At 41.9% G+C, this 230,686-nt stretch carries 229 protein-coding genes, 1 pseudogene and 2 other annotated features (2 of these 232 only partly in view); of the genes and pseudogenes, 19 read left to right on the forward strand and 211 right to left on the reverse strand.

Annotation, left to right across the window (positions count from 1 at the left end):
• From yfmH to J7I90_RS03800, 7 genes are all read right to left on the reverse strand, one after another.
• On the reverse strand, positions 1-151 hold the start of the coding sequence (yfmH, locus tag J7I90_RS03770; RefSeq protein WP_214768484.1) for an EF-P 5-aminopentanol modification-associated protein YfmH. 1,136 nt of this gene lie to the left of the window's left edge; 151 of the gene's 1,287 nt are visible here — the first part of the coding sequence; the start codon lies at positions 149-151; its stop codon lies beyond the left edge, outside the window.
• A complete protein-coding gene (gene yfmF, locus J7I90_RS03775) occupies positions 151-1,431 on the reverse strand; it encodes an EF-P 5-aminopentanol modification-associated protein YfmF (protein ID WP_214768485.1) in 1,281 nt (426 codons plus the stop codon). Before yfmF ends, yfmH begins: the two co-directional genes overlap by 1 nt.
• A 211-nt stretch (positions 1,432-1,642) precedes the next feature.
• Entirely contained in the window at positions 1,643-2,602 is a 960-nt protein-coding gene (locus tag J7I90_RS03780; RefSeq protein ID WP_094246576.1) for an ABC transporter permease, read from the reverse strand.
• Positions 2,603-3,646: an ABC transporter permease gene (locus J7I90_RS03785; RefSeq protein ID WP_214768486.1), complete on the reverse strand. Its 1,044-nt coding sequence runs from the start codon at positions 3,644-3,646 to the stop codon at positions 2,603-2,605. It abuts the gene before it with no gap.
• Positions 3,639-5,174, reverse strand: a complete 1,536-nt coding sequence (locus J7I90_RS03790) for an ABC transporter ATP-binding protein (protein ID WP_214768487.1) — start codon at positions 5,172-5,174, stop codon at positions 3,639-3,641. The genes J7I90_RS03785 and J7I90_RS03790 overlap by 8 nt, the downstream gene beginning before the upstream one ends.
• Positions 5,175-5,374: 200 nt before the next feature.
• A complete protein-coding gene (locus tag J7I90_RS03795; protein WP_214768488.1) occupies positions 5,375-6,463 on the reverse strand; it encodes a BMP family lipoprotein in 1,089 nt (362 codons plus the stop codon).
• A 160-nt stretch (positions 6,464-6,623) separates the two neighbouring features.
• A complete protein-coding gene (locus J7I90_RS03800) occupies positions 6,624-7,349 on the reverse strand; it encodes a GntR family transcriptional regulator (RefSeq protein WP_034313556.1) in 726 nt (241 codons plus the stop codon).
• 304 nt (positions 7,350-7,653) lie between these two features.
• On the opposite strand from J7I90_RS03800, the gene J7I90_RS03805 reads away from it, so the two are divergent.
• Complete coding sequence (locus J7I90_RS03805) at positions 7,654-7,953, forward strand: DUF6509 family protein (RefSeq protein WP_214768489.1); 300 nt, start codon at positions 7,654-7,656, stop codon at positions 7,951-7,953.
• Between the two features lie 32 nt (positions 7,954-7,985).
• Here the strand turns inward: J7I90_RS03805 and J7I90_RS03810 are convergent, their stop codons facing one another.
• The 102 genes from J7I90_RS03810 to J7I90_RS04310 form a co-directional block, all read right to left on the reverse strand.
• The gene (locus J7I90_RS03810; RefSeq protein WP_214768490.1) at positions 7,986-10,313 is read right to left on the reverse strand and encodes a DNA translocase FtsK; all 2,328 of its coding nucleotides are present in this window, start codon (positions 10,311-10,313) and stop codon (positions 7,986-7,988) included.
• Positions 10,314-10,551: 238 nt separating this feature from the next.
• Entirely contained in the window at positions 10,552-10,779 is a 228-nt protein-coding gene (locus J7I90_RS03815) for a YlzJ-like family protein (RefSeq protein ID WP_214768491.1), read from the reverse strand.
• Positions 10,776-11,459: a ClpP family protease gene (locus J7I90_RS03820; RefSeq protein ID WP_396020081.1), complete on the reverse strand. Its 684-nt coding sequence runs from the start codon at positions 11,457-11,459 to the stop codon at positions 10,776-10,778. Before J7I90_RS03820 ends, J7I90_RS03815 begins: the two co-directional genes overlap by 4 nt.
• 184 nt (positions 11,460-11,643) lie before the next feature.
• Positions 11,644-13,314, reverse strand: a complete 1,671-nt coding sequence (locus tag J7I90_RS03825) for a ribonuclease J (protein WP_095391610.1) — start codon at positions 13,312-13,314, stop codon at positions 11,644-11,646.
• 283 nt (positions 13,315-13,597) lie between these two features.
• Complete coding sequence (gene dapA, locus J7I90_RS03830; RefSeq protein ID WP_214768492.1) at positions 13,598-14,467, reverse strand: 4-hydroxy-tetrahydrodipicolinate synthase; 870 nt, start codon at positions 14,465-14,467, stop codon at positions 13,598-13,600.
• Between the two features lie 46 nt (positions 14,468-14,513).
• On the reverse strand, positions 14,514-15,740 hold the full coding sequence (gene dapG / locus J7I90_RS03835) for an aspartate kinase (protein WP_214768493.1): 1,227 nt from the start codon (positions 15,738-15,740) through the stop codon (positions 14,514-14,516).
• Positions 15,741-15,845: 105 nt separating this feature from the next.
• Positions 15,846-16,901, reverse strand: a complete 1,056-nt coding sequence (asd, locus tag J7I90_RS03840) for an aspartate-semialdehyde dehydrogenase (RefSeq protein ID WP_053534389.1) — start codon at positions 16,899-16,901, stop codon at positions 15,846-15,848.
• 211 nt (positions 16,902-17,112) lie between these two features.
• On the reverse strand, positions 17,113-17,715 hold the full coding sequence (locus J7I90_RS03845) for a dipicolinate synthase subunit B (RefSeq protein ID WP_034313581.1): 603 nt from the start codon (positions 17,713-17,715) through the stop codon (positions 17,113-17,115).
• On the reverse strand, positions 17,712-18,614 hold the full coding sequence (gene dpaA / locus J7I90_RS03850; protein WP_214768494.1) for a dipicolinic acid synthetase subunit A: 903 nt from the start codon (positions 18,612-18,614) through the stop codon (positions 17,712-17,714). Before dpaA ends, J7I90_RS03845 begins: the two co-directional genes overlap by 4 nt.
• 228 nt (positions 18,615-18,842) lie before the next feature.
• Positions 18,843-19,112, reverse strand: a complete 270-nt coding sequence (locus J7I90_RS03855; RefSeq protein ID WP_214768495.1) for a YlmC/YmxH family sporulation protein — start codon at positions 19,110-19,112, stop codon at positions 18,843-18,845.
• Positions 19,113-19,269: 157 nt separating this feature from the next.
• Positions 19,270-20,496 (reverse strand): M16 family metallopeptidase, encoded by a 1,227-nt coding sequence (locus tag J7I90_RS03860; RefSeq protein ID WP_214768496.1) that lies wholly within the window; start codon positions 20,494-20,496, stop codon positions 19,270-19,272.
• Positions 20,497-20,542: 46 nt separating this feature from the next.
• Complete coding sequence (locus J7I90_RS03865; protein WP_214768497.1) at positions 20,543-21,502, reverse strand: polysaccharide deacetylase family protein; 960 nt, start codon at positions 21,500-21,502, stop codon at positions 20,543-20,545.
• 157 nt (positions 21,503-21,659) lie between these two features.
• Positions 21,660-23,777, reverse strand: coding sequence for a polyribonucleotide nucleotidyltransferase (gene pnp, locus J7I90_RS03870; RefSeq protein WP_034313594.1), 2,118 nt, complete (start codon positions 23,775-23,777; stop codon positions 21,660-21,662).
• A 319-nt stretch (positions 23,778-24,096) separates the two neighbouring features.
• A complete protein-coding gene (rpsO, locus tag J7I90_RS03875; protein ID WP_034313598.1) occupies positions 24,097-24,366 on the reverse strand; it encodes a 30S ribosomal protein S15 in 270 nt (89 codons plus the stop codon).
• 135 nt (positions 24,367-24,501) lie between these two features.
• Positions 24,502-25,452, reverse strand: a complete 951-nt coding sequence (gene ribF / locus J7I90_RS03880; protein ID WP_214768498.1) for a bifunctional riboflavin kinase/FAD synthetase — start codon at positions 25,450-25,452, stop codon at positions 24,502-24,504.
• Between the two features lie 33 nt (positions 25,453-25,485).
• Complete coding sequence (gene truB / locus J7I90_RS03885) at positions 25,486-26,406, reverse strand: tRNA pseudouridine(55) synthase TruB (protein ID WP_214768499.1); 921 nt, start codon at positions 26,404-26,406, stop codon at positions 25,486-25,488.
• Between the two features lie 152 nt (positions 26,407-26,558).
• Positions 26,559-26,927 (reverse strand): 30S ribosome-binding factor RbfA, encoded by a 369-nt coding sequence (gene rbfA / locus J7I90_RS03890; RefSeq protein WP_034313607.1) that lies wholly within the window; start codon positions 26,925-26,927, stop codon positions 26,559-26,561.
• Positions 26,928-26,944: 17 nt separating this feature from the next.
• The gene (locus J7I90_RS03895) at positions 26,945-27,226 is read right to left on the reverse strand and encodes a DUF503 domain-containing protein (RefSeq protein ID WP_034313609.1); all 282 of its coding nucleotides are present in this window, start codon (positions 27,224-27,226) and stop codon (positions 26,945-26,947) included.
• Entirely contained in the window at positions 27,223-29,376 is a 2,154-nt protein-coding gene (gene infB / locus J7I90_RS03900) for a translation initiation factor IF-2 (RefSeq protein WP_053534384.1), read from the reverse strand. Before infB ends, J7I90_RS03895 begins: the two co-directional genes overlap by 4 nt.
• Before the next feature lie 19 nt (positions 29,377-29,395).
• Complete coding sequence (locus J7I90_RS03905) at positions 29,396-29,701, reverse strand: YlxQ family RNA-binding protein (protein WP_034313614.1); 306 nt, start codon at positions 29,699-29,701, stop codon at positions 29,396-29,398.
• Between the two features lie 4 nt (positions 29,702-29,705).
• Complete coding sequence (gene rnpM / locus J7I90_RS03910) at positions 29,706-29,981, reverse strand: RNase P modulator RnpM (protein ID WP_034313617.1); 276 nt, start codon at positions 29,979-29,981, stop codon at positions 29,706-29,708.
• Positions 29,982-29,997: 16 nt separating this feature from the next.
• Entirely contained in the window at positions 29,998-31,128 is a 1,131-nt protein-coding gene (nusA, locus tag J7I90_RS03915) for a transcription termination factor NusA (protein ID WP_095389885.1), read from the reverse strand.
• A 43-nt stretch (positions 31,129-31,171) separates the two neighbouring features.
• Positions 31,172-31,645: a ribosome maturation factor RimP gene (gene rimP / locus J7I90_RS03920; RefSeq protein WP_048684765.1), complete on the reverse strand. Its 474-nt coding sequence runs from the start codon at positions 31,643-31,645 to the stop codon at positions 31,172-31,174.
• 193 nt (positions 31,646-31,838) lie between these two features.
• The gene (locus tag J7I90_RS03925; RefSeq protein WP_214768500.1) at positions 31,839-36,161 is read right to left on the reverse strand and encodes a PolC-type DNA polymerase III; all 4,323 of its coding nucleotides are present in this window, start codon (positions 36,159-36,161) and stop codon (positions 31,839-31,841) included.
• 165 nt (positions 36,162-36,326) lie between these two features.
• Entirely contained in the window at positions 36,327-38,027 is a 1,701-nt protein-coding gene (locus J7I90_RS03930) for a proline--tRNA ligase (protein WP_214768501.1), read from the reverse strand.
• A gap of 268 nt (positions 38,028-38,295) precedes the next feature.
• Positions 38,296-39,564 carry an RIP metalloprotease RseP gene (gene rseP / locus J7I90_RS03935; protein WP_214768502.1) on the reverse strand — a complete coding sequence of 423 codons (1,269 nt, stop codon included), beginning with the start codon at positions 39,562-39,564 and terminating at the stop codon, positions 38,296-38,298.
• A gap of 7 nt (positions 39,565-39,571) precedes the next feature.
• Positions 39,572-40,732: a 1-deoxy-D-xylulose-5-phosphate reductoisomerase gene (gene dxr, locus J7I90_RS03940; protein ID WP_214768503.1), complete on the reverse strand. Its 1,161-nt coding sequence runs from the start codon at positions 40,730-40,732 to the stop codon at positions 39,572-39,574.
• A gap of 43 nt (positions 40,733-40,775) precedes the next feature.
• Positions 40,776-41,573: a phosphatidate cytidylyltransferase gene (locus tag J7I90_RS03945; protein ID WP_063596537.1), complete on the reverse strand. Its 798-nt coding sequence runs from the start codon at positions 41,571-41,573 to the stop codon at positions 40,776-40,778.
• A gap of 25 nt (positions 41,574-41,598) precedes the next feature.
• The gene (locus J7I90_RS03950) at positions 41,599-42,372 is read right to left on the reverse strand and encodes an undecaprenyl pyrophosphate synthase (protein ID WP_034313634.1); all 774 of its coding nucleotides are present in this window, start codon (positions 42,370-42,372) and stop codon (positions 41,599-41,601) included.
• A gap of 400 nt (positions 42,373-42,772) precedes the next feature.
• Complete coding sequence (gene frr, locus J7I90_RS03955) at positions 42,773-43,330, reverse strand: ribosome recycling factor (protein ID WP_214768504.1); 558 nt, start codon at positions 43,328-43,330, stop codon at positions 42,773-42,775.
• 3 nt (positions 43,331-43,333) lie between these two features.
• A complete protein-coding gene (pyrH, locus tag J7I90_RS03960) occupies positions 43,334-44,056 on the reverse strand; it encodes a UMP kinase (RefSeq protein ID WP_034313639.1) in 723 nt (240 codons plus the stop codon).
• A gap of 125 nt (positions 44,057-44,181) precedes the next feature.
• Positions 44,182-45,066 (reverse strand): translation elongation factor Ts, encoded by an 885-nt coding sequence (gene tsf / locus J7I90_RS03965; RefSeq protein ID WP_034313641.1) that lies wholly within the window; start codon positions 45,064-45,066, stop codon positions 44,182-44,184.
• Positions 45,067-45,373: 307 nt separating this feature from the next.
• Positions 45,374-46,087 (reverse strand): 30S ribosomal protein S2, encoded by a 714-nt coding sequence (gene rpsB, locus J7I90_RS03970; protein WP_034313644.1) that lies wholly within the window; start codon positions 46,085-46,087, stop codon positions 45,374-45,376.
• 154 nt (positions 46,088-46,241) lie between these two features.
• The gene (locus J7I90_RS03975; RefSeq protein WP_214768505.1) at positions 46,242-46,898 is read right to left on the reverse strand and encodes a DUF6115 domain-containing protein; all 657 of its coding nucleotides are present in this window, start codon (positions 46,896-46,898) and stop codon (positions 46,242-46,244) included.
• Positions 46,899-47,158: 260 nt separating this feature from the next.
• Positions 47,159-47,923, reverse strand: a complete 765-nt coding sequence (locus tag J7I90_RS03980) for a FliA/WhiG family RNA polymerase sigma factor (protein WP_134783235.1) — start codon at positions 47,921-47,923, stop codon at positions 47,159-47,161.
• A 124-nt stretch (positions 47,924-48,047) separates the two neighbouring features.
• Positions 48,048-48,551 carry a chemotaxis protein CheD gene (locus tag J7I90_RS03985; RefSeq protein WP_214768506.1) on the reverse strand — a complete coding sequence of 168 codons (504 nt, stop codon included), beginning with the start codon at positions 48,549-48,551 and terminating at the stop codon, positions 48,048-48,050.
• Entirely contained in the window at positions 48,544-49,182 is a 639-nt protein-coding gene (locus tag J7I90_RS03990; protein WP_214768507.1) for a chemotaxis protein CheC, read from the reverse strand. The genes J7I90_RS03985 and J7I90_RS03990 overlap by 8 nt, the downstream gene beginning before the upstream one ends.
• A 4-nt stretch (positions 49,183-49,186) precedes the next feature.
• On the reverse strand, positions 49,187-49,642 hold the full coding sequence (locus tag J7I90_RS03995; protein WP_214768508.1) for a chemotaxis protein CheW: 456 nt from the start codon (positions 49,640-49,642) through the stop codon (positions 49,187-49,189).
• A 101-nt stretch (positions 49,643-49,743) separates the two neighbouring features.
• Entirely contained in the window at positions 49,744-51,786 is a 2,043-nt protein-coding gene (locus tag J7I90_RS04000) for a chemotaxis protein CheA (RefSeq protein ID WP_214768509.1), read from the reverse strand.
• Between the two features lie 21 nt (positions 51,787-51,807).
• Positions 51,808-52,905, reverse strand: coding sequence for a protein-glutamate methylesterase/protein-glutamine glutaminase (locus J7I90_RS04005; protein ID WP_214768510.1), 1,098 nt, complete (start codon positions 52,903-52,905; stop codon positions 51,808-51,810).
• 10 nt (positions 52,906-52,915) lie between these two features.
• A complete protein-coding gene (locus tag J7I90_RS04010; RefSeq protein WP_214768511.1) occupies positions 52,916-53,782 on the reverse strand; it encodes a MinD/ParA family protein in 867 nt (288 codons plus the stop codon).
• A complete protein-coding gene (flhF, locus tag J7I90_RS04015; protein ID WP_214768512.1) occupies positions 53,766-54,923 on the reverse strand; it encodes a flagellar biosynthesis GTPase FlhF in 1,158 nt (385 codons plus the stop codon). The genes J7I90_RS04010 and flhF overlap by 17 nt, the downstream gene beginning before the upstream one ends.
• Positions 54,920-56,956 carry a flagellar biosynthesis protein FlhA gene (flhA, locus tag J7I90_RS04020; RefSeq protein ID WP_214768513.1) on the reverse strand — a complete coding sequence of 679 codons (2,037 nt, stop codon included), beginning with the start codon at positions 56,954-56,956 and terminating at the stop codon, positions 54,920-54,922. The genes flhF and flhA overlap by 4 nt, the downstream gene beginning before the upstream one ends.
• A 41-nt stretch (positions 56,957-56,997) precedes the next feature.
• Positions 56,998-58,080 (reverse strand): flagellar biosynthesis protein FlhB, encoded by a 1,083-nt coding sequence (gene flhB, locus J7I90_RS04025; RefSeq protein ID WP_214768514.1) that lies wholly within the window; start codon positions 58,078-58,080, stop codon positions 56,998-57,000.
• Position 58,081: 1 nt separating this feature from the next.
• On the reverse strand, positions 58,082-58,858 hold the full coding sequence (gene fliR, locus J7I90_RS04030; RefSeq protein WP_214768515.1) for a flagellar biosynthetic protein FliR: 777 nt from the start codon (positions 58,856-58,858) through the stop codon (positions 58,082-58,084).
• A 3-nt stretch (positions 58,859-58,861) separates the two neighbouring features.
• Entirely contained in the window at positions 58,862-59,131 is a 270-nt protein-coding gene (gene fliQ, locus J7I90_RS04035; RefSeq protein WP_101224658.1) for a flagellar biosynthesis protein FliQ, read from the reverse strand.
• A gap of 14 nt (positions 59,132-59,145) precedes the next feature.
• Positions 59,146-59,811 carry a flagellar type III secretion system pore protein FliP gene (gene fliP / locus J7I90_RS04040; protein WP_063596265.1) on the reverse strand — a complete coding sequence of 222 codons (666 nt, stop codon included), beginning with the start codon at positions 59,809-59,811 and terminating at the stop codon, positions 59,146-59,148.
• Positions 59,808-60,431, reverse strand: a complete 624-nt coding sequence (locus J7I90_RS04045; RefSeq protein WP_214768516.1) for a flagellar biosynthetic protein FliO — start codon at positions 60,429-60,431, stop codon at positions 59,808-59,810. The genes fliP and J7I90_RS04045 overlap by 4 nt, the downstream gene beginning before the upstream one ends.
• A 51-nt stretch (positions 60,432-60,482) precedes the next feature.
• Complete coding sequence (gene cheY / locus J7I90_RS04050; protein WP_048684828.1) at positions 60,483-60,845, reverse strand: chemotaxis protein CheY; 363 nt, start codon at positions 60,843-60,845, stop codon at positions 60,483-60,485.
• Between the two features lie 22 nt (positions 60,846-60,867).
• A complete protein-coding gene (gene fliY / locus J7I90_RS04055) occupies positions 60,868-62,085 on the reverse strand; it encodes a flagellar motor switch phosphatase FliY (RefSeq protein WP_214768517.1) in 1,218 nt (405 codons plus the stop codon).
• Positions 62,075-63,073, reverse strand: a complete 999-nt coding sequence (fliM, locus tag J7I90_RS04060) for a flagellar motor switch protein FliM (protein ID WP_214768518.1) — start codon at positions 63,071-63,073, stop codon at positions 62,075-62,077. Before fliM ends, fliY begins: the two co-directional genes overlap by 11 nt.
• A 52-nt stretch (positions 63,074-63,125) precedes the next feature.
• Positions 63,126-63,554, reverse strand: a complete 429-nt coding sequence (gene fliL, locus J7I90_RS04065) for a flagellar basal body-associated protein FliL (RefSeq protein ID WP_214768519.1) — start codon at positions 63,552-63,554, stop codon at positions 63,126-63,128.
• The gene (locus J7I90_RS04070) at positions 63,551-63,787 is read right to left on the reverse strand and encodes a flagellar FlbD family protein (protein WP_207200431.1); all 237 of its coding nucleotides are present in this window, start codon (positions 63,785-63,787) and stop codon (positions 63,551-63,553) included. Before J7I90_RS04070 ends, fliL begins: the two co-directional genes overlap by 4 nt.
• 26 nt (positions 63,788-63,813) lie before the next feature.
• The gene (locus J7I90_RS04075; RefSeq protein WP_214768520.1) at positions 63,814-65,079 is read right to left on the reverse strand and encodes a flagellar hook protein FlgE; all 1,266 of its coding nucleotides are present in this window, start codon (positions 65,077-65,079) and stop codon (positions 63,814-63,816) included.
• Positions 65,080-65,163: 84 nt separating this feature from the next.
• Positions 65,164-65,301: a hypothetical protein gene (locus tag J7I90_RS04080; protein WP_214768521.1), complete on the reverse strand. Its 138-nt coding sequence runs from the start codon at positions 65,299-65,301 to the stop codon at positions 65,164-65,166.
• Positions 65,302-65,526: 225 nt separating this feature from the next.
• Positions 65,527-66,162, reverse strand: coding sequence for a flagellar hook assembly protein FlgD (flgD, locus tag J7I90_RS04085; RefSeq protein WP_214768522.1), 636 nt, complete (start codon positions 66,160-66,162; stop codon positions 65,527-65,529).
• 8 nt (positions 66,163-66,170) lie between these two features.
• Positions 66,171-67,475, reverse strand: coding sequence for a flagellar hook-length control protein FliK (locus tag J7I90_RS04090; protein WP_214768523.1), 1,305 nt, complete (start codon positions 67,473-67,475; stop codon positions 66,171-66,173).
• A 25-nt stretch (positions 67,476-67,500) separates the two neighbouring features.
• Positions 67,501-68,109, reverse strand: a complete 609-nt coding sequence (locus J7I90_RS04095; RefSeq protein WP_214768524.1) for a MotE family protein — start codon at positions 68,107-68,109, stop codon at positions 67,501-67,503.
• Positions 68,110-68,113: 4 nt separating this feature from the next.
• Positions 68,114-68,560, reverse strand: a complete 447-nt coding sequence (fliJ, locus tag J7I90_RS04100) for a flagellar export protein FliJ (RefSeq protein ID WP_214768525.1) — start codon at positions 68,558-68,560, stop codon at positions 68,114-68,116.
• Between the two features lie 2 nt (positions 68,561-68,562).
• Positions 68,563-69,882 carry a flagellar protein export ATPase FliI gene (gene fliI, locus J7I90_RS04105; protein WP_214768526.1) on the reverse strand — a complete coding sequence of 440 codons (1,320 nt, stop codon included), beginning with the start codon at positions 69,880-69,882 and terminating at the stop codon, positions 68,563-68,565.
• Positions 69,883-69,884: 2 nt separating this feature from the next.
• Positions 69,885-70,649 carry a flagellar assembly protein FliH gene (gene fliH, locus J7I90_RS04110; RefSeq protein ID WP_214768527.1) on the reverse strand — a complete coding sequence of 255 codons (765 nt, stop codon included), beginning with the start codon at positions 70,647-70,649 and terminating at the stop codon, positions 69,885-69,887.
• On the reverse strand, positions 70,642-71,661 hold the full coding sequence (gene fliG, locus J7I90_RS04115; protein ID WP_214768528.1) for a flagellar motor switch protein FliG: 1,020 nt from the start codon (positions 71,659-71,661) through the stop codon (positions 70,642-70,644). Before fliG ends, fliH begins: the two co-directional genes overlap by 8 nt.
• A 12-nt stretch (positions 71,662-71,673) precedes the next feature.
• Entirely contained in the window at positions 71,674-73,278 is a 1,605-nt protein-coding gene (gene fliF, locus J7I90_RS04120; RefSeq protein ID WP_214768529.1) for a flagellar basal-body MS-ring/collar protein FliF, read from the reverse strand.
• 93 nt (positions 73,279-73,371) lie between these two features.
• The gene (gene fliE / locus J7I90_RS04125; protein ID WP_214768530.1) at positions 73,372-73,680 is read right to left on the reverse strand and encodes a flagellar hook-basal body complex protein FliE; all 309 of its coding nucleotides are present in this window, start codon (positions 73,678-73,680) and stop codon (positions 73,372-73,374) included.
• Positions 73,681-73,702: 22 nt separating this feature from the next.
• Positions 73,703-74,161, reverse strand: a complete 459-nt coding sequence (flgC, locus tag J7I90_RS04130) for a flagellar basal body rod protein FlgC (RefSeq protein ID WP_214768531.1) — start codon at positions 74,159-74,161, stop codon at positions 73,703-73,705.
• On the reverse strand, positions 74,161-74,556 hold the full coding sequence (flgB, locus tag J7I90_RS04135) for a flagellar basal body rod protein FlgB (RefSeq protein ID WP_214768532.1): 396 nt from the start codon (positions 74,554-74,556) through the stop codon (positions 74,161-74,163). Before flgB ends, flgC begins: the two co-directional genes overlap by 1 nt.
• A 714-nt stretch (positions 74,557-75,270) precedes the next feature.
• Positions 75,271-76,050: a GTP-sensing pleiotropic transcriptional regulator CodY gene (gene codY, locus J7I90_RS04140; RefSeq protein ID WP_034313657.1), complete on the reverse strand. Its 780-nt coding sequence runs from the start codon at positions 76,048-76,050 to the stop codon at positions 75,271-75,273.
• A 106-nt stretch (positions 76,051-76,156) separates the two neighbouring features.
• Positions 76,157-77,566, reverse strand: a complete 1,410-nt coding sequence (gene hslU / locus J7I90_RS04145) for an ATP-dependent protease ATPase subunit HslU (protein ID WP_214768533.1) — start codon at positions 77,564-77,566, stop codon at positions 76,157-76,159.
• 12 nt (positions 77,567-77,578) lie between these two features.
• The gene (gene hslV / locus J7I90_RS04150) at positions 77,579-78,106 is read right to left on the reverse strand and encodes an HslVU peptidase proteolytic subunit (RefSeq protein WP_214768534.1); all 528 of its coding nucleotides are present in this window, start codon (positions 78,104-78,106) and stop codon (positions 77,579-77,581) included.
• Positions 78,107-78,126: 20 nt separating this feature from the next.
• Positions 78,127-79,029, reverse strand: a complete 903-nt coding sequence (gene xerC, locus J7I90_RS04155; protein WP_214768535.1) for a tyrosine recombinase XerC — start codon at positions 79,027-79,029, stop codon at positions 78,127-78,129.
• Positions 79,030-79,088: 59 nt separating this feature from the next.
• Positions 79,089-80,396: an FADH(2)-oxidizing methylenetetrahydrofolate--tRNA-(uracil(54)-C(5))-methyltransferase TrmFO gene (gene trmFO, locus J7I90_RS04160; RefSeq protein ID WP_048684880.1), complete on the reverse strand. Its 1,308-nt coding sequence runs from the start codon at positions 80,394-80,396 to the stop codon at positions 79,089-79,091.
• A 401-nt stretch (positions 80,397-80,797) separates the two neighbouring features.
• Positions 80,798-82,873, reverse strand: coding sequence for a type I DNA topoisomerase (gene topA / locus J7I90_RS04165; protein WP_214768536.1), 2,076 nt, complete (start codon positions 82,871-82,873; stop codon positions 80,798-80,800).
• A 266-nt stretch (positions 82,874-83,139) separates the two neighbouring features.
• Positions 83,140-84,006 (reverse strand): DNA-processing protein DprA, encoded by an 867-nt coding sequence (gene dprA, locus J7I90_RS04170; protein WP_251025094.1) that lies wholly within the window; start codon positions 84,004-84,006, stop codon positions 83,140-83,142.
• A gap of 118 nt (positions 84,007-84,124) precedes the next feature.
• Positions 84,125-85,027 carry a succinate--CoA ligase subunit alpha gene (sucD, locus tag J7I90_RS04175; RefSeq protein WP_214768537.1) on the reverse strand — a complete coding sequence of 301 codons (903 nt, stop codon included), beginning with the start codon at positions 85,025-85,027 and terminating at the stop codon, positions 84,125-84,127.
• A gap of 18 nt (positions 85,028-85,045) precedes the next feature.
• Positions 85,046-86,206, reverse strand: coding sequence for an ADP-forming succinate--CoA ligase subunit beta (sucC, locus tag J7I90_RS04180; protein WP_214768538.1), 1,161 nt, complete (start codon positions 86,204-86,206; stop codon positions 85,046-85,048).
• Positions 86,207-86,682: 476 nt separating this feature from the next.
• A complete protein-coding gene (locus J7I90_RS04185) occupies positions 86,683-86,955 on the reverse strand; it encodes an EscU/YscU/HrcU family type III secretion system export apparatus switch protein (protein ID WP_214768539.1) in 273 nt (90 codons plus the stop codon).
• Positions 86,952-88,871 (reverse strand): hypothetical protein, encoded by a 1,920-nt coding sequence (locus J7I90_RS04190; RefSeq protein ID WP_214768540.1) that lies wholly within the window; start codon positions 88,869-88,871, stop codon positions 86,952-86,954. The genes J7I90_RS04185 and J7I90_RS04190 overlap by 4 nt, the downstream gene beginning before the upstream one ends.
• 14 nt (positions 88,872-88,885) lie before the next feature.
• Positions 88,886-89,668, reverse strand: coding sequence for a ribonuclease HII (locus J7I90_RS04195; RefSeq protein WP_396020080.1), 783 nt, complete (start codon positions 89,666-89,668; stop codon positions 88,886-88,888).
• Between the two features lie 149 nt (positions 89,669-89,817).
• The gene (ylqF, locus tag J7I90_RS04200) at positions 89,818-90,696 is read right to left on the reverse strand and encodes a ribosome biogenesis GTPase YlqF (RefSeq protein ID WP_214768541.1); all 879 of its coding nucleotides are present in this window, start codon (positions 90,694-90,696) and stop codon (positions 89,818-89,820) included.
• 17 nt (positions 90,697-90,713) lie between these two features.
• On the reverse strand, positions 90,714-91,274 hold the full coding sequence (gene lepB, locus J7I90_RS04205; RefSeq protein ID WP_214768542.1) for a signal peptidase I: 561 nt from the start codon (positions 91,272-91,274) through the stop codon (positions 90,714-90,716).
• Positions 91,275-91,492: 218 nt separating this feature from the next.
• Positions 91,493-91,840: a 50S ribosomal protein L19 gene (gene rplS, locus J7I90_RS04210; protein ID WP_034313702.1), complete on the reverse strand. Its 348-nt coding sequence runs from the start codon at positions 91,838-91,840 to the stop codon at positions 91,493-91,495.
• 130 nt (positions 91,841-91,970) lie between these two features.
• The gene (gene trmD / locus J7I90_RS04215; RefSeq protein ID WP_048684912.1) at positions 91,971-92,705 is read right to left on the reverse strand and encodes a tRNA (guanosine(37)-N1)-methyltransferase TrmD; all 735 of its coding nucleotides are present in this window, start codon (positions 92,703-92,705) and stop codon (positions 91,971-91,973) included.
• Entirely contained in the window at positions 92,705-93,223 is a 519-nt protein-coding gene (rimM, locus tag J7I90_RS04220) for a ribosome maturation factor RimM (protein WP_034313708.1), read from the reverse strand. Before rimM ends, trmD begins: the two co-directional genes overlap by 1 nt.
• A 10-nt stretch (positions 93,224-93,233) precedes the next feature.
• A complete protein-coding gene (locus J7I90_RS04225; protein WP_034313711.1) occupies positions 93,234-93,620 on the reverse strand; it encodes a YlqD family protein in 387 nt (128 codons plus the stop codon).
• Positions 93,621-93,841: 221 nt separating this feature from the next.
• Positions 93,842-94,072, reverse strand: a complete 231-nt coding sequence (locus J7I90_RS04230; RefSeq protein WP_214770057.1) for a KH domain-containing protein — start codon at positions 94,070-94,072, stop codon at positions 93,842-93,844.
• Positions 94,073-94,085: 13 nt separating this feature from the next.
• Positions 94,086-94,358: a 30S ribosomal protein S16 gene (gene rpsP, locus J7I90_RS04235; RefSeq protein WP_048684918.1), complete on the reverse strand. Its 273-nt coding sequence runs from the start codon at positions 94,356-94,358 to the stop codon at positions 94,086-94,088.
• Between the two features lie 152 nt (positions 94,359-94,510).
• Positions 94,511-95,851, reverse strand: a complete 1,341-nt coding sequence (gene ffh / locus J7I90_RS04240) for a signal recognition particle protein (protein WP_214768543.1) — start codon at positions 95,849-95,851, stop codon at positions 94,511-94,513.
• Between the two features lie 11 nt (positions 95,852-95,862).
• Positions 95,863-96,195, reverse strand: a complete 333-nt coding sequence (locus J7I90_RS04245; RefSeq protein ID WP_034313718.1) for a putative DNA-binding protein — start codon at positions 96,193-96,195, stop codon at positions 95,863-95,865.
• Between the two features lie 43 nt (positions 96,196-96,238).
• Positions 96,239-96,364, reverse strand: a complete 126-nt coding sequence (locus J7I90_RS27680; protein ID WP_285289406.1) for a hypothetical protein — start codon at positions 96,362-96,364, stop codon at positions 96,239-96,241.
• A gap of 47 nt (positions 96,365-96,411) precedes the next feature.
• The gene (gene ftsY / locus J7I90_RS04250) at positions 96,412-97,428 is read right to left on the reverse strand and encodes a signal recognition particle-docking protein FtsY (RefSeq protein WP_214768550.1); all 1,017 of its coding nucleotides are present in this window, start codon (positions 97,426-97,428) and stop codon (positions 96,412-96,414) included.
• A 26-nt stretch (positions 97,429-97,454) separates the two neighbouring features.
• Positions 97,455-101,018, reverse strand: a complete 3,564-nt coding sequence (gene smc / locus J7I90_RS04255) for a chromosome segregation protein SMC (RefSeq protein WP_214768556.1) — start codon at positions 101,016-101,018, stop codon at positions 97,455-97,457.
• A gap of 20 nt (positions 101,019-101,038) precedes the next feature.
• Positions 101,039-101,782: a ribonuclease III gene (gene rnc, locus J7I90_RS04260; protein ID WP_034313726.1), complete on the reverse strand. Its 744-nt coding sequence runs from the start codon at positions 101,780-101,782 to the stop codon at positions 101,039-101,041.
• A 260-nt stretch (positions 101,783-102,042) separates the two neighbouring features.
• The gene (locus J7I90_RS04265) at positions 102,043-102,276 is read right to left on the reverse strand and encodes an acyl carrier protein (RefSeq protein ID WP_034313729.1); all 234 of its coding nucleotides are present in this window, start codon (positions 102,274-102,276) and stop codon (positions 102,043-102,045) included.
• Between the two features lie 56 nt (positions 102,277-102,332).
• Positions 102,333-103,073, reverse strand: coding sequence for a 3-oxoacyl-[acyl-carrier-protein] reductase (gene fabG / locus J7I90_RS04270; protein WP_214770060.1), 741 nt, complete (start codon positions 103,071-103,073; stop codon positions 102,333-102,335).
• Positions 103,073-104,020 (reverse strand): ACP S-malonyltransferase, encoded by a 948-nt coding sequence (fabD, locus tag J7I90_RS04275; protein WP_098184655.1) that lies wholly within the window; start codon positions 104,018-104,020, stop codon positions 103,073-103,075. The genes fabG and fabD overlap by 1 nt, the downstream gene beginning before the upstream one ends.
• 27 nt (positions 104,021-104,047) lie before the next feature.
• Positions 104,048-105,034, reverse strand: a complete 987-nt coding sequence (gene plsX, locus J7I90_RS04280) for a phosphate acyltransferase PlsX (RefSeq protein ID WP_214768563.1) — start codon at positions 105,032-105,034, stop codon at positions 104,048-104,050.
• Between the two features lie 23 nt (positions 105,035-105,057).
• Positions 105,058-105,615: a transcription factor FapR gene (gene fapR, locus J7I90_RS04285; RefSeq protein WP_034313744.1), complete on the reverse strand. Its 558-nt coding sequence runs from the start codon at positions 105,613-105,615 to the stop codon at positions 105,058-105,060.
• A gap of 118 nt (positions 105,616-105,733) precedes the next feature.
• Positions 105,734-107,785, reverse strand: coding sequence for an ATP-dependent DNA helicase RecG (gene recG / locus J7I90_RS04290; protein ID WP_214768565.1), 2,052 nt, complete (start codon positions 107,783-107,785; stop codon positions 105,734-105,736).
• Complete coding sequence (gene sdaAA / locus J7I90_RS04295) at positions 107,782-108,666, reverse strand: L-serine ammonia-lyase, iron-sulfur-dependent, subunit alpha (protein ID WP_048684931.1); 885 nt, start codon at positions 108,664-108,666, stop codon at positions 107,782-107,784. The genes recG and sdaAA overlap by 4 nt, the downstream gene beginning before the upstream one ends.
• 37 nt (positions 108,667-108,703) lie before the next feature.
• Complete coding sequence (gene sdaAB / locus J7I90_RS04300; protein WP_034313754.1) at positions 108,704-109,366, reverse strand: L-serine ammonia-lyase, iron-sulfur-dependent subunit beta; 663 nt, start codon at positions 109,364-109,366, stop codon at positions 108,704-108,706.
• A gap of 207 nt (positions 109,367-109,573) precedes the next feature.
• Positions 109,574-111,244, reverse strand: coding sequence for a DAK2 domain-containing protein (locus tag J7I90_RS04305; RefSeq protein WP_034313758.1), 1,671 nt, complete (start codon positions 111,242-111,244; stop codon positions 109,574-109,576).
• 18 nt (positions 111,245-111,262) lie between these two features.
• A complete protein-coding gene (locus J7I90_RS04310; RefSeq protein ID WP_214768567.1) occupies positions 111,263-111,625 on the reverse strand; it encodes an Asp23/Gls24 family envelope stress response protein in 363 nt (120 codons plus the stop codon).
• A 252-nt stretch (positions 111,626-111,877) separates the two neighbouring features.
• Here J7I90_RS04310 and rpmB point away from each other — a divergent pair, with 252 nt between their 5' ends.
• On the forward strand, positions 111,878-112,066 hold the full coding sequence (gene rpmB / locus J7I90_RS04315) for a 50S ribosomal protein L28 (protein WP_034313767.1): 189 nt from the start codon (positions 111,878-111,880) through the stop codon (positions 112,064-112,066).
• Positions 112,067-112,252: 186 nt separating this feature from the next.
• Here rpmB and spoVM read toward each other — a convergent pair whose 3' ends face one another.
• The 17 genes from spoVM to J7I90_RS04400 form a co-directional block, all read right to left on the reverse strand.
• On the reverse strand, positions 112,253-112,333 hold the full coding sequence (gene spoVM / locus J7I90_RS04320; protein ID WP_034313769.1) for a stage V sporulation protein SpoVM: 81 nt from the start codon (positions 112,331-112,333) through the stop codon (positions 112,253-112,255).
• A 122-nt stretch (positions 112,334-112,455) separates the two neighbouring features.
• Complete coding sequence (locus J7I90_RS04325) at positions 112,456-113,109, reverse strand: thiamine diphosphokinase (protein ID WP_214768569.1); 654 nt, start codon at positions 113,107-113,109, stop codon at positions 112,456-112,458.
• 101 nt (positions 113,110-113,210) lie between these two features.
• Positions 113,211-113,858: a ribulose-phosphate 3-epimerase gene (gene rpe, locus J7I90_RS04330; protein WP_214768571.1), complete on the reverse strand. Its 648-nt coding sequence runs from the start codon at positions 113,856-113,858 to the stop codon at positions 113,211-113,213.
• Position 113,859: 1 nt separating this feature from the next.
• Positions 113,860-114,741 carry a ribosome small subunit-dependent GTPase A gene (gene rsgA / locus J7I90_RS04335; protein WP_053534359.1) on the reverse strand — a complete coding sequence of 294 codons (882 nt, stop codon included), beginning with the start codon at positions 114,739-114,741 and terminating at the stop codon, positions 113,860-113,862.
• 23 nt (positions 114,742-114,764) lie between these two features.
• A complete protein-coding gene (pknB, locus tag J7I90_RS04340) occupies positions 114,765-116,798 on the reverse strand; it encodes a Stk1 family PASTA domain-containing Ser/Thr kinase (RefSeq protein WP_214768573.1) in 2,034 nt (677 codons plus the stop codon).
• 5 nt (positions 116,799-116,803) lie between these two features.
• Positions 116,804-117,553: a Stp1/IreP family PP2C-type Ser/Thr phosphatase gene (locus J7I90_RS04345; RefSeq protein ID WP_214768574.1), complete on the reverse strand. Its 750-nt coding sequence runs from the start codon at positions 117,551-117,553 to the stop codon at positions 116,804-116,806.
• Positions 117,554-117,557: 4 nt separating this feature from the next.
• Entirely contained in the window at positions 117,558-118,652 is a 1,095-nt protein-coding gene (rlmN, locus tag J7I90_RS04350) for a dual-specificity RNA methyltransferase RlmN (protein ID WP_034313788.1), read from the reverse strand.
• Positions 118,652-120,004 (reverse strand): 16S rRNA (cytosine(967)-C(5))-methyltransferase RsmB, encoded by a 1,353-nt coding sequence (gene rsmB / locus J7I90_RS04355; protein WP_214768576.1) that lies wholly within the window; start codon positions 120,002-120,004, stop codon positions 118,652-118,654. The genes rlmN and rsmB overlap by 1 nt, the downstream gene beginning before the upstream one ends.
• Positions 119,991-120,950: a methionyl-tRNA formyltransferase gene (gene fmt / locus J7I90_RS04360; RefSeq protein ID WP_214768578.1), complete on the reverse strand. Its 960-nt coding sequence runs from the start codon at positions 120,948-120,950 to the stop codon at positions 119,991-119,993. The genes rsmB and fmt overlap by 14 nt, the downstream gene beginning before the upstream one ends.
• A complete protein-coding gene (def, locus tag J7I90_RS04365; protein ID WP_214768580.1) occupies positions 120,947-121,432 on the reverse strand; it encodes a peptide deformylase in 486 nt (161 codons plus the stop codon). The genes fmt and def overlap by 4 nt, the downstream gene beginning before the upstream one ends.
• 95 nt (positions 121,433-121,527) lie before the next feature.
• Entirely contained in the window at positions 121,528-123,939 is a 2,412-nt protein-coding gene (gene priA, locus J7I90_RS04370) for a primosomal protein N' (protein WP_214768582.1), read from the reverse strand.
• 6 nt (positions 123,940-123,945) lie between these two features.
• The gene (gene coaBC, locus J7I90_RS04375; RefSeq protein WP_214768584.1) at positions 123,946-125,154 is read right to left on the reverse strand and encodes a bifunctional phosphopantothenoylcysteine decarboxylase/phosphopantothenate--cysteine ligase CoaBC; all 1,209 of its coding nucleotides are present in this window, start codon (positions 125,152-125,154) and stop codon (positions 123,946-123,948) included.
• Between the two features lie 227 nt (positions 125,155-125,381).
• Complete coding sequence (gene rpoZ / locus J7I90_RS04380) at positions 125,382-125,585, reverse strand: DNA-directed RNA polymerase subunit omega (protein WP_034313807.1); 204 nt, start codon at positions 125,583-125,585, stop codon at positions 125,382-125,384.
• 3 nt (positions 125,586-125,588) lie between these two features.
• Entirely contained in the window at positions 125,589-126,203 is a 615-nt protein-coding gene (gene gmk, locus J7I90_RS04385; protein WP_034313809.1) for a guanylate kinase, read from the reverse strand.
• A 10-nt stretch (positions 126,204-126,213) separates the two neighbouring features.
• Entirely contained in the window at positions 126,214-126,477 is a 264-nt protein-coding gene (gene remA, locus J7I90_RS04390) for an extracellular matrix/biofilm regulator RemA (RefSeq protein WP_034313813.1), read from the reverse strand.
• Between the two features lie 53 nt (positions 126,478-126,530).
• Positions 126,531-127,406, reverse strand: a complete 876-nt coding sequence (locus J7I90_RS04395) for a YicC/YloC family endoribonuclease (protein WP_214768586.1) — start codon at positions 127,404-127,406, stop codon at positions 126,531-126,533.
• 157 nt (positions 127,407-127,563) lie between these two features.
• Positions 127,564-130,242: a calcium-translocating P-type ATPase, SERCA-type gene (locus J7I90_RS04400; protein WP_214770062.1), complete on the reverse strand. Its 2,679-nt coding sequence runs from the start codon at positions 130,240-130,242 to the stop codon at positions 127,564-127,566.
• 414 nt (positions 130,243-130,656) lie between these two features.
• Here J7I90_RS04400 and J7I90_RS04405 point away from each other — a divergent pair, with 414 nt between their 5' ends.
• On the forward strand, positions 130,657-132,378 hold the full coding sequence (locus J7I90_RS04405) for an Rqc2 family fibronectin-binding protein (RefSeq protein ID WP_214768587.1): 1,722 nt from the start codon (positions 130,657-130,659) through the stop codon (positions 132,376-132,378).
• A gap of 46 nt (positions 132,379-132,424) precedes the next feature.
• Here J7I90_RS04405 and pyrE read toward each other — a convergent pair whose 3' ends face one another.
• The 42 genes from pyrE to J7I90_RS04615 form a co-directional block, all read right to left on the reverse strand.
• A complete protein-coding gene (pyrE, locus tag J7I90_RS04410; RefSeq protein ID WP_054396935.1) occupies positions 132,425-133,060 on the reverse strand; it encodes an orotate phosphoribosyltransferase in 636 nt (211 codons plus the stop codon).
• Positions 133,054-133,770, reverse strand: a complete 717-nt coding sequence (gene pyrF, locus J7I90_RS04415; protein WP_214768589.1) for an orotidine-5'-phosphate decarboxylase — start codon at positions 133,768-133,770, stop codon at positions 133,054-133,056. The genes pyrE and pyrF overlap by 7 nt, the downstream gene beginning before the upstream one ends.
• Positions 133,742-134,683 (reverse strand): dihydroorotate dehydrogenase, encoded by a 942-nt coding sequence (locus J7I90_RS04420; protein ID WP_214768596.1) that lies wholly within the window; start codon positions 134,681-134,683, stop codon positions 133,742-133,744. The genes pyrF and J7I90_RS04420 overlap by 29 nt, the downstream gene beginning before the upstream one ends.
• The gene (locus J7I90_RS04425; RefSeq protein ID WP_054396938.1) at positions 134,680-135,459 is read right to left on the reverse strand and encodes a dihydroorotate dehydrogenase electron transfer subunit; all 780 of its coding nucleotides are present in this window, start codon (positions 135,457-135,459) and stop codon (positions 134,680-134,682) included. The genes J7I90_RS04420 and J7I90_RS04425 overlap by 4 nt, the downstream gene beginning before the upstream one ends.
• Positions 135,456-138,662, reverse strand: coding sequence for a carbamoyl-phosphate synthase large subunit (gene carB, locus J7I90_RS04430; RefSeq protein WP_214768602.1), 3,207 nt, complete (start codon positions 138,660-138,662; stop codon positions 135,456-135,458). Before carB ends, J7I90_RS04425 begins: the two co-directional genes overlap by 4 nt.
• Positions 138,641-139,747: a carbamoyl phosphate synthase small subunit gene (locus J7I90_RS04435; RefSeq protein WP_214768605.1), complete on the reverse strand. Its 1,107-nt coding sequence runs from the start codon at positions 139,745-139,747 to the stop codon at positions 138,641-138,643. The genes carB and J7I90_RS04435 overlap by 22 nt, the downstream gene beginning before the upstream one ends.
• Positions 139,744-141,030, reverse strand: coding sequence for a dihydroorotase (locus J7I90_RS04440; protein WP_214768606.1), 1,287 nt, complete (start codon positions 141,028-141,030; stop codon positions 139,744-139,746). Before J7I90_RS04440 ends, J7I90_RS04435 begins: the two co-directional genes overlap by 4 nt.
• Positions 140,993-141,928: an aspartate carbamoyltransferase catalytic subunit gene (locus tag J7I90_RS04445; protein WP_214768608.1), complete on the reverse strand. Its 936-nt coding sequence runs from the start codon at positions 141,926-141,928 to the stop codon at positions 140,993-140,995. The genes J7I90_RS04440 and J7I90_RS04445 overlap by 38 nt, the downstream gene beginning before the upstream one ends.
• Before the next feature lie 197 nt (positions 141,929-142,125).
• Positions 142,126-143,415, reverse strand: coding sequence for a solute carrier family 23 protein (locus J7I90_RS04450; protein WP_214768610.1), 1,290 nt, complete (start codon positions 143,413-143,415; stop codon positions 142,126-142,128).
• A gap of 176 nt (positions 143,416-143,591) precedes the next feature.
• Positions 143,592-144,173, reverse strand: coding sequence for a bifunctional pyr operon transcriptional regulator/uracil phosphoribosyltransferase PyrR (gene pyrR / locus J7I90_RS04455; RefSeq protein WP_214768612.1), 582 nt, complete (start codon positions 144,171-144,173; stop codon positions 143,592-143,594).
• A gap of 157 nt (positions 144,174-144,330) precedes the next feature.
• Positions 144,331-145,248 (reverse strand): RluA family pseudouridine synthase, encoded by a 918-nt coding sequence (locus J7I90_RS04460; RefSeq protein WP_034313849.1) that lies wholly within the window; start codon positions 145,246-145,248, stop codon positions 144,331-144,333.
• Positions 145,241-145,711, reverse strand: coding sequence for a signal peptidase II (lspA, locus tag J7I90_RS04465; RefSeq protein WP_034313851.1), 471 nt, complete (start codon positions 145,709-145,711; stop codon positions 145,241-145,243). The genes J7I90_RS04460 and lspA overlap by 8 nt, the downstream gene beginning before the upstream one ends.
• Before the next feature lie 204 nt (positions 145,712-145,915).
• Positions 145,916-148,684 (reverse strand): isoleucine--tRNA ligase, encoded by a 2,769-nt coding sequence (gene ileS / locus J7I90_RS04470; RefSeq protein ID WP_034313854.1) that lies wholly within the window; start codon positions 148,682-148,684, stop codon positions 145,916-145,918.
• Positions 148,685-149,078: 394 nt separating this feature from the next.
• Positions 149,079-149,594 (reverse strand): DivIVA domain-containing protein, encoded by a 516-nt coding sequence (locus J7I90_RS04475; RefSeq protein ID WP_034313857.1) that lies wholly within the window; start codon positions 149,592-149,594, stop codon positions 149,079-149,081.
• A gap of 85 nt (positions 149,595-149,679) precedes the next feature.
• On the reverse strand, positions 149,680-150,453 hold the full coding sequence (locus J7I90_RS04480; protein ID WP_214768614.1) for a YlmH family RNA-binding protein: 774 nt from the start codon (positions 150,451-150,453) through the stop codon (positions 149,680-149,682).
• 134 nt (positions 150,454-150,587) lie between these two features.
• Positions 150,588-150,854: a YggT family protein gene (locus J7I90_RS04485; RefSeq protein WP_034313862.1), complete on the reverse strand. Its 267-nt coding sequence runs from the start codon at positions 150,852-150,854 to the stop codon at positions 150,588-150,590.
• 6 nt (positions 150,855-150,860) lie between these two features.
• Positions 150,861-151,325, reverse strand: coding sequence for a cell division protein SepF (locus tag J7I90_RS04490; protein WP_034313864.1), 465 nt, complete (start codon positions 151,323-151,325; stop codon positions 150,861-150,863).
• A gap of 21 nt (positions 151,326-151,346) precedes the next feature.
• Positions 151,347-152,018, reverse strand: coding sequence for a YggS family pyridoxal phosphate-dependent enzyme (locus J7I90_RS04495; RefSeq protein ID WP_214768616.1), 672 nt, complete (start codon positions 152,016-152,018; stop codon positions 151,347-151,349).
• Positions 152,019-152,020: 2 nt separating this feature from the next.
• The gene (gene pgeF, locus J7I90_RS04500; protein WP_214768618.1) at positions 152,021-152,848 is read right to left on the reverse strand and encodes a peptidoglycan editing factor PgeF; all 828 of its coding nucleotides are present in this window, start codon (positions 152,846-152,848) and stop codon (positions 152,021-152,023) included.
• Positions 152,849-152,903: 55 nt separating this feature from the next.
• On the reverse strand, positions 152,904-153,173 hold the full coding sequence (locus tag J7I90_RS04505) for a YlmC/YmxH family sporulation protein (RefSeq protein WP_034313870.1): 270 nt from the start codon (positions 153,171-153,173) through the stop codon (positions 152,904-152,906).
• 228 nt (positions 153,174-153,401) lie between these two features.
• A complete protein-coding gene (gene sigG, locus J7I90_RS04510) occupies positions 153,402-154,181 on the reverse strand; it encodes an RNA polymerase sporulation sigma factor SigG (RefSeq protein WP_034313871.1) in 780 nt (259 codons plus the stop codon).
• A gap of 150 nt (positions 154,182-154,331) precedes the next feature.
• A complete protein-coding gene (sigE, locus tag J7I90_RS04515; RefSeq protein ID WP_034313874.1) occupies positions 154,332-155,051 on the reverse strand; it encodes an RNA polymerase sporulation sigma factor SigE in 720 nt (239 codons plus the stop codon).
• A gap of 58 nt (positions 155,052-155,109) precedes the next feature.
• Positions 155,110-156,036, reverse strand: coding sequence for a sigma-E processing peptidase SpoIIGA (gene spoIIGA, locus J7I90_RS04520; RefSeq protein WP_214768620.1), 927 nt, complete (start codon positions 156,034-156,036; stop codon positions 155,110-155,112).
• Between the two features lie 370 nt (positions 156,037-156,406).
• Complete coding sequence (gene ftsZ, locus J7I90_RS04525; protein ID WP_214768622.1) at positions 156,407-157,564, reverse strand: cell division protein FtsZ; 1,158 nt, start codon at positions 157,562-157,564, stop codon at positions 156,407-156,409.
• A 44-nt stretch (positions 157,565-157,608) separates the two neighbouring features.
• A complete protein-coding gene (gene ftsA, locus J7I90_RS04530) occupies positions 157,609-158,907 on the reverse strand; it encodes a cell division protein FtsA (RefSeq protein ID WP_034313882.1) in 1,299 nt (432 codons plus the stop codon).
• A gap of 263 nt (positions 158,908-159,170) precedes the next feature.
• Positions 159,171-159,536, reverse strand: coding sequence for a small basic family protein (locus J7I90_RS04535; protein ID WP_063596311.1), 366 nt, complete (start codon positions 159,534-159,536; stop codon positions 159,171-159,173).
• Positions 159,536-160,246, reverse strand: a complete 711-nt coding sequence (locus tag J7I90_RS04540) for a DUF881 domain-containing protein (protein ID WP_214768624.1) — start codon at positions 160,244-160,246, stop codon at positions 159,536-159,538. Before J7I90_RS04540 ends, J7I90_RS04535 begins: the two co-directional genes overlap by 1 nt.
• 43 nt (positions 160,247-160,289) lie before the next feature.
• The gene (locus J7I90_RS04545) at positions 160,290-160,982 is read right to left on the reverse strand and encodes a DUF881 domain-containing protein (protein WP_214768626.1); all 693 of its coding nucleotides are present in this window, start codon (positions 160,980-160,982) and stop codon (positions 160,290-160,292) included.
• Positions 160,969-161,751, reverse strand: coding sequence for a cell division protein FtsQ/DivIB (locus J7I90_RS04550; protein ID WP_214768628.1), 783 nt, complete (start codon positions 161,749-161,751; stop codon positions 160,969-160,971). Before J7I90_RS04550 ends, J7I90_RS04545 begins: the two co-directional genes overlap by 14 nt.
• A gap of 131 nt (positions 161,752-161,882) precedes the next feature.
• Positions 161,883-162,791, reverse strand: a complete 909-nt coding sequence (gene murB / locus J7I90_RS04555; RefSeq protein ID WP_063576912.1) for a UDP-N-acetylmuramate dehydrogenase — start codon at positions 162,789-162,791, stop codon at positions 161,883-161,885.
• Between the two features lie 356 nt (positions 162,792-163,147).
• Complete coding sequence (spoVE, locus tag J7I90_RS04560; RefSeq protein WP_095389937.1) at positions 163,148-164,248, reverse strand: stage V sporulation protein E; 1,101 nt, start codon at positions 164,246-164,248, stop codon at positions 163,148-163,150.
• A gap of 157 nt (positions 164,249-164,405) precedes the next feature.
• A complete protein-coding gene (murD, locus tag J7I90_RS04565; protein ID WP_214768630.1) occupies positions 164,406-165,758 on the reverse strand; it encodes a UDP-N-acetylmuramoyl-L-alanine--D-glutamate ligase in 1,353 nt (450 codons plus the stop codon).
• Positions 165,759-166,736, reverse strand: coding sequence for a phospho-N-acetylmuramoyl-pentapeptide-transferase (gene mraY / locus J7I90_RS04570; protein ID WP_034313901.1), 978 nt, complete (start codon positions 166,734-166,736; stop codon positions 165,759-165,761).
• An 88-nt stretch (positions 166,737-166,824) separates the two neighbouring features.
• Positions 166,825-168,297, reverse strand: a complete 1,473-nt coding sequence (locus J7I90_RS04575) for a UDP-N-acetylmuramoyl-L-alanyl-D-glutamate--2,6-diaminopimelate ligase (RefSeq protein WP_214768632.1) — start codon at positions 168,295-168,297, stop codon at positions 166,825-166,827.
• A 158-nt stretch (positions 168,298-168,455) separates the two neighbouring features.
• On the reverse strand, positions 168,456-170,378 hold the full coding sequence (locus J7I90_RS04580; protein ID WP_054396953.1) for a stage V sporulation protein D: 1,923 nt from the start codon (positions 170,376-170,378) through the stop codon (positions 168,456-168,458).
• A 112-nt stretch (positions 170,379-170,490) separates the two neighbouring features.
• Positions 170,491-172,647, reverse strand: coding sequence for a penicillin-binding protein (locus J7I90_RS04585; protein ID WP_251025098.1), 2,157 nt, complete (start codon positions 172,645-172,647; stop codon positions 170,491-170,493).
• A 2-nt stretch (positions 172,648-172,649) separates the two neighbouring features.
• The gene (ftsL, locus tag J7I90_RS04590) at positions 172,650-173,006 is read right to left on the reverse strand and encodes a cell division protein FtsL (protein WP_214768638.1); all 357 of its coding nucleotides are present in this window, start codon (positions 173,004-173,006) and stop codon (positions 172,650-172,652) included.
• A 31-nt stretch (positions 173,007-173,037) separates the two neighbouring features.
• Positions 173,038-173,970 carry a 16S rRNA (cytosine(1402)-N(4))-methyltransferase RsmH gene (rsmH, locus tag J7I90_RS04595; RefSeq protein WP_034313911.1) on the reverse strand — a complete coding sequence of 311 codons (933 nt, stop codon included), beginning with the start codon at positions 173,968-173,970 and terminating at the stop codon, positions 173,038-173,040.
• 52 nt (positions 173,971-174,022) lie between these two features.
• Positions 174,023-174,454, reverse strand: coding sequence for a division/cell wall cluster transcriptional repressor MraZ (gene mraZ / locus J7I90_RS04600; protein WP_034313914.1), 432 nt, complete (start codon positions 174,452-174,454; stop codon positions 174,023-174,025).
• Positions 174,455-174,802: 348 nt separating this feature from the next.
• Complete coding sequence (bshC, locus tag J7I90_RS04605; RefSeq protein WP_214768646.1) at positions 174,803-176,431, reverse strand: bacillithiol biosynthesis cysteine-adding enzyme BshC; 1,629 nt, start codon at positions 176,429-176,431, stop codon at positions 174,803-174,805.
• Between the two features lie 109 nt (positions 176,432-176,540).
• On the reverse strand, positions 176,541-176,933 hold the full coding sequence (locus J7I90_RS04610) for a DUF3397 domain-containing protein (RefSeq protein WP_048684577.1): 393 nt from the start codon (positions 176,931-176,933) through the stop codon (positions 176,541-176,543).
• A gap of 4 nt (positions 176,934-176,937) precedes the next feature.
• Positions 176,938-177,822 carry a 2-dehydropantoate 2-reductase gene (locus J7I90_RS04615; RefSeq protein ID WP_214768647.1) on the reverse strand — a complete coding sequence of 295 codons (885 nt, stop codon included), beginning with the start codon at positions 177,820-177,822 and terminating at the stop codon, positions 176,938-176,940.
• Between the two features lie 470 nt (positions 177,823-178,292).
• On the opposite strand from J7I90_RS04615, the gene J7I90_RS04620 reads away from it, so the two are divergent.
• On the forward strand, positions 178,293-178,781 hold the full coding sequence (locus J7I90_RS04620; RefSeq protein ID WP_048684574.1) for an N-acetyltransferase: 489 nt from the start codon (positions 178,293-178,295) through the stop codon (positions 178,779-178,781).
• A 44-nt stretch (positions 178,782-178,825) separates the two neighbouring features.
• On the opposite strand, the gene J7I90_RS04625 is transcribed toward J7I90_RS04620, so the two are convergent.
• The 4 genes from J7I90_RS04625 to J7I90_RS04640 all read right to left on the reverse strand — a co-directional run bounded on the left by J7I90_RS04625 (position 178,826) and on the right by J7I90_RS04640 (position 181,199).
• Positions 178,826-179,446 carry an RsfA family transcriptional regulator gene (locus J7I90_RS04625; RefSeq protein ID WP_134783302.1) on the reverse strand — a complete coding sequence of 207 codons (621 nt, stop codon included), beginning with the start codon at positions 179,444-179,446 and terminating at the stop codon, positions 178,826-178,828.
• Between the two features lie 79 nt (positions 179,447-179,525).
• Positions 179,526-180,353, reverse strand: a complete 828-nt coding sequence (locus J7I90_RS04630) for an enoyl-CoA hydratase/isomerase family protein (protein ID WP_311380985.1) — start codon at positions 180,351-180,353, stop codon at positions 179,526-179,528.
• Positions 180,354-180,438: 85 nt separating this feature from the next.
• Positions 180,439-180,612 (reverse strand): 50S ribosomal protein L32, encoded by a 174-nt coding sequence (gene rpmF, locus J7I90_RS04635; protein WP_034313929.1) that lies wholly within the window; start codon positions 180,610-180,612, stop codon positions 180,439-180,441.
• Between the two features lie 65 nt (positions 180,613-180,677).
• Entirely contained in the window at positions 180,678-181,199 is a 522-nt protein-coding gene (locus tag J7I90_RS04640; protein ID WP_096338276.1) for a YceD family protein, read from the reverse strand.
• 219 nt (positions 181,200-181,418) lie between these two features.
• Between J7I90_RS04640 and J7I90_RS04645 the strand changes: the two genes are divergently transcribed.
• Positions 181,419-182,624, forward strand: a complete 1,206-nt coding sequence (locus J7I90_RS04645) for a nucleotidyltransferase (RefSeq protein WP_214768650.1) — start codon at positions 181,419-181,421, stop codon at positions 182,622-182,624.
• A gap of 88 nt (positions 182,625-182,712) precedes the next feature.
• Here the strand turns inward: J7I90_RS04645 and J7I90_RS04650 are convergent, their stop codons facing one another.
• Positions 182,713-183,738 (reverse strand): SepM family pheromone-processing serine protease, encoded by a 1,026-nt coding sequence (locus J7I90_RS04650; RefSeq protein WP_214768652.1) that lies wholly within the window; start codon positions 183,736-183,738, stop codon positions 182,713-182,715.
• The gene (locus J7I90_RS04655; RefSeq protein WP_034313939.1) at positions 183,728-184,525 is read right to left on the reverse strand and encodes a patatin-like phospholipase family protein; all 798 of its coding nucleotides are present in this window, start codon (positions 184,523-184,525) and stop codon (positions 183,728-183,730) included. Before J7I90_RS04655 ends, J7I90_RS04650 begins: the two co-directional genes overlap by 11 nt.
• Positions 184,526-184,791: 266 nt before the next feature.
• Between J7I90_RS04655 and ylbJ the strand changes: the two genes are divergently transcribed.
• Positions 184,792-186,009, forward strand: coding sequence for a sporulation integral membrane protein YlbJ (ylbJ, locus tag J7I90_RS04660; protein WP_095389948.1), 1,218 nt, complete (start codon positions 184,792-184,794; stop codon positions 186,007-186,009).
• A gap of 39 nt (positions 186,010-186,048) precedes the next feature.
• Here the strand turns inward: ylbJ and coaD are convergent, their stop codons facing one another.
• Positions 186,049-186,540 carry a pantetheine-phosphate adenylyltransferase gene (gene coaD, locus J7I90_RS04665; RefSeq protein ID WP_034313942.1) on the reverse strand — a complete coding sequence of 164 codons (492 nt, stop codon included), beginning with the start codon at positions 186,538-186,540 and terminating at the stop codon, positions 186,049-186,051.
• Entirely contained in the window at positions 186,541-187,116 is a 576-nt protein-coding gene (gene rsmD / locus J7I90_RS04670) for a 16S rRNA (guanine(966)-N(2))-methyltransferase RsmD (protein WP_034313946.1), read from the reverse strand.
• Positions 187,117-187,586: 470 nt separating this feature from the next.
• Here rsmD and J7I90_RS04675 point away from each other — a divergent pair, with 470 nt between their 5' ends.
• Positions 187,587-187,976: a DUF7147 family protein gene (locus J7I90_RS04675; RefSeq protein WP_214768654.1), complete on the forward strand. Its 390-nt coding sequence runs from the start codon at positions 187,587-187,589 to the stop codon at positions 187,974-187,976.
• Positions 187,977-188,030: 54 nt separating this feature from the next.
• On the opposite strand, the gene J7I90_RS04680 is transcribed toward J7I90_RS04675, so the two are convergent.
• A complete protein-coding gene (locus J7I90_RS04680) occupies positions 188,031-188,306 on the reverse strand; it encodes a YlbG family protein (RefSeq protein WP_048684554.1) in 276 nt (91 codons plus the stop codon).
• 137 nt (positions 188,307-188,443) lie between these two features.
• Here J7I90_RS04680 and J7I90_RS04685 point away from each other — a divergent pair, with 137 nt between their 5' ends.
• Entirely contained in the window at positions 188,444-188,767 is a 324-nt protein-coding gene (locus tag J7I90_RS04685; protein WP_214768656.1) for a hypothetical protein, read from the forward strand.
• A gap of 173 nt (positions 188,768-188,940) precedes the next feature.
• Here J7I90_RS04685 and J7I90_RS04690 read toward each other — a convergent pair whose 3' ends face one another.
• The 5 genes from J7I90_RS04690 to J7I90_RS04710 all read right to left on the reverse strand — a co-directional run bounded on the left by J7I90_RS04690 (position 188,941) and on the right by J7I90_RS04710 (position 191,890).
• Positions 188,941-189,390: a YlbF/YmcA family competence regulator gene (locus tag J7I90_RS04690; RefSeq protein WP_214768662.1), complete on the reverse strand. Its 450-nt coding sequence runs from the start codon at positions 189,388-189,390 to the stop codon at positions 188,941-188,943.
• A 60-nt stretch (positions 189,391-189,450) separates the two neighbouring features.
• Positions 189,451-189,876 carry a hypothetical protein gene (locus J7I90_RS04695; protein WP_214768664.1) on the reverse strand — a complete coding sequence of 142 codons (426 nt, stop codon included), beginning with the start codon at positions 189,874-189,876 and terminating at the stop codon, positions 189,451-189,453.
• Between the two features lie 60 nt (positions 189,877-189,936).
• Positions 189,937-190,179, reverse strand: a complete 243-nt coding sequence (locus J7I90_RS04700) for a YlbE-like family protein (RefSeq protein ID WP_034313959.1) — start codon at positions 190,177-190,179, stop codon at positions 189,937-189,939.
• 12 nt (positions 190,180-190,191) lie between these two features.
• Positions 190,192-190,623, reverse strand: a complete 432-nt coding sequence (locus tag J7I90_RS04705; protein ID WP_214768666.1) for a YlbD family protein — start codon at positions 190,621-190,623, stop codon at positions 190,192-190,194.
• 232 nt (positions 190,624-190,855) lie between these two features.
• Complete coding sequence (locus J7I90_RS04710) at positions 190,856-191,890, reverse strand: CAP domain-containing protein (RefSeq protein ID WP_311315181.1); 1,035 nt, start codon at positions 191,888-191,890, stop codon at positions 190,856-190,858.
• Between the two features lie 346 nt (positions 191,891-192,236).
• Between J7I90_RS04710 and J7I90_RS04715 the strand changes: the two genes are divergently transcribed.
• Complete coding sequence (locus J7I90_RS04715) at positions 192,237-192,599, forward strand: YugN family protein (protein ID WP_214768669.1); 363 nt, start codon at positions 192,237-192,239, stop codon at positions 192,597-192,599.
• Positions 192,600-192,711: 112 nt separating this feature from the next.
• Here J7I90_RS04715 and J7I90_RS04720 read toward each other — a convergent pair whose 3' ends face one another.
• The 7 genes from J7I90_RS04720 to cyoE form a co-directional block, all read right to left on the reverse strand.
• Complete coding sequence (locus J7I90_RS04720) at positions 192,712-193,173, reverse strand: DUF420 domain-containing protein (protein ID WP_034313975.1); 462 nt, start codon at positions 193,171-193,173, stop codon at positions 192,712-192,714.
• A 207-nt stretch (positions 193,174-193,380) separates the two neighbouring features.
• Positions 193,381-194,283, reverse strand: coding sequence for a cytochrome c oxidase assembly factor CtaG (ctaG, locus tag J7I90_RS04725; RefSeq protein ID WP_214768671.1), 903 nt, complete (start codon positions 194,281-194,283; stop codon positions 193,381-193,383).
• Positions 194,284-194,422: 139 nt separating this feature from the next.
• Positions 194,423-194,758 (reverse strand): cytochrome c oxidase subunit IVB, encoded by a 336-nt coding sequence (ctaF, locus tag J7I90_RS04730; RefSeq protein WP_034313978.1) that lies wholly within the window; start codon positions 194,756-194,758, stop codon positions 194,423-194,425.
• A 3-nt stretch (positions 194,759-194,761) separates the two neighbouring features.
• Entirely contained in the window at positions 194,762-195,391 is a 630-nt protein-coding gene (locus J7I90_RS04735; RefSeq protein WP_034313980.1) for a cytochrome (ubi)quinol oxidase subunit III, read from the reverse strand.
• Entirely contained in the window at positions 195,391-197,262 is a 1,872-nt protein-coding gene (gene ctaD, locus J7I90_RS04740) for a cytochrome c oxidase subunit I (protein WP_106027286.1), read from the reverse strand. Before ctaD ends, J7I90_RS04735 begins: the two co-directional genes overlap by 1 nt.
• Positions 197,263-197,286: 24 nt before the next feature.
• Entirely contained in the window at positions 197,287-198,369 is a 1,083-nt protein-coding gene (gene coxB, locus J7I90_RS04745) for a cytochrome c oxidase subunit II (protein WP_214768672.1), read from the reverse strand.
• 253 nt (positions 198,370-198,622) lie between these two features.
• Complete coding sequence (cyoE, locus tag J7I90_RS04750; RefSeq protein WP_214768674.1) at positions 198,623-199,561, reverse strand: heme o synthase; 939 nt, start codon at positions 199,559-199,561, stop codon at positions 198,623-198,625.
• 604 nt (positions 199,562-200,165) lie between these two features.
• On the opposite strand from cyoE, the gene J7I90_RS04755 reads away from it, so the two are divergent.
• Positions 200,166-201,152: a COX15/CtaA family protein gene (locus J7I90_RS04755; protein ID WP_214768676.1), complete on the forward strand. Its 987-nt coding sequence runs from the start codon at positions 200,166-200,168 to the stop codon at positions 201,150-201,152.
• A gap of 183 nt (positions 201,153-201,335) precedes the next feature.
• Here J7I90_RS04755 and pyc read toward each other — a convergent pair whose 3' ends face one another.
• Both pyc and J7I90_RS04765 read right to left on the reverse strand, forming a co-directional pair.
• Positions 201,336-204,773 (reverse strand): pyruvate carboxylase, encoded by a 3,438-nt coding sequence (gene pyc, locus J7I90_RS04760; RefSeq protein WP_214768678.1) that lies wholly within the window; start codon positions 204,771-204,773, stop codon positions 201,336-201,338.
• A 622-nt stretch (positions 204,774-205,395) separates the two neighbouring features.
• On the reverse strand, positions 205,396-205,677 hold the full coding sequence (locus tag J7I90_RS04765) for an Fpa/YlaN family protein (RefSeq protein WP_214768681.1): 282 nt from the start codon (positions 205,675-205,677) through the stop codon (positions 205,396-205,398).
• Positions 205,678-205,898: 221 nt separating this feature from the next.
• Between J7I90_RS04765 and J7I90_RS04770 the strand changes: the two genes are divergently transcribed.
• Complete coding sequence (locus J7I90_RS04770; protein WP_214768682.1) at positions 205,899-206,402, forward strand: peptidyl-prolyl cis-trans isomerase; 504 nt, start codon at positions 205,899-205,901, stop codon at positions 206,400-206,402.
• Positions 206,403-206,458: 56 nt separating this feature from the next.
• On the opposite strand, the gene J7I90_RS04775 is transcribed toward J7I90_RS04770, so the two are convergent.
• Positions 206,459-207,790: a PhoH family protein gene (locus J7I90_RS04775; protein ID WP_214768684.1), complete on the reverse strand. Its 1,332-nt coding sequence runs from the start codon at positions 207,788-207,790 to the stop codon at positions 206,459-206,461.
• 264 nt (positions 207,791-208,054) lie between these two features.
• On the opposite strand from J7I90_RS04775, the gene J7I90_RS04780 reads away from it, so the two are divergent.
• The 3 genes from J7I90_RS04780 to J7I90_RS04790 all read left to right on the forward strand — a co-directional run bounded on the left by J7I90_RS04780 (position 208,055) and on the right by J7I90_RS04790 (position 209,354).
• Entirely contained in the window at positions 208,055-208,654 is a 600-nt protein-coding gene (locus J7I90_RS04780) for a YhcN/YlaJ family sporulation lipoprotein (RefSeq protein ID WP_214768691.1), read from the forward strand.
• 145 nt (positions 208,655-208,799) lie between these two features.
• Complete coding sequence (locus tag J7I90_RS04785) at positions 208,800-209,000, forward strand: YlaI family protein (RefSeq protein WP_072272690.1); 201 nt, start codon at positions 208,800-208,802, stop codon at positions 208,998-209,000.
• A gap of 57 nt (positions 209,001-209,057) precedes the next feature.
• On the forward strand, positions 209,058-209,354 hold the full coding sequence (locus tag J7I90_RS04790; RefSeq protein ID WP_214768693.1) for a hypothetical protein: 297 nt from the start codon (positions 209,058-209,060) through the stop codon (positions 209,352-209,354).
• A 104-nt stretch (positions 209,355-209,458) separates the two neighbouring features.
• Here J7I90_RS04790 and J7I90_RS04795 read toward each other — a convergent pair whose 3' ends face one another.
• From J7I90_RS04795 to typA, 3 genes are read right to left on the reverse strand one after another with little or no spacing between them, the layout of a single operon-like run.
• Entirely contained in the window at positions 209,459-209,743 is a 285-nt protein-coding gene (locus J7I90_RS04795; RefSeq protein ID WP_214768695.1) for a hypothetical protein, read from the reverse strand.
• 4 nt (positions 209,744-209,747) lie between these two features.
• Positions 209,748-210,056, reverse strand: coding sequence for a YlaH-like family protein (locus J7I90_RS04800; RefSeq protein ID WP_214768697.1), 309 nt, complete (start codon positions 210,054-210,056; stop codon positions 209,748-209,750).
• Positions 210,057-210,078: 22 nt separating this feature from the next.
• On the reverse strand, positions 210,079-211,926 hold the full coding sequence (gene typA, locus J7I90_RS04805; protein ID WP_214768703.1) for a translational GTPase TypA: 1,848 nt from the start codon (positions 211,924-211,926) through the stop codon (positions 210,079-210,081).
• 124 nt (positions 211,927-212,050) lie between these two features.
• Here typA and J7I90_RS04810 point away from each other — a divergent pair, with 124 nt between their 5' ends.
• A complete protein-coding gene (locus J7I90_RS04810) occupies positions 212,051-212,233 on the forward strand; it encodes a YlaF family protein (RefSeq protein WP_034314013.1) in 183 nt (60 codons plus the stop codon).
• Between the two features lie 88 nt (positions 212,234-212,321).
• Here the strand turns inward: J7I90_RS04810 and J7I90_RS04815 are convergent, their stop codons facing one another.
• Positions 212,322-213,125 carry an inositol monophosphatase family protein gene (locus J7I90_RS04815; RefSeq protein WP_214768705.1) on the reverse strand — a complete coding sequence of 268 codons (804 nt, stop codon included), beginning with the start codon at positions 213,123-213,125 and terminating at the stop codon, positions 212,322-212,324.
• Between the two features lie 396 nt (positions 213,126-213,521).
• Positions 213,522-213,719 (reverse strand): hypothetical protein, encoded by a 198-nt coding sequence (locus J7I90_RS04820; RefSeq protein WP_034314018.1) that lies wholly within the window; start codon positions 213,717-213,719, stop codon positions 213,522-213,524.
• A 194-nt stretch (positions 213,720-213,913) separates the two neighbouring features.
• Here J7I90_RS04820 and J7I90_RS04825 point away from each other — a divergent pair, with 194 nt between their 5' ends.
• A complete protein-coding gene (locus tag J7I90_RS04825; protein WP_214768707.1) occupies positions 213,914-214,534 on the forward strand; it encodes a YktB family protein in 621 nt (206 codons plus the stop codon).
• Positions 214,535-214,788: 254 nt separating this feature from the next.
• Here the strand turns inward: J7I90_RS04825 and trpA are convergent, their stop codons facing one another.
• The 9 genes from trpA to J7I90_RS04870 form a co-directional block, all read right to left on the reverse strand.
• Positions 214,789-215,568: a tryptophan synthase subunit alpha gene (gene trpA / locus J7I90_RS04830; RefSeq protein WP_214768709.1), complete on the reverse strand. Its 780-nt coding sequence runs from the start codon at positions 215,566-215,568 to the stop codon at positions 214,789-214,791.
• Positions 215,561-216,766, reverse strand: a complete 1,206-nt coding sequence (gene trpB / locus J7I90_RS04835) for a tryptophan synthase subunit beta (RefSeq protein WP_048687064.1) — start codon at positions 216,764-216,766, stop codon at positions 215,561-215,563. The genes trpA and trpB overlap by 8 nt, the downstream gene beginning before the upstream one ends.
• Before the next feature lie 4 nt (positions 216,767-216,770).
• Positions 216,771-217,385, reverse strand: a complete 615-nt coding sequence (locus J7I90_RS04840) for a phosphoribosylanthranilate isomerase (protein ID WP_214768711.1) — start codon at positions 217,383-217,385, stop codon at positions 216,771-216,773.
• A 10-nt stretch (positions 217,386-217,395) separates the two neighbouring features.
• Positions 217,396-218,172, reverse strand: coding sequence for an indole-3-glycerol phosphate synthase TrpC (trpC, locus tag J7I90_RS04845; protein ID WP_214768713.1), 777 nt, complete (start codon positions 218,170-218,172; stop codon positions 217,396-217,398).
• Positions 218,172-219,194: an anthranilate phosphoribosyltransferase gene (gene trpD, locus J7I90_RS04850; RefSeq protein WP_214768715.1), complete on the reverse strand. Its 1,023-nt coding sequence runs from the start codon at positions 219,192-219,194 to the stop codon at positions 218,172-218,174. The genes trpC and trpD overlap by 1 nt, the downstream gene beginning before the upstream one ends.
• 27 nt (positions 219,195-219,221) lie before the next feature.
• Positions 219,222-219,827, reverse strand: a complete 606-nt coding sequence (locus tag J7I90_RS04855; RefSeq protein WP_063576936.1) for an anthranilate synthase component II — start codon at positions 219,825-219,827, stop codon at positions 219,222-219,224.
• On the reverse strand, positions 219,824-221,218 hold the full coding sequence (trpE, locus tag J7I90_RS04860) for an anthranilate synthase component I (RefSeq protein WP_214768717.1): 1,395 nt from the start codon (positions 221,216-221,218) through the stop codon (positions 219,824-219,826). Before trpE ends, J7I90_RS04855 begins: the two co-directional genes overlap by 4 nt.
• A gap of 162 nt (positions 221,219-221,380) precedes the next feature.
• Positions 221,381-221,616, reverse strand: a binding site (T-box leader).
• A gap of 35 nt (positions 221,617-221,651) precedes the next feature.
• Positions 221,652-221,882: a binding site (T-box leader), on the reverse strand.
• A 69-nt stretch (positions 221,883-221,951) separates the two neighbouring features.
• Positions 221,952-222,227 (reverse strand): UPF0223 family protein, encoded by a 276-nt coding sequence (locus J7I90_RS04865; protein ID WP_048687073.1) that lies wholly within the window; start codon positions 222,225-222,227, stop codon positions 221,952-221,954.
• A gap of 57 nt (positions 222,228-222,284) precedes the next feature.
• Positions 222,285-223,244: an NAD(P)H-dependent flavin oxidoreductase gene (locus tag J7I90_RS04870; protein ID WP_214768718.1), complete on the reverse strand. Its 960-nt coding sequence runs from the start codon at positions 223,242-223,244 to the stop codon at positions 222,285-222,287.
• 413 nt (positions 223,245-223,657) lie between these two features.
• Between J7I90_RS04870 and J7I90_RS04875 the strand changes: the two genes are divergently transcribed.
• Entirely contained in the window at positions 223,658-225,115 is a 1,458-nt protein-coding gene (locus J7I90_RS04875) for an aminotransferase class I/II-fold pyridoxal phosphate-dependent enzyme (protein ID WP_214768720.1), read from the forward strand.
• A 144-nt stretch (positions 225,116-225,259) separates the two neighbouring features.
• Here J7I90_RS04875 and J7I90_RS04880 read toward each other — a convergent pair whose 3' ends face one another.
• The gene (locus J7I90_RS04880; RefSeq protein WP_072272684.1) at positions 225,260-225,385 is read right to left on the reverse strand and encodes a GapA-binding peptide SR1P; all 126 of its coding nucleotides are present in this window, start codon (positions 225,383-225,385) and stop codon (positions 225,260-225,262) included.
• Positions 225,386-225,974: 589 nt separating this feature from the next.
• On the opposite strand from J7I90_RS04880, the gene J7I90_RS04885 reads away from it, so the two are divergent.
• Positions 225,975-226,409, forward strand: coding sequence for a DUF1885 family protein (locus J7I90_RS04885; RefSeq protein WP_214768722.1), 435 nt, complete (start codon positions 225,975-225,977; stop codon positions 226,407-226,409).
• A gap of 25 nt (positions 226,410-226,434) precedes the next feature.
• On the opposite strand, the gene J7I90_RS04890 is transcribed toward J7I90_RS04885, so the two are convergent.
• Together J7I90_RS04890 and J7I90_RS04895 are read right to left on the reverse strand one after the other, a co-directional pair.
• Positions 226,435-227,262, reverse strand: a complete 828-nt coding sequence (locus J7I90_RS04890) for a polysaccharide deacetylase family protein (protein WP_214768724.1) — start codon at positions 227,260-227,262, stop codon at positions 226,435-226,437.
• 43 nt (positions 227,263-227,305) lie between these two features.
• On the reverse strand, positions 227,306-227,563 hold the full coding sequence (locus J7I90_RS04895) for a hypothetical protein (protein WP_306804763.1): 258 nt from the start codon (positions 227,561-227,563) through the stop codon (positions 227,306-227,308).
• Between the two features lie 463 nt (positions 227,564-228,026).
• On the opposite strand from J7I90_RS04895, the pseudogene J7I90_RS04900 reads away from it, so the two are divergent.
• A pseudogene (locus J7I90_RS04900) lies at positions 228,027-228,308 on the forward strand (IS5/IS1182 family transposase); the annotation flags it as partial.
• A gap of 135 nt (positions 228,309-228,443) precedes the next feature.
• Here the strand turns inward: J7I90_RS04900 and lpdA are convergent.
• On the reverse strand, positions 228,444-229,856 hold the full coding sequence (gene lpdA, locus J7I90_RS04905) for a dihydrolipoyl dehydrogenase (RefSeq protein ID WP_134783324.1): 1,413 nt from the start codon (positions 229,854-229,856) through the stop codon (positions 228,444-228,446).
• Positions 229,857-229,859: 3 nt separating this feature from the next.
• Positions 229,860-230,686 carry the 3' portion of a dihydrolipoamide acetyltransferase family protein gene (locus J7I90_RS04910; RefSeq protein ID WP_214768728.1) on the reverse strand. 532 nt of this gene lie beyond the right edge of the window, so only the last 827 of its 1,359 coding nucleotides appear in the window; its start codon lies beyond the right edge, outside the window; the stop codon is at positions 229,860-229,862.

Genomic DNA, 230,686 nt, shown 5'->3' on the forward strand with positions numbered 1-230,686 from the left:
TGAAATGGTTGTCGATTGAACCATAATTCGTCGTGAAAGTCGCAAATGATTTATTGAACCCGCTTTTCGGAAGAATATATACTTCGAGACCATTATCCATTTTTTCATGGAAAAGCTCTTCTTTCAATTGAGTGAATGCTATTTTTTCCATTACCCTTGCACCTCCGCTTCCGTTAGGAAATAAATCGTATCAAGCTGGATCTTTTGACCGACTGCAATGATTTCTTCCTTTGTCGTCCGCTCTGTTTTTGCAAACCACTCGTCGAGTGATATATCCTGCCCGGAAATCACATTATGATATAAAATTTCCACAAGCCCTCTCGAAACGTCAATGGTTTCAAGGAGCTGGTTCTTAACGACCGCCTTTGTCTGTGCCAGTTCTTCATCGGAAAAGTTCCCTTGCTTCATTTCCTTCATTTGTGCATGAATGATATCCAATGCCTGCTTGTAGTTGGCATTTTCAATGCCGGCCATGACCATCAATAGACCTTTATGACTTTCAAGCCTTGAAGCTGCATAATAAGCAAGGCTGGCTTTCTCCCTGACATTAATGAAAAGTTTTGAATGTGAAAAGCCACCAAAAATCCCATTGAATAGCTGAAGAGCATAATAATCCGGATCACCGTATGCAACTTGGGTTCGATAACCGATATTCAATTTCCCTTGTTTCACATCCGAATTCTCGATGATTTCTTTTTCCTTCTCCACTGACTTGCCCGTCTCCCTTGGCAGTCTAACAGGCTTACGTTCTTGCAACGACACATACTTGTCAGCCAGCGCCTCCACTTCCGATCCATCGATGTCGCCGATTACATATAAATCGATTTCATCTTCCGACAGCATTTTTTTATAGTAGGCGAATAGGGACTCTGGAGTTATCGTTTCCAAGTCTTGAAGATTACCGCTCGCTTCTAAAGCATATGGTTCGTTTTTGCACATTTCCTCTACTAGACGTGTAGCTGAATATCGCATTTTGTCATCGGAAATGGATTGAATCCGCTGTTTTAAGGAACGGATTTCATTGGAAACCGTTTTAGAGTCAAAGGCTTCGCCGTTTTTCTTCGGATTGAAGATCACCTCTGATAATAGCCCAAAAGCCTTTTCAAGAAGCGGGGTTGAATCACTAAGGAATTTTTCATTTACGATATCAATCGTAAAACTTATGATTTGATATTCTCCTTTTTTAGCTACATCGACATAAAACCCTGCTCCATATAAATCATCAAGATAAGATCGAAGCTCGGGTGTTGTAGGATATTTACTTGTATTGCTTTGTAACACATATGGCAGCAATGCACGATATGTAACGTCCTCTTTCGTCAAAGGGGCTTTCATCTTCAGCACGAGAGTATTCGTTTTATATTTATCCGTCCGGACCACATGAAGCTTGTAGCCGCTTTTTTCCGTAATTGTATCGGAAGCAATAGACATGAATAATCCTCCTCATTATATAAATCACCTTTATTAGCTTATTGTTTGTAGATTGGAACCCTTTTAAACATCTACTTAAAATATACATGTGAAAGGAAAAATCATGCAAGTTACAGCTACTTTTTTTCGTTTTTCACCAGCTCACCATCACTTATGGCTCAACCTCAAAAGAAAAAAACCGGACAGCACAGTTTGCTGACCGGTTAGACACTTATCTTTTTCCTTTGATGTATGGCTGTCCGGATGCTTTAGGAGCATCTGCACGTCCAATGAAACCAGTTAGCGCAATGATCGTCAGAACATATGGAGCGATCAAGAGGTAAACTGATGGAATATCCTTGAAGAAGGGAAGGCTCGAGCCAACGATACTCAAACTTTGAGCCAAACCAAAGAATAAAGCTGCTCCCATTGCCCCGATTGGGTGCCACTTACCAAAAATCATGGCGGCAATGGCCATGAAACCTTGACCATTAATTGTCGCATGATTGAATTCATTTGAAAAGATGGTAGCATAAATCGCTCCGCCGATACCCCCAAAAGCACCTGATAATAAAACGGCGGCATATCGGATTTTCGTAACATTGACACCCATCGTATCAGCAGCCATTGGATGCTCACCCACGGCACGGATCCTTAACCCGAATGGTGTTTTATAAAGTACATACCAAACGACAAAAGATATGAGAATCGCTATATATACGATGTAATAACCATTTGCGAAAAAGATGGGTCCAATAAATGGAATATCACTTAGTAACGGAACATCAATCCTTGGGAATGTTTCTGTGATTCTATCAGTTTGACCTTTGTCAAAAATCAGCTTCACCAAGAACATGGTCAGACCAACTGCCAACAAGTTGATGGCTACCCCACTAACCGTTTGGTCCGCCCTGAACGTAATGCATGCCACAGCGTGCAGAATGGAAAACAGCAAGCCGGCAATCATAGCCGCTAAGACGGCAAGCCAAGGAGTCCATTCACCAAATACATCAGCAAACATTAAGTTAAAAACAATCCCTGTAAAGGCACCAATGACCATCAAACCTTCTAAACCGATGTTTATGACACCAGCCCGTTCAGAAAACACTCCTCCGAGTGAAGTAAAAATAAGTGGAGCAGCTAGAGCTATCATAGATGGAATAATAATTTGTAATACTTGGTAAAAATCCACTTATTTCACCCCTTTCTTAAATCGAGCGGCAATCCAACGAATAAAATAACTGGAAGCGACGAAGAAAATGATCAATGCTATGACAATATCCACAATTTCACTAGGTATTCCGGTTTCTAGCGGCATATTTAAGGCCCCGGCTTTCAGTCCCCCAAATAATAAGGCTGCAAGCACAACACCAATAGCTGTATTCGCCCCTAATAAGGCTACTGCAATCCCATCAAAGCCCATACCTGTGAACCCGCCTTTGACTGCGGCATAACCGAAAGTTCCAAGACCTTCCATCGCACCCGCAAGTCCTGCAAAAGCACCTGAAATAACCATGGAAAGTATGATGTTCTTATTGACACTCATCCCTGCATACTCGGACGCGTGCTGATTGAAACCTACCGCTTTCAGTTCAAAGCCGGTTTTGGTCCTTTCAAGCAGGAACCACATGATGATTACGCAAATAATCGCTACCACTATTCCCCAATGCATCCGGGAAAAATCCGTAATGCTTTCAAAAAAAGGAGACCGCAGAGATGCTGTATCAGCAATTCTTTCTGTTTTATCCAGCTTGTCAGTCATTACATTCCTAATTAAATAATTCGTCACATATAAAGCTGTATAATTCAACATGATAGAAACGATTACTTCATGTACACGGAACTTAGCTTTTAAATAACCAGGGATAAATGCCCACAATGCCCCGGCAGCTGCACCAACTAAGATGGCCAATGGCAAATGGATGATCCTTGGAAGATCAAAAGCGATTCCGACCCAAACTGCCGCCAGCCAGCCTACAATCAATTGCCCTTCCACACCGATATTGAAAAGGCCCGTGCGAAAAGCAAAAGCCACTGCCAAACCGGCAAGGATATAAGGGATGATTGTCCTGACGGATTCCCCTACATAATAAGAATCCCCAAAAATCCCATTTACCATGGAGCCATAGCCGGCAACTGGGTCATAGCCGCTTACTAACATGATTATGGCCCCAACGACTAAGCCGAGGATAACTGCTATTAACGGACTCGTTAATTTAGATAAATACTTAGACATTTTGTTTTCCACCTGCTTCCGTCCGTTTACTGCCGGCCATTAGAAGGCCTAGCTCCTGTTCAGTCGTTTCTTTCGGATTGACAATTGCGACGATTTCCCCTTCGTATATAACGGCAATCCTATCGCTCACATTCATGATTTCTTCCAATTCAAATGAAATGAGAAGTACCGCTTTTCCTGCATCACGCTGTTCAATGAGCCGTTTATGGATAAACTCGATCGCTCCTACATCAAGCCCGCGTGTTGGCTGTGCGGCAATCAATAAATCCGGGTTCCTATCAACTTCCCGGCCGATGATCGCTTTTTGCTGATTCCCGCCAGAAAGAGCCCTTGCCGGGGTATATTCACTCGGAGTCCGAACATCATAGCTTTTGATCAATGAACGGGCTTTTTCAAATATTTTCTTTGAGTTCAAAATACCGGCTTTTGAGAAAGGCCTTTGATAGTAGGTTTGCAAGACAATATTTTCCCCAATGCTGTAATCGAGAACCAAGCCATGCTTATGCCTGTCTTCTGGAATATGGCCGACACCTGCTTCAGTGATTTTACGCGGCTTCAGATTCCTGATTTCTTTTCCATTTAGCATTATCGAACCAGCTGTTGTCTTCCTTAGGCCAGCCAATGCCTCAATCAGTTCTGATTGACCGTTTCCATCTACACCGGCAATACCGACAATTTCTCCTGCACGGACTGTTAAATCCAAGTTCCGAACAGCTGAAACGCCCCGGGAATCCTTGACTTCCAGTTCCTGAACCTCGAGAACTACATCCGAAGGAGTAGCGGCCGTTTTTTCCGTCTTGAATAGAACTTCCCTACCGACCATCAAACTCGCCAATTCGTTAGGGTTCGTTTCGTTGACGTTCACTGTACCAATTCCTTGCCCTTTGCGGATAACCGTTACCCGGTCACAAACCTCCATGATTTCCTTAAGTTTGTGTGTGATTAAAATGATAGATTTACCCTCTTTGATAAGGGCTTTCATAATATAAATCAATTCCTTGATTTCTTGAGGAGTCAATACAGCGGTCGGTTCATCAAAAATCAATATTTCCGCACCACGGTAAAGCGTCTTAAGAATCTCGACACGCTGCTGCATCCCTATTGAAATACCGGCAATTTTCGCATAGGGGTCAACACGAAGCTGATATTGTTCTGATAGTTTCCTAACTTCCTCGCTCGCTTCTTTTAAATCGATCTTACCCGCTTTGGATGGTTCTTTTCCTAAAATGATATTTTCCGTTACTGTAAAAGGGTCAACGAGCATAAAATGCTGATGGACCATCCCAATCCCTAAATCATTGGCAATGTTGGGACTGGTAATCTTGACTGGCTTCCCATTGACACGGATTTCTCCCTGCTCAGGCTGGTATAAACCGAATAAAACATTCATCAAAGTGGATTTACCCGCGCCATTTTCACCTAATAATGCGTGAATCTCCCCTTTTTTAACCTGAAGTGTAACGTTATCATTTGCGACGATGCCGGGGAATTCCTTACGGATATTAAGCATCTCAATTACATATTCCACGTATTATCAACTCCTAAAATGAGTGTAAATATTCTTTAATCATTCATTGCTTTACTAGCTTATTGATTTTTTTTAAAAAACCAAATGAAAAACTACGATTCTTTCATAGTTTTTCATTCGATATTTTTAAGGCAAAGCGTGATTGGGAAAAGAAAGAATAGAGGGCATTTCTGCCTCCCTATTCTTTCTGGCATTACAGCTTATAAATCAAGTTTTTCGAATTCTTCATCCGTACCCGGAACGACGAATTCACCTGATTTAATTTTTTCTGTCCATTCTTCGACCGCTTTTAAAGATTCTTCTGTTACGTTATCTTTTGTTTCGGAAATGCCTACACCATTTTCTTCGATACCGTACTCAATTACTTTTCCGCCTGGGAAGTTTCCTTCTTTCGCTTTCTCGGAAAGGTCTTTAACTGCCACGTCAACACGTTTTAACATGGAAGTCAGAGTGATGTTGTCGTCAGTTCCAGGAACTGCCCCCAATTTAGCTTGGTCGCTATCTACACCGATAACATAGATTTCTCTCTTAGGATCTTTTTGCTTTTGCTCTACTGCTTCAGTGAATACACCTTTACCAGTTCCGCCAGCAGCATGATAAATGATATCGACACCTGAAGAATACATGGAGCCTGCAGTTGATTTACCGATATCAGCTTTATTGAAATCTCCGGCATATTTAACTTCAACTTTTGCATCCGGATTTACAGATAAAACCCCAGCCTTAAACCCAACTTCGAATTTCTTGATTAACTCAGATTCAACTCCGCCGATAAAACCGACTTTGTTTGTTTTCGTTTGCATTCCGGCAATTACACCTACCAGGAAAGAACCTTGCTGCTCTTTAAAATTAATGCTGGCTACATTCTTTTTGTCAACAACTGTATCCACGATGGCAAAGTGTGAATCCGGACGTTGGTCAGCCACTTCACCAACAGCTTCCGCTAAAAGAAAACCGATACCATAGATTAGTTGGTAATCTTCACGTACAAGCGTATTCAGGTTCTTAGCGTAATCGGCATCAGATTTAGATTGCAGGTAGTTATAGCCATCTTTACCTTTTTCCAGACCATTATCCTTACCGAATTCCTGAATTCCCTTCCAAGCTGATTGGTTGAACGACTCGTCATCCACGCCGCCAGTATCAGTTACCATCGCAACAGTGAAGTTATCTTTGTTTTTCCCATTTGAAGATTCTTTATCATCATTCTCTGAATTACCACATGCTCCCAGTAGCGTACCTGCTGCAAGAACAAGTGAAAGAGCTAGTCCTAATTTGCGCTTTTTCAATTTTTATCCCCCTAATTTACATAGTTTTTTGAGCAGAAATGTTCTGAAAAGTCATTTATGTTTGCGTTTTCACTTCTCGTTAATTTTTTTTGCATACGTTTGATCGACTTTTTTGGAATCGAAACAATCGCTTGCATTCATCCGTATGCAGAGTCAAGGCCTACACACGTTTACGAAGAACATGAAAGCTGAACATATTGGCTTTAAAGTAGTTAACAGAATACAGGATAGGCTGGTCCCAATCATCCAGATGCATCTGCTTTAAAACGAGTAGCGCGGCTTCTGGCGAGCATTTAAGGATTGGAGAAACTTTCTCATGATATCCAATAGGCTCAATCTCCGCTACGGCATGCGTAATTTTCCGATGCGCATCTCTTTCCAAAATATCAAAAAGAGACTCATCATTACGGTCAAAATTTTCTGAAAGAATAGATTCAGGAATTTTGTCAATACAGTAGACGACTGGCTCCCCGTTCGCAGTCCTTACTCGTTCGATGCTGACGATGCGTTCGTCTGTAGAACAAGAAAACCTGCGTATATCCTCTTCTGTAGGTTCTTGGGCCGTCGAGCTTAAGAAAATCGTACCCGGCTTCATCCCTGCCTCTTCAATCATGTTCGTGACACTTTTTAATTGCTCGATACCTGAGGTGAACCGAGGTTTCGGATTGACGAAAGTCCCAACTCCATGGCGGCGAATGATAATGTTTTCTTCTTCCAAAATTCGCAGCGCTTCTCGAAGTGTCGCCCTACTAACTCCCAATTTTTTCGCAAGATCGAATTCTGAAGGGAATTTTTCATTTTCCTGATAGACTCCAGCTTCAATATCCTGCTTCAGGTAATCAATGACCTGCAAATATAAATGTCGACTATCTGATTTTATTGACATACAGTTTCCCCCAGCTAATTTCTTAAGACATCAGACCTCTGATGTTGAATCATTCCTACTAATCGAAAATAATATAACATTTTTTTTAATATAAATAAATAGTGTTTTACTATTTACTTTAAAAGAATTTAGGAGAAATTACCCTTCCCTGTGTCTTTCAATCTAGATGTGGCTGCAGAATTTGTACGATTATTCTCCTAAATCAGATAAATCTTAAAGTAAAAGGCTAGATGCATCCAGCTATGTTCAAGATGCTTTTTTCCTGTATAATAGGATTTATCTTCTTTGAAGGGATGTACACAAGATGTTAAAGATTACAGAATACACAATCGAAAAATTGAATGATCCATTTGGTATTTTGTCCGGGGAACGTTACGAGTTGTTCTTGGATATTGAAGTGCCTGAAGAGGATGAGCTCTTTTCAGAAAATGGTTTATATATCCGGGTGCTTTTTGCTTTGGAGGAACAAAAAGGCAAATTGATTAAATATGATATTTTTGAAAAAGGGAGCGAAGGCGCACTCGAATTCGATTTAGAAGAAGATGAAGAAGCGATGATTACCGACTTCTGCCTTAAACATTTAGACGAGGCGATGAATAATTAAAAAACCGGGCCGCTGCCCGGTTTTTTCTTTACCTATGATGAATGAGCTTCATCTTGTTCATCTTTTGTAACCAATACATTTCGGGGTTTACTGCCTTCATATGGACCGACAATTCCCCTCGCTTCCATTTCATCAATCAATCTGGCTGCCCGGGTATAGCCAATCCGGAAACGGCGCTGCAGCATGGAAACAGATGCAGTCTGCATTTCTACGATCAAGGATACCGCATCCCCATATAAATCATCTTCGACTTCACCATTTGAGGTTTCTGCAATTTCATCGGGTATCATTTCTTCGTTGTATTGTGCTTTTTGCTGTGAAATGACATATGTGACAACTTCCTCGACTTCATTGTCGGATAAAAAGGCCCCTTGGACGCGGACCGGTTTTGAAGCTCCTGAAGGCAGAAAGAGCATGTCACCCCGGCCTAACAGTTTTTCGGCCCCGCCCATGTCGAGGATCGTTCTCGAATCGGTCATTGATGAAACACTAAAAGCAATCCGAGATGGGATGTTCGCTTTAATGACCCCTGTAATTACATCTACGGATGGCCGCTGAGTCGCGATTATCAAGTGGATGCCAGCAGCACGAGCCATTTGTGCAAGCCTTGTGATGGCATCCTCTACATCGTTAGAAGCGACCATCATCAAATCTGCCAGCTCATCGACAATGACTACGATATAAGGCAAGAGCGGTTGTTTGGCGTCTTCTTCAATGTTATACCGGTTAATGTAATCATTGTAGCCTTCAATATTTCGCGTACCGGAATGAGAAAATAGCTCATAGCGCCTTTCCATTTCACTGACCACTTTTTGCAAAGCCTGTGCAGCTTTCTTTGGATTGGTCACTACAGGTGCGAGTAAGTGGGGAATTCCATTATAGACATTCAACTCGACCATTTTTGGATCGATCATCATCATTTTCACTTCATGCGGTTTTGCCCGCATCAGAATACTCGTGATAATCCCATTGATACAAACGGATTTCCCGCTGCCCGTAGCACCAGCCACTAGTAAATGCGGCATTTTATTGAGCTCCGCCTTAACCGCTTCACCGGAAATATTCCGCCCTAGGCCTATTTGCAGTTTTGCGTCAGGCTTGTCAACTTCTTTGGCCTCTAAAACTTCCCTTAATGACACCATCGCCACTTCGGAGTTAGGCACTTCTATTCCGATTGCCGATTTTCCGGGAATCGGCGCTTCGATCCTAATATCCTTTGCGGCAAGTGCAAGGGCCAAGTCATCGGATAGGCTGACAATTTTACTTACCTTCACCCCTACATCAGGATGTACTTCGTATTTGGTTACGGCAGGGCCTAAATGAACTTGAGTGACCCTCGCTTTCACCCCAAAGCTATGAAAGGTGCGCTCAAGTTTTGCCGCATTATCATGAATCAATTGGTACTCTCCGCTTTGGTCGGTTTTTTTAGGCTGCAATAACAAAGAAAGAGGCGGTAAAAGATATTCTTTATTCTCCACTTCCGTAAAATTCATAGGTGGAACGGCATCATCCTGGTCCCCTGCATTTTCAGCTGCAGGCTCCGTAACAACGGGAATTATTTCGTTTTCGTCGCTATAGGCTTTATCAGCAAAGCTGGAAATGATCCGTTCCGTCGCCATTTCCTGTGTTTCCTCTTCTAGAGGGGTCTGATCCGTTTCTTCCACCGGTTCGTTTTGCCGTTTCTTCTTTTTCACGGGATTCTTTTTCTTTTCTTTTTTGTCTTCATTCCACGTTTTCACATCATCTCTGAATGCGGACCATTGCTTTTTGAAAAAGCCGCCAAGACCCCTGAAAAACTTCCCGAGGGTTTCACCTAACGTTTTCCCGGTCAATAGGACGGCACCTACAATGATAAAGAGGAATGAAACGATTTTCGATCCAGCTTCGTCGAATAGAAAGTATGAAGCTGCAAATAATATCGCTCCAATCATACCGCCCCCAAGGTCCTTTGAGCTGGCCTTGCCGGTCACTTCCATCCAGAAAAGTTCCCATGTATTCGAAATGACGCTGGGCTTCGTAAACGGCCCTCCATCTGCAAGCATGTTAAACAGGGTCACATGACTTAGCAGGAGCATGCTCGCAACAAGGAAATACATCCCGACCAATTGCCGTTTCAACAGGTACGGGACCTCTCTCTTTATCATCAAATAGAATCCAGCTGCAATTGCTCCCAACAAAAAGAGGATATACCATTCCCCCATGAAGAAGCGGATTAAAAAGACCGTCCCGTTTCCCACTGCTCCAAGCTTGGCAATGGCAATGATGGCCAAGCCTATTATGGTGAGGCCAATCAATTCATATTTAAGCGTTAGTTTTAACTTCTCTGTACTATTCTTTTTTCTGCGTTTCTTCTTTGCCATAAGATCACCTGATTCTTCATGAAACTATTCTAACTTTCCTATTCAACATCACTACATGATTTCCCTTCACGAAACAAACGTTCGCTACTGATTATACCAAATAAATATGACCCTGTCCTTGATATATATATCATTCATTCTTTAGGAGGACATTTTTCCCATATAATGAATAAAGCAGCCAAGCGGCTGCTGATTTTCATTCCAGTATATCATAATTTACCTCAGTTAGTCGTTTTTACTAATGGTTCATATGTTCAAACACATTTATGACAGCTCCCGGCTGAATGTGTACATTCATATAATCTTCAGGATCGGTGCTGACGATTCGATCAATGCGAAACGTGCGGCCACCGTCATGTTCAACCATAACATGTACACCATTGTAGATCATTTCCATTAAATTCGCCGTCTTCTCATGGTGATGAGGAAAAATTATTTCTTCAGGAACGATCGTATAAAGCGTCATTGCAAAAGCCCCTCCTCTTCCCCGGCAATTTTTGGCCTTCTTTCTTCCATGAAGCTATTTAGTTTTCTCATGGCCTGGCCCACTCCTCCTACATCATCGATCATACCGATTTCAACTGCCTCGGCCCCGATAACGTTCGTACCGATATCACGGGTCAAGTTTCCTTTGGCAAACATTAAATCCTTAAAACTCTCTTCCGTAACGTTGGAGTGCCGCGTAACAAATTTAATGACTCTTTCCTGCATTTTATCCAAGTATTCAAAGGTTTGAGGCACGCCAATGACTAGCCCCGTCAAACGAATTGGATGAATCGTCATCGTTGCTGTTTCTGCTATATAGCTATGGTCACACGAAACCGCAATCGGCACACCGATCGAGTGCCCTCCCCCAAGTACAATCGAGACGGATGGCTTTGATAGGGAAGCCAGCATTTCTGCGATTGCCAGTCCCGCTTCGACATCTCCTCCGACCGTATTTAATATGACAAGCAGCCCCTCTATATTGGGATTTTGTTCAATTGCCACAATTTGCGGAATAACATGTTCATATTTGGTCGTTTTATTTTGAGGCGGCAGCTGCATATGTCCTTCAATTTGTCCAATGATCGTCAAACAATGGATTTTTGAGTCTTGAGATAGTTGCGGAACATTAGTAGCCCCCAGCTGCTGGATCTTTTCGATTAAAGTTGAATTCTTACCTTCCTGCTTGCCTTCATTTTCATTTGGTAATGGTGCATTATCCACTATGCCAACCCCTTTCTCTTTTAGCCTATAGCTTTATTATGTCTCGAGTCTCGGACTTCATTCTTCAAGATATGGAGTCAGAAAAAAGAACCCCTGACTGTTCAAATCAGGGGTTACTTACTTAATATTCCATTATGATCGGTAAAATCATTGGGCGGCGTTTCGTTTTTTCATAGAAGAATTGGTTTAGTGCATCACGCATTTCCTGCTTCAGCGTGGACCAATCAAAAGGCTGGCGCGACCCATTTTTCTTTACGATTTCACTTACTATTTCAGTTGCTTCCGCAATCATTTTTTCTGATTCGCGAACATATACGAAGCCCCTTGAAATGATTTCAGGGCCTGCTGCAATGCTTTTATCCTGACGGTTCAACGTGACGACTACAATCAAAATGCCATCTTGGGATAACAAGCGCCGATCACGAAGAACGATATTACCCACATCTCCAACACCGCTGCCATCTATCAAGATATTTCCTGCAGAGACTTTGCCGGAAAGCCCCATTTTATTGCCCTTTAGTTCGATGACATCCCCTTTTTCGGCAATTATGATGTTTTCACGCTTAATTCCCGCAGCAACCCCAACTTTTTGATGGGCATATAAATGGCGGTATTCCCCATGTACAGGGATCAAGAATTTAGGATTCATCAAATTGATCATCATTTTTAGCTCTTCCTGGCTCCCATGCCCTGTTACGTGCACTTTATATTTATTGGCAGATACCACTTCAGCACCAACCCTGTATAGCAAATCGACGGTTTTGGATAAAATAAGTTCACCGCCCTGCAGGGGTGATGCACTGATCAAAACGGTGTCTCCCTTTTTGATCGTTACCTGCTTGTGGGTCTGCTTTGCCATTTTTTGAAGTGCTGCAATGGGTTCACCCTGATGACCTGTCGATAACACGACGATTTCACGGTCGTCATACTGGCCAATTTCATTAATCGGGATTATCAGCTCTTCTTCGACCTTTAAGTAGCCAAGATTCAAGGCTGTTTCATAAACGCGTTGCAGGCTTTTTCCTACAACTGCCACTTTTCTGCGACTTGCTGCAGCTGCATTGAAAACATGTTGAATCCGGTTGATGTTCGAAGCGAAGCACGCAACGATGATCCTTCCGGAGGCAGCATGGAAAACCTCTGTTATATCTTTGGCCACAACTGCTTCTGAAGTCGTATAACCTGGCCTCTCGGCACCGGTACTATCCGAAAGCAGGCATAGGACACCTTCTTCACCGATACTGGCCATCTTACCGATTTCCGGTTTATATAGATCCGTTGCTGCCTGGTCGAATTTGAAATCCCCTGTATAAACGATTGCACCTTCACGAGTATGGATCACGACTCCGACAGAATCGGGAATGCTATGGTTAGTCCGGAAAAAGGACACGGCTGCTTGAGGGAAACTTAAAAGGGAATCCGAATCGATTTCAGTGAAAGTTGCCCTGCCGTTAAAGCCATCTTCCTTTAATTTCGTTTTGATTAAAGCAAGTGTAAGCTTAGTTCCATAAACAGGAGCCGGTAAATATTTCAAGACATAAGCAAGCGCTCCCATATGGTCTTCATGACCATGGGTAATGAATATCCCCTGCACCCGTTCCTTATTATCCATCAAATAAGAAATATCTGGGATGACCGCATCGATTCCGAGCATTTCGTCTTCCGGCAGCATTAATCCTGCATCAAGAAGATAGATGTCCTCGTTCACCTCAACGACGTACATATTTTTACCAAGCTCCCCTTGTCCTCCAAGAGAAATCACTTTTATTCCATTATTTTTATCTTTACCCAATCGAATATCCTCCTTAAAAAATCCCGTTCATAATTTCCCAATGATTTCATTATAACCGATGTTCAAAAAACATGACAACACTTACCATTTTCAGAGGGACTTTTTCATATAATTCAAAAAAAAACAACCTATTATGTAAGAGATCCTTTGTACTTTTACCAGTTTCGATTGATTATAAAAAATTCAAATACTATCATCCCGAAATCGGAAAGTATATCCCGTTCATATACATCATTATGTAAAAACAAGCCAATCTTCAACGATCAGCTTGTTCCGTGTCTTTTTATTTTTTTAATACCTTGGTTAATGCCAGGCGTTCCTGCTCCGTCAATGGCACGATTGGGAGTCTGACCGATCCAACGTCAATTCCATATAACTGAAGAGCTGTTTTGACAGGTGCAGGGCTTGGCGCTGCAAACAAACCTTTTATAAGCGGTAACAGTTCCTGATGCAGCCGGGCTGCCTCTTTCAAGTTCCCACTGATGAAGGCCTCCACTATTTTCTGCAACTCCTTGCCAGCAATATGTGAAGCAACCGATACTACACCCACACCACCAATCGCCAACACCGGTAGTGTTAAAGCATCGTCCCCGCTATATAATGCAAAATCTTCATCCGTGCCGGCTATGATTTGGGTCATAGCATTTAAATCCCCGCTCGCTTCCTTAACGGCTACGATATTGGGAATTTTCGAAAGGCGGATGATCGTTTCCGGTTCAATATTAACTGAAGCCCGCCCAGGGATATTATATATCATAACAGGGAGCGTCGTACTGGCTGCAATAGCCTTAAAATGCTGGTACAGACCTTCTTGATTCGTTTTACTATAATACGGGGCAACCAGCATTATCGCATCGGCGCCATTTTGTTCCGCCTTTTTTGTCAACTCGATGGAAGCATACGTATTGTTGCTTCCTGTACCCATGATGATGGGCACACGTTTTTCAACAACCTTAGAAACATGACGCAATAACGCGATTTTCTCCTCCGAAGATAAAGTTGGAGATTCCCCTGTCGTTCCCGACAGCACAAGTGAATCGGTCCCATTCGTTAATAAGTAATTAACCAATGAAGTCGTCTTTTGAAAATCAATATTTCCCTTGCTATCGAAAGGGGTGACCATCGCGGTTGATACTCTACCAAATATCATCATCTAACACCTCTTTAATTTTTAAAACATTTACTTAATAAAAACCTGATTATTGGACTTCCCCTTCATGCAATTGAAATGCATAGTGCAGGGAATTAACGGCTTCTATTAAATCTTCTTCTTTTACGAGTACCCAAATTGTCGTATGGCTGTCAGCTGACTGGAGAATGGCAATTTCCTTTTCGGAAAGCGCCGTGACAATCTTCGCTGCCACGCCAGGTACTCCATTGATGCCTGCACCGACTACCGATACCTTGGCACAATTCCTTTCAATGACCGGTTCATGACCAAGCTCGGCCAAAATCGAGAGGGCAAGTTCTGTCATCTCTTCCGATACGGTATAAACTACACCACTTGGATATATATTTATAAAGTCAACTGAAATGGAGGCATTGGCCATCGCTTTGAAAACTTCAGCCTGTAAATTATATTGATCTTTTTTCGCACGGACCTTGATTTGAGTGATCTTTGGTACATGGGCAATCCCGGTCACAAGCCTTTCACGTATGTCACTGCCCTGGCTTCCCTTGTTCATGCTTGTAACAAGGGTTCCCAAACCTTCGCTGTATGTTGACCTTATCCGAATCGGGACTTTTGCCTGCATCGCAATTTCAACAGCTCTCGGATGTATGACCTTCGCCCCTTGATATGCCATGTTGCAAACTTCCGTATATGAAACGATTGATAATGGACGAGCTTGATCTGCAATGCGTGGATCTGCTGTCATGATTCCTTCGACATCCGTAAAAATATCGACCCGTTCAGCTTGCAATGCGGCACCTAATGCAGCTGCTGAAGTATCACTTCCACCACGGCCGATGGTCGTGATGTCACCATTTTTAGCAGCTCCCTGGAAACCTGCTACAACGACAACATCCTTCACCTCAAGTTCTTTCATGAGGCGATCGCATTTCATTTCGATTATTTTCGCACTGGAATAGTCGTTATTCGTCATGAATCCTGCTTGAGCTCCAGTATAAGCAACCGCATCAATACCATGTTCCAAGAGCATGTTAGTAAATACTACAGATGATATAGTTTCTCCGACAGACATAAGTAAATCCTGTTCTCGCTTTGAAAGGCTGGCTTTGGTTCCATTTACAAGGGAAAGTAAGGTATCCGTTGCATAAGGATCCCCTTTTCTTCCCATTGCTGAAACCACAACCACCACTTTATATCCTTCTTTAATCGCTTTTTCGATATGCCCCTTGGCAAATGAACGGCTTTCCTCATCACGAACGGATGTCCCACCGTATTTCTGGACGATAATTTTCATAATATGCACCCCAAATATAAGCCAGCTCCCCGATCCGGGAAGCTGACAAAGACTCTCTATCCTATTGGAATTTGTTTTTCTGTCGAGTTCATTAAGAATAAATTATTACTTAACGGTAACCAAACCTAATTTCAAAAGGCTTTCAGCAATTTGAACGGAATTCCAAGCTGCACCTTTTAATAGATTATCGGAAACCACCCATAAATGGAAGCCTTTATCTTCATCCAAATCTTTGCGAATTCGACCGACGAATACATCATTCTTGCCGACGGATGAAGCAGGTGTTGGGTAAACTTGTTGTTCCGGTTCGTCTTCCAACACTATGCCAGGTGCCGTTCTCATTAAATCCTTGATTTGGGAAGCCGCTATGCCTTCTTTTTCAACTTCAATGTATACAGATTCCGAATGACCTGTTACAACAGGAAGCCTCACGCAAGTTGCAGCCACTGGAAGGTCTTGCATATGCATGATTTTCTTTGTTTCATTAATCATTTTCATCTCTTCGAATGTGTACCCATTATCTTGGAATTTATCGATTTGGGGAATGACGTTAAATGCGATTTGATAATGCTTTTCGTCCCCTTTTACCGGTAATATTTTCGGATCGATTTCTTTTTCATCAAGCAAGTCGCGAGCCTGTTCCTTTAATTCATTTATCGCTGCTGCACCTGCACCAGAAACAGCCTGGTAGGTAGAAACAACAATTTTTGATAAGCCATATGTCTGGCGGATAGGCTCTAATGCCACAACCATTTGGATAGTTGAACAATTCGGGTTTGCAATGATCCCATTATGCTGCTTCAAGTCTTCTTCATTCACTTCAGGAACGACTAGCGGCACATTTTCATCCATGCGGAAAGCGCTCGTATTATCCACCACTATCGCACCGCGTTTCACTGCTTCTGGAGCCAATTCCTTAGACACGCTTCCTCCAGCACTGAATAAAGCGATATCGATGCCTTCAAAGCTTTCAGGTTTTGCTTCCTGAACTTCGATTTCTTCGCCCTTAAACGTAAGTTTGATTCCTGCGGAACGAGCCGATGATAAAAAGATGATTTTCTTTATCGGTAAGTCCCTTTGTTCGAGTGTTGAAATCATTTGTTGTCCTACTGCTCCAGTTGCTCCCACAACTGCAATACGCAATCCCTGTGTCTCAGTCATTTATGCATACTCCTTTTCTATCTCTTAAATTAGTTAGTTGTTGGATTTATTACTTCTTGTTCAGAATATCATTTATTTTATCACATTAACATTCCAAAGGGTCGGACTTTAACAAAATATTCTGGTAGTGGAGTGGTTTTTTATAACTTCAACCTACAAATTTATGCATATATACCAGTCGTTGAAAGCTAGATCCGTGGCAAAAACTTGTTCAGGCTAAATCATCCTTGAACCTTTCGACGATGACAGGTTGAATCTGTTCCCTCTCCAGTGCCGATATGATCGTATCCCTTATCATGCTCATCCTTGCAACCATGGAACTTGGTTTGCCTGTGGGATTATCCTGGCCATATGGAACAAAATAAATATCTTTTGCTGCCATCAGCCTCATTAGATTGACACCATTTAACCCAAGTGCATCATTTGTTGATATCGCGACCACGACTGGACGGTGATTCCTCATCGTCGCTTTTGCAGCCATAAGTACAGGCGAATCGGTAAGGGCATTTGCCATTTTACTCATTGAGTTACCCGTTAAAGGAGCGATCACCATACAATCGAGTGGCAATTTAGGTCCTAAAGGCTCCGCTTTGACGATTGTATCAACGACGTGATTCCCCGTCAATTTTTCTATTCTTTCGACCCAGTCTTCGCCCTTTCCAAAACGGGTTTCCGTGTTTTGAACAGTCGATGTTACGATTGGGATGACTTCCGCCCCTTCATTTACAAGTTTTTCTATTTCCGGAAACACTTCATCATATGTGCAATGTGATCCTGTTAATCCGAAACCAATCCGTTTACCTTTGAGACTCATATCATTTTCCCCTTCCTTTTCAAGAACTCGCCTTGAATCAATAGTCCCAGTGCATTCGCTAATATCTGACCAGCTGTTTTCGGGGCAACTATCCCCGGTAGGCTCGGTGCCAACAGCGCCTTAATTCCCCTTTTTTCAGCGTAACGAAAATCCGTCCCCCCCGGTTTTGAAGCAAGGTCGATGATTAATGTATGAACGGGCATATTAGCGATGACATTTGCGGTAATTATAGGAAAAGGGATCGTATTGATGCATATATCAACATTTTTCATTTCTGCAGCAAGATCATTTAAATGAAAAGGGGCTAATGCCATTTCACTGATCCTCGCTATATCTTCGCTTTTTCTTGCCCCCACCTTTACTTTTGCTCCAAGTGCCTGGAATGACCGGGCTACACTCATACCGACCCTTCCCAGTCCCAGAACGGCTACATTCGATCCATGAATAGTAAAATCCGTATGTTGAATGGCCATCATGATCGCACCCTCAACAGTGGGAATCGAATTATAAATAGCGACATCATCACGTTCGAACAATAGAACAAGTTTGCGATCCACCTTCTTGAATATCTCATCGAGGTAATCGTTACTGATTCCTGCATAAAAAGTGCAATGTTCCGGGGTATTTTTTATCATTTCTTCAGTCAAAACAACCTCTTCACTGGAAAAGATCGTTTCTACTTTCCCATCTGAATCCGTACCCCGGACAGGTAAAATAACTGAATCTAATTCCTTGAAGTTTATATCTTCCATTTTTTCCTTAACCGCTCCGGTAAAAGCATGGTCAAGCTGTTCAAAACCTACCAATAATAACTTTGCATCAAGCTCCGTCAGTTTACGGACAACTTCAAGCTGACGCGCATCTCCACCAATTACAGCGATTTGCATGCCTGTAAGCATTAAAACCGTCACCTTCTTTATTTAAAAGATCCTAAACATTCCTTGCCTCGTGATACAATTCCTTCAGGAAGCAATTCGGTTTTTGCTACATTCTCTAGTTACCCTGCCATCTTATGTTTTCACTTAAAAAACGGTGATAAGAAAAGAAAAAACGCCATAGCTATTGCCAGCTAAGGCGTTTTCGAAAGTGTATTTCGAGAAGTTCCAAGGAGTATGAAGCGAGCGTCATTATCCGTCCATATGCTCTCCTTCTTTAAGCGAGAGTCCTTCCTGAAAATCAATGATGACCATATCCGCACCGATTTTTTTTATATGTTCCCATGGCACTCTTATTTCACTGCCATTCCTTAAAAGGCCGAACCATTTGACAGATGGAATGATCAACGAGGTAATTTGTCCAGTTTCATCTATTTCCAAATCCGTCTGACCAAGGATTCCTAATCTTTCCGCCCTATTCACATCGACTATTTCCTTACCGCTCAGTTCGCTCAACCTCAATTTTGGTTCCCCCTTTTTCGTCTTCTATTCAATCTATATCCGAAAAAGGTAAACTTAGAAGGCATTTAACCAAATATTGTCCATAATACTGGACCCTCCCGCATTCAAAGAAAAAAAGCCTGACCTCCCATTAATGAAGGTTCAGACTTGTTCGTTATTATTTGTCCCAATTTTCCAGCGGGCTCACTAATGACAAGGAATGTTCCGTAAAGATCTGATTTGCCAATTCATTGACGGTATCCTCAGTCACTTCGTCAATCTTGATGATGATATCATCAAGGGAACGGTGCTCACCCAACATAAGCTCATTTTTTCCGTTCCGGCTCATGCGGCTATTCGTGCTTTCAAGGCTGAGCATCAAGCTGCCTTTTAGTTGTTCTTTACTATTTCGTAATTCCTTTTCCGTAATGCCATCCCTTTTTAAAGTATCCAGTGTTTCCTGAATGGTTTCATACAGGCTGTCAAGCTGATTTGTGCCTGTCCCCCCATATACTGTCACCATACCGCTATCTTGATAACTGGAGTGATAAGAGTAAACGGAATAGGCAAGGCCGCGTTGCTCCCTGACGTCCTGGAATAGACGGCTGCTCATGCTTCCCCCAAGGATATTATTCAAGGTAATCAGGCTGTATGTTTTATCGTTGCCTATTTCCAATCCGTTGTAACCAAGGCATAAGTGGGCTTGTTCCGTATCTTTTTTACGGGTGATCCTATTTTCGTGGAAGGAAGGTTTGACCAATTCAAGACGGTCTTCCCCTCCTTGATACGAGCCAAAGTAGCTTTCGACTTCCTTGATCAATTTTTCATCCACATTCCCAGCAATGGACACGACTACCTTATCGGGTGTATACATGTCATGGACGTATTTTTTTAATGTATCACTATTGAAAGTGTCAAGCGTATTTTCCGTCCCTAGAATTGGATAACCAAGGGGGTGATTTTCATATACCGCCTTGCTTAAGAGGTCATGGACAATGTCATCTGGTGTGTCTTCGTACATTTTGATTTCTTCATAGACGACATTTTTTTCTTTTTTCAATTCTTCCCCATCAAATGTAGAATTGAAGAACATATCAGCCAGGATTTCAAGCGCATAGCTTGCATGGTTATCCATTACTTTAGCATAATAGCATGTATATTCTTTTGATGTGAATGCATTCACCTGTCCACCGATACTATCGAACGATTCGGCAATTTCGCGCGCATTTCTCTTAGTTGTCCCTTTAAAGAACATATGCTCCAGAAAATGTGAAACCCCATTCAATTCTGGCGTTTCATTTCTTGAACCTGTTTTTATCCATACTCCAATTGCTGCTGAACGTACAGTTGGAATATTTTCCAATACAATTCTAACTCCATTTTGACACGTGTATTTCTTAATCAACTAACATTCCTCCCAATCATTCTATGCTGCTATCGTTACCAATACATTATGGATTCAATCGCTCTTCATCTACTGCTTCCGAAACGGTAACGATATCTAAATCTTTCTTTTTTATTTCAATTATTAACGTTTCCAATGATTTTGCAGTAGATTCAGTTGGATGCATCAATATAAATGCTCCAGGGTGTACCTTAGAAAGCACTCTTTGTTGAAGGACTTCAGGGCTTGGCTTTTGCCAGTCGATCGTATCCACACTCCACATGGCGGTCTCCATACCGAAAGAGTCCGCGATTTTCACCGTTTCATCCCGGTAGCTTCCACTTGGTGGTGCGAACCATTTCATTTTCAAACCTGTCACAGCTTCAATGACTTCATTCGTTTTTCGAATTTCCTCACGTGTAGCTTGTGCGGATATGTTTTTCATATCTGGATGTGAATAAGAATGATTTCCAATTTCGTGCCCGCCACCCTTAATCATCTTGGCCAATTCGGGATTTTTCTTGGTCCAATTACCTTCAAGGAAAAATGTGGCCTTGACATTATTCTTTTTTAACACGGCCAACATATCTTGTAAGTATTCATTCCCCCAGGCCACATTGATTAAAAATGATACCACTGGCTTTTCGGGATGGGCCCGGTAAATGGGAGCAGGATCCAGATCCTCCATATGTATCTTTGCAGGGATCTGCTGAAATACCAGCTTATTCTTATCGAACACGCCCTCCTTCTTCATGGCTTTATAAGAATCATCAATATTTACCTTCAGGCCATTATATGCAGGAACGGTTTTCCAAACAGAATCTATTCGTGCATCCTGTGGTGCAATCTCATATTTTTTTGTTGATTCTTTTATTTGTAAAAGTAGCTCGTCTTCTTGCTTCATTGAAGCAACTGAATCATCGGTTAATTGGGTCAAATAAATTTGTGTATATGGATTTTGCACTAATAACCATGATATACCTGCAATGGCACTTATCGCAACTATCTGCTTCCATTTATTATTCATTTTTTACGCCCCCTTCATACCAAAATGTATGAAGAAAACGGACAAGGTAGAACATGACATCCTTTTAACGCCATTCGCCCGATGGATATTCCAATACCTTAAAACAAAAAAAGCATGCAGATTCACAAGGAATCGCATGCCGGATTTCTATTTTCAATTACGATTGAGAAGGGTTGGCTGCCTCTTTTTGCTCTTTCAAGACTGCTTTACGGGAAAGGTTAACCCTTCCTTGCTTATCGATCTCAGTGACTTTGACCAATAATTCATCGCCAAGTGAAACGACATCTTCCACTTTTCCGACTCTTTCTTCAGCCAGTTCAGAAATATGTACCAAACCGTCTTTACCATTGAAGATTTCAACGAAGGCACCGAACTTTTCGATACGTTTAACTTTACCTAAGTATAGCTCGCCCACTACGACTTCACGTACGATATCTTCAATGATTTTCTTCGCTTTTTGAATCATTGGTTCATCAGTAGAAGATATGAATACCGTTCCATCTTGTTCGATGTCGATTTTCACGCCAGTTTCTTCAATGATTTTGTTGATATGTTTACCGCTCGGTCCAATGACATCTCGGATCTTATCCGGATTTATGGACATTGTAACGATTTTTGGAGCATATTTGGATAACTGCTCACGCGGTTGATTGATGGTTGACATCATGGATTCCAAAATGTGCATCCGGCCATGTTTGGCTTGAAGTAAAGCTTCTTCAAGAATCTCTCTTGAAAGTCCTTCAATCTTAATATCCATTTGTAGGGCAGTAACACCTTTTGAAGTCCCTGCAACTTTAAAGTCCATGTCTCCCAGATGATCTTCCATACCTTGGATATCCGTTAAGATTGTATAGTGCTCACCTGATTTGACTAGGCCCATGGCAATACCGGCAACTGGAGCTTTCAATGGAACCCCGGCATCCATCATTGCCAAAGTGCTTGCACAGATACTTGCTTGTGATGTTGAACCGTTCGATTCAAGGACCTCAGAAACAAGCCTGATTGTATATGGGAAGTCTTTATCGTTTGGAATGACGGGCTCCAACGCTCTTTCACCAAGTGCACCATGACCGATTTCACGGCGCCCTGCCCCACGGATAGGACCGGTTTCACCTACACTGAAATGCGGGAAATTATAGTGATGCATAAAACGTTTTGACTCTTCGGTCCCGAGTCCGTCCAGAATCTGCACATCACCAAGTGCACCTAATGTACAGATGGATAGCGCCTGGGTTTGTCCGCGTGTGAACAATCCGGAACCGTGTGTACGGGGCAGAATCGTTACTTCAGATGATAATGGTCTGATTTCATCAGGATTACGGCCATCCGGACGCACTTTTTCTTCCGTGATCAAACGGCGGACTTCGGATTTAACCAATTTATTAAGGATTTCTTTGATTTGCTTTAATTTTTCTTCATCAGTTTCTTCTTCATAATGAACCAACACACGATCTTTTACTGCTTTGATCGCGTCTTCACGAGCATGTTTTTCCTGAACTTGTACAGCTTTGTTCAAGTCTGCTTCACATAGGCCTTTCACTTCTGCTTCCAGTTCCGCATCCACTTGGTATAAAGTGACCTGCATTTTTTCCTTGCCGATTTCAGCAACGATTTTCTCTTGGAATGCAATGATCTTCTTGATTTCATCATGTCCGAACATGATTGCTTCAAGCATCGTTTCCTCTGGTACTTCATTCGCTCCGGCTTCAACCATGTTGATGGCATCTTTAGTGCCGGCAACCGTCAGATTGATGTCACTTTTAGCTAGTTGGTCAACAGTAGGGTTAATAATGAATTCATTATTGATTCTCCCCACTACAACTCCAGCAATCGGACCTTCGAACGGAATATCGGAAACTGAAAGTGCAAGGGAAGAACCTAGCATGGCTGCCATTTCCGTAGAGCAATCTTGATCGACACTCATGACCATGCTGATGATCTGAACATCGTTCCTGAAGCCATCGGCGAAAAGCGGACGGATTGGACGATCGATTAAACGGCTAGCAAGAATTGCCCTTTCACTCGGTCGTCCTTCACGTTTGATGAAGCCTCCCGGAATTTTACCGACTGCATAAAGCCTTTCTTCGTAGTTGACTGTCAAAGGGAAGAAGTCAACATTTCTAGGTTCCTTCGAAGCTGTCGCAGTACTTAATACAGCAGTTTCTCCATAACGGACTAAAACTGCCCCGTTCGCTTGTTTGGCTAATTGCCCTATCTCTACCGTTACATTACGGCCGGCCCAGTCAAATGAATACGTATGTTTTTCCTGTCCCATTTATTAAACCCCTCTCTGAATCTTCACTTAGAGGTTTAGTTTACCTAAACCTGTATTGGATTAAATCATTTATATGTGAAAGTAACTGAACTCGAGTTAAAACCAAACTATTCCTATTATGCACGAAAAAAACAAGCATTAACAGTAAAATGAATAAAAATTTCATTCATTTGATTATGTATATCCTGATCATTTATAAATGGAAAAGGACCCGGCTCCTGCCGAGTCCCAAGGACGAAGGCCCAGCCTTAAGTAGAACACGTCCAAATCATTTGATTAACATCAAAAAAGCGGGAAATTTCCCGCCTTCCTGAAAAAATTATCTACGTAGACCTAATTTGTTAATTAGTGTACGGTAACGAGTAACGTCTTTGTTACGTAGGTAAGTTAAAAGATTACGACGTTTACCTACCATTTTTAGAAGACCGCGACGTGAATGGTGGTCTTTTTTGTGTGTGCGTAAGTGATCGTTCAAGTTGTTGATTTCTTCTGTTAATACTGCGATTTGAACTTCTGGAGATCCAGTGTCAGTATCGTGAGTTCTGAATTCTGCGATAAGTTCGTTTTTGCGTACTTGTGTAATTGCCATGTTATTATTCCTCCTAAAATTCTGTAAAATCACCTATTACCGAGCCAGCGTCGGAGTCTCGACTAGCCAAGCAATGGTTATTTTCATACATACAATAGAATACATGTTTTTCATTAAAATTGCAAGTCTTGTCTTTTATGCTTCAAGCTTTGCAAAATAGGCTATTGCATTTTGCTTATCCGTTTCGATCTGAGCGACCAATGCCTCAAGTCCGGAAAATTTATGCTCACTCCGAAGTCTTGTATGCCATTCAACCGAAACCTGGTTGCCATAAATATCTCCCGAGAACTCCAAGGCATGGACCTCAACAGTGGGATATTTAGGTTTTTCTTCGTGGAACGTAGGTTTGTATCCGACATTGCAAACCCCTTTATACCAATTACCACTTATTTTGATCCTGACGGCGTACACGCCTGCTGCAGGGAAGATATAATCATCACTTACTTCAATATTAGCGGTGGGGAAACCCAACTTCCTGCCCCGCTTTTCACCGTGAACGACATGACCTTTCGTTATATAGCGTCGTCCAGCCAAATGATAAAAGTCGGAAAAGTTGCCATTACCGAGAGTTTCCCTGATTCTCGTCGAGCTAACCTTTTCATCTTCAAGTGTCTGTTTTGCAACGACTGTCTGCGAAAATCTGCCTTGTGCGTAAACAGGCAAATCTTCCATCGACCCTTGACCATAGCGACCGTATGAATAATCAAAGCCTGCAACTACATGACGGACATTCAGCCCGGCAATGTATTCGTCAACGAATCGTTCCGGCAGTACCGAAGCAAATTCCTTGCTGAAATGGACAATGAATAAATAATCGATCCCCATCGACTCTATGATATCCACCTTATCTTCAAGTGGAGTGATATATCGGATATTTTCCGTTTTCCTACCCAGTACTGCAGAAGGGTGCGGGTCAAATGTCATGACTGCTGACTTAAGATTCATTTCATCGGCTTTTTGCTTGGCGGTTTGAATGACTATTTGATGGCCTTTATGTATGCCATCAAAAAATCCAAGCGCCATTACAAGCTCGGGAAAATCATCCGTATTAAGTTGATGAGGATGCTCTATTGCGATCACTTTCACCTTTCAATCTCCTCTTTCCGGCGGTAAAACGGTCTATAATTCTTGTGCCAATACTTTTACAGGTTTAATTAATCCCTCTTTTGTCGGATGTATTTGATAAATGGCAATTGCCTTATCTGCTGGATCGACCATCACAAATGGCATTCCTTTTTCAACAACAACATCCTTTGATTGTTCCAATACCGCGCCGTTAAGTACTTTCTTTGCTACTTTATCACTAATCTGAAATTTGGGCAAATGAAATAATCCCCGCTCTAAAGGCAACAGAAATTCATCCATTTGACCATTTTCCATGAACTCTTCCACTTCAGAAAATGTGAAACAGTCCTCCTGCTTAAAACCTGCTGATTCAATACGCGTCAAGTCTGACATATGAGCAGGAAAACCCAGTTCTTCGCCCATCATGACTGCAAGTGTCCGAATATAGGTTCCTTTGCTGCAATTTACGCGAAAACGAAAAGATATGGTTTCCCCTTTAAATTCAGAACGATCATCGAGAAGGGTAATATCATAGATGGTGACCTCCCTTGTCGGCCTCTCCACCTCTATCCCTGCACGGGCATACTCATATAATTTCTTCCCGTTTACCTTTACCGCTGAAAACATCGGCGGCGTCTGTTCAATTTTTCCTGTCAATGATTCAAGCACTTCGAGAATCCGTTTACGCTGAATCACTTGATCAATCTTTTTCTCTTCGACTTTTTCGCCGCTTGCATCTTCAGTTGTCGTTGAAAAACCAAGGGTCACTTCCCCTTCATAAGCTTTACCGGCTTCTGTCAGATATTCTGCTATCTTTGTTGCCCTGCCAATACAAATAGGTAAAACCCCTGTTACATCAGGATCTAAAGTACCTGTGTGCCCAACCTTTTTTGTCTTTAAAATCTTTCTTAATTTAAAAACACAATCATGGGATGTCAATCCCTTGGGTTTCCATAATGGAAGAATACCGTTCACGCTTTCACCTCATCTTTTATAAAACACCTTAAACGATTATGACCCCCGCCCCGAAAGGTGTTTTTCCTTTTTTCATATTCGGTTTCAAAAAAAAGAGACCGACTTCAAGAAGTGCAAAGCACTTATTGAGTCGGCCTCCTTTTACTGCTTGCTTATTCCTCGTCTTTTTCAGCCGGTTTATCCTCTGAATTGATTTGGGAAATCAACGACTCGATACGATTACCATAATCGACCGATTCATCAAATTCAAAAAACAGCTCAGGGGTTTTGCGCAGGCGGATTCGCTGCCCAATTTCTGAACGCATGAATCCTTTTGCCTTAGCTAGACCTTGCAGGGTTTTCTCCCTTTGTTCCTGGTCACCCAAAACGGAAATATAAACTGTTGCCTGTTGTAAATCGCCTGTAACCGCGACATCCGTCACTGTAACAAATCCGATTCTTGGATCTTTAATTTTTCGGCCGATAATTTCACTCAGCTCTTTTTTCATTTGTTCGCCAACACGATTTGAACGAAGGCTCATAATATCACCTCGATAGCCTAAAGCCAGTCTATATCTGTTATTGTTCGCTCTAGTTCCGGAAAAGAATCTAGAAATTTAAGGGCATTTTGAAGTTCCCGTTCTGTAGCCTTCCTTGAGGATGTTACGGTTACGATTGAAATCTTTGTCCGCTGCCATAAATCCTGAAAATCGGTTTCTGCTACAGAAATATTGAACTTCTGCTTAAGCCGTGTCATGACCCGCTGAAGCACGGCCCTTTTTTCTTTTAAAGAATGGGTGTCATGGATGATGCATTCACATTGGACGGAGCCAACGATCATTTACGTTCGATCTCTTCCATTACATACGCTTCAATTACATCGCCTTCTTTAAGGTCGTTGTAATTTTTAATCGTAATACCGCACTCATAGTTCGTTGCCACTTCTTTAACATCATCTTTAAAACGTTTCAATGCATCAATTTCACCTTCGTAAATGACGACACCTTCACGAATTAAGCGAATTCCGCTATCACGTGTAATTTTTCCTTCTGTAACGTAAGAACCGGCAATCGTGCCCACCTTGGATACTTTGAAAGTCGTACGAACCTCAGCCTGACCGATAATTTTTTCTTCGAATTCAGGGTCAAGCATCCCTTTCATAGCCGACTCGATCTCTTCGATCGCTTTATAGATGATGCGGTGCAGGCGGACATCAACATTTTCTGATTCAGCTGCACGCTTCGCATTCACGTCAGGACGGACGTTAAATCCGATGACGATTGCATTTGAAGCTGTTGCAAGGATGATGTCAGACTCTGTAATGGCACCAACGCCTATGTGAATGATTTTCACTTTAGCGCCTTCCACTTCTATTTTATTCAGGGAAGCGGCTACTGCTTCAGCAGAACCTTGAACATCAGCTTTTAGAATGATGTTCAATTCTTTAATTTCCCCTTCTTTCATTTGTTCGAACAAAGTATCCAGGGTTACACGGGATTTCTCATTACGTTGTGAAGCAAGTTGTCTCTGTGCACGCACTTCCCCAACTTGACGGGCCGTTTTCTCATCTTCAAAGACGATGAAACGATCGCCAGCTTGCGGCACTTCGTTCAATCCAGTGATTTCAACCGGTGTTGAAGGACCTGCATCCTTAACACGGCGTCCAAGATCGTTAACCATCGCACGAACACGTCCGAATGTATTACCGATAACAATCGGATCCCCGATTTTCAACGTTCCGTTTTGAACAAGCAATGTGGCAACCGATCCGCGCCCTTTATCCAAACGCGCTTCGATAACCGTTCCATTTGCTTTACGAGATGGATTCGCTTTATACTCCTCCACTTCACTGACAAGAAGAATCATTTCAAGCAAGCTATCGATACCCTCACCGTTCTTAGCTGAAATTGGTACGAAAATTGTGTCTCCGCCCCATGCTTCAGAAACTAAACCATGTTCTGTCAATTCTTGCATGACACGATCCGGATTGGCAGCTTCTTTATCCATCTTATTGACAGCGACGATAATTGGTACTTCTGCCGCTTTAGCATGGTTGATCGCTTCAATCGTTTGAGGCATAACGCCATCATCCGCAGCGACGACAAGAATGGTGATATCGGTAACTTGTGCACCGCGGGCACGCATTGTTGTAAACGCAGCATGACCTGGTGTATCAAGGAATGTTATTTTCTTATCGTTAACTTTAACTTGATAAGCACCGATATGCTGAGTGATTCCGCCCGCTTCGCCTTCAGTGACTTTTGTATGGCGTATAGAATCAAGCAATGTCGTTTTACCATGGTCAACGTGCCCCATGATCGTCACGACAGCCGGACGTTCAATCAAATCTTCAGAAGCATCCTCAGTGACAAGTGATTCAAGATCTGTTAGGTCGACACGAATCTCTTCTTCGGCCACTACACCGTATTCCGCACAAATCAATTCAATTGCATCTTTATCCAAAGTTTGGTTGATTGTTGCCATAACACCAAGCATAAAGAGCTTTTTAATGATTTCAGAAGGTTCACGGTGGAGTTTTTTTCCAAGTTCCATAACCGTCAAAGACTCATAAAACGTAATCTTCTCTGGAAGTTCTCTTTCTTTACGTTTTGTAACAGGTGCCTGAGGCGCTTGTTGTCTTTGTTTATTATTTTTATTCTTGTTATTGCGACCCTTGTTGAACTGGCCGCCAGTTGGTTTTTTCGTCCCTACAGGTTTAACTGGTGGTTTCTTCTTCAGTTTTTCTTTATTGACAGTGCTCTTTTCATCCGCTTCGGCTTCGTACTTCGCAACCGTAGCGTTAGCTTTTGGCTCTTGGCTTTTATCTTCGTTTTTAGGTTTGATTGAATCGTTTAATTTATTTACAGTTGAATCGTCTAATGCTGTCATATGGTTTGTTACCTCTATATTCATTTCTTTAAGTTTATTTATTACATCCTTGCTTGAAACGTTCTTTTGTTTTGCATATTCATATACACGCAATTTTGTCATACGTTCACCCCCGTAAAATTTAATCGAGCAGCGTTCGGAGTTTTTGTGCAAAACCTTCATCCAGAACTGCGACGGCAACTCTAGCATCCTTACCTATCGCATGGCCGAGCAATGACCTGCTTTCGACTCTTTTTAAAGGAACCTGATAAAATGCGCACTTATCAGATATTTTTTTTTCAGTGTTTTTTGAAGCGTCCGCGGATAAAATAACAACTTTGGCATTACCGCTTCTAATCTCTTTAACCACTAATTCTTCACCCGAAATTAGCTTGCGTGCTCGATTGGCCAAACCTAATAGAGACATCCATTGTTGTTGTTGGGTCATGGTGTTAGTTTTTCTCCTTATTCACTAATTCGAGCAATTGTTCATAAAGGGAAGAATCGATTTGGGTACTAAGGTGATTAGCCAGCACATTTTTCTTTTTGGCCAGCTCGATAACATCCCGATCAAGAGTCAAATAAGCTCCCCTTCCAGATTTCTTACCGGTCGGATCCAGGCTGACTTCCCCTTCTTTAGATCGAACGATGCGAATGAGTTCTTTTTTCGGCTTCATTTCGCCTGTCGCCACACATTTGCGCATCGGGATTTTTTTTCGGTTATTCATCTTTTTTCACCTCGAATTACTCGTTATCCTCTTCGAAATCTGTTTCCTCTTCAGTAACATAACTATCTCTGCTCAAAAGGAATTCCTGTTCTTCCACAGGATATATACCAGCTTCCCGAGCTTCCGTTTCACTCTTGATATCAATTTTCCAGCCTGTAAGCTTGGCAGCTAAACGGGCATTTTGTCCACGCTTACCAATTGCCAGGGAGAGTTGATAATCAGGAACGACTACTGTCGTTGCCTTTTCCTCTTCTTTAACAATGACCTCAAGTACTTTTGAAGGGCTTAAAGCATTCGCAACGAAAATGACCGGATTCTCCGACCATTTGACGATATCGATCTTTTCACCTTTCAATTCGTTGACGATGGCCTGAACACGCTGGCCTTTTTGGCCTACACAGGAACCGACAGGATCGACTTCTTCGTTATCGGAGTGCACAGAGATTTTTGAACGGTCGCCTGCTTCGCGGGCAACTGACTTGATCTCGACTGTTCCATCGAAAATTTCAGGCACTTCGATTTCGAATAAACGTTTTAAAAGGCCAGGATGTGAACGGGATACAAAAATTTGCGGACCCTTGGAAGTCTTTTCAACTTTAGTGATGAAAACTTTAATGCGGTCATGCGGTTTATATTGTTCATTCGGCATTTGCTCATTCACCGGGAGCAAAGCCTCGATTTTACCTAAGCTCACATAAATGAATCGGGAATCCTGGCGTTGAACGATACCAGTCATGATATCCTCTTCACGATCGATGAATTCGGCATAAATGATGCCCCGTTCCGCTTCACGCACCCTTTGAGTGACGACTTGTTTTGCTGTTTGTGCAGCAATACGGCCGAAATCCTTAGGTGTTACTTCCATTTCGACAACATCCTCTAACTGATAGTTGGGATCAATTGCTCTTGCTTCTTCAACAGAAATTTCCAGACGCGAATCGAACACTTCGTCAACAACGTCTTTTCTGGCAAATACACGCATTGTTCCTTTACCAAGATTCAAGTCGATACGTACATTTTGTGCTTGGTTAAAGTTACGGCGATATGCCGATATAAGGGCAGATTCAATCGCGTCGATCAAAACCTCCCTGGAAATTCCTTTTTCGTTTTCTAAAATATAGAGAGCATCCAATAACTCATTGCCCATGGTGATCCCCCTTACGGATATTTAAATTAATGATTTGCTTGACTTAAGCGAAGGTAATCGCCAATCTTGCTTTGGCTACCTTTTCGAATGGTATGACGATCGTTTTCTTTCTTGTCTTGATTCTGACTTCGAGTGTCACTTCTTCACCATCGAAACTGGTTAAGATTCCTTCGAATTCTTTTTCATCTAAAATGGGCTCGTATGTTTTTATGTAAACATTTTTACCGATAGCATTAAGGAAATCCTTCTCTTTTTTCAGAGGCCTTTCAGCTCCGGGTGATGAAACTTCGAGAAAATAATTTTGTGGAATCGGATCAACCTCATCAAGCTTTTCACTGAGTTTTTCACTCACATTTCCGCAATCATCAATATCTACGCCTGTTTCTTTATCAATGTACACTCGAAGGAACCAGCTTTTACCTTCCTTCACATACTCCACTTCGACTAATTCAAGCTGCAATTCTTCAAGAATTGGTAATGCTAATTCCTCTACGACTTCCGTTACCTTTTTACTCATTTGTTTCCTCCATACGTGCGTTGTATGCGCTTGGTTTCGGATTCAAAATAAATGGTCATTACAACACGAAAGAGTGGGTTTCCCCACTCTTGCCATTGGTTCCTCTTAGTATTTCCAATAAAAATATACCATAATCAAGATATTTATGCAAATATCATGTCTGTTTCTTCCTTTTTGAAATCCGTTTCCTCTTTTAAAATAAAGATAACTGATTTTGTTCAGGCAATGACTCCAGACAGCCTTGTTTATCAAGGTATTCAAGAATGGTCTTCGAAACTTTACCCCGCTGTTGAAGGTCTTCTTTGGAGAGGAATTCACCATTTCCCCGTGCGTTGACGATATTGATCGCCGCATTCGTTCCAAGACCAGGGATCGAATTGAAAGGCGGAATCAAAGTATTTCCTTCAATTAGGAATTGATCTGCACTGGATTTGTACAAGTCCACTTTAGCGAATGAATATCCTCGTTCACACATTTCCAAAGCTAGTTCAAGAACCGTCAATGTATTCTTTTCCTTTGTGGATGCATCCAATCCCTTTACCATGATTTCTTCCATTTTTGCTTTGATCGCCTGCGATCCCCGTGTCATGGCGTCGATTTCAAAATCATCGGCACGTACTGTGAAATAGGCAGCATAATATAATAAGGGCAGATGCACTTTAAAATAGGCAATCCGGACAGCCATTAAGACGTAAGCTGCAGCATGGGCTTTCGGGAACATGTATTTAATCTTCTTACATGAATCGATATACCATTCCGGCACCTCATTTTTCCTCATTTCCTCTTCGAATTCCTCCGAGAGCCCTTTCCCTTTACGTACAGATTCCATGATTTTGAACGCCAGTGAAGGATCGAGACCTTGATAGATCAGATAGACCATAATATCATCCCGGCAGCCTATAACCTCACTTAGTGTACAGATCCGGTTGTGGATCAGTTCCTGTGCATTGCTCAGCCATACATCCGTACCGTGGGAAAGGCCTGAAATCTGAACAAGCTCGGAAAAAGTCGTAGGTTTTGTATCTTCAAGCATCTGCCGGACAAAACGCGTACCAAATTCCGGGATGCCAAGCGTACCCGTTTTACACATGATCTGTTCTTCGGTAACTCCTAAAGATTCAGTACTGCTGAATATTTTCATTACTTCAGGATCATCGGTAGGAACGGTCTTTGGATCGATGCCACTTAAATCTTGAAGCATCCGGATTACTGTCGGATCATCGTGTCCAAGTATATCAAGTTTCAAAATATTATCGTGAATGGAATGGAAATCAAAGTGAGTTGTTTTCCACTCTGAATTCCGGTCATCCGCAGGGAACTGAATTGGTGTGAAATCATAGATATCCATATAATCCGGAACGACGATGATTCCGCCCGGGTGCTGTCCAGTCGTCCTTTTCACACCAGTACAACCGGCAACAAGGCGATCGGTCTCGGCTCCGCGCATATGGATGTTATTATCGGAGGAATACCCTTTTACATATCCATAAGCCGTTTTTTCAGCGACCGTACCAATCGTTCCGGCACGATATACATATTCTTCACCAAATAAGACCTTCGTATAGTTATGGGCCTTCGGCTGATATTCACCGGAGAAGTTCAAGTCGATATCCGGAACCTTATCCCCTTTAAATCCAAGGAAAGTTTCAAACGGGATATCATGCCCGTCTTTTGTATAAGCGATGCCACAATCGGGACAGTCTTTATCGGGCAGATCAAACCCGGAACCTACAGAACCGTCATTGAAGAATTCGGATTTCTTGCACTCAGGACATACATAATGCGGCGGAAGTGGGTTCACCTCTGTAATTTCAGTCATGGTGGCAACGAAAGATGATCCAACCGATCCCCTTGAGCCAACTAGATAACCATCATTCAATGATTTTTTAACAAGCTTGTGAGAAATTAAATAAATAACGGCAAAACCGTGGCCGATGATGCTTTTCAATTCTTTCTCAAGACGGGCTTCCACGATTTCCGGCAGGTTTTCTCCATAAATCTTCCTTGCCATGCCGTAACTCATTTCACGCATCTCTTCATCTGCACCTTCAATTTTAGGTGTGTATAACTCATCCTTGATTGGCTTGATTTCTTCAATCATATCAGCGATTTTATTCGTGTTGGTTACCACGACCTCTTTGGCTTTCTCGGAACCGAGGAAGGAGAATTCCCGCAGCATTTCATCTGTTGTCCGAAAATGTACGTCAGGAAGCTTATGACGATTCAGCGGGTTTGCGCCGCCTTGTGAATTCACAAGGATTTTACGGTAAATTTTATCATTGGGATCCAAATAATGCACATTTCCCGTGGCTACGACTGGCTTGTCCAGCTTTTCACCAAGCTTGACGATATTCGAAATTATCATTTCTAATGATTTATCATCCCGTACATATTCAAGCTCGATCAAATGCTGATACACTTCCTTCGGATGGATTTCAAGATAATCGTAGAATTCGGCGATATCGACGACTTCCTCAAAACCCTTCTGCATCATCCCTTCAAAAACTTCCCCTTTATCACATCCCGATCCGACCAGGATTCCTTCACGATACTTTTTAAGTTGTGAGCGCGGTAATCGAGGCACACGATAGAAATAATCGATGTGTGATATTGAAATTAATTTAAAAAGGTTTTTTAAGCCAGCCTGTGTTTGCGCAATCAACGTACAATGTGACGGCCGGGAACGCTGGTAAGCATTTCCTTTACCCATATTGTCATTAAGTTGATCATGATGGGTAATCTCCTTTTCCATTGCATCCTTCAGCATCTTCAGCATAAGGTAACCCGTAGCTTCGGCGTCATAAATGGCCCTATGATGCTGGGTCAAATCAATATCGAACTTTTTACATAGTGTATTTAACCGATGATTTTTAAACTCCGGATATAAGAAACGGGCAAGTTCCAATGTATCAAGAACAGGATTGGAAGCTTTAGGATAACCCAAGTTTTTATAACCTATATTCAAAAACCCCATATCGAAGGCTGCGTTGTGGGCAACCAGGATCGCATCGCCCGCCCAGTCCTTGAACTTTTCCAGAACTTCCGAGACTTCGGGAGCATTTTCTACAAGATCATCAGTGATTCCAGTCAATTCTATCGTCGTATTGGATAGTGGGTGATGCGGATTAGCAAATGACTCGAATCGATCAATGATGTCACCGTCACGGATTTTCACTGCAGCAAATTCAATGATCGTATCATAAACGGCTGACAGACCCGTCGTCTCTACGTCAAATACAACATAGGTGGCATCTGCCAAAGCGATATGCGCCTCATTATAAACGATGGGTACACCATCATTTACAAGATTCACTTCGACGCCATAAAGGATTTTGATTCCATTCTTTTTCCCGGCACTATAAGCCTCAGGGAATGATTGTGCTCCTGCATGATCTGTAATGGCAACAGCCTTATGCCCCCACTTTGCAGCCTGGGCAACAAGCGCTGAAGTAGGTGTCACTGCATCCATCGAGCTCATTGGGGTATGCATATGCAGTTCTACACGCTTTTCTCCTTCTGGGGCCTTATCCTGTCGTCCTTGTTTAGAAATTTCATTTATATCATTTGCGATCATTACAAGGTCACGTACGAATGTATCATTTTGGATGCTGCCTTGGGCACGTACCCACATCCCTTTTTTTACTCGGGCAAGTATGGCAGCATCTTCTTTATCACGCGAAAACATTTTGACCAATATCGAGCTCGTATAATCCGTGACTTTAAATGTCAGCAGGCTTCGTCCGCTTCGCAACTCACGCACTTCTGCATCAAATACGAATCCTTCGATAGCAATCCTGCGCTCTTCATCGATAATTTGTTCGATTCTGCGGAAATCCGCATCTTCTTTAATCGTATACCCAATTTTAACCGGTCCTTCGTAGACGCCATCGTCGCCGCCTTTTTCCGATTCTTTCTTCTGCATTTCCACTAGCGCAGCAAGTCCTTTTTCCGCGTCTTCCTTTTGTTTCTCTTCCAAAAACTTTTGGTAATCAGGATTCGACACGGTTTCCTTCACTTCCGCTTCAAGTGTCAACGGGGGAAAACCGAATGTTTGGTAGATATTCGAAATGATGCCGGAGTATTTTCGTTTCAGCTGACCAGCTTCCGTATCATTTCGGGCGCTTACGATAAGCTTATATCCATTTACGGTTGGCACTTGTTCATTCAGGAGCGATAACAGTGCTGGAGACATTCCTTCAAGTTCGCCAATGCAGTTTTTCCAATACTCTTTTACCAATTGTTCGGTCACTTGCGGATTGGCCACATTCAAGTTGAATGTGACCTTCGCAATATGGGAAAACGTACTTGCTAGTTGAGTAGCTAGTCTTGTATGAACACTGCAAGGAATCAATGCAGGTATATTAAAGGCAAAATGCCATGTTTTGGACTCCCTCTCGATTGAGAGTTTATCAATTTCGGCACCTATGAAGTAATTCACAAAGGCATCCTCGGTCAAGTCCATTTGCTGGAGCAAGAGTTGAAATCTCTCTCTACCGCTATTTGGATTTTGATCCATTCCCTCTCTCCCCTATCTACTATCTCTTTAGATATTATTCACTATCATTTTCGTTTTGATATCAGAGGCTATTATAACATATCATGAATGTTTCACTAGTATCCAAATCCATGAAAAGGAAAAGCATCATCCAATTGAATGATGCCTAGTTCCCCCATTTTTAAATTATCCGAGTATTTCGTGAAGCTTTTGAGTTAGTTCAGCTCTTTCAAGTTCAAGAACCTCACCCGTTTTACGGATTTTCACTTCGACAATTCCGTCGGATGCCTTTTTACCAACAGTCACCCTGACAGGAAGACCGATTAAGTCGGAGTCTGCGAATTTTACGCCCGCACGTTCTTGACGATCATCCATTAGAACTTCCATGCCTTGTCCCTTTAAATCTTTATATAATTCTTCTGCCAGGGCAGCCTGAGCCTCATCCTTCATATTGATTGGAATCAAATGGACTTGGTATGGCGCTAAATCCTTTGGCCAGACCAATCCTTTTTCATCGTTGAATTGTTCAGCGACAGCTGCAAGTGTACGGGAAACCCCAATACCATAACATCCCATGATCATTGGCTGCGACCGTCCATTCTCATCCAGGAATGTCGCATTCATAGCTTCGGAATATTTTGTTCCTAGTTTGAATACGTGGCCCACCTCAATCCCTTTGGCAAACTTAATTTTTCCGTTTCCGTCAGGAGATGGGTCACCCTCTTGGATGAAACGAAGATCTATATAATTGGCCACGTTAAAATCACGAGCGGGATTGACGTTCACATAATGGTGGTCTTCCTCATTTGCACCACAAACTCCATTAACCATGGCTTCGACGGCAAGATCCGCAATCACTTCCACTTCAGAAGTGACATTTATTGGTCCAAGAGATCCAATTGCACACCCCAAGACTTCCTTCGTCTCATTTGGATCGACCAAATCAACGATTGAAGCGTTATAGAAGTTCTTCAGCTTGATATCATTGACTTCATGATCTCCTCGTACCAAAACTAGCACATACTTTTCATCCACTTTAAACAATAATGATTTTATTAGTTTCACTGCATCAGTATTCAGGAATGAAGCAACTTCTTCTATCGACTTTTGACCCGGTGTATGAATTTTTTCAAGTGCAATTTGTTCTTCGCTGCTTTTTTCATATTTTACATTCACAGGTGCCATTTCAATATTGGCCGCATAATCGGAAGTATCCGAATAAGCGATGGTATCCTCCCCTATTTCAGACAGGACCATGAATTCATGTGTATCCTTACCACCCATTGCCCCAGAATCGGCAATGACCGCACGGAAGTTCAACCCACAACGGCTAAATATATTCGAATATGCCGCAAATAAATTTTTATATACAGCATCCAGGCTTTCTTGATTAGCATGGAAAGAATAAGCATCCTTCATGATGAACTCACGTCCACGCAACAATCCGAAACGCGGTCTTTTTTCATCACGGAATTTGGTTTGGATTTGGTAAACCGTCAATGGAAGACGCTTATAGGATTTCACCTCATCGCGAACTAAACTGGTTATCACTTCTTCATGCGTGGCACCAAGCGCAAATTCACGGTTGTTGCGATCCTTAAGCCGCATCAACTCTGGACCATAAGTATACCAGCGTCCAGATTCCTGCCAGAATTCGGCTTGTTGTAAAGCCGGCATCAATAGTTCCACTGCACCTGCATTTTCCAGCTCTTCCCGAACGATTGCCTCAACCTTTTGAAGCACCTTTTTTCCAAGCGGCATAAAACTATAAACCCCGCTGGAATTTTGTCTCATAAATCCTGCACGCAATAGCAGCTGATGACTTTTGATTTCAGCATCTGCAGGCACTTCCCTCAATGTAGGGATCAACGTCATACTTTGTTTCATATCTGCACCTCTTCAATATTTCCTTTAAATTACTTGCAGCTTCGGTAAATTTGATACCGCAACATTTTAATACGGTCATTTCATAAAAAAAGACTTTCCGGTCATTCAGAAAAGCTAATTTAATATACTCATTCTCGATTATACTTACGATTTCCCTAGAAAACAAACAATTTCCCCAAAACGAATAAAAAACTAGGAAATCCCTTCAGATAAGAAAACGGCCAACAGATAATTCTGCTGGCCTGTTTTTGCATTGTCCAAACATGTCTTACAGGAAGAATCGCTGAATGTCATTCCAAGTAACGACAATCATCAATAACATCAGCAAAGCAAAGCCGATGAAGTGGACCATCCCTTCTTTTTGACGGTCAATTGGTTTCCCTCTTAAGAATTCGACCACAAAGAATAACAGTCTTCCTCCATCCAATGCCGGCAGAGGAAGCAAGTTCATGATTCCCAAGTTAATGCTGAGCAGCCCTGCCCATTTCATTAATGTGAATAAACCTTGTTTCGCCACTTCCTCAGTTGATTTATATATGCCTACAGGACCAGATAAACTATCGATCGTAAATCCGCCCGTTACAAGATCACCAAGGATGATGAAGATTTGTTTTGTCCAAAAGTACGTTTCTGTAAAACCATATTGTATAGCTTTAACCGGTGCTTTTTCAACCGGAGGGTAAACACCGATAATCCCGATCTTCTTCCCTTCCCTTTCCACTTCTTGTGGAACAACCGGTACTTCCAATGTTTTCCCTTCCCTGTCAACGACGAACTCGATCTCTTGCCCAGGGTTCTTTTGAATGCTTTCCTGAACATCTCCCCAAGTGGAGACTTCCGTCCCTTCTATGGATTGAATGACATCTCCCGATTTTAAACCGGCATTTACAGCCGAACCATCCGGAGTCAACTCACCAAGTTTCGCTTCATCCACCACGACACCTTGAAACAGGCCGATCAGCACAAAAATGACAAAAGCCAAAACGAAATTCATTGCAGGACCAGCTACAATCGTCAGAAAACGATGCCCAAGCGACTTTGAGGCAAATTGCCGGTCAAAAGGAGCGATCTGGTTCTCTACACCATTTTCAACAATCACAGCTTCTTTATTGATGGTAAACGTTTTTAATGTATCTTCCTCGCCCTCTTCATAACCAGTAAGGATGAGTTTATGATCAAGGTCGATCACTTCAACTTCAACAAGGCGAATATCAGGATATTTATCTTTATTATTCAAAATGATCTTTGTAACATTCTCATCATTATCGAACATTAATCCCACCCGATAGCCGGGTTTCAATTCTATATTTTCTGCGTCTTCACCGGCCATGCGCACGTAACCGCCAAGAGGAAGCAAGCGGATGGTATAAACGGTTTCCTTCTTTTTATATGTGAATACTTTTGGCCCGAAACCGATTGCGAACTCACGGCATAAGATTCCTGCTCGCTTTGCAAACACTAAGTGCCCAAGCTCATGGAAAAATACTAGAGCTCCAAAAATGATGATGAACGCTATAATCGTTTCTAAAGTCTGCATGTTCCGGTCACCTATCTTTCACTAAAGATTCTATATACTGCCTTGTCATATTATCGACTTCCTGAATCGTTTCTAAATCTGGAAGGGCTATGACGGAATGCTGATTCAGCGCTTTTTCAATTAACCACTCAATTTCAAGGAAGGTTACCTTTCCAGATAAGAATGCAGAGACTGCGGCTTCATTGGCGGCATTCAACACAGTAGTCATCGTTCCGCCCATTTTACCTGCTTTATAGGCGAATTGCAAACAAGGATATCTGGTGAAATCCATATCCCTAAAATGCAGTTTACCTGCTTCAGCAAGGTTCAATCGTTTGCGACCTGCCAGCGGAATACGGTCTGGATAAGTAAGTGCATATTGTATCGGAACCCGCATATCCGGTGTCCCCAGTTGTGCTATCACGCTGGAGTCATGAAACTCAACCATGGAATGGATGATGCTCTCCTTATGTAGCAATACATCAATTTTATCGTAGGGAAGATCGAATAGCCAATGGGCCTCGATCACTTCCAAACCTTTATTCATCATTGATGCTGAATCGATCGTGATTTTAGCTCCCATTGACCAGTTCGGATGGTTCAGAGCCTCTTCCACCGTTACATCCTTCAATTCTTCCCTGGTCCGATCTCGAAAACTGCCTCCTGAAGCAGTAATGACAAGACGTTCTATATTTTTTTCCTTTTCACCTTGCAGTGCCTGAAAAATGGCGGAATGCTCACTGTCAACCGGCAGCAATCTGACCCCCGCTTTTTTTGCTTCACTCATGACCAAATGACCTGCCGTCACCAACGTCTCCTTGTTGGCGATAGCAATATCCTTTTTAGCCTTTATTGCTTGAAGTGTCGGATAAAGACCCACGCTTCCTATGACGGCATTGACCAATATCGTCGCCTGACCATAAACAGCAACAGCAGTCAATCCATCATCCCCATACATGAACTCGATATCTTTGCGGTTGGAGAATTCACTTTTCAAAACATGATAATCTTCTTCCGTCTGGACTGAAACCAGTTTCGGTTCAAACTCTTGTATATAAGTCCTGACCAATTCTATATTCTTTCCAGCAGAAAGCGCCACGATCTTGAATTGATCTGGATGGGACCTAACTACATCCGCCGTTTGTTGACCAATCGATCCTGTCGCGCCCAAAAGGCTGATATTTTTCAAATTGTTCATCTCCTAATCCATATAACACTTGCCTATATTTATCTTATAAAACATGCAATAAATGCAAAATCGGTAAAATGAAGATCACACTATCTAGCCTGTCCAAAATTCCACCATGTCCCGGGAGAAGCTTCCCTGAATCCTTTACGCCATAATGACGTTTATACGCCGATTGGACGAGATCACCCAATTGGCCGAATACCCCAATGATTAATGAAATCAATAATAATTGTAATAACGTGTAATCAAGGCTGGAGAAGGCGTAAAATAGAACACCCACGACCATCGCGGATATTAACCCGCCGATAAATCCTTCCACCGTCTTGTTTGGACTTATTTCTGGCCACAGCTTTCTTTTACCAAGCGATTTACCAATGAAGTAGGCTCCGGAATCAGTTGCCCAGATCGTAAATAGGGTAAGCAGGATATAGATCAGCCCCAACCCCAGAGAGTCACGTGTTTCAAATAGGAAGTAGAAACCTATGCCCAAGTATAAGATTGAAATCACTAGAAAGCCTGCGTCATCAAAGGTAAAACGGTTTTTTGAAACGACAGTATAAAGTAACAGCAGCAAAACCCCGATCAAGAATACTTGAACTTTATCATAATTAATTTCTGCCAAAAAAGCGGTATGCTCATTAGGCAATAAAAGCACCCACAATAATATGTGAGAAAGAATTGCTTCAAAAGATAGTACACGTAACTTTTTCATTTTCATCAGTTCATACAAACCGATTGAACCTAACAGATAAACCGTCAGTAAAAAGGGAGTGCCCCCTAAAATGACTAGTGGAATGAAGATAGCGGCAACTACGACCGCCGTAATAATTCGTTGTTTCATTATTCCATTTTCCTCGCCTTCTACATTAAACGCCACCGAATCTTCGTGAACGCTTTTGATACTCCTCAACTGCCTGCAATAAATGCTCTTCACTAAAATCCGGCCACAGCACTTCAGTAAACCATAGCTCCGTATAAGCAGACTGCCAAAGCATGAAATTACTTAAACGGATTTCACCGCTTGTACGGATCAGTAAATCAGGATCCGACAAATGTTTGGTCATCAGGTAACTGGATACCATTTCCTCCGTTACATTTTCCTTTATTATACCATTCTTAGCATCTTGAATGATGCTATTCACTGCAGATACAATCTCCCCACGGCTTCCATAGTTCAGGGCAAAATTCAGAATCATGCCATCATTGTCTTTCGTGTCTTCCATTGCCCGTTTAACGGCACTTTGAGTATGTGACGGAATGAGTGACAAGTCCCCAATCGTTTCAACTCTAACATTTTCGGAAATGAGCTCGGGTAAAAAAGTCCCAAGAAATTCCTGGGGCAGCTTCATCAAAAAGTCGACTTCACTTTTCGGACGTTTCCAGTTTTCAGTGGAAAACGCATAGACCGTCAAAGTTTTGACCCCTAATTTATTGGCAACTTTTGTAATTCTACGAACGGTTTTCATTCCTTCATGATGACCTGCCACACGTGGCAATGCACGCTTTTTGGCCCAACGGCCGTTCCCATCCATAATGATGGCGATATGCTGAGGAACATCAAACTGTTTAATATGCTGAATCCTATTTGTTACATCGGAAGAAGCATCTTTTTTAACGAAACGCTTCCAAAGTGAATACATATGTTAGTCCCCCATCAGGTTGTACTTATCTCTCTACAAAGGCAAAGTTTTTCGTGCACTATGTATATCAAGCTTTCTGCCGCTTAAAAAGAATCTATATTATAATATCAAAAAAAAACTGGTTCTCATATTATTATTATGAAAATTATTTCTTCATTAGAAGCTTGAAAGGGAGAAATCATTACTTCTTTTTTTCTAAAACCGATTATGACTGCCATGAAAAATGCAAAAAAAGGACCACCTCCAACGTTTGCATGCAACATACCAACTCAAGGAGTAATCATTATCGGAGAAACCTTATTATAACAGTTTTCTCCTTTAAGCACACCTATATGTTAGCACCAAGACATGACCCAGTATGGATTCGGTCCTCTTTATTTAATCAATTCATAATTGGAAATTATACTTCCAAAATTTCTTTTTCTTTATCTTTTGTAATTTCATCGATTTTCGTGATATTGCCATCTGTCATCTTTTGGATGTCATCAGCATAGCCACGTAAATCGTCTTCAGTGATTTCACCACTTTTTTCAAGCTTTTTCAAATCATCATTAGCATCGCGACGCACATTACGGACAGCTATTTTCGCCTCTTCCGCTTCTTTTTTCACAACTTTCACAAGCTCTTTTCTGCGCTCTTCAGTTAACGCCGGGATGGCTATCCTGATGACCGATCCATCATTAGAAGGATTTAAGCCTAAGTCTGATTTCAAAATCGCCTTTTCGATTTCACCCAATACCGTTTTATCATATGGTTGAATGACTAATAGTCTAGCTTCCGGGACAGAAATACCAGCCACCTGATTAACTGGTGTCGGCGAACCATAATAATCAATCGAGATTCTATCAAGCAATGAGGCATTTGCCCTTCCGGCACGGATGCTTGCTAATTCACGTGTGTACGCTCCAATGGCTTTTTCCATTTTCGTTTTCGCAATCGAAATAACTTGTTTCGGCATCTTTTATTTCCCCCTTACAATAGTTCCAAGCGTTTCGCCTAAAACGGCCCGTTTAATATTACCTTTTTCCATGATCGAGAAGACGATCAATGGGATATCATTGTCCATGCATAGTGAGGACGCAGTTGAATCCATTACTTCTAGCCCTTCTTTAATCACATCAAGATAGGAAAGTTTATCATACTTCACTGCATTTTTGTCTTTAACCGGATCTGCATTGTATACGCCATCCACATTATTCTTCGCCATCAAGATGACATCAGCTTCAATTTCTGCAGCACGCAGGGCGGCAGTGGTATCCGTTGAGAAGTATGGATTACCTGTACCAGCTGCAAAAATCACCACTCTCTTTTTCTCTAGATGCCTGATTGCACGGCGTCTAATGTATGGTTCTGCGACTTGTCTCATCTCAATGGAAGTTTGCACGCGCGTTTCAATTCCAAGCTGATCAAGGCTGTCTTGTAATGCCAATGAGTTCATGACTGTAGCCAACATCCCCATATAGTCGGCATTAGCACGATCCATGCCCATTTCACTGCCTATTTTCCCGCGCCAGATGTTTCCGCCACCGACAACAACAGCCACTTCCACATCAAGCTCAGCCACTTCCTTGACTTGTTCAGCAATGGATTTAATTACTGCAGGGTTAATTCCAAATCCTTCTTCACCGGCTAATGCTTCACCACTTAGTTTTAGAACGACACGTTTATATTTAGCGTTACTCATGAGAACCTCCAACTATGTAATCTTTTCATTCGTTCATCATGCTTTCTTGGAATACTGCCAAAAATTCATGACATTTCAAAAAATAGGGAACACAAGAGTGTTCCCCATTATTAATTATCTGACAATTAGTCTTTTTTAACTTGGTTCATTACTTCTTCAGCAAAGTTTTCTTGACGTTTTTCAAGACCTTCCCCTACTTCATAACGAACGAATGATTGGATTTTTCCACCTTTTGATTCAACGAATTGTCCCACTTTTTGATCAGGGTTCTTAACGAAAGCTTGTTCGTTAACACAGATTTCTTCGTAGAATTTATTGATACGTCCTTCAACCATTTTGGCAACGATTTTTTCAGGTTTTCCTTCATTAAGAGCTTGTTGCGTAAGAACTTCGCGTTCGCGTTCTAATTCGCTAGCATCCACTTGGTCGCGAGAGATATATTTAGGGTTAATTGCAGCTATATGCATTGAAACGCTTTTAGCTGCCTCTTCGTCAGTTGTACCTTCAAGAACTGATAGTACGCTGATGCGTCCACCCATGTGAAGGTATGCACCAAATGCGTCGTTATCTGTTTTAGAAACGACTTGGAAACGGCGAAGAGTTAATTTCTCCCCAATTTTAGCAACAGCAGCATTGATATGATCTGCAACTTTTGCTCCATTTTCCATTGTTTGCTCAAGAGCAGCTTCAACGCTTTCAGGTTTGTTCGCAAGAAGGAACCCAGCCAATTCCTTAACAAGGATTTGGAAGCCTTCGTTTTTAGCAACGAAATCAGTTTCGGAGTTTACTTCAAGAATAACCGCTTGGTTTCCTTCAACAACGATTGAAGTTAAACCTTCAGCAGCGATACGGTCACCTTTATTAGCAGCTTTTGCAATTCCTTTTTCACGTAGGAAATCGATTGCTTTTTCCATATCGCCTTCTGTTTGTACAAGTGCCTTTTTACAGTCCATCATACCGGCACCAGTTTTTTCACGCAATTCTTTAACTAATTGTGCAGTGATTGCCATAATATATATCCTCCTCAAATTAAATGCAGTTTATTCAATTTTTACCCATTACTGCCAAAAAATACTTGTTATCATCAAAGAAAATAACGAGCTTTGACGATATTTCCGAAAAACATCCACTTTTTCAGTCAATATGACGGACTAAACCAGCTGATGATTTTCATCCCTTAAAAATCGCCCATACCTTTTAAAAAAGACATTCCGTACAGTGATTTTATGTATGTTTATTTAGTGCAAAAAAAAGGGATAAAAGGCATTATCCTCTTATCACCTTTTTTCTTACTGAATAAGCAACCTTTTTTACTTATTAAGCAGTAGTTGTTTCAGTTGCTGTTTCTTCGCCTTGTTTAGCTTCTAAGATAGCATCTGCCATTTTACCTGTTAATAATTTAACAGCACGGATTGCATCGTCATTCGCAGGAATAACTACATCGATTTCATCCGGATCACAGTTTGTATCAACGATACCAACAAGTGGAATGTGTAATTTGTGTGCTTCCGCAACAGCAATACGCTCTTTGCGTGGGTCGATAACGAAGATCGCATCTGGAAGAGTCTTCATATCTTTAATACCGCCTAAGAATTTCTCTAAGCGATCCCATTCTTTTTTAAGTTGGATAACTTCTTTTTTAGGAAGGACTTCGAAAGTTCCGTTTTCTTCCATTTTTTCGATATCTTTAAGACGAGCGATACGTTTTTGGATTGTTTCAAAGTTTGTTAAAGTTCCACCTAACCAACGTTGGTTTACATAGTACATACCAGAACGGATAGCTTCTTCTTTAACAGATTCTTGAGCTTGTTTTTTAGTTCCGACGAAAAGAACAGTACCGCCGTTAGCAGCTAGTTCTTTCACGAAGTTATAAGCTTCTTCAACCTTTTTAACTGTTTTTTGAAGGTCGATGATGTAGATGCCGTTACGCTCAGTGAAGATATATTTCTTCATTTTTGGGTTCCAGCGACGTGTTTGGTGTCCGAAATGCACACCAGCTTCAAGCAATTGTTTCATAGAAATGACTGACATTTTAGTTCCTCCTAAATGGTTTTGTTTTTCCTCCGCACCGATCATTTTCATACAGAAACTGTCGTAACAGCACCATCTGTAAGAATCACGGGGCGTGTGTATTAACACCATTTCATAATATATCATAATGACTCTACACAATCAAGAGATAAGTTTATCTATTCATGCGAAACTTTAGTAATAGCTCTATCTCCGTTTGACCGCGACCTAACTTTTTGGCGATTTCCTCTATTGAATGTCCTTGATCCGCTAACATATCCACTTTTTCATTTAATGACCGTTCATTTAACGAAGCCTGCAGCATGTCCGAAAATTCCTTGACAGCCGGCTTCCCCTGATTCTGAGTGGAAGTGGAAGCCGTTGCAAGTTCCAATTTGTCCTCGACTTTTAAGGGTAAAGCATTGGCCTCATTTTCTTCAGGCATTATTTTATAAGCGTCAATAGCCTGCTTTTTAGCGGCGGCACGACTTCCCAATTTATACTCTAGTAGAATGTTTTGTTCTTGTTTTTCTTGTTTTTCTTGTTTTTCTTGTTTTTCTTCCTTTGTTTCTTTGATTGAAACATGTTCTTGTCCTTTTTGTCCATGCTCAGGATTCATTACCAGCGAATTTTTGATTGCCTTTACCAGTGTCTCGTTGTCCTCCTTCATCTCCATTAAATAACCAGACAAAAGTTGTTCCATTTCTCCAAGGACGGCTTTTTGGTCTTTTTCCAGCATACTTAAACGATTTTGACGAAGATATAAAATGATGATGGCAAAAATGGTGAATATGTTCAATACAAACAACAGAAATATAAAAAATGCTGACATGCTGCCTCCTAATTAACCGTAATAGTCAATCCTGACCTTTAAGCGGATGGGGATCTTTTTTCACTGTTGTTTTTTTCTTGATTACTTTCCCTATGCTCTTCTTGACGAAGTACAGTTCGAACATTCTGTGATTTCGAAACATTTATTGATGTAGGTATCCGAAAGACTTCTATCAAGTTGATTTATAGTGCTTTCTTCGTTCAATAGGAATCTCTTATGCCTTCCAGACTCCATAGCCCTCTTCAATGAAAATATCTTCATTAAATCTTTTGATCTTGCATCGTGTTTCTTAATTTATAAATCGCTTTCGAGTGAATTTGGGATATCCGTGACGTAGATAGACTCATCACCTGTCCGATTTCGGTTAACGTCAGTTCTTCTTTATAAAAAAGCTGTAAAACCAACTGTTCTTTTTCATTTAGGGTTTCAATGACTTTGGCTAATTCCTCATACAGTTCATCCCTTAACACATGTTCCTCAGGTAAATCCGCCTTTTCATCTTTAATATGAAAATTTGCGCTTTCTTTATCGTCCTCTTGGGGATTTTCATCCATCGATAGTACATTGGCAAAGAAATTCTCATTTAATGCAGCATATACTTCATCTTCCGGAATATTCAATTCAGCGGCAATCTCAGTTGGCGAAAGGTTCCTCATGTATTGCTGCTCCAGCTTCTCTATTGCAGATTCAATTTTCTTGGCTTTATCTCTTGCACTCCGTGGAAGCCAATCCTCTTTTCTTAATCCATCTAAAATGGCACCACGAATTCTAAATGATGCATATGTGTCAAACTTGAGGTCACGCTTCGTATCAAAACGTTCCAGGGCATCGAATAACCCCATCATTCCCAAACTCCTTATATCATCCCGGCTCACATTTTTAGGAAGACTTACTGAAATACGTTGAACATGGTACGATACAAGAGGTATGTATTTCTTTACCAATATGTCCCCGGCTAGCGGATCTCTGCAATCCACCCAATTTTTCCAACATAACTGCTCTTCTTCGATGGTCAGATGAGACATTGGACATCCTCCTAACATTGTTATACGATTTGTGATCTACGGCCCTAAAAGCCATACATGCAATAAAAATTCGGTTGCAAATGTACCTGTCATATTTTTGGCTTTTCAAAACCCAAATCCGATCCTATATGTTTTTAGTCCCTTTTGTAACGGTACGTATATTTAGCAGACAATCATTTAAATTGAATTCAATCGTTCTTCCGCTATTCCCGCCAACATCTTCGGCAACGATTCTAATCCGCAAGTCAGATAACTCTTTCCGGACAGCTTCCACATTCCGAGGTCCGATTCTCATTAAATCCCCTCCGGAGGCAAATTGAAACATTTGTGCTCCTCCAGCCAGCTTCGCTTTTAGGAATGGCAATCTTGCGCCTTCTTTGACTAATACCTGCACCAATTCCTTTATCGCCGTATCTGCAAATTTGGCAACGTTGATCTGTCCCGATTTAGCGAGTGAAGAGTCTGGAAGCATGATATGGACCAAACCTGCAATTTCTTTTTTTTCATCATAAATCACAACACCGACACACGATCCCAAACCTGAAGTACGAATCGTATAGGGAGGCTTTATTATATTCATATCCGCTATTCCAACCTTAACAACCTGGACCTTTACCGATTCAATCATTAGGTGAGACTCCTAAGGCGGAAAAAATGATATCAAAAAATTCGGGATCAGGTAATAAAAAGAAATGACCACTAACCGAGTCAGCAAAAAGCTGGTCCTTTTCAAGTACAGTATCAATGACGATGGCTGCGTCACTTACTTGAGATAATTCCAATAACCCATAACTGATCGTTGCCCCTACCATATCGATGCTCAAGGATGGAACGGATGGATAGATATTCAATCGGGTAAAATCAGATAGGGAAGAGAGATAGGATCCCGATAAAATATTCCCTAATTCCTGCAGGCAAGAGAGTGCCAGTTCAGTATAGGGTGCTGATTCCATCAAAAAGGTTTCATCACCAGTCATCCTACGAATCAAGTATTGGGCTACAGGAAGTGAAAGGATAAAAAACATACTCCCTGAAGCATCACCTTCTATTCTAAGAAAAACGCTTGCCACGACGTGATCGGCCCCGCCAGCCATTTCCATCATTTCATCAAAAGAAACGATTCGGACATTAGGAACATTCATATCAATTTTCCTATTAAGGATGGCAGAAAGTGCCGTAGCTGCGTTTCCTGCACCTATATTACCGATTTCCTTCAAAATATCGAGCTGAAGAGTGTTGATTTTCTCAATGAACGACATATGATTATCCTTCTCTTAACATATTTTCAGTCATTTCAAGACTTAAGGCCTTCTCCAAATTAATCAGGACGAGCAGTCGCTTTTCAATTTTAGCCACTCCGCTAATGTATTCTGAAGACAAATGTCCCACAACTTCAGGCTGAGGTTCGATACTCTCCACTGGAATATCCAAAACATCATTGGCAGAGTCCACTATTAACCCCACCTCCATATCATCCAGAATAACGATGATAATCCTTGTTGATTCATCATATTCCACCTCTTCAAAATCAAAGCGAACCCGTAAATCAATAATTGGAGTGATTACCCCCCTTAAATTTATGACTCCCTTAACGAATTTTAAAGCCTTTGGAACCCTGGTAATATGCAGTAGCTTTTCAATGCCGCTGACCTTATCCACTGGAATTGCATATTCCTTATCCTTAATTTGAAATACGATTACTTTCATATCCTCCGACATCTATTCCCCTCCTTAAAAAAAATAATGATGATTGTGAAGTCTTGACGAAATCTCATCGACATGGTCGAACCATCCCAATACCTGCACCATTCATCTATCATTCAATGAATCAATGTGTTGCAATCTATGATTAATGCAACTTGACCATCACCAAGTATCGTGGCCCCGGATATGGCAAATGCACTGGTTAAATAATTGCCCAATGATTTCAGAACGATTTCCAGTTGCCCGATAAATGAATCTACGACTAATCCCGCTAATTTATCACCTTTTCTTACAATCACCACAGAGAGGGACTCTTCTTCTTCCTGACTGATAGGCACTTCAAATATATCTTTCAAGAATAGAAGCGGCAGAACCTTACCCCTGAAGTCAATGACTTGTTGATTATGGGCATTCATGATATCGGCTTTTTTTATGATTGCTGTTTCTATGATGGAAGAAAGCGGTATGGCATATTTTTCGTTTTGGATGGCAACCAGCATGACAGAAATTATGGACAATGTAAGCGGAAGCTGAATAAGGAAGATGGATCCTTCATTTTCTTTGGAATCGATCGCCACAGATCCACCGAGGGACTCTATGGTATTTTTAACTACATCAAGCCCCACACCGCGTCCCGATACATCTGAAATGGTTTCCGCTGTTGAGAAACCAGATGCGAATATCAATTCATAGATTTGCTTATCGGTTAGGGTGGCGGCAGTTTCCTTAGTTAATATCCCATTGGATAGCGCCTTGTTCAAGACTCGATCTTTATTGATTCCTGCGCCGTCATCCTCGATTTCAATGAAAACATGATTACCGCTGTGATATGCTTTTAACAGGATTTTACCTTCTTCATTCTTCCCTTTCGCCAAACGTTCTTCAGGTGTTTCAATTCCATGATCCATGGCGTTCCTTATTAAATGGACGAGGGGATCACCGATTTCATCAATGACTGTACGATCAAGTTCCGTTTCGGCACCGTTGATTTCCAAATTGACTTTCTTGTTTAAGTCCCTTGCCAATTGACGTACCATTTTAGGAAAACGATTGAATACAGTTTCCACGGGCACCATCCGCATATTCAATACGATTGTTTGTAAATCACTGGTTATACGGGACATTCTTTCTACCGTTTCATGCAATTCTTGATTATCCAAATCACTGGAAATTTGGTCAAGCCTGCCTCTATCGATTACTAGTTCCTCGAATAAGTTCATCAATATATCAAGCCGCTCAATGTTAACCCGAATGGTCTTGCTTGATGCCGTCTTAACGGGTGCCTGTTTTTTCTTATCATCATATTCCGTTGGAAGCTCGGCATTATTTGTCTCTTGTTTTGGGATTTCAGTAACTTTATCCTCTATAGAATGGGCGGCATACCGCAAGTGTTCAAGATCAAGTGCATTTACGACAACTTGTTCCACTTCTGAAACCTTCATGATTTTATTCTTTATCTCATCACTCGATTCCGTCGTTACCATCGTGATTGTAAATCGCTGATCGAATTGCTCTTCTTCCAAAAGTTCGACGGGTGGGTGTGACTTGATTACTTCACCGGACTTTTCAAGCACCTCAAAAACCATAAACACCCTGGCAGCTTTTAAAAGACAGTCCTCACGCAACCCTATCGAAATTTCGAAGCTGTTGAATCCCTGATCCTTTGACTGTTGTAGTACGGTCCATTCAAATTCATCGTAATCTCCAACAGTCATTTCCTCCTTTTCAAGGACAGCAGAAGCTGCTGCCACTTCTGCAATGGTTGATGAAACGGGTGACTCGCCTTTTTCAATCATTTCCAGCTGATGGACAACCCCCATCACATTTCTTTTTCCATCTCCACCTTCAGCAATAGACACGACCATCGCTTCTAAATCATCTACCGCTAAAAATATCACGTCAAACAATTCAGGCGAAAGAACGATTTGACTGTTTCGGATCGCATCCAGAACATTCTCCATTTTATGAGTTAAATTGGCTAGATCCTCATAACCCATAGTTGCTGACATCCCTTTTAAGGTATGGGCGGAACGAAATATTTCGTTTACTATCGAGAGGTCTTCCGGGTTCTTTTCGAGTACCAGCAACTGTTCGCTGCATGTTTGAAGATGTTCTTTACTTTCTTCAATAAATACCTCTAAATACTGATTCATATCCATACAATCTCACACCTCCACGTGTTAACAATAGCTTATTACTGCTCTAGCTATTTTTTCTACATCCTCTATGCTATCTATTAACTTGGTATTGATTGCCGCCTTGGGCATACCAAAAACGATTGAAGTCTCCTGTGATTCGGCTATCGCTTTTAAAGGACCCTTTTGTTTAAGCTTGGTAAGCCCCTTTGACCCATCCATCCCCATCCCGGTCATGATGACGGCTATTTTCGCATAATCATTCATTTCACTCACCGATTCAATCAGCACATCAACCGACGGGCGATGTCCATTACGCAATTCGGATTGATCCAAAAGGATTGCCCAGCTGATTCCGACTTTCCTCACTTTCAAGTGATAACCTCCAGGTGCGATGTAGGCGACACCTTTTTGAATCAGTTCTCCCTCTTCAGCTTCCTTCACTTTAATCTTGCATAACGAATTCAGGCGTGTTGCCAAGGATTTTGTGAAACCGGGGGGCATATGCTGGACAATGAGTATAGGAGCATCAATGTCTTCTGGGAGTCCTGTCAAGACAGTCTGCAGAGCTCTCGGGCCTCCTGTTGATGTACCGATGACTATTATTTTTTTGTATCCATAGGACCATTTCATTTGATTTTTTTCGTTTGTTGACAATAACATTGAATCTATTTTACTATATTTTTCCCAAACGGATGGGCTTCTTTCAATATTTCTCGCATTTTTTTCTAGTTTGTGAACATTTGCCCTGCTGGCAGCCAAAACTTTTTCATGGAGTTCTTTCTTGATTTTATGTAAGTCCAATGAAATGGCTCCCGAAGGTTTAGCCACAAAATCAAAGGCTCCGCTGTTCATGGCGGCAAATGTATTTTCCGTTCCTTTTTTTGTTGTGCTTGATAACATGACTACAGCGGTTGGACATTCATTCATGATCCGGTTTAATGCTTCCAACCCGTCCATAATCGGCATTTCCACATCCAAAGTCACGACATCGGGTTTTAAAGCCTTTATTTTTTCTATGGCATCTATTCCATTCCTGGCAGTCCCGATGACTTCCATCCTGCTATCTTCTGCTAAAAAATCTGAGATTAACTTTCTCATAAATGCAGAATCGTCCACTATCAGCACTTTTACTTTATCCATAGAAGGAGACCTACTTTCCCAAAAAATATCTCTTCATATTTTGGAGGAAACGGCTTTTTTGCAAAGTCAATTCTTCCCCAAATGAATGATTTGCATATCTCGAAGCAATGTCCATGATGGCTTTGGATACATCGGCTTCAGAATCGAAAAGGAGAAAGGGCATTTGTTTGGTAACAGATTTGGGTACGCTTCTATCATCTGGCAGGTAACCTAGAGCTACAGCTTCCAGACCTAAAAATTTCACTAGCGCATTTTGTAGCCGGTTAATCGTTTCTTTGCCGTCCTTACTCGAGAAAACGCGATTGCAAACTAGGAAGAATGGAATCTCTTTGTTTACTGAATGAATATATTTCATTGCGGAATATGCATCCATGATGGAAGTAGGTTCAGGCGTCGTGATAACGACCAATTCATCCACACATAACAGGAATTTCATGGAATCCTCAGTGATGCCTGCACCCATATCAAATAAGATATAATCGTAATTTGCCAGCAATAAACTGAATTCTTCATTAAAGCGCGAATATTTATCTTCATCAAGTGAAAAGAGATTCGTCATCCCTGTTCCTCCTGTAATGATTGAAATATTTCCCGGTCCTGACATGATGATATCCTTCAACCTACATTCTTTTTCAAAAAAATCAATAATACTGCAGGGCGAGTGTTCCCCGATCAAAATATCAATATTCCCCATACCGATATCCATGTCGAACAACAGTACCTTTTTCCCTCTTTGGGATAAAGCAATGGAAAAATTCAAAGAAAAGTTTGATTTTCCCACTCCACCTTTACCGCTTAAAACGGCAATCGTTTTGGCCATTGATTGATTTTGGCGGACTTCCAATCTTCTTCGTAAATTCTCAGCTTGATCTTTCATATTTTTTAGCCCCAAAAGCCATTTTCATTAGTTGTGATGATGTAGCTATTTCAATATCGTCCGGTACATTCTGTCCATCTGTTATATAGGCGACTCCTAATTTATGAGTGTGTATAAAATTGAATACAGGCCCGAAAGTGGAAGTTTCGTCCGCTTTTGTAAAAATGACCTGTTTAAGCGGTATGGCGGCAAACTGTCGATAAATATCTTCCATATCCTTCTGTTTAGAAGTCAATGACAGCACTAAATAGGTTTCCATCTCATCTGTAAAATGGATGATTTCATTTAGATCCTTAACATATTGCGCGTTACGGAAATTCCTTCCGGCCGTATCAATGAAAACAAAATCATAATGGGAGAAGCGTTCAGCCGCCCTTTTGAAGTCTTCCAGATTATAAGCCACTTCTATGGGAACGTTTAAGATCTTGGCATATGTCTTAAGTTGATCTATTGCAGCAATCCTGTACGTATCCGTCGTAATGAAAGCCACCTTTTTATCATGCTTCAACATGGTTTCTGCAGCCACTTTTGCCAAGGTCGTCGTCTTCCCCACACCTGTCGGGCCAACAAAATTAATATACTTTTTTTGCAGTCCGGTTTTTCCATTATCGACCTTTTCCAAAATCCCGAACATGGCTTCTTCCAACCAAACTTGAACCTCTTCATCAGTGGATTGTTGTTTAAAAACGAACCATTTTTCAAGAAGTTCATCCATGATTTTGGACCGAAGTGAACGATCCACTTCCTGTTCGGTTAGGTATTCATGCATTTCCTGCAGTTTCCCCGGATATTTTTGATCAGGTGAATAGATTTGCAAGGTCTTTATCATATCTTTCAAACCTTCGATTTCTTTTAATAAGTCAGCACTTTCCCTATTGCCTTCATTAGGTTCCAGGGCATGACTTGCCATTTCCAGCTTTGAAGGCAACTTCTTCGATTTTTGTTTGGTTACGGTTTGGATAGACTGGGACATGGGGTCTATGGCTGCAATGACTTCAATATTCCTCTTCTTGAATAACCCTAAGAAACCACCAGTATATACAGCCTTTGAACTTAAGATTACCGCATCACTGCCTAGTTCCTCCCTTATTCGCTTCATTGTCTCGTTCATTGTTGGTGCCAAATATTTCTTTACCTTCAATCGAAATTCACCACCCCTACACTTTGTACTTCTACATTCGATTCGAGTTCATTGTATGAAAGAATCGGTACATTAGGAAAATAACGTTCAGTTAATTGCCGGGCATACATCCTTACTGCTGGAGAGCAGAGTAAGATCGGTTGGTGATCCATTAGGGTCAGCTCTTCCAATTTGGCTGCAATTGCCTCCAATATGGATTGCGATAGAGTTGGATCCAATGATAAAAAATTACCATGTTCGGTTTGCTGTACACCATCCGCGATGGTCTTCTCCACTTTTCCCGATAATGTTATGACTTTAATTCTATTTTCATCCGTAATAAAAGAATTCGTTATTTGTCTGGCTAAATTCTGCCTTACATACTCAGTAAGCAAATCTGTGTCAGTCGATAACTTGCCATAATCAGCAAGTGTTTCGAAAATGATCGGTAAGTTCCTTATTGAAACTTTTTCCTTCAATAATTTTGCCAATACCTTTTGTACATCTCCTATAGACAAAGGATTCGGAGTGACTTCCTCCACCAGTATAGGTGCCGATTCGTGAAGATGATCGATCAATTGTTTCGTTTCCTGCCTGCCCAATAATTCCTGCGCATTGGCCTTTATGACTTCCGTCAAATGAGTGGATACAACGCTTGGCGGGTCCACAACTGTATAACCCAACAATTCGGCATGTTCTTTCATGTCATCGGTGATCCACTTGGCTGGTAAACCGAAAGAAGGTTCTATTGTATCTATTCCTTCTATTGAATCATCCTCCACCCCTGGACTCATGGCCAAGAAATGATTAAGGAGCAATTCCCCCTTTGCCATGACGCTTCCTTTAATCTTCAGCCGATACTCATTGGGATTCAACTGTATGTTATCACGTATTCTGACAACTGGGATCACGAGCCCCAATTCAATCGCAAGCTGCCTGCGGATCATGACGACCCGGTCCAGTAGGTCTCCCCCTTGATTGGCATCCGCAAGCGGAATCAATCCATATCCAAACTCAAATTCGATCGGGTCGACACTTAAAAGGTTAACGACGCTTTCTGGACTTTTCATTTCATCGGTTTCCAACACTTCTTCCATTTCTTGTATTTCACTTTCGTCCTGCTTTGGAATCCTTGAAATCGTATACCCTCCAACGACTAATAAAGCAGCGATCGGAATGGTGAATAAGTCGGAAATGGGAGTGAATAACCCTAAAAGGAAAATGGTTGCTGCTGTTAGGTAAAGCATTTTGGGAAATTGAAATAACTGTTCAACAATATCCGCTCCGAGGTTTCCATTCGAGGCAGCCCGGGTTACAACTATTCCCGTAGCTGTAGAAATCAATAAAGCAGGTACCTGACTCACGATACCGTCACCAACTGATAACATGGAAAAATGGACGGCTGCCTCTCCAAAGCTCATGTCCAATTGCATGACGCCAATGATCATACCGAAAATCAAGTTAATGATGACAATGATGATGCCCGCTATGGCGTCCCCTTTAACAAACTTACTCGCTCCATCCATGGAACCATAAAAGTCTGCTTCGTTACTGATTTTTTCCCTTCTGGCACGTGCTTCGTTTTCGGAAATCATTCCAGCATTTAAATCTGCATCGATGGCCATCTGTTTCCCTGGCATCGCATCCAGTGTAAATCTTGCCGCCACCTCCGAGACCCGTTCGGAACCTTTCGTGATGACGATGAAATTGATGATGACCAAAATGATGAATACAACTAATCCTACAAGCACGTTACCGCCGACTACAAATGACCCAAAGGTTTCTACAACTCCCCCAGCATCACCATAGGTCAAAATGGCACGAGTCGTGGAAACATTCAACCCCAGCCTGAACAACGTCAGTAAAAGGAGCAAGGAAGGAAAGATTGAAAATTCGAGAGGTTCTTTCATATTCATCGTAGTCAATAGAACCAGCAACGCAAGAGAGATATTTAATAGGAGTAAAATACTTAACAACCATGTTGGCAATGGAATGACCAACATGGCAACGATCATGATGACGCTCGATATAACAACTAAATCTCTTGCTCGCATGTTTTTTTCTCTCCTTACTAGCGGGTTACCCTATTACTTCTTTACAGTTTACCTTTGGTTTTATATACAAAGGCCAGTATTTCAGCGACCGCCTTAAAGAACTCTTCAGGTATCGCCTGGCCTAATTCAGCTTGATCATATAAAGACCTGGCCAAAGGCCGATTTTCCACCATGATCACATCGTTTTCTTTAGCAATGAATTTAATTTTCTGCGCAACAAAATCAACGCCCTTTGCCACTACATACGGAGCCTCAGCTTTTTCTTCATCATATTTTAAAGCAATGGCAAAATGCGTCGGGTTGGTGATGACGACATCCGCATTGGGAATTTCCTGCATCATTCTTTGAGCGGCCATCTGCCTCTGCTTTTGCTTTATCTTGGATTTGATGAGCGGGTCCCCTTCGGAATTTTTATACTCATCCTTAATATCCTGTTTGGACATCCGGATGTTTTTTTCAAAGTCATATTTTTGATACAAATAGTCTAATAGAGCAATGAACAATAAAGCCACAGCGGCATAAAATCCTACTTTTATCGTAATATCCGCCAATGTTGCCATTGCTTCTTCCACAGAAATTTGCGATAAGATCATTATCTCATCCATGCGCTGCCATAGTACATAAAAGGCAACAAAACCAACAAATGCTATTTTAAGAATGGATTTCAATAATTCAACAATGGCCCTCATTGAAAAAATGCGCTTGAACCCTTTAATGGGATCCAATTTTTCAAGTTTGAACTGAATGGATTCAGTAGAAAACAAAAATCCGACTTGCATGACATTAGCCAATATCCCAGCCACTAACGCTGCTGCGAAAACGGGTCCCAGGATAAGGCCTATCTCCCTTAAAACCTCAATCATGATAATTTGCATATTTTCCTCGTTGAATCCAGTCAAGGTAAAATGTTGCAAATATTCTCTCATGAGACCGAGCAGATGATTATACATGTACGGTCCCATAAGCAATAATACTGAAAACACTGCAAGTAAATTCACAGAGGTATTTACATCCTGACTCTTTGCCACCTGACCTTTTTTCTTCGAATCCTGACGTTTTTTGGGAGTCGCCTTTTCGGTCTTCTCACCTGCGAAAAACTGCAAATCCAACTGAAACCTCTCCACATCAAACGCCTCCAATCAACTGCATTAGATGACGCATGGTCAAAAGCAAGAAATTGAAGAGTTGGGTGACAACTGTCATCATCATCCCCATTACCACTATGATAACCGCTAAGCCGGCAATGATTTTCACTGGAATTCCGACAACGAACACATTTAATTGAGGGACTGTCCTGGCAAGTATCCCCAGCGTGACATCCACTAAGAAAATACTTCCCACTACAGGTATGGACATTTGAAAAGCAATCATGAAAGCTTTGCTGAAAGCTTTGGCCAAATATTCTATCAGTGCATGATCTCCGAATGGTACAAATAATTGGTCAATCGGGATGAACTGATAACTATAAAAAATTCCATCCAAAAGCAAATGATGACCGTTAGTGCTCAATAGGAATAATAAAGCGACCGTATAAAGGTATTGTCCCATCAACGGGCTTTGTGCCCCCGTTTGGGGGTCGATGACATTCGCTATTGAAAAACCCATTTGGAAATCAATCAATCCGCCAGCGACTTGAACGGCGGACAAAATCATATACGCTGCAAACCCAATGAAAAGGCCAACAAGCGCTTCCTTCATGATCAAAAAATAAAACGTCACATCCAATTCCAGAACCGGAGCATCGATGGTGTAGTACATGATCCAGGCAAGGAAGATTCCAAGCCCGACCCGATGTTGTACCGGTATTGAACGGTACGAAAAAATAGGCATGGCCACGAAAAACGTAGTGACCCGGACTACAATTAATAAAAAGGCGGGAAAGTGCGGAAATAATTCCTCCATGCCCTACCCTACAAATCGATTCAGATTGCCGAATATTTCATTTGCATATGATAATAGGTGGCTCAGCATCCATGGAGCCAATAAAATGAGTCCCAATAAGACTGCGACGATTTTCGGAACAAATGCCAAGGTTTGTTCCTGAATCTGTGTAGTCGCCTGAAAGATGCTTACTAATAGTCCTACAATAAGAGCGATTACCATCAATGGACCAGCAATTATCAATACCATATAAATTCCTTTTTCTGCTATATCAATAACAAAATCTGCACTCATTTTTTCTCACCTGCTTAAAAACTCTGTAATAAAGACTTCACCACTAAATACCATCCATCAACAAGAATGAAAAGGAGGATTTTAAATGGCAGGGAAATCATGACTGGCGGCAACATCATCATCCCCATCGACATCAGAACACTTGCAACGACCATATCAATAACCAAAAAGGGAATGAAAATCATGAAGCCTATTTGAAAAGCTGTTTTGATTTCACTGATTGCAAAAGCCGGTACAAAGGCAGTCAAGGGAATGTCCTGTATCGTTTCAGGCTTATCCACCTTGGCATAATCCAAAAATAACGCCAGATCCTTTTGCCTTGTATGGGCACTCATGAATTCCTTGAATGGTATCGAGGCCTGTACATATGCCTCTTCTAAATCTATCTCTTCATTAAATAATGGGGTTAATGCCTTTTCATTCACTTCCTGAAAAGTCGGTGCCATTATGAAAAATGTCATGAAAAGTGCCAAGCCGACCAACACCTGATTCGGCGGCATCTGCTGTGTAGCTAGCGATGTTCTCACAAAGCTCAGGACAATGATGATTCTTGTAAAACAGGTCATCAAGATCAATATGCTTGGAGCCAGTGATAAGACAGTCATCAGAAGTACAAGTTTGACGGAAGTAGAGACATTAGTGGGATCACTGTTATTAAAAAACTCCATGAACTCATTCATTCATTGTCTCTTCCTTTCCTATCAAGCTCCTTTAACAGCTTTTTCCTGCTATCAGACATTTGATCAAGTTGACTTTTGAACTCTGCAGAGAAACTAGCGGTTTCGGACCCGCCTTTCTTCAACCACTTATTTTTCAACTTCAATGCAAGTTTCCCAGGCTGGATCATTTGATCGATCTTATCGTTGTGATCTTTCAAAAGCTGTTCATATTCCTCGGGATCATCTATTTCTTTCAAAAGCTGAATATTTTCGCCGACCCCGATCACCAATATTCGCCCGCCGACCTTAACAAGCTGAACTGAACGGTTTGCACCAAGGGCCGTACCGCCTAAATTCTCCACCGAATTTGCCTTTTGATACGATTTACTTTTTTTATTAATGAACTTTAATAGGATATATAGAAGGGCCACTACAAAAATAGTAGCAAATATCATTCTCAGAAACTCCCAAACGGTTATCCCCACTTTGTCAGGATTCGTTGCCTGTTTGGTAGATTTCGAGTCTATTGATTCACCTTTATCCACCTTTAAATCATCTGGCTGTTCATAAACATCCTTCACTGTTTTTTCAAGATCTTCCGCATGGGCCTGTATGGCCCCAGAGAATAATACTGCTATCATCAGTGAGAACTGAAGCCATTTTTTAATTAAAACCAATATGAAGACACCCTCTTAACTTAATGCTTTATTTATGGCTTCCAAAACACGGTCTGCCTGGAATGGCTTCACGATAAAGTCTTTTGCACCCGCCTGGATCGCATCGATGACCATGGCTTGCTGCCCCATCGCTGAACACATGATGACCTTAGCTTGAGGATTTATCTTTTTAATTTCCTTTAACGCTGTAATACCATCCATTTCGGGCATGGTAATATCCATCGTTACAAGATCCGGGTGGGTTTCTTTATATTTATCCACTGCTTGGGCGCCATCTGCTGCTTCCCCGACTATTTCAAAACCATTTTTAGAAAGGATATCCTTTATCATCATTCTCATAAATGCTGCATCGTCCACAATTAAAATTTTATTAGCCATTATTTTCGTCCCCCAAATTATTTTATTTTATTTTATTTAATCGTTCACTTTGACTCATGATATCCGTAACACGCACTCCAAAGTTTTCATCAATCACCACTACCTCACCTTTTGCTATCAAGCGGCTGTTTACCAGGATATCCACTGGCTCTCCCGCTAATTTATCCAATTCGATGATCGATCCGGAGGAAAGCTCCAAAATATCCTTTACGGAGCGTTTCGTTCTTCCAAGTTCCACAGTCACTTGCAAGGGGATATCCATCAGCATGCTGAGATTTTTCTTTTCAGGCTCCTGAAGCTGATAAGGCTGGAAACTAGTGAAACTGGCAGGCTGAACATTCACCGGCTGTCCTGTTGGTACGGATGAAACTCCAAAATGTTGTGGTACATTCGGTATTTGGTTCATGGGTTGGGTTTGATGACCGCCTTGTCCATAAGTTTCATTTACCGATCGATCAGGCCGGTTATCCTGGAATGGTGCCGGCTCCTGAGTTGGAATGTTCATTACTGGATCACTCAGTGCTTTTTGCGTATTCATATCGGCAGATTGGCTTTCGCCCGTCCCATTTAATAATTCAGAAACTAACCCTTTAGCAAACTCTAACGGCAACAATTGCATAATGTTGGAGTCAATTAAGTTACCGACACGGAGGCGGAACGAGATTTTTGCAAATAAGTCCTCGTCAGGTATCGCATTTTCACCTACTCCATTTAAAAAGTTAAGTAAATCTACGCTAGGTGGTGAAATATCCACTTTTTTACTGAAAATGGTCGACATGGATGTCGCAGCAGAACCCATCATTTGGTTCATGGCTTCCTGGACAGCACTCAATTGAATTTCCCCAAGCAGGTCAGAAGGATTCTCCCCATCTCCGCCAAGCATCAAATCTGCAATGATAGCTGCATCGCTCTGCTTGATTACCAGCATATTTATACCTGAAAAACCTTCTGTATATTGCACTTGAATCGCTACGTATGGATGCGGGAATTCTTCCTCGATCTGTCCCCTTTCAATTAAAGTAACCGTCGGGGTGGTGATATCCACTTTCTGATTCAACAACGTGGATAGAGCAGTGGCCGAACTTCCGAAGGAGATATTACCAATTTCACCGAGGGTGTCGAGTTCCATCATTGATAAATAATCGTCAATCGAAAGAGGGAACACCTCATCCTCTATATCACTTGTACCTTTTAAAAGGGCATCTATCTCATCTTGTGAAAGCATTCCATCACTTACCATCTTCGTCTCCCCCTTTCAAAATATCAAGAATCTGGATAGCATGTTTTTTTCCTACTTTTCCTGGCTGCCCGCTGTATTTTGGGACCCCTCCAATGGTAATCGTCAAAGGTTCATCGATTGCCTTATTTAAATCGATGACATCGCCAACATCAAGCAGCAAAAAATCCTCGATGGTGATGTCCGTGGAACCAAGTTCGGATATAATGGGAAGATCTGCGTTTCGGATACGCTGTTCCAAAATCATGATTTCCTCCGGGATTTTTTCCTTTTGGGAATTTTCCATCCAATAATGAGCGGACAACTTTGGTATGATCGGTTCCAATACGACGTGAGGAATGCAAACATTTATCATTCCGCTCGTTTCTCCGATTTGTGTATTCAAGGATATGACCACAACTGTATCGTTGGGCGAAACCAGTTGCAGGAATTGTGGATTCACCTCGAACTCAGTCATCACCGGGTCTATGTCAACGATCGTTCCCCAAGCCTCCTGTAAATTTTCAAAAGCCTTCTCGAATAAATTCGACATGATTTTCGTTTCTATTTCCGTTAAACTATCCACCTTATTCATGCTTATGCCCCGCCCGCCCAAAACGCGATCCATCATGGAATATGCGATATTCGGGTTTACCTCAAGAATGATTCGTCCATCCAAGGGCGGTACCTCAAAAACATTCATGATGGTCATTTTCGGAATCGATCGGATAAATTCTTCGTATGGTAATTGATCTGCAGAAGCAACGGATATTTGGACATATGTTCTGAGCTGAGCAGAAAAGTATGTGGTCAGCAGCCTGGCAAAGTTCTCGTGTATCCTAGTCAAACTCCGGATTTGATCCTTTGAAAACCGAAGCGCCCTTTTAAAGTCGTATACTTTCACTCTTTTTTCTACTTCTTCTTTTTTTAAATCATCTGCATCCATTTCCCCTGTGGAAATGGCCGATAACAAAGCATCGATTTCATTTTGCGATAATATTTCCCCGGACATTAACACTCACCTCCAAAGCTTCCCCTTCTTATTTAATGAAGCAAGGATGTTCTTATTGCAGAATCGAGGAAGTTATATAAACCTTTTCAACTTTTCCTTCTTCCATTAATTCATTCATTCTAGTCTTTAAAGCTTCCTGAAGCTTTTCCTTACCTTTTTTACCGGTTAACTCTTCCGCTTTCATTTCGGATAGTTCGGTAATGATGATATTTTTCACTTGAAAATTTCTTTTTTCCAACTCTTCTTTTGCTTTTTTATTTTCCGTTTGGACCATAAATGATATTTTAATATAATCATTGCCGGCAAGATTCGTAGTAATTTCAGGAACCTCCACTGATGATTGCACAATTTCGTCAATGCTAGGTTTATCTTCGGCAGATGTGGGATCAGATAACTTTGTCACAACCACGACCGCTATGACACCAACAAGCGTTATAGCCACGAGTAAAATCAACATAATAGTCAATAGTTTTTTTTTCATGAACTTTCCTCCACATCCTTACGAAAACCGAGAACATTAACGGTACGATAAAATTGTATGATAGCTTCAACCAGTTCCTCTTCCTTCTCTAGCACAACGATTTTCTTACCATTTGTAAATGTAATCGTCGTATCTGGCAATGACTCGACTGTGTCTATGTACAATGCATTTATATGAAAGCATTTTCCATTGAGCCTTCTGACTTTGATAATGATATTTAGGAGCCAGAGCAAGAGACCTGGCTCCTCCCTCCCTTAACCTATCGTTTTAAGTTAACTAATTCCTGTAAAATTTCATCCGACGTCGTAATGATCCTGGAATTCGACTGGAAACCACGTTGAGCAACGATCATTTCAGTAAATTCTTCTGATAAATCCACATTGGACATTTCCAATGAACCTGATGCAATCACACCGCGCCCCTCACCTGCGATATTGATGTTTGCAGTACCTGAATTGATTGATTCCTGAAAAGTATTTCCACCCGTTTTCGTCAAGCCTGATGCATTGGAAAACTTGGCAACGGCCAGTTGGCCTAAGGTTGTGATAAGTCCATTGGAATAAACGCCATTTATTTCCCCTGATGCACCAATATTAAAACTTTCCAGTTTACCTTCTTTATTACCGTCCGGATTGACAAGAGCAGTAGTGGAACCTTTAACTTGAGTGAGGTTCGAGAAATCAAAATCCAAATTAACTTTTTGAACGCTTTCATCAACTGCTGTATCCGAGTCATCCTCATTGCCGCTAGAAATGTTTATGGTTTGACCTGCCTGGGTTTTATCTGCTGCCACGATCTGACCATTAGCATCGAAACTCACTGAAGTGAACGGCTTTGGTTTAGTGGCTGAGGTATTCCCCAAAGCAGCAGGTTCTTCATCAAAAAGCTCCCATTTATCATTACCGTTTTTTTGGAAATAGATAGTTGCCGTTTGTTCTCTTCCCTTTTCATCCACAACTTTCATTTGCTGGCTAAATACGGTACCATCAATTGCGTCAGAAGCTAGATTTCCACTTACTGATATTTTAGTAGTGGTAATGGCAGGTAAAATCGCATTGACGTTAACAGCAACGTCGCCAATCGTTTTTGATCTTTTCCCGTTTTCATCAATCTTGTATGCCTGTACTTTCAAACCATTCGCGTTTACAAGCGTACCGTTATCATCCAGATAAAAGTTACCTGCGCGTGTATATGAAAGAGAATCACCTTGCTTGACGACAAAATAGCCATCACCGGATATCCCTAAATCAAGATCGCGGCCGGTGGTTTGCAGGCTTGACTGTGTATGGATCGTATCGATTGTAGCAATCGTGGAGCCCAATCCAATTTGTTTGGAATTGGTTCCGCCTTTATTGGCTGTTGCTGCACTTGCACCAGATACCGTTTGGTTCATCGCATCACTGAAAGTCACACGGCTTTTTTTGAAACCATATGTATTGACATTGGCAACGTTATTACCGATAACATCCAATTTTGTTTGTAAGTTTTTTAATCCGCTTATTCCCGAATACATTGAACGAAGCATATAAACCTCCCCTTTCATATAACGACTGCTCCGTCATTCCGCAGTCCAGGCTTCCTTTTCCAGGTCCAGCCTATTTATCTATAATTATGGTTCCATTGATTTCGTGAAAATTTGTGATGTTGCTTCATCCCTGTCCATGACCGTGATGGCCTTGTTGCTTTCCGTGCTTACTATGAGTGCCGCATTAGCTGTAATAATGAAAAGAGCTTCGGTTACCCACACCTTTTTGGCCTCATTGGCTTTATGGGCTATTTTGTCCCAAGTTTGCAGGGCTTTATCTATACTCCTTTGACTCTTCCGTAATTGAGCATGTTTACTAATGGTCTAATTTTCATTTGTGGAGACAGCAGCTTGAAAATGCTATCGAAAGCCTTTGTGGGATCATCTGCCTTTGCCTAAACTGTAATTGGGTTTGTGACATCACCTGAGCGGAATCTGCTTTGCTCCTTAAGCTTCAGCGATTTTTATCAATTGCTCTGATGATAACTTGGTTTTGTTTTCATCATCCATTTCAATTTGCAGCTTGCCATTACTCATGGATACCGAGATTACGACAGCGGAAGACTCTCCACTTTTTTCGTCCATCCAGGAAACGCGCTTGCCTATTAATTCACTTGCCTCCGTCAGGTTATTCGCCGTGGAACTTGTTTGTTTCATTGCCGAAATATTTGCGGGTTCAAGCTTTGTGCCATCTTCTAACAGAAAATAAACACCATCCCCCTTATATTGAATGGATTTAACGATGCCTTTCCCTTCTTCTATCGCAAGGTCTTCATCGCCTTCATCCAACTTGTGCCAAGTTACTTCCTTTCCTACAAAAGAGTTATAGTTCATTAAACTATTCTGTTGATTGACCCCAATTATTTCTTCCAATTGGGCTCCCATATTCATCATCTGTTCCAGAGAAGAAAAAGTGGCCATTTGGGCGATGAATTCCGTATTATCCATCGGACTTGAAGGATCTTGGTTTTGAAGCTGGGTAAGCAACAATTTCAAGAAATCATCTTTTCCCAATGCATCCCCGGCTTTTCTGTTTTCAGTTTGAGATTTTGGTAATAATAGCGATGTATCGATGGTCGTCATTTTTTCACCTACACTTCCAGATTTAACAGAGCATCGGCAAGGGATCCCATAAACTCGCTTTCCGTCTCATCATTGTTTTCTTCCTTACTCTCCTGTTGTTCATTATGTTCTTCCGCATCTTTCTGGCTGAATTTCTCAGAGTTAAAAGCATTGAAGGCCTGCGATATTTCAATTCTTTCAATTTGAATGTTTTGTCCGCTAAAGGCTTGTTTTAAACCGTGAATCTGATTCTCCAGCATATCTTTGGCCTGGGAAGTAGTAGCCAGAATCTTGGCTGACAGCATACCATCCTTTTGAATCAACTCAATTCTTAGGGACCCTAAATGTTCAGGATTCAATCTGATCAACAGTTTATTTACACCGTTAGTTCCGCTAAAGTTAGCCTTACTTAAAATATTTTCAAATTGCTTAACAAACTCTTCTTGACTGATGGTTTGCCCACCTTTTGGAGCTGTCAAGACGAATTGTTCCAGCTTTGTCATGAAAAAAGGCATACCAGGCCCTTGATGTTTACCGCTATCCGTACTTTGCAAAGTCAAATCGCTGCCCACTGCCCCATCCTTATTTACTTTGTCACTCCTGGATGATTGCGAGAATGCGCTTTTCAATGTCTCTATGGAATTAGTTTGCCCTTTCTCCAACGTGTTAAATGATCGTTCAATTTCTGATTTAGACTGATTGGACACCCATTTCTCCAGCTTTCCCGTTATCCCTTCAAGCAGGCGGTTCATTTGCTTCTGGATGGCTGCTTCATCTTGTGTCATATCCTTATTCTCCGAGAGAAGAGATTGAATTTTCACCATTTTCAAAAGATTCACCACACCAGATAAGGGGAGGTCTTGCCATTCTTCTTCGCTCAATGCAGTAACCTTTTTCAGGATTGTAGACAGGTCCATGACATTGGCTGATAACAAACTTTGTGAATTCAGACTGAAGTCATCCACTTCTTGTTCTAAATCCAGTTCCTCGATGCTCGCTAAGAAATCCGCAAGGGCATCCTCATCATTTCCAGATTCATTTGATAGGACTTGTAAAATATGGCTGTTACCTTGTTGGTTTACTGTAGGGGCTACGGCAGCATTCTCTTCCCCTGTATCACTCAACCTTTCAAGTTTCAAAAAAACAAGCAAATCCTTTATTACAGAAATTCGTCCTTCAGTGATGACTGCCATATCCGATGGAATGGGGGGGTCTGCACCCATGGCTGATTGAAGGACGGAACCAAACCCTGAATTAGTTTGCTGATTTGCCTTAATCGGTACCTTTAGATTCAATGATGCCAAAGGAAGTATAGAATTAATGGCTGAATTCATATATTCACCTCCTCACTCTTTCTACTTAAGAACTTTGTTCCGTTAGTTTCTTCGTTAATCTTGCAGCATCCGCTGTTGTCATTTGCTCCAAAACCTTAGCTAATGTGGCTGCTTTCATACTTGAAAGAATTTCCACTGCATCTTCATCATTCATTTCTGTAATGATAGGTGCAGCTCTCTTGGGAGCCATCGTTTCATAAGTACGGATTATATCTTTGAACGCTTGTTTACTATTATTCTGACTATCCTTAAGTTGATTCATTTCTGTTTGAAGCTGCTGTTTTTCCGCTTCTGCCTTCGCAATGGCCTTATCACGTGTATCAATGATGCCCTCAAGCTTCTCTATCTCTTTTTCCTTATTATCAATCTCGGTTTCCAATTTTTCGAGCTTCATGGAAACTTTCTCATCATTATTCGCTGATTTACCATTCTCTTCATCCTTTTGATCCGATTCAATGAAGGGTATTTTCGCCGACATTTCCTTTGCCTTTTTCACTACATCCACCCCTGCAACTGTAAAAACGATCAATGCAACAGTTACCGCAAAGATTAATGGAATGAAGATGACAAGAAACCATTGAAACTTGCTTATCTTGCTTTCTTTCAATTCATTAGATTCACTTTTTTTACGCATTCCATCACCTTACGCCTTTGCTTAAGTATTGCCGGATAGATATTTCATCCATTTCTTTGTTCTCAGCTTCCTTCATGACATCGAGAAATTCAAAATAATCATTTTCTTTCATTTTATTGTACTTTTTAACCTCGATATTTCTTTCCATCAATATATCCCGTTGAGTATTCATCTTGTATCGCGCTTCAATGACTTCCTGTTGACAGAGGCTTAAGAGTTTTTCCAAATTGTCCATAAATAACTGATGATGACGAATATCCTGAACGGATAATCCATTTCGCAGCTTCTCCTGTTGAAACTCAAGCAACTCTTCTTTTTTCTTTAAAAGCTTATATAATTTTTCTGCCACTTCTTCAAATTTTTTTAAAGCAGCATTATATTTAGCCAGTGCATCGGTTTTTTCTTTTTCTTTGATGGACAGGATCTTCTCGAACTTATATTGATAAATCATCATTAATCCTCTTTCTCCATCAATTCGACAAGGGCGTTGATACTATTATCTTTAGAAGCATGTTCATTGGTTCCTTGCTTTAAAAATGAAATGATGTCCGGATAGCGTATAATTGAATGATCAATCTGTTTGGAAGAACCCTTCTTATAAGCTCCTATATTTATCAAATCTTCCGACTCCATATAGGTTGATAAACTTGCCCGCAATTTTTCCGCAGCGTTTTTATGCTTTTCCCCAACAATATTGTTCATGACACGACTAATGCTCTTTAATACATTGAGCGCTGGGAACTGTCCTTTATTGGCCAAGTTACGGTCCAGTATGAAGTGACCGTCCAAAATTCCCCTGACAGCATCAGCAATCGGTTCATTCATATCATCACCGTCGACGAGAACTGTATAAAAAGCTGTAATGGTACCCAGCTGATTTGTTCCCGTTCTTTCAAGTAACCTTGGAAGGATGGCAAAAACGGATGGCGTATACCCCTTGGTCGTCGGCGGTTCCCCGATGGCAAGCCCAATTTCCCTCTGGGCCATCGCAACCCTCGTGACCGAATCCATCATCAGCATCACATTCAATCCCTTATCACGAAAATATTCCGCGATGGCAGTTGCCGTCAAAGCACCTTTTATCCTCATCAACGCAGGCTGGTCAGATGTCGCCACTACAACGATTGATCGTGCAAGCCCTTCTGGTCCAAGATCTTTCTCAATGAATTCCCGAACTTCACGGCCCCGTTCTCCAATAAGACCGATTACATTTAAGTCCGCATCCGTATTCCTTGCCACCATTCCAAGCAACGTGCTTTTCCCGACACCGCTCCCTGCAAAGATACCAACACGTTGTCCTTTTCCAACTGTTAATAAACTATCAATCACTCGAACTCCTACATCTATCGGCTCATTAATGGGAGGTCGTTTCATCGGATTCGGCGGATCTTGATCCACGGAAATTGTCGCGAGACCTTTTGGAAGCATGGAGTCATCAATAGGATTTCCCAATGGGTCGACTACTTTGCCAATTAGCCCACTTCCCACCTTTATCTCAAGACTCCTTCCGCTCCCTTCCACGATACAACCCGGTGCAATATCACTAACTGCTGTAAACGGCATTAAAATAACCATTTCATCACGGAAGCCGACAACTTCAGCCAAGATTCGATTTTTCTTTCTTTGTATACCTGTATAGATATAACAAACATCGCCTACAGAGCTTTCAGGGCCTTGAGATTCTATCATTAACCCCACGACACGTTTGACCCGTCCGTAATGTTTGAAAGGATCAACCTCATCAATTAAGGCCAATAGGTCTCTAGTTTTCATCTCTACTCCCCTTCCAGCAATTCAGTTAGTTTCACTTTTATTTCCTGCAGCTGACTGTCGACACTGGCATCCATCCTTCCGTTTTCGGATTCAATGATACAGCTGCTTTCTTCAAGCTCATCATCCGGAAAGATATACAACTCGGTATCTTTCGGAAAGATTGCTATCAATTCATCTTTATGAGAAAGAATCGATTGATATTGGATCGGATGGATGTGCAGTTGCACTTCACTGCTATCTCTCACCTCTTTGATGGCTCTTTTAACTATCGATAAAAAAGACACTTCATCTTTTTCAAGCTGTTGCCCGATAATTTTCTCTGCCACTTTCAGGGCAAGATTCAAAATAACCGTTTCAGATGATTCAATGTGGTGCCGATAATCCTTTTTTGAAGACTCTACCACTTCATTAGCGAAGGCTATTTCCGCTGCAATCTCGTTATACCCCTTTTGAATACCATCTTCTACTCCCTGCCGATACCCTTCTTTTTGAGCTTGTTCGATAAACATTGCTTTCTCTTGATTCTCCCATTGTTCTCGTTCTTGCTGGATTTCGGCAGCAATCGCTTGGGCTTTTTGTTTAGCTTCGAGCAATAACGTTTCCGCTTCCTGTTTAGCATCATTGAGAAATTCATCAGATTGAAGATAATGAAGGTTTTTCCGCTCATCTGCAACATCATTTTGAAGAAGGTCGAAAGGGCGCAATTTTATTGCAATCTTTTTGCTTTTCTCCTGATTAGCCTGCTGGGATTTGATAATCCTAGACAATGATATCATCCCCTCCGCCGCGGGCTATCACAATATCACCAGTTTCCTCCAACTTTCGAATGACGGCAACAATTCTTGATTGTGCTTCTTCCACATCACGCAAACGTACCGGTCCCAAAAATTCCATTTCTTCCTGGAACGTTTCAACCATGCGTTTTGACATGTTTCGGAAGACGATTTCCTTCACTTCATCACTAGCCACTTTAAGAGAAAGTTTAAGGTCTTCGTTATCAGATTCCCTGACTACTCGCTGAATCGCCCTGCCATCAAGGGTCACGATATCTTCAAAAACAAACATTCGTTTCTTGATTTCCTCAGCAAGCTCCGGGTCTTGAATTTCAAGTGCATCCAAAATCGTTCTTTCCGTTGAGCGGTCAACACCATTCAACACATCCACAACAGCTTCAACTCCACCAGTCTGTGTATAATCCTGGGTTACGGTCGCAGAAAGTTTCCTTTCGAGTATTTGCTCCACTTCATTGATGATTTCCGGTGAAGTGCTATCCATTAATGCAATCCTTCTTGCAATATCTGCCTGCACCTCTTGCGGAAGTTCAGACAATATTTGTCCAGCCTGTGTGGGATCAAGATAAGACAGGATCAATGCAATGGTCTGCGGATGCTCGTTCTGGATGAAATTCAAGATCTGTCCAGGATCTGCCTTTCGTGCAAAGTCGAATGGACGAACCTGTAAGGATGATGTTAAACGGTTAATGATGGCGGTTGCCTGATCAGTGCCTAATGCCTTTTCTAAAACCTGTTTCGCATATCCTATCCCGCCCTGCGAGATGTAATCCTGTGCCAAAGCAATATTATGGAATTCTTCCAGGATTTCTTCTTTATCATGGGATTCCACTTTCCTCACTCCAGAGATTTCAAGGGTCAATCTCTCAATTTCCTCTTCAGTAAGATGCTTATATACGGATGCAGAAACATCCGGGCCTAAGGAAATAAGGAGGATGGCAGCTTTCTGTTTGCCAGTCAATCCGGCCTTTTTTTTTCTTTCTGTCACTTTCAAAGCCTCCTAGTCTTCCGCTATCCAGCTTCTTAATAATTTTGCAAATTCATCCGGCTTTTCTTTTGCAAGTTTCTCCAATTGTTTTCTTTTTAAGGATGCTTCCGTTTCCTTCTCTTTGTTCAAATCCGGAACTTCAAGTACGACCTCTTCCTCTTCCTCTTCAACCACGTACTCCTCTTCCATTTCAGCTTGTTTTCGGGACCGGAGAAATAAGATTAATAGAATGATAATGGCAAGTATTAGCACTCCGCCGACGATGTACGCCCATATTGGTAAAGAAGGGTTCGTTTCGTCCTTTTGCACCTTCATTTTTCCGTTAAACGGCTGAACGGAAATCGCAATTTTATTATTAAGCTCCTCGTCCGTCAGTTCTTCCCCTTCAGCTTTTTTCTCGATTGTCGTGCGTATTATCGTACCCAGGATTTGTGTAATATCATCCACACTCTGTTGAGATAAAGAATTCGGATCGTCAGCTGAAGGCGGTTCGACCATGACTTGAATACCTAAATCTTTAACTTTATATGGGCTTTCGACTATTTCTTTCTTGATTCGGTTCACTTCACTATTTATCGTTTCATCCACTTTTTCATAATCACCGGAACCATTTGTGCCTTCAGCATATCGGGTTCCCAGTGAATCTGAGGAATCTTCACTTTGCGGAACGCCTCCTGCACCTGCTGCGTCCCCGCTATATGATTCATTTATTCTTTGCGCAGAAATCTCAATCCCAGCCATATTTTCTTCATCGACCGGTTCAACTAAATTCTCTTCCCGATTTTCTTGGGTGAAATCAATGTCTGTCGTTACTGATACTACGACTTTATCTCTTCCCATTATCGTTCCCAGCATATTTTGTACCTGTCTTTGAATATCGCGTTCTATCTCTTTTTTTATTTCGTTTTGAGTAGCAAATGCGGACGCAAAAGAAGAGTTTTGTTTTTCAAGATCGAAGTACTCAAACTCTTGGTTCATAATGACGATATTATCTGTAGGGAGATTCGGAACACTTTTTGAGACAAGATGGTAAAGGGAATTGATTTGACTTTCCTCAAATTTATAACCGGGTTTCGTATTCAATACAATGGATGCTGACGCTTCCCCAGCTGAATCACTGACAAAAACCCCTTCATCAGGAAGAGTGATCATTACACTGGCATCTTCCACTCCATCAATCTTTTTTATTAAACTGGCCAATTCCGTTTGCATTGAGTCCAATTTAATGACATTGAATTCATTTTCAGTCATGCCGATACCGGCACTCTGACTAAAAAAGGAATAGTCGATGCTGCCTGATTCCGGAATTCCTTCTGCTGCCAGTTCCACTTTAAGTGAATCCAGTCTTTCTTCAGGAACTTTTATGGTGGTTCCATTTTCAGAAACTTCATTCATAATCCCTTGACTGTCTAGATTTTCTTTAATGCTCCCCGTTTCCGATGGAGTTAAGTTGGAGTATAAAGGCACCAGCGTCGTACGCGTGGTTAAAATTGAAACCGCGGTAATGATTATGATAATTAATGCCGCTGAACCAACCATCATGATTTTTTGGTTTTTACTGCGGCTCGTCCAGTAAGCAGTTATTTTGTTTTTAAAATTCACTAGTACTTCATTCATTTAAATCCCCCGGTCAGTCTATGAATTTATGATTGGGGGATTTGTTTTCCCCCTGGTCATTTTTCTCTATAATATGAGGTTAAAAAATGAATGCTATATACTCATTCTCATCATTTCCTGGTAGGCTTCCACAACCTTATTCCGAACCTCTAATGTAGCCTGCATGGTAACACTGGCTTTCTGTGAAGCTATCATCACCGAATGAAGCTCAACATCCTCTCCATTAACCAATTTGGTTGTAAGGTCATCGGATGCCACCTGTGTTTCGTTGACTTTATTCATTGATTCTTTTAATACCGACGTAAAATCCCTCTGTGCTTCGTATGGTGTATTAGTGTTGCTTTGATCTTTTTTCAGTACATGATTTGCATTGGTCACTGCCGAAAGAGAAATCCCCTCCATAACAACATCTCCTTACAAAAATTTATTTTCCGATTTCCAAAGCTTTCATCATCATTCCCTTTGATGCATTTAGAACAGTCACATTCGCTTCGTATGAACGTGTGACACTCATTAAATCAACCATTTCCCTAAGCGGGTCGACATTTGGCATTTCAACATAACCATCTTCATTGGCATCAGGATGGTCCGGATTATAATCCAGTTCAAAAGGTGTTTTATCTTCTACTATTCCAGTCACCTTCACTCCATTCCCTACTTCGCTCGTTTTTCCGGATGCTGCGTTTAAGAAACTCGAAAAAACGTTTTCCTTACTTTGCAACACAACAGATTTTCTTGTGTATGGCTTCCATGTTTTCGATTCAGCGTCATATTCCGCCCTGGTCGAATCGGCATTAGCCATATTAGCAGAAATTACATCCATCCTAACCCTTTGACTCGTCAGGCTAGATCCGGTCATGTTTATACTTTGGAAGATCCCCATCACTTACCTCCTCTAATTACATTCTGCAATGATTGAAATTTACCCGAAAGCCTGTCGGTTACTGCATTATAATAAATTTGATTGGCAGCAAGATCCGTCATTTCCTTATCAATGTCCACGCTATTTCCATTGTTGTTATATCGGACATTTTTCTGCGCCACGATGTGAGAAGCATGACTCCCCTCAGATTTGAAGGTAAAATGTCTTTCATCGGTACGATATGACTCGAGGGAAGATTCCAGCTCCGCCTTAAAGGACTTTGTTTTGTCGACATCTTTTGCTTTATAATTAGGCGTGTCCGCATTGGCTATGTTCTGTGAAATGACTTTTTGTTTTGCATTAGAATAATCAAGGGCATTTTCTAGTGATTGAAAAGTATTCGAAAATAATTCCATATCGGTCACCTCTTTCTATAATTACCAGATAATCACTTTACCAATAAATTGACCCAGCGCATTTACGTTTTAATTTTAAAGAAACATAATAACTATGTCCATAAACAATACATAGACTTTAGACCTATTATCATCGAAATTTGTCACAAATTGCTCGAATTTGTCTTTTTTCTTAGTATCATTATAGGGTTAATATTACGTAAACTTACAATTTAATATGATATTCTACATATTAACCAAATTTTACTTCAATTAACTTTTATATCATATCGGAAAACCTACCTATATACCTGATACTTTAGAACTAATTTTCACATTTACTTTCAAATAATTATTTTATTTTGGTTGATTCCACCCTTTAAAATAAAGGATTTAAAAGAAACCAACAAAATTACTGCATTTTTTCTTTTTTGAAAAAAAACCGTTTTTTTCAAAGTGTTGAACATTCGACAAATTTCCCTGATGAATAAAACCGTTATAAATAGTCTTTTAAGAATCAAAAAGTTTTTCTCTCGTTCATTTACACCTTTTCGACAGTATAATAATATAATTTCCCTCCACAGGATATATTTACCTATAATAGAAAACACGTCCATATGCACATTTTCCATTTCTCCCCTGCCCTTCACCGCATTTGCCTGTTTGTCCCGGATAGAACACATTCAAATATCAAAAAAAAGGCAGCCCTTTTTTCAAGGACTACCTTTCTATATGTTAATTATTTTTAAGCTTCTCTAATTCAAGAAGGAATTTATCGTTCAATACCTTGATATAAGTACCTTTCATTCCAAGAGAGCGTGATTCGATGACCCCTGCACTTTCCAGTTTCCTTAGGGCATTTACGATAACGGAACGGGTGATGCCGACACGGTCCGCAATTTTCGATGCTACAAGCAGACCTTCATTACCTTTAAGTTCCTCAAAGATGTGCTCTATCGCTTCCAATTCACTGTAAGATAACGAGGAAATCGCCATTTGAACGACAGCTTTACTACGAGCTTCCTCTTCTATCTCTTCTGATTTTTCACGAAGGATTTCCATACCGACTACAGTCGCACCATATTCAGCCAAAATTAAATCATCATCGTGAAATTTTTCTTGTAAACGGGCAAGAACCAATGTTCCTAAACGTTCTCCCCCACCCATAATCGGTACGATCGTTGTTAATCCAGTTGAGAAAAGTTCCTTGTTTTCGACTGGGAAAGCAGTATATTCGCTTTCGATATCAAGATTCGAAGAGGTTTCAGGAATATTGAACAGGTTTTTTGTGTACTCTTCAGGGAATTGTTTATCTTCCAACATTTTGTACATGCGTTCGTTTTCAATTTGCTGACTTACTGCGATGCCAAGTAATTTCCCGCGGCGGCTGACGACGAATACATTTGCTTCGATAACTTCACTTAAACTCTCAGCCATTTCCTTGAAGTTAACTGCTTTACCTGCTGCCTTTTGGAGCATTGCATTGATTTTTCTTGTTTTTGCTAATAAGTTCATTTGATTTGTTCCTCCTAAAAATACCATGGTTCACAATAACTATGAAGTTGTATTTCCGTAATTTTATGTTCATTGCTAGGCAAATCATTGCCAAAATTGTTTCTAATTAAAGGATAAACTGGCTTAAATCTTTGTTCCGGGCGATAGAACCAAGCTTACCTTCGACATATTGGGGCGTAATTGTAATCTTCTCCATCGTTATTTCCGGAGCTTCAAAAGATAAGTCTTCAAGCAACCGTTCCAAAATGGTATGAAGTCTTCTTGCACCAATATTGTCTGTGTTTTGATTTACTTCGAAGGCCACTTCTGCTATCTTACGAACAGCATCGTCAGAAAATTCAATTTCTATACCTTCAGTTTCCAATAAAGCAACATATTGTTTTAACAAGGCATTATCGGGTTCATGCAGAATCCGTACAAAGTCGTCTACAGTCAGTTTGTTCAATTCTACACGAATTGGGAATCTACCTTGTAATTCCGGGATTAGGTCGGATGGCTTAGCCATATGAAAGGCCCCTGCAGCAATGAATAGGACATGATCCGTTTTAACTGAACCATATTTAGTCACTACTGTTGAACCTTCAACAATTGGCAGGATATCCCTTTGGACACCCTCTCTTGATACATCCGCTGATGAACTTCCTGATTGCTTACTGGCAATTTTATCTATTTCATCTATGAAGATAATCCCATTTTGCTCAGCCCCGTATACTGCATCTGAAGTTACTTCATCCATATCAATCAATTTTGCCGCTTCTTCATTTGTTAAAACGGTTCTTGCTTCACTTACTTTCAATTTGCGCTTCTTGCTTTTTTTCGGCATCAAGCTTCCTAAAGCGTCCTGCATGTTCATCCCCATTTGTTCCATTCCCGAACCTTGGAGCATATCAAACATAGAAGCAGTCTGTTCTTCCACTTCGACCGTTATCATTTCACTTTCCAGCTCACCATTAGCCAGCTTTTCAGCGACGATTTTTCTTTTTTCCTGCAAACTTAAATCTTCGGAATTTTCTTCCGGGTCCTGTTCGACTTGATTGTTATTGCCTCCAAAAAAGACTTCAAGAGGATTCTTGAAATTACTCTGTTTTTTAGTCGATGGCACTAATAGCTCTATTAAACGGCGATTTGCATTTTCTTCTGCCCGTTCCTTTACGCTCGCCATCTTTTCTTCCTTCACGAGGCGGACGGAAGTCTCCACTAAATCACGGACCATGGACTCTACATCCCGGCCGACATACCCGACTTCCGTAAATTTCGTTGCTTCAACCTTTACAAAAGGAGCACCTACCAATTTAGCCATTCTCCGAGCTATTTCTGTTTTCCCAACACCTGTCGGTCCAATCATTAATATATTCTTCGGAACGACTTCGTCACGAAGTTGATCCGAGAGAAGGGAACGTCGGTAGCGATTCCGAAGAGCCACTGCCACTGCCCGTTTTGCCTCACGCTGCCCAACGATATACTGATCCAGTTTTTCAACGATTTGCCTCGGTGTTAAATTAGCTTTTTTTGACATTTGCGCTCCTCCTTACAACTCTTCCACGATTATATTCGTATTTGTAAATACACAAATTTCCGCTGCAATTTGTAAAGATGATTGAGCGATCTCCCTTGCCGATAAGTGGTCGCTGGAAAATCGCATTAATGCCCTGCCGGCAGCCAATGCATAATTCCCTCCCGATCCTATGGCGAGAATCCCGTCATCCGGTTCAATTACTTCCCCGGTGCCAGAAACGAGCAGCAAATGGTTCTTATCCATCACGATAAGCATGGCTTCAAGCTTTCTCAATACATTGTCACTTCTCCATTGTTTTGCCATTTCAACGGCAGCACGCTGAAGATTGCCATTATACTCTTCAAGTTTAGCTTCAAACATCTCAAATAAAGTGAAAGCATCTGCAACGGAACCAGCAAAACCTGCAAGAACATTACCATTAAAGATTTTTCTCACTTTCCTCGCGGTATGCTTCATCACTACTGAATTTCCTAAAGTAACCTGCCCATCACCGGACATGGCACATTCACCTTTATGATGCACTGCAAATATCGTTGTCATAAAGTGTCCCCTTTCAACATTTAAGGCCGCGGATGTGATGCATTGTAGACTTTTTTCAATTGGTCTTTTGTAACATGCGTATACACTTGCGTTGATGAAATTTTAGAATGACCAAGCAATTCCTGAACCGTGCGAATGTCCGCCCCATTATTCAATAGGTGTGTAGCAAACGAATGCCTTAGCATATGGGGATGAAGACTTCCATCTGCGGCTGACTTTTTAATCAATTCATTCAATATATAGCGAACTCCCCTAGGTGTCAAAGGGTCTCCACGAAAATTAACAAATAAATAAACATGCGCCTTGGCGTCAGACGAAGTCAATTCCATCCTGGCTGTACGTATGTATAGATCTATCGCTTCCTGTGCATATCTACCAACCGGAACGTAGCGATCCTTTTTTCCTTTTCCATGGATCAGTACCGTACCTAAGGAAAGATCGATATCCTGCAGTTTAATGTCACAACATTCACTTACGCGAATGCCTGTAGCATACAATAATTCCAGTAAGGCATTGTTCCTTATTCCTATCGGTGAATCTTTCTTTAAAGTGGAAAACAACTGATTCATTTCCTTCTCATAAAGAAAACGTGGCAGTCTTTGATCCTTTTTAGGTAAAGAAGCAAGGGAAAAAGGATTATCCTTCACATCACCTTCACGCAGTAAAAATTTATAAAGGCTCCGCAAGCAAGAAGTTTTCCTTGCTACAGTGCGCTTAGAAAGTTTCTTCTCATATAAATTCGTTAGATATAACCGGACATCAAGATATTCAACGGACGTGATATCCCCAATGCCCTGTTCGTTAAGGAACAGAAAAAATTCGTGTATATCACGTTTGTAATTTTCAATGGTGTAATGTGAACTGTTTTTTTCAATTTGTAAATATTCGATGAAGGATGATAATGCCTTGTTTTGATTAATCATGGAAACACCTCGCAAAGGCTAATAAATAGTATCATACTTTAAAACAGCAGGCAAATATTTTACAAATTTTTCACAAAGTTCTGAATTGTGTCCAAAGCGCGTTTAGCATGTGTTTCGTTCCGCTCTTTTTTGGATTTGATTCTCACTTCAAGGTCTGGAAGCAATCCAAAGTTGGCATTCATCGGCTGGAAGCTCTTACCATTCGTCGACGTTATGTACCTTGCCATGCTGCCCATCGTCGTCTCCGCAGGGAAAATGATAGGCTCCAGACCTTCGACGATCCTTGCAGCATTGATACCTGCGACAAGTCCCGATGCAGCCGATTCAACATACCCTTCAACGCCAGTCATCTGACCGGCAAAGAATAAATCATCCCGATTCTTGAATTGGTACGTTGGCTTCAAAACATTAGGTGAGTTTATGAAAGTGTTTCGATGCATGACCCCATAACGTACAATTTCCGCATTTTCCAAGCCAGGTATGAGCTGCAATACTTCTTTTTGCGGCCCCCATTTCAAATGTGTCTGAAAACCAACAATATTGTAAAGTGTTCCTGCCGCATCATCCTGACGCAATTGAACCACTGCAAAAGGACGTTTTCCCGTTTTTGGATCTTCTAGGCCAACAGGCTTCAATGGACCAAATAACATCGTTTTCTTCCCACGTGATGCCATCACTTCAATCGGCATGCAGCCTTCAAAAAAGATTTCTTTTTCGAATTCTTTAAGCGGGACTGTTTCAGCAGCAATCAATGCATCATAAAAGCGGTCAAACTCTTCTTCCGTCATCGGACAGTTCAAATAAGCTGCTTCCCCTTTATCATAACGGGATTTCAAATATACTTTATCCATATTGATGCTGTCTTTTTCAAGAATTGGTGCGGCAGCATCATAGAAGTACAAGTATTCTTCATCCATGATTTGCTTTAAGCTATCAGATAGTGACTGACTTGTAAGCGGACCGGTTGCAATGACTGTAGGACCTTCCGGAATTTCCGTCACTTCTTCATTAATGACCGTCACATTTGGATGATTTTTGACCCTTTCCGTAACAAGACCGGCAAATTCATGACGATCAACAGCTAATGCACCGCCAGCAGGAACAGCACAAGCATCCGCTGCGGACATGATGACCGAATCCAGTATACGCATTTCTTCTTTTAATACACCAACTGCATTTGTTAACGTATTTGCCCGAAGTGAATTGGAACAAACAAGTTCAGCGAATTTATCGGTATGATGGGCTGGCGTTTGTTTTACAGGGCGCATTTCGTATAGATCGACTTTAATTCCTCTTTTAGCTAACTGCCACGCCGCTTCACTTCCAGCAAGCCCAGCACCGATTACACTTACTTTTGTTTCTTTCATTTTTCGAACCTCCATGTATAGATATGATAAGACAGGATCATTTATCATTAAAACTGCTTTCCAGAAGTTTCATTTTTAACGATATCTATGTATTTATACCCGAAATACTCATTCCTGCTAACGATTATTTTAAAGATATGCCATCCTTATTTACTAAAAGGGTAACGGACGCAAATAGGAATTATATCTTTAAAAGAATGTACTTGTCCACTGAATTTTACATCACATGGCCTAAATAAAAAAGTTTCAACCTTTATCCATTTTCTTCTTGGAAGTAAATCCACATATCACCATGATATCATACTTCACTGAACATAAAGAAACCCGGCAGATGCCGAGTCCATTTATATTTAGGGTTTTTCGATAGTTCACAAGGAAAGTAAACGATTTCACGGCCTTTTCTATGCTTGGGGCATTTCTTTAAAGTCACAATCCATGCACTGGACCTGGACTCCTTTTTTGAGTTTTTTCTCAACAAGTGTCCCTTCACATTTTGGACAACTCCGCGGCAGAGGCTTATCCCAAGATATGAAGTCACATCCAGGGTAGGTATCACACCCGTAAAATATGCGGCGTTTTTTACTTTTCCTTTCAATGATATTCCCTTCTTTACATTTTGGGCATTTGACCCCGATTTCCTTGACGATTGGTTTGGTGTTACGGCAATCCGGGAAATTACTGCATGCCATGAACTTTCCATAACGTCCCATCTTAAAGACCATCCCATGTCCGCACTCCACGCAATCTTCACCTGCAGGTTCATCTTTGATTTCAATTTTCTCCATCTCGACTTCGGCTTTAGCCAAATGAATGGCAAATTCTTTATAAAATTCATCGATGACCTTAATCCATTCAATATTGCCTTCCTCAACGCTGTCGAATTCTTGTTCCATCTTGGCAGTGAACTCTGCATCGAGAATATCCGGGAAGAATTCGCGTATCAATTCGAGAACGATCTCACCAAGCTCTGTCGGGATGAACCGTTTATTATCCAAGGTAACATAGCCCCGTTTTTGGATCGTATCCAAGGTAGGCGCATATGTAGACGGACGGCCTATTCCCAGCTCCTCTAGGGTTTTGACCAGACGGGCTTCAGTATATCGGGGCGGAGGCTGTGTAAAATGCTGCTTCGGCTCGATATCTTTTGAAAAGAATTGATCACCTTTTTTCACATCCGGAAGTGCATTTTCCTTTTCTTCCACCGAGTCATCGGATCCTTCAACATATACCTTCATGAAACCCGGAAATTTAATTTTTGAACCATTTGCCCTGAAGATGACATCCCCGTTATGCAGGTCGATGCTCATCGTATCCATGACCGCCGAAGACATTTGACTGGAAACGAATCGTTCCCAAATCAATTTATAAAGACGGAATTGATCTCTGGATAAGAACTCCTTGACTACACCCGGTTCACGTAATGTGCTTGTTGGCCTGACCGCTTCATGCGCATCCTGGGCATTAGTTTGTTTTTTCTCCTTGCGCTGCTCGACCTGAACATATTCTTTACCATAATTATTTTGAATGAACGTATGGACTTCCTCTTTGGCACTATCTGAAATACGGGTCGAATCAGTTCTCATATAAGTGATTAACCCGACTGTACCTTCCTTGCCAAGCTCGATTCCTTCATAAAGCTGCTGAGCAAGCATCATGGTTTTCTTCGCACGGAAATTCAATTTACGTGCCGCTTCCTGTTGCAGGGAAGAAGTTGTAAAAGGTGCTGCTGGATTGCGCCTTCTTTCCTTTTTAGCCACAGCTCCTATCGTAAATTCGCCGCCATTTAAAGAAGCGAGCACTTTTTTGACGTCCTCTTCAGTATTTAAATCCTTCTTCTCGCCGCCAAGGCTGAAGAAAGAACCTTCAAACTGTTCTTTCCCTTTTACAAAATCAGCCTTGATTGTCCAATACTCTTCCGGAATAAAATCTTTGATCTCCTTCTCCCGGTCAATGATCATCCGTACAGCAACCGATTGGACCCGTCCCGCGCTTAAGCCTTTTTTCACCTTTTTCCACAATAACGGGCTTATATTGTATCCGACCAGACGGTCCAAGACCCTTCTTGCCTGCTGAGCATCAACCAATTTCATATTTATTGGCCTAGGCGATTTAAATGATTCCTTGATAGCCTCTTTCGTGATCTCGTTGAATACCACGCGGCAATCTGAGTTAACGTCAACATCAAGACTGTGAGCCAAATGCCAGGCAATTGCTTCCCCTTCCCTGTCGGGGTCAGCCGCGAGATAGATTTTTTTCGCTTTTTTTGCAGCGGTTTTCAATTCTTTTAAAACCGGGCCTTTGCCGCGGATAGTTATATATTTAGGTTCATATTCATGTTCAACATCGACACCCATTTGACTTTTAGGCAAATCGCGTACATGCCCCATGGAAGCCTTTACTTTATATTTTTTTCCCAAGTAACGTTCTATTGTTTTCGCCTTTGCGGGCGATTCCACAATCACTAAGTATTCTGACATCCAATAAATCCTCCTCAAAGAGGTAATATAAATCTTCACTATTATTAATCATTCAAAAATCATTTGTCAACACCTCTTTACTTTTCAAAGCATGCTGATTCATTTATTTATAGTTTTTTTGACAAGAGGTGCCATTTGCAAAACTTATAACAGTTTTACAATATTTTCAACCTTTTTGTCTAATAATTCAACCCACCCTTCAAAAAAAGCACTGACTTTTTCAAATTCCCCGTTTGATTCTCCGTCTATCTTCTATATTATATTGTTCAAAACTCTTCTTCGATCTGCCTGGAGCTAAAAACAAGTTTGGCACCATCATAAATCAATTGATTGGTACCCAGTGATTCAGGGCTCGTAACATTACCAGGAAGCGCAAATACTTCCCTGCCGTGTTCCAAAGCAGCTTGTGCCGTAATAAGGGAACCGCTTCTTTCTTTTGCCTCCACCACGAATACGCCCTTTGATAATCCACTGATGATTCGATTCCTAAGTGGAAACATCCATGGTTCCGCCTTCACTTCCGGTGGAGTCTCAGATATAAGCAGGCCTTTATTCATGATTTCTTCAGCAAGGGTAAAATTGGATTTCGGATATATTTGCTTAAGCCCCCCGCCTAAAACCCCTATCGTATCTCCGCCTTCCCTTAATGTGATCTTATGTGACTCTGCATCGATTCCAGCCGCCACTCCGCTTATGATCACGAACTTTTTCTTTACAAGCGGTAATATAATCGTTTTTAAGGCCTCCATCCCATACGAGGTTGGCTTGCGTGTTCCAACTACACCCAAGGTATTCTTCCTTGTTAAAAGCTTCTTATCACCTTTTAAATAAAGAACCCACGGAGGATCGAATATTTGTTTTAGCAAAAAAGGATATTCATCATCGAAGATCGTCAAACAATGGATTTGGCTATCTTCATATTTTTTAAGTTTTTCAATGGAATGGAGTGAATGTAAATCTTTGAGAAAGAGGTTAAGCTTATTTGAAGGGATTGGGAGCATTTTTGCCCATTCAACATAATTCGTCGTGAACAGGGAAGACAATGATGGGTCTTTGGACATGATTGCTTGGATTGTTTTCCATCCTGCTCCGCGGCAATGATGGAGATGGATTAACTTTTCTTTTTTATTCAATTGGAAACGCCCCTAATCGGATATTTTTAAAGGTAGGTTGATAGTGATGCACTTGGTCTCTCCTGAGGAAATTCGAGGAAATAAAGACCGACCCAAAAAAAGGTCGGCCCAGCTTAAATCAATGCGTTTTACAAGGTTCGTAAATATCTTTTTCTTTTAAAACGGAAATCAATGTTTCCCCCATTACGGATGGAGTTTCGGCAACTTTAATTCCACATTCGTTCATGACACGGATCTTCTCGTCAGCCGTCCCTTTTCCTCCTGAGATGATGGCACCAGCATGTCCCATGCGTTTACCGGCAGGAGCCGTACGGCCACCAATGAAACCAACAACTGGCTTAGTCATATTTTCCTTCACCCAGATTGCCGCTTCTTCTTCTGCCGTTCCGCCGATTTCCCCGATCATGATCACCGCATGTGTTTCCGGATCTTCATTGAACGCTTTTAAAACATCAATGAAATCCGTTCCGTTAACGGGATCTCCACCGATACCGACAGCCGAAGATTGTCCGATGCCTGCTTGAGATAATTGGTGAACAGCTTCATATGTTAAAGTTCCAGAACGAGAAACTACGCCTACATGGCCTTTTTTGTGGATATACCCTGGCATGATACCAATCTTACACTCTTCAGGAGTAATGACACCTGGGCAGTTCGGTCCGATCAAGCGAGTTTTTTTGCCTTCCATGTAGCGCTTCACCTTGACCATATCCAGTACAGGAATATGTTCCGTGATACAAATGGCAAGATCAAGTTCTGCGTCCACGGCTTCAAGAATTGCATCGGCAGCAAATGGTGCCGGTACATAGATAACAGATGCACTCGCACCGGTTTCAGTGACAGCTTCGGAAACTGTATTGAATACAGGTACCCCTTCCACTTCTGTTCCACCTTTACCCGGAGTGACTCCCCCTACGATTTTCGTGCCGTATTCCAACATTTGTTTTGTATGAAATAATGCTGTTGCACCAGTGATTCCCTGAACGATCACTTTCGTATCTCTATTAATATAAACGCTCATTATGTTCCCCCCTGCCTATTATCCTACAAGTGATACTATTTTTTGTGCTCCATCTGCCATTGATTCAGCAGCCGTAATATTTAAACCTGACTCTTTTAGAATCTTTTTGCCAAGGTCCACATTCGTTCCTTCAAGACGAACAACAAGAGGGACATCCAGTCCAAGCTCTTTGGCAGCAGCCACGACGCCTGTAGCGATGATGTCACATTTCATGATTCCTCCGAAGATATTAACGAAGATGCCTTTAACATTCTGATCGGAAAGGATGATTTTGAAAGCCTCTTTTACCTTTTCCTCAGTGGCGCCGCCACCAACGTCAAGGAAGTTAGCGGGATCTCCCATATAATGTTTAATGATGTCCATCGTCGCCATAGCTAGCCCGGCACCATTAACCATGCATCCGATATTTCCGTCAAGCGATATGTAACTTAATCCATGTTTTGATGCTTCAATCTCTTTCGCATCCTCTTCATCCAAATCACGGTACTCCGCGATGTCCTTATGGCGGTAAATCGCATTATCATCGAAATTCAATTTAGCATCAAGCGCCATTACATCGCCGTCGCCCGTTACCACTAATGGGTTGATTTCTGCGATTGAGCAATCCTTATCAACGAAAGCTGTATATAGGTTAATCATCAGTTTGGAAGCTTTATTTATAAGTGAAGCCGGAATATTGATATTGAATGCAATCCTCCGTGCTTGGAAACCAGTCAGGCCGACAACCGGATCGATTACTTCTTTGAATATTTTCTCTGGTGTCTTTTCGGCCACTTCCTCAATTTCCGTACCGCCTTCTTCAGAAGCCATCAATACGACACTGTCCGTAGCACGGTCAAGGACAAGCCCGATATAATACTCTTTAGTAATGTCGCAGCCTTCTTCAATAAGTAAACGCTTAACTTCCTTGCCTTCAGGTCCCGTTTGATGGGTCACCAGTGTCTTGCCCAGAATCTCTGCTGCATATGTACGTGCTTCATCAAGATTCTTCGCTACCTTGACTCCGCCGGCTTTACCGCGGCCGCCCGCATGAATTTGAGCCTTGACGACAACAACTTCCGTACCTAACTCCTTCGCTGCTTCAACTGCTTCATCAACAGTAAAGGCAACCCGGCCATTTGGAACGGATACCCCGTATTGTCGCAATATCTCTTTCCCCTGATACTCATGGATATTCATTTCCCATCCTCCTTATCTACTAAAAAACAACTTTGAAATTTAATGCGTGTTTTCTCTATCATATTACAACAAAATTCTCCCTCGTGCATAATATTCTTTCACATAATTTTTGAAATATTATTATAATATACTTCCTTACCCTTTAATAAAATAGAAAAAACCTTCTGCGCCGTTGTGTTTTTTTCTTATTAATATCATTTATTTCTGATCTGCAATTCTAGTACAATAAGAGTCATATTTTTATCAAAAACGCTTCCATGAAAGCCTTTTCAATCTATTGCTCCAGAGATATTCTCATGAAAAACTACGGTTACCCTGGTCTTGATTCAAAGGAAAAGCAAAAGGACAAAGCCATGGCTTTGTCCTTTAACAAATAGTTTAGTATTTTTTTAATATAATGAAAAAATGTCAGTGATTTCCCTAATATTCTACATAAACCAACAGAAACCCTTTGTCGAAACCAAATGGTTAGTCTCCTACCGATTCATGTCCTTGTCAACTTTATAAATGAATGCAAATACCTCTGCAACAGCTCCATACAATTCTTCCGGAATCATTTGATTTATATCCAATTGACCTAAAAGTGCAGTAAGCGATTCGTCCCTTTGGACCGGTATATCGAATTTCATGGCCTTTTCCATAATAGATTCAGCCGTTTTCCCTTTCCCCTTGGCCAATATGACGGGCGCTTTGGATGTCTTTTGATCATACTTTAAAGCAATGGCTTCTTTTCGTTTATCATTTATCATATTCGAATATCCACTCCACTATATGGACCTGCTTCTGAAAAAGGAATCGGTTTCCCCCTAAGGTCCCGCTCTTTTTCATATACGGGATTTACAAACGAAACTCCTGATAATCTGTAATCCATTTTCCCAAGATTCTCTCTCAAGATGTCAAGATATTGACCGGCCGCCTCTTCAAGGGTTGCACCATGACCATTGATGACCGTCACTTTTATGATTCGGTTTTGAACCTGCATGTCGATGACCGTCTCTTCAAGGCGCTCCAGTTCTAAATAAAATAGGACTCGGCAGTAATCAGGGTCTATTTTGCCTTCTTTTGTCTTCCTTCCGCTCCATTGTAACGTCAGATCCGTTTGAGTAGATCCCAGATTGAGTGGAAGTGTAATGAGTAAATTCTGAATCGGCCCGTTTTCCTGTGAAAGGATCTGTTGTGCAGTAATCCGATTCAGGATTTGTTCTGCCATCTCCTTGATAGCTGCCGGAATTTGCTCATTCAGCAATTTAAGCAGCAGCGGTTTAAGTGTCTCTAAATCATTGGGGAAACCCGCCATATCATCTCCTGGAAGATTAATGAGTGCATGTTCCAGCTGGAGTCCAAGGATCTTGGTCATTTCTTTCAGTTGGTGTGCGACAGAAGGTCCATTGGTGAAATCGATTGTTTGAAAATCAGCTTCCAATACATGTGAAAGGACCAACTTCTCATTAATCCTAGCGTATTGCGCCTCAGGAGGCTTATTAAGCGACTGAAACAGCAATTCAGCCACTTTCCCCTTCGACTCAGCTACTTTCTCTGTGTCCTTATTCAAGTAGCCAATAAGGTCATTCACTTCTATTTTTCCGCCTGCTGCCTTTGTAGCTATCGCTTCGGCAAAAGCATTCTGGATTAAATGAAAGGCCAGAGGGGTAAGTTTTTCTGCAGAAATGTTTTTTCTCTGCATCGAGTGGATATCATTCGGCAGTTTTGCCTTCTCATGATCATGACTATTCAATATGCGGTTAATAGCCATTTCGATTTCTTCAACTTGTGCAAATGCTCCGCCTTTAGCCTCGGAAAGCAGCTGCAATCCTTGGTTTAATTTATCAATCGCTGAATTTTTAGGAATACCGGACCTAACCTCAGCTCCATCCATTAAACTTTCAAGAAAGACGGATTCCGTCATTCCCTCTGGAACGAAACCCGTCTTTTGAAGCAGGGAAAATGCCCCGGATTTCATTTCTGGTGTTGAATCGGAATTCAGCCAAGTGGTCAAAAGTTTTTGCAAACCGATTTGTTGAAGCTGGTGCTGTTTGGCAACATGTAAAGAGTCCAATATCTCCACTAGCTTGGAGGCAGTCCTCGTTACTGCCCCCCCATCCTGCAGCTGCTGACTGAAGCCACTGAGGAGTTTGTGGAAAGGTTCACCTTTGGACTCCGTAAATAATGCATCAAATACACCTTTTACAAAAGGCAGTTGCTGAATGAACATTGTTTTTATTACAGGCAGACCAACATCTTCAGCATCAGCAGCTTTTAACCATTGCAAAGCGGATTGAAAAGTTTCCTTGGTTATCGGAAGGCCGTTTGTCAGCAGGTATTCGGCAAGCTTGGTTGCGGCCGGTTCAGGTTTTATGCCAAGGTGAGCGATCAATTGTGCAACAGTTCCCTTTATGCCAGAAACGTTCAAATTGGGGGAATCTAAAGCTTTTAACACGACACGCCCTTCAATTGGTTGCTGCACTTGAAACCAATACTTCACTCCTTTACGAAGCGGGATATCAAGAGTGGCAACCATTTTTTGATGGCCAACCTGTACCTCGGCCGTTTGGTTAAGAAAAACCTTATTCACCTTCCCGAAAAGGATTTGCCCGTTTTTCAAACTCGCAATTCCTTTTATTTCAATGGGTGAAGCTACTGGTTGACTGCTTGTTATGGATTGCACCACTCATCCCCCCCTTATTCCTTCGTTCGCGCAGCGATTTCCTTAACTGGTGCAAAACTTCTTCTATGCCAAGGTGTAAGCCCGTGTATGTCGAGGGCTTCTAGATGTTGGCTTGTCCCGTAACCCATGTGCTTTTCAAAACCATATTCCGGATATTTTTCACCATATTCCTTCATCATCCTATCACGAGTCACCTTGGCTATTATGGATGCCGCAGAGATGCTAATGCTTCTTGCGTCCCCCTTTATGAGCGAAAGCTGGGGAATCGGGACATCCAGTTCCATCGCATCGATCAACAAATGATCCGGAAGTTCTGACAGATCGTTCACTGCTGCCACCATTGCCTTTTTCGTAGCTTGATATATATTGATTTCATCAATTACTTCGCTATGTACAACACCTACACCTACGGATATCGCTTCCTTTAAAATCATCTCATAAAACTGTTCCCTTTTTGACTCCGGGATCTTTTTAGAATCATTAAGCCCTGGCAAATAAAAAGAATCAGGCAAGATGACTGCACTTGTCACAACCGGTCCTGCCAGAGGTCCTCTTCCCACTTCATCGATGCCAGCGAGAATGGAAAACCCCTGTTTCCGTAATTGCCTTTCAAACTCTGTCATTTCCGTGAAAGCATCCCTTACCTGTTGTTCCTTTTCATAAGTTCTTTGCCATTTGTTTACTAAGTCGGTTACTCCCTTCCGTCCGTCCTCCCGGCATTTCTGTAGAAATAAATCTTCAGGCTCTCTTATCGTCTTTAACTTTAAGGAGATTTCCTTAATGCTCATTGCAGTTATCATCTTTTATCACCCATCATTTTAATTATCGGCAGTCTTGCTTCTATTCTACAGTTCAGACAAAAATACGGAGCGGAAAAGAGACATCAAAAAGATAAAATCTTTTCGACATCCAACTCCAGCTCCGTATTACAACACTCAAGTCAATGTTAATTTTCTTCGGGGATATCATCTTTTTCATAATCCGAAGGAACCTCGAACGTAAGCGGGCCCATCTTTTCTGAACGGATTTCACGTACGACCAACTCTGCGGTTTTGTCATAATCGATGAAGCCCCCAGATGCTAAACAGCCCCTGAACTTTCCGACAGCATCAAACAATTCGAGCGTTTCCTGTGGAATTACTCCCAGGTTATAACGGGATTTCAATCTTTCCGGATATTCTTTTTCCAAAAAACGAAGGCCGTATAATGAGACTTCGTGCAAGTTTAAAATCGTATCCTTGATCGCACCTGTCAACGCAAGCTTCAAACCTACTTCTTGATCCTCGAATTTCGGCCATAGAATCCCTGGCGTGTCGAGCAATTCCAATTCCTTACCTACTTTTATCCATTGCTGCGCTTTCGTGACTCCAGGTGTATTTCCTGTTTTGGCAATATTCTTTTTGGCAAGTCGATTGATTAAAGTCGATTTCCCCACGTTCGGAATGCCGACTATCATGGCACGGATCGCTCTCGGCTTTATTCCTCTTGATTCCATCCGCTCATACTTCTCTTTTAAAAGATTTTTGGATGCGGCTGTAATCTGGTTTAAACCGTTTCCTGCTTGTGAGTTAATGGCAATCGCCGTTTTCCCCTGCGATTTATAATGTTCCAGCCACATATTCGTTTTTGCCGGATCGGCCATATCAGCTTTATTCAAAAGGATAACCCTTGGTTTATGCTGAATGATTTCATCGATCATCGGATTTCGCGAAGATGCCGGAATCCGGGCATCCACAAGTTCAAAGATGATGTCGATCAGTTTTAATTTCTCTGTTACTTCCCGTCTTGCTTTGGCCATATGGCCAGGGAACCACTGTATTGTCAATGGAATCCACCTTCCTACTATTCCGCCAATCGAAAGTCTTCGATCGGCCAATAAACTAATTTAGTTTTTCCTAACACTTTATCGTAAGGAACGACACCTACACCAGTATGGCGGCTATCCTTGCTAAAACGGCGATTATCCCCCAAGACAAATAGGTGATCTTCAGGCACCGTTCCTTGTTCTATGACATCACTTAATGTAAAAGGTTCCGTCAAAGCCCCGCCATCAATCAATTGTTTTTTATATTCATCCAAGTATGGCTCATCATAAGCTTTTCCATTCACGTAAAGAGTATCATTTCTATATTCAACTTTTTCCCCTGGCAATCCGATGACCCGCTTTATGTAATCTTTGCCTTCCGGAGCTTCGAAAACGATAATGTCGAATCTTTTGGGTTCGCCAATCGAATAGGAGATTTTATTAACGATCATGCGGTCCGTATCCTTTAATGTCGGCATCATGGAATTGCCGTCCACAACAATAGGAGCCAGGACGAAATAACGAATCAGCGTCGCCGCTATAACCGCGATTATGACCGCCTTTGTCCATTCCCACAATTCATTTTTCTTTTTCGCCATCCTTATCCACCCTTTTTAAAGCATATCAACAATTATTTTAACATGTTGCGGACGCTATAGCGAGCAGGATTCTATATAGCTTTCACCCTATGTGCATTCATCGTTTCTTAAAGTGCAAAAAGGGAGCCTGATAAACAAGCTCCCTTTTTTTGCATGATACTGTTTGGTTATTCACCTTATGTGGATCATGGTAAACCCGCATGAAGATATTCGAAGAATTAACGACGAATTTCTTTAATACGTGCTTTTTTACCACGAAGTTCGCGTAGGTAATAAAGTTTCGCACGACGTACTTTACCGTGACGGATAACTTCTAGTTTCGCAATTTTTGGTGTGTGAACAGGGAAAGCACGTTCTACTCCAACGCCGTAAGAGATCTTACGCACTGTGAAAGTTTCACTAACTCCGCCGCCACGACGTTTGATTACAACGCCTTCAAACAACTGGATACGTTCGCGAGTTCCTTCAATAACCTTTACGTGTACACGTACTGTGTCACCAGGTCTGAATGATGGAAGATCTGAGCGAAGTTGTTCTTTTGTGATTTCGTTAATAAGATTTTGCATCGATTTCAACTCCTCCTGGACGCTCTTGCAAATACTTATTGTTTGCAGCGGAACATCGTTATAAGACTGAGCATTTTGCCCAAGTCACAAGGTATATCCTATCATACTCTAAACGTCGATGCAATAGACATCAGTCTTCTTTTTTAATCTCGGACAATAATTTTTTTTCAACTTCCGAAAGTTCATAACTATCGAGCAAATCCGGACGCCGAATCCAAGTTCTGCGCAGAGATTCCTTCATCCGCCATTCATCGATTTTTTTATGATTCCCGGATATTAGCGGATCGGGAACTTTCATCCCCCGGAAATCTGCAGGTCTAGTGTAATGGGGATGCTCTAACAAACCAGAAGAATAGGAATCAAGAATCGGGGAGTCAACATTTCCCAGAACGCCAGGCAGCAAGCGAACAACGCTGTCAATAATGACCATTGCGCCCAGTTCCCCGCCTGTAAGTACAAAGTCACCAATAGATATTTCATCCGTTACGACATGCTCCCGGATGCGCTCATCATACCCTTCATAATGCCCGCAAATGAAAATGAGATGCTCCTCTTCCGCAAACTCTTCGGCTTTTTTCTGCGTGTAACGCTCTCCCTGGGGACAAAGGAGGACCACCCTTGGGGTTAGCTCCCCTTGCCCTTTAAGTGCTTCCACAGCATCAAAGATCGGCTGTGCCTTTAATACCATTCCGGCACCGCCTCCATAAGGATAATCGTCTACCGTCGAATGCTTATTATCTGCATAATCTCGAAAGTTGGTCACCTTATAGCTCACAGCCTGCTTTTCCGCAGCCTTTTTTAAGATTGACGAACCAAATACCCCTTCGAACATTTCTGGAAAAAGCGAAAGCACATCGATTTTCATCAGTCTAAAAGTCCTTCCATCGGTGTAATGATTACCTTTTTAGCGGAAATATCCACTTCTTTAACAATTTGTTCAATATATGGGATCAGGATGTCCTTACTGCCAGCTTTCTTAATGACCCAAACATCATTGGCACCAGGCGTAAGAACCTCAACGATTTCCCCAACTTCCATTCCTTCATCCGTAAATACCGAACAGCCGATGATTTCATGGAAGTAGAACTCACCTTCGTCCAATTTACCAAGCTGTGCTTCCTTCACTTTCAGGACCCCGTTTTTAAATGCCTCGACCTGTCCGACGTTATAATAATTCTCGAACGTCAATAGATTAAAGTTTTTATGGGTGCGATGCGACCTGATGATGAGGGGCAGGGGTTTTTTCTCCGTGTCCCTAAACAGATACAGAGTATTTCCGACTTTGTATCGTTTTTCTGGAAAGTCTGTTGAAGAAATTACACGGACTTCTCCTAAAAGACCATGTGTGTTGACAATTTTACCTACATTAAACCATTTTTCCATTCTTTCACCTCTAACGAATTTCCGAGACGATTCCATCTTTTATGACAATGGTCTTCGTTGCCATGATTTCGTCCCAATCTGCCCCAATTTCCACATCAATGATACTTTGAACTTCCCGTTCCTTCAATTCACTACCTGCGGGAAGGATCTCCAACTGCTCCATTTGAAATTCAAGCAGTTTAATTTTTTCTTGCCTCTGGTTTATTTCTTTTTCAAAATGAGCACGGAGACTAGCAGGTTGGAGAGTTCTTGTTTTTTCAAGTTTTTTCAGTTCAAAGCGAAGCTGTTCACTCTCTTTTTGAAGCTGAAGGCGTTTTGACTTGTATTTCTCGAGGAGCTGATTCTTGCTGGATTCCGTTAATACTTGGTTAACGATTACATTTTGGAGAATTTTCATTCCAGCACCTCCTATTATCTATGATTTCTTATTTCCTTCAAAAAATATGTATGATGGGGTAATCTTTTTGAAATGGGGGTCATTCTCTTAAGTATAACGTAAATCGGTAAAAGATGCGTCTTAAAAAGGCGTAAAGTTTAAAGTCCGGGTCTATTCAATTAGGATCCAAGTAGAAATTTCACTTTCTTGAAGTACAAAAAAAGGAGGGGTATTAACCCTCCTTATTCGGAAATCTCCAAATGGATTTTCTTCTGCTGTGAAGATCCTGCTGCATATACCACAGTCCGAATCGCCTTAGCAACACGCCCTTGTTTACCGATTACCTTGCCCATATCCTCTTTATGAACGGAGAGGATATAAACAATCCGGTCGGATTCTTCCTTGGAGGTCACGATGACCTCTTCCGGATAATCCACAAGTGCTGAAACAATCGTTTCAATAAGTGCTTTCATCAACTACCGTCGATTACTTGCTGTTTTTTGCAACATGGAATTTTTCCATGATGCCTTGTGTAGAGAATAAGTTACGAACTGTATCAGATGGTTTAGCTCCATCTTGTAACCATTTAAGAGCAAGCTCTTCGTTGATTTCAACTTTAGCTGGTTGAGCAACCGGGTTATAAGTTCCTACCACTTCAATGTAACGTCCGTCACGTGGTGAACGAGAATCTGCAACTACAATACGATAGAAAGGAGATTTTTTAGCTCCCATACGTTTTAAGCGAATTTTTACTGCCATTTTAAATAAGCACCTCCGAATAGTTTCACACAAGATAGTATAATATCAAATGTCTTGCATGTTTGTAAAGGTTTTTTTCTTAACAGGTAAAAAAAGTGTTGAAATACATGGCTTCGACCCGTATTCGCCTCAGTTCAGACCTGAAATAAACCTTACATGAACGGGAATTTGAATCCCTTTTTCTTTCCTTTTTGCATGTTCGTGACCTGTTTCATCATCTTCTTCATTTCTTCGAATTGCTTCAGTAGACGGTTCACTTCTTGAATCGATCTGCCGCTTCCTTTTGCAATCCGCTTCTTGCGGGATGCATTCATGGTTTCCGGATGTTCCTTTTCATGCGTTGTCATTGAACGGATGATAGCTTCAACATGACCGATCTGTTTCTCATCGATCTGAAGGTTGTCCATCCCTTTCATTTTATTCGCACCGGGAATCATTTTCAGAATATCATCAAGCGGTCCCATATTCCGCACCTGACCAAGCTGATCAAGGAAATCATCAAAGGTAAAAGTGGCGGTACGCATCTTTTTCTCTAATTCTTTCGCTTTTTCTTCATCTACATTGGCCTGTGCTTTTTCGATAAGGGTCAATACATCACCCATGCCGAGGATCCTTGACGCCATCCTTTCTGGATGGAACGCTTCAAGTGCATCCAGTTTTTCACCCATACCGACGAATTTGATCGGCGTGTCGGTGACTGAACGAATTGAAAGTGCCGCACCACCACGTGTATCCCCATCAAGTTTCGTTAATACGACTCCTGTCAGGCCTAACTGTTCATTGAAGCTTTGGGCTACATTGACCGCATCCTGACCTGTCATCGCATCGACAACCAGGAAGATTTCATCAGGGTTAGTCAACTCTTTGATATCCTTCAGTTCGCCCATCAAGTTTTCATCCACATGAAGACGGCCTGCAGTATCAATCAATACATAATCATGATGTTCTTCCTTAGCTTTTTCAATTGCCTTTTTGGCAATTTCAACAGGGCTGACCTGGTCCCCAAGGGAGAAAACAGGCATGCTTAATTGTTTGCCAAGTGTTTCAAGCTGCTTAATCGCCGCCGGACGGTAAATATCAGCCGCAACGAGCAATGGCTTGCGGTTGTATTTTTTCCTAAGAAGATTGGCAAGCTTTCCTGTGGTCGTCGTTTTACCAGCACCCTGAAGACCTACCATCATAATGACAGTCGGTGGTTTCGAGGCAACGGCAATCTTGCTCTGTTCGCCGCCCATCAGCTCAGTCAATTCTTCCTTAACTACTTTAATTACCTGTTGACCGGGGGTTAAGCTTTTCAGCACTTCCTGACCTACCGAACGTTCACTGACACGTTTTACAAAATCCTTCACGACTTTAAAGTTAACATCCGCTTCAAGCAGGGCCAATCGAACTTCACGCATCATTTCTTTAACGTCCGCTTCGTTGACCTTCCCTTTTCCACGGATCTTTTGCATCGTGCTCTGCAGTCGGTCGGCCAATCCTTCAAATGCCATATTGCCGCCTCCTAATCCAACTTCTCAAGCGTTGTGATTGCGTCTAGCAGCTTCTCTTTTGAAAAGGATTCCTTTTCTATGAGTCCCTTCATATTCGCAATCCACTGGTTACGCTCTTGAAATTTTTGAAATAACAATAGCTTCGCTTCATATTCCTCAAGCATCGCTTCTGTTCTTTTTATATTATCATAGACTGCCTGCCTACTGACTTCGTATTCATCGGCAATCTCGCCAAGAGAGTAATCATCCAGATAGTAGAGGGACATGTAGCTCTGCTGCTTCTCTGTTAACAACGATTGGTAAAAGTCATACAAATAATTAATCCGCGTTGTCTTTTCAAGCATCTTAGCAAGCCTCCCTGCTGTTAAGTGAAAACCCTTTACAAGTTTATATTGTAAAGCCTTGTTTATTTGATGTCAAGTTAAACTCCTTACCACGTGTTTGCAAAGCATTATTTTTTTCATTTTCCGCTTCTTTTTTGGACCTTTCATCAATTGGTCCTCCAATTTTCATAGTAAAAAACCAGAAGAGAATGAACTCTTCCGGCTTACAATTTCCACTTAAACCTCTTCTTTATCGATGATATCAGCAAAAAGGCCATAAACATATTTCTCGGCATCGAATTCCTGTAGATCATCCATTTTTTCACCTAGCCCGACAAATTTAACGGGAATGGCCAATTCATTGCGAATCGCCAAAACGATTCCACCTTTTGCGGTGCCATCAAGCTTTGTTAAAACAATACCGGAAACATTTGTCGCTTCCTTGAATGTTTTGGCCTGGATAAGGGCATTTTGCCCAGTTGTAGCATCAAGGGCAAGCAGCACCTCGTGTGGTGCACCTGGTACTTCACGTTCAATTACACGTTTCACCTTTTCCAATTCCTTCATTAAGTTGACTTTATTCTGCAAGCGACCGGCAGTGTCACAGATAAGGATATCCGCTTTTCGTGCCTTGGCGGCCTGAATGGCGTCGAACATGACAGCAGCTGGGTCAGAGCCTTCACCCTGTTTGATTACACTTACACCGACACGCTCACCCCAAACCTCAAGCTGTTCAATCGCACCGGCACGGAAGGTATCCCCTGCAGCCAATACGACAGATTTCCCTTCTGTTTTGAATTTGTGGGCGAGTTTACCAATGGTCGTCGTTTTACCTACCCCATTAACCCCTACAAATAAAATGACCGTCAAACCTTCTTCTTGTATATTCAGGCTTGAAGTCGCTTCATCATCACCTTGGTAGATTTCAACAAGTTTTTCGGAAATAACGGACTGCACTTCCCTCGTATCAGAGATATTGCGAAGCTTGACTTCCATTTTTAATTGATCAATCAATTCCATAACAGTATCAAAGCCTACATCAGCCTGTATCAGGATTTCTTCAAGTTCTTCAAAGAAGTCCTCATCCACTTTCCGATAACGGGCAACAAGTTCATTAACCCTTCCAGTAAAGGAATTCCTCGTCTTTGTCAAACCTTGTTTGAATTTTTCCCCAATGGATACTTCTGCTTCAACTGATTTTTCTTTTTCTTCCTGAATCGTAAATTTCTCTTTTAACTTTTTGAAAAAACTCATTGTCCCACTTCCTCTAATTCATGAATTTAAACTTCCATAAAGTTTTCTGATTCTTCCATCCGGACAGAAACAAGTTTGGAGACACCTGACTCCTGCATCGTAATGCCATATAGGACATCTGCCTCTTCCATCGTGCCCTTGCGGTGAGTAATCACGATGAACTGCGTTTCCCTGCTGAACTTTCTTAAAAATTGGCTGAACCGGACGACATTCGCCTCATCTAGCGCTGCCTCGACTTCGTCAAGGATACAGAAAGGAACAGGACGCACTTTTAGAATCGAGAATAAAAGGGCTATGGCTGTCAATGCCCGTTCTCCGCCGGATAAGAGGCTCAAATTTTGCAGTTTTTTTCCGGGAGGCTGCGCAATGATATCCACCCCTGTATTTAGCAAATCATCAGGATTCGTCAGTTTCAGCTCAGCCCTGCCTCCGCCAAATAAAGCTTTGAAGACTTGTTCGAATTCTTTACGGATCGAATAGAAAGTATCCGCAAAGCGCCGTTTCATTTCATCATCCATTTCATCGATGACTTGGAATAATGTATCTTTCGCCTGTTGAAGGTCTTCCTTTTGAATAAGAAGGAATTCATAGCGTTCAGCTACACGTGCATATTCATCAATTGCACCTAAATTCACCGTACCCAGTTCCTCGATAGCAAGCTTGATGAGCTTCACCCTTTTTTGAGCTTCGTCGGCAGGCATCATCAATGGATACCGTTCTTTAGCACCTTCAAAGGAAAGGGTATATTCTTCTCGCAAGTGGTCGAGGCGATTTTCCAGTTCGACATCCAGACGAGTTAATTTCACTTCTTCATCCTTTATCACTTCGACAATGCCTCTATAAAGTCGATTTTCTTCTTTCAAGGACAGTTCGAGCGTTTCAACTTCCATTAGAAGCTCGTTTTTTTCCTGTTTTTTTATGGTGATTCCTTCAATTGCCCCATTTTTATCGAGCAATTTCTGCTGAGCCATATCTTCCAGGGACTCTTCCCCGCTTGAACTGTCTGTCATTTCATTGGTAAGGAGCCCTAAATCATCTTTGTTTTCCGCAAGCCTGCTTGATTCCTTAGAAAGATCCGATTCAATGCGTTCCATCTTCTCTTTTTGGTTTTGCAGCTGGCCACGCTTGGAAGCCAGCATTACCTTCAGTTCATTCGTTTCTTCAGCAAGGCTCTCTTTTGAAGATTGTTGTGATTGCTTTTGTTCGGTCATTTCGGAAATCAACCGGTCCAGACCTTCAATTTCCGATTTACATGATTCCAAAAGTTCTTCCAGCTCTTCAAGTCTTGCCTTTTTTTGCTGTTGTTCTTCTAAATATGAATTTTTATCCAAATCATAAAGATGCAGCCGTTCATTCACATTTCTTTCCTGAAGCTCCACTTCACGGAGTTCCCCTTTAAGGGTTTGTTCTTGTAACCGAAGTCTCTCTCCCGTTTTTCTGGTTTGTTCAAGCGTTTGCTCTTGAACACCGACATCCACTTTGAGCTGTTTGACTTGCTTTTCAAGCTGATTCGTTTTCACTTCCATTGCAGCAAGTTTTTGTTGAAGCTCCTCCAATTCAGTTTTCCTTGAAAGCAGGGAGGTCGTTTTTTGCTTTAAGGCTCCACCAGTCATTGAACCACCTGGATTGACGATATCCCCTTCAAGTGTTACGAAACGGAAACGGTGCTGCATCATTTTCGCCAGGTCATTTGCCCCTTTTAAATCCGTGGTGATAATCACTGTTCCTAATAAGTTTTCAGCAATCGCTGCATGCCTATCATCATATTGGATCAATGAGGAACCAGTCCCTACAAAAGCTGAATGGCTCTTCAGCATCGATAATTGGTTAGCTGATATCTCTCTTGCCTTAATGACTGATAAAGGCAAGAAAGTCGCACGCCCGTACCTATTTTTCTTCAAGAAGGAAATGGCTTCCCGTGCATGCTCTTCGCGTTCCACGACAACATGCTGCATCGCTCCGCCCAAAGCCGTTTCAATGGCCGTTTCATACTCCTTAGGAACCTTTATCAATTCCGCAACTGCCCCTTCAATGCCTCGAAGGGTTTCTTTCGCTTTCAAAACCTCTTTTACACCCTGAAAGAAGCCTGCATAATCATCTTCCATTTCTTCAAGCAGTTCCTTACGCGATTTAGCCTGTTGAAGGAATTGATAGGCCTTATAAAGGGTGGTTTCTTGTTTTTGATACGAATCTTTTGCCGCATTCAATTTATTCTGCTGATTTCGGAAATAAGTGACATGCTCTTCAAGCTGCTTGGTCATATTGTCCATCAGCTGTGAATATTCCATTTTTTTAGCAGTGATATCCATTCTTTCAGTTAAGAACTTTTCATTTTCCATATCAAGTTTTGCATTTTTATGTTCCTGTTGCGCAAGCTGCTGAAGCAGGTATTGTTTTTCGTTTTTGGCCGTGGCCTGCTTGTTCAACCACTCGATATAGTCACTCTTTTTCGCTTCGATCACCGCTTCTATATCACTATTGAAAAGGCCGAGGCTTTTTTGTTTTTCATGTAAGGTTTCAGAAATCCCTTTCACTTCCAAGTTCAGTGCATGCAGGATTTCCGTTTCTCTTTCCTTTTGCAAAGTCAACCGCTCGACAGCAGCCTCACCTTCCACAATCGCTTTTTCCAGCTGTGACTTGTTTTGGGCGGCATTTTTTTTCCGTTCTTTCAAAACTTCTTTACGGCCTTCAAGCTTTTCAAGTTCTTCGCTGGCATTAAGGAGAATCTCCTGCAGGCCATTGATCGATGTCTCAAGCGTCGCTAGACTATCCCTTAGCTTTTTGAGATGCGCTTCCCTGTCCTGAAGCTGTCCTGCCATTTGCTGTTCCATTTCATTATGTTTTTCAAGTTCCTGTGATAGTTTTTCCCATTTTTCATAAAGCTCTTCAATTTCATAAACGGTTAAAGCCACTTCTATTTGCTCTAGTTCGTCTTTCTTCGCCAAAAATTCCTTGGCGAGGGAAGACTGAATTTTTAACGGCTCCACCTGCCCCTCCAATTCATGGAGGATATCATGGACACGGTTTAAATTATCCTGTGTTTCCGTCAGCTTCGATTCCGCTTTTCGTTTTCTCGTTTTATACTTCAGGACACCGGCCGCTTCTTCAAAAATCACTCGTCTTTCTTCAGCCTTACTGCTAAGGATTTCTTCTACTTTCCCTTGGCTGATGATGGAAAACGCTTCTCTCCCAAGACCGGAATCCATGAAAAGGTCTATGATGTCTTTCAGACGGCAACCTTGATTATTAATGAAAAATTCACTTTCTCCCGATCGATATACACGTCTTGTCACACTGACTTCATGAAAGTCGATCGGCAGGGAATTGGTCTCGTTATCAAGGGTCAATGATACTTCCGCAAAATTCAACGCTTTCCTCGTGTCACTTCCCGAAAAGATGATATCTTCCATTTTTGCTCCACGCAGTGATTTCGCAGACTGCTCTCCAAGGACCCACCGGACTGCGTCGGTCACATTACTTTTACCGCTTCCGTTTGGTCCAACCACTGCCGTGACACCAGGTACAAAATCTATCGAAATTTTCTCTGCGAAAGATTTAAATCCTACAACGTCCAAACGTTTGAGGAACATGACCTTTCCCCCTCTACTGTTCAACTATCTTGTTGATTTTTTTCTTTTAAAACGATCAATGCATGCTCGGCTGCATGCTGCTCCGCTTCTTTTTTGGACTTTCCTATTCCAGAGCCAAGTTCTTCCCCATTCAATGAGACCGTCGAAACAAACTCCCGATTATGGGCCGGTCCTTTTTCCTGCAAGATCTTATATTGCAGGACACCGATGGCATCGCGCTGGATCAGCTCCTGAAGCTGGCTCTTATAATCCATCACATGAGAAAAAGCACCCTCGTCTATCTTCGGAAACACGACATTCGTCAAAAACTGCACAACTGGCTCTAATCCTTGATCAAGGTACAAAGCACCGATATAGGCTTCGAATACATCCGCAAGCATGGCAGGGCGTTCCCTTCCACCTGTCATTTCTTCCCCTTTTCCGAGTAATACATATTCCCCGTAAGAAAGGCTATTGGCAAAAGCAACAAGTGAAGGCTCACACACAATGGCTGCCCTTAGTTTGGTAAGTTCACCTTCGCTCATCATCGGATATTTTTGATATAAGTATTTAGAGATGGTCAGTTCAAGTACAGCGTCCCCCAAGAATTCAAGCCTTTCATTATCTTCATAAGGCTTACGGCGATGCTCATTCACATAAGATGAATGTGTAAAAGCTTGTTTCAATAAATTTTCATCTTTAAAATGAAAACCCAGATTTTCCTGCAACTGTTTGAATTTATTTTCCTTGATTGATGGTTTACGATTATTTCCGTTCCTACGCATCACACAAAACCCTCCACGGTTCAAAAAGCATATTTTTCCAATATATAAAAAGAAACCTGGCAGGAATTCCTGTCAAGCTTTCCTATGTACCATCATACATGATTATCCGCTTAAAGAAAACTAAAGGCAAAAGACACTGCATGCAGGCGGAGCATACCCGTGAACATGCTCATTCCGTTATTTGCCTTTGAATTAAACTTCTTTAGGCAATAAGAGAAAGCCCCGTTAAAAAACGGAGCTTTTAGTCAAATGACAATTCATTACATAGTGCTTTGTATGTAATTCACAGCATCACCTACTGTGGCGATTTTTTCAGCGTCATCGTCCGAAATTTCCATATCAAACTCGTCCTCGAATTCCATGACTAGTTCAACTACATCAAGGGAATCGGCACCAAGATCTTCTTTGAAAGAAGCTTCAAGTTTTACCTCTGATTCTTCTACGTTCAAACGATCTACAACGATTTTAGTTACTCTTTCTAATACATCTGCCAATGTGTTCACCTCCCCTCAAGACATTATAAATTAATTTCGAAAAAAATCAAGAAAACTTACATGACCATGCCGCCATCTACATGAAGAGTTTGCCCAGTCATATATTTGCTTGCATCGGAAGCAAGGAAAGACGCCACTGCAGCAATATCTTTAGGGTCACCGAAACGTGCAAGCGGAATTTGGTCCAGCATGGCTTTTTGGACGTCCTCAGGCAATTCACCGGTCATATCCGTTGAGATGAAACCTGGGGCAATCGCATTGACCGTAATGCCTCTTGATGCAAGTTCCTTTGCCGTCGTTTTAGTCAAACCGATGACACCTGCTTTAGCCGCTACATAATTAGCCTGCCCTGCATTTCCGCTGACGCCGACGATCGATGCCATATTGATGATCCTGCCGCTGCGCTGCTTCATCATTTGCCTTGTAACAGCTTTGGTGCATAGGAACACGCCTTTAAGATTCGTATTGATAACAGAATCCCATTCATCTTCTTTCATGCGCATCAATAGGTTATCACGTGTGATGCCGGCATTATTAACCAGGATATCCACTCTTTCAAATTGTACGACGACCTCTTTGATCATGCTTGTCACCGATTCACTATTTGCAACATCGCATTGGATGGCGAATGCTTTCCGGCCCAATGCCTTGATTTCATCAACCACTTCATTCGCTTTAGCCTCACTGCCGGAATAGTTAATGGCAACGTCTGCTCCCTGACGGGCAAGTTCCAATGCAACTTCCCTGCCAATACCTCGTGATGCTCCCGTTACAAGCGCTTTTTTACCTTCGAGGATCATGCTTGTACCCCCTTCAATGTTTCAATTGTTTTAGTTAGAGTGTCTATATCGGATACCGAATGAATTTGAACGGAACGATCAATTTTCTTTATCAATCCGCCCAACACTTTCCCTGGGCCAACCTCGATGAACGTATCCACGCCCAATTCAAGTAGACTTTTTACACTGTCCTCCCAAAGGACCGGTGAATACAGCTGTTCGATTAATTTTTCTTTTATTTCGGCAGGTGCTGTAATGGGCTTAGCCGTTACGTTTGAAATGACAGGAATTTCTGCCTGTTTGAAGCTTACTTCATCAAGGACACCCTGTAACTTTTCTGCTGCCGGTTTCATTAATTCAGAATGGAACGGTCCACTCACTTCAAGAGGAAGAGCCCGTTTAGCCCCATTTTCCTTGGCTTTTGCACTTGCAAGTTTAACCCCTTCGGAGGTGCCTGAAATGACGATTTGCCCTGGACAATTAATATTGGCCAATTGAACGGATTCACCTGTGGCCGTAATTTCAGAAGTGACTTCAGATAGCGCTTCACGGTCCATTCCCAAAATCGCAGCCATTGAGCCTTGACCATTCGGTACTGCAGCTTCCATGAATTCACCGCGTTTACGCACTGTATATACGGCATCTTCGAAAGAAATTGCACCAGATGCCACTAATGCCGTATATTCACCTAAACTGTGCCCGGCAGTATAATCGGGTTTGATTCCCGCTTCTTCCAACTCCTTGACAAAAGCATAACTCGTAGTCAATAAGGCTGGCTGTGCATTATAAGTCACCGTTAATTCTTGTTGTGTGCCATTAAAGATCAATTCCGTAAGCGGAAAATCAAGTTTTTCATCTGCTGATCGAAAAATTTGCTGAGCACGCTCTTTTTCCTGAAATAAGCCATGCCCCATTCCTATTGATTGTGATCCTTGTCCTGGAAAGACAAAAGCAATTTTACCCATCTGTTACTCCCCTGCCTCTATGATTTATTATTGTTTTTCTATTGTCTCCGCAATTGTCGATATGACGTCATTTCCAACCATATCGCGAGTCTGGCGTATAGCATTATAGACCGCATTCGCATCTGAAGAACCATGCGCCTTAATGACAGGGGCCTTCAAACCGAAGAGGCCAGCACCGCCATACTCCGAGTAATCCATTTTATTTTTTATGACTTTTAGTTCTGGCTTTACCATTGCTGCAGCCAACTTACTTTTGAGGTTGCTCATCAAGGCAGCTTTCACCATTTTGAATACGCCCATAGCAGTACCTTCAAGCGTCTTTAACACCATATTTCCCGTAAAGCCGTCCGTCACGACAACGTCCGCCGGCCCGTTTAGGAGGTCCCTTGCCTCTACGTTACCTATAAAGGATATCTCCGATGATTGCTGAAGTAGTGTAAAGGCATGCTTAGTCAGTTCGTTCCCTTTTTTTTCTTCTGTTCCGATATTAAGTAATCCGACACGGGGCTTTTCGATTCCCCGCACTTTTTGGGCATAAACAGACCCCATTATGGCGAATTGAAGGAGATGCTCCGGTTTCGCATCGGAGTTCGCGCCTACATCCAGTAATACAAAACCCTTGCCATCGATCGTCGGAAGGGTGGGAGCCAATGCCGGACGTTCAATGCCTTCTATCCTTCCGACCACAAACAAACCTGCAGCCATTAGCGCCCCCGTATTGCCTGAAGAAATGCATGCGTCCGCTTCTCCGTCAGCCACTTGCTGTGCAGCCAATACCATCGAAGCGCTTTTCTTGCGGCGAACCGCACGAACAGGTTCATCGGTACTTAATATTTTTTCATCAGTATGTATAACCCTTATTCGGCCATGCTTCACTAAGTATCGGTTAATCTCGGATTCATTGCCTATCAAGGTAATTTCCACATCGGGAAAAGCCTCGACAGCTTTCATCGCTCCCAAAACCTGTGCCTTGGGAGCATTATCGCCACCCATTGCATCTATCGTTATCTTCATTTTTTTCATCCTTTACTAGCAAGTTAAGAGCGATACATTTCGAACTCGCCTTTAAAAACCAGTTCATTACCCACGTAGCTTCTAACCTCCACCACGGAACGATCGTTGGTGTGGTCCACGTTTTTAACCCTAGCTTTAGCTACCACTCTTTCATTTTCCTTTACAGACCGAGTGAATAAAATGGATGCTTTCGCAGTTAATGCCAATTCATCATTTATGACTGCCACAGCCAATGAGTTTGCTTGGGCAAAAAGGTGATGTCCCCTTGCGATTCCATTCCGCTTAAAGACATGCTCTTTATTTATATCCAAAATCGAAATTGCATTATCATCTAAATTAAGATCAATTACTTCCCCGATGATTTCATCCAAAGGCAATGCCCTGATTTCGTCACTGAATTTTTTCTCGGCCACGCTTTTAATCCGTTCACGCAGTTCCGGTATCGATAATTCAAGACGGTCAAGCCTAATGGTCTGGACGCTCACCGAATATTTTTCAGCCAGCTCCTCATCCGTTACAAAAGGATTCTGTTTAATCGTTTCGATTAATAATTGCTGGCGTTCCTTCTTATTTCTTCGCATTTGAAGGTCACCATCCGTAGTATTATGACTAGGTACTAATAGTAGTATATATATTTTAAAAACAGATTGCAAGATATTGCGTAAAATCTCACAATCTGCTATTGGTTTTTTATTCAGTTCAGTCCAGCTTTTCTCCCGTAAATACTCCCGTTCCCTCTAAATAGTCCCGCAAAGGTGCATACTCCGGGGAATGCCAAAAGCTTTGGGAGGCAATCAATTTTGCCGCATCCATCCTTGCCACTTCAAGGGTCCTGTAATCATGGACCATGTCGGCTACCTTGAATTCTGGAAGACCGCTTTGTTTTTTACCGAAGAAGTCCCCGGGTCCGCGGAGTTCCAAATCCTTTTCGGAAAGGGCAAAACCATCGTTTGTCTCAGTCATGATTTTCATCCGCTCTTTCCCGACTTCCGTTTTCGGATCAGCCAGCAGGATGCAAAAGGACTGATCGCTCCCCCGTCCAACTCTTCCACGTAGCTGGTGCAACTGCGAAAGTCCAAAGCGCTCCGCATCATAAATGACCATTACCGTTGCATTTGGAACATTCACCCCAACCTCGACGACCGTCGTGGAAACAAGGATTTGCGCTTCATTGGCACTGAACTGCTGCATCACTTCTTCCTTTTCATCCGCGGGCAGACGTCCATGCATAAGACCCACTTTGTACCTGTTCGCAAAGTATTGTGTCAGCATTGCATGAACATCAAGAACATTCTGTAAAGAATCGAGTTTCTCCGACTCCTCAATCAATGGACAGATGACGTAAGCCTGTCTCCCTTTTTTTAGTTCCTTTTCGACAAAGGATAAGATCCGATCAAGCATTTGGTGTTTCGCCCAATAGGTCTCTATCGCTTTACGCCCGGCAGGCATCTCATCAATCGTCGAGACGTCCATTTCCCCAAACACTGTAATTGCGAGAGTTCGCGGAATTGGTGTAGCCGTCATGAAAAGTACATCTGGATTGGTACCTTTTTCACGAAGGATACGGCGCTGCTCCACTCCGAAACGATGTTGTTCATCCGTTATGACAAGACCTAAATTCCGGAAATTCACTTCATCTTGAATCAATGCATGAGTTCCTATCAAAAGATCCAGCTCCCCGGATTCCAGCATTTGCAATAGTTCCTTGCGCTTTTTGCCTTTTACCGAACTTGTCAACAATGCGACCTTTACTCCACTCGGTTCCAACATGGCTTTCAGCGATTGTGTATGCTGCTCAGCCAAGATTTCCGTCGGGACCATAAGTGCACCTTGGAAACCTGCTGTAATCGTAGCCTTCAGGCATATGGCGGCAACCACCGTTTTCCCAGACCCGACATCCCCTTGAAGCAGACGATTCATCCTGTAGGGAGATTTCATGTCATTCATTATTTCCTCGACGACCCTATTCTGAGCGTTCGTCAAAGGAAAAGGTAGGGTTTCAACAAAGGCTTCCAGCCGCTCCATGTCAAACTCCTGGCCTATTCCTTTTGACTGCTCCCGCTGCACTTTACGAAGTGCCTGCATTTTAAGTTGAAACAATAAAAATTCTTCATACACAAAACGGCGCCGGGCCTTCTTCACGTCATTGGCCGATTGAGGGAAATGCATGGTACGAAGAGCATCATTACGCGGCATCAGTTTGTATGCCGCCAATAATTGCGGGGGCAGATTTTCTTCTATCATTGTGCCATATTCAGAAAATGCATTGGAGATAAAGCGGCGGAGCCCTTTGACGGTAATGCTGCCCTTCACTGAGTACACCGGTTCGAACTCTTTCTCACCGCTCCGATCACCAACATGGCATTCCGAGCCTGTAATGGTTTGACGATGACGATCCCACTTCCCCGTTACCGTTACGGTTTCGCCTATCGCAAGCTTCGGCTTCAGATAAGGCTGGTTAAAAAAAATGACATTTATTAAATATCTCCCAGTCAAAACTTTAATCGTGAGCCTGGATTTTTTCTTTCCGAAGTACCCTAACGTGGGTACCGTATGAACTTTGCCTTCTACAGTAACCCGTTCATCATGCTCGACTGTTTCTAAATCCCTCAACCGGTAATCTTCATAGCGATATGGAAGGTGCTCAAGGAGATCCGCGACGGTATGAATCTCCATTTCCCCCAAAGCTACAGCCGTTTCGGCCCCAATGCCTTTTACTGCGGTAATGGGTTCGTGTAAAGTCGAGTTCACTTCTTATTTAGCGGTAAGCCAAAGATTTTCGCTTCCAACTCCCGTCCAGTCGGTGTAGCCGCTAAACCTCCTTGTGCAGTTTCCCTAAGAGCAGATGGCATCGTTTGCCCGATTTTATACATCGCATCAATTACTTCATCACACGGTATGCGGCTTGTGATACCCGCTAAAGCCATATCTGCTGCAACCATGGCATTGGCTGCACCCATGGCATTACGCTTCACACAAGGCACCTCCACAAGCCCAGCAACAGGATCACACACAAGACCAAGCATGTTCTTTAATGTGATTGCCATCGCTTCTGCACTTTGTGCCGGTGTCCCTCCTGCCATTTCAACGATGGCTGCCGCTGCCATACCCGAAGCAGAACCGACCTCAGCCTGACAGCCCCCTGCGGCTCCAGAGATCGAAGCATTATTCGCTACAACAAAACCAAACGCCCCTGCTGTAAATAGGAACTCAATTTTCTGTTCCCGATTCGGTTTTAATTTATTTTGCAAAGCGAAAAGGGTACCAGGCACAACACCAGCAGATCCGGCAGTCGGTGTCGCACAAATCGTTCCCATGGCTGCGTTCACTTCGTTTGTTGCCACGGCTTTGCTTACCGCATCCAACAGCAGTTCACCGGATAAGGAGTTTCCCGATTTAATGTAATTCTGAAGAAGGACTGCATCCCCTCCCGTCAGGCCGGAAACGGACCGTACACCTTGAAGTCCCTTTTCAACTGCCTGTTCCATTACATCCAGGTTGACCCCCATCTGGCGTATGATTTCTTCACGGCTTTTTCCCGTTACTTCCATTTCCTGCTCTATCATCAGCGTTGAAATTTTTTTCTGCTTTGATTCAGCTAATTCTACTAATTCCGCTACATTTCGAAACATGATCTCTTCTCCTTCCTAAGTGGAAACGATTGCTCTATCAATCCACAATCCTTGCTACTTGAGTGATATTGGGGAGTGCTGTAATTTCAGCTATGACGTGATCCTCCAGGTTTTGGTCCACTTCAATCGTCATCAAGGCCATCTGCCCTTTCTCTTTTCGGGAGACTTCCATTTGGCCAATATTGATCTGATGCTTGGCCAATATGTTTGAAACATTGGCAATGGCACCAAATCGATCATCATGAACGACAAGTATGGCAGGGTTGTGCCCGGACAGCCTCAATTTAAATCCGTTCAATTCGACAATTTCGATCTTTCCCCCTCCTATCGATATTCCGACAAGTTCCAGCTCACCATCATCATCACCAACTGTTATTTTTGCTGTATTGGGATGTTCCGGTACTGCCTCTTCTTCTCGAAATGTAATTTTCATTTTCTTTTTGCGTGCTATTTCCAGCGATTCTTTGATTCTCTCATCAAATGTATCAAAATCAAGCAAGCCTCCTACAATGGCTACATCCGTTCCATGGCCTTTATAGGTTTTGGCAAACGATCCGTAAAAAGAAATATGGGCCCATTTTGGTTCCCGGTCGAATAAATTCCTGGCAACCCTACCGATCCTCGCAGCTCCTGCTGTATGGGAACTAGATGGGCCGATCATAACAGGACCAATTATATCGAATACACTTCTAAATTTCATGATTAGCTCCTCCTTCTTTTCACTTGGAGTCAGTTTAATAATAAAGCCTGATATATTGTAATTACAATTATGCTGTCCGTAATCCTTCTTTTCATAAAAAATAAAACTGCATAGCCTAATGACATATGCAGTTTATTGCCTTTTATTTTTTTCGGGATCCTCCAAACATTATGACGGATAGGTTTCCCTTATTTTCATGTTCTCTACTTATTCAATTGAAAAAATGAAAGAATATAAAGGTTGTTTCCCATTATGGACTTCAACTTCAACATCTTCGAAATTCTCATTACAAAACGCAACAAGACTTTCGACATCTTCAGCAGTGGCATCTTCACCATATAAAATGGTAAGGATTTCTGAATCTTCGTCAATCATATCGGAGAGAAGATCTTTTGCCGCTTGAGTCATGTCTTTATCCTTCACCTTGATGGTGCCTTCAGCAATTCCCATGAAGTCCCCGGTCTCGATTGCAAGGCCGTCAATGTTGGTATCCCGGACAGCATAAGTAATCTGGCCCGTTTTCACATGCGAAAGGGCTTCGATCATCGCTTTTTTATTCTCTTCGGCATCAAGTGAAGGGTTGAAAGCCAACAATGCAGCCATTCCCTGTGGTACCGTTTTCGTTGGAATGACAGTCACGTGATCCCCAAGTACATCTGCAGCCTGATTGGCGGCCATGATGATATTTTTATTGTTAGGCAAGATGATCACATGATCTGCATATGCCCCTTCGACAGCTTTAACGATATCTTCCGTACTAGGATTCATCGTTTGCCCGCCTTCGATGACGGACTTAGCGCCGATGCTTTTGAATAATTCGCTGATGCCAGCGCCCATCGCCACTGACACTACAGCGTACTTCTCTTTGGTGGGCGGTTTAGTTTGAAGCGGTGTATTCGTCTCACCTACAATCGCAGTATGCTGTTCACGCATATTATCGATTTTCATTTTTATTAAACTACCATATTGCTGTCCATAATTCAGGCAGGTGCCAGGCTGTTCAGAGTGAATATGTACTTTGACGACTTCATCATCTGAGATGACTAGTAAAGAATCTCCGTATTCACTTAAATCATTTCTGAATTTTTCTTCATCAAATGATTGATTGGCAAGTTTTTCACTTTCCAATCGGACCATGAATTCCGTACAGTAGCCAAACACGATATCTTCCGTGTTCATATGTCCTTGTACATTCATGTGATGTTCGGCACTGATCATGTCATCCATGCTTGGACCATTAGCGGATCGGACTGGAAGGGCTTCACCTTTCAGCTCAGCAAGGAAACCTTCATATACGAACACCAACCCTTGCCCCCCGCTATCAACGACACCCACTTCTTTTAAGACTGGAAGAAGATCAGGTGTGCGTTTTAATGAAGCATTGGCCTCCGTAACGATTTCTTCCATTACCTGAATTAGGTCTATATGCTTTGCTGCTGATGAAACCGCTTGCTTGGCTGCATCTTTTGCAACCGTTAAAATGGTTCCTTCAACAGGTTTCATAACGGCTTTATAAGCTGTCTGAACCCCTGCTTCAAAAGCTTGGGCAAATTCTTCACTATTGATTTCCGATTTATGTTCAATCGCTTTAGCAAAACCGCGGAACAGTTGCGAAAGGATAACTCCCGAATTGCCGCGTGCGCCCATAAGCAATCCTCTTGAAAGCGACGCACCCACTTTTCCGATGTGTTCCTGGACGTTATTTTGCACTTCCTTCGCTCCCGAAGTCATCGATAAATTCATATTCGTTCCTGTATCTCCATCCGGAACAGGGAAAACATTCAACGCATCAACCATTTGGGCATTAGCCGCTAAATGGTTGGCACCTTGAATGATCATTTCTGCAAAACGCTTTCCGTTCAAACTTGTAATTGACACAAAACTTTCCTCCTATACTTAAGGGTTCGTCACACGAACTCCCTGTACAAAAATGTTAACGGAATCAACAGCTAATCCTACAGTTTTGTCCAGAGTGTACTTTACCTTTGATTGCACATTATGTGCAACTTCCGAGATTTTCGTTCCATAACTTACGATAATATACATATCGATATGAACTTCTTCCTCTTCTTGACGGACAATTACACCCTTAGTAAAGTTTTCTTTTCTTAAAATTTCGGCAATGCCGTCTTTAAATTGTTTTTTGGAAGACATTCCTATAATTCCGTAGCAATCCACGGCTGCGCCTCCTGCTACAGTAGCGATAACATCATTAGAGATATCAATTTGTCCATACTTCGTTTGTAATTCGATAGACATTTTCTTTTCCCTCCCAAAAATCAAATCAACTAAAGACATTTTACTATAATGTCTATGGTTTTAAAAGTAAATGTCTTACGGTACTCTATATAATTCAATTTCGAAGTATGTATGTCAAGGTTTTTTTCTTTAAAGTAATTAACTGAAGTATTGCATTCTAGCGGTAGGTATGATAAATTATTAAAGTATTTTACAAAGACTTAAGACGACTGCGAAAAACTTAAGCTTGTTGTAGTTAGGAGGGAATTTGACATGGCACGTAAATGTGTAATCACTGGAAGAAGAACTCGTTCTGGTAACAGCCGCTCTCACGCAATGAACGCTAGCAAGCGTACATGGGGCGCTAACCTTCAAAAAGTACGTATTTTAGTTGACGGTAAACCTAAACGTGTATACGTTTCTGCAAGAGCTCTTAAATCGGGCAAAGTAGAACGCGTATAATGTTACGGCATCCTCTTAGGATGCCTTTTTACTTGTAATGGCCGGTATTTAATGGGGATGGTCTCAAATCCTTGACCGGGTCCAGTCTGAATCAAGAAGGAGGCCTTCACCCATTAATGGATGGCCGCCCTATTTTCCTAAAAAATAACACCTCCCTTAATTTGAGAGGTGTCATGGAGATAAGTATCAGCCTTTTTTAAACGCTCCGAGCATAGCCCTTACCAAACTGCCCAGAACTTTTGGCAATTTAATCGTATAAAATTTCATCATGCCCCTCCTCTTTGCATCCCACAATTAAAGATGAAGTGGAATTTTTCTATTACAACATAAGCTTTTAAGCGGATATAGGATGATCGTAATTATATCCGAATCTGCTCTAAGCATGAATTTTAATCACTGCTTCTTATCACCATTAATATGCCTTTCTCAAATGAAACATTCCCAGATTCGGAAATTAGTTCATTGCTGATGCAAAGCGTCGAACCCATTTCCAAGCTTGCATCGTCCAGCGGATATTTGAAACCCGAAAGAGTAATGCCGGTGACTTCAGCGTTTACTGGGAGCAAGGACAAGTATTTCTTATCATTCAAAGCAGTGACCTTATATAAACCTGCTGTCTTTACTGTGATTATATTTTGCCGATCGACTATGTATATATCCATATCGCCATGATGAGGGAGGACACTTTCTTTTTGGAGCAGCTGGATATTCCCGAGAAAATGGTCCATTCTTCCCCCTGTTGCGCCCAGAATGTGAATTTCTCTTGGCTTTTGCCCCATTGCCCAATTAAATGCGATTTCTAAATCCGTTTCATCCTTTTCCGAGGAATAAAGATTGATTTTTTCCAGCATTTGCTCAATCTTTTCGTATTCACCTTCCGAAACCGAATCAAAATCCCCAAAACCGTAATTAGGCTCGATACCTTTTTCAAGCAGAGACCATACTCCCCTGTCAACCCCGACCCACAGATCTGTCTTCTCCTTATACCATGTCAAATCCGGCCAAAAACATTCCGGACCTCCAGCCATTATACTGATAATCATCGAAATCATCCTTTTCCATATAAAAATTATCCAAGGTGCCTTAGTTTAATTGATAAAAAAAGCCGATCACCATCATATGAATATGATAGTGTCGGCTTATATCACTTTCCCCGAATCTTTTGAATCGCTACGTGTCGATCTTCCTGATTATATATTGCCGAACCGGCCACCAGGATTGTCGCCCCTTGTTCAATACATAGTTTAGCCGTTTCTTCATTTACTCCACCATCAATCTCTATCTCGAGATTTTGATTATACTTTCCTGCCATCGCCTTCACTTCGGCAATTTTCGGAAGAACGGATTTAATGAACTTTTGCCCCCCAAAACCCGGATTAACCGTCATCAACAATACCATGTCAATATCTTCGATTATAGGTTGTATCAAGGAAGCCGGAGTGGCTGGATTAAGCACCACGCCTGCCTTTACACCAAAAGATTTGATCAATTGAACCGTTCGATGCAAATGTGTGCATGCCTCTACATGTACAGTTATATAATCGGCTCCCGCTTTCGCAAAGGACTCGATATAACGATCAGGTTGTTCGATCATTAAATGAACATCAAGCGGAAGCTTCGTTACTGGGCGGATAGCGTCAACAATTAGTGAGCCTATCGTTATATTCGGCACGAAATGCCCATCCATGACATCCACATGGATCAAATCCGCTCCGCCCCTTTCCACATCAAGAATTTCTTCTCCCAATTTTGCAAAGTCAGCTGATAAAATGGATGGTGCGATTTTAACCATTTTAATACCTCGGCTTTCTATCTCTTATTTCTTCTAAGAATTGCATATAATGCTCGTATCGATAACGGGGAATTTCCCCGGAATCAACCGCTTCCTTCACTGCACATTTCGGTTCTTTATCGTGGAGACAGGCCCTGAATTTACAGTCTTCCCCATGCTTATGCATTTCCGGGAAGCAATAGGATAGCCGTTCAGCTTCCATTTCCATGAATTCTAGTGAACTGAACCCTGGAGTATCCGCGACAAGTCCAGAGCCAATATGGATCAATTCAACGTGCCGGGTCGTATGCTTCCCGCGTCCCAGGTGTGAAGAAATATCATCCGTCTTTAAAGCCAATTCCGGATTGATCGCATTCAGCAAAGACGATTTCCCAACACCGGACTGACCCGCAAATACACTGGTCTTTCCTTCTAAATACGGCACTAGTTCTTCAATCCCTCCGGCGGTAACGGAAGATGTCTCCAGTACAGTATAGCCAAGTTTCTGATAGTCCTTGATATACTGGGACAATTTCTTTTGGTTTTCAGCTGTAACCAAGTCCAGTTTCGTCACGACGATAATCGGTTCGATTTCGTTATCTTCGATCAATACGAGAAATCGATCAAGCAAGGCTGGACTGAAATCAGGTTCCACTGCCGAAAAGACAAGAATTGCCTGGTCTACATTCGAGATTTGCGGACGTATCAATTCATTCTTTCGCGGTTTTATTTCGGTTACGGTCCCGTCCGTTTTATTTTCCGCTTCAAAAACAACATAATCACCAACGAGCGGGGTTACCTTATTCTTCCTGAACAGGCCCCTTCCACGGCATTGATAGACCTCTTCACCATCAAGGACATAATAAAATCCACTTAATGCTTTGATAATTTTTCCTTCGGGCATAACCACACTCCTAATTATTAAATTTATTCTGGATATGAGACGGATTCGTCAATGATGACCTGATTGTCCCGCATGACTTTATATCCTGCTTTCTTATCCGGGGAAACCATTAATTCGATCGTTCTCTTCGCTTCTGCCAATATATAGAATGTTTCTTGAGGCTCCGTCATGCTGTTGTCGATATCCTCGATGAAGATTTGGATTTTTTGTGATTTGCCTGGCTCAACCGGATCATACTCGATTGTTACTTCTTCCGTTACACTCTTGGGCGGAATCTCTTCTTTCCCTTTTGAAATGACCACTTTCACAGTACTGCCTTTTTCCACCTTCGTAGCAGGTTCCGGTGACTGGGAAATGACAAGCCCCTCCGCTACGGAATCATCATAGATTTCTTCTTCGACATCGATCTTTATTCCACTTTCACTGGAATAATCATCAAGGCCAGCTTTATTGAACCCCGTTAAGTTCTTCAAGCTCAACAGATCTTCCCCTTTACTGACCGTCAGCTCAAGCTCCGTTTCGGATGGTACGACCTCAGTGGCACCCGAAGGAGATTGATCTATGATCGTGCCGGGAGCACTGTCATCATATTTTTCAGTCACGCTTATGTTTTTGAATCCCATTTTTTCAAGCAAGGATTTAACATCAGAGTAATCTCGACCTTCATAGCTGGACAATGAAATCGTCTCTTTACCAACGCTTTGATAAATATCGATCACTGCACCTTCCTTGACCGTCTTACCTTCCTTAGGATTGGTTTTGATCACAAGACCAGCTTCAACCTCTTCATCTTCAATCTCAATCGTATCTCCAATTTCCAAATCCAGTTCAAGCAATTCAGTAATGGCGTCATCCAATTCTTCCCCTTTAAGGTCAGGGATCGTCACTTCCTTCGAGACAAGGAGGGGAGGTAAAACTGTGACAGATAAAACAGCAAGCAGTGCGAGAACTAAAAAGGTGGTCACCAAGATCGCTGGCATGTTCTTTCGTTTTTTACCTTTGTATTCCGACTTGTTTTTTTGTTTTTTCTGTTTCTTTTGTTTCTTCTGTTTCTTTTTTGAATTACTCTCTGCTACTGATTCACTTTCCTCATCGTCCGCATAAACTAACGTATTTTTTTCAGGACCCCTTATGATTGTCTCATCGATGCTTGAAAGCTGGTCATCCGTTATGACGGGGATGGCTTTTGTTGCATCATGATCTTCGGGAATCGCAAAAGGAAGTTCATTTGAACGCTCCGGATTAAGCGACGTCCGTATATCATCCTCCATCGAGTCCACGCTCTCATAGCGGTAATATGAATCTTTGGCTGTCGCTTTCAAGATAATATTTTCCACACTCTGGGGTATTTCAGAGTTCCAGCGTTTTGGCGAAGGAGTTTCCGATTGTAAATGTTTAAGAGCTATCGACACGGCTGATTCACCCGAAAAAGGCAATCTCCCCGTCAATAATTCAAACATGACGATGCCAAGTGAATAAATGTCCGATTTCTTGTTGGCCATACCGCCTCTAGCCTGTTCCGGAGATAAATAATGAACCGAACCCAAGACTGCGTTGGTCTGCGTTATGTTTGTTGCACTTAGGGCCAATGCAATGCCAAAGTCCGTAATCTTGACGGTTCCTTCCTTATCAATCAAAATGTTCTGTGGCTTGATGTCACGATGGATGATCCCATTATGATGGGCATGGGAAATCGCTGCCGTGATTTGCCTCATGATATCCAAGGCTTCATCAACTGGAATTGGATAATATTTTTGTATGTATTGCTTAAGTGTAAAACCATCAACGTATTCCATTACAATATAATAGATGGAATCTTCTTCACCAACATCATAAATACTTACGATATTCGGATGGGCCAAACTGGTTGCCGATTGGGCTTCCCGATTGAAGCGCTTGATGAACTCTTCGTCATTATTAAAATCCATGCGAAGGATTTTCAAGGCAACATCCCTATCTAAGATCATATCCCTTGCAAGGTAAACATTAGCCATACCGCCGCCGCCGACCATCTGGATCAGTTTATAACGGCCGTTGATCCTTCTGCCAATCAACATTCAATTCACCTGCTTTCACTTTCTTCAGTAAATTGAACAAGCACAAGGGTGATATTATCTTCCCCACCGTAGTGATTGGCCTTATCTATTAATGAATTCGCCTTTTCTTCAAGTGACTGTTCATTGGTTACCGTTTCTTCCAGTTCCAGTTCACTCACTTTATTCGTCAATCCGTCCGAACAAAGCAATAGTAAATCATTTTCTTCGAAGATGACCGTCATAATGTCCATTTCCACTTGCGTTTCTGTCCCCAAGGCTCGTAATAAAACATTTTTCCGTGGATGGTTTTCGGCATCTTCTTTCGAAATCTGACCGGATCGGACCAATTCGTTAACGAGTGAATGATCTTCCGTGACCTGCTTAAACCCACTCTCATTATACAAATAACATCGGCTGTCCCCGATGTTGGCAATGGTAGCAAACTTGTCGGTGCAAATGGCTGCAACAATGGTGGTACCCATGCCCTTACATTCCGTATTCGCCTCTGCATGTTCAAAAAGCAACTGATTGACCGTGAAGATTTGCTGCTTAAGCCAATCTTCGGCATCATTTGCCGTTTCGATTGCGGTGGATACTTCCCAGCCCTTTTTCAGAAGGTCTATCGTCATTGCACTGGCTACATCCCCGGCACGGTGGCCGCCCATGCCATCTGCAACGATGGCAAGGCGAACGCCTTCCGAGTTCTTAAAGATTCCGCCATTATCTTCATTATGCTGGCGGACTTTTCCACGGTCTGTCTTAAATATTGCCCTCATAGGGTCACCTCGTCTCTTCTTTGCGCTCCTTCGCCCGAAGCTGGCCGCAGGCTGCGTCAATATCACTGCCTTGTTCCCTTCGGATCGTTACATTAATGCCGCGCTTCTTCAATGTTTTTTCAAACTCAAAAATCTGATCCCGAGGTGTTCGTACATAGTTGCGTTCCGGTACATAGTTAACCGGTATTAAGTTCACATGGCATTTTATCCCTTTTATTAAAGCCGCTAATTCTTCAGCGTGCTCCACTGAATCATTTTCGCCACCGAATAGACCATATTCAAAACTTACACGGCGGCCTGTTTTTTCTGTATAGTATTTGATGGCCTCAATCAGGTCTGGAAGTTTGTAGGCCTTATTGATCGGCATCAATTTACTTCTCAATTCCGTATTCGGTGCATGAAGGGAAACAGCAAAGTTTATTTGCATGCTTTCTTCGGCAAACTTGTAGATTTTAGGAATGATTCCACTTGTGGAAACGGTAATATGACGCGCACCGATGTTCAAGCCCTTTTCATGGTTTATATTCTTCAAGAATGACATCATATTATCGTAGTTATCAAACGGTTCACCGATTCCCATGATAACGACGGAACTAACACGCTCTTCCGACTCGTCAAGTGCTTGCTGAACTTTAACGACCTGGGCAACAATTTCCCCTGATTCAAGATTCCGCTTTAAACCGCCTAGTGTCGAAGCACAGAATGTACAGCCAATTCTGCATCCTACCTGCGTTGTCACGCAAATGGAGTTTCCGTATTCATGACGCATCAGCACCGTTTCAATCGAATAGCCATCTTGGAGTTCAAATAAGAACTTCATCGTTCCGTCATTGGACGTTTGCTGAATCAAAGTCTTCAATGTTGTGAAGGTGAATTGCGACTCCAACTTATCCCGTAATGATTTCGAAAGGTTGGACATATCTTCAAAACTGGAGACACGCTTTTTATAAAGCCAGTCATAAACTTGCTCGGCCCGGAATGCCTTCTCTCCATTTTGAAGAAGCCATTCTTTAATTTGGTGAAGCTCCAATGAGTAGATCGATGGTTTTTCTGGTGTTGTGTCTTTTCTTACTCTAGATGATTTAGTGATTTCTGCCATTACAGCACCTTCTTTCTAAAACTCGCAATAAAGAATCCGTCACTGCTAAAATATTGCGGAAAAACTTGCAGCGTATGACCCTCGATGTATGGCTGAACGCTTTCAGGCATTCTTGTGGACAAGGTTGCATCGCTTTCAAAATCCGGATGGCTTTCCAAAAATGCTGCAGCGACTTTGTCATTTTCTTCTATATCCACCGTACAGGTACTATATACTAACCGTCCGCCTTGCTTAACAAGCGGGGCAGCCGACTCCAATAATTGTTGTTGTATACTTGAGAGTTTCATTATATCATCTTTTGTTTTAGTATACTTTACATCAGGCTTCCGGCGCATGACTCCCAATCCGGAACATGGTGCATCGATCAGGACCCTGTCAAACCCTTCTTTATTAAAGTGCTCTTGCACTTTTCTGCTATCAAGGGCCATTGTCTTAATATTGTTTCTGAGTTTTAGGCGTTCCGCCTGCTCTTTAATGAGCTTGACCTTATGCTCATGAAGGTCGAGCGCATATACTTGTCCTGTGGTCAAGCCTTCTGCGATATGGGTCGTTTTCCCTCCGGGTGCAGCACAGCAATCGAGTACAGCATCATTTTCATTCGCACCCAATGCATGGGCAACTAGCATTGAACTCTCGTCCTGGATCGATAGATACCCCATTTTATAGCTTTCTGAATGAGCAAGATTCCCTTTATAGCTGACGATTGCTTCGGGAACGACTTCACTCGATTCAACATCAAATCCTTCTTCCGTTAATATGCTGATCAGTTCACGGCGTGAGATCTTCTTTAAATTAACACGTCCTGTCTGTAATGGCGCAGTTAAGTTGATTTCACACATTTCCTTGGTTTTTTCATAACCAAATTGCTCTACCCAACGCTGGACCAGCCAAATAGGATGACTCACTTCTATGGAAAGCCGTTCCAGATCATCTTTAATTTCCTCTAAAGAAGGAACACCATTTCTTTGAATATTACGAAGCACACCATTGACCATCGAAGAGGTGCCCTTGTGTCCGCGCTTTTTGGAAATTTCTACAGCCTCGAAAATGATTGCATGATCAGGCACTTTATCTAAATAGACCATTTGGTAAACGGAAAGTCTAAGTAAATTGATGACCCAGCTTTGCGTTTTTTTAGGTTGTTTTATAAACGGGTTCAAAAAATAATCCAAAGTCATTTTCCGCTGGATGGTACCGTAGCTTATCTCTGTAAGCAAACCGCTGTCCACGACGGATAACTGGTGCTTTTTAATCAAGTTGTTCAATAATAGGTTACTGTAGGATTGGTTTTTCTCTACAGATTCCAAAATATCGAGAGCAATTTCACGTACTCCCTTTTTAGTTTGCTTCATTCTGTTCTCCTAACTTCATGCCGGCTTTAACGAACGATCCGGCTCCGCGTAAGTAATCTTTCGCCGGCATTTTTTTCTTTCCAGAAGGCTGCAGTTCTGTTACTAGTATGGCCGTCTCATTGCCTGTCGAAACGATGAAACCATCATTTTGTACCTCAACGACCGTGCCCGGCAAGGCCTGCTTGCCAGCTTCTAATTTCTTTACTTGCCATATTTTCATAATGGAACCGTCTAAGGTTGTATAAGCAACAGGCCAAGGATTCAGGCCGCGTACATGGTTATAGATGTCTTCCCCTGTTTTCGACCAGTCGATTTTTTCCTCCGACCGTTTGATGTTAGGCGCAAAAGATGCTTTAGCATCATCTTGCTTGATTGCCTGTAACTCTTCATTTATTAGTTTTGGAAGTGTCTCCGCAAGTAAATCCGACCCTATCTTGCTTAATTTATCATGCAGTGTACCAACATTGTCTTCTTCCTCTATAGTAACTTCAGCCTGAGTCAATATATCACCGGCATCCAATTTTTCTGCCATATACATGATGGTTATCCCTGTCTTTTCTTTCCCCTGTAAAATGGAATAATGAATTGGCGCCCCTCCACGCAGTTCAGGAAGCAGGGAGGCATGTACATTAATACATCCGTACTTAGGGGCATCCAACAATTCATTCGGAAGAATTTGTCCGAATGCCGCCGTCACCACTAAATCAGCATTCAATGCAATGATTTTTTCAAGTTCTTCTTTTTCCCGGATTTTTTCAGGCTGATAAACGGGTATCCCATGCTTTTCGGCTTCGACTTTAACTGGCGGCGGCGTTAGCACCTTTTTGCGGCCCACTGGACGATCGGGCTGGGTGACAACAGCGATCACATCATACCCTTCATCAATGATTCTTTTCAATACCGGCACCGAAAAGTCCGGTGTACCCATAAAAATTATTTTTGTCATTCTTCTCCATACCTTTCTAACTCTTCTTCCGAAATATACCGGGAAACCTTACTTGTAAATAAGACTCCATGCAGATGATCGATTTCGTGTAGAAGGGCCCTTGCAAGGAAATCCTCCGCTTCTATCTCGAAATAAGATCCTTTTCGGTCTTGTGCCCGTACTTTTACACGGTAAGGACGAACTACTTCGCCATATAAACTCGGGAAGCTCAAGCATCCTTCAACACCTGTCTGTTCTCCTTCCAATTCCAGCACTTCCGGATTAATCAGTTCGATTGCACCTGATCCTTCCTCTATTTCAACGACGGCCACTTGCTTTTTCACACCAACTTGAGGTGCTGCAAGTCCAACGCCATCCGCCTCCACCATCGTTTCATACATGTTATTTAACAGCTTTGCCAACTTTTTATCAAAACTTGTTACTTTATCACATTTTTGTTGTAAAATTTTTTCAGGAAACAAAACAATCGGTAAAATAGCCAAAATTAAAGGTACCCTCCTAGATATGAAAAACAACACTTCATTATATAAAAACGCAAGCTGTAACAGCTCGCGGTAATCATCCATCTCTTAAATAATTACATCATGATCTGTGGATTTAAATCTATTGAAATCTGCAGATGATTCTGAGCGGTTTCTTTTTGGTAATGCTCTAAAAGTGTGCGTAAATGCTGATTCAGGTCCGGCTCTCGTTTGTATTTTATCAGACATTGATAGCGATATCTATTGTTGATTCGACTAATGGGCGAAGCAACCGGACCTAGTACGACAGAATCCCGATTCAATCGCGAGCCTAAATAATTGGTGATTTTCTCAGTAACACTCCCCGTCTTCATTAAATCTTCATGTGAAACGGTTATAAGGACAACATAATAATATGGAGGGTAATGACTTTGCCTCCTTAGATACATCTCCCGTTCATAAAAAGCATCATAATCCTGCAGGGCAGAAAGCTCGATGCTATAGTGCTCAGGCGTATAGGTTTGGATGACCACTTCTCCCGGAAGCTGATGCCGTCCCGCCCTTCCGCTGACCTGCGTCAGCAGCTGAAATGTCTTTTCCGAAGAACGGAAGTCAGGCAGATGCAGCATCGTATCGGCTGAAAGGACTCCAACAAGAGTGATATTAGGAAAATCAAGGCCCTTGGCTATCATTTGGGTGCCTAGCAATATATCCGCCTTTCCTTCACCAAAGGCATTCAGCAATCGCTCATGGGAGCCCTTCTTACTCGTCGTGTCAACATCCATTCGTATGACCCTTGCTTCAGGCAGGATTTTTGCAAGCTCTTCTTCAACCTTTTGAGTGCCTGTTCCAAAGAACCTTATATGTTCACTTTCACATTCAGGGCAAACGGAAGGCATTCCCTCTTCAAACCCACAATAATGGCATTTCATTATATCATTAAAGCGATGATATGTAAGTGAAATGTCACAATTAGGGCAGTTGATGACCAAACCGCAGCTTCGACACATCACAAAGGAAGAATGCCCTCTTTTATTTAGCATCAGGACAGTTTGCTCTCCCTTCTCAAGCCGGTCTTTCAGCTTGGTAAAGAGCAGCTCCGAAAACATGGAACGATTTCCCGTTCTTAGTTCTTCCCTCATATCTACAATATCCACTGCTGGCAAAGCACTTTTATTCATCCTCTGGCTAAGTGTCAATAATTTATAGACATTTTTCTTGGCTCGCGCAAAAGATTCAAGTGTAGGTGTGGCGCTGCCAAGAATAACCGGACAACCATATGATTTTGCTCTTTCAATGGCAACATCCCTAGCGTGGTACCTTGGCGTTTCTTCTTGCTTATAACTTGATTCATGCTCTTCGTCAATGATGACCAGCCCCAGGTTTTCAAAAGGAGCAAACACGGCAGAACGCGCCCCGACCACCACTTTTACTTCTTTACGGTGAATTTTCCGCCATTCATCATATTTTTCACCTACGGATAAACCGCTATGCATGACAGCTACCTGCTCCCCAAATCGTTCCTTAAACCTCTTCACCGTCTGTGGCGTCAAGGAGATTTCAGGTACAAGCATGATGGCTTCCTTCCCTTTTTCAATAACAGAGGCAATTGCCTGTAGATACACTTCCGTCTTCCCGCTGCCGGTTACACCATATAAAAGGAAGACATCATGTTCATCATGCTGTATTTTCTCTTGGATCGGCTTCAATGCAGCGGTTTGTTCAGCTGTCAGTGTAAAGGGAATGGATTTTTCGAACACACGGTTTTCATAAGGATCACGGTATATTTCTTGATCCATTTCAGCCAAGGCCCCTTTTGACACTAGGGATTTGACGGTGCCGCCTGATGTGTTCATCAATTCAAGCAATTCCTTTAACGGGATGGGTTCTTGATGTTCAATAAAGTATTGAAGGAGTTCCTGTTGTTTTTTTGCATGGCTGGATATGGTTGATGCCATTTCTTTCAGTTCCATAGGGGAAAGCAAAGATTTAATCACTCGGACCGTCTTCTTGTTAAGTCGGTTTTTCACATTATATTCGAGCTCAAGATTGCCATTTTGCATTTCCCTTTGTACCAGGGAGGCATTCTCCCCTTCAATCACATCTTTCCAGGATAGTGAATCATTTTTTCCGAAAAGGTTTTGAATGGAGGGAGGGAGCTGGTCCTTTTTATCTTCAACGACTTTAATAACTTTTTCATACTTTGCTTTCATCGCTGCCGGAAGCATGGCCTGTAGCGCTGAAATTTTAAAACACATCGCCTCCTTGGTCAACCAGTCACCGAGCTGAAGCAATTCATCATTGAGGATGGGCTCCAAATCCATTGGTTCCTTTATAAAGCGTAATTTCGCAAAGTCGCTTTTAGCTTTTAAGCCTGTGACGAACCCCTGCACCATTCTTGGACCGAATGGGACGATGACTCTCATTCCGGGTTTGATGACTTGGTTCCACTTTTCAGGGATGCGATAGTCGAATTCTCGATCCGTTTGTTTAGCAGGTACATCCACGATGACGGATGCTATATCCATAAGACATCATTCCTTTTGCTTGCGAGATACTTCTGCCAGGATGCTTTTAGCTATATCCGCTTTACTCATTTTTGGAAGTTCGGTCGCACTTCCATCTTTAGCGTAAATGGTCACGATGTTCGTATCCGTTCCAAACCCTGCCCCTGCGACGGTAACATTATTGGCAACGATCATATCTGCATTCTTTTTGACTAATTTTCCTCTTGCGTATTCCTCAACGTTGTTCGTTTCAGCCGCAAAGCCCACCAAAATCTGATGCGTTTTATTTTCACCGAGTTCCATTAGGATATCCTTTGTCCGTTCAAATTCAATCACATTTTCCCCTGGCTGCTTTTTCATCTTTCGAGTATGATAGACCTTCGGTTTATAATCCGCCACTGCAGCCGTCATGATTACGACATCACTGGTAGCGAACTGATCGAATACCGCATCATACATATCTGCTGCTGATTCCACTGGTATTACTCTGACCTTGGGAGGTGGCGTCAAGTTCACTGGACCGGTAATCAATGTCACCTCAGCGCCCATTTCAATTGCCGCTTCGGCTAGGGCATAGCCCATTTTGCCGCTGGAATGATTCGTCACAAAACGCACCGGATCAATCGCTTCACGTGTCGGTCCTGCCGTTATTAAATATTTCTTTCCTTTAAGAGGCTGTTGCTGTAATTTGCGTTCATTGAAATATCTATTAAGATGTTCTACGATTGTTTCCGGTTCCTCCAATCGCCCTTTCCCTACATATCCGCAGGCCAAATACCCTTCACCCGGTTCAATGAATTGATATCCAAACGACCGAAGTGTCTCCATATTTTTCTGAACCGCTGGATGTACGTACATGTGCACGTTCATTGCCGGCGCAACCCAAACAGGTGCTTCCGTTGCCAATAGGGTGGTCGTGATCATATCATCCGCGATTCCATTGGCTACTTTGCCAATGACATTGGCTGTAGCTGGAGCCAACAGGATGATATCAGCCCAATCAGCCAAGTCGATGTGGGCAATGACTGAAGAATCCTTCTCATCAAAAGTATCTGTGTACACATCATTTCTCGAAAGTGCTTGAAAGGTGAGCGGGGTCACGAACTTACGTGCCGATTCACTCATGATCACTTTAACATGCGCACCTTCCTGAGTTAATTTACTTGTCAGGGCAGCAGCCTTATATACAGCAATCCCGCCGGTGACACAAAGAAGTACTTTTTTATCGATAAGCATGCAAATTTCCCCTAACTATACATTCTATTCGTTCTAATTATGACGGAAAACCGAAGAAATTTCATTTGAAATGCGCAATAACCTATGGATTTCCCCAAACATTACTTTTTAAAAAAATCAAAACAAACAGGCCTGACACCTTGGCCGCAGGAAGGAAGCACTTTCCAAATGTAACGCTCCTGTTTGCTTTAGGGTGTCAGGCCCGATAGGTCAAGCTCTGTGTTCTCTTAGTTTTCCTCGTAAGAATTATCGTAAGTCAATTTACCGGAATGAATTTCTTCAAGGGCACGACCTACCGATTTATGGGAAACCGGTTTTATAAGGCAATTATCTTTAATTTGCATTTCCCTGGCGCGTTTAGCTGCCACCGATACAAGTGAGTATTTAGAATCGATTTTAAGTAATAAAGAATCAATTGATGGATATAACATGATTTATTCCGCCTCCAACATTTTTTTATATAAAACTGCAACTCTTTCCCGACGGCAATGCTCGGCAATTACAATTGCATTAATTCTAGCACATGCTGCATCCACATGATCATTTTCAACAACATAATCGTACAGATCCATAAGTTCTATTTCTTCCTTGGCCACTTTCATCCGGCCTTTTATCGCTTCCTCCGTCTCGGTTCCGCGAGTAACGATGCGGCTTTCGAGTTCAGTCAAACTCGGAGGAGCAAGGAAAATGAAAAGTCCTTCAGGGAACTTCTCCCGGACCTGTTTAGCTCCTTGAACTTCTATTTCCAGAAATACATCTTTTCCGGAATCGATTGTTTCACGGACATAATCCACGGGTGTTCCATAATAATTACCGACGAACTCAGCATATTCCAGCAATTTGCCTTCTTCGATCAGTGCTTCGAATTCCTCACGTTTTTTGAAGAAATAGTCCACTCCGTCCACTTCACCATGGCGAGGCAGCCTTGTCGTCATCGAAATTGAATATTCGAATGCCGTTCCTGGCTGAGAAAAAATCGCCTTCCTAACAGTTCCTTTACCAACACCGGATGGTCCGGACAAAACGATTAATAACCCTTTTTCTCTCATATTGTTTCAGTTACCCCTCTTCTACGCTGTCATCTCTATCTTGTAGCCGTGCAGCAACCGTTTCCGGTTGAACGGCAGATAAGATAACATGGTCGCTGTCTGTAATTATAACGGCCCTGGTTCTTCTACCATATGTAGCATCTATTAAGGATCCGCGATCTCGGGCGTCTTGGATGATCCTTTTTATCGGAGCCGATTCAGGGCTCACGATGGATACGATCCGGTTCGCGGAAACGATATTCCCAAAACCAATATTAATGAGCTTAATTGACATTTTTGTCCCCCATTCATATCTATTGTCACCTTGTTAGGTTCATCATAAACCGACTACTCGATATTTTGAACCTGTTCCTTTAATTTTTCAAGCAAACTTTTCATTTCCACCACTTCTTTTGTAATGGCCGAATCATTTGCCTTTGATCCAATCGTATTGACTTCCCTATTCATTTCCTGGACAAGGAAGTCAAGTTTCCTTCCAATTGGTTCACTATGGGTAAGGGTCTTTGAAAATTGCTGAACATGGCTATCGAGTCTGGTCAGTTCTTCATTTATATCACATTTATCAGCAAAAATGGCCGCTTCTGTCACAATACGGCTATCCTCAATCAATCCATCAGTCAACTCGGCCAGTTTGATTTCCAATCGGGCTTTATATTTTTCGACGACTGAAGGTGCATGCATTTTGACCCCTGCTACAATCTCACCAAACTTTTCAAGCTGGCGTTTCATGTCCGAGGCAAGTTCCCGACCTTCCAGATCCCGCATTTTTCTTAGATTTTCCAATGCCCCCGTGACAGCCTTCATTAACAGGGATTCCAAATCCGCAGGAACCGCAGGTACTTCTTCCGTCATGAAAATCGATTCTAGTTGGAGCATATCCTGTAATGTAATCGAACTTTCCAGATTGTATTTTCCCTTGACTTCATCCATCAATCCCACATATTGATCAGCAAGATCCCAATCGATCTTCACCTTTTTGGAAACCAGGCTCTCACCTTCCACTGTAATGAAGATTTCCACCCGTCCCCTTCTTATGTATTGATTCGCCTTCTTTTTCACCTTTTCTTCCAAAACCAAAAGCTGGCGCGGCATTCGAATCGTATATTCACAAAAACGATGGTTAACGGTCTTGATTTCAGCAAAAACCCTGACCTGTTCGTTTTCCGCTTCTTCTCTTCCATAGCCCGTCATACTGGTAACCATGGTTCCACATCCTATCAAAACATAATGTAGTAATTTGGCATTTTAACATTCATTATATATTAGCTAAAGTACGGAAACATTAGCTTACAAATAAAATACTACAAAAATAAAAAGGCAATAGAGCAAGACTCTACCACCTTAAAGATTATACCATATATCATTGTGCTTTTCTTGCTAAAAAGGTTCCAGCCAGTAAAAAAGTTGGTATGGATGCCATTCCTATTACTAATAGCCAATCCCTTCCCGAAATCGGTACCGTATGAAAGATGGTTTGTAAAGGCTGCACATACATGACGGCTACCATCAATAATAGGGAGGATAGTACCGCCCCCACAAGATAAAGGTTACCGAATGGATTTCTCGAGAAGATCGAACGTTCACTTCGGCAATCGAATACATGTATAAGCTGAGCCAAGACCAAGGTAGCGAAAGCAATCGTTTGTGCATAAGCAAGGTTATCCGGATTTGCACGATATACAACATAAAATGCGATCAATGTGGAAATCCCTATCAGAAAACCGCGTGAGATGATCTTCCAGCCAAGTCCCCTTCCGAAAACACCTTCATTGGCATTTCTTGGATTTCTTTTCATTACATCTTCTTCTGCGGCATCCAGGCCCAATGCCATCGCAGGCAATCCGTCGGTTACAAGGTTCACGAATAAGATCTGGATTGGTATCAATGGTAAAGGCAAGGCACATAGCATCGCAAAAAACATGACCAAAATCTCCCCAACATTGGAAGCAAGCAGGTAACGGATGAACTTCCTGATGTTTTCGTATATATTCCTGCCTTCTTTAATGGCTGATTTTATTGTGGCAAAATTATCGTCAACCAATATCAAGGAAGAAGCTTCTTTAGCTACATCAGTCCCCGTGATGCCCATGGATATACCAATATCCGCTGATTTTATCGCTGGGGCATCATTGACACCATCCCCTGTCATTGCAACGACATGTCCTTTATTTTGCAATGCTTTTACGATTTTCAACTTATGTTCCGGGGAAACTCGGGCAAATACCGAAACAGTTTCAACAACTTCCTCAAGTTCCCCGACTTCCATGTCCGCCAATTGCCGTCCTTCAAGTACACGGTCTTTTCCTTTTAAAATTCCAAGTTCTTTAGCAATTGCCTTTGCAGTTATTACATGGTCGCCTGTAATCATGACAGTTTTGATCCCGGCGTCCCTGCATTCCTTAACTGCCTGTTTCACCTCCGGACGCGGGGGATCGATCATGCCCTGGAGTCCCATGAAGGTCAAATTACACTCAGCTTCGGTTTCATGCAGCAATATCGTTCCTTTTGAAAGGGGTTTATAACCTACAGCAATCATTCTAAGTGCCTGCGAAGCAAGCCCATCCATGTCCTGTTGCACCCTTTCCTTACTCTCCCGATTTAATATTTCCGACCTTCCTTCCCAAAGAATCGTGTCGGACTGGGCAATCAATACGTCCGGGGCACCTTTTACGATAACGAAATGATTATCTTTCTCGTCCTTCACTATGACACTCATCATTTTGCGGCTCGAGTCAAATGGAAACTCCTTTACTATCGTAAACCTCTTAGATAAGTGTTCCCTCGTCAATCCCGCTTTCATTGCAGCGACCAACATCGCCCCTTCTGTCGGATCACCGTCTAAAATATATTGTTTACCATTCTCCTTTAACTCAGCTTTATTACAGAGCATGCCGAATGTAATCATTTGAAGCAAGGCATTATGGTTTTTCGGGGCTACTGAAACTCCCCCTAAAGAAAATTCCCCGACTGGATTGTAACCAGTACCGCCGACATCCCAAGTTTTTCCTCCACTCCAAACCTTCGTCACCGTCATTTTGTTTTGTGTCAGTGTACCTGTTTTATCTGAGCAAATCACTGTTGCACAGCCAAGCGTTTCTACGGCAGGAAGCTTACGGACAATTGCTTTTTGTTTGATCATACGCTGAACACCTAAAGACAAGGCTACGGTCACAATGGCCGGCAAGCCTTCGGGAATCGCCGCAACAGCCAAAGATACCCCGGCCAAAAACATCGTATAAAGATCATGTCCTTGAATGACACCAGTCAGGACCACGATTACCGTTAATATTAAGGCCGTGACGATCAAAATTTTGCCTAGCTGCTCCAACCTCCGTTGAAGCGGTGTTTCTTTTGTTTCTGCAGTCTGCAGGAGATCCGCAATCTTTCCCATCGCCGTATTCATTCCTGTAGCGATTACGATTCCGACTCCATTCCCTCTTGTCACCATCGTTCCCATAAACGCCATATTTTCCTGATCACCGATACCTTCAACCTCATTCATCAATGGATCAGAACATTTAACGGCCGGGAGTGACTCGCCGGTAAGTGCCGACTCTTCTATTTCAAGGCTTGAATGGTCGATGATCCGTAAATCGGCACCAATCCGGTCACCGCTCGAAAACTTCAGGATATCCCCTACAACCACTTCTCTCGATGGGACTTTCATCCACTTGCCATCTCGAAGCACGTTAACTTGCGGTGCAGCCATTTCCTTTAAGGCATCCAAGGATTTTTCTGCCTTCCGTTCTTGAAAAAAACCAAGTAATCCATTCAAAAAAACAATCGCCATGATGGCAATCGCATCGATATATTCACCCAGTATCCCTGAAACCAATGTCGCGGCAAGTAATACTATGACCATGAAATCTTTGAATTGGGCGAAAAATAAAAGAATGGCTGACTGTTTTTCTCCTTCCTTCAATTCGTTAAAACCATTCTTTCGCAGCCTGTCCTTTACTACATCATCGTCCAAACCGTGTGTAACGTTTGTTTGAAGCGCTTTCTCCATTTCTTGATTATTCATTTCCCTGAACTCCATCAAGTATCACACATCCCTTTGAATAGAATGAAATAGGCTCCTGTATACATCTCAACAGGCGCTTTTTGCTTTACTCATCCAACACCTGCCTGCTTGCCGATACATAAAACAACCTGCTCTTCTTCCATGATTATTCAGACTCGTCCAAAATAATGCTATAATTAAACAGAATTGCGGAAAGAAGAACGATCCGGATAATTTTTTGTATGAACGAACTGTAATCATGATGAATGGACCAATTTTGTATTCAATATCAGGAATTAAAAAAAGCATCCATTCACTATACCTGAACTGCAACTCCTGCTTTCACCCAGTTCGCTAAAAAATTGTAATTTAAAATGGGCAGCGATGCATTTATAACGCCCGGCAAAAATGAGTTCTTAGAAAATCTTATGTAAAGGAAGTAAAAATAGAATGTCATTTGATGGATTATTTACGAAAGCGATGACGGAAGAAATCGCTTCTTTATTAGAAGGTGGACGAATCAATAAGGTACATCAGCCTTATAAAAATGAAGTAATACTGGTTGTTCGTGCTGGAGGTAAGAACCATAAGCTCTTATTATCAGCCCATCCAAGTTATTCAAGGGTGCAAATGACCGAAGAAAGTTATGAAAATCCCAAAGAGGCACCCATGTTCTGCATGCTTCTTAGAAAGCACCTCGAAGGTTATACGATAGAAAATATTTATCAATATGAACTTGATAGGATGATCATTTTTGAGGTGAAGGGCCGTAATGAGCTTGGCGATGTGTCTCAAAAGCAGTTAATCATCGAAATCATGGGGCGACACAGCAACATTGTTTTAGTAGATAAAGAACGAAATATGATTTTGGACAGCATTAAGCATGTTTCACATGCCGTCAACAGTTATCGGGCGATATTGCCCGGCCAGGAATATAAGGCTCCACCCGCACAGGAAAAGAATGATCCCTTCAAGGCTACCGAGGACGATATCAGGAAGAATATTGACTTCAATGCAGGAAAGCTGGATCGACAGCTTGTTGCCCATTTTTCAGGAGTTTCTCCATTAGTTGCAAAGGAAGCTGTCTACCGGGCCGGACTTGCCAACAGCACGACCCTTCCAACAGCCTTTTTAAAGATTATCCAGGAAATCTCGGAACAGAAATATGCTGCCACGATCAAACAAGATGGAAATAAAGAAGTTTTTTATATGCTCCCACTAGAGCATCTGTCTGGGAATCAACGTACGTTTTCTTCATTGAGCGAGATGCTCGACCGCTATTACTTCGGAAAGGCAGAAAGAGATCGGGTTAAGCAAAAGAGCCAGGATGTAGAACGTTTCATTACTAATGAAATCGAAAAGAACTCAAAAAAAATCGGCAAGCTCGAACGTACATTGAAAGATACGGAACGCGGTGAACAGTATCAGTTGTTCGGTGAGTTGCTTACAGCTAATCTATATCAAATGAAAAAAGGCATGAAGGAAATAGAAGTCGTCAATTATTATGACGAAGAACAAAGTATGATCACCATCCCGCTTGACCCATTAAAAAATCCGTCAGATAATGCACAAAAGTACTTCTCAAGATACCAAAAGTCCAAAAATGCAGTCGGAGTCGTCCAAGATCAAATCGAAAAAACAAAATTGGAATTGGCCTACTTCGAAGCCTTGAATCAACAGCTCCAATCAGCGTCACCCAGGGATATAGAGGAGATTCGCGAAGAACTTCAGGAAGAAGGATACATTAGGCAAAAAAAGAAAAAAGGCATGAAAAAGCCTGCAAATGCAAAACCGCAGCTTGAAACATATTATGCTACGGATGGAGACCTCATTTTTGTCGGGAAGAATAATAAACAAAATGATTATTTAACGAATAAGTTTGCACGCCGTGATGAAATATGGCTTCATACCAAAGATATACCCGGCTCACACGTTGTGATTCGAAATGAATCGCCAAGTGAAAAAACGATAAAAGAGGCCGCCGTATTAGCAGCTTTCTTCAGTAAAGCAAAGCAATCGAGTTCAGTGCCCGTTGATTTCACACAGGTTCGCCATGTTAAGAAACCGAATGGTTCCAAGCCCGGATTCGTAATCTATGACCAGCAGCAGACCGTTTATATTACACCGGATCCCGATACTGTCATACGCTTAAAGGAAGCGGTAAAGGAGTAAAAAAATAGAGGGGGCCCAGTCCTGAGTGATTGGGCCCCCTCTATTTTCATGCCGAAATCCAAGCTGTATCAGCCGGATTCTCCCGCCATTTTTTTAGCTTTTCCAATTCTTCTGCCGTGATGTACCCTTTATCATTAGCGACTTTTATCAAAGTAGAGTAGTCACTCAACGAATGGTTAATAATGCCTTCAGCTTCGAATTTTTCTTTTCCCTTTTCCAATTCGTAAGTAAAGATCGAAACGACTCCTAGAACATCACATCCAGCCTCTTTCAGCGCGTTAACAGCAGTAATCACACTTCCACCGGTTGAAATCAAGTCTTCTACAACGACCACCTTTTGTCCTGGAACTGCACGGCCTTCGATCTGATTGCCCTTACCGTGCTCCTTAGCTTTGGATCGAACATAGCACATCGGTGCATTTAATTTTTCACTCACCCAAGCTGCATGCGGAATGCCGGCAGTTGCTGTGCCTGCAATCAGTTCAGCATCAGGGAAATGCTGTTCAATCAAACCTTTCAATCCTTCCGCTATTTCATTGCGAACCTCTGGGTATGAAAGGGTCAAGCGATTATCACAATAAATGGGTGATTTAATTCCAGATGCCCAAGTAAAGGGGTCATTCGGCTGTAGGTACACTGCTTTTATTTCCAATAGATGTTCAGCTATCTTATTATTTAACATGATATTCCCTCCCAAGCTGCTCTCATATCCAAATACGCCCTTAATGGATCTGCCGCCCCCGTTATGGCTCTCCCTACAACGATGGCATCCGCTCCAAAATCCCTAGCTTGTTCAGGCGTGGCAATTCTCTTTTGATCATGCGTCTGTCCACCTGCACTTCGGATCCCAGGTGTGACGGTTAAGAATTCATGACCGATGCGTTCATGTATGTTCTTTACTTCATGGGTAGAACAGACGACGCCATCCAATCCTGCCTGTCTAGTAAGTTTTGCATAATGGAGGACCGAATCTTCCAGAGACCCTGCAATGTTTTGCTCAGCATTCATTTGTTCTTGTGACGTGCTCGTCAGTTGGGTAACCCCAATGCATAATGGACGTTTTTTACCAGCGGACGTACCCTTATCCAGACCTTCCATGGCTGCTTCCATCATCTTTTGTCCACCTGCCGCATGTACATTGACCATGTCAGCGCCTAAAGCTGCCAATCCGGTCATGGCCATTTTAACGGTATTTGGAATATCATGAAGCTTCAAGTCCAAAAACACATCGTGGCCTTGCTCCTTTACGAAAGAAACGATTGATGGACCATTCTGATAAAATAATTCCATCCCCACTTTTACAGCCAATTTTTCCGAATGGAACTGTTTTAGGAATGTCTCCGTTTGAAGGAGGTCAGGGAAATCAAGAGCGATTATTAGTGACTGTTTCATTTTGCTTCCAGCTCCTTCCGGTACATTCTGAAATATGGTCAAATCCCAGCTCATCCAATAATTTCGGTAATTCTTCGATGATGGTCGGGCATACAAAAGGATCCACGAAGTTCGCGGTTCCCACTGCAACAGCACTGGCACCTGCATAGAAAAATTCAATGACGTCTTCCGCCGTAGCGATGCCGCCCATTCCGATTATTGGAATAGAAACTTGCTGGCTAACCTCATAAATCATCCGGAGCGCTACAGGTTTTATTGCAGGACCGGATAATCCACCCGTTCTGTTAGAAAGGATCGGTTTGCCTGTTTTTAAATCCAATCGCATGCCGACTAATGTATTTATCATTGTCAACCCGTCGGCCCCGCCATCTTCAACTGCTTTGGCCATATCCACAATATTACTGACATTAGGTGAAAGCTTCACATATACAGGGACAGAAGATACTTCCTTTACCGCCTTGGTTACCTCTTTGGCAACTTCCGGTACCGTACCGAAGGCTATGCCTCCTTCTTTTACATTCGGACAGGAGATATTCAATTCAAGTGCTTTCACATTCCCTGCCTTGCTTATTTCACTGGCAACTTTTACATAGTCTTCTATTTGCGAACCAGCAACATTGGCAATGATGGGAACATCATACCTACCTAGCCAGGCCAGCTCTTCACTGATGACCTTTTCCAAGCCTGGATTCTGCAGACCGATGGCGTTCAGCATTCCCGAAGAGGTTTCCGCAACACGCGGAGTCGGGTTGCCGAACCTCGGCTCAGGAGTGGTCGCTTTGATCATGATCGCCCCAAGAATATCCAAGTCGAAAAATTGACTGTATTCACGGCCGAATCCAAAGCATCCAGATGCTGGCATGACCGGGTTTTTCAAGTGTAATCCTGGTAATACAACTGAAAGCCTGCTCATAATACCACCTCTCCTGCCCGAAATACGGGTCCATCGCTGCAAACCTTTTTATAACTGAAACCAGTTGGATCATCCCCTGTATGACACACGCAAGCAAAGCATGCACCGATGCCGCATCCCATCCTTTCCTCAAGGGACAGGAAAAGCTTTTTCTCACGATAGCCCGATTCCAAGGCTCTTAACATTGGTGTAGGCCCGCATGAAAAGATCGTTGCAAACTCTTGCTCCAGATTATCTATTACAGTCGTAACAAATCCTTTTGTCCCGTATGAACCATCCACCGTGGCAATATAGGTATCACCTAATTCACTGAATTCTTTTTCGTAAAAGATGGCTGACTTGGTCTGGAAGCCCAATACATGGATTACCGTAACACCTTTCGCAACCAACATTTGTGATAATTGATACAGGGGCGGGACACCAATCCCGCCGCCAACCAATAATGCCGTTTCACCCTGTTTAGCCTCATGAACGGGAAATCCGTTCCCAAGGGGTCCAAGGATATCGACTGCCTCCGCCTCTTTACGCTGCGATAATAGTGTCGTTCCTTTACCTTCAGCCCGGTATATCATCGTGAACTGTTTTTCACTGCTGTTGTAAGAAGAAATCGAAATCGGGCGTCTTAACAATGGCTCAGTGCCTTCTGTTGTTTTGACTTGGACAAACTGGCCTGGTTGATTCATCTCTGAAACCAATTCACCTTGCAGGGTAAGTTCAAAGATGGATGGGGCCAGTTCCTTATGATTTAACACCTTCATTCTTTCCTTCTTGATCATATATAGCTCACCTCACGACTTTTTTCCGTTTTTCCCATTGCTTCTGCCGAGAAGGTCATGGATTCTATCACTCTTAAAATGGCTTCTGCCGTATCAAGTGATGTTAGGCATGTCACTCCATTTTCAACCGATTCACGTCGGATTCTGAAACCATCCCGTGCCGGCTGCTTACCTTTTGTCAAAGTATTTATGACAAATTGCGCTTCTCCGTTCCGGATGACATCCAGCAGGTTTGTACCTTCTTCTCCAATCTTTCCGACAATCGCAGTCGGGATTCCTGATTGCTCCAATAGGGCAGCAGTTCCGCTGGTGGCTATCAGCTTGAAGCCGATATTATGGAAACGCCTTGCCAAAAGCAGCGCTTCTTGCTTATCTTTATCCGATATCGTCAATAACACCGAACCATGCCCCTTGATCTTGAAACCGGAAGCGACAAGCCCTTTATATAAAGCTTTTTCAAGGGTGCTATCTTTCCCCATTACTTCACCAGTCGATTTCATTTCAGGTCCGAGCGAGATGTCCACACCTCTTAATTTGGCAAATGAGAAGACCGGCACTTTCACATAGACCCCAGTTTGTTCTGGGACTAACCCCGATTTGTAACCTTGGCTTTCAAGTGTGTGGCCCAAGATGACCTTCGTGGCTAAGTTAGCCATCGGCACATTCGTAATTTTACTTAAGAATGGAACGGTTCGGCTGGAACGTGGATTTACTTCAATCACATACACTTCTTCATTGCTGATGACATATTGAATGTTCAAGAGACCGATTATATTCAAGCCTTTTGCCAACCGGGTCGTATAATCAATGATTACTTCTTTTTGTTTTTCCGTTAAGTTTTGTGGTGGATAGACTGCAATGGAGTCGCCTGAATGGACGCCGGCGCGCTCAATATGCTCCATGATCCCAGGGATAACTACCGTTTCGCCATCGGAAATACCATCCACTTCGATTTCCTTACCCGTTAAGTAGCGGTCTATCAGGACAGGATGATCCGGATTTATTTTCACGGCATTTTTCATGTAATGCAGCAATTCTTCTTGTTTATAGACGATTTCCATCGCTCTTCCCCCGAGGACATACGATGGTCTTACTAAAACCGGGTACCCGATATCTTCAGCGATGACGATCGCTTCATCAACCGATGTTGCAGTTTTGCCCTTTGGCTGAGGAATGCCTAAATCCTGAAGTGCTTTTTCGAATTTATTGCGATTTTCCGCCCTATCCAGGTCTTCAAGTGAAGTACCTAGGATTTTCACTCCTCTTTCAACAAGACCATCTGCAAGGTTGATTGCTGTCTGTCCGCCAAACTGGACGATGACCCCTTCCGGTTTTTCTAAATCGATGACATGCATGACATCTTCAATAGTCAATGGTTCGAAATAAAGCTTGTCGGAGATACTGAAATCCGTCGAAACTGTTTCAGGATTGTTGTTGATGATGATCGCTTCATATCCCGCTTCCTTAATGGCCCATACCGAGTGTACGGTCGCATAATCAAACTCTACTCCTTGCCCGATCCGAATTGGGCCTGACCCCAGAACAATGACACTTTTCTTGTCAGTGACGATGGATTCATTCTCATCTTCGTATGTCCCATAAAAATACGGTGTTTCCGATTCGAATTCGGCAGCACATGTATCAACCATTTTGTAAACAGGGATGATTCCTTGCTGCTTCCGGTATTCATAAACATCAATTTCGGGAACTTCCCATATTTCTGCGATCGTTTTGTCAGAAAACCCTAGTTCTTTAGCCTTTTGCAATACTTCATAATCAAAAGAATGTTCTTTAAGCTGCTTTTCAAAGTCGATTATCTTTTTTAACTTATGCAAGAAGAATAAATCGATCTGGCTCCATTCGTGGATGGTTTCGATCGTTTTTCCCCTTCTTAATGCTTCACCGATATAGAATAACCGTTCATCTCCGGCTTTTCTGATCCGTTTCTCTATCTTTCCATCCTCAAACTCGTCATTCAAATTAAGATGGAATATACCAGCTTCAAGGGAACGGACAGCTTTTAAGATTGATTCCTCGAATGTACGGCCGATTGCCATGACTTCTCCGGTCGCTTTCATTTGGGTACCGAGCCTACGGTTGGCACTTTCGAACTTATCGAAAGGCCAGCGCGGAATTTTCGTAACGACATAGTCCAGTGCCGGTTCAAAGCTGGCATAGGTTTTACCAGTGACAGGGTTCATCATTTCATCGAGCGTCAAACCAACGGCTATTTTTGCTGCTAGCTTTGCAATTGGATACCCAGTCGCTTTTGAAGCAAGTGCCGAAGAACGGCTGACCCTTGGGTTCACTTCAATGACATAATATTGATAGCTGTTTGGATCTAGCGCAAGCTGAACATTACATCCACCTTCAATTTTCAAGGCTCGGATAATCTTCAAAGACGTATTACGAAGCATTTGATACTCTCTGTCACTTAATGTTTGGCTTGGTGCCGCAACTATTGAATCGCCTGTATGGACACCGACAGGATCGAAGTTTTCCATATTACATACGACTATTGCATTATCGTTGGAATCACGCATCACTTCATATTCCACTTCTTTGAAACCGGCAATGCTCTTCTCAAGCAGACATTGGTGAACCGGGCTGCTTTTCAGGCCACCCTCAACGATTTCGATAAGCTGCTCTTCGTTATCACAAATCCCGCCGCCTGTTCCGCCAAGCGTGAAGGCTGGACGAACAATGACCGGATAGCCGACTCGTTCAACGAATGTATAAGCTTCTTGCAGGTTATGAATAATGTCGCTGTCAGGTACTGGCTCCCCAAGATCGTTCATTAGCGTACGGAAAAGGTCACGGTCTTCCGCCTGTTGGATAGCCGAAAGTTTGGTCCCTAGGATCTGGACATTGCATTCTTCAAGGATTCCTGATTCGGCAAGCTCAACGGCCATGTTCAAGCCAGTCTGTCCGCCCAAGGTAGGTAACAGTGCATCCGGGCGCTCTTTACGAATGATTTTGCTGACAAATTCCAATGTGATCGGTTCGATATAAACCGCGTCAGCCATTTCAGTGTCTGTCATGATTGTCGCAGGGTTAGAGTTAATCAGGATCACTCGATAGCCTTCTTCTTTTAAGGCTATACACGCTTGGGTACCTGCATAATCGAACTCGGCGGCCTGTCCGATAACGATCGGACCGGACCCAATTACTAGGATGCTTTTTATATCAGTGCGTTTTGGCATGTTTTTTCCCCCTTGTTGGTTGCAGCTTCAATCATTTGTAAGAATTCATTGAATAAGTAGTTGGCATCTTCAGGACCTGGTGATGCTTCCGGGTGATATTGTACGGTGAAAGCCGGGTACTTTTTATGGCGCAGACCTTCAATCGTATCGTCATTCAAAGCTGTATGTGTCACAATAAGATCTGTACTTTCAATGGAAAGCTCTTCAACTGTATATCCATGATTTTGAGATGTGATGGATACCTTTCCGGTACGAAGGTCCCTAACCGGATGATTCGAACCTCGATGGCCGAATTTTAATTTTGCCGTATCCGCCCCATTTGCAAGTGCGAATAATTGATGTCCTAAACAGATTCCGAATAACGGTACTTGCGTTTGGATTGTACGGATCATTTCAAGCGTCTCATGAACACTTTTCGGATCTCCAGGACCGTTTGAAAGCATCACGCCATCCGGATGATATTGCATCACTTCTTCGGCCGTGACGTTATAAGGCACAACCACGACATCACAACCCCGCTTCGTCAACTCACGTAAAATTCCATGCTTCATGCCGTAGTCTACAAGAACGACCCGCGGGCCTCTGCCCGGGCTGGAATAAGGTGATTTTGTTGAAACCTGTTTTACCTGATTAGAAGGAATCACCGTTGCTCTCAATTGGGAAACCACTTCATTTGCATCTTTATTGATATTGCAAAGCGCCCCTTTAAGTGCACCTGATTTCCTGATGATTCTTGTCAGCTTTCTCGTGTCGATTCCGCTTATTCCAGGTATGTTCTTCATTTTCAGATATTCATCTAGTGATAATTGGTTTCGCCAGTTGGAAGGAAGTTCTGCTGTTTCCTTAACGACGAATCCTGCTATGGCTGGATTGATGGATTCAAAGTCATCGCGGTTTATCCCGTAGTTCCCGATTAATGGATACGTAAGTGTAACGATTTGACCGCAATACGATGGGTCGGATAGAATCTCCTGGTACCCCGTCATTCCTGTGTTAAAAACGACTTCACCGATTTTTTCGACGTCCCCGCCGAATGCTTCCCCAAGGAATACTGTCCCGTCTTCTAAAATTAGCTGTCTTTTCATCCTTGAACACGTCCTTTTTCCCAAGCTATTTTTCCTTCTGCAATCGTCATGACTGGCCAGCCATAACATTTCTTTTCATTAAAAGGTGTATTTTTCCCTTTTGAAGCAAACTCTTCAGCATTGATTTCTTTTTCCGTTTCCAAATCGATGAGTACGATATCCGCAGTAGCACCTTCTTTTAGTTCTCCATAAGGAAGGGAGAAGCTTTCGGATGGTTTGATTGTCATGAAATCGATCAATTGCTTTAATGTCATGACGCCTTTTTTAACCAATTCGGTGTAAAGCAGCGGGAAGGCCGTTTCCAATCCTACTATTCCGAAAGGAGCCAGCTGCATTCCCTGCGCCTTTTCCTCTGCCGCATGCGGGGCATGGTCTGTTGCTATAAAATCGATGGTTCCGTCAAGCAATCCTTCTATCAACGCATCCCGATCTTCACGGCCCCTTAATGGCGGGTTCATTTTATAATTCGTATCAAGTCCCGGTATATCATCTTCACACAATAATAAGTGATGCGGTGTAACTTCGGCGGTGACGCGGATACCGGCGCGTTTGGCATCCCTTACCGTCCTTACCGATTCCTTCGTGGAAATATGGCAAACGTGATAATGGCAGTCCGCCGCTTCGGCAAGGAGGATATCCCGGGCGATATGTACAGCTTCACATACCGACGGAATCCCATTGATTCCCTGTTCTTTTGAGAATCTTCCTTCATGGACGGAGCCTTTATTGATTAAGCTATTGTCTTCACAATGAGCAACAATGGCCATATCTTGAGCTGCTGCCCGTTTCATCGCTTCCAGCATCATACCGGCTTCTTGAATTCCTACGCCATCGTCCGTAAAGGCGAAAGCACCCGTTTGTTTTAGTGAAGCAAAGTCGGTCAGCTCCTTGCCAGCTTCCCTAATCGTGATGGATGCATATGGGAGTACCCTGACATGAGCCGTTTCTTCAATTTTCCTGTTAAGCGCTTCTAGGTTCTCCACTGTATCAGGAACTGGCCTTGTATTAGGCATCGCCGCTACCGTAGTGAAACCGCCTCTTGCCGCTGCAAGCGTCCCGCTTGCGATTGTTTCCTTATGTTCACCGCCCGGTTCACGTAAATGGACATGCAGGTCAACAAGCCCAGGTGTAATCAGTAACCCTCCAGCGTCAACTACGTTACAATTTTCCGTCGCCAAGTTCTCGCCGATCTTTGTGATGACCTTGCCTTCTATCTCAATGTCCGCTTTTTTGAATGAGTTTTGATTATCTAGCAATACTCCATTTTTGATTACTGTTTTCATGGATGTTTCCCCCTTCGGTTTGTTCGAGCACATTTTTTAATACGGCCATTCTAATGAATACGCCATTTTCCATTTGTTTGAAAATTCTCGAGCGGCTGCATTCGACTAAATCACTGTCTATTTCAACACCGCGGTTTATTGGTGCAGGATGCATGATGATCGCATCCGGTTTCATATTTTCCTCACGTTGTTTGGTCAGGCCGAATTTTTCCAGATAATCTCCATTTACCTGATCGTATTTATCAATATGCCTTTCATGCTGTATTCTGAGCAGCATGACCACATCCGATGTAGCTACTGCATGATCGATGTCTTCATACCTTCCTAAACTGTTTGTTCTGTCAAACCATTCAGGCGGACCCGAAAATACGACATTCGCTCCTAAACGAGTCAGTGCTTCTGCATTCGATTTCGCAACCCGACTATGCCTTACATCACCGATTATCGCAATCTTCAGACCTTTGAAACTCTTAAACTCATGTTTAATCGTCAATAAGTCCAGTAATGATTGGGTTGGGTGATTTCCGCAGCCATCCCCTGCATTGATTATTGGAATCCCGATCTTCTCATTCAATTCGTCAAAATAATTATCCTGTTCATGACGGATGATCAAGGCATTTACACCTATCGCTTCTAACGTTTTAACTGTGTCATATAAGGTTTCGCCTTTTAACACGGATGATGTACCCGCATCAAAAGGAATGACCTCAAGTCCCAATTTTCTTTCAGCCATTTCAAAGCTTGATTTTGTACGTGTACTTGGTTCAAAGAAGAGATTGGCAACTGTGGTCAGCTGCTTTGGAATCCAGCTGGTTCCGTTGGCAAAACACTCTGCCTCATGTAAAATCCTTTCAATTTCACTTATTGTCAATTCATTCATGGTCAATAATTTTTTCATCGATCCTGCTCCTCTCACATTTGTGATGCGGGGCATAAAAAACACCCCGCCATTAAGGACAGGGTGTAGGTCATAAAGATTGTGAGGACACGGAATGGTTTACACTTTTCCCCGTTCTCATTCATCTTTACAGCAACACCCTTTTAAGCCTCTCTGGACTTCTTTTAAAAGGTGATCTATTGTTTTGATGCAATATCTTATTTTCCAAATATATCTCCGGATATTTTTTCCCGGTCAGGAAGAATCAAGTTAAGAAGGATTCCGACGATGGCTGAAAGTGCCATTCCGGAAAGCGATACCGTTTCCGATAGTTGCACGAACGCTCCTCCGATTCCTAACACCAGGATGACTGAAGCTATCATCAGGTTTCTTTTTTTGTCAAAGTCGACCTTATTATCAATCAGCATCCTCAATCCACTTGAGGCGATGATACCGAAGAGCAAGATGGAAATGCCGCCCATCACAGCTGTAGGTATCGAGCTGATGACTGCTGAAATCTTACCGTTAAAGCCAAAGATGATTGCAGTCAACGCTGCCCCTCCGATGATATAGACACTGTACGCCTTCGTCATGGTCAGGACCCCAATATTTTCACCATACGAAGTAAGCGGCGGCCCACCGATGAAGGACCCAATCATGATTCCTGCGCCATCTCCTAAAATCGAGCGATGCAAACCTGGCTTTTCCAAAAAGTTTCTGCCGACTACTTTGCTCAGTACCATCTGATGTCCGATATGTTCTGATAAAGTTACGATGGCAACCGGTACCATGATGGCAATGACTTCCCATGAGAAGGTCGGTGTGTAGGTTACATATGGAAACATGAATTCAGGCATTTCCCACCATTTCGCTGCCTTGATCGGTTCATAATCTATTATTCCCGCTACAGCCGAACAGCCGTAGCCCACTATGATTCCCATTAAAATGGGGATCAGGTTAATGAATCCCTTAAAGAACACGTTGCAGATGATGGTTACCGCTAAAGTGATCAGCGCTATAATTATATAAGTGACGCTGTATTTATCTTGCGGATCATACATTGCCATGTCCACTGCCGTTCCGGCAAGGCTTAATCCGATTACGATAATCACCGGACCCACCACAACCGGAGGAAGTATATTCATTAACCAGCGCAAACCGACTTTCTGGATGATCAAAGCTACAACCCCATATATGAACCCTGCTGCAAAACAGCCGATCATGGCCGCTTCCGGTCCTCCCAAAGCCTTAGCCGCGATGATTGGCGTAATGAAAGCGAAAGATGAACCGAGATAAGCTGGTATCTGACCTTTCGTTATCAGTAAGTATGAAAGTGTTCCCAACCCGCTTGAAACCAGTGCTACCGCCGGGCTTAAACCTACCAGGAATGGCACGAGCACCGTTGCACCGAACATGGCGAACAAATGCTGGATGCTTAAAGTAATCCACTGTCCAGCCTTTGGCACGTCCTCGACATCCAGTACGATGTCCCTTTTCGTTTCTTCCATTTCCGTATCCCCCTCATGAAAATTCCATCAAAACTGTAAAAACCCTCTTTGCTGTATACAAAGAGGGTTTCTCAGAAGGTAAATGCCTATACATAGGCACAGCTCTTCCGATTGACTCCCCTTTGCCAGCCTCTCTGGACTGTCTTTAAAAGGGTAATATGAAATTTTCATGGTGTTTAGTTTTCTAATATAGTAACTTGATCTGCTTGATCTACTTCTGTTAAAGTAACAGTAATTTTTTCAGATTGTGAAGTCGGAACGTTTTTACCGACGAAATCCGCGCGAATCGGCAATTCCCTATGTCCCCTATCCACTAATACGGCAAGCTGGATCTGCGAAGGTCTTCCCAAATCCACCAAAGCATCCATTGCCGCTCTAACGGTTCTGCCTGTGAAAAGAACATCATCCACTAAAATCACTTTCTTGTCAGTGATATTGACCGGAATGTCAGAGCCTTTTACGATGGGTTCCCCATCATTGCTCTTTTTCGAAAGGTCGTCGCGATAAAGCGTAATATCCAGTTCACCCAGCTCTATTTCCTTGCCTTCTATTTGATTGATGCGCTTCGCAAGTCGGTCAGCGAGGAAAATCCCGCGTGTACGTATCCCGATTAAGACGCAATCCTCAATCCCCTTATTTTTCTCAATGATTTCATGGGCAATCCTCGTCAAGGCTCTGCTAATGGCCTGCTCATCAAGTACTATGGCTTTCTCATTCAACACGTCGGCCACCCCGATTCTTTTTTCTGATAAGTCCATTTCAACAAAAAAATCCTCATGCCAAGAAGGCATGAGGATTTTATCGCCGTGGGCATAACTATCCCACTTTTCGTATCCGTTTCCTTCTCAGTCTCTCTGAACTGTGTTAAAGGTTCTTATTAAGTTGTTATTATAATATATCAAAAAAGTGAATGTGTCAATCCTTACTTCTACGTAATTGATTAATTAGATTTTCAAACTCCTCCGGAATCGGAGCTTCGAATTCCATATACTCATTAGTACGTGGATGAATGAAACCTAGAAGACCGGCGTGCAACGCTTGTCCATCCAATTTCAGGGTCTTTTTCGGACCATATTTCGGATCTCCCGCCAGTGGGAAGCCAATGTATTTCATATGAACACGGATTTGATGTGTCCTTCCCGTTTCAAGCTGGCATTCCACCAAAGTGAAATCTTTGAAGCGTTCGATGACACGGAAATGCGTGACGGCATTTTTGGCATTCGAATCTGTGACAGTCATGCTTTGGCGATCTTTTTTATCGCGGCCGATCGGTGCATCGATCGTTCCGAAATCATGAGGGATCACACCATGTACTACAGCTTGATACTTACGGGTAACCGTTTTGTCAACAAGCTGCTGTACCAATTTCTCATGTGCCATATCATTTTTGGCAACCATCAATAGACCTGATGTATCTTTGTCGATCCGATGGACAATTCCAGGACGCATGACACCATTTATTCCAGAAAGATCCTTGCAGTGAGCCATCAATCCATTTACAAGCGTGCCAGATACATGTCCCGGTGCCGGATGGACGACCATACCGCTCGGTTTATTAACCACGAGTACATCTGCATCTTCATAATAGATATCCAAATCCATTTCCTCTGCTACCGCATCCAATTCCTCAAGTTCTGGAATCGTCACTTCGATGGTATCGCCAGGAACAGCTTTGTAATTCGTCTTAATAACCGCGCCATTTACCAAAACATGATCTTCCTTGATCCATTGCTGGACCTGAGTGCGAGACCATTCCTCATTCAAAGTGGAAAGGGCCTTATCAATCCTAACTCCTTTTAGTGTTTCATCGATGCTGTATAACCTTTTATCCATTATCTTTCTCCTTAGCGTTTTTTTCTTCTAAAAACATATGAATCACGAGCAGTCCGACACCAATTGAAAGCGCAGCATCAGCAACATTAAATACCGGGAAACTGTAGCTGAAAATATAGGTATGAACGAAATCCACTACTTCCTGACGGGCAACACGATCGATGAAATTACCAATCGCACCGCCTAGCATAAGACCAAGTGCAACTCCAAGCAAAATGCTTTCCTTCGCCATTTTCTGAATATAATAGACAAGTCCAATAATGACAGCGATGGTGATGATGTAGAAAAACCACATTTGACCTTGTAGAATTCCCCATGCTGCCCCACGATTACGATGCGAGGTGATATATAGAAGGTTTTCAATAATTTCAATGCTTTCTCCGTACTCCATTTTTTTCACAATCATCCATTTTGTCAGCTGATCGAGAGCTATGACCAAAAGGGCAATCAAATAATAAAACACATTTTTTCCCCCAAACTAATCAAATCTTCACTTTTGAATTGTAGCATAAACTAGAAATAATGACTAATCCGAAAAACATAAGTCCGCTAACTGTTCTTTAAGAATATCGGGAAGATTGAATAAAGGCAATTACCGATTGGGTTTTAGCTTTCATTCACACAAAAAAGCCGGCCCTTCATATAGGGACCGGCGTTTTTGCAGGAATTATTGATTCACGTAATGTTCTTTCACGACTGTAGCACAACGCGGGCAAAGTGTTGGATGATCCTCCACTTGACCTACTTCCTTCGAAACATTCCAGCAACGCTCACACGTTTCACCTTCTGCTTTTGTAACAAGGATCGCTATATCCTCAAGTTTAACCGCTTCGGTTGGGGCACTTGCCACATCTCCAGCGATTTCAAATTCGGATACGATGAATAGCTGTTCAAAGCTTTCCTTGATGCCATCAAGCAGATTTTTCGTTTCTTCATTAACATATACCATCACTTTAGCATTCAGTGATTTTCCGATGACCTTCTGGTTACGGGCTTCTTCCAATGCTTTCAGGACATTATCACGGACATCCATGAACGCCGTCCATTTTGCTTCAATGACTTCAGCATCATCAATGGAAATTTCTTCAGGCATCAATGTCAACTGTACACTTTCTTCCGTTACACCCGGAATAAACGCCCATACTTCATCAGCTGTATGAGATAGAATCGGTGATACCAATTTGGTTAAGCTGACCAATGATTCGTAAAGTACCGTTTGAATGGCCATACGTTCTTTCCCATTTGGTGCTTCACAATAAAGAATGTCTTTTGCATAATCAAGGTAGAACGAACTTAAATCCTGTGTACAGAAATTATTGACCATATTATAAATGGTAGCAAACTCATAGTTTTCATAACTTAGCTTCGACTGTTTGATCAGTTTATTTAATTTAACCAGCATGTATCGATCGACTTCAGGCAATTCTTGAACAGCCACTTTATCGGTCTTAGGATTGAATCCATCCAAGTTCCCTAACAGGAAGCGGAATGTATTACGGATCTTACGGTAAACTTCCGAAACTTGTTTTAAAATAGGATCGGAAACCCTGACATCCGATTGGTAATCCACCGAAGCTACCCAAAGGCGTAAGATATCTGCTCCAAGTTGATTCATGACCTTGGATGGCAGTACAACGTTCCCAATCGACTTACTCATTTTACGGCCTTCGCCATCCAATGCGAACCCGTGACTAAGTACACCTTTATATGGTGCTTTGCCTGTAACGGCAACGCTTGTTGAAAGTGATGAGTTAAACCAGCCGCGATATTGATCGGACCCTTCTAAATAAAGGTCCGCAGGGCGTTGCAAGTCGTCTCTTTCTTCAAGTACCGCTTGATGAGAAGAACCGGAATCGAACCACACGTCCATGATATCCGTTTCTTTCGTGAAGATACCATTCGGGCTGCCTTCATGTGTATAGCCCTCAGGCAGAAGATCTTTCGCTTCACGCTCAAACCAGATGTTTGAACCGTGTTCGCGGAATAGGTTTGAAATATGGTCGATGGTTTCATCCGTTATGATCGGCTCGCCATTTTCTGCATAAAACACTGGAATTGGCACGCCCCAAGCGCGTTGGCGGGAAATACACCAATCCCCACGGTCACGGACCATATTGAATAGGCGCGTTTCGCCCCAAGCCGGTACCCATTTCGTTTCTTCAATCGCTTCCAGAAGTTCATTGCGGAAGTCCTTGATTGACGCGAACCATTGTGCTGTTGCACGGAAAATCGTTGGCTTCTTCGTCCGCCAGTCATGTGGATAAGAGTGCGTGATGAACGTCAAGTTCAATAACGCGCCTGCTTCAGTTAATTTTTCGGTAATCGGTTTATTCGCTTGATCATAAAATAATCCGGCAAATTCCCCTGCTTCTTCCGTCATGACCCCTTTTTCATCTACAGGACAAAGTACATCCAAGCCATATTTTTGCCCAATGATAAAGTCATCTTCACCATGGCCTGGCGCAGTATGAACACAGCCCGTTCCAGCTTCAGTCGTTACGTGCTCACCTAACATCACTAAAGATTCACGGTCATAAAGAGGATGTTTGGCAACAGCCCGGTCCAACTCGCTCCCTTTTACTGTTTTTTGGATGGACGGGTTTTCCCAGCCTAATGTTTCCGTAACTGATTCAAGCAGTGCCTCAGCAATTAAGAATTTTTCATTTTCGACAGCCACCACTACATAATTTAATTGCGGATGCAATGAGATACCAAGATTAGCCGGAATCGTCCATGGAGTTGTCGTCCAGATGATGATCTTGACGCCTTCATCGATTACACCTTTGCCATCTGTGACTTCAAAAGCAACATAGATCGACGCAGAGCGTTTGTCTTGATATTCAATTTCAGCTTCGGCTAGCGCTGATTCACTTGAAGGGGACCAGTAAACAGGTTTTTTCCCTTTATAAATGTAGCCTTTTTTCGCCATTTCACCGAATACCTTGATTTGCTGTGCTTCATATTCAGGCTTCAATGTGATATAAGGATTTTCCCAATCACCACGGACCCCTATTCTCTTAAACTGCTCACGTTGATTGTCAATCTGGCCATAAGCATACTCTTCACAAAGCTTTCTGAATTCGGCAACGCTCATTTCTTTCCGTTTCACGCCTTTTTTCGTCAATGCCGTTTCGATTGGAAGCCCATGGGTATCCCAGCCAGGTACATACGGTGCTTGAAAACCGCTCATCGATTTAAATCGGACAATGAAATCCTTTAAAACCTTATTCATTGCATGGCCCATGTGGATATCGCCATTGGCATATGGAGGTCCATCATGCAAAATGAATAAAGGGCGTCCTTCCGTTTGTTCTTGCACTTTTTTATAGATGTTCATTTCTTTCCATTTTTCCTGGATTTCCGGTTCACGCTTCGGCAAATTCCCCCGCATTGGAAATTCAGTTTTAGGCATCAATAAGGTATCTTTGTATTCCATCATAATATCCTCCATCCGTCTTTTAAAAAAATTCATTCGAACCGATGACTTGATATCCGGCCAAAATAAAAAGCCCTCTCATCCCTAAAAAAGGGACGAGAAAGCTTTGCTTCCCGCGGTACCACCCTGGCTAGTAAGATTCACGAAGTGAATCCAACCTCTCGAGCATTCGTAACGTGAATGAAACGCTTCATTTACTTACTGCAAAAGCAGGTTCAACTCAGAACTCAAGGGTGATCTTCAATATCTTCGCTTATTCCGGGCTTTCACCATCCCCGGTTCGCTAAAAATAAGTGTGTGAAGAATTTACTTTCCCTGTCATCGTCTAATTTCATAATGAATTGTATTGTTAAAAAATTATATGCGAAAAAAGTGTTCAAAGTCAAGGAATCGTTTAAATTTCCTCTTCCACTCTCTCATTTAATTCTATTTCAGTCGCATCCACTTCATAATCCAGAAGATGATCCCAATCGTCATTGTCCAGTAAATCGAGCTGTGCACCGACAAGCATTTTGAAACGTGTCCGGAATACTTTGGATTGCTTTTTCAAATCTTCAATATCCATTGCTATTTTCCTTGCTTTCACAAGTGACTCATTTACGATCCTGTCAGCATTTTTCTCTGCTTCCTTTATGATCAGTTTCGCTTCTTTTTGGGCATTGCGCCTTAATTCTTCGGCTGCTTCCTGAGCGACAATAATCGACTTGTTAAGTGTACCCTCAATTGTCGTAAAATGTCCCAAACGATCGAAAGTCTCGTTCAGTTTATCTTCAAGTTCCTTCTTCTCCCTCAAAATCAGTTCATAATCTTTAATGACCTGGTCGAGAAATTCATTTACTTCATCTTCATCATACCCTCGAAATACTTTGTTAAATTCCTTGTTATGTATATCTATCGGGGTTAAGGGCATTACGGCACCTCCAGAACGGTTTCTACTCTAGTATGTTAAAACTCTATATTCGACAATAAATTTATGATTCCTGCTTTTTCTTGAATTATTTTTGTCTGCCTAACGAGATTCTCCACTTATCCTTCTTGGTTTTCCCATCGATTGAAGTTATTTTACATCTGCCAAAACCTCTTATGGAAAGTGTGTCACCCTCACGGCATTCTTCCGAGACGTTTTCCGTTTGCTTGAAATTCACCTTTACTTTTCCTGACGTTATCAAGGACTGGGTTTTTTGACGGGACAAATTCAGGACGGCCGATAGCACACTGTCAAGCCTAAGAGAACTGACGGTGGTTACTTGCTCTTCCCATTTTTCCTTAACTTGAACGATATTCTCGATTGGAAGCCGTTTGATGGAAACGGAAGCATTACCTATTTTCTCAAGATTTCCAGTGAGATATGAATCCATCTCTTCGGCAGCTATAAATTGAATATGATCTTCCGTCACTATTATATCACCAAATTTTTCACGTTTTACCCCAAGTGACATCAAGGTTCCAAGTATTTGCCTATGTTCAAGCGTTACAAATTTTTTTGGATAGGAGATATCGTATAAGGAGATATTGAAATCAGATGGTTCAGGAGAGTAATAATCAGGGTAAATGAGCACACGTTTTCGCTCTACGAAATCGCTCCCGCCATTGAATTGCAGTTTCGCTTCCGGATCATTCCCTATTAGGGAAGTAAGGATTTCCTGCTGACGCGGATCAAGAAAATCAGATAGTTTCGGAGCGTAGGAATGTTTAACCTGATCAATCCAATTCATGGCCTGATCGATAAAATCTTTTTCCTCCGGCCTGAAATGCTGATAAATACTCATGATTGAATAAATGCTCCTTAATTATCAAATTAATGGTCGTTCATATGGAATTGATTGAACTCATTCTGCGTTGCAACTACACAGCGGAAAATGTTCCGACTGTGTAGTAATATGCATGTCAGGTTAATTGTTGATCATCCAATTAATGTCTGTAAGTAATAGATTCCATAACCGCTGGCAAAATTAAGAACCAGCAAGGCCACAAGAGGTGAAAGATCAATCATGCCAAGTGGCGGAATGAACTTTCTGAACGGTTCTAAATACGGTTCGCAAATTTTTTCCAAAAATTGACCGATTGATGTCTCCCTTGCATTGGGGAACCATGACATCAATATGTAAACGATTAATGCCATTGAATAAATTTCAATTAAATAATATAAACCCTGAAGCACTAGACCCATTAACCATTACCACCTCGCTTCTTCGTACTCCTCTTCGGCGGCGAAGCCGGTAATATTACCGGAAACATCGACGTTGTCCGGAGTACATAAGAATATATCTGTTCCGATTTTTTGGATATCCCCGCTGATTGCATAGACAGTCCCACTTAGAAAATCGATGATTCGCTTTCCTTGGTCATGCTGGATTCGTTGAAGGTTCACGACTACTGCGCGCCTGTTTTTCAAATGATCAGCTACCTCCTGGGCTTCTGCATAAGCACGCGGCTCCAATAATACTACTTTAGAAGATTTCTGTACGCTTTGCAAACTTACGATATTCTGATTGGTATTATTCCCTGCAGAAGCGGACTGCTGCTGTTTAGCTGACTTCACGACTTTTGGTTCAGCCTCCTCTTCTTCCACCACTTCATCCCTGTACTCATACTCATCATCCAGCGCGAAATAAGATTTAAATTTTGATACGAACGACATCTATAGCGTACCTCCTTAAAATTATTCGCCTACAAGTGCTGTACCAATCCGGATCATTGTGGCGCCTTCCTCAATGGCAATCATGAAATCATTGGACATCCCCATGGACAATTCAGTACAGGGGGCATGCTCCAACTCCAAAGCTTGTACTTCAACCTGGATGCCCTTCAGTTTCCGGAAGCATTCCCGCAAAATCCGTTCATCATCGGTCAATGGAGCCATCGTCATCAATCCTGCAACATTCACCTTATCAAAAGCAGATAACCCTTTTATGAAATCAATAGTCGCCTCTGGATTCAGACCATGTTTTGATTCCTCACCAGATACATTCACCTGCACTAAACAGTTTATCGGCTCATTTGCGCGTTTTTGAATTTCTTCTGCCAAAGAAATGCGATCCAAAGAATGGATATATGAAATTTTGTCGATGACATTCTTAACTTTCCGTGTTTGCATGGAACCAATATAATGCCAGTTTGGCTTGTCCTTCAGCACTTCATATTTAGCCAATAGCCCTTCGTCACGGTTTTCGCCCAAATCAAGTATTCCCGCTTCCAATGCTTCATTCGCTCTCTCGACCGAAACATATTTCGTCACTGCGATTAACTTTATCGCTTCTCGGTCCCTTCCACTATTTTCACATGCAATATTTATTTTTTCTTCGATGTTTTTTAAATTGTCCACTACTTTCACTGTTACTCTAAATCCTCCTTCCAACCGATAAAACTCATCAATCTGCCTGTCTTCCCGTTATCACGGCGATGTGAAAAAAACAATTCATGATCACAGCTTGTACAGTATGATGTAACGTCGATCTGACTATTTGGAATTCCTGATTTTTGAAGAATCAATGCATTAAGTTGCTTAAGGTCTAACTGATATTGTCCTTCACTGATTAAATTATAGGGCTTTTCGTCAATATCTACCAGCAAATTCTGCACTAAATCCATGACATAATCATCAACTACATAGCATTTCGAACAAATCGAAGGTCCAATAACAGCAAATATCTCACTTGCTTTTATACCCTCATTCAGCCATGCCTCAACCATCTTTCGTGCAATCCCATTAACCGTGCCCTTCCAGCCAGCATGTGCCACCCCAATCATACCATGTGCCGGAGCAAGAAAGTATAAGGGCACGCAGTCTGCAAAGCAAAGGGTCAATAGAACGTTTGGATCCTTCGTATAAAATCCATCAGTCGCTTTAAAGGCTGAATCATAATCCGCAGCACCTCTCCCGCAATCGCGGCTGGTAACCTGATGGATATTCGTTTCATGTGTCTGCTCGGCCCCTATCCATTCATTAAGCGGATATATCAGCTTATCGGCTATAATCCTGCGGTTTCCCTGGACATCACCAAGTTTATCCCCGACATGAAAACCGGTATTCAATGTTTGGAAATCACCTGTACTGACTCCCCCATTTTTTGTGGTGAAGCCCGCTACGAGCTGGAGATTTTTTTGTCTCCAGCTGTCAATGAGCATATATTGGTCTTTTATTAAAACAAATGGCTCTTTCATGCTATAAACCTCTTTATTTTTAGTCTAGTGTATCATATATTTGCGCCATGCACCTTTAAAAACGTTCATCTTTCAGTTCTCCTTGAAATACCGTCTGATGTTCAACAAGTATGACATCCGCACCGATTTTTTTTATTTTGCGCCATGGAATCACAATGTCTTGTTCTCTTCCAAAAAAACCCATCAATCGGGTGCCATTTGAAACGACGATGGCCTCTATTTTCCCCGTGGCCGTATTTATTTCAAGGTCTGACATATTACCCAACTTCTTCCCATCCGCTATATTGACGATATCCTTTATTTGAAATTCCGAAATCCTGGTCACATCACTCAGCTCCTCAAAAATTCATCATAGATGAAGGTCCTATTCCTATGTATATGACAAGATGCGCTCAAGGATGAAGATTACGATAAATAAACGTCCCCGATTCACGATCTCTTCCGGAAGGGATTTTCAACAAAATAAAAAAGCCGCAATGGATAAGTAGCTATGAAGCGGGTATCGACATTTTTGCCCTGCCCGCTTCAGCTAACTTTTTCTCATGCTCAGCTTCTACTGTTGGATATTTTTATTCATTTGCTTGATTGCCGCTTTTTCCAAGCGGGAGACCTGTGCTTGTGAAATGCCGATTTCCTCGGCTACCTCCATTTGCGTCTTCCCTTGGAAAAACCGTTTGCGAAGGATCATTTTTTCCCGGTCATTCAACCGTCTCATGCCTTCATTTATAGCTATTTCATCAATCCAGGTACTATCTTTATTTTTTTCATCACTCAGTTGGTCGAGTACATAAATCGGATCCCCGCCATCATTATAAATCGGTTCAAAAAGTGAAACTGGATCTTGTATAGCATCTAGTGCAAAAACAATTTCTTCATGAGGTACTTCCAACACCTTGGCGATTTCTTCAGCTGTCGGCTCACGAAGGGTCTGGCTAATGAGCTTTTCTTTTACCTGCAAAGCTTTGTAAGCGATGTCTCTTAAAGAACGGGATACCCGAATCGGATTATTGTCACGAAGATATCTTCTGATTTCTCCAATAATCATCGGTACAGCATACGTTGAAAACTTAACATTTTGACCTAGGTCAAAGTTATCTATCGACTTCATCAACCCTATACAGCCTACCTGAAATAGATCATCTACATACTCTCCCCGATTGTTGAAGCGTTGAATGACGCTTAGAACGAGTCGAAGATTCCCGTTTACCAGTTTTTCTCTTGCTGAAATATCGCCATCTTGCAGTTCTTTAAAGAGTTTTCTCATTTCTTCATTCTTTAAAACCGGTAATTTTGATGTATCCACACCGCAGATTTCAACCTTATTACGAGACAAAATTATTCCCTCCTCACAGGAGCGCTGTACAAAAAACAGTATTTCCGCGGGAGGAAAAAATATGCACATGGCTAGAACAGAAAATCCCGATTATTTTTCAATATCGCTACCGAAGTATTGATTTGATTGACATTTAAGCACTTTATTTTTTTACACCATTTTATTAAATTCTTTACGAAGCCTCTTAATAATCCGTTTTTCCAATCGCGAAATGTAAGATTGGGAAATCCCCAGCATGTCGGCAACGTCCTTTTGGGTTTTTTCTTCTCCTCCTGCAAGTCCAAAACGGAGTTCCATTATCTGTTTTTCACGTTCCGATAACTGTGTAAGTGCTTTTGTCAGCAACTTACGGTCAACGTTTGCCTCTAGGTCTTTCGTGATAATGTCATCATCCGTTCCAAGTACATCGGATAACAGAAGTTCATTTCCATCCCAATCAATATTCAGAGGTTCATCAAAAGAAACTTCAGAGCGGATTTTGTTATTTCTGCGTAAATACATCAATATTTCATTCTCGATGCATCTCGATGCATATGTAGCCAGTTTTATTTTCTTCTCAGGATTGAATGTATTCACAGCTTTAATCAAACCTATGGTACCTATGCTGATTAAATCTTCAATGTTGATGCCTGTATTTTCGAATTTCCTGGCAATATAAACAACCAGCCTTAAATTTCGTTCAATCAAGATCGAGCGTGCAGCTTCATCGCCATTTGGTAATTTATTGATCAGTATTGCCTCTTCTTCCTTTGAAAGGGGCGGCGGCAGAGCCTCACTCCCTCCTATATAAAATATTTCGTCCGTTTTCAATCCGAGCTTGAACAATAGTTTGTACCAAAAGTAAGTAAGCCGAAGAATGAATTTCTTCAAAATAATTCTCCCTTCTAATAAACGGATTATGGGTCAAATTTAAGAGTGAATCGATGGTTCAGGAGGCAGTTTGCACCGGTATGCCGGTTAACATCTTCGGGTGAACGATAGATTGATAGCTATTGTCGGGAGAGAGTTGTTGAAAGGTAAACGAAATGAGACCCTGCTTGACATGAAATTCTTTTTCTCCTTGAACGATTTTAATATAATCCGGTTTGATTGCGGTTAACAGCTGATGTTCATGACCTACGACTTTATAAGGGATGACACGCATTCTTCCTGTCCATGAATATTCGGGCTGCACTTCCTGACTAATCAGGGTATCGGGGTTTTTAAAGAGCTCTAGCATATCATTCGGAATTCCTGTTTCCGCGCCTGAAAGTGAAATGATCATTACTGGGGAGCGTGTAATCGGGTCATATAGTTGATTGCCGCTATCCACCAATCCATGAAACGTTCCTTCAAAGTCAGAAATTTTAACCGAGACCGAAACCATTTGTTCATGTGTAAGCTTAGTCATTTCCATCCCTTCTAGTGTTCGCTTGGAAAATTGCCAGGCGAGCGGGAACCCGATCATTACGAATATCCAGCTGACAGGGTCGCCAAAACGATTGATTCCGGCATATTGACCAGGGTCCTTGGACACGATTTGGAATTCAAATAGGTAGTGAAGTCCCAGAAGGATTCCTCCCGATAAAAATGTCACAAAATATAAAGTGGCCACCGATTTAACGAAAAGTTTTAACCTATTAAACCCAAAGGTTGCCAGCACCATGACCATGGATACTAAAATCTTCATGTATACCCCGTCGGCAATTGCATAAAAAGGAGTGAATGCCAATACGATAATGAAGGAACCAATCAGTCCGCCGATGCACACCCGCCAAAGAGCTACCCTTCGTTTGAGAATGATTGCGGTCCAATATAAAAGGAGGCAGTCAAATAACCAATTCAATAACCAGATCACATCTAAATATAAAGTCAAACACCCTCCCCTCCTTATATGAACTAACCTTCCACTAGCAAAAAGTATAGCGTACCTGCCCTAAGAAAGTGTGTCACTTTTTGTACCGAAAACTTAAGAGTTTTTCAGTCATTTTTACCCTTTTTGTAGAAAATCAGCTATTGATATTTTCAATACTGTCTTAGAGACTATCCTGCTCCCTTTTACTTCTGTCGATTTATGTTATAAAAGTTTAATAATTTCTCTCTCATCTTTTTACATTAATGAATGGAAGTGAACAAGATGGAAGCTCCCTTCTGCCAAGGCAACATCCAGCACAATTCCGTCTATGAATGCATTTTATTAACGACAAAAAACCGCCCCCAAATGGGAACGGCATATAACGTCGGTATTAACGGCGTCTATTACGGTTACGGAGGAAGGTTGGAATATCCAAAGCCTCATCACCTTGATTGGCATTACGTGAAGGCTGTTCATTGACTTCTTCCCTCTTCACTTCACGCTTCACGTTTGACTGTGGCGTTTGTTGTGTCTGAGGTCTTGATTGCTGCTGCTGTCCGAGTGTTGGACGTCCAGTAGGCCGAATTGAAGCTTCAACCTCGTTAAAGCCTGTAGCAATTACCGTAACGACGATTTCATCTTTAAGGTTTTCATTGATAACAGAACCAAAAATCATGTTGACGTCTTGATCGGATGCTGTAGCCACGATATCGGCCGCTTCCTGGACTTCAAAAAGACTTAGGTTCGTACCACCGGTAATATTCATCAGTACGCCTTGGGCGCCATCAATCGATGTTTCAAGCAACGGACTGGAAATGGCTTTTTTCGCCGCTTCCGCCGCACGGTTTTCCCCGGAGGAAATCCCGATTCCCATAAGAGCTGAACCTTTGTTGGACATGATCGTCTTCACATCGGCAAAGTCCAAGTTAATAAGACCTGGAACAGCAATTAAATCTGAAATCCCTTGTACACCTTGGCGAAGTACATTATCCGCTTCACGGAATGCTTCAAGCATTGGCGTGCTTTTATCGACGATTTCAAGGAGGCGGTCGTTCGGAATGACGATCAGTGTGTCAACCGATTCCTTCATGGATGAAATGCCGCCCTGTGCCTGTGTTGCACGTTTTCGGCCTTCGAAAGTAAATGGACGTGTAACTACACCCACTGTAAGGGCCCCTAGATCTTTAGCAATGCCCGCTATGACAGGAGCTGCCCCCGTTCCCGTACCGCCGCCCATTCCAGCCGTTACGAATACCATATCGGCACCTTTAAGCGCTTCTTCAATCTGCTCTTTGCTTTCTTCAGCTGCTTTTTTTCCTACCTCTGGATTGGCACCTGCACCCAAACCGCGTGTAAGCTTCCCACCGATTTGCATTTTGATTTCTGCTTTTGATAGATTAAGAGCCTGTGCGTCAGTATTGACAGAAATAAACTCAACACCCTGTACACCATGCTCGATCATTCTGTTTACCGCATTGTTTCCGCCGCCGCCAACACCTATTACTTTTATCGTTGCTAATTGTTCTAGATTAGAATCAAACTCCAACATGACAATCCTCCTATTTTGACGAAATTCCCGATTCTTAATGATTGTTATTCAAAAAAGTAACCCAGGATTTTTTTGAATTTAGATTCACCTTTTTCACCTTGTTTTTTAGCCGTGTTCTCTTTATTTTTCTGAGAAACCTTCTGGCTGCGCTGGTCGTTATCTTCTTGAGCTTGTCCAGCTGCTACAGGAGTTTTATTAGCGGTGTTTTTTTGCATTCTCTCTTTCTTGCATGCGTGTTTAATCAAACCAACAGCCGTGGTGTATTGGGGTTCCCTAACACCGATGTAATTGGGTTCAGCTGTCCTTACTCGGTTTTGGAACACATATTGAGCTAGCTCCAGGACACCCGGCATCTTGACGACGCCCCCGGTCAACACGAAACCACCCGGTATATCCTGGAAGCCAAGTCTCTTCAAATCATCTTGAATCAACTCGAATATTTCGGTCACCCGCGCTTCAATGATATCCGAAAGCATTAACTGATTGCAGGTCTGTTGCTGATCGCTGCCGATGATCGGTATTTGGAATACTTCATCTTCAGACGCGTCATCATAAAAGGCATGTCCATGCTTTACTTTTATTTTCTCAGCTTCTTCCATAGTCGTTCTTAGAACGATGGAAAGGTCTTTCGTAAGTGTTTCCCCGCCTATAGGTATCACAGACGTATATTGTAAATAGCCTTGTTCGAAAATTGCCAGGGTCGTGGAACCTCCGCCAATATCGACAAGCGCGACACCAAGTTCTTTTTCATCCTTGGATAAAACAAGGGAACCTGCGGCTAAGGGCTGAAGTGCGATATCGGTTATTTCCAATCCTGCCCTTTCCACACAGCGCAGCGTATTATGTAAAATTGTCCGAAGACCTGTGATTAATATCCCTCTCATTTCCAACCGGACACCTATCATGCCCCGTGGATCACTGATTTCATCAAGTTCATCAACTTTGTAGTGAATCGGCACCACGTCGATGATTTCCCTGTCGGATGGTATCGTTATTAACTCCGCTGCTTCCCTGACACGGAAAACGTCATGCTCGGTAATCTCTTTATTGTCACTGGATACCGCTACTACCCCATGACACGGCTGAAGCGTCACATGATTTCCACTTATGCCGACGATTACCTTTGTTATCTCCATCCCTATCATCCGTTCTGCTTGCTCTATAGCCTTTTGAATGGATTGGACGGTTTCATCTATACCGACGATCGAACCCTTTTTGAGCCCTTCTGATTTAACATTTCCTACACCGATTATATTTAATGTGTCATTGACCATTTCCCCAATGATAACTTTTACACTGGATGTACCGATGTCAAGACTTACGTATATTTCGTTGCTGTTCATTCCATGGCACCTCCTTCAGTTTTATACATGTATTAGTAGAATAACATTTTTATATCGAAGACTTATACATTATAGAATAACAGAACTGTTTACAACAACTGACGAATTTCATAGATAAGCGTTTCATTTTGTATTTCCGAACAAAACTCGTAGATTTCTCATTTTTTGGTGCATATTGTTCGCTTCTCTACGAGTCTTATCTACTTAAAAAACTAGATACTGCCATAAACTATTCGTCATTTATAACTTAATTCCCTTTAAAATTATAGATTTTTTTTCTGCTTTTTCCGGGAAATGGACCATTTTTCAATCAGGATCCTTCTAATCAGGGCAATATTTTGAAAGAGCCTGACACCGAACACAAAGATTGCGGCTAAATATAAGTCTACACCAAGATGTACACCTAGAAAAGCCAAACCTGCGGCTAAAACAATATTAAAGAAGAATCCTGTTACAAATACAACTTCATCATAAAGATTTTGCAAATGAGCCCGTATCCCCCCAAATAAGGTATCAAAAGCAGCAAGCACAGCAATGGAGAGATAATTTGAATATTCATGGGGAATATCAAAATCCACCAAAAAACCAAGGGTGATTCCAATCAACAGACCAAAAACTGAAAGCCACATTACGATTCCCCCCCATCCATAATGGGTTCCATATGTTCCACGTTAATAGCATTTTGGTAAGCCGGCAATGTCAACTCGCCGGAAGGCACATTAATCTGCACTTCAAAATTGTCTATAAAGAAATCATCCATAAGTTCGGAACCTTCAATGCGCTGCTTCAGTTTCTTTGGATTAACGGTTATTGCCTGCATTTCGACCGGGTAATGAACCAGAGGATATCCGTCCATTTTCGGCTGCCCATTAATATCACGAATAACCGATGTTGATATATACCTTTGTCCTGAAATGGAAATTTCGTCAGCTCCATACCTATACATTTCATTAATGAGCCGAATGATCAATACTGGTGAAATATACTCGACCTTCTCACCAAGAAGGATATCGGCTTTGATAGGCTGTATAGATACGATTACCCCATTACCCTTTATTTCGGTCAAACCTGCGTCAGTCTTCAATTCGGTCAGGGTGTCACGCAAGACTTCTTCTTTACCCTCATTTTTCTTTGTTTCATAAGATGCTATCTTTCCCTCAAGCTTACTGATACCCTCTATTAATTCCGCCTGGGTCTGCTGTTCTTTCAATAAATCATTTTTCAGTTCCCACATATCCCTTGTATCGGATACGACAGGCTGATTCACCAAATTGAATTGAATAGCGAGCATGAAGCCAGCAATCAACGTAACCAAACTAAAAGAAAGCTTTTTTTTCATTTCCAGTTTCTCACCAATCTTTCATCGAATCCGGCGGTCACGATCACCCTCCAATAATTGGATCAAAAATGATATTCTTTTGCTTTTCCACTGTAAAGATAATATTCTCATTAACCAGCTGTTCCTTGATGCCACCCGGTAAATCCAGTGAAGCACCCAGGACTTCCGGGTCCCCTATCGCAGATATGATGAAGGGAGCAGGATGCTGATGGCCATCGATTGTAATCACAGGCCCATTACAGATTATGTATGAATCATGATTTAACCTTTGACCGTTAATCGCAACAGCCTCTGCACCTGATATGTATAGTTCATTGACGACCTTGAAGACATGCTGTTCATGGACGAGGTAATTATTAACATTGGCTTCTGATTCCATATCTGTACCATCTTCAAGCGTCACCTGAAGTCCTGAGCCTTTCACTTTCACTTTCCCGAGAAACATTCGGTATTTTTCCGTTTCCTTTGCCAAATTGAAAAAAAGCTGCTTTTCCTGCGCTAGGTCTTTTTCTATTTGGGATACATTTTCTTGCTTCTGGAGGAGTTCCTTCTGAAGTTCCCGGTTCTGCTTCTCTTGTTCGATCAGCTGCTGCCTGAGCTCATATTCCTGGTCCCAGGCTTTGTCCTTCCCAGAATCTTCACCTTCTTTGGTCAGATTGTAAGAGAAGGCAATCATGAATCCGAGAACCACGCAAACCAGGGGTAAAACCACCCGTTTGCCATTAATTTTCCTCATTGGTGTCTTCCTTTTGTTCAGCGTCTTCATATGCTTTAAAATAAGAACCCACTTCCAGATCGATGACACCCTTTACATTTGGATCCAGCTGGCTGACTATCGATGGATAGTGAATCATTTTCTCGTATAAAGTCCGGCTTGTCGCACTTACTTCAAACCCATCGTTCATGAACATGACGATATGGTATTCATCGGTTTTTGTAGGAGCGTAATGAATTTCCGAAATGGCATTCTGTATCTCGACAGGAAGCTTGTCCAGCTCTTCTAAAAGCAACTTTAATGCTTTACCCTCTTTGAAACCAATTAAAACAGGGGCAAATACTGGAATCTCTCCTGTTGCTAACTCCTCTAAAACGGACCCGTTTTCCAAAATGGGTGCAAACTTCCCATTATTGGACAGATATGCCATCCTGTTATGTTCCGAAACCGTAATTTTAATGGAATTAGGAAATACCGGTGTCACCTTAACGCTTTTTATTTCTTGATTTTTTTTGATATTGGCTTCGGCTGTCCCTGTATCAACCTTCCAGATGCTTCGATCCTTCTTCACCTTACTCAATTTAATGATCTGATTGGAAGTAATATAACGATTCCCCTCTACCTGCACGGATTTCACATAGCTCAACGGGGATAGGAAATATAACACACAAGCAACAAGAATGAAGAAAAGGGACAGCAAAAGAACAAGTCGCCTGTTTGCTTTGCTTTTTCTTAATTGTTTTAATTTCGGGATGCGGTCCTCAATGGAAACGATTTTTCCCTTTTCCATCCCCTTCACCTCTTCCTGAAAAAATGGATGGTTCTTGACAGTGCAGAAATCAAGATAAACTCAATATTATGTTCTAAACAAACTTTAAAGGTAACACATTATATCACAATATTTGGATATAATGAATCCTATTATTTCCTTCCGATAATTTCCACTTCTGTTTCCATTTCAACTTCAAATTTATCATATACAGTATCCTTCACATGCTGTATCAAGGCTTGAACATCCGCTGCACTTCCATTACCTGTGTTAACGATGAAGTTCCCGTGCATCGGTGAAATCTGAGCTCCTCCAATAGAATGTCCCTTCAGGCCTGCATTCTCGACCAATTTACCAGCATGGTGTGGAAGTGGATTCCTAAATATGCTCCCGGCACACGGAAGGTTATATGGCTGGGTATCTTTACGATAATTCTTGTTATTTTGCATTCTTTCAACGATTTCGGTTTTATCCCCCTCTGTCAATTGAAAAATCGCTTCCAGTACGATACCAGGCCTTTTCTTCTGAAGCAAAGAAGTTCGATAAGAAAACTCCATTTCCTCTTTCGAAAGCCAAGCTAGAGTTCCATCTTCAAAAAGAACATGTGCCTGCTTGAGGATTTCACTCATATCGGAACCATGTGCACCAGCGTTCATATAGACTGCTCCGCCGACGGAACCAGGAATTCCACTGGCAAATTCCAATCCTGCATATCCTTTTTTACTGATTTGTACGGAGAGGCTGACAAGTGATACCCCAGCTCCTGCTTTGATCTCCGTCCCATTTATCTCGAGATGATCAAGTCCTCTACCCAATTTAAGCACGGCACCTTCAATACCGCCATCACTGACCAGCAGGTTCGAGCCCCTTCCGATCACCCTCCACGGCATCCCATTTTCTTTGATGACCTGCATCGTTTTTTCTATATTTTCAATGGATGACGGCACGATGAATAAATCAGCCGGCCCCCCAATTTTCATAGTTGTATGATTTGCAAGCGGTTCCTGTTCAAGAACTTTGCCGATTTTCATTTCAGTTAATTGCTTTATCACATTATCCATGATAAACCTCCTTGTTGTTCCAAAATTCCAAGATATAATTTTCATTTCCTCTTCTTCCATGAGGTCACTTATATTACAAGATTAATATCGCCTTTTTAGCAGAAAAATGAACAGAAGCAAGCCCCAGTACGGCCTAACCCTCTTATACTATAGTCTAAACAAAGACGTATTGCCAATATTTATTGTGGATTCCCCAACTTTCATACATGGTAATATTTAAGCGGCATTTCATTTATTTCTAAATTTCGGCATGTCCCCAAAAAAAATCGTTTTTCCTGGAAGGGTTTTCAACGTAAAAAAGGGAAGCCCTGCGTTCAACAGGACTTCCCTTTTGCCAAACCACATTTCTACTTATTTCAGAACCTCGAATATCGGCTAATGTTCAGGAGCACCCCAATCGCCATCAACATGAGCGTCAGCGATGAACCGCCATAACTTAAGAGGGGCAAGGTGATACCCGTAACCGGCATAAGTCCCGTTACCACCCCTATATTGATCATTACTTGAATGGCGACCATTGCAATGATCCCCACCGCTACAAGGCTCCCGTATAAATCAGGGGCACCAAGTGCGATCCGAATGCCCCGCCAAAGCATTAGCGCAAATAATAAAATGACAAGAGAGCCCCCGATGAAGCCAAGTTCCTCGGAAAGTATGGCAAAAATGAAATCAGTCTGCGGTTCGGGTAAATAGAAAAACTTTTGGCGGCTTTGCCCGAGCCCCAATCCGAACAATCCCCCTGGCCCGATTGCATAAAACGATTGAATCATCTGAAATCCACTGCCCAAAGGGTCTTCCCATGGATCCAGAAAAGACGTGATCCTTTTTATCCGGTAGGGCGCTGACAAAATCAGACCGATAAAACCTGCTACCCCAATTAGCCCCAAGCCGACAAAATGACTGATTCTTGCCCCGGAAATAAAAATCATGACAATGCACGTTCCTACCATTACCGTTCCCGTTCCAAGGTCCGGCTGTAACATGATCAAACCAAATGCCAAAAACACTAATCCCAAGGATGGAAGCATCCCTTTTTTAAAGGAGGTGATCAGCTTTTGCCGTTCTGATAAAAACTTAGCTAAAAAAGCGATCATCGCCAGCTTCATGAACTCAGAGGGTTGGACCGAAAAAGCACCTACACCAATCCAGCTCCTCGAACCATTTCTCGCCATCCCTATACCTGGTACAAGCACAGCCAATAACATAATGAAACAAATGATGATAAGGATTTTGGCCCATGTCCGCCACGTCCAGTAATCCACATTCATGATGAAAAACATGGCTATGACACCGACGCAGGCAAAAAGCAACTGCCTTTTAGCAAAATAAAACGAATCATCAAATTTATATGTTGCCCAAATGGCACTCGCGCTGTAAACCATGATTAATCCAACAGTCAAAAGACTTAAGGTGACGATAATGAGAATGAGATCAGGATTCGATTTTTTTAATGGCACGGACATCCACCTCTAGGAAGTTTTTAGCCTACGAATATAAACATCAGTGCTGATTGCTTGTCAGCACTTTAGTCAAAAAAAAAGCGATAACGGCTCATTATCGCTTTTTTTCATGGTGTCAACGTAGAAGCAGGTTCACTTCTCTCTGCGAAAGCTCTTACTTAAGTTTATGCACGGCCTCCATAAACATGTCTCCTCTTTGCTCAAAAGTTTTATATTGATCCCAGCTTGCACAAGCCGGGGAGAGAAGAATACAGTCGCCTTCATTTGATATTTCAAATGCAGCCGGCACGGCCTTTTCTACATTATCGACACGTTTTATATTCGCTATTCCTATTTCTTTGGCTACCCGTTCAATTTTTTCCGCCGTTTCACCAAAAGTTATCACGGCTTTGACATTTTTCATCGCCGGTTTCAACTCATCAAATTCATTTCCGCGATCCAGACCGCCTGCCAATAAGATGACCGGTTCCGTAAAGGATGTTAACGCTTTGGATGCTGCAAGAATGTTCGTCGCTTTTGAATCATTATAAAATTTACGGTTATCGATCGTTGCCACGAACTGCAGACGGTGCTCCACACCATAAAATGTTTTCAGTACAGTCTGAATGGCTTCATTAGCTACACCCTTCAGCTTGGCCGCTGAGATGGCGGCGAGCACATTTTCCAAATTATGCTTCCCGGGAAGGGCTATCTCTGAAACTTCAATGATTTTTTCCCCTCGGAAACAGGCTGCACCATCTTCCATATAGGCTCCATTCTCATGTTTCACTTCAGCTGAAAAAGGAACAAGTTCAGCCTTGGTCTCTTTCGCCATGGATAAAACAAGATCTTGATCTGCATTATAAATCATGTAATCTGATGCTATTTGATTTTTCGTGATGGCAGCTTTTGCTTCGACATATTCCTGTTTGGAACTGTGATAATCCAAATGTGCATCATACAAATTTGTCACGATTGAGATTTCAGGACGAAATTCGTCTATTCCCATTAACTGAAACGATGATAATTCTATGACGATCGAGTCATCTGGTTTTGCATGTTCAGCAACACCTGATGCCACTGTCCCGATATTACCGGCAATCAGCGGGGATTTTTCACCGGACTTCAACATTTCGTATATCAATGTTGTCGTGGTCGTTTTCCCATTTGTACCAGTGATTCCTATGAAAGGTGCTTCACTTATCTGGTAGGCCAGTTCAACTTCCGTGATAACAGGAATCCCTTTTTCCAATGCCCCTTTTACGATAGGGTTCCGATAGGGTATTCCCGGATTTTTCACGATCAGCTCGAACCCCTCATCCAGAAGCTCGATTGGATGACTGCCGCAGATGACTTTGATTCCCTGTTCAAGAAGTCCTTGAGCCTCAGGATTTTCCGATAATGGCTTCATGTCATTAACCGTCACGAAAGCACCTAATTTATGTAGAAGCGAAGCTGCCATCACTCCGCTTTTTGCCAAACCCAATACTAATATCTTTTTCTCTGAATACTTTACAGTCTCTTTCAATTATATCCACACCTCTAAATAGATTCCGAGTACCGCACACAGCAGCCCCACTGTCCAGAAAGTGACGACGACACGCCATTCCGACCAGCCGGAAAGCTCATAATGGTGGTGAAGCGGACTCATTTTAAAAATACGTTTACCAGTCGTTTTAAAAGACCCTACCTGAAGGATGACCGAGAGCGTTTCAATGACGAAGACTCCGCCAATGATTACCAGGAGGATTTCAAGCTTCGTTAACAAGGCGATGGTTGCAATCGCTCCCCCAAGGGCCAAGGAACCCGTATCTCCCATGAAAACCTTTGCCGGGTGTGCATTGAATACCAAAAATCCGAGTACTGCACCGACAACCGCCACCGAAAAAATGGCGACATCATATTGTGACTGACTCCAGGCCAAAATGGCAAAAGCCCCAAAGGCAATGGCTGATGTCCCTGAGACAAGTCCATCAAGCCCATCCGTCAAATTGACGGCATTTGAAAAGCCTACCAGCCAGAATATAACGATAAACAGATAAAACCAGCCAAAATCAAAAGCAAAGTCAGTGCCTGGAATCGTCAATTCAGGATTAAAACGGTCTGTCTGCTTGAAGACGAAGTAAAAGATGACCGAAATCACAATTTGTCCAAGCAGTTTTTGCTTGGAAGTCAGTCCCAGGTTACGCTTCATGACCACTTTGATGAAATCATCAAGGAAACCTAGTAAACCAAAACCTAAAGTAACGAATAATAATAAATACGTTTCGGTTGAAGGTGCCGAAAATTTCAAAGTCATGACTAGTGTAGCGATGGTAACAGATAATAATATGACCAAACCGCCCATGGTGGGTGTTCCCGTTTTCTTCAAATGCGATTGCGGGCCTTCTTCCCTAATACTTTGCCCGAATTTCAATCTTCTTAAAAACGGGATGAAAATCGGCGAAAGAAGAACGGTTACTAAAAACGCCACCAAAATCGTATAAAAAATCACTTGTTCCAACATTCCTTATTCCCTCATTCCTAACACAATTCAAAAATAAAATTCTGCTTGATGTCTTTTCCTATTTGTTGCAGGTCAATTCAGCGTTGGTTCAAACGGAACCCAAACGACTTTGAATCGCCTTTTCCGCTTCCTCACGGTCATCGAAGTGAAGCACTTCGTCACCTACCAATTGATAAGTTTCATGACCTTTTCCAGCAATTAAAATAACGTCGCCCTCTTCCGCCTTGGAAACTGCGTAAGCTATCGCCTGCCTGCGGTCTTCAATAACCTTATATTCTTTGCCTGCTACACCAGCTTCCATATCCCGGAGGATCTGGGCAGCATCTTCACTGCGTGGATTATCCGAAGTGAAGATCGGGTCAGTCGCCAAGCTGCAGGCAATTTGCGCCATGATTGGACGCTTTGTCTTGTCTCGGTCCCCGCCGCAGCCCACTATCACGTAAATTTTCTTTCTAGCAAACTCACCAACAGTCTTTAGAACATTTTCCAAACTGTCCGGTGTATGGGCATAGTCAACAATGACCGGGAAGTCCTGATTCGCTGAAATGAGCTCAAAACGGCCTGCAACACCTTTTATATCCTCGATGGATCTAATTGTCTCATCCAGGTCGTTACCAGCGCACAAAGCAGCAGAGATGGCAGAGAGTACATTATAAACACTGAATTTCCCAATTAGCTTCAGCTGAATGTCTCGCTCTTCTTTACCTGCTGTCAAGGTGAACGATGTGCCATTTGCATCAATTTTTATATCCTTGGCCCTGATATCCGATTCATTGTCTATGCCGTATGTAACGACTGTAGCAGCAGTAGCCTTAATGAAATCGGCAGTTGCCTCATCATCAGCATTAAGCACAGCATATTTAGGGCGATTTTCTATGTAAGCATTGCCAAGCTGTGAGAAAAATAAGGATTTTGCCTGCCTGTATCTGTCCATGGTTTTATGAAAATCCAAATGATCCTGTGTGAGATTCGTAAAGACGGCAATATCATAATCACAGCCATGGACACGCCCAAGCTCAAGTGCATGCGATGAAACCTCCATAATAGCCGTGGAGACGGATGCTTCGACCATTTCATGAAAAGCCTTCTGCAGTGTAACGCTATCTGGAGTCGTATTCTTGGTTTCATATACCATATCGGCAATTTTTGTATACATCGTGCCAATCAAGCCTGTTTTTTCATGTCGATCCTCGAAAATCTTTTCCAATAAGTGACTGGTCGTCGTCTTTCCATTCGTTCCTGTAATTCCGATCAAGCGCATCTTTTGAGTCGGATGGCCATAAAATGCATCGGCAAGAACCGCCATCGCCCTGCTCGAATCCCTTACTACGATCACGGGGACATCGAGGTCAAGCGGCCTTTCGGCAATGACTGCTGCAGCTCCATGCTCTACAGCAAGTTGGGCAAAATCATGACCATCGACTGTATAACCTTTTATACAAACAAATAAACTTCCGTCTATGACTTTACGGTTATCATTTTCAATGGAGGTGATTTCAGGATTTTCTCCTTCATACGTAAATAAGGAGTGTAAATAAGATAGTAATTTGTGAAGCTTCATTTTTCCATCCCTCTCAACTTAATTTGAGGATTCATTATATGTGATTAGCCTTGGCTTGTCGAGAAACCAATTTCAATTATACGGGGTTATCCCGACTCCGTAAACAAAGCGGCTGATGATTCTTCAGCCGCTTTAACTATTCATATATTATATTATACTTATTCTGTATTTTCGCCAAGATAAATTCTTATTGTAGAGCCTTGTTTTACTTTAACACCTGGATCTGGGGCTTGATTTATGACTTTATCCCCATTTCCGGCAATATCAAGCTTAAGGTCGATGAGCTGGGTTTGCAACTCTTTTTTGCTGAGACCCACGACGTCGGGTACCTCGACCATGACGGGATCCGTCCAGACCGTTTCCTTCTCAATCTGGTTTTTCCTTGGCTTGACGCCCATGGCCCTAAGTGAATCCTCCATGATATTCCCAACGATCGGTGCGGCAACGACCCCGCCGAATTGTACCGTTCCTTTCGGATTATCCACTGCTATATACACGACGATTTGCGGATCATCAGCCGGAGCGACACCAATGAATGAGAGAATATAATTATTTTCAAGGTATCTGCCATTTTCAGCTTTTTGGGCTGTACCCGTTTTCCCGCCGACGCGGTACGACTCCACGAATGCTCCTTTACCGCTTCCTTGGGCGACAACGGATTCAAGCGCTTCCCGGACTTTCTTCGAGGTTGCTTCTGAAATCACCTTTTTCTTCGCCTGAGGGGTCTTTCGCATCAGCACTTCCCCATTTTTTGGATTCACGAGTTCCTTCGCGATATATGGTGTATACAAAGTCCCACCATTCACGGCCGCCGATACCGCTGTCACCTGCTGAATGGGCGTTACGGCTACACCTTGTCCAAACGCGGTCGTTGCCTGCTCAACCGGACCCACTTGATCCATATTGAACATGATTCCTTTACCTTCTCCGGTTAAATCTATTCCCGTCTTTTGCCCAAAACCGAAATCATTTATATATTTAAACAGCTTGTCTTTACCAAGCCGGTTCCCTAATTCCACAAAACCCGGGTTACATGAGTTCTCTACCACTTCAAGAAAAGTTTGATCCCCATGTCCTCCGCTTTTCCAGCAATGCAGCGTTGATCCTGACACTTCCACATGTCCGGAATCATAAAAATGCTCCTTTTGTAAGTCGACCTTCCCTTCCTCAAGCGCCGCAGCAAGCGTGATGATCTTAAAAGTAGATCCTGGTTCATATATACTCCAAACTGGTAAATTACGATTATACACTTCCGAGGGGACATTTTGAAAATTGGCAGGGTCGAAGGTTGGCCTGCTGGACATTGCCAATATTTCCCCAGTGTTCGGGTCCATTGCAATGGCAATTATACCATCGGGATCATATGTCGCCTCGGCATTATCGAGCTCCCTCTCCACAATTGTCTGGATTTTGCTATCGATGGTCAGCTTCAGGTTATCACCATCAACAGGGGGCTTATAGTCATCGGCCATATTCTCAAGCCTTTTCCCTTTCGCATCGGAGTAAAATTTAACGAATCCTTTTTCTCCGCTTAGTTCCTTATCATAAGACAATTCAATACCCATCAACCCTTGATTGTCAGAGCCTGTAAAGCCAAGAACATGTGAAAGATATTCACCGAATGGGTAATGGCGCTTTGAATCTTCAGCGATATATACACCCTTTATCCCTAATGCTTTAATTTCCTTCGCCTTTTCGTGAGATATCTTTCTGCCTTCCGGAATTCTGACGCTCATCGCCTGTTTCGTTAACCATTGATAAGCCTTTTCCTTTGTCATATCCAATATTGAAGCAAGCTGTTCCGCCGTCTCACCAGGATTCTCAATCTGTCTGGGGATGACATAGACTGTTGGCGCAGATATATTCGTTGCCAGCTCGACACCATTCCGATCCAGGATTTCACCTCGTTTGGCTTCAAAAGGAATATTCCTGCTCCAGGAATCTTTAGCCAGCCCCGTTAACTTATCCCCTAGATAAAACTGTACTATTCCCAATCGGATATCAATGATAAAAAAAACAACGATACCGATCGCCAATGCGATTGCCAGCCGTTTTCGGACAGTAACATTCGAAACACGCAAAAACAGGCACCTCCATTTCATACATGCTTCAATATATGCTTGTCTACTCGATGCTAGACTAGAAACTTTGAAAGAAATAAAGAGGGAATCCATTTGGATCCCCTCTTTATCTTCACTCTGTTTTCTCTATTGTCGGTATATCTTCACCAGCCCCATCAGGCTGGGATAATTCAATATTGAAGGTTTCCCCTTCATTAACCTTTTTCCCGGCCTCAAGACTCTGTTTACTCACGTATCCAGCACCTTCGGTTTTCAGATCAAGTTTTCCAACCTTAGCCAATTTCATGACATCGCGCAAGGACCATCCCTTCATGTCAGGAACTTTCATTTCGCCTTCCGTCCTGAGGATTATCTTTTCACCCTGTAAGAGTACACTCCCCGCTTTCGGGGATTGGTCGAGCACTTTACGTCCACTTCCTATCGTACTTACATCATAACCAAGTTCCTTCAGTTCTGTAACAGCTGAACTCTCGGTTTGATTCGTATAGTCTTTGATTTTATTTGCTTTTTGTTTTTTAACTTCAGAAGGTTTTATGTTTAGATATTGCAGGCTATTTTGCATGACAGGATTAAATATCTCTGACAATGGATCAGCCCCAACATAAGATACACCTAACTTGGGCTGCTTGACCGCCACATACATGACCAACTGCGGATCATCTTTTGGAGCCATTCCCAAAAAGGAGAACACATAGTTATTTTTCCCTTCTAAATATCTACCTGTCGGACCCGCAATTTGGGCAGTACCGGTTTTCCCCGCTACTTGATATCCATCAATGGCATATTTTTTCCCTGTTCCTTTTTTCGCGGAAATTACCGTTTCCAAATAATCACGTACTTGTTTTGCAGTTTCTGCCGAAATCGGTTGCCCTGTCACTTTCGGCTTAGTCGTTTTCAAAGTTTTCCCGGTATCCTGATCGGAAATGCTTTTTATCACGTACGGCCGCATCATTTTTCCGTCATTGGCTATTGCGGATGCAGCTTGGATTTGTTGAATCGGTGTGACGGTCGAACCCTGTCCAAAGGAGGTAGTCACTTTTTCAAGCTTATACTTGTATTGAATTTTACCGGTTATCTCGTTTGGCAGGTCAATTCCCGTTTTTTTATCAAATCCGAACTTAGTCAAATACTCACGGAACGTATCGGCTCCTATTTTATCCATTGCAAGTGTGGCAAAAGCGACGTTCGAGGAACGTTGAACCCCTTCCAGAAAGGTCATGCTCTTTCCTCTTTCGATTCCGCTATGATCCCCGATTTTACCAGATCCGGCTTTGTAGGTTCCTGCAACAAAGCTTTCATTCGGATTAAAGACCCCTTCCTCAACAGCCGCGGCAAGGGTGAATGTTTTCATGGTTGAACCCGGTTCGAAGGTTTCTTCAATTGCCAGGTTACGCCATGTATCCGTTAGCCCGACTTTCGTTGTCGGATGGAAGGTGGGCCGTTGCCCCATCGCCACAATCTCCCCCGTTTTGGGATTGGAGACAATCGCTATGATTTGTTCCGGATCATATTTTTCCTGCACTTTGCTCATCGAGTCTTCCAAGAATGTTTGTATTTTCTTGTCGATCGTAAGCATGACATCATTGCCATTATCAGGAGCAACGACCTTTTCCTTCTTATCCGGTAAGAGGAAGCCCCATGAGTCACTGTCATATGTCAGCTTCCCATCCGTTTCCTGCAATTCTTTATTGAGGTACTTTTCGATGCCGAACTTACCAGCCATTTCTCCCGTTTCTTCATCCTTTTCTACATAGCCAATCAGATGGGAGGCGAATATCCCATTCGGATAAAAACGTTTATTCGTCCTTCCGAATGTAATTCCCGGCAGTTCCAATTTTTCTATTTTCTGCTTGACGACCTGAGTCAAATCCTTGCCGGCACTACCAAACTCCACTTGGTATGCCCCTTTTTTCGTAAGTCTTTCATAGATGTCCTGTTCATCCATGTCGATATATTTAGCAAGCTCCTTCGCGGTCTTCTCCGGATCCTTGACATGCTCCGGCTCCTTTTCACTAAGTACTGCCCTTAAGATATAGGAGGAAGTATCTTCGGCGATGACTTCACCTTTTGTATCGAGTATGCTTCCCCTTTTTGCTTCTATGACCTGTTTTTTTTCATATTTCTTGTCGATTTTCGAAGCCAGTACCTCCCCGCCAGCTGTACCCGTCACCTGAATATACAAAAAGCGGCAGATTAACACAAAAAAGAGCAGGCCGAATAAGAAGAATAATCCGGCTGCCCCATGCTTCATATTTTTTTGTTTCTGCATTATCACTGCACACCCTTCACATTATTCTCATTTAACTTGAACCCTAGCGCTGCAGCTTTTTTCCAAATTCTCTCGTATGTACTAAGTTCAGCAACCTGCACTTTCAAATCATCATTCACTTTACCCTGATCTTCAATCGACGTTTCCACTAGCTGGATATCTTTATTCGTTTCATAGATGGCCGCTTGATTAGAGACTATTTTCACTCCCATGAAGGTGACCATGATAGCAAGGGCACATAGTAAGAAAACTTCACCAATGGATATCTTCGCTTTACGGATGACCACTGTTTGCTGTGTCTGTTGCTGCTGTTGGTCTTCATATTGCTGTTCTTGTACTTTTTTGGCTATGGAACTCATTCATGTTCCCCCTCACTGATTTTTTCTGTAATTATTGCTTTTCGGCGATTCTTAGCTTAGCCGACCGGGAACGATTATTCCCTTCCAATTCTTCTTCTGAAGGTAAAATCGGTTTTCTCGTAATAATTTTCATAGTTGGCTTGAATTCATCCGGGATAACTGGAAGTCCAGGCGGAAGATCCGGCATGCTACTGGCCTTTTTAAATACCGTTTTACAAATTCTATCTTCGAGCGAATGGAATGTAATGACGGATATTCTTCCCTCTTTATCCAAAAGCGATATGGCCTGCTCCAGGGAATCTTCAAAGACACCAAGTTCGTCATTCACAGCGATTCTTATTGCTTGGAACACTCGTTTCGCAGGGTGCCCGCCTTTACGTCTTGCCGGGGCCGGTATCCCATCCTTAATCAATTCCACAAGTTCGAACGTCGTTTCAATCGGTTTAATTTCACGTGCCGCTTCAATTTTCCTGGCAATTTGTTTCGAAAACTTTTCTTCTCCATATTGGAAGAAAATTCTCAGCAAATCATGGAATGACCAAGTATTCACGACATCATAGGCAGAAATGGCAGCACTTTGGTCCATCCTCATATCCAAAGGTGCATCATGGTTATAGCTGAAACCACGCTCCGGTGTATCCAATTGCGGGGATGACACACCTAAATCATAAAGGATCCCGTCCACTTTCTCGATCCCCCGGGCATTCAATTCTTCTTTTAAGTATTTAAAATTATTAGGAACAAGAACAATACGTTCGCCATAGCTTTCCAATTTTTCCTTAGCATTCCGAATCGCCGTTTCGTCCTGATCAAAAGCATAAAGCCTGCCCTTGTCAGAGAGCTGTGAAAGTAAGTATTCGCTGTGACCGGCTCCTCCTAAAGTACAATCCACATAAATTCCATCAGGTTTGATGTTCAATCCATCAACCGTCTCTTTTAATAACACTGTTGTATGTTGAAACATGCTAGACATCCTTCCAATCGGTTATTGAGTGACTCTATTTCTGAGGGCAGCCTTAAATATCAAAGCCAATCATATTTTCTGCTATCTCAGCGAAAGAATCCTCCGAAGCTGAAAAATAGTTTTCCCAAAGGGATTTGCTCCAAATCTCAATACGATTGGTAACACCAAGAATTACACATTCTTTTTCCAATTGGCCATATGAAGTAAGCGGCGTGGGGATATTAATTCGCCCTTGTTTATCTATTTCGCATTCTGTAGCTGCAGAAAAGAAAAAACGGGTAAAGGCTCGGGCATCTTTTTTTGTTAAAGGCAGGGCTTTCAGCTTTTCTTCTAGCAGCTTCCACTCTTCCATAGGGTAACCAAATAAACATTGATCGAGTCCGCGGGTAAGGACAAATTGCTCCCCGAGATTTTCCCTGAATTTCACCGGGACTATCAAACGGCCCTTTATATCGATGTTATGATGGTACTCTCCCATGAACATACCCTCTACCCCCACATTCTAATCTCAATGTACCACATTCCCCCACCTTTCTCCACTTGTTTTTACTTTCTCCTTCCAAGTAAAAATTACCTTCTTTTCTTATTAAGTTTATTTAGCCAAATTATTCAAATAAACGTGCATTTCCCTCGAATGCACGCAAACAAAGACGCAGGCCCACCATTAATGTCGAAGCCCCGCCTGACAAGTACTCAGGAAACAGAAAAAAAGACAGGCTGGGCTTTAGCACCTGTCTTTTTTTCACATTTCAATCCCTCCATCAGGATTGGTTAGTGGCAACCGTATTCAAAATGATCTATCCGCCACTTTTCCCCAAAACGGATGGTTTTTCTAAATGAAAATCAATTTATGCTGATTATTGAAGCGATAGTCCAGTTTCATCATATCCCTTACGAGCTCTGGCCCATATTGATTCAAGTAATAAAACACATTCCAAATCCTCTCCTGGGGTGATTCGAGAGGGTACAGCGAATTTGCTATCCGATCATATTTTTTCAAGATGACCGAATGTCGTTCCTTTGTACGGTCACCGATTTTGCCATACATGAAATTCAATTGCTTTTGAATGAATTCAATGTTCTTGTTCAACATCGGCTCGAGTCCTCTATCCAAAGAGACAGCGTGGACAAATAGCTTTTCATGGTTCTCTTCAAGCTGTGATTTCAGCGTCCCGAACAGGGTGTCAATCGTTTCATCTTTAACGGAATCAAGGTAACTTTCCACAGCATTAGCGGTTCCTTCAGTCAGAACAGTTTCCAAACTGAGTTCCATTTCTTCAAGGTCGCTTTGGATACTCCGCTCCACCAGCGTGATGTTCAACCTAGGAATGATTGGCGGCATCTTCATGGAAAACAACTCAAACACCTTTTTTAATTCTGCCCAATAGGCTATTTCCCCTGGCCCAGAAATGAAAGCCAATACAGGGAAAAGCATTTCCTGCATGAGCGGGCGTGTAATGACATTGTTGCTTAATCGTTCTGGATGATTTCTGGCTATCTGCAAGAGTTCATCCCCGGTAAATGATACCTCACCGTTTTTTCCGCTGAAACCGCCTTCTACACGTTCGAGTAAACATCGATCTTTTTTTTCTGGATCATAATAAAATAAATTAGCGGCCCATTTATCCATTTCAATCATTTTTGCATAACCTTTCGCATGCATGATTGATTGCTGTTCCTCGACCACTTCAGCAATCCGTCTACTCTCATTGACCATCGATTCAAAGTACGCCTTCTCATTTCGCCTTAAATCCGGATCTCCGGCATCGACTAGTAAAAGGCCATATTCTTTGAACCATTCATGAATCAGCTCGGCGAAAAAATCGACGAAGGTATTGGATCTCTTAATGGTTTCCTTCATATCAATCAGGAGTTTGTTCGTAAATTCCGTTTCTCCATAAGTTTCAATGATTTCCTCAAGCCACTTCTCTGCCTTTTCCGTTTCCAGCTCCACATCAGAAACCATTGTTTTATATGGCTGGTAGGAAGGATAGGTTTTTTTATCGGGTTTTCCGTTTTTCATAACATAAACATGATTGACCTCAGCCAAATCATGATCTTCTCCAGCTATCCAAAAAACCGGAATGACTGGCTGCCCCAATTTTTTTTCCTGTTCTTCCGCAAGCTTTATGATCGATATCACTTTATGAATGGTATACAGCGGCCCTGATAATAACCCTGCCTGCTGTCCTCCAATCACAACAACGGAATCATCCTTGCGCAACCTTCCAATATTCCCCTTAACTGCCTCACTGAATGAAAGACGAGACATGTATTGTTGTATGTAATCCGACAATTCATCACGTGAAAAAGAGCGATTCATCAATTCTTCATATCTATTGTGATAAATGTCAGGCTTAGACAAGTCATAGTGAAAATAATCCTCCGTTTCAAGACGGTTTTGTAAATAGTCCGATGCAAAACGGTTTAAAGATGGTAACGCGAGATCTTTCATCTCCATTTCTGTTCTCCCTTTCTCTGCAACTACAATTCTTTTTAGAGTATAACATTCCGGTTTAAGAAAACAAAAGAAGTTGCCCAGCAGCAGAAAATTGATGCGATGTTCTATGTTATGTAGTCAATATCTTCGTAATACTTGTAATTATTCCAATGGAAAACAATAGAAGGTAAGCCACGAAAAAGAAGGCGAAATTCACTCTCCAAAAACCCTTTAATACCTTATGAAAAATGATTTCTTCTTTTACCTTGTAATGGACAAGAACCACCACGAATGCGTTGATGATCATGATGAGCATGATCACCCAAAGAATTTGCATATCCCAGATCGTAATGATCAAATAATGGACGGATAATACGAACAGCAGCGTACTCATGTCCATTGCAAATTGAACGGAGCGCCGATGGTTTCCAGTGAATTGTTTGGCACCTATAAAAAAAAGTATATACCCTACGAAAGGCAAGGTAATAAATATCGCAGCAAGGCTTGAAACTACGTACGGCACATCTTCATCCCCCCTGAGACTCTTTTCCTTTGACCATCTTATATAGAGAAGACGTCAGGCAATCACTTTTCCCTTTACTCTTTGCCTCCGAGAGGATATGACCCAATATGGCATCAATTTCCGTTTTACGGCCATTTTCTAAATCTTTTAGCATGGAGGATCGATTTTCAGCAGTTGCCCTGCAAACGGATTTCACATGTTCAAATGACTCATCCTTATTTTGGACTTCCAAAATACTGGAGATTTCCCCAAAAAGATCTTGAAATAATCGGTAGTAAAAGGAGTTAGTGATTAAATCGCCATTTTCCACACCAAGTATCGCCGTTAATGGATTTATCACCGCATTGACGACAAGCTTATCCATCAGCATCGAGTGAAAATCTTCACTCATCGTAATAGGAAAACGATCGATCCTTTCATTCACTAGCGATAGTTGCTCAAGTTCCCCCCTAAAGGAAGCGATCCTTGTCATGCCGAGTCCCGTATGCTCCACGGTATTCCCGTCAAGTTTCAGTGCTCCATGCTCCACTACCCCCACATATATGTTCGGGGATTGAAGCTGCTTTAAATAAGAAATATGCCCATAGCCATTCTGCAAGAATAGCAATGGAACCTGAATATCTTTGATCCTAGGCAGTATTTGCGGCAGGTGATATTGCTTGACGGCCACTATAAGAAGATCCACATCCGATATCCCTTCCCCCAGCCCCTTGGAAATGATGCCCGTCAGCAGTCGGCTTTCACCATCCGCAATAAGACGGATTCCATCACGTTGGATGTTGGACGCCTGATCCGCAGTATGAGTATAGAGAGTCACATTATGTTTTTCACTTAAATGGGACGCAAACAGCAGCCCTATGGCCCCTCCGCCAATGATTCCGATTCTCATAATAACCTTCCTTACTTTTTGAAATATATTTTCTATTTTATCACATTATCTTTTTTAGCCTGCACCAATTTTCCCATCGTTGGAAAACGCAGCCAATCCGATTGAATGAAACGATGGAACTGCCATTAACGATGGCTCGTCATAAAATACCAATGGAAAGAATGATTTAATACGCCAATGAAGATATATTTTCTTCTTTAAGTGTTAATTTAATGGTATATTAGATACGAAAAGCTTAGCCATTTTGAAGACTTTACAGGAACAAAAGATAACTCCAAACTAACCCCAAAAGAAATTGAAGGGAAAAGGGCGGGGGATAAAAGGCTATAAGCATTTAGTAAGCTAGGATAATCCGATGATGTCATACTAGATTTAACCTAAGTTGAAATTCCACATGGCAAAGATCAGTGGGATGACTTTCAAAGGGTACTATCGGAAGAGGTTTATCAGAATTAAGGGGGAGCTTTTTTATGGAATACAAGGTTGAACGATTACTTGTAAATTTTAAAACGCTTGAGGAATTCAAAAAATTCAAAGAATACGGGATACAGGAACTGTCCATGCTAGATGATTTAGAAGGTAACATCATTGAAAATGACAGCCAATCACCTTTTTACGGAATCTTTTATGGCGATAAGCTTGTAGCTCGCATGAGCCTGTATAAAAGAAGCGCTAAATTCGACCAGTATTTTGACAATTCCAGGGATTTCCTTGTTCTTTGGAAACTTGAAGTCCTGCCTAACTATCAGAAAAAAGGTTATGGAAGAGCTTTGGTCGAATTCGCCAAAAGCCTGAACATGCCTATCAAAACTAACCCAAGAGTCCATTCACAAGACTTTTGGAAAAAGATGGGTTTTTCTGCTGTTTCCTATGATTTGGACAGGGACCTCGGAGAAAACCCGCTGATTTGGAGCCCATTTGACATACAAGATAAGAAAGAAATAGATACACAAGAATAAGGAAGCATCAAGAAAATGCGGGCGGATTTTCCCACCCGCATTTTTTATTTATTGACCCTTTCCAAATTACCATTCTTATCCATTTGGAAACTCACCTTCGGATTCGCCTTTTCGTCCTCCTGGACACTAAGTTTTCTTGCACGCTCCATGATCTGCATTAACGCACGATAATCTTCCTCAACAGCTTTCAGGTTTTCCTTAAGCAGGACATTCTCTTCAAGTAATCGGACATTTTCCCGTTCAAGAAATAGGGAACGCTCAGAAATCCGTTCTTTTTCCTTATTATCAAGCTGAAAGAATTCATCCATTTTGGTTAAATATAATATAACTTCCTGAAGGGTAATAGATTCTTTACCTTCATGCTCGGGCGTTATTTCTTCAATCGTGACATTTTCGACCGTTGCAATCGAATCCCTTTCCACTTCAGGATTATTGACTACCTGTTCTTTCCTTTGTTTTTTCGCCAGCTCTATCCCTGATTTATATTGCTTCCTAACAAATGAATTCCAACGGAACCCACAAGCAGCAGATGTCCTCGATAACTGTTTGCCCACTTCTTCAAACGCCTTTAATTGTGTACTGCCTTCCCGTATATGCCTCAGTACCACTTCAGCCAACAACAGATCCTCATCATGAGTCCACGCATCTTGTCTCGCAATCGTCATCTCTCTACCTCCTTAGCAAGTTTTAATTCATAATATGCACATGCTAGGAAAGATAGAAGATATATAGAGCGTGTAATATTTATTTTTTCTTATTTAGAAAACGCTCGACTGCAGCATGATGCTCATCACTCGCCCACAGTTTGGAACATTCCCGGATTTCCGCTTCCATTCTTCCTTTAAGCCCGCTATCCTGCCATTTATGTACCAGCAATCGTTTATAGGCCATCAATACCCCTGTCTCATGGCGAAGAAAACCTTCCGCAAACCATTCCCATCCATCCGTACCTTCTCCGACTATCTCATCTACGAAACCAAGTTCCTTCGCTTCCTCAGCTTTATGTATTTTTGCATCCAATAATAGCTTTAGCGCTTTTTGCTCTGGTATTTTTTCAAGTAAAAGCGAAGCTCCGCCCCAGCCAGTCGTTATTCCTAGAGTACCTTGCACAAACCCTAGCCTAGCTTCCCTCTTTGCTAACCTGAAATCACAAGCTGTCGCTATTTCGCATCCGCCGCCGAAAGCACTTCCATTGATTAGCGCTAATGTCGGTTTTGGGAAAACTGCTAGTTTATACAGAATTTCACCCATTTTCGATAACATAGCAAAGGCCTCTTCTTCTGTATGCAAATCCTGAAATTCCCTTAGATCCCCGCCTGAACAGAACGCCTCAGAGCCCGTCCCGGTCAGGACCAGCAACTTAACTTCATCATCGCATGCAGCTTCCGATAATATCGACTCAAGTTCGTCCATCAGCTGGTAATTCACGGCATTCCTTTTCTCCGGTCTATTAAATAGGAGCTTCATGAAACCGCGTTTATCCTTTTCAACTTCAATCACCTGATCCATGTAAACACCTTCTCCAAAATCATCGGCAAACGCGAATGATTCAAAATATTCTGCCAACTGCATTTGTAAAAAAAGCACAGAGAAAAATCCCTGCGCTTTGATTAGCGTGTTGCATCAAGAGAGCTAAGCTCTCAAGTAGGTCAAGAAATTATTTTGCGACAACTTCTTTTCCTTTATATGTTCCACATTCTTTACAAACGTGATGTGAAAGAGTCATTCCACCACAGCTCGGGCATTCTACCATACCAGGTACTTGAAGCTTGAAGTGTGTACGACGTTTTCTTTTTACAGTTTTCGACGTTCTTCTAAAAGGTACAGCCATTATTCCCACCTCCTTAAAAAATATAAAAAAGCTGGAAAAATCGGATTAACGATTTTTCGTTCCAATCAAGATTCTTTATTGTTGTCAAAAAAGTCGGCAAGCTTTGCAAATCTCGGATCAACCTTATGCTCATTTTCCTCTTCGGAAATAACAGCCCAGTCTTTCCCAGATTGAGGAGCAGCTTCATTCGAATCGACATCCTCACAAAAAACCTGCATCGGAATTTCTAGCAATAAATTTTCTTTAATTACCGGTATTAGGTCTACAACGTCGCCTTCCACAACAGTGACATCATCTCCGTAGAAATCTGCGCCATCTGCCTTTAAAAGAAAGGTTTCCTTTGTATCAATATCAATCGGATATTTAACGTCTACCAGTGTACGGGAGCAAGGTAATGTTAATTCACCTGAAAGATGCAAGTGAAAAGTAATCTCGGTCGAGCTGATATCAGCTCTTCCTTCTACTCTGATCGGAGAAACATCGCGAATTTGCGGGTCTCTTTCTCTAATGTCCAAGACATCCACCAGTTCATCAAACCGTAAATCTTTGTCCCGAATTTTTTGAAGTTGACTAATCGTCCATTTCAAATGAAATCACCTCAAGGCAACAAAAATAATTATAGCTTTCAATTATAAGTTTGTCAATATTTTTTCTTTACACTATAATGTAGTCATCCTAACTGATTGTCTAAGTTTTATGAATCATTTCTAACAAAAAATCGAGACGATTACTTATAGTAATTTTACTTGAAATACTATTTTAGCACTAAGTTGATAAAATACAAAGTTTTTCTCTGAGGTGAACGAATGAAAGCTTGCGGTTTAGTAGTCGAATATAACCCTTTTCACAATGGACATGTTTTACATGCAAGAGAAAGTAGAGAAAAAACAGGGGCAGATGTCGTTGTCGCTGTTATGAGCGGGCCCTTCTTACAGCGTGGCGAGCCCGCTATCGCCAGCAAGTGGACACGCGCCGAAATGGCCTTGAATGGCGGCATTGATCTTGTCATTGAGCTGCCATATGCTTTCGCGACACAGAAGGCTGAAATATTCGCAAAAGGATCTATTGCTCTTTTGGAATCGCTAGGCTGTGACTCCTTTTGCTTCGGAAGCGAGGATGGCAAAATTGAACCATTCATCATCGCCCACAGAATCCTTTCGGAAAATTCCGCTGCATTCGATGCCGCAATCAAATCGGCCATGGATGCCGGTAATAGTTATCCGTCAAGTGCTGCCCAGGCTTATCGTTCGATCATCCATGGTGATGCGGCATTGGATTTGACGAAGCCGAATAATATCCTTGGAAAAGAATATGTAAGTGCTACCCTTTCAAACGGCTACTCCATTCGCCCTTATACGATTCAAAGGGTCGCTGCAGGATACCATGAAACAAAGTTGTCCAAAGACCCTATTGCCAGCGCAACGGGGATACGTAAAGCCATCCATGAACACCAGGAATTACATTCTGTTTCCAATTATATTCCTCAAGCGACGTTGAATGGCCTTGAGCAATATTTAACGCGTTACCATGCCTTGCATGACTGGGAAATGTATTGGTCCATGTTGAAATATCGTATCCTTTCTTCCTCTTTAACCGAATTGGCAGAAATATACGAGATTGAGGAAGGCATAGAGCACCGAATGAAGGAGATGGCCAACCAATCTTCGAGCTTTTCTGGATTCATGGCAGCGCTGAAGACAAAACGCTACACATGGACACGGCTGCAGCGGATGTGTGTCCATATATTGACGCATACATTCAAGGAACAGGTAATTCATAATGAACAACCGGCCTATATCAGACTTCTTGGCATGAATGGCCGGGGACAAGAATATCTTCGTTCTGTAAAAAAAGGCTTGCCTCTCCCGCTCATCTCTAAACTTTCGTCCTATCGGAAGCAGGACATCGATTCGGACTTGCGAGCAGCACAGGTGTATGCACTGGGCCTGCCCGAGCCGCATCAAGTTGCATTGATGAAACGTGAATATGAATCTCCCATCATTTTCAAATGAAGAAGGATTCAAGCTTGGCCCATTTCTTAAGTGTAAAAAGCTAATCATGAAAAAAGCGCAAACAGTTGATGACTGCCTGCGCTTTTTTTCATTTTTCTTTTCCATTTAGCTTCGTTAAATAGGTTACTGCATCTTCAAAGTTGTCAACCGGAACGATCTTCATATCAGTGTCAATATCCTTTGCTGCAATGAGTGCATCTTCATAATTCGATCCCGCTGCTCCGTTTTCATTCGGGGCAAAGAATATTTCGGCTCCAGACTTATCGGCTGCAACAATTTTCTGTTGAATTCCGCCAATTGGCCCGACTGTCCCATCATCAGACATCGTGCCCGTCCCCGCTATGTCATATCCATTTGTAAGATCGCCTTTCGTTAATTGATTATAAATTTCCAACGAAAACATTAAACCAGCCGAAGGACCGCCTATATGTTCTGAATCTATGGAAATAGCCGGTTTTGTGTTCACTCTTCGATTGTCATCCAGCGAAATGCCGATTCCTACCCTATTTGGGTCATTTTTAAAAGGCTGCAATGAAAGAACGGCCGTTTTCTCCGTCTCTTCCCGCTTATAGACTATTTTAACTTCATCTCCGGCCTTCTTTTCGTTAATATAATCCATGAATTCCTGTGCAGACTTGAATTTAACATCATCAACTTGAATGATTTGATCGCCCGCTTTCAACTCTTTTGCTGCCGGCATTCCTTTTAGCACGTCCAAAACATATACACCCAGGTACTCGTATTCGACTTCTTTCCCTGCTTTTTCATATGCGATCTTAATGGCATTATTTTTAGAACCATCCATTAAGTGGAGCTGCCTGATATTATATTCTTCATCTGTTTCATCTTCGCTTCTGATGGAGGTTTCCGGATAAAGCTCCTGATATTTGCTCCACTTCGCCATCATGTAGGAATATATATTCGCCCTGCCCATCCTTACAGTGGTTAACATAAAGCTTCCTTTTGCTTCATCTCCTCCGGATACCTCAATGATTGGCTCCAATTCTTTAGCCATTCCTGGTTTCGATACATAAAAAGGTAGGGAATAAAGGGCTGATGCTATGAGAAGTATAGCCACCACCAGGAAAGTGCGTACATACGTTTTACGGCTCATCTTCAAAGGACTCCTTCCAAGTAACAATGCTCTGCTTAATTTGATCTATCTTACCTCTTGCTGCTTCTTCTCCAATACTAATTATTTCCTGTACGTTTGTAAATGATTTCGAGCTGTATTTCTCAACCCTGGGGCGTATCATGACGTCTGAAGCAAACTCCCTGCTTTTAACCAGCTCCATTTGCAGGATATCGAGGCTTTGCATGATGACGTCATATATGGAGTTTATCTCCATATCCTGTTTCACGTGGGCTACATCCACACCAATTATGATGTCTGCTCCCATATCCTTCACAACTGAAACAGGAACCCTGTCAACTACGCCGCCATCAACAAGCAGTCTGTTTCCGATTCTTTCGGGAATGAAAATCCCGGGAATGGAGATGCTTGCCCTTACAGCCGGTGCGATGGGACCTTCCTGAAAAATGACTTTTTCCCCCGTTTTTATATCAGTGGCTACCACCGCTACAGGAATATCAAGTTCTTCAAATTTCTTGCCATATGTAAATACCCTGATTAAATCCTTTGTACGCTTACCCGAAATGAAGCCCATCTTAGGTATGGTGAAGTCCAAATAATACTTTCGCTTAAATGCACGGGACAACTTATACAGCCTCTCGATATCCGACCCCGCTCCATAAAAGGCTGCAACCATTGCTCCCATGCTGCTTCCAGCAATCATATCTATCGGAATGCCTTCTTGCTGCAATACCTTTATCACGCCAATATGTGCAAACCCCCTAGCTCCTCCTGACCCAAGTGCAAGCCCGACCTTTGGTTTCGACAAAGATATCCCTCCCGCATTAACTAGTTCAAAATATTGAAATAACACTCATTCAAAGTTATGGTCTTAAACGGATTTATAGAAGCATATTATTTATATTGACAGTGAAACAAGCATGGCAGATATTCCATTGTGCGGATCATCCCTCTTTACATGTCGGTACAATCCTTATTCCATCATGCGCTTACTTTTTGAGAAAAAGACGTTCATATTTATTATATACGAATCGAACTGCCCTTATTTTGTAACCTTCAAGAGGAGGCTGAATTTTGCTAAAATCAAAATCTAAAACAGTACTGTTAGCTACCTCCGTCACGATGATGGCAGTTGGCTTGATCATCTTCCCCCAAGAATCATTTGAAGCTTCCAAAGGCGGACTGAATATTTGGTGGACAATTGTTTTCCCTTCGCTTCTGCCTTTCTTGATTTTCTCGGAGTTATTAATCAGTTTTGGGGTTGTCAGGTTCATTGGTGTCATGCTCGAACCATTTATGCGTCCCTTATTCCGTGTACCAGGAGTGGGCGGTTTCGTTTGGGCGATGGGACTTGCATCAGGGTTTCCAGCCGGGGCGAAATTCACTGTAAGGCTTCGTCAGGAAGAACAATTGACCCGCATTGAAGCTGAAAGACTCGTTTGTTTCACTAATTCATCCAATCCATTGTTCCTATTCGTTGCCGTTGCCGTTGGTTTTTTCCACAACCCTCATTTAGGGATCATCCTTGCACTTTCCCACTACCTAGGAAACATTTGTGTAGGCATCATCATGCGTTTTTACCGTTGGAAAGAAGAAAAATCCCATGCAAAAGTACTGACCAAGCTCCCCTCCATAAGACAAGCCTTTAGTCAAATGCATCGAACCAGAATAAAAGAAACAAGACCATTTGGCAGTTTACTTGGAGATGCGGTACTCTCATCCATCCAAACCCTATTGATGATCGGGGGGTTCATCATTCTCTTTTCTGTGGTGAACAAGCTTTTATTTCATATGAACATCACCGGATTGCTAGCATCCGGGGTCGGAGGAATTCTACATATTTTTAATTTCCCGGATTCCTTGAGCCTCCCCTTCATATCAGGCATGTTTGAAATGACTCTAGGTTCAAAATTAACCAGCACGGTCGAAGAGGCGACACTCTTTCAGCAAACTGTGATGACAAGTTTCATCTTAGCTTTCAACGGGTTCAGCATTCAAGCGCAAGTTGCCAGCATCATTGCCGCAACGGACATTCGTTTCACTCCCTTTTTTCTGGCCAGGATTGCACATGGCCTTCTTGCATCCATTATCACCGTCCTGCTTTGGGAACCATTCTATAAAGGCAAAATGTACAGCGGGAGCCCGATAAACGCATTCCCGGTCAGCGGATCCGGTGAACACGCGAATTCCCTATATCAAAGCATGCTTGATATAGGGCCCATTCTAACACTCGTGTTTTTGATCCTATACATCATCATTTTTACCAAAAGGCTATTCAAAGGCCTTTCGTAAACCAAAAAAGAGCATTGCGCGTTGGCAATGCTCTTTTTTCTATCCTTTCAGTTCCTCGTATTTTTTGGCCAGAGCTTTCTGGACGACACTTGGCACTAGTTCGGAAATATCCCCGCCATACTTCGCTACCTCTTTCACGATACTTGAACTCAAGAAAGAATATTGATTTTTCGTCATGATAAAGAATGACTCTATTTTATTGTTAAGGAATCGGTTCATCGAAGTTCCCTGCATTTCATATTCAAAGTCGGAAGTCGCCCTCAATCCCCTGATGATGGCATTCGCGGAAACGCTTTCAGCATAGTCGACCGTCAATCCCTGATAGAAATCCACTTTAACATTCGGCATATGGGCAGTCGCTTCAGTAATCAGTTCCAGTCTCTCCTCCACTGTAAAAAGAGAATTTTTCGCTGAATTGTTCACGATGACCACATATACCTCATCAAAAACATTCGCCCCCCTCTGAATGATATCAAGATGACCAAATGTTATTGGATCAAAACTCCCCGGACAAATCGCTATTTTGGACATTCATAGTTCCCCCTGTTCGTGTACGTTTCCCCATTGATAAATCGTAACGGCAATGACGCCATAAACTTCTTTTCTCTTAACGGTAAAGTCACCAACTTTTTCTGGCAAAGTAACATCATGGCCATGCTCACAAACAATGTATCCCATATCGTTCAGCAATCGGTATTTATGTATTTCTTCAAGAATCTCGACTAGCTTTTGTTTCTTATAAGGTGGATCAAGAAAAATCAATTCAAAAGTCATTTCCCTTTTCACCAAAGCCTTTAATGCACGTTCTGAATCATTTTTATAAACTTCTGCGCGGTCTGAAAACTTGCATAGTTCCAAATTAGCCTTAACCGTTTGATTTGCTTTAAAATCCCGGTCGACAAATATGGCTTTATCCATGCCTCTGCTTAACGCTTCAATTCCCAGTCCACCGCTTCCGGCAAACAAGTCGAGGACCAGCCCTCCTTCGAAATAAGGACCAATCATGTTGAAAATGGATTCCTTGACTTTATCAGTAGTCGGCCGGGTTCCTGTACCCGGTACAGCCTTAAGTGGTCTTCCTTTGCAAATTCCGGAAACGACCCTCATCATTCTCACCACATTTTATGACAAATTTCTGTTACTTTCCTATCCTAACATATTAGAAAAAGCTAGCCAATATTTAAACCCAATTGCCTTCATTTCCATGATGAAAAGAGCATATCATTTCGTACCCTGGATTGAAGATATCCATTCTTTTTATAAATCTTTTACATCTTGAATAATAAAGTGGTTTTTGGCAATAATGTGAATAACAACATTCCTTTTTAGGTGTTGTTGCCAACCGCGGAGAAGGCTTACGTTTCCCCATAAGCTCTTCCTCCGGTTTCTCCTCTCCCTTTGCCTTCTGGTCCTTAGTTAGACATAGAAGGACCCTGCATATTTTTGCAGGGCTTTTTTTATTGATAAACCACTTATTTCCAATTTTCTTTGTCATCATTCGCCAATGAAGTTGTCCTTCTCTTTTATGAGGGATAATGATAAAGTAATGAATAATAAGTTAGTTAGGAGAGGTTTAATTGATTCAACGTTTTATTGAAATTGGACAAGGATATTCCGATATATATGAGTTGCTGGAAGTAGGCCGCAATCAGAAACATCGAGTTGCAAGGCTATTGGCCATGCATACTACTATAATCGATAAAAAGGTAACGTCATTGGTCATCGTCATGGAGCCCACAGATCCCGGGAAATTCCAGCCGCTCTACATTTGCCGTGAAGGTATCCCTAACCCACATGCCACCAAAAACAAACGCTATGAGCTTTTTGAGAACTTGGCTGAGGAACTGGATAGGCCAATTATTGAAATCGACGTGAAACCTTCGGTGCTCTTTGCAGAAATCGAGTTGTACTACCAGCACTTAATCGGCATTTTGCGAATGAATAGATATCTGCCGCCATTAGGCTAAAAGATGTTGCTGCCCCGAAAATGAAAAAGCTGACTCCGCATGAGTCAGCTTTTTTCAAATTCCCATTTTATAATCATATTCTTTCGCTTTATCCGGTTTGGAGTTTTCGAACTCCACCTTCAAAAAAGGCTTGTAAGAAAGGTCCACCTTTTTAACGAACGAATAATTATTCAGCTTTTCCACCAGTGGTTCCACTTCATCCATATTCGTATAAAGCACGACATATTTCAACTTTTTTGAAACATAATGGATATTCCCAAATTTCCTAAGCATTTTGGCTTGTTTCAATGTATGTAAATAGACGATGATTCCCTGTCTCGCTCCAAGCATATCAATAACTCCCTTTTATAAAGGTTTTAACTAAGTGTAGCATAGCAGAATCTTTACTTTCAACCAAGAAAAAAAGATTATAAACAAAATTCTCTTACTATTATGAATATATATACTGTGAAGGGAGCCAACAAACGATGGATTTAAACCAAATTTGGCATCAATTTATTGATCATCTATTAGCTAATGATGAAATTACCCAAGCTTCGATAAAAAAGTTCACGGGAATCCCCTTTTTATATATCCATTATCATCCAGCATCAAATGATGATGATAAGCTTTCTCTCTTAATAAAAAAAGCCGCAAGCCTTTCAATGCGTGGCAAGCAGCTTCATTGTGAAACCATTTTCGTACGGCAGGAAGAACATTTATATGTATTCCGGCATCGTTTTTATGTGCCCCTGCAAAAGATGTTTTGCTGCGGGAACCTTTGTCCAGATTGTATTTTATATCGCAGTTAATCGCGTTTTGCCACGTATACGGAATATGTACAATGAAAGTTCATGCATCGGTTCATGACCATGTCTCGGCGAGGTTCCAAACAAGACACAGCCACCGAACTCCGTAGTAATGTCGAATTTCGATGGCTGCATGTTATATACCGGCCCTGAATGTTCCCCATTTGGCCATTACCTTAAGCGGAACACCCGCAACTTCCCCCGGTTCCGCAGCTTCCCGTCGAACATCCGCCGGATGAAACAAAAAATGGATTCCCAGCCGGTGTTTTGACCTGTTCAGAAACCGCTCGGCCAATTCTTCCGCTTATTTCATCAAGAACGGATTGCAATTCGGTCTCCGCCCGCTTAAACCTTGCAACGGCAGGATGCAAATCCATGTCTCGTTTAGCTTGCCTCGTTTCTAAATTGATGCGTTTATAATCCGGATGATATTTACCGAACCTTTGAACATCTTCAAATAGATCCTTGAGCGAAGTAAACTTGGAAATAATCCGCTGGGCCTCTTTGTCGTTTTGTAATTTATATAAACTAAGGAGGTATTCTTCTCCTATTTCAGAATGAAGGATCATTTCAGCTAATCCATCAGCCTGATGTAAAATGTCGATGATTTCCATAGTAGCAAGCATTAACAAGCTCACCTCCACAACCATTTTACCATTTCTACCTTTTAGATGCTAATGGTTTGATTAAATCGAGGAAGTGATATGTACCTCAATCTCTTTTTGCAGCCCTGTTCTTTCACCTGCACCGTTCAAAATCTCCAGCTTTATTTTATGCATGCCATTCGGGACATCCTTTACGATAAATGCTGCCGTTTTCATATCTACTTTCTTTTTATTATCAATAAATACCGACACAGTTGCCAATTGTTCGGGATTTGATTCAGAAAAACCATAGTTTTTCAAGTAGCACTCAACATAGACGGAGTTGCCTTTTACAAATGTTTTTACCCGAAAGTCCTCATCTGAGTTTTGGATGCTCGATACAGTGGTGGCAGCCTCTAGTGTAGAAACACCTTGTATGGCTACTCCTGAGTTCTCAGGTTCAGGTATTTTCTTGCCACAACCCGTGGCTGCCATCAACACTGTTAGAGCCAATATCAACTTTCTCATTCCATCGTCCCCCTTTTGCCTTTATTGTTCGCCAAAAGGAGTAATTTACTCTTATTTTCTTCATTCACTTGGAGCATTCATCGCTTGAAACATATGAAGCATCATTGAGGCAACCTGAACGCTTTCCGAAAATTTAGAGACCCGATGTGGAATAGACTTCTCAAAATAATATTTCGCTTCGGTTTCAAACACATCCACTTCATGTGGATTACGCATTAATCTTTTGTACCATGCAGGCTGAACCCTCAAATAATTTCGCATATCTTCGTTTGTTTGAATGAATTCATATATATTCTGGCGCATGAAAAACCCTCCTTAATCTTTGGTGAATAAAAAAGGGTTAGCTCTCTGCTCTTTTTCTTTGGGGGGAGGACTGGTATCACCTGATTTATTCCCTTGGAAAGCAGATAGCACTCCTTGGATTGCACCGATGGCTTGATTGGCATTCGTAATATATTGTTGAATCTGCCCCATATCCATGTTTTTAACGGCACTCATTAACGAACCGATCAACTCAGTGCTTTGGTCTCCCTTTTCAACCGGCGGTGATGGAGATCCTGTATTCTCTTTGGGCTCACCCACACTGCCGTCAGCCTGCCAGCGTGGATGATCTTCTCCGAGTAAATACCACTCTTCAAAAAGTTCCTGCCATGTTGCTTGATTGCTTCTCACTTCATTCACTAAATGAGGATGTTCCTTTACAAACTCCCGAAATCCATCCACGGAGGGCCGCTTTCTTTTTGCCATTACTCTTCACCTCACACTTAGACATCGCCTATTGCACCATATGCTAAAGGTAGAAAAAAAGTGCATAAATTCCTTTTCAAATTAATGGACGTGACTGTGAAATCCAAATTCGTTATATAAAAAACTCCATTGGCAAACGGTCCCCATCGAGGGGAATGCAAATGGTTGGGACTTTTTCAATTTGAAAATATGATCTACAACAAGAAAACGGACCCAAACCGGGTCCATTTTGTTATCTCTTTATGAAATTCTGGGTGTAATACTTTTTATATACCCCGACGCCCAGACCTGTAAATTCCTCGTTCAGCAACGCATCCCGATGCCCTTTGCTATTTAGCCAACCTTCCATGACTGCAGCTGCATCCACATAGTGGGCCGCTATATTTTCACCGGCCGCCCTATATTTCACATGACCTGCATCAAGACGATTTTCCAAATCCCCCTTTGTTTCAGAAACATGGGTTCCTTCAGGGGTGTCCTTCATTTCCCGGCTATGAAGGTAAGCAACCTCCGCAGTAGCGGCATCCCATTCTAAAGGCTTCAAATCAAATCTGCTGCGCATGATATTCGTAATATCGAATATTTGCTGCTCATTTCCATCTTCCACTTTCGCCATGTCCTCATCTGAAAGGTCCTTAACTGTCACAAGTTCACCATGATAGGTCAACTCATACGGCTGTTGTTTCAATAAGGCAGAATCATTCAAAAACCGGATGCTTGAAACAGTTCCGGTGAATTTATCCAAATAAAGCTGAACATTAATATTCCCTAAATCAATTAATGGCCTCATGTTCATATCTTCCTCCGACAATTCAAAACGATAGGAATTGTGGCCAACTTCAATATCAACAGTAGGTTCCACATATAAACTGGAATAGATGGCATCAATCGATTGTCCAATTTTAAAAGGAGCGACATTGACCTCATCACCGATTCCATAAGCAGATACCACTTTTTCATTTTCAACGGCTAATTGGAAATAATTATTATAGTCCTTTTTATAAACCCACCATTCATATCCATAGGCAGACAAATCAATTCGATCCGGCTTACCATATTCCTTTTCTATCTCTTTTGCATTTTTCCCGATCGTTACTGCCAGACCTTCCGTCACTTCAGTAACCCCTACCTTTTCTGGAGAAGTGTTTTTTTCATTTATTTGTCCATTGGGGTTAACACCTTTATTACCATCAATAAGAGGGTTTCCTTCCTCTTCATCGCCGATATTAAGATAAATACCGATTACGAAAAAAATAATGATCAACACCAACACCTTACCTAAACTGCGCAGAGGAACACTCCCTCTCTCTATCTAATTTATGTATCCAATGCAAAAACCTTTCTTTCCTGATTATATCACTGTTCAATCATAATTTTCTAATTTACGATAGACTGTCCCTTCATTAAACTTATTTTAAAAATGGAACTTTTGCGAATGATTAAAATACCATGGTGGAGTTCATTGCAACTTCCACCATTTCGTACTATTATAAAATATAGGATAAAATGGTATATTATAAACATACTTGGAGATTTTCAATATATTTCATGTACATAATATTTTCCCGGTATGTCATTTTAATTCTCAATAGTAAACATAGGAGGTACTACTCGTGAAATTTGAAAGCTTTGGAATCGAAAACATCACAGCCGACTTAAACCGACTAGATGACCTAATGCCGCAATATGGTTTAATACGAGCAGAACAATGGGATTACGAAAGAGTCAGTTATGATCGTAAGTTCGAATTAAAAGAAGGCACGTTTTACCTGAGAATACTTGGCTATGCTACAGAGGGCGATGTTGGCGCTCACAGGGCCGTCATCAAGTTAATGGTTCCTCTATTAGGAAAACACTATTATCCACACGGAGTTGAATATGGTGAAGGAGAGGATTTCCCTCCATCACTAGTTAAACAAAGTGAAAAAATCCTCGCTCAAATCAAAGAAGAACTTACACAATTCAACGGCCTGTAAAAGCCGTTAGCGAAAAGTGGGAACAAAGAGAGAGGGTCATGTGTGATGCTCTCTTTTTTGTATCCAATACAAAAGCCTGATGCTTTTTTATGCACCAGGCTTTTTCGTCATTTTAAAATCCTAGAATCGCCTTTATTAAAGATGTTGTTTCGCCGCCATGATAAATCACATAAAGCAAAATGTAAACTGCCACTCCAGTAATCCCAGTGAAAAACCAAATGATGCTAGTGGCCGGACCGATTTTTTTATGAATGGCAAATTTACCTTTAAACCCGGTGGTGAGCATGATGATCCCCAAAACAGCTCCAGTTGTTGCAAGCGTAATATGGAAAACCAAAAAAATCGTATAATAAATTTTTATGTCATCGGGTCCGCCAAAAGACGTACTACCAATGAAGACCGTCCGAGAAAGATATATAGTGAAAAAGATCACCGCAAAAATCGCAGCTGCCATCATGGTTTTTTTATGGGTTTCGATTTTGCGCTGTTTAATTTGATACCAGCCTATTGCAACAGTGATGGCACTTAATACAATGAAGGCTGTACTTATCGTTGGAAGGATTGGTAAAGACATATGAAATGTAGTCCTCTCTATATTTATTAATCAACTACCATTTTATAAGAGGCAATCATAAAATTCAATAAAATCAAGGAATATTAACAGAATGCTCACTTTTAAGGAATACTCAAGTCAAATCACTGGCTATTTGCTTTAATTCGAAAATCAGGAAAAGTCAGATAAAAGACTTGTCCGCCCCAAGACAAGTCTTTTATCGTACAATTATTCTACAGTCTGAAAATCCGAAGGTATCGGATCGATATCATTTTGGCCGCCATTCTCCTTTTTGAACCAAGCAAAGAAAATGACACCCAATACATAGCCTAATACGATTTCTTGAATCACTTTCATCAGAACCCCGCCAAGCTGTTGATCCTCAAGCAATGGCAGTCCATTGAACATTTCCGGACCGCTGAGCGTTAAACCGGATAATGCGGAAGCCGGAACGCAAAGTTCCATGGCACTGGCCCAAGATTCCGCATTGGTGAATGTATCATACATCGGATCATTAGCAAATATGATTAAAGCACAGGCAGGGGTCATTAGAATGCCACTGCCGAATATATAAGCTACTTTTTTCACACCTGATAGACTTTCACGTTCGGGCAGTTGATTGACAAGCGGGAACCACATCAAAACAGCGGTCGTGAATAAAAGGACCGTGTATCCGGCATGAATCCACATCCCCGTTTTGATAAAGTCGAACACTAACGGGATATGGTACAACGAGAAAAGAACATTAAATAGTAAAAGGGCGATAAGAGGTCTCGTGAAAAACTGAAATACCGGCTTCACTCCCCTTGAATTTATGAGTGTTCTCATAAGCCAATCTGGAATCGCAATGATAAATAATGGCGGAATCACGAGATAGAGAAGTGCCATTTGAAACATGTGGGCACTGAACATGATATGGCTCAATAAATCCAGCGGCGATCCTTTTACCACATAAAGAAGGAACATGGCTATCAAAAAATAAGTTGCCTGTTTGATGGAAAGCGATGAGCTGCCCGGAAACTTCCCCCTTTTTTTTGTCACCATCCAAAAATAGCCAACGGTAATAAGTACGAGGGCGGCAAAATAATAAGGACTCCACAAAGCTCGAAATCCGAAAATATCAATAGACAAAAAATCACCTCGTTCATGAGCTTTTTCTTACTTTCATTATACCTAAAATGAAACATTGTAACAAATATAGATAAACTTGGATGAAAACCACCACATAAAGAAAAACCGGCTATCATTCAATAGCCGATTTCTTTATGGTTTATATCCAAACAATCGTTAGGAACACAAGGACCGTTATCAAGCCTACTGCAAGGCCGGAAAATAAGAACAACGCTATGGTGCCATGCCCTTTATGCTTCATGTGCATGAAATAATATAATTGAAAAATCACTTGTACAACTGCCAGCAGCAAAATGACCGGTTTAATGAACCAATGTGAAAAACCCTCAATTCCTACTGCAGCAAAAGCAAGTAATGTAAAGAAAATCATAAGTGTAAATGATATCACTTGGTGTTTCATCTCTTCAGCATTTTTCTTACGGCGATATTTTAAATCGACATTCGGGTTCGCTGAATTTGATTGTTCATTCGCCATCAGTTATCCCACCATTCCCATTAAGTATACGACAGTAAAGATAAATACCCAGACTACGTCAATGAAATGCCAATATAGACTCGCAACAAAAAATTTAGGAGCGTTATACAAATTCAAGCCCCTTCCTGCGTTTCGAACCATAAGAGATATGATCCAAACCAAACCGAAAGCAACGTGCCCTCCATGAAAACCAACTAACGTATAAAACGCGGAGCCGAAGGCACTGCTCGTAAAGGTATGATGGAATTCATGGACATAGTGATTAAACTCATAAATCTCGAGTCCAAGAAAACCAAAACCAAGTGCAACCGTAATCACAAGCCAAGCCTGCATTTGTTTAAAGTGGTTATTTTTCATATGGTACATCGCATACACACTGGTCAAAGAACTGGTCAATAACAGCATGGTTGCCACAAATGTCAGTGGTAATTCGAATAAATCTTTAGCTAGGGCTGCATCACCATTTGGAACTTTATCCTTCAATGCTAGGTAAGTTGCAAATAGTGAGGCGAATAATACAGTCTCTCCACCAAGAAACAACCAGAAACCTAAATACTTATTTTTACCTTCTAAAGTCGCTTTCTCGGGAGAAGCAGGCCAAGTGGCATCCGTGAATCTTTCATCTGTTTGCATTATGCCTTACCTCCCTTGTCTTTATCGTCCATAAGGTCCGCTTTATGAATATGGTATCCATGATCGTCTTTAACTGAACGGATAAACATTGAACCAAATGTCACCAAAAGTCCAACTATCATTATAGGCAGGGTCCATGTCTTATCATCCATATGGTATAAAGCACCGAATGCGGCGATAAATAAACCTGAAGCAATCGTTAATGGAAGAATGGATGAATTCGGCATATGGATATCCCCCAGTGGTTCTGCAGGAGTCATTTCCTTCTTCCCTTCCATTTTTTCAACCCAGTAAGGATCTAATCCGCGGACTAACGGCAGTTGTTTGAAATTATAAAAAGGCGGTGGTGATGGAATGGCCCATTCTAGCGTACGGCCATCTCCCCAAGGATCATTGCCGACCTTTTCATTCTTCACAGATGTAATGATGATATTGATGACCATAACCAAGACACCAAATGCCATCAAAAAGGCTCCCACAGTACTAATCATATTACCTGTATTAAAGCCTTGATCGTCCAAGAATGTAAATACGCGACGAGGCATCCCCATCAAACCTAAGAAATGTTGAATGAAGAATGTTAAATGGAAACCGATCAAGAACGTCCAAAATGTGATTTGCCCCAATTTTTCGCTTAACATTGTTCCAAACATCTTCGGCCAATAGAAATTGATCCCTGCCAATAAACCTAATACAACCCCACCGACGATTACATAGTGGAAATGGGCAACAACGAAATAACTATCATGGTATTGATAATCAGCAGGTGCAGATGCGAGCATGATACCGGTCACGCCGCCCATTGTAAATGTAGGAATGAAGGCAACTGCATAAAGCATCGGAACCGTGAACTTGACGCTTCCTCCCCACATCGTAAAAATCCAGTTGAATATCTTAATACCTGTCGGTACAGCGATAGCCATGGTCGCCACGGCAAAGATTGCATTTGCGATCGGACCTAGACCAGTGGTAAACATATGGTGCGCCCAAACCATGAAACCTAAGAAACCGATTAAAACGGTTGCAAATACCATCGATGAATAACCAAACAATCTTTTTCTGGAGAAGGTAGCGAAAATTTCGGAAAAGATACCGAACGCTGGAAGAATCAGGATATACACTTCCGGGTGACCGAATATCCAGAATAAATGCTCCCAAATGATCGTATTTCCCCCTGCCGCTACATCAAAGAAATTCGCACCAAACATCCGATCGAACATCATTAACACCAATCCTACGGTAAGCGGAGGAAAAGCGAATAATATCAATGCAGAAACAACGAAAGTTGACCAGGTAAACAGCGGCATACGCATATATGTCATACCTGGCGCACGCATATTAATGATGGTTACTAGGAAATTGATCCCTGCCATTAGTGTCCCAAAACCTGATATTTGTAGTCCAAGGACGTAAAAATCAATGCCATGGCCTTCGGAGTGAAGGGATAGTGATGCATACGATGTCCAGCCTGCATCGGGAGCCCCCCCTAAAAACCAGGAAAGATTTAAAAAGACTCCCCCAAAGAAAAACAGCCAAAAACCTAATGAGTTCAAAAATGGGAACGCAACATCACGTGCCCCTATCTGTAATGGCACAACCGCATTCATAACAGCAAACACCAATGGCATTGCCGCCAGGAATATCATTGTCGTACCGTGCATGGTCAAAATTTCATTATAAAATCCGGCACTAACGAAGTCATTATTTGGGATTGCAAGCTGGATACGGATAAACATCGCTTCCAAACCGCCGATTACAAAGAATAACCCGCCAGAGATAAGATATAGAATGGCGATTTTCTTATGGTCTACCGTCGTCAGATAATCCCAAAGCGTAGCGCCAAATCCTTTTTTATTAGCGTAGGTACTCACGATTTAACCTCCTTAATCAATGTTCTATTTGTCTTCCACCTTAAGCTCTAATAGATAAGCTGCCAGTGCATTAATATCTGAATCCGAAAGTTCACCGTAAGTACCGGTCATCGTGTTGCCCGGTTTATACTTCTCAGGATCCTTGATCCATTTCTTCACATTCTCTTCCGTATGATCCAATACGCCAGCAACTTTTTCACGCTCACCGAATGTAGCCAGATTCGGAGCCTGACGAGCAGCTTCAGGCCTGCTGTCATTCGGTGTCACCGCATGGCAGCCTATACAACTTTGATTAAAGACATCTTCACCCTGTTTGGCCAGATCGCCTTCAACGACAGGTTCCTTCGAGGCTTTCATATCTTTAGTCCATGCTTCAAAATCACTTTTAGACTTCGTTATGACCTTAAAATCCATCAAAGCATGTGAAGGACCGCAAAGCTCAGCACATTTTCCGTAGAATAAGTTGTTCGAATCTTCTGCCTTTTCACCATCGAATTCTAAGAAAAACTGATTGACCCCTTCTGTATTTGTATCCATCTTCCCTCCGACGGACGGTACCCAGAATGAGTGCTTAACATCTGAAGCAGTTAGATTGAAGTACACTTTTCGATCTGTCGGCACAACCAAATCCTGACTTGTTACGACGCCAAGGTCTGGATATTCAAACTCCCACCAATAAAGGTTTGCCCTAACATTCACGACAAGTGCATCCTTCGTCTTTCCATCCTTATCTTTCTTATCCATTGCCTTTGTGTCGGCTAAGTCAAAAGTCGTGACGACGGTTGGAACAGCCAGAACAATTAAAAGAAGGATAGGAATAACAGTCCAGATAATTTCGAGTTTATGACTTCCTTCAATTTGTTTTGGTATTGTTTCGTCGCCTTCCTTCCGACGGAAGCGTAGTATAACTACAACGAACAAAATAATCACAACAATAATGACCAGTACCATGATTAGTGTACTCAATATCAGTAAGTCATACTGAGATTGCGCAACATCGCCAGCTGGCTTCAGCGCGGATAGAAATGGTTCGCCGCAGCCCGAAAGGACAAGTCCTACAATGCCCAGCAGAGCAATTAGGCGCCATTTGTGCAGCCTTTTTTTCATAGCTTCAGAAACCCCTCTTTCGTCAAAATTTTCTCACAAAAATAAAAATGGGCGCAATTGCGAATATTCTCTCTATGTCAATTTCTAAAAAGAAAGAATCCCTAATCTAAGGAATTATCAAGTTGTTTCATGTAACCGCTCTTATGTATGCCCCTGTTGGTTCCGTTAATATGTATGAATGGCGGTCAGTGCTTTATTTATCAGTAAACTGGAGCCTGTAAAAGAACAGGCCGCCAGTTAATTTAAACCAAAACTAGATCAGTGTGACAATAACCATCGCTACAAATAAAATGGTCATATAATTTAAAGAATATACAAACATGGATGTTGCCCATTTAACATCGTCTTTCTTTTTATACCCCTTAATTCCCAAAATAAGCCAACCTGTACTCAATAATGCAGCAAGAATAACTAGCGGTGTTCCTAATGGAGTTAAAAAGAAAGGAATGAACATTAAACAGATGATCCATAGCATAATCGATCTTTTTGCAGCCTTGAACCCTTTTACGACCGGAAGCATAGGTACTCCAGCTGCACGATATTCTTCGACACGCCTCATTGCAAGTGCATAAAAATGAGGAGGCTGCCACAAGAACATGATCGCGAACAGGACCCAGGCGATCTTATCAAGGCCCGGGTCGACCGCAGCCCACCCGATAAGCGGAGGCACCGCTCCGGATATACTGCCTATTATCGTATTCGAGACAAATCTACGTTTAAAAACCATAGTATATAAAACAACATAGGCGAAAACGCCGAATGCACCCAGTATGGCAGTTGTCATATTAGTCAATGCAAGTAAAATCAGCCCTGCAGCAATTAAGCCGAAACTTAACGCCAATACCTTTGAAGGCTGTACTTTCCCAGTTACCGTTGGACGGTTTTTCGTTCTTTCCATTAAATGATCGATATCACGGTCATAATAATTATTGAAACTGCAAGATCCCGCCATTATGAGCGCCGAACCTGCAAGTGTATAAAACACTACATCCAGATTGCTTAAGAAGCTAAGCCCCGAAAAATGAAGAGCTAACCACACGCCGGTAAAAGCTGTAATTATATTTGAATTGACGATCCCCACTTTTATAAGTGCGAGAAAATCCTTCCAAGCTGTTGTTTCAGGTATATCCGATTGAAGGGCGGCTTTACTGTCCTCCAGGACAGCTTCTGACAAACCCCTTGTTTCTGACATTTGTTTTCCTCCTTTAAATCATTCAGCACAGACGCAAATGCAAAAAAATACTTACATATGCTATAGAACATTATTTCATACTTTTTGATATTTGTAACCAAGGAAGCGTAAACAAAAAGTAAATTATTTACCAATGACTGTCGTCAATGGAATCCATCGAGAGCTATCATTCTTAATATCATGCTTAATAACAGTAAAATTTAGTAAAATCATTTCTTCAATATATTAAAACACATTTTTGGAAGCTTTTGTGAAAATTTTTCGGATATTTTTTGACCAATTTGTGTCTCAATAATTTACTGCTCTTGTAAGATGTTCATCAAGAACATGAATAGTATGCTATTATCATCATCCCCTAGGCGCACTATCCCTATTTTGCTCCTACTTGAAGGTTTACACTCCCTTTATTTCTATCAAAGTCTTTTGTAACTTTCAACTATTTCAGGCATTTTAATTAATAGTTATAATATTAACTGAACTTGTAAAATCATTCTATTTTGTGTAATATCGAGGAAGTTCGACAAATATTATGAAAAATCTTATGCTATTATTAATTTTTATGGAACAATCCTAATTTGCTACAGAGAAAAAGGTGGGACTACTAGTGAAATCGTCTCTTAAATGGTTTGCTGTTTTAACAACGATTGTAATGCTTTTCATCTTACTTGGCGGAGCTTTAGTCACGAAGACGGATTCCGGCATGGGATGCGGCAGGTCCTGGCCATTGTGCAATGGCCAATTGATCCCGGACAAAATCACGATTGAATTGGTCATTGAACTTTCCCATCGTCTCGTTTCAGGTGCTGGAGGATTCTTGGTTTTAATTTTATCGTATATGTCTTGGAAAAAAATCGGCCATATCCGTGAAGCACGTTTCTTATCCGTCCTTTCTTTTGGTTTTCTGTTACTACAAGGGTTGATCGGGGCCGCTGCCGTCATTTGGTCACAATCCGATTTTGTCCTTGCCCTTCATTTCGGCATATCGCTCATTTCCTTTGCTGCCGTCTTTTTACTGACATTGTTGATTTTTGAAGTAGACAAGAAGTTCGAAGCCGAAAAACTCATAGTTGACAAACGAATGAAATTCCATATCATTGGCGTATTGATTTTTTGTCTCGTAGTCGTATATACTGGTGCTCTTGTAAGGCATACGGAATCAAGTCTTATCTGTAAGGATTGGCCATTATGTGTAAATGACAGTCTTGCACTCCCCTCCAACCTTTATGAATGGATTCAGATGGGACACCGTGCAATCGCAGGCGCCATTTTCATTTGGGTATCATATGTGGCTTATATCGCAAAAAAACATTATAAAAATCAAAAAGTGTTATATGGCGGTTGGATGGCTGCATTCATTCTCGTATTTTTACAGGTTACCGCTGGAGCCTTTATCATTTTCTCAAGGCAAAACTTATATATCGCATTGACACACGCATTATTCATTGCCTGCTTTTTTGGTGTAATGAGCTATTTGATGCTATTGTCATCAAGAAGCAAAAAAAATGCACGGGCCAAGCAAAAAAGAAACTCCACGCACACAGTCAAAGGACAGGATGAAAAGGATATAACACCAACAGTACCCGCCCGTTAAAGTCTGATTGTTCAATCAATAATATAATAGGACAAAACAAAAGCCACCATTCCCTTGGGAATGGTGGCTTTTGTTTTGTCCTAAGATGACCGTGGATTGCCTTAAAAGAGGGTGTAGGGCAGCTTGAAACCTCAAGCATACCCCACATACCCTATATCATTCAGAAGGTCACAGCCAGCGATATTACTTAGTTATTTCAATCAATAAGTCTCCAGTACTGATCGCTTCTCCATCTTTCACATAAATATCCTTGATGGTCCCGGAGTATGGTGCTTGCACGGTAGTTTCCATTTTCATCGCTTCCGTAATGATCAGGTGATCACCCTGCTTGACCTGATCGCCTTTCTCGACCACTACACGAATTACCGTACCTGGCATTGTCGCACCGAGTTGTTCTTTATTTTTTGGATCAGCTTTTAGTTTTGATACAACGGAAGATTTAATGTTTTCATCCTTGATGATCACTTCACGTGATTGACCATTCAGCTCAAAATATACAACCCGTGTTCCATCAGCCAATGGCTGGCCGATTGAAACCAATTTTACGATAAGCGTTTTACCCTTTTCAATTTCAACTTCGATTTCTTCCCCTAGCCTCATGCCATATAAGAAAGTCGCGGTATCGAGGTTGGAAACATCGCCAAACAGCTCAATCGTTTTATTGTAGTCCAGGAATACTTTCGGATATAGGGCATATGCAAGCACATCGAAATCAGTGACTGACCGGCCCAATTCCTTGTTTAATTCTTCTTTAAGTGCTGCAAAGTCCACTTCTTCCAATAACTCACCCGGTCTTACCGTTATAGGTTTCTTCCCTTTCAGGATAACTTCCTGAAGCTCCTTAGGGAATCCTCCAACTGGCTGACCTAGATAGCCTTCGAATAACTCTATGACTGAATCAGGGAAATCGATGGATTTGCCCTTTGTCAGAACATCCTCTTCAGACAGGTTATTTTGTACCATGAATAAAGCCATGTCCCCAACAACTTTGGATGAAGGAGTCACTTTAACGATATCGCCGAACATTACATTGACGCGCTGATACATCTCTTTCACTTCATGCCAGCGGTCCCCCAGCCCAACTGCTTTGGCTTGTTGCTGCAGATTACTATATTGACCGCCCGGCATTTCGTGTTTGTAAACCTCGGTATGAGGTGCATTCATTCCGCTTTCGAAGTCATGATAGAATTTCCTGACCTCACCCCAGTATTCTCCTAAACGCTCTAGTGAATCGACTTTCAACTTAGGCTGTCTGCTTGAACCCTCCAATGCATAATGAAGTGTTTGTACACTTGGCTGCGAAGTCAGTCCAGCTAAAGATCCAATCGCCGTATCAACGATATCCACACCAGCTTCAATCGCTTTAGAATACATGTAAATTCCATTTCCGCTTGTATCATGAGTATGCAGATGAATCGGAAGGGATGTCGATTCTTTCAGTTCCGAGACAAGGCGGTAAGCAGCATCAGGCTTCAAGAGGCCGGCCATATCCTTGATCGCTAAAATATGGGCACCGGCTTGTTCCAATTCCACCGCCATATTTTTATAGTAGTCGATATTATACTTGCTGCGTGATGGATCATTCAAATCCCCTGTATAACAAATGGCAGCTTCCGCAATTTTGCCGGATTGACGGACTGCATCAATAGCCAATTCCATCCCTTTAACCCAGTTTAAACTATCGAAGATACGGAAAACATCAATGCCTGCATCCGCTGATTTCTCTACGAATTCACGAATGACATTATCAGGGTAATTTTTATAACCAACTGCATTTGAAGCCCTTAACAGCATTTGTAATAGGACATTCGGTGCTTTTTTCCTGAAACTTAACAGCCTGTCCCATGGATCTTCTTTCAAGAAGCGATATGCGACATCGAAAGTTGCCCCGCCCCACATTTCCATTGAAAATAAATCAGGAAGCAGTTTTGCTGTAGGTTCGGCGATATCAAGGATATCTTTCGACCTAATTCTCGTCGCCAGTAAAGATTGATGTGCATCACGGAAAGTCGTATCGGTGATCAATACCTCTTTCTGTTCTTTGATCCATTTGACCAGTCCCTCTGCTCCTTGCTCTTCAAGTATATTTTTTGTACCCGAGATAAGCGGCAGGCCACCAACATTCGGAATTGGGGCTGGATCAAAAACTGGTTTTTTCTTTTTCTCGACTCCTGGGAATCCATTGACGGTCACATTTCCGATATATGAAAGCATTTTTGTCCCACGGTCTTTTCTAATTGGGAAGTTAAATAATTCCGGTGTTGAATCAATGAATGATGTATCATATTCCCCATTTATGAATTTTTCATGTTTTACAACGTTTTCAAGGAAGGGGATATTTGTTTTAATACCACGAATCCTGAATTCCTTAAGGTTACGAACCATTTTGGAAGCTGCCTGCTCAAATGAAAGCGCATGAGTAGAAAGTTTAACGAGAAGGGAATCGTAATAAGGTGTGATGACCGCACCTTGGAACCCATTCCCTGCGTCCAGACGGACACCGAATCCCCCACCGGAGCGGTACACCATCATTTTCCCGGTATCAGGCATGAAATTATTCAATGGATCCTCGGTCGTCACCCTTGATTGAATCGCATATCCATGAGTTTTAATTCCTGCTTGTTCGGGAATCCCGATCTTTTTGCCATGGAGCTCATGCCCTTCAGCCACCATGATTTGGGATTGAACGATATCAATGCCCGTAATCATTTCAGTGATCGTATGCTCAACCTGCACGCGCGGATTGACTTCAATAAAGTAAAATTCGCCATTTGCGACAAGGAACTCTACCGTACCAGCGTTTACATAATCAATATTTTTAGCCAGCTTGACGGCTGCTTCACAAATCCTTTCCCTTAAATCTTCGGAAAGGGAAACGGAAGGTGCCACTTCCACAACTTTTTGATGCCGTCTCTGAACGGAACAGTCTCGCTCATATAAATGGACGATATTCCCATGAGTATCGGCCAAAATCTGAACTTCGATATGCTTCGGATTTTGTATGAATCTCTCTACATAGACTTCATCATTACCAAAAGCTGCTTTAGCTTCTGATTTTGCGCGATCATAAGCCTCTTCAACTTCTTCGATTTTTCCGACAATTCGCATTCCGCGTCCGCCGCCGCCTAATGAGGCTTTTATAATAATTGGAAAACCGTATTGTTCACCAAATTCCTTGACTTCTTCAACACTGGTCACAGGTCCATCGCTACCAGGGATAACCGGAATATCCGCCAGTTCAGCTTGTGTTCTAGCTTTTACTTTGTCACCAAACATATCTAGGTGTCTTGATTCTGGTCCGATGAAGATTATGCCCTCTTCCTCACAACGTTTCGCAAATTCAATATTTTCTGAAAGGAAACCATAACCGGGATGAATCGCATCGACGCCACTCATTTTGGCAATCGCAATTATGCCTTCAATATCCAGGTATGCATCAATCGGCTTTTTTCCTTCCCCGACCAAATATGCCTCATCCGCTTTATATCTGTGATAAGAACCATAATCTTCCTTTGAATAGATTGCAACTGTGTGAATGTCTAATTCCGTACAAGCCCGAAAAATCCTTATCGCTATTTCCCCGCGATTTGCCGCAAGTACTTTTTCTATACGTTTCCCCATTGCTACCACCCTAATCAATATGTATTTTTATTGAATATATAGAAAAAAAGCGTGAAAGATTTCCACCACTTTTTATTCATGAATTGATTTCCCAAATAAGGAGTCCAATCTGTTTGAGCTCATTTTATCGCTGATGTAATTATTTCGATATATTTTATATTTTCGTTTTTTACATCCGATAAAGACTAAAAAGAGCCCTATACCATTAACAAATTTAAATTTAGCTATAATAATATATTATCAATTTGATTTAACATTCAATTAATATAACAATAATACTAAAATTAACTGAATACAATAAAAAAATAAAAAATTACATATATTCGTATAAAAAAACAGGGAATTAGCTCTGACTCCCCTACTATCGATTCATTAGTGACCAAAGCCATATGACCGGAAAATCCCACATGTTCAATGCATGATTGGGAATTTTTTCCAAATAAGAAGATGACCATTGAACTTAAATCGAAAATTCAAAAGAATAAGAAAACTGAAATTGAGCTTCTGTGAATTAATTAGTATGTCACTATTGGATATAGTATAACACTATTCATTAATTGTGTATATAAATAAAAAACTCAAACAATCATCGAGATTTGTTTGAGTTAGTATGTTTTATCTATTATTTTTTTAACGATGCTTCATGCAAAACTGACAATTCCTGTTCAAGGCTTTCCAAAAGGGATTTACCCTCGGTCTCCTCTACCAAACCTAAGCGTACGGCAAAATCGATTTCTCGTGATAGGCCGAACATTTGCGTATCAAGTACCTCTTCATATAAAGGACATTGGGGCATAGTGAGATTTTCCATTTGAACTTTTATCAGTTTTAGAATCTTGTCAGCATCTGCTTTTAATAAAGCATAAGCTTTTTCTCGATGATTGACAAGCATATCAGATGCCATGTTAAATCCCCCCGCTCAGAGCGATTAAATCTTATCTCTAAATTCTACCTTTAGTTTTGTTAAAAAGCAAGGACATTGACAAACAATTTGCCATTGAGATATCACGATCACCTCTTAAATGAATATACCCAGCCATGGAATTAGTTCACCATCTTGAAGATGTGACATTTCAATTATAATTGATTATAATCATTAAAGAGCAACAGAAAGGAATGAGATATTTGGAACCCATCGTATTTATAAATGGAAAAGTGAAATATCCAATTACGCTAGATCCTGGAGTATGGATTTTTGATGACCGTAAAGTTGAAATCGATACATATTTCCATGCTGAAAGAGTCCAAGTCAATGAATTAGAAGAATATACGATTGCCGCCTCCAAACATTGGCAAAAAGAAATACAGGAAGGCGCAATAATGCCACCCACAATAAAAACGGAACGAAAGTTCGAGAAGCAAAGATTGCTGGAAGGGACTTTCGGCATTCCTTTTGAACCGTTTTTAAAAAACGCCGAACCTGAAAATGGGGTGACTGAAGTCATCGTTACAACCGATGATGAGGAGCTTAAATTCCCGTTGGCAACGGCACTTGAATTTTTCCTGGGCTTTTCCAAGGATGGAAAGCCGCTTAAAATAGCCGAGGGAGGCCCCCTGGAAATTTATTTCGGAGACGCTTCCAACATAAATGATCCGATAAAAAATGTACGGTCATTCACCGTTAAATAAGACTTCGTTCATTCTTGCCAAAAACAATCGGCAAGGGAAATTCCTTGCCGATTGCATTATAAAAGTGTAGCTGCCAGTTGTGCCAATCCCGATCTTTCCCCTTTTATCAATTTAACATGGCCGGCAATACGCTCGGTCTTGAATTTTTCCACAACATATGTCAAACCATTATTATATTCATCTAAATAAGGATGATCTATTTGCTCCGGGTCCCCCATCAAGACAATTTTGCTCCGTTCCCCGACCCTCGTCAAGATTGTCTTGACCTCATGTTTCGTTAAGTTCTGTGCTTCATCGATGATGATGAACTGATCCGGTATGCTCCTTCCCCTGATATAGGTGAGGGCTTCAACTTCGATCGAACTCATTCCTGCTAAAATCGCATCCAATTCCCCAGGTTTCTTCGTATTGAACAGAAATTGGAGATTATCAAAAATAGGCTGCATCCATGGTCTTAATTTTTCTTCTTTTTCCCCTGGCAGATAACCAATATCTTTACCGACCGGAACAATGGGCCTGGCAACCAAAAGTTTCTTATATTGTGACAAATCTTCAGTTTGCATCAATCCTGTTGCCAATGCCAATAAAGTCTTGCCTGTCCCCGCCTTGCCAATGAGCGTCACAAGCTGGATATCCGAACGAAGCAATAAATCAAGGGCCATTGTCTGCTGGACATTTCTCGGTTTAATTCCCCAAATATGCTCCCCTTCATACATCAATTTCTTAACCGACCTGCAGTTCTCATCCACTATCCCAATCGCCGAAGCTGAACTGCCCAGAGTGTCCTTCATCAACAGGAATTGGTTTGGATAATATGCATCTTTTGTCAGTTTTTCCAGTGAAAGAAAACTTTTTTCATAAAACTTATTCAGGTTATCAATCGATACATACACTTCTTTGTGCCCAGCGTATATATGATCCAGTTCTACAACGCGATCATTTAAAAAGTCCTCTGCCTCTAGACCGATGGCGTCTGCTTTAACCCTGACGAGAGTATCTTTGCTAACCAGAATGACCGTTTTTCCATCTTCCTTCGTCTCTTCTTCCAAAGATAAATTTTTCGCGACTGCCAATATCCTGTTATCATTCGTTTTCTCAACAAAAATTTCCTGAAGTTTGTGAAATGAACGGTGGTTGAGTTCAATCCTTATGCTGCCTCCATTATGAAGCGGAATGCTCTGATGCAGCTTTCCTTTTTCACGAAAGCTATCGATCAATTTCGATACTTGCCTGGCATTCCTTCCGATTTCATCCATATACCTTTTTTTTGAATCCAATTCTTCTAATACGACTGCTGGAATGACAACTTCATTATCTTCGAATGAATAAATCGAATACGGATCCTGCAACAGGACATTCGTATCTAAAACATAGATTTTTTTCCCCAATATGACGCCTCCTGCCTGCTCTATAGGATATGTCTTACCATTTACTACACTCAGCAGTTATGTAGCGGACGAGACTGTTGATAAAATATATGTTCCTTTGCATAAAGATAGAAGAACATTTACAGACTATAAAGAAAACTTCCAGCAAAGAATGCCATCCCCAACATTGATTGAACCATGTTTCACTGCATTCTATAATGGCAACAGACTTGGTCGGTGGTGAACAGGCTGGAACCAATGTAAAACATTTAAGGAGGCTGTACATTGCAAAAAATCATATTGTCGCTCACTGCTGTTCTGATGATGACAGGTTGCGCAACGGATAATAAAAATGAAGTGTCTGAAAATAATGCGCAAAACAATATAACGAAAGTCAATAATACGACCATTAAGGAAGCAGACAGGAAAACAGGTCAGCAAACAGCGGAAAGACTCACCGGTTTGGCTAAATCCATTCCAGAGGTGAACGATGCCACCGCAGTCGTCCTTGGCAAATACGCCATTGTCGGAATAGATATTGACCAAGATATTGAGCGTTCACAGGTTGGAACGATAAAGTACTCAGTGGGCGAAACTTTAAAACATGATCCTGACGGCGCAAATGCCATCATTGTCGCTGACCCGGATTTGAATGAGCGGATCAGGGAGGTTGCCAGGGATATTAAAGACGGCAAACCCGTAACAGGCATATTAAATGAACTGGCTGATATCACAAGCCGAATCATCCCGGAGGTTCCTGGTGATATTTTAACCCCAACGCCATCTAAGAACATCGAAAAGGAAAAAAATAAACTTGATGATAATACGGAAAGAAAAGAACTCGATAAAGAGCAAAATGATCAATCCAATCACTTTAAAGAATGAATTTACCCGACCCGAAATGAATCTTCGGGTCTTTTTCATACCCAACAATCAACGTTCAACTGTTTGTTTCACTTTATCCTCGTTTTACCATAAAAATATTGGTATACTTAAAAGCATATTCAAATTGAAGTGAGGTTCAACTAATATGAAGGTTAAATGTGTAATATGCGATCAAATTGAATCTATACCTGACGATAGCCCGGAAGCGAAGAAACTTCGAAACCGTCCTATACATACCTATATGTGCAATACATGTAACCAACGCATAGAAGAGCGTACGAACGAGCGGATTGCTACCGGTAACTTCCGTCTTTACCGGACGATCAAAAATGAAGATGAATGGTAGAACAACAATAAAGTTACCCTGATTGGCATGATCAATGGACTTCTGCTTGGATGGATAATGAAGTGGGTCGAAATGCTATCCGGTAAAAAAGTGTATAAGCTTTTTTTGAATTTGGATTTCCTCCCCCTAATTGGAGCCGTTTCCTGGAGTGAGGAATCATTATTCTTTTTCCACCTCCTTTTCTCACTGGCAATTACGTATAGTTACGTTTATATTCTGCATCCTTTGAAAGTTTTCAGGAAATGGAACAAATACGCACTTGCTTTTATCACGATCATTCCCGCCATCATGCTTTACTTCCCACTATCGGCGCTGTCAAAAACAGAAGCTATCTTGTCCTTCTTTCTGATTTGACAGCTTTCTTTTTGTGGACAATCTTACATCTTTTTTACGAACTTTCCCTCCCTAAAGCAATATAAAAAAAGAACCGTGCGTAAATCGCACGGTTCTTTTTATCATTACTCGATATTTTTATACTTTTCTGGCTCTAACTGAATTTGTTCTAACATGATATCAATCAATTCAATCGGATAACGCTGCTTTTTCATTTCGTCTCCCAAAAGGTACTCGACGAAATAAAAAGGTTCTGTTTTTGTAACCGAATCGATTTTCACCTGATGATCGTCTTTCAGCATCTGCATGAAAAACATTTCTGTATCGCGTGCAGCTGAATCATCAGGCCTTGCATCACAGACAACTTTGATCGTCAACCAATTGTATAAAGCATCCTGTAATGATTTCATCATCTTAAGCCTGTTCTTCTTTTCTCGAATTATGAAGACGGATCCTATAAATCCCCAGAACAAGCGAAGCGATGACTAATGCCTCCCCCATAGGGAGAAACACCGCAAAGAAAGAAAGAAGGGTACATCCAAGTGCCATTATCACATAAATGACCACATTTTTTAGCAATGGTAACTTTTTGGCAAAACCTAATTGATAGACAAGGATGCATAATCCAAAGACCGTCAAATATAAATACCACATTCCTGCTTCAGGATTTTCATCCACTCTGTACAATGCTGCAAAAAATGATAATCGCTCTTGGATATCCAATCTTTTCTCCTCCTCTTGCTATTTATTTTTCTTCAACAGCAACTTTTTTTCTTTTAGCTGCTCTTTCACGCTCGTTTTTATCTAGAATTTTTTTACGAAGGCGGATTGATTCCGGAGTTACTTCACAGTACTCGTCATCGTTCAAATATTCCAGAGCTTCTTCAAGGGACATGATTCTTGGTTTTTTCATGGAAGAAGTTTGGTCTTTATTTGCTGAACGCATATTTGTCATTTGTTTCGCTTTAACGATATTAACAGTCAAATCGCTATCACGGTTATGTTCCCCGACGATCATGCCTTCATAAATATCCGTACCTGGCTCAACGAAAATAACACCGCGGTCTTCTACTTGCATAATACCGTATTGTGTAGTTTTTCCTGATTCCATGGATACAAGTACACCTTGGCGTCTTCCGCCGACTTGACCTTGTGCCATTGGTTGATAGCTGTCAAATGAATGGTTCATGATACCATATCCGCGTGTAATCGTTAAGAACTCAGTTGAATAGCCAATAAGTCCGCGAGCTGGGATCGTGAACAGTAAACGAACTTGACCGCTTCCGCTGTTGATCATATCCAATAATTCACCTTTACGGGCTCCCATTGATTCCATGATCGAACCAGTGTGCTCCTCAGGTACGTCGATTTGTACACGTTCAACCGGCTCACAACGGACACCATCAATCAAACGAACGATAACTTCCGGTTTAGAAACTTGCAGTTCATAACCTTCACGTCTCATGTTTTCGATCAGGATGGAAAGGTGAAGCTCCCCACGACCTGAAACAATCCAGACATCCGGAGAATCGGTATTTTCGACTCTTAAGCTGACATCAGTCTGCAATTGGTTTCTCAAACGCTCTTCAATTTTACGAGCTGTAACGAATTTACCTTCACGGCCTGCGAATGGGCTGTTATTTACAAGGAAAGTCATTTGTAATGTTGGCTCGTCAATACGCAGGATAGGTAGAGCTTCAGGGTGCTCGGTCGGACAAACCGTTTCCCCTACGTTAATATCCTCCATACCAGAAACGGCGATTAAATCACCGGCAACGGCTTCTTGGATTTCAACTTTCTTCAAGCCAATATAACCAAAGATTTTCGTTACACGGAATTGTTTAACCTTCCCATCAAGTTTCATTAATGAAACTTGTTGACCTACATGCATTTTACCGCGGAATACACGGCCAACGCCAATACGACCTACATAATCATTATAGTCAAGTAAAGCCACTTGGAATTGAAGCGGTTCATCTGAGTTATCAATTGGTGCAGGGATCGTTTCGACGATTGTTTCGAAAAGTGGGGTCATGTCTTCTTCTTGTTTAGCAGGATCTGAATCCAAGCTAGCAGTACCAGCGATACCTGAAGTGAAAACAACTGGGAAGTCTAATTGTTCTTCTTCAGCTCCTAGTTCGATGAATAAGTCAATTACTTCATCGACCACTTCATTTGGACGTGCAGAATCTTTATCGATTTTGTTCACGACAACGATTGGCGTGATCTTTTGTTCCAATGCTTTTTTCAACACGAAGCGAGTTTGCGGCATACAGCCTTCATATGCATCAACAACAAGAAGAACGCCATCAACCATTTTCATGATCCGTTCCACTTCACCACCAAAGTCGGCATGACCAGGTGTATCCAAAATATTGATTCTTGTATCTTGGTATTGAACTGCTGTATTTTTCGCAAGAATCGTAATTCCGCGTTCTTTTTCAATCGCATTAGAATCCATCGCACGTTCTTCCACATGTTCATTTTCACGGAAAGTACCAGATTGCTTTAGCAACTGATCCACTAACGTCGTTTTACCATGGTCAACGTGAGCAATGATGGCTATATTACGAATATTTTCTCTTAATTTCAAAAAATTCACTCCTAAAAAAGTTTGTGTAAAACGTATCACTAGTATTAACTTACATATTATATCACAAACATACTAGAAACAAATACAGAAATTATGTACAATAGATATATTAGGGGTGATATTAATGAACATTAAATGGAATTTCTTAATATTAGCGGTATTGGCAACATCCAGCATTGGCTCCATTGGCATCTTCATTGCTGAAAAAAGCTTGATTGGAATATTAGCTGCAATCGTTATTCTATGCGGAATCATGGGGTTTGGTTTCACTCAAAAGAAGAAATTACGTGAAGCCGGGAAGTTATAATATAAAAAACTCGCTGACAGACAGCGAGTTTTTTTTGTTAATTATTTCTATCCGAGACTTTTATCATGGCCGCAATCAGTCCTTGATACTAACGGCTGGAGTTTCCTGATAAGTATTTGTCAAATACTTCTTTGTGCAGCCCTGGTTTTGATACGAAAAGTGAATCGCCTTTTAAAAAATCCAATTTGTCACCTTTAATATTACTAACTTCCCCGCCCACTTCCTCGACCAGTAAAACTCCCCCGGCAAAGTCCCAAGGCATGAGTCTCATGGTTATGTATGCATCAACCCTTCCAGCGGCCACGAATGCCAGCTCCAACGCTGCCGAGCCATAAGAACGTGTTCCTCTTGCATCCCGGACTAGCGGTGCCAAAAGACTCGGGTCGATCCTCCGGTTTTCCGTTACCCAGCTTGCATTAATGGAAATGATCGCTTTGCTTACCGATGCCTCTTCAAGAGATGGGAGCCTTTGTTCATTCATAAATGCTCCTTGTCCCTTAATCGCATGATATAATTCATCACTAAAGACATCATAAACCATGCCAATCTTTCCAATGCCATCCACATAAACCCCAAGGGAAATCGCAAAATTCCTCTGTTGATGAATGAAATTCAAAGTCCCATCGATTGGATCGATGATCCAAACCGTACCTTTTAGGTCTTTAATATCATTGCCCATTCCCTCTTCACCAAAAATGCGGTGTTCTGGAAAAACTTCGCCGATTTTTTCGCAAAAAAACTTTTCTATCCCCTTATCCATATTAGTTACCAAATCATTCGGATTCGTTTTCATTTCAATATTCAACTTGGTTTTGAAGGACGCCCTTAGCCTAGTACCGGCTTCTTTCATCCATAACTTCGCATATGTATCCATTTCCTTGACCGATGCCATTATAATATCCCCGTCCTTTATGATCAGAAACTACATTAAAATGATCCTCTTTTAAAGATTAAAGCAAATATAGCTTACCTTCAAGCTTTTAACATCTTAAATTTTCCATTTTTTTAACTGATGAGGAAAGAAGGTCCCTTGACTGCCCATCCATAAATCGTAATCATGATTTAGCCAGCAAGAATATTCCCCTTTACTTGACGTTCCCCTTCCTTATAAAAGGGATTCGAGACAAAATGAAATTCCACCTTATATATATTGGACATTTAATGAAAAACGGACACATTATTTTTTAATAAAATAAAGTGTCCGTTCATCTATAATAAAATTCCTTGTATTGAAATTGATTCATTTCCTTAATTCATTCTCCTTCAAGGTCTCTCTGCAGCCAATCATTTACAAGGCTTTCAGTTTCAACAATTCCAAGCGGATGCGTTCTAGTCTTTGCTTGCATTGTGACCTCTTTTGGTCATTCTCTTCACCGATTGCTTCAAAAAGGGTTGCTAATTCATAGTCCATTTCCATTCTTAACACTGCAGCTCTATGTCTTTCAACTTCTTTAGCTTTTAATGCTTGGTTCATGACTTGTTTCATAATTAACATTCTCCCTTCGTTAATTAACGTAATTTTCTGAATTTATATTATCATATGACTTCCTACCTCAAATAGCAACTAATTTGTGCTATAACCTATAAGGAATTTTACATTGCCAACCCGAATCGTATTTTTTAAATTTTACTTTTACTTATGCTACAATATGTGCAGATATTACGGTAGGAGAGATGAAAATGAATATAGAAAGTTTTACAGCAGATGATTTTGATGTTTTTAAAATTGATGGATTGGAACCGCGCATGGATGCTTTAAAAGAACGGATCCAGCCTAAATTACAAGCCCTAGGAGAGTACTTTTCTCAAAAGCTCTCAGTTATGACCGGCGATGAAATGCACCCTCACGTTGCAAAGCATGCTAGACGGACAGTGAATCCCCCTAATGATACATGGGTTGCTTTTGCTGCCAATAGCAGAGGTTATAAAATGATGCCGCATTTCCAAATCGGGTTATGGGAAACGCATATGTTCATCTGGTATGCCGTCATTTACGAAGCCCCTAATAAACTGGAAATCGGAAAGCATCTGGAGCAGCAGGCAGACCGATTGGTGAATAGCATTCCCTCTCATTATGTTTGGTCAATGGACCATACAAAACCTGATGTCATCCCTCATGATGGTCTTGGAGTAGATGATTTGAATTCAATGTTCACCCGTTTGCAAACGGTAAAGAAAGCCGAAATCCTATGCGGTATAAAAATATCCCGTGATGACGCTATTAAGTTAAAAAATGATGATTTCATTGAAACCATTCAAGATGCGTTTGAACATCTTTTACCCTTATATCAACTAAATTAAACACATTGGTTCCTATTCGGATCCAACAATAACTGGAAAATATAAAAGGAGAGCCAAAGAGCTCTCCTCAGACTGTAGGCAAACTCGATAATTATTGGGTTTGTCTACAGTTTTTTTAGGTTTTTATTAATTTGACCGTTGCGTCCAGGACTCGCTTTTCCGCCAGAGTCCGGATAACCGCCCCAATCAACTATGTTTTAAGTTAGAACTTCTTTTGCCTATAAACTAAGGCCAGCCTGGGAATCTCTCCATCCCTATTTTTGCACTAAACCTTTGCTTGCTTGAATCAAGTCTCTAATTCGGTCTTCCTTGTCTGTCTCGAAGCATTCGATGATCTTGCTGCCGACAATGACTCCATCGCAGTATTGTATGGCATCACGGATATGTTCTGGAGTCGATATGCCGAACCCGGCAAGAACGGGAACCGGACTTATCTCTTTTACCTTCTTTAAATAGCCTCCAAGTTCTTCTCCGAAGGCGTCACGGGCACCTGTGATGCCTTTGACTGTAACTGCGTAGATGAAGCCCTCCGCCCCTGCGGTTATCTCAGTGATGCGCTCTTGCGGAGATGTGAGTGTCACAAGTCGGATAAGAACGATCCCTGCAGTTTTGATTGATGAAAAGATGGCTTCTTCTTCAATCGGTAAATCGGGGATGATGCACCCGGAAATTCCTGCTTGAAGACAGTCAGTCGTAAACTCTTTAAGTCCATATGCCAGGATTGAATTCGTATATCCCATTAAAATAATGGGGATGTTCACATCCTTTTTGATTTCCATTACTTTTTTCAGGACATCTTTTAAAGTTGTTCCATTTTTCAAAGAACGGATTCCAGCTTGTTGGATAACGGGTCCATCAGCGACAGGGTCAGAGAAAGGTATACCTAGTTCAACGGCAGTCGCCCCGCTGTTTTCAAGGAAAAGAAGCTGGCTCTTTAACCGATCAAGACCTCCATCACCTGCCATGATATATGGTATGAACGCTTTTTCCTGCTTTGTTTGGCATTCTTCAAGTGCATTTGTCAATTTATTCATGTTCACTACCCCCCATCAATGATTGGACCGTTTCAACATCCTTATCACCACGGCCGGACAGGCAAATCACCAGTCCTGTTCCTTTCTCCATTTCTTTAGCAAGCTTTAAACCATAGGAAATGGCATGTGAACTTTCTAAAGCAGGGATGATCCCTTCCTCCCTTGAGAGCATCGCTAGGGCTTCCAGGGCTTCATCATCGGTTACTGAAGTATATTCCACCCGATTCGTATCTTTTAAGTAACTATGTTCAGGCCCTACCCCTGGATAATCCAGCCCTGCCGAAATAGAATGTGCCTCCTGGATCTGACCGTCCTCGTTCTGCAAAACATACATGAATGCCCCGTGGAGCACCCCAGGTTTCCCTTTCGTCAAACTTGAAGCATGTAACGGTGTATTAAGTCCATGCCCTGCCGCTTCCACTCCGTATAACTTTACCGTTTCATCCTCAATGAAGGGATAAAACATCCCCATTGCATTACTTCCTCCGCCTATGCATGCAACTACTGCATCCGGCAGGGAATGAACCGCCTCAGAATATTGACGTTTTGTTTCATTCCCTATCACGCTTTGAAAATCACGGACAATAACGGGGAATGGGTGCGGACCAAGAACTGATCCCATTATATAATGGGTGTCATCCACATTAGCCACCCAATATCGTAACGCTTCATTTACTGCATCCTTCAGTGTCCCGCTTCCTTGTGATACAGATATGACCTTGGCTCCCAAAAGCTCCATCCTGAATACATTCAATTTCTGTCTCCTGATATCTTCTTCCCCCATAAAGATGATGCATTCCAACTTCAGCAAAGCACACACAGTCGCCGTTGCAACCCCGTGCTGTCCTGCACCCGTTTCGGCAATCACTTTTTTCTTGCCCATTTTCTGAGTCAGCAAAGCCTGGCCGATCGTATTATTTATTTTGTGGGCTCCGGTATGATTCAAGTCTTCGCGCTTCAGATAAATATCTGCACCACCAGCCAATCTCGTTAAGTTCTCCGCAAAATAAAGAGGGGTTTCCCGTCCGATATATTGTTTCAGGTAATAACTTAGCTGCCTTTGGAATTCTGGATCATTTTTAGATTGTTCATATACTTCTTCAAGCTCCGTAATCGCCGCCATTAAAGTTTCTGGAACGAAGCGGCCTCCATATGCTCCAAAATGTCCAGTTTTATCAGGCTGTGTATAAGTATTCATCTATTCATTCCTCTTTTCCGGCTGTATTTTTTGCCTCATTGATAAATGCTTTTATTTTTACAGCATCTTTTAATCCGTTTGTTTCAACACCACTTGCTACGTCAACTGCGAATGGTGAAACGGCATTAATCGCTTTTACGACGTTTTCCGGAGTCAGCCCACCGGCTAGAATTACCTTCTCCAATGGCAGATCAGCTTTTCGAATCATATCCCAATCCAAAGTCAATCCCTTGCCGGATGCGCTCTTAGGAAGATCGACCAATAGATAATCCGCTGGGTATTCATGCAGGTTTTCAAGGTCTTTCTCTGAATGGATGGCAAAGGCCTTGATCACCGGCAGGGGCATTCTGCGGGCAAAGCTGGCAGACTCGTTACCATGAAGCTGAATATAATCCAATCCCGCAATTTCAGCACTTTTTATCACTTCTTGTTCAGTTTGATTGGCAAACACTCCTACTTTTTTAACATGACCAGCTAGATTCGCTCCGAAATCTCCTACTATCTTCGGCTCAACCTTCCTGCTGCTCTCGGCAAAAATGAAACCAATGAAGTCTGCCCCGGAACTAACAGCAGTCCGAGCAGCTGCCAAAGTCTTTATCCCACAGATTTTCACTAACATATTAATCTCCTTATATACTCATTTGAAGTTCGGCCATCTTGTGCGGAAGATTTGATGCAGTCATGAGTGTCTCACCGACCAAAACCGCTTTTGCACCAGCAGCCTTCACACGCATCACGTCTTCTTTTGTTTTGATCCCACTTTCACTGATAATGATATGGCGTTTAGGATCAAGTAACTTCGCCAGTCGTTCCGTTACAGCCAAATCCACTTTGAAGGTCTTTAAATTCCGATTATTAATCCCTATGAGCTCTGCATTCAGCTCTAGAGCACGTTCCAGTTCGGCTTCATCATGGACTTCCGTCAATACTTCAAGCCCTTTCTTTTTTGCATATTGATATAATTCATGAAGGCGTTCTTTAGAAAGTGCTGCCACAATCAATAGAATGATAGTCGCACCTGCTTGATGGGCCCGATCGATTTGGATTTCATCGATGATGAAATCTTTGCACAACCTGGGAATTCGTATGGTCTCGCTTACGTTTCTCAAATCTGCAATTGATCCTTTAAAGAAAACCTCATCCGTCAATACGGAAATCGCTGCAGCTCCGCCCCTTTCATATGAAAGGGCCTGCTCGATCGGATTTACATTGATTTTAATGTCCCCTTTTGAAGGGGAAGCCCGTTTTATTTCCGCGATGACCGCCATCGATTTAGCCGTTTTCAAATTTTCCACCAAAGATGGTCTGACTATGTTGATCATGACCGAATCAACTAAGCCCCTTTCTTTTAATTTTGCGACTTCCACCTTTTTCTGTTCGATGATTTCCGTTAAGATATTTTCCATTACATGACCACCTTATTTCTATTGCCATAAGCAATCAGATTTTCTAACTTTTCAAGAGCCGATCCGCTATCAATGCTTTCTTTGGCCATGGAGATTCCTTTTTTGACCGTCTCTGCCGTACCATGTGCGTATAATCCCAATCCGGCATTCAATAAAACGGTATCACGATATGCACCTTTTTCCCCTTTGAGAAGCCTAAGCATGATATCGGCATTTTGTTTGGCGTCACCGCCACGGATGGCATCATTTCCGTAAACCGGCAGATCTACTTCTTCAGGATGCAGCGTAAATGGAATAATATCTCCTTGCTCCAAAAGGACGAGTGAGTTTTCCCCCTGCAGGCTCGCTTCATCCATGAACCCGGCACCATTTATGACGACTGCGCGTTTCCTGCCCAATTTATGCAGGACTTCCGCAAAAAGCTCGAGCATATCGCGTCGATTGATCCCCATTAATTGCGTGTCGAGTTGGACTGGATTTGTCAGTGGACCGATAAGGTTAAATATCGTCGGGATCTTCAGTTCTTTTCTCACTTTCATTATCCTTGCAATATTAGGATGAACAGATGGGGCAAATAAGAATGTGATTCCGTTTTCCTCCAACAGTTCCTTTAACATGCCAGGCTCCAAGTACAAATTAACGCCTAATGCTTCCAATACATCCGCACTTCCCGTTTTGCTTGAAATGCTGCGATTTCCATGTTTGGCAACCTTGACACCCGCCCCAGCAAGCACGAAGGCCGATGCTGTGCTTATATTGAAACTTTGTGACCCATCTCCTCCCGTTCCGCAATTATCCATTACATTAAGGGAGCTTGTTTGTACACTTCTTGCTTCTTTTCTCATGACTCTGACAAGGCTTGCTATTTCACCTGCCGTTTCCCCTTTGGCTTTTAAGGCAATGATGAATGCTGCCATCTCGCTTTCGGAGATATCTTTAGAAAATAGCGATTGGGCTGCTCTGCTCATCTCTTCTTCCGTCAATGTTTGACGCTCTGCTAACTTCGCTAAATACTCCTTCACCGCTAACTCCCCCAGTCGTTTTTTGTTTTATAGAATGGATTGTTCCTTCTCTGATTGAAAGGTACCGGCAATCTCATAAAATTGATGTAATAATTCCTTGCCGATTTTCGTCCCTATTGATTCAGGGTGGAACTGTAAACCGTAGAGAGGGAATTCCTGATGTTTAAGGGCCATGATTTCCCCATCATCCAGTGCCACTGCCGTCACAGTCAGTTCCTCTGGCAAACTAGCCCTTTCAACCACAAGGGAATGGTAGCGCATTACCGGGAATTGTAAGTCCTGTTTGGCAAAAACACCTGTTCCATCGTGTTCGATTACCGATGTTTTTCCATGCATGATTTGTTTCGCCCCAACAACATTCGCTCCAAAAACCGCCCCAATGGCCTGGTGCCCCAAACAAATGCCTAATAGCGGAACCTTCTCATAAAAATTGCGGATGATCTCCATACTGATTCCAGCATCTTCGGGCCTGCCCGGTCCCGGGGAAATGACGATTGCCATTGGATTCAGTTCCTCAATTTCCGCAAGAGTGATTTCGTCATTCCTTTTTACTACGATTTCTTTTTCCACTTCACCTAAATATTGATAAAGGTTGTAAGTGAACGAGTCATAGTTATCAATTAATAAAATCATCTAGTGTGAACCTCCATTAAAGCGCGTGCTTTATTTTGTGTTTCTTCATATTCCGTTTTTGGATCTGAATCATATACGATTCCAGCCCCTGCCTGTACATAGGCCTTGCCATCTTTAATGATCATCGTCCGAATGGCTAAAGCCATATCAAGATCCCCTCCAAAACCTATGTAGCCTATCGAGCCCGAATACATCCCCCGTTTACAATTTTCCAGTTCATTAATCAGCTCCATTGCCCTGATTTTAGGAGCACCTGAAACTGTTCCGGCAGGAAGGCACACCGTCAGTGCATCTAAACTCGTGTACCCTTCCCTAAGCTTTCCGCTAACCTTCGAAGCAATATGCATGACATGCTGATATCTTTGAATTTCCATTTCCTCGGTGAGGTGGATTGAACCGATTTCGCAAACCCTGCCAAGATCATTTCTACCTAAATCAACCAGCATCTTATGCTCGGCAAGTTCCTTCTCATCCATCAGCAGGCTTTTTTCGAAGCCCTTATCTTCTTCATCCGTTTTTCCTCTCGGCCTTGTGCCGGCAATGGGATTAACATGAACCGTTCCTGATGAAACACTGATTAAACTTTCTGGAGAAGACCCAATGATTGTATAGTCACCAAATTCTATATAAAACATATACGGAGAGGGGTTGGCTAATCGCAAACGACGATAAGCATCGAAAGGCTCCCCATCAAAGTCCGCTTTAAACCTTTGTGATAAAACGACTTGGAACACTTCACCAGCTATGATAGCCGATTTAGCTTCAAGGACCATTTTCTCGAATTCATCCTGACTGAAATTCGAGCTGAATTCCAAATATTCCGACGATATTTCCTTTGACGGCTTGCTTGCCTGATTTATTTTATCCTTCATTCCCAATAAACTCTTTTCACTATCTTCTTCAGCAGTCAAAAGATGGATCTTCTGGAGAACATGATCGAATATATACAGTTCTTTATAAAAAAGAAAGTGAGAATCAGGCATTTGCAATGAATCAGGAGGAACCGGACCAATATTTTCATAAAGACGAATGATATCATAGCCCATATATCCGATTGCGCCACCGTTAAATGGCGGAAGATTTGTGGGAACCTCATCTATTTCCACTAATAATTCTTTTTTTAGAAACTCGATGATATTGATGTCCTTAACGATTTGATCACCTGTTTCAATGTCTTTCACATTTACTCGGTCAGCAAGCGATGTCACCTCCAAATAAGGATTTGAACCTAGATATGAGTAGCGGCCGTTGTCATGATGCGAATTTGAACTTTCCAATAAAAACTTCTGGTCACCATCTAATTTCTGAAATATGGCAATGGGTGTATGGATATCCCCTTCAATTGTATCCATTTTAAAACGGAGTATTTTTTTTTCATCCAAATTATTCATCTCTTGATTCCCTCCCGATTCTTATGCGCTCTTATAATCTCCCGGAGGGAAAACCCTTTTGGCCAAATGACCAGGTCTTCATTTCCTCTGGATAATTTCTTTAAAAGGTATATATATTGAAATTCCAATAAAAAAATCCCCTGCAAACACAAATATGTGTCTGCAGAGGACGGTATACCGCGGTGCCACCTCAAGTTGGAAAAATGCATCATTTTTCCCTCTCAAACAAGAATTGAATTCTTGCGATTACCCTTTAACGGTGGCAGCCGAGTTTCCCTACTTATTTTCAAGAAACCACTCATAAGTCCATTCATCTTCTTATATCGTACCGGTTTCCACCTCTTCCGGCTCTCTGTGACGCATCTAAAAAGATTACTACTCTCATTCATAGATTTAATTATCATTTTCAAAAAAACGCAAAAAGGGCCCTCATCCAAAGGACGAGGAACCCGTGGTACCACCTTAATTAGCTAAATTAGCTCACTTTACGGCATTTACATGCCTATCTCCATTAACGATGAGATAATCGCCAAAGCCTACTCCGTTCATCCGTTTCGGTTTGGGGCTCGGAAGTCCATTCGCTTAATTTCGTTCACCAGTTTTCAGCAACCACTGGCTCTCTGCAGAACATCATTAAGGTACTCTTCTTCGTCACTGCCTTTATCTTTTTCTTGATTATTATGTTAAAACAATCTTTTCAGTAAGTCAATGGAGTTTTCGAAAAATTATATTTTTAATGTTTCATTTTTATCCATTCCCCGTCATCGATTCCTTTTGCCTTCTTAATGACAAGATAGGCTGAATAGGTGCTGACTGACTCGAACTCATCCGTATACTTTTTTTCATCCGCCTTACCGGGGACTATTTCCTTGAATCTTCGGTAAGCCTTCATGAATTCTTCCTTTTGTATCTTATTTTCATAGGCCTTTTCTACTGCTTCAAAGAATTTAATCACATCTACGATTTCGTCAGTAGACCAATCGAGATCCATTGGATATTGATAATCCATATCCTAAACACGCTCCTTCTAGATAGTTTTTCATGTTGTCCCGCGGACCATGCATCATCAGTCTGCCCATTTTGACCGAATTGCTTCCGCCTGGTCGATAATCCGACTGAATAGTTCAGCAGTCGATGGTACATCATGAATCAGCCCCATCACTTGTCCTGCCCAGGCAAAGCCTTCACCTTCGACACCGTCATGAATATAACGCTGATTCGCTTTTCCACTTATGTATTCCTTCAATTGTTCATATCCGCCGTTTTCTTTTTCAATATCAAGAATCTTATCGGTCCAGCTGTTTGCAATTACCCTGGCTGGTGCACCAATGGACCGCTTGATGATAACGGTATCATTTTCCGTGCCGGAAACCAAGGCATTTTTATATAATTCGTGTGCATGAACACACTCTTTGACAGCTATGAAACGTGTTCCCATCTCGATTCCTTCGGCACCAAGCGCCAACGCTGCCATCAAACCGCGTCCATCGCCAAAACCACCAGACGCGATGACTGGAATTTTAACGGAGTCCACAACTTGAGGAATTAACACGGAGGTTCCAATATCATCACGCCCTAAATGTCCTCCGCCCTCCTGACCAACTACCATCACTGCATCTGCACCAAGCTGTTCAGCCTTCATTGCCTGCCTTCTTGCGGCAACAAGCACCAGTTTTTTCACTTGAGTGCCTTTGACGTAATCTAGAAAAGGGCCAGGGTTGCCGCCGGTTACGGAAACAGCTGCAATTCCCTCTTTCAAAGCCGCTTCAAGCATGTGTTCATAAGGCCTCCCATGCTGGCCGATCGCAAAGTTCACACCAAACGGTTTATCCGTCAATGATTTTGTTTTTCTTATTTCTTCTATCAGCTGCTCCGGGGTGTCCAAGGACATGGCCGTCACCTGCCCTAGCCCGCCTGCATTCGACACTGCCGCAGCCAGGTCGGCATATGCTAAATGGGCCAATCCCCCTTGTACGATGGGGTATTGAATACCTAACAAATCGGTCACACTCGTATTCCACTTCAAACTCCTCATCTCCTTTGCATTTGTTGGTTTGTTTTATTTAGCTGATTCAATATCATTATCTTCATTATGGCAAATATTGTTTACCCGTTCAATTTTTTAACTCACGCATTCAATATTTATAAAAGGAGAATTCTTGAGCCAATCCAGTTAATACTAGGAAAATGGGCAATAATTATCGGCTGATATTTTTATTGGGCCCCTTACAACAAAGACTTATAGAAATTGTTTAAATCAGGACATTAAAGTCACTCTAGGCATTTATTATAAGACGTGCTATAATTCATATGTTTTATGTCTATCCACAAGCTTACTAACCATACGAATGGAATCGGAGAAACATACGATCATTCATAGAAAGGGAGTATAACCTCCCATATTTCGTACCTATTTTACTGAAAAGGGGCCACAAAGAATTGTCTCAGAATGAAACACCCTTATACACTGCCTTATTGCAGCATGCAAAAAGAAATCCCGTTCAATTTCATATTCCAGGTCATAAAAAAGGAAAAGGAATGGACGCTGATTTCCGTAATTTCATTGGAGAAAATGCATTATCGATAGATTTAATCAATATCGCTCCCCTCGATGATCTCCATCAGCCAAAGGGGATCATCAAACAAGCTCAGGATCTTGCCGCTGAAGCTTTTGGGGCAGATCACACATTCTTTTCCGTTCAAGGAACAAGTGGAGCAATCATGACGATGGTCATGACAGTCTGCGGACCTGGGGACAAAATCATCGTCCCAAGGAATGTACATAAATCCGTAATGTCTGCCATTGTATTTTCCGGAGCTGTTCCCATTTTCATCAATCCTGAAATAGACAAGGATTTGGGCATTTCACACGGAATCACCGTCGATGCCGTTGAAAAAACTCTGAGGGAACATAGCGATGCAAAAGGATTGCTTGTCATCAATCCCACCTATTTCGGCATTTCGGCTGATTTGCAAAAAATAGTGGAAGTTGCCCATTCCCACAAAATCCCAGTACTCGTAGATGAGGCACATGGTGTCCATATACACTTCCATGAAGACTTACCGATGTCAGCCATGCAGGCTGGGGCAGATATGGCTGCAACTAGTGTTCATAAACTGGGCGGTTCACTAACGGGAAGTTCCATATTGAATGTTAAGACTGGATTGGTTTCCGCAAATCGTGTTCAAGCCATATTGAGCATGCTCACAACCACCTCAACCTCCTATATCCTTCTGGCTTCCTTGGATACGGCTAGAAGACAACTTGCGACAGTAGGCAGGGAAATGATCGATGAAGCGATTAATCTCGCAGGGTATATCCGTGAGGCCGTTAATGAGATTCCTTATCTTTACTGTGTCGGCAGCGAAATTCTCGAGAGTGAGGCAGCCTTTAGTTATGATCCGACAAAATTGATCATATCCATCAAGGAATTGAATATTACCGGATACGACGTTGAGAAATGGCTTCGTGAAAAGCATAATATCGAAGTGGAACTTTCCGACTTGTACAATATTCTTTGCCTGATAACACCTGGAGACACAAAAACAGAAGCGGACCTGCTGATCGCTGCCCTTAGAGACCTAGCGGATGAGTTTAAGGAAATGGCGGCTGAACATGAAAAGATCGAAGTCCTGCTTCCTGATACACCACCGCTGGCTTTATCACCCAGGGAGGCATTTTATGCAGAAACCGAAGTGGTTCCCATTGGGGAATCTGTCGGCAAAATCAGCGCTGAATTCATCATGGTTTACCCTCCTGGAATCCCGATCTTCATTCCAGGAGAATTGATTACTGAAGATAATATCAATTACATCCGGAAAAACATCGAGGCCGGACTTCCGGTTCAAGGCCCTGAGGACCCGGAAATAAAACATTTACGCATCATAAAAAATTGATTGATCCCATCAAACCAGAGCAGAGTACTGCTCTGGTTTTTTTGAACCTTTTATTATTAAGCACTGGCTTCTATAAAAAGGGTGCTTCAGGTTATAACCCTGAAACACCCTTACATTCTATTAATCTTGAAATCTTTTTTCCATTTATTTTTCAGAGGCAGCTGTATCACAGCTTTGGCAGTTGTGATTGTGTGTGTATAGTACACTTACTTTCTCATCTTCAAAATGTTCAATCGTGCTATTGCAAGTTTGACATACGATAGTTCCCATTTTTACAACCCCTTCCCCTATATTGTATGCATTATTGACGTAATGTAACCGCTTTAAATGAATTATAATATAACACATTTATTATTTCAAGCTAAAAAGTATAACATATATACTTTTTCCCACTTAATGAACGATCATGTTGAAAGAAATGGATGCCAATCGGTCGTTAGACTGATTCTTTTTTTTAGGCTCTTTTCATAAAGATTGTTGTTTTTAAAACGAAACTCTTTAAGGTTGATTGGAGCGGAAGTGCGAGCCCTGCGGGAGCAGCGGGACAGGTGAGACCCCTCAGGCGTTTACGCCGAGGAGGCTCACCGCCCGCACCAAGGAAAGCGAGCATCTGGAGGGGAAATCAACCACACCCCACTACTTGGTAAATAGCAACAAAGTATGCGAAAACAGCCTTTTTTTAAAACACCGGAATTTATTTATAAACGAAGGACCCTGGACTCAATGCATCACACTCCTTGCTTTGGCATGGCAAGGTGAAAAAGGAATTTCGCCTTTTCATTTACATATAGATAGGTATATAATACATCCATAAAATGTTAAAATATTCTTACATCTTATCGATTGAAGGGGGATCCACATGACTGAAAATGCCTATATCAAACTCGTTCCTGAGTCCGTGAAAGGAACTGTAACCATCGAAGACGTGAAAGAATTGCTGAACTATTATCAAATGATTACAGCGAAAACCGGAAAGCAACTGGATTGGGACTATGATAAGAAAGCATTTCCTTATGAAATGAAAGAACCGGAAAGAATGAAGGATAAGGCCATATATCTCCAAGCCAAAGAAGATCGATATCACATGATATTGATAGGAGTTGACCAGGAAGTCGTAAAGGATGAAAATGGATCAGATCGCATCCAATCCTATATCCAATTCACCCTCCCTGATACAGCAACTTTCGGTGATAAGGGAAAAGCTAATGAATTGTGCAAATTCCTTGCAAAGAAATTACGGGCGCAGCTGCATCTCTTCAATAAACGGGTGATGTACTATTACCCAAGGAAATAAAAAACCTGCAAATGCCGAAATTGGCTCATGCAGGCGTTTCAATTAATTTTGGATCAAGGAACTCATAGCCTTTCTTTTGAAAACCTTTCACGATATCCTCTATCGCTTCACTCGTCCATTTCCGGTCATGCATCAATAAGTTCGCCCCATTTCCCAAATAAGGGCTGTTCAACATGATTTCCGTTAAAGCTTTTTTATCCTGATACTCTTTTTCCCAGTCATATCCGTAAGCCCAATTCATGACCAACATTTTTTCCTTCTCAGCGACTTTTTTTGATTGCTCGGTATTCGAACCAAATGGCGCCCTGAAGTATTTAGGGCGTTCCCCTATTATTCCCTCAACCAAATTGTTCAATTTTACGATTTCCCGCTCTTGTTCCTTTTCGTTCAACTCTTTTAAATTCACATGGGAATACGTATGATTTCCTATGGAAAAACCCATTTCATGAATTTCTTTCAGCATCGCTTTATTTTCATCATTTTCAAGGAAGTGACCGTTCACGAAAAATATCGCAGGTACTTCAAGTCGCTTCAGGGTTTGGGCGATTGCCAGGGAATATTTATCAGGTGCATCATCAAATGTCAACAACACAACTTTCGGATTTGCATCCCCAATCGGTTTAAATGACCAATTCTCTTTATCCACCCGATATTCTGCCTTCACATACCCTTCGCCAATCGTTTGTGACTTTTCTTTTTCCAAATCTTTCTCTTGCTGACTTTCATCTTGGACCGTTGTCGTCGTTTCCACACTTTTTTCATTCTCATTTTCAGTTTGGCCGGAACTCGGGTCATTACAAGCCATCAATAAAAATGATACTAATGTAAATAATGCCACTACTTTTTTAAACATGATTCCTCCGTGGTTTCATATGTCATCTAAGCTTACGAAAAATTCAATATACGGGTACCAGCGTTTCCAAAAGGATTTGTAAAATCCCGTAACATAATAGACTTATGACAGTAACAAGCATGGTTCGTCTATTGGATTTTAAAATCATTTTACCAATGTAAATGGCTAGATAAGAAAAGACCAGAAACATGAATACTTTGAAAACGAATCGATCGTTAACAGACAGCCATTCAACTAATGTATACCCACTCCAAACGATTAGTTGAAAGAGGATTACCAGATAATTTTTCAAGTGATCCACCCCATTTTAATATGTATATATCAGCCATTATCTTTTTATTGGCAAAAAATATTCCTTTAACAAATCGCTCATCTTATTTTTTATCCCCTATGGACTTTTTCAAACCCTTTAAAGGAAAAAAGTAAGAAGTCCTTTTTATAGCTTATGCCCATTTTGTCCATTTCATTTAACTAGTGAGAAGAAAATCATGAATGGGGAGTCATCCTTCATTTTTTTAAATCCCGCCAAAAAAAAGCGTACTGCATTTAGCAGTACTCTTCAGACTGTAGACATTCTCGATGGAAATCGAGTTTGTCTATTTTTATGCTTGTACAATTTGGACGTTGATTGGAACGTAGGCCACTCGCTTTCCGCAGGCGGGAGCCTCCTCGGCACTCCTGCGGGGTCTCCCCTGCCACGCTTTTAGGAGTCTCGTACCTTCCGCTCCAATCAACTTTGTCTTACCTTTTAGATTGAACACTAGTACTCAACATTAAATAAAGAGGGCCATAGCGAGTATAAATCCCCCAAAACACCTCTGTCCAACATGCTCATTTTTTTTCTCGGTGTGCATATCTGGCAAACACATGTGGAAGTAGCAGATCATATGCGTCATCATCAAGATGTAAAACCTATATATGCGAAGCGTAAAGAAACGATTTTAAGGGGACTAAAAAAATTGTCGATGCATGCGGTCCTTACTTTCGCTGCCATTAATTTAAAGAAGATGGCCAGTTGGACATGGCGAGTTCCAAAAATGGCCTAACATAGCGGGCTCTCTTAACTTTAGGCGAAATTCAGAGGGGATTTCAAAAGGGGTTCGGAATTTTTTAATTCCGAACCCCTTTTGTCTATAAACTTAAAGCGTACTGCATTAGCAGTACGCTTTTAAATAACTCAATTACTTGATGATGTGGATAGGAGTTCCAAGGGCAACTTCAGCTGCTTCCATTGTGATTTCCCCTAAAGTTGGATGTGCATGGATTGTCATCGCAATATCTTCGGCAGTCATTCCTGCTTCGATAGCCAAACCTAGTTCTGCAATCATATCAGAAGCGTTTGGTCCTGCAATTTGTGCTCCAATAACCAATCCGTCTTCTTTGCGAGTGATAAGCTTCACAAATCCGTCCGTATTATTTAATGAAAGAGCACGTCCATTTGCAGCGAATGGGAATTTAGAAGCAAGCGCTTCGATTCCAGCTTCCTTCGCTTCTTTTTCATTATAACCGACAGAAGCAAGTTCCGGTTCAGAGAATACAACAGCCGGAATAGCAAGATAGTCGATTTCAGATGAATGCCCAGCAATGGCTTCAGCTGCAATTTTACCTTCATAAGAAGCTTTATGAGCTAACTGAGGTCCAGAAACGATATCACCGATTGCGTAGATGTTTTTCACGCTAGTACGGCATTGTTTATCCGTTTCGATCAAACCACGGTCAGTCATTTTGATTCCGACTTGTTCCAGGCCGATTTCAGCAGTGTTTGGACGACGTCCAACTGTTACTAAAACGTAATCGGCTTCAACCTTTTTCTCTTCGCCTTTTACTTCATAAGTAACGGTTACACCTGTATCAGTTTCTTCCACGCCTTTAGCATTTGCTTTAGTAACAATTTCAGCACCTTTGTTTTTAAGGTTACGCTTAACAAGTGCTGCCATTTGTTTTTCAAAGCCTGCAGAAAGGATTTCTTCGGTACCTTCAAGGATCGTCACTTTAGTGCCAAAGCTAGCGAATGCTCCGCCAAGCTCAGTTCCGATGTAACCTCCGCCGATTACCACGATCGAACTTGGAACTTCTTCCAAAGCAAGAGCGCCAGTTGAATTAAGTACACGTTTCGTATATTTAAATGACGGAATCTCGATTGGCGATGAACCAGTAGCGATGATTGCGTTTTTAAAAGTATATGTTTGGGCTGAGTCATCATTCATAACACGGATGCTGTTTTCATCAACGAAATAAGCTTCGCCAGTTACAACATCAACATTATTGCCTTTTAACAGGCTACTTACACCGCCTGTTAATTTTTTTACAACAGAACCTTTCCAAGCTTGTACTTTAGAAAAATCAACAGTAACTTTTTCTGCAAAGATACCCATATCTTCTGAATGCTGAGCTTCATGGAAACGGTGTCCAGCCGAAATCAAAGCTTTCGATGGGATACAGCCTACATTCAAACAAACTCCGCCGATTGTTCCTTTTTCAACGACCGTTACTTTCTGTCCAAGCTGTGCTGCGCGAATTGCGGCAACATATCCCCCTGGGCCTGAACCGATTACTAAAGTATCTGTTTCGATTGGAAAATCTCCTACTACCATTGTTTACGCCTCCATTAACAATAATTCTGGGTCGTTCAATAACTTTTTGATATGATTCAATGCATGTTGAGCAGTTGCTCCATCAATCATGCGGTGATCAAAGCTCAGTGATAATGCCAGAACTGGAGCGGCGATAATTTCCCCGTCGCGTACAATTGCTTTTTCGGCAATGCGTCCAATCCCTAGAATGGCAACTTCTGGATGATTGATAACAGGTGTGAACCATTGACCGCCTGCGGAACCGATATTCGTAATGGAGCAAGAAGCACCTTTCATTTCGTTAGGAGCCAATTTGCCGTCACGGGCTTTCGTCGCTAATTCGTTAATTTCTTGTGAAATAGCAAAAGTTGATTTACGATCTGCATCTTTTACAACTGGAACGAGCAGTCCTTTGTCTGTGTCTGCAGCAATTCCGATATTGTAATAGTGTTTATGGATAATCTCACTAGCTTCATCATCAAATGATGTGTTAAGCATAGGGAATTCACGCAATGCACTTGTTAACGCTTTAACAACATAAGGTAGGAATGTAAGCTTGATTCCTTTTTGTGCAGCAATTTCCTTGAATTTCTTACGGTGAGCAACCAATAGCGTCACATCGACTTCATCCATTAATGTTACATGCGGAGCTGTCTGCTTGGACTTAACCATTGCTTTTGCGATCGCTTTTCTCATACCGCTCATTTTCTCACGAGTTTCAGGATATTGCCCTTCTGGAATTGAAACTTTTTGTTTTTCGGTTGTTTCCGTATCATTTTGTTGTGAAGCTTCACTTTGAGCTGCCGGTTGCTGTGGAGCGGTTTTGCCGTTTTTGAAAGCATCAATGTCTT

This window comes from Bacillus sp. ISL-57 (assembly GCF_018613135.1).
Lineage (GTDB): Bacteria > Bacillota > Bacilli > Bacillales > DSM-1321 > Peribacillus > Peribacillus frigoritolerans.

What these genes read in the sequence shown, in the direction of transcription:
- trpB (WP_048687064.1), bottom strand. Translation starts at nt 216,766, where the DNA reads ATGAATACTTATACACAGCCTGATAAAACTGGACATTTTGGAGCATAT.
- J7I90_RS03945 (WP_063596537.1), bottom strand. Translation starts at nt 41,573, where the DNA reads ATGAAACAACGAATTATTACGGCGGTCGTAGTTGCCGCTATCTTCATT.
- J7I90_RS04795 (WP_214768695.1), bottom strand. Translation starts at nt 209,743, where the DNA reads ATGAAATCATTACAGGATGCTTTATACAATTGGTTGACGATCAAAGTT.
- sdaAA (WP_048684931.1), bottom strand. Translation starts at nt 108,666, where the DNA reads ATGTTTCGAAATGTAGCGGAATTAGTAGAATTAGCTGAATCAAAGCAG.
- J7I90_RS04425 (WP_054396938.1), bottom strand. Translation starts at nt 135,459, where the DNA reads ATGATCAAGAAGGAAAGAATGAAGGTGTTAAATCATAAGGAACTGGCC.
- J7I90_RS04010 (WP_214768511.1), bottom strand. Translation starts at nt 53,782, where the DNA reads ATGAAAGATCAAGCTGAGAATTTACGAAGAAGATTGGAAGTCCGCCAA.
- J7I90_RS03950 (WP_034313634.1), bottom strand. Translation starts at nt 42,372, where the DNA reads ATGTATTCACTTTGGAAGCGTTTCGTTAAAAAAGATGCTTCTTCCGAT.
- J7I90_RS04685 (WP_214768656.1), top strand. Translation starts at nt 188,444, where the DNA reads ATGGATTTAAACCAAATTTGGCATCAATTTATTGATCATCTATTAGCT.
- J7I90_RS04840 (WP_214768711.1), bottom strand. Translation starts at nt 217,385, where the DNA reads ATGTTAGTGAAAATCTGTGGGATAAAGACTTTGGCAGCTGCTCGGACT.
- J7I90_RS04450 (WP_214768610.1), bottom strand. Translation starts at nt 143,415, where the DNA reads ATGGAAGAAACGAAAAGGGACATCGTACTGGATGTCGAGGACGTGCCA.
- fliM (WP_214768518.1), bottom strand. Translation starts at nt 63,073, where the DNA reads ATGTCCGGGGAAATATTATCGCAAAATGAAATCGATGCTTTGTTATCG.
- J7I90_RS04620 (WP_048684574.1), top strand. Translation starts at nt 178,293, where the DNA reads ATGGAATACAAGGTTGAACGATTACTTGTAAATTTTAAAACGCTTGAG.
- J7I90_RS04485 (WP_034313862.1), bottom strand. Translation starts at nt 150,854, where the DNA reads ATGGGTCTAGTGCTTCAGGGTTTATATTATTTAATTGAAATTTATTCA.
- rpsO (WP_034313598.1), bottom strand. Translation starts at nt 24,366, where the DNA reads ATGGCAATTACACAAGTACGCAAAAACGAACTTATCGCAGAATTCAGA.
- topA (WP_214768536.1), bottom strand. Translation starts at nt 82,873, where the DNA reads ATGTCAGAATACTTAGTGATTGTGGAATCGCCCGCAAAGGCGAAAACA.
- rpmF (WP_034313929.1), bottom strand. Translation starts at nt 180,612, where the DNA reads ATGGCTGTACCTTTTAGAAGAACGTCGAAAACTGTAAAAAGAAAACGT.
- coaBC (WP_214768584.1), bottom strand. Translation starts at nt 125,154, where the DNA reads ATGCTTATCGATAAAAAAGTACTTCTTTGTGTCACCGGCGGGATTGCT.
- carB (WP_214768602.1), bottom strand. Translation starts at nt 138,662, where the DNA reads ATGCCAAAACGCACTGATATAAAAAGCATCCTAGTAATTGGGTCCGGT.
- J7I90_RS04490 (WP_034313864.1), bottom strand. Translation starts at nt 151,325, where the DNA reads ATGTCGTTCGTATCAAAATTTAAATCTTATTTCGCGCTGGATGATGAG.
- rpe (WP_214768571.1), bottom strand. Translation starts at nt 113,858, where the DNA reads ATGGTTAAAATCGCACCATCCATTTTATCAGCTGACTTTGCAAAATTG.
- J7I90_RS04435 (WP_214768605.1), bottom strand. Translation starts at nt 139,747, where the DNA reads ATGAAAAGACAGCTAATTTTAGAAGACGGGACAGTATTCCTTGGGGAA.
- J7I90_RS04475 (WP_034313857.1), bottom strand. Translation starts at nt 149,594, where the DNA reads ATGCCCTTAACCCCGATAGATATACATAACAAGGAATTTAACAAAGTA.
- sucD (WP_214768537.1), bottom strand. Translation starts at nt 85,027, where the DNA reads ATGAGCGTTTATATTAATAGAGATACGAAAGTGATCGTTCAGGGAATC.
- J7I90_RS04690 (WP_214768662.1), bottom strand. Translation starts at nt 189,390, where the DNA reads ATGCTTGCTACTATGGAAATCATCGACATTTTACATCAGGCTGATGGA.
- sucC (WP_214768538.1), bottom strand. Translation starts at nt 86,206, where the DNA reads ATGAATATCCATGAGTATCAGGGGAAAGAGATATTGCGACAATACGGG.
- cyoE (WP_214768674.1), bottom strand. Translation starts at nt 199,561, where the DNA reads ATGTCAGAAACAAGGGGTTTGTCAGAAGCTGTCCTGGAGGACAGTAAA.
- J7I90_RS04545 (WP_214768626.1), bottom strand. Translation starts at nt 160,982, where the DNA reads ATGAGGAAAATTAATGGCAAACGGGTGGTTTTACCCCTGGTTTGCGTG.
- pnp (WP_034313594.1), bottom strand. Translation starts at nt 23,777, where the DNA reads ATGGGACAGGAAAAACATACGTATTCATTTGACTGGGCCGGCCGTAAT.
- J7I90_RS27680 (WP_285289406.1), bottom strand. Translation starts at nt 96,364, where the DNA reads ATGAAAATTGGAGGACCAATTGATGAAAGGTCCAAAAAAGAAGCGGAA.
- J7I90_RS04880 (WP_072272684.1), bottom strand. Translation starts at nt 225,385, where the DNA reads ATGGGAACTATCGTATGTCAAACTTGCAATAGCACGATTGAACATTTT.
- xerC (WP_214768535.1), bottom strand. Translation starts at nt 79,029, where the DNA reads ATGATTAATCAAAACAAGGCATTATCATCCTTCATCGAATATTTACAA.
- J7I90_RS03925 (WP_214768500.1), bottom strand. Translation starts at nt 36,161, where the DNA reads ATGGATCAAAATCCAAATAGCGGTAGAGAGAGATTTCAACTCTTGCTC.
- fliJ (WP_214768525.1), bottom strand. Translation starts at nt 68,560, where the DNA reads ATGATTTATCAATATAAGTTCGAGAAGATCCTGTCCATCAAAGAAAAA.
- J7I90_RS04810 (WP_034314013.1), top strand. Translation starts at nt 212,051, where the DNA reads ATGAACATTAAATGGAATTTCTTAATATTAGCGGTATTGGCAACATCC.
- J7I90_RS04540 (WP_214768624.1), bottom strand. Translation starts at nt 160,246, where the DNA reads ATGAAAAAAAAGCTTTCTTTTAGTTTGGTTACGTTGATTGCTGGCTTC.
- plsX (WP_214768563.1), bottom strand. Translation starts at nt 105,034, where the DNA reads ATGAAGATAACGATAGATGCAATGGGTGGCGATAATGCTCCCAAGGCA.
- ffh (WP_214768543.1), bottom strand. Translation starts at nt 95,851, where the DNA reads ATGGCATTTGAAGGATTGGCCGACCGACTGCAGAGCACGATGCAAAAG.
- smc (WP_214768556.1), bottom strand. Translation starts at nt 101,018, where the DNA reads ATGTTCCTCAAACGTTTGGACGTTGTAGGATTTAAATCTTTCGCAGAG.
- J7I90_RS04460 (WP_034313849.1), bottom strand. Translation starts at nt 145,248, where the DNA reads ATGGATAAAAGGTTATACAGCATCGATGAAACACTAAAAGGAGTTAGG.
- J7I90_RS04310 (WP_214768567.1), bottom strand. Translation starts at nt 111,625, where the DNA reads ATGTCTATCGAATTACAAACGAAGTATGGACAAATTGATATCTCTAAT.
- J7I90_RS03815 (WP_214768491.1), bottom strand. Translation starts at nt 10,779, where the DNA reads ATGACGCTTTATACGATCGTTCCTGAAGAAATAATTTTTCCTCATCAC.
- ileS (WP_034313854.1), bottom strand. Translation starts at nt 148,684, where the DNA reads ATGGAATACAAAGATACCTTATTGATGCCTAAAACTGAATTTCCAATG.
- J7I90_RS04535 (WP_063596311.1), bottom strand. Translation starts at nt 159,536, where the DNA reads ATGTGGCTTTCAGTTTTTGGTCTGTTGATTGGAATCACCCTTGGTTTT.
- flgD (WP_214768522.1), bottom strand. Translation starts at nt 66,162, where the DNA reads ATGACGACCATCGATACATCGCTATTATTACCAAAATCTCAAACTGAA.
- J7I90_RS03980 (WP_134783235.1), bottom strand. Translation starts at nt 47,923, where the DNA reads ATGTCTCATCTGACCATCGAAGAAGAGCAGTTATGTTGGAAAAATTGG.
- J7I90_RS04650 (WP_214768652.1), bottom strand. Translation starts at nt 183,738, where the DNA reads ATGAGCCGTAAAACGTATGTACGCACTTTCCTGGTGGTGGCTATACTT.
- J7I90_RS03895 (WP_034313609.1), bottom strand. Translation starts at nt 27,226, where the DNA reads ATGATCGTTGGCTCCGTCCAATGTGAATGCATCATCCATGACACCCAT.
- fapR (WP_034313744.1), bottom strand. Translation starts at nt 105,615, where the DNA reads ATGCGAAGAAATAAGAAGGAACGCCAGCAATTATTAATCGAAACGATT.
- ctaF (WP_034313978.1), bottom strand. Translation starts at nt 194,758, where the DNA reads ATGGCGAATGAACAATCAAATTCAGCGAACCCGAATGTCGATTTAAAA.
- rnc (WP_034313726.1), bottom strand. Translation starts at nt 101,782, where the DNA reads ATGCGTAGGAACGGAAATAATCGTAAACCATCAATCAAGGAAAATAAA.
- hslU (WP_214768533.1), bottom strand. Translation starts at nt 77,566, where the DNA reads ATGTCAAAAAAAGCTAATTTAACACCGAGGCAAATCGTTGAAAAACTG.
- J7I90_RS04095 (WP_214768524.1), bottom strand. Translation starts at nt 68,109, where the DNA reads ATGCGTAAAAAAAGTGAATCTAATGAATTGAAAGAAAGCAAGATAAGC.
- priA (WP_214768582.1), bottom strand. Translation starts at nt 123,939, where the DNA reads ATGGATATAGCATCCGTCATCGTGGATGTACCTGCTAAACAAACGGAT.
- fliP (WP_063596265.1), bottom strand. Translation starts at nt 59,811, where the DNA reads ATGAATGAGTTCATGGAGTTTTTTAATAACAGTGATCCCACTAATGTC.
- rnpM (WP_034313617.1), bottom strand. Translation starts at nt 29,981, where the DNA reads ATGAATAACCGAAAAAAAATCCCGATGCGCAAATGTGTGGCGACAGGC.
- J7I90_RS04225 (WP_034313711.1), bottom strand. Translation starts at nt 93,620, where the DNA reads ATGAAAATTCTCCAAAATGTAATCGTTAACCAAGTATTAACGGAATCC.
- tsf (WP_034313641.1), bottom strand. Translation starts at nt 45,066, where the DNA reads ATGGCAATCACTGCACAATTAGTTAAAGAATTGCGTGAAAAAACTGGT.
- fmt (WP_214768578.1), bottom strand. Translation starts at nt 120,950, where the DNA reads ATGACAAAAATAATTTTTATGGGTACACCGGACTTTTCGGTGCCGGTA.
- J7I90_RS04630 (WP_311380985.1), bottom strand. Translation starts at nt 180,353, where the DNA reads ATGCAGTTGGCAGAATATTTTGAATCATTCGCGTTTGCCGATGATTTT.
- rplS (WP_034313702.1), bottom strand. Translation starts at nt 91,840, where the DNA reads ATGCAAAATCTTATTAACGAAATCACAAAAGAACAACTTCGCTCAGAT.
- J7I90_RS04885 (WP_214768722.1), top strand. Translation starts at nt 225,975, where the DNA reads ATGACTGAAAATGCCTATATCAAACTCGTTCCTGAGTCCGTGAAAGGA.
- rsmB (WP_214768576.1), bottom strand. Translation starts at nt 120,004, where the DNA reads ATGAAGCAAACTAAAAAGGGAGTACGTGAAATTGCTCTCGATATTTTG.
- ftsZ (WP_214768622.1), bottom strand. Translation starts at nt 157,564, where the DNA reads ATGTTGGAGTTTGATTCTAATCTAGAACAATTAGCAACGATAAAAGTA.
- rpsB (WP_034313644.1), bottom strand. Translation starts at nt 46,087, where the DNA reads ATGTCAGTCATTTCTATGAAACAATTGCTTGAAGCTGGTGTGCATTTC.
- rsgA (WP_053534359.1), bottom strand. Translation starts at nt 114,741, where the DNA reads ATGCCCGAAGGAAAAATTATCAAAGCATTAAGTGGATTTTATTATGTC.
- trpC (WP_214768713.1), bottom strand. Translation starts at nt 218,172, where the DNA reads ATGGAAAATATCTTAACGGAAATCATCGAACAGAAAAAGGTGGAAGTC.
- mraZ (WP_034313914.1), bottom strand. Translation starts at nt 174,454, where the DNA reads ATGTTCATGGGAGAGTACCATCATAACATCGATATAAAGGGCCGTTTG.
- J7I90_RS04550 (WP_214768628.1), bottom strand. Translation starts at nt 161,751, where the DNA reads ATGGAAAAGGGAAAAATCGTTTCCATTGAGGACCGCATCCCGAAATTA.
- rpmB (WP_034313767.1), top strand. Translation starts at nt 111,878, where the DNA reads ATGGCACGTAAATGTGTAATCACTGGAAGAAGAACTCGTTCTGGTAAC.
- J7I90_RS04615 (WP_214768647.1), bottom strand. Translation starts at nt 177,822, where the DNA reads ATGAGAATCGGAATCATTGGCGGAGGGGCCATAGGGCTGCTGTTTGCG.
- J7I90_RS04400 (WP_214770062.1), bottom strand. Translation starts at nt 130,242, where the DNA reads ATGGAGTTCAGGGAAATGAATAATCAAGAAATGGAGAAAGCGCTTCAA.
- J7I90_RS04440 (WP_214768606.1), bottom strand. Translation starts at nt 141,030, where the DNA reads ATGAAAACAGTAATCAAAAATGGAGTATTGCTAGATAATCAAAACTCA.
- J7I90_RS04230 (WP_214770057.1), bottom strand. Translation starts at nt 94,072, where the DNA reads ATGAAAGCACTTATTGAAACGATTGTTTCAGCACTTGTGGATTATCCG.
- J7I90_RS04325 (WP_214768569.1), bottom strand. Translation starts at nt 113,109, where the DNA reads ATGATTATCAGTATAATGGCTGGAGGTCCGGAATGTTTTTGGCCGGAT.
- mraY (WP_034313901.1), bottom strand. Translation starts at nt 166,736, where the DNA reads ATGTTGGAACAAGTGATTTTTTATACGATTTTGGTGGCGTTTTTAGTA.
- dapG (WP_214768493.1), bottom strand. Translation starts at nt 15,740, where the DNA reads ATGAAAATTATCGTCCAGAAATACGGTGGGACATCCGTTCGTGATGAG.
- coxB (WP_214768672.1), bottom strand. Translation starts at nt 198,369, where the DNA reads ATGAAAAAAAGGCTGCACAAATGGCGCCTAATTGCTCTGCTGGGCATT.
- J7I90_RS04405 (WP_214768587.1), top strand. Translation starts at nt 130,657, where the DNA reads ATGTCATTTGATGGATTATTTACGAAAGCGATGACGGAAGAAATCGCT.
- ftsA (WP_034313882.1), bottom strand. Translation starts at nt 158,907, where the DNA reads ATGAACAGCAACGAAATATACGTAAGTCTTGACATCGGTACATCCAGT.
- spoVM (WP_034313769.1), bottom strand. Translation starts at nt 112,333, where the DNA reads ATGAAATTTTATACGATTAAATTGCCAAAAGTTCTGGGCAGTTTGGTA.
- fliF (WP_214768529.1), bottom strand. Translation starts at nt 73,278, where the DNA reads ATGAATGAAGTACTAGTGAATTTTAAAAACAAAATAACTGCTTACTGG.
- gmk (WP_034313809.1), bottom strand. Translation starts at nt 126,203, where the DNA reads ATGAGAGAAAAAGGGTTATTAATCGTTTTGTCCGGACCATCCGGTGTT.
- pyrR (WP_214768612.1), bottom strand. Translation starts at nt 144,173, where the DNA reads ATGGACTTATCAGAAAAAAGAATCGGGGTGGCCGACGTGTTGAATGAG.
- flgC (WP_214768531.1), bottom strand. Translation starts at nt 74,161, where the DNA reads ATGGGGATCTTCCAAAGTATAAACATGACCGGATCTAGCCTGACGAGT.
- pyrE (WP_054396935.1), bottom strand. Translation starts at nt 133,060, where the DNA reads ATGTTAAATAATAAGATAGCTGAACATCTATTGGAAATAAAAGCAGTG.
- sdaAB (WP_034313754.1), bottom strand. Translation starts at nt 109,366, where the DNA reads ATGAAATTTAGAAGTGTATTCGATATAATTGGTCCTGTTATGATCGGC.
- J7I90_RS04005 (WP_214768510.1), bottom strand. Translation starts at nt 52,905, where the DNA reads ATGGATAAAGTAAAAGTGCTGATAGTGGACGATTCTGCATTTATGAGA.
- rsmD (WP_034313946.1), bottom strand. Translation starts at nt 187,116, where the DNA reads ATGAGGGTCGTTTCCGGAATTTGCAAAGGAAGACCACTTAAGGCTGTA.
- dpaA (WP_214768494.1), bottom strand. Translation starts at nt 18,614, where the DNA reads ATGCTTACAGGCATGCAAATCGCTGTAATTGGTGGAGATGCGCGTCAG.
- J7I90_RS04825 (WP_214768707.1), top strand. Translation starts at nt 213,914, where the DNA reads ATGAATATAGAAAGTTTTACAGCAGATGATTTTGATGTTTTTAAAATT.
- trpA (WP_214768709.1), bottom strand. Translation starts at nt 215,568, where the DNA reads ATGAATAAATTGACAAATGCACTTGAAGAATGCCAAACAAAGCAGGAA.
- J7I90_RS04185 (WP_214768539.1), bottom strand. Translation starts at nt 86,955, where the DNA reads ATGATAAATGATAAACGAAAAGAAGCCATTGCTTTAAAGTATGATCAA.
- flgB (WP_214768532.1), bottom strand. Translation starts at nt 74,556, where the DNA reads ATGGAATTATTTTCGAATACTTTTCAATCACTAGAAAATGCCCTTGAT.
- fliE (WP_214768530.1), bottom strand. Translation starts at nt 73,680, where the DNA reads ATGGAGGGGATTTCTCTTTCGGCAGTGACCAATGCAAATCATGTACTG.
- J7I90_RS04075 (WP_214768520.1), bottom strand. Translation starts at nt 65,079, where the DNA reads ATGCTTCGTTCAATGTATTCGGGAATAAGCGGATTAAAAAACTTACAA.
- J7I90_RS03995 (WP_214768508.1), bottom strand. Translation starts at nt 49,642, where the DNA reads ATGTCGGAGGATATGAAAGTAATCGTATTTCAAATTAAGGATAAGGAA.
- pgeF (WP_214768618.1), bottom strand. Translation starts at nt 152,848, where the DNA reads ATGAAAGAGCCATTTGTTTTAATAAAAGACCAATATATGCTCATTGAC.
- pyrF (WP_214768589.1), bottom strand. Translation starts at nt 133,770, where the DNA reads ATGAAACAGTCACTAATAATCGCTCTTGATTTCCCTGACCTCCTTCAA.
- ftsY (WP_214768550.1), bottom strand. Translation starts at nt 97,428, where the DNA reads ATGAGTTTTTTCAAAAAGTTAAAAGAGAAATTTACGATTCAGGAAGAA.
- pknB (WP_214768573.1), bottom strand. Translation starts at nt 116,798, where the DNA reads ATGTTGATTGGCAGAAGGATCAACGGCCGTTATAAACTGATCCAGATG.
- bshC (WP_214768646.1), bottom strand. Translation starts at nt 176,431, where the DNA reads ATGGAGATGAAAGATCTCGCGTTACCATCTTTAAACCGTTTTGCATCG.
- J7I90_RS04735 (WP_034313980.1), bottom strand. Translation starts at nt 195,391, where the DNA reads ATGCAAACAGATGAAAGATTCACGGATGCCACTTGGCCTGCTTCTCCC.
- trpE (WP_214768717.1), bottom strand. Translation starts at nt 221,218, where the DNA reads ATGAATAATTTGGATGAAAAAAAAATACTCCGTTTTAAAATGGATACA.
- J7I90_RS04045 (WP_214768516.1), bottom strand. Translation starts at nt 60,431, where the DNA reads ATGATAGCAGTATTATTCTCTGGGGCCATACAGGCCCATGCGGAAGAT.
- J7I90_RS04855 (WP_063576936.1), bottom strand. Translation starts at nt 219,827, where the DNA reads ATGATTTTATTAATTGATAACTATGACTCGTTCACTTACAACCTTTAT.
- flhA (WP_214768513.1), bottom strand. Translation starts at nt 56,956, where the DNA reads ATGCGAGCAAGAGATTTAGTTGTTATATCGAGCGTCATCATGATCGTT.
- J7I90_RS03930 (WP_214768501.1), bottom strand. Translation starts at nt 38,027, where the DNA reads ATGAAACAAAGTATGACGTTGATCCCTACATTGAGGGAAGTGCCTGCA.
- J7I90_RS04585 (WP_251025098.1), bottom strand. Translation starts at nt 172,647, where the DNA reads ATGCAGAAACAAAAAAATATGAAGCATGGGGCAGCCGGATTATTCTTC.
- J7I90_RS03985 (WP_214768506.1), bottom strand. Translation starts at nt 48,551, where the DNA reads ATGATTGAATCGGTAAAGGTCCAGGTTGTTAAGGTTGGAATAGCGGAT.
- J7I90_RS04865 (WP_048687073.1), bottom strand. Translation starts at nt 222,227, where the DNA reads ATGGATTATCAATATCCAATGGATCTCGATTGGTCTACTGACGAAATC.
- coaD (WP_034313942.1), bottom strand. Translation starts at nt 186,540, where the DNA reads ATGTCCAAAATAGCGATTTGTCCGGGGAGTTTTGATCCAATAACATTT.
- nusA (WP_095389885.1), bottom strand. Translation starts at nt 31,128, where the DNA reads ATGGGCAATGAGTTATTGGATGCTCTCTATATTTTAGAAAACGAAAAA.
- fliI (WP_214768526.1), bottom strand. Translation starts at nt 69,882, where the DNA reads ATGAAAACTAGAGACCTATTGGCCTTAATTGATGAGGTTGATCCTTTC.
- rpsP (WP_048684918.1), bottom strand. Translation starts at nt 94,358, where the DNA reads ATGGCAGTAAAAATTCGCTTAAAACGTATGGGAGCTAAAAAATCTCCT.
- rseP (WP_214768502.1), bottom strand. Translation starts at nt 39,564, where the DNA reads ATGCAGACTTTAGAAACGATTATAGCGTTCATCATCATTTTTGGAGCT.
- J7I90_RS04445 (WP_214768608.1), bottom strand. Translation starts at nt 141,928, where the DNA reads ATGAAAAAATTATTGACCATGAATGAATTGACAATAAGTGAAATTGAA.
- murB (WP_063576912.1), bottom strand. Translation starts at nt 162,791, where the DNA reads ATGGATAATGTGATAAAGCAATTAACTGAAATGAAAATCGGCAAAGTT.
- infB (WP_053534384.1), bottom strand. Translation starts at nt 29,376, where the DNA reads ATGACAAAATTGCGTGTATATGAATATGCAAAACAAAAGAACGTTTCA.
- J7I90_RS03785 (WP_214768486.1), bottom strand. Translation starts at nt 3,646, where the DNA reads ATGTCTAAGTATTTATCTAAATTAACGAGTCCGTTAATAGCAGTTATC.
- J7I90_RS03990 (WP_214768507.1), bottom strand. Translation starts at nt 49,182, where the DNA reads ATGTCGTTCATTGAGAAAATCAACACTCTTCAGCTCGATATTTTGAAG.
- cheY (WP_048684828.1), bottom strand. Translation starts at nt 60,845, where the DNA reads ATGGCTAATAAAATTTTAATTGTGGACGATGCAGCATTTATGAGAATG.
- hslV (WP_214768534.1), bottom strand. Translation starts at nt 78,106, where the DNA reads ATGACAACGATATTTGCAGTGCATCATAAAGGTGAATGTGCCATGTCC.
- J7I90_RS03845 (WP_034313581.1), bottom strand. Translation starts at nt 17,715, where the DNA reads ATGAGTCTCAAAGGTAAACGGATTGGTTTCGGATTAACAGGATCACAT.
- codY (WP_034313657.1), bottom strand. Translation starts at nt 76,050, where the DNA reads ATGAACTTATTAGCAAAAACAAGAAAAATCAATGCAATGCTCCAAAAG.
- J7I90_RS04720 (WP_034313975.1), bottom strand. Translation starts at nt 193,173, where the DNA reads ATGTCTTTACCAATCCTTCCAACGATAAGTACAGCCTTCATTGTATTA.
- J7I90_RS04700 (WP_034313959.1), bottom strand. Translation starts at nt 190,179, where the DNA reads ATGCGCCAGAATATATATGAATTCATTCAAACAAACGAAGATATGCGA.
- rbfA (WP_034313607.1), bottom strand. Translation starts at nt 26,927, where the DNA reads ATGAGCCTTCGTTCAAATCGTGTTGGCGAACAAATGAAAAAAGAGCTG.
- J7I90_RS04345 (WP_214768574.1), bottom strand. Translation starts at nt 117,553, where the DNA reads ATGAGGGCAATATTTAAGACAGACCGTGGAAAAGTCCGCCAGCATAAT.
- J7I90_RS04820 (WP_034314018.1), bottom strand. Translation starts at nt 213,719, where the DNA reads ATGAAACAAGTCATGAACCAAGCATTAAAAGCTAAAGAAGTTGAAAGA.
- J7I90_RS03975 (WP_214768505.1), bottom strand. Translation starts at nt 46,898, where the DNA reads ATGTCAGCATTTTTTATATTTCTGTTGTTTGTATTGAACATATTCACC.
- J7I90_RS04705 (WP_214768666.1), bottom strand. Translation starts at nt 190,623, where the DNA reads ATGGCAAAAAGAAAGCGGCCCTCCGTGGATGGATTTCGGGAGTTTGTA.
- lpdA (WP_134783324.1), bottom strand. Translation starts at nt 229,856, where the DNA reads ATGGTAGTAGGAGATTTTCCAATCGAAACAGATACTTTAGTAATCGGT.
- J7I90_RS04420 (WP_214768596.1), bottom strand. Translation starts at nt 134,683, where the DNA reads ATGAGCAGGCTTTCAGTTGTATTACCAGGATTACACTTGAAAAACCCG.
- rsmH (WP_034313911.1), bottom strand. Translation starts at nt 173,970, where the DNA reads ATGTTTCAACATACAACAGTGTTATTAAAAGAGACGGTTGATGGATTG.
- J7I90_RS04890 (WP_214768724.1), bottom strand. Translation starts at nt 227,262, where the DNA reads ATGTTTAAAAAAGTAGTGGCATTATTTACATTAGTATCATTTTTATTG.
- pyrH (WP_034313639.1), bottom strand. Translation starts at nt 44,056, where the DNA reads ATGAGTAACGCTAAATATAAACGTGTCGTTCTAAAACTAAGTGGTGAA.
- yfmF (WP_214768485.1), bottom strand. Translation starts at nt 1,431, where the DNA reads ATGTCTATTGCTTCCGATACAATTACGGAAAAAAGCGGCTACAAGCTT.
- J7I90_RS04765 (WP_214768681.1), bottom strand. Translation starts at nt 205,677, where the DNA reads ATGGCATCTGATATGCTTGTCAATCATCGAGAAAAAGCTTATGCTTTA.
- fliY (WP_214768517.1), bottom strand. Translation starts at nt 62,085, where the DNA reads ATGGTAAGTGATGGAATGCTTTCACAAGATGAGATAGATGCCCTTTTA.
- rimP (WP_048684765.1), bottom strand. Translation starts at nt 31,645, where the DNA reads ATGAGTAAAAAGGTAACGGAAGTCGTAGAGGAATTAGCATTACCAATT.
- J7I90_RS04575 (WP_214768632.1), bottom strand. Translation starts at nt 168,297, where the DNA reads ATGAAGCTTCACAAATTACTATCTTATTTACACTCCTTATTTACGTAT.
- J7I90_RS04645 (WP_214768650.1), top strand. Translation starts at nt 181,419, where the DNA reads ATGAAAGCTTGCGGTTTAGTAGTCGAATATAACCCTTTTCACAATGGA.
- J7I90_RS04815 (WP_214768705.1), bottom strand. Translation starts at nt 213,125, where the DNA reads ATGGCATCGGTCAAGGAAATGGATACATATGCGAAGTTATGGATGAAA.
- J7I90_RS04000 (WP_214768509.1), bottom strand. Translation starts at nt 51,786, where the DNA reads ATGGATATGAATCAGTATTTAGAGGTATTTATTGAAGAAAGTAAAGAA.
- remA (WP_034313813.1), bottom strand. Translation starts at nt 126,477, where the DNA reads ATGTCAATTAAGCTCATTAATATTGGTTTTGGGAATATCGTTTCCGCG.
- ftsL (WP_214768638.1), bottom strand. Translation starts at nt 173,006, where the DNA reads ATGAGTTCCATAGCCAAAAAAGTACAAGAACAGCAATATGAAGACCAA.
- asd (WP_053534389.1), bottom strand. Translation starts at nt 16,901, where the DNA reads ATGACTGAGACACAGGGATTGCGTATTGCAGTTGTGGGAGCAACTGGA.
- J7I90_RS04625 (WP_134783302.1), bottom strand. Translation starts at nt 179,446, where the DNA reads ATGACGATTGCGAGACAAGATGCGTGGACTCATGATGAGGATCTGTTG.
- frr (WP_214768504.1), bottom strand. Translation starts at nt 43,330, where the DNA reads ATGCCGAAACAAGTTATTTCGATTGCGAAAACGAAAATGGAAAAAGCC.
- J7I90_RS03800 (WP_034313556.1), bottom strand. Translation starts at nt 7,349, where the DNA reads ATGTCAATAAAATCAGATAGTCGACATTTATATTTGCAGGTCATTGAT.
- J7I90_RS04395 (WP_214768586.1), bottom strand. Translation starts at nt 127,406, where the DNA reads ATGGTTACCAGTATGACGGGCTATGGAAGAGAAGAAGCGGAAAACGAA.
- fliQ (WP_101224658.1), bottom strand. Translation starts at nt 59,131, where the DNA reads ATGAGTGCAGATTTTGTTATTGATATAGCAGAAAAAGGAATTTATATG.
- trmD (WP_048684912.1), bottom strand. Translation starts at nt 92,705, where the DNA reads ATGAAAATCGATGTGCTTTCGCTTTTTCCAGAAATGTTCGAAGGGGTA.
- J7I90_RS03805 (WP_214768489.1), top strand. Translation starts at nt 7,654, where the DNA reads ATGTTAAAGATTACAGAATACACAATCGAAAAATTGAATGATCCATTT.
- J7I90_RS03905 (WP_034313614.1), bottom strand. Translation starts at nt 29,701, where the DNA reads ATGACCCAACAACAACAATGGATGTCTCTATTAGGTTTGGCCAATCGA.
- dapA (WP_214768492.1), bottom strand. Translation starts at nt 14,467, where the DNA reads ATGATGATATTTGGTAGAGTATCAACCGCGATGGTCACCCCTTTCGAT.
- J7I90_RS04790 (WP_214768693.1), top strand. Translation starts at nt 209,058, where the DNA reads ATGAAGTGGGTCGAAATGCTATCCGGTAAAAAAGTGTATAAGCTTTTT.
- J7I90_RS03810 (WP_214768490.1), bottom strand. Translation starts at nt 10,313, where the DNA reads ATGGCAAAGAAGAAACGCAGAAAAAAGAATAGTACAGAGAAGTTAAAA.
- pyc (WP_214768678.1), bottom strand. Translation starts at nt 204,773, where the DNA reads ATGGGGAAACGTATAGAAAAAGTACTTGCGGCAAATCGCGGGGAAATA.
- fliL (WP_214768519.1), bottom strand. Translation starts at nt 63,554, where the DNA reads ATGAAAAAAAAACTATTGACTATTATGTTGATTTTACTCGTGGCTATA.
- J7I90_RS04090 (WP_214768523.1), bottom strand. Translation starts at nt 67,475, where the DNA reads ATGAATTCAGCCATTAATTCTATACTTCCTTTGGCATCATTGAATCTA.
- lepB (WP_214768542.1), bottom strand. Translation starts at nt 91,274, where the DNA reads ATGGCGAAAAAGAAAAATGAATTGTGGGAATGGACAAAGGCGGTCATA.
- trmFO (WP_048684880.1), bottom strand. Translation starts at nt 80,396, where the DNA reads ATGAAAGAAACAAAAGTAAGTGTAATCGGTGCTGGGCTTGCTGGAAGT.
- rlmN (WP_034313788.1), bottom strand. Translation starts at nt 118,652, where the DNA reads ATGGCAGAAATCACTAAATCATCTAGAGTAAGAAAAGACACAACACCA.
- J7I90_RS04480 (WP_214768614.1), bottom strand. Translation starts at nt 150,453, where the DNA reads ATGAGTATTTATCAGCATTTCAGGCCGGAGGAAAAAGATTTTATCGAT.
- J7I90_RS04245 (WP_034313718.1), bottom strand. Translation starts at nt 96,195, where the DNA reads ATGCTTGAAAAGACAACGCGGATTAATTATTTGTATGACTTTTACCAA.
- rimM (WP_034313708.1), bottom strand. Translation starts at nt 93,223, where the DNA reads ATGGAAAAATGGTTTAATGTAGGTAAAATTGTCAACACACATGGTCTT.
- J7I90_RS04785 (WP_072272690.1), top strand. Translation starts at nt 208,800, where the DNA reads ATGAAGGTTAAATGTGTAATATGCGATCAAATTGAATCTATACCTGAC.
- J7I90_RS03865 (WP_214768497.1), bottom strand. Translation starts at nt 21,502, where the DNA reads ATGAATAATAAATGGAAGCAGATAGTTGCGATAAGTGCCATTGCAGGT.
- J7I90_RS04695 (WP_214768664.1), bottom strand. Translation starts at nt 189,876, where the DNA reads ATGAGAAAGTTGATATTGGCTCTAACAGTGTTGATGGCAGCCACGGGT.
- J7I90_RS04680 (WP_048684554.1), bottom strand. Translation starts at nt 188,306, where the DNA reads ATGCTTGGAGCGAGACAGGGAATCATCGTCTATTTACATACATTGAAA.
- rpoZ (WP_034313807.1), bottom strand. Translation starts at nt 125,585, where the DNA reads ATGTTATATCCATCAATTGATTCTTTATTACTTAAAATCGATTCTAAA.
- fabD (WP_098184655.1), bottom strand. Translation starts at nt 104,020, where the DNA reads ATGGGTAAAATTGCTTTTGTCTTTCCAGGACAAGGATCACAATCAATA.
- fliR (WP_214768515.1), bottom strand. Translation starts at nt 58,858, where the DNA reads ATGGAGGAATTATTTCCGCACTTTCCCGCCTTTTTATTAATTGTAGTC.